Genomic DNA, 230686 nt, shown 5'->3' with positions numbered 1-230686 from the left:
AGGTAAGTCACAAACACACTCACGGAATGGCGAATCATGTCCTCACCGGGCAAACTGGCCTGCCTTGCTTCACGAAGCAAACGCCGCAAGGTAATACCACCGTCCTCAACAAGGGCCAGACCCAATTCATCGGTGGTCTTGAAATGTCGATAAAACGCGGTCGGCACCACGCCAGCCTCCCGGGTAATTTCCCGAATGCCCAAGGCGGTGAAGCTGCTCCCGTTGCCCACAAGGGTAAGTGCAGCCTGCATCAAATTCTGGCGTGTTTGTTCTTTGCGTCGCACCCTGGCCTGTGTTTCATCCACTGGCTTGGTCGCGGCGCTTAATCTTGTTCTCATGGTTCTTGCTCGAGCCTAGTCTGGATCAGACAACTTCCTGATCTACCCCGTTATTGTAATGAAAAGCAGCCTGTTCACAGCTTAACAGTCTGCAAGCCTGTGAAATAGGACCTGAACACACTGAAAAGAAGCAACAGAACTAAGCCATTTCGAGAATTATTACTGTAATTACGGGTTTTGCGTATTGACTGCATGAACCCAAGACGATTAACTCCCCCTAAAGAGGGTTGGAAAAAGGTGTTAATCCAATAAAGATGTTTACATGCTCACATCTGGTGACACCTTTTCAACTAGCTTTTCCTCGGGAGGAGACATTCATGCCATCAAACCAAATTTTGGTTATTGAGGATCACCCACTTTTCGCAACCGGCATTAAAGACCTGGTCGAATTCGTGGCAACCAACGCAGACATTCTCTGCGCGGCCAGCATCGCTCATGCCAAAGAACTGTGCGCCAAGAATTCGCCGGCGTTAATCATCACCGACCTGCGTCTACCCGACGGTCAAGGGCAAGAGGTGATCGACGCCCTGGCCTTGATGAGTGCTAACCTGCCCACGTTAATCATGAGTGGCGATGACACACTTCTTCACTCTGTGATACCGAACCAGCATGCCCCATCGTGGACACTGTCCAAATCAGAAGGGTTTGAGCAAACCTCCGCTGTATTGCTGGAGGCGCTTACCCGTGCAGGCGTACAGGTTCAGTGGCGCCCCAATGCCCTGTCAAATCGCCAAACCAACGGCGAACATATCACCGGGCGACTGGGTCAGAACAACGGCATTCAGTTAACTCACAAACAACAACAAGTCATGCATTTTCTGGCCTCGGGTCTTTCTAACAAGGAAATTGCCCGAAAGCTCGATTTGTCACCAGAAACAATAAAAACACACTTGCGCGAGATTTTCACGCGCATGAATGTGAAAAACAGAACCCAGGCCGTCAGTCTTTATCGCAAAATTCCGCGACTCAATGCGTCAGCCATGGCATAGAAACCAATAGCCGGCAACAAGCCGGCCAATTCTAATAACTATAAAATGACAGACAGTTCACTATCAGGGTTAGCCGTACTGCTGGGTATTGCCTTATACCCATTCTTTGCAAATCACCTTCCCAATCAACGGCAGAACGCAGCCGCCGTGATTGGTGTGGTTCTGCTGGGATTCATCATTCTTGGTTTCGACACACAACCAGTACTTCAACATGGTGATCCGGTACACGCCGCCTTTCAATTGCTTTCATTTTTGTTTTTTGGCAGCGCTTTTCTGGGTCGAAAACGAGGCCTTGTCTCCGCAGAACGATCAGCTTTGGTGCCCTTTTCAATTGCGTGCATTACAGCGCTTGCCGATATGTTCACCACCTCTGGCCTGGTCTACACCGTATTTATTGGCATTCAAGCGGTCTGTTTATTGATCATCACCAAAACCTACAGCAATTTGCCCAAGGTCACGTTAATCAAGGCCGTGTATTTCAGCGTGCTGTATTGCATCGTCAACGGACTCTTCCATGCCTCTACGTCCACAGATCTGGCCTTGCTTATCGACTTCTCTGTGGTCAAGGTTCTGTTTTACATCCTGCTCGGTACCTGTGTTTTTCACATGGTGTTTCAGGATTTTTCACGTACACGTACCAAAAAAGGGCTTGAAGGACAGACAAGAATTGATCAAGACATCATGAAGTTCGCATTTCGGGGACGACGGGTTTTAAAAGACTTTCGGCATGACCTGCGCCAACCCCTTAGCACCTTGGGAATATTGGCCAGCGTGGGGAAAGCCATCTCGAAAGACCCAGAGGTAACCGCTCGGTATCAGCACATTCAAACGGCTCAAAAAGCACTAAAAAACATGCTTGAGGATTTTTTTGATCAATTGGGCAATGCAATCAAGTACCCCCAGGTTGAGCACTCAGCCCCAATGGCCCCGGTCGCAGTTCACGACATTCTTGCGCCGCTGATTGAAGAATACCGGATGCTGGCGGACGTTAAAGAACTTCAGATTCGGTATGTACCCAGTGAAATCACAGTCATGAGCAACAAAGAAGCTCTGTCGAAAATAATTCGCAATGGACTGGACAATGCCATCAAATACACCAACAAAGGTGGCGTGGTCGTAGGACTGCGAAGACGAAAAGGGCGGGTGAGCATTCAGATCGCAGACACAGGTTCGGGCGTCGAAAACAACAAAGTGGCGGCGCACAACAAAGGCTGGGGGCATGGCTCCAACATCGTTAGAGACCTAAGCGAGCAGATACTTGCCAAAACAGAATGCCGCAACCGGTATTACGACGGTAACCTGGCCGGTTCGGTATTCGAAGTGATATTGCCCGAAGAGGCTGAAGTCAACCACCGCAACAAGCGACCCGCTTTGACTGCCCAAATGGTATTTGAAGCCCAAGTAATGGCCATGAGCAATGAGCATTTGCTCGAAATTCAACGAAAGCTACCCGTTCAAGGGTTCGACAAGGTGGAGTTCAATCGCAACGGTGCCTATCGAGCTTACCTTACCGCCCTACGCAAAGGCATGTCACCTGTTTACATACTGTATGCAGGCGACCCGGCGCAAAAGGTAAATGCCATTGAGCAACTGAAACTTCTTGGATCTCTGCTTGACTATGAGCCCTGCTGTATTTTGATCTACAACGCGAGCCAGGAAAACAACCCTCAAGTTGAGTTTGGACATGAAATGATTCGAATTCCGTTGATCCCAGGTCAAGCTGACGCCTGTCTTAGCGTGATATCCGAACTTTTTCCACATAGGGAGAAAACACCGCCAGAATTCAACACCCCGCAGAGCGATTCAAAAATTGCCGGCAAAAATATTACTAATTCACTGATACCAAACTAACCACCGCCAGGTTTTTTACTTGGCCGTATGCAAAGCACCCAGAACTGCGGGTCTGCTTGCACCCGTAACCGTAGGGCAGTTGCCCGCCAGGTTCAGTAGATACTGCACACCCAACCAGGCAAACGCAGTTGCCTCAACCGCCTGTGCTGGCAGGCCTAGGTTCTCAATTGGCAGCACGTCGGCCGGTGCGCATTCACAACGCAACTGGCCAATCAAAGTGCTGTTTCTCGCGCCACCGCCACACACATACACTTGTTCAACCAACACGGGCAAACACGACTTCACCGCCCTCACCGTCAAGGCCAGCAACGTTGCCATTATGTCTTCGGAAGAAAGTTGATTCGAATCGGCAAGGCATTGCTCAAACCACTGCGCGCTGAAATCATCGCGACCCGTACTCTTTGGCCAAGATTGATGAAAGAAAGGATGCGCCCAAAAACGTTCAAGCAGGTCCGTGTCTGGACTACCCATGGCAGCGATCTCGCCATCTTGATCCATCGGCAAACTGAAGGCACGTTGAGCCCACAGGTCCATTAAACAGTTGGCGGGACCGCAATCCCCCCCTGTCAGGGCCTGACCTTGCCCATTCAGCACAGTCAAGTTTGAAAAGCCACCCAGGTTCAAGACCGCAGTTTGATCGTAAACACCCTTACCATTCAACCAGGCTTGGTGAAAGGCAGGAACAAGGGGAGCACCCTGCCCGCCCAATGCGATATCTTTAGACCGAAAATCATGTACGACATCAATGCCTGTTTGGCTGGCCAGCAAAGCCCCGTCGAGCATTTGATAGGTATACCCAAGATCGGGGCGATGACGAAGTGTTTGCCCATGGGCACCCAGTACCCGCACATCGCCAGAATCAAGTCCAAGAAAAGACAGCAATTCATTGACCGCGCCAGCGTATTGATCTGTCAGATCTTTCCGGGCCTGTAAAAGCGTGGCGATTGGGTCAATATTGGGAGCAAAACGAGGGGGGATTTCCTGTAGGGACAACAGTACTTGCTTTAACTCAGGCGGAAACTCGGCACTGAACACGCCGAGAAACCGCATTTCCTGAGAGTCAGGATCAATTTGAACTGCCGCAACGTCAACACCATCTGTACTGGTGCCAGACATGGCGCCCAAGGCAATCATGGCTTATTGGGCACGGGCCAAACGTTGCGCGGTAGCCAACTCCATGCGACGATCCAGTGCCAACTGTACCCGCTTGAACTCACCGAAGGAGTTGCGATCCAGCGGCTCGGCCTGTGCAACGGTAATACTCAAGGGATTTTTAGGAACGCGGTTCACACGGAACTCATAATGCAGGTGCGGGCCGGTTGCCCACCCAGTGGAACCCACGTAACCAATTACATCGCCTTGCTCAACTTTCTGCCCCACGCGCACACCTTTGCCAAAACGGGATAGGTGCGCATACGCAGTGCTGTAACCACTGTGATGCTGTATTTCAACAAAATTTCCATAACCGTTCTGGGTGCCGGCGAACTTGACCGTACCACTTGCGGTGGCCATGATGGGCGTGCCCGTGGGCGCTGCGTAATCAACGCCGTTGTGCGCTTTCCAGCGCTGTTGGATCGGATGGAAACGACGGGGGGTGAAACCCGAGGAAATGCGTGAGAATGCGAGGGGTGAGCGCAGGAAAGACTTTTTCAGGCTACGGCCTTCCTCGTTGTAATACCCCGCATTGCGGTTACCGCTTGGCGCAAACCAATAGGCCTTGAACGGCTTGTTGTTGTTCACAAATTCTACGGCCAATACCCGACCCGCTCGCGCAGAACGGCCTTCGAGGGTCAGGTCTTCATACACCACCTTGAACTCGTCGCCCTTGCGTAGCTCACGGTGAAAATCGATGTCAGAACCGAAAATTTCTGTCAGCTGAATTGCGACGGAATCTGGCATCCCGGACTTGTCAGCCGCAGCGAACAGGGAAGACTCAATTTGCCCAGAACGAAATACGATTTGCTTCTGAAAATTTACCGATTCAAGCTTGGCGGTGAATTGACCATTTGTTTTTTGAACCAGAATCGATTCCTGGCTGTCTTCATCGATACCGCTTTTGTAGCGCAGCCATTGCAAATCACCGTCGGCAGTTTGTTGAACCGTGAGCACTCGTCCGGCGCGCAAATTAACCAGGTTACGCGCTGTTTTGTCTTGCCCCAAAAAAGCCGCCAAGCCGCTGGTGTTTACGCCCATTCGGTCAAGCAAACCCACTAGGGTATCGCCCCGGCGAATACGTTCTTCAGCCACCAAAGGGTCAAAGGTGTACACGCCCTGTTCGGCCAAATTCAACTCCACAGCCTCGACCACGACCTCGGAGTTCAACAGGGCGGAATCGACCGGGGAATTTTGAACAGAGCCAGCGATTGCAACCACTGCACCAAGAACAGGGAACGAAAAAAACCCTACAATGACCCACTTTCTATGATTGTGAGATTGGGGAAGCGCGGAGTCGGCATATTGCCACCCCGACTTGATAAGGTGCTTGGTAAGAGAAAAACCCTGTCCCCATGCGGCGATTGCTCGCTCTAGTAAATTCTGAAGCATCATGTTTTAGTTTTAGAGGTGTGAAAGTTCACGAGCCGATCGCCCACAATCAGCTTTATTTTCAAAAATACAACACTGAAGTTTGCAAGAGTGTAACAAAGGATTGCCAAATGAACCAGTCACCTGATAGTAGCCCCCCCAAAATTACGGAAATTACTGAGAATTTGTCTGATTCCGTTCGGCACGCACTTGAAGTGACCAAGCGCGGCTGCGAAGAACTGTTAATTGAATCGGAGTGGATTCAGAAACTGGTTCAAAGCGAAAAAACAGGCAAACCCCTGCGCATCAAATTGGGATTGGACCCTACGGCACCCGACATTCATTTGGGTCACACCGTGGTACTCAACAAGCTTCGCCAACTTCAAGACCTGGGCCATCAGGTTATTTTCCTGATTGGCGACTTCACCTCGATGATCGGCGACCCTTCCGGTCGAAACAGCACACGCCCACCGTTGACTCGCGAGCAAATTCAGGAAAACGCCAAAACCTACCATCAGCAAGCTGTGAAAATTCTGGATGCTGACAAAACTGAAATTCGATTCAACAGTGAATGGTGCATGCCCTTGGGCGCCGATGGCATGATCAAACTGGCTTCCAGCTACACAGTTGCAAGAATGCTGGAAAGGGAAGACTTTACAAAGCGATATCAAGGGGGTATTCCCATTGCTATTCACGAGTTTCTGTACCCGCTGATGCAAGGCTATGATTCCGTGGCCCTTCAATCGGATCTGGAAATGGGCGGCACCGACCAGAAATTCAACTTGCTGGTGGGCCGTGAACTTCAGAAACAACACGGGCAGGCCCAGCAATGTGTTTTGACCATGCCGTTGCTGGTGGGCACGGATGGCGCCGACAAAATGTCAAAGTCCAAGAACAACTACGTGGGCGTGACCGAAACCCCGTCGAACATGTTTGGCAAGGTGATGTCGATTTCAGACAATTTAATGTGGAACTGGTACACCCTGCTCAGCTTCAAATCAATTGCGGAAATCGAAACCCTTAAAACCGCCTGTGCCAATGGGGAAAATCCGCGCAATGCAAAGGTGGCCCTGGCCCAGGAACTGGTGACCCGTTTTCACAGCCAGCAAGCCGCTGTGGACGCCCTGGCTGAATTTGAAGCCCGCTTCAAGCAGGGTGTTCTTCCCGACGACATGCCCGAAGTGGTTTTGGAATTGCCGGAGGGTGAAACCGACGCAGGCTTGGCGTGGGTACTGAAATCAGCCGGGCTGTGTGAAAGCAGCAGCGACGCCAACCGGAACATTCAACAAGGTGGCGTAAAAATTGAAGGTGAAAAGGTGACTGACAAAGCAACCCGCCTGCCCAAAGGCAGCCATGTGATTCAGGTGGGCAAACGCCGATTCGCAAGGGTGCAGTTGAATTGAGTACACACGCCTCGAATTTCCGAACCGTTGTCAGCAAGAAACCCAAGGGCACCCGTTTCATTCTGGTGCGCCATGGCGAAACAGACTGGAACAAGGAAAAACGTTTTCAGGGGCACACCGACATTGCCCTGAATACCCACGGCGTGTTGCAGGCCCAACTTGTTCGGCGTTATTTTGATCTGCTGGAAGCGGCTGGCATGCAACTTTACGAATATTGCGTCAGCAGCGACCTGGGCCGCGCCCACACCACCGCCAAAACAATTCATGGCGACAAAACCCCCGCAATCGTGTTGAGCAACAGCCTGCGCGAACGAAACTACGGACACCTGTCCGGGCTGACTGGCGATGAAATGCACGAGAAAAGCCCAGAAGAATTTGCCAGTCTTCGCAACCGCGTACCCGATGCACCCTTGTTGGGTGGCGAAAGCCTGGAGCAGTTTTACCAGCGCGTAGTATCTGCATTTCAACAAATCGCAACTGAACAACAAGGCCGCACCACGCTGTTGGTGGCCCACGGCGGTGTACTGGATTGTATTTACCGGTACTGCGCAGGCGAACCGCTTGAAAAACAACGTGACTGGCAACTGCCCAACTGCGCCCTGAACGTGATCAACATTGAGCCTTCAGGCGATAAAAGCGTACCCGTGTGGGCCTGGCTGGGACATTTGAACAACGATAAACCTGGCCAAAACATGGACGAAGTCGATGGTCGAATCGCTTGAAATCATTTAGAATGTTGGGCTTGTCTTGAACCCAATCCTTTCCGGAAATCGTTATGTTTGACCGCCAAAAGGGCATCGCCCAAACCGACCCAGAATTGTGGACTGCCATGCAGCAGGAAACCACCCGCCAGGAAGACCACATCGAGCTGATCGCGTCTGAGAACTACGCGAGCCCAGCCGTGATGGAAGCCCAGGGTTCACAGCTGACCAACAAATACGCCGAGGGTTACCCTGGCAAGCGCTACTACGGCGGTTGCGAGCACGTGGACGTGGTTGAAGACCTGGCCATTGAGCGCCTGAAAAAGCTTTTTGGCGCTGAAGCCGCCAACGTGCAGCCCAACTCTGGCTCGCAGGCCAACCAGGCCGTGTTCTTCGCCTTGCTGCAGCCTGGCGACACCATCATGGGCCTGTCGCTTGCTGAAGGCGGACACCTTACACACGGCATGCCACTGAACATGTCTGGAAAGTGGTTCAACGTGGTGTCCTACGGCCTGAACAAGGAAGAAGCCATTGATTACGACCAGGTTGAAGCCCTGGCCCGTGAACACAAACCAAAAATCATCATCGCCGGCGCGTCGGCTTATGCACTGCGCATTGATTTCGAACGCTTTGCAAAAATTGCCAAGGAAGTGGGCGCCTACTTCATGGTGGACATGGCCCACTACGCGGGTCTGATTGCAGCGGGTGTGTACCCCAACCCGGTGCCACATGCTGATGTATGTACATCGACCACGCACAAATCACTGCGTGGCCCACGCGGCGGTATCATCTTGATGAAAGAAGAACTGGCCAAGAAAATCAACAGTGCGATTTTCCCTGGCATTCAGGGTGGCCCTTTGATGCACGTAATCGCCGGTAAAGCTGTGGCTTTCCACGAAGCCCTGCAGCCTTCATTCAAGGAATACCAGCAACAAGTGGTATTGAACGCCAAAGCATTGGCTGAAACACTGGTCGAGCGCGGTTTGCGCATTGTCTCTGGTCGCACCGAAAGCCACGTCATGCTGGTTGACCTGCGGGCCAAGGGCATTACCGGCAAAGCAGCCGAAGCGGCTTTGGGCAACGCGCACATTACCGTGAACAAAAACGCCATTCCAAATGACCCTGAAAAGCCATTTGTAACCAGCGGCATTCGCTTGGGCAGCCCGGCCATGACCACTCGCGGCTTCAAGGAAGAGCAAGCCCGCGCGGTTGGCCACTTGCTCGCCGACGTTTTGGAAAACCCAGAGGACGAAGCCACATTGGCCACCGTTCGTGCCAAGGTCAAGGAATTGACCAGCCAGTTCCCTGTTTACAAGTAAGCAAGGGGCGGCGGCGTTATGAAATGCCCCTTCTGTGGCAACGCCGACACCCAGGTGGTCGACTCGCGTACGTCTGAAGAAGGCGACGCGATTCGCCGCCGCAGGCAATGCAGCAGTTGTGGCAAACGATTCACCACCTACGAACGGGCAGAACTGTTTCTGCCCGCCATCGTCAAAAAAGACGGCTCCCGAGTTGAGTTTTCTCGCGACAAATTGCGTGGCAGCTTAATGCTTGCCCTGCGCAAACGCCCCGTTCGCGCCGAGGCCATTGATGAAGCCATTTCAAGTATTGAAGAAAAACTGCTGGTGAGCGCAGCGCGCGAGGTCGACACCAAGTTTTTAGGCGAGTTGGTGATGCAGCAACTCAAACAACTGGATACCGTTGCCTACATTCGCTTTGCATCGGTCTACAAAAGCTTCGAAGACCTGCAAAGTTTCTCGGAAGAAATTGCCCACCTGACCGCACCTGCCGAGAACGTAGCAAGCGCACCCAAACCCAAAGCCCGTTCCACTGTCAAAAAAGGCGTTTAAAAGTAACTGAGGCCATGGCTAGTATTCATCACAACGACGAACACTGGATGCAGCAGGCGCTGAACCTGGCTTGGAAGGGCCAGTACAGCACCACGCCAAATCCACGCGTGGGTTGCGTGTTTGTACGCGATGGCGTTGCCATTGCTGAAGGCTTTCATGCCAGGGCAGGCGAAGGTCACGCCGAAGTGCAAGCCATCGCCGACGCCAAAGCGCGCGGTATTTCCCTGCAAGACAGCACAGCCTATGTCACCCTTGAACCCTGCGCACACCATGGCCGCACAGGCCCTTGCGCAGAAGCGCTGGTGGGCACCGGTGTAAAACGGGTTGTTGCCGCCGTACTCGACCCCAACCCACTGGTGGCAGGCCAGGGCATGGCCATTTTGCAAGCAGCAGGCATTGAAACGTCCCATGGCGTTTTAATTGAAAATGCCCGTTGGATCAACCGGGGCTTTTTCAGCCGCATGGAACACAAGCGCCCCTGGGTGCGATTGAAAGTAGCCAGCAGCGCAGACGGCATCAGCGCGCTGAACAATGGCGTAAGCCAGTGGATCACAGGCGAAGAAGCGCGACTGGACGGACACCACCTGCGTGCGCAGGCCTGTGCTGTACTCAGCGGCATTGGCACAGTGAAAGCGGACAACCCACAATTGAATGTGCGCGGCATCGACACCGAACGCCAGCCACTGAAGGTGGTCGTGGACAGCAAGCTGGAAATATCGCCCGATGCGCGATTGCTGCAAACCGGCAAGGTGCTGATTGCCCACACAGAGCTGCAGCCACCCGCATGGCTGAGCACCCACCCCAATGCCGTCAATATCGAAGCACTGAACGTGGCGCCTGTTGCCGCGGGCCTGCATGCAGGCAAAGTGAAAACCGACCTGTTGCGGCTGTTGCAAGAACTGGCCGCACGTGGCATCAATGAACTTCATCTTGAGGCAGGTTTTGGATTGAACGGGTCTTTCCTGCAAGCCGGGTTGGTGGATGAAATCGTTCAATACATTGCCCCGCGCTTCCTGGGACCAGGCCAAGGCCTGTTCCGCTTGCCTGAACTTGATGCCCTCCCCGCCTATGTGGACTGGGCCATTCATTCGTTTGAACAAAAAGGACAAGACCTGCGCATTACGTGGGTTCGAAATAATCAGGAGTAGTAGCAAACATGTTCACCGGCATCATTGAATCAATTGGACAAATTAAAACTGTAGAGCCCCTTCAAAACTCTGCATACGCGGGAGTTCGACTCGCTGTGCATGCACCCACGCTCGATTTTTCAGATGTCAAACTGGGTGACAGCATTGCCATTCAAGGCGCTTGCATGACAGTGGTGGCCATGGAAGCTCAAACCTTTCACGTCGATGTATCGCAGGAAAGTTTGTCGAAAACCGTGGGCTTGAGCCAGCCGGGAGAGGTCAACCTTGAAAAAGCAATGCGATTGTCTGATCGCGTGGGCGGGCATTTGGTAAGCGGTCATGTAGACGGACTGGGTGACGTGGTTGATTTTTCACCCGTGGGTGAAAGCTGGCACCTGCAAATTCGCGCGCCGAAAACCCTGTCGCCGTTCTTTGCCTACAAGGGCTCAGTGACAGTAAACGGCGTCAGTTTGACCGTCAACAAAGTGGACGACCATGCCACAGGTGAATGCGACATTCACATCAACCTGATCCCACACACCGTTCAAATGACCACGCTCAAACACTTGAAGGCTGGCAGCCCGGTGAATCTGGAAATTGATCAGATTGCGCGCTACTGCGAACGAATTGTGAAAACCATGAATTTGAATCAAGGCTAATCAGCTTGGTGGTACAAAGGGGGGCCCAGAAGCCCCCCTTTTTTATTAGAACGTGTAGTTCACTGTGATGGTGTATCCATCGGCTTTGATGTTCTCTTTGTCGTAAAAATTTTCGTACCCGATTCGGTATTCGAGTGGGCCGACGACATACGCGTGATTCAAAGTCATTCTTTTTGAGAAAAGAACAAACCTTAAACCCATCTGGTCAGTGCCCACACTTATCGGCTGTTAACTTGTTAAAGATCGCTTCGAAATTTCTGCTAACCTTGCTGCTCTTCATTACTACTTAAAACCTTGAAGAACCGCTTGCTTGCTTCGTTTCGTCCTGCTTGTCGTGCAGCAGAGAAACGAGATTATGCACATCAATCCAAAACCTGTCAAACACTTTTGCGAAGAAATTTGTATTTTTCTGCAGCGCGTCAAAAGTGTGTTCCAAACACCCCACACGCAGACCAAAACAAGCCTCTGACGCACAAGGATTTTTTCCAGAATTGCACAAAAAACAGGCTCCCGAAGGAGCCCTGAAAATATTTCAATTTTTTTGGTTTCACCGCACCTTAAATGGCTGCTGGCACCAATTTAATTACAAATTAATTCAAATTAATTCGAAAATTGGGTCTTATTTGTTGGTGAAATTGGGTTTGCGCTTCTCCACAAAGGCAGACATGCCCTCTTTTTGGTCTTCTGTGGCAAACAAACTGTGGAACATGCGACGCTCAAACAGCATTCCCTCTGACAAAGAACCCTCGAATGCTCGGTTAATGCTCTCTTTGGCCATCATGACCGACGGATTTGAATACGCTGCAATAATAGTGGCGGCCTCAATGGCTTCATCCAGACACTTGTCTGCGGGAACAACACGCGACACGAGCCCGGCTCGCTCCGCCTCAGCTGCATCCATTAAACGGCCAGTCAGACACAGATCCATCGCTTTGGCTTTGCTGATTGCACGCGGCAGGCGCTGTGTACCACCTGCACCAGGAATGATGCCGAGCTTGATTTCTGGCTGACCGAATTTGGCCGTGTCGGCACAAATGATGAAGTCGGTCATCATGGCCAATTCACAACCACCGCCCAAAGCGAACCCACGTACCGCTGCAATCACTGGTTTGCGTACATTGCGTATGGTTTCCCAGTTGCGTGTGATGTATTCGCTTTTGTACACATCCATATAAGTAAATGAGGACATCGCTCCGATGTCCGCACCGGCAGCGAAAGCTTTGTCGCTGCCTGTAACTACCATTGCGCCAATGTTGTCGTCGGAATCGAAAGCCATTAGGGCGTCGCCGAGCTCAGTCATCAGTTGGTCATTCAGTGCATTCAGTACTTGGGGGCGATTCAAACGCACCAAGCCCACCTTGCCGATGGTTTCTACGAGGATGGTTTCATATGTCATGGTCAGTCTCCTGCTTATTAATAGGGATGGAGAAAGTCTAACCGCTGAAATTCGAGTATTCACCGACCTTAAAGAGTTTTGAATCAAGACGTGACTTTATTTTCTGTCTAGGACAAAATAGCTTCACCTTGGACAAAACAGGCAGTAAAGAATGACAAAGTGCATATTCGTTATGGGCGCCAACAGTGCAATCGCCCAGGAATTGATTCAGTTGTGTGTGGATTCTGGACAAGAGGTGATTGCGGCAGGTCGGGATGCATCGGTACTTGAGGCGCTATATGGCCATACACCAGGTGTACATATATTAGAGACGCAGGCCTGCGACTCTGGATCCGTAAATGCCGCATTTGAAACGATGAACAGCCTGGGAAAACAAGTGGATGGCTACGCGCACTGTGTGGGTTCTATCCTGGTTGCCCCTTTAACCAAAACCACCGACGCTCAAATTGACAGTGTGATGCAGGTCAACCTGTTTTCAGCCATGTATGGGTTGCGTGCGTTTTTAAAACATGCAAAAACCAATGCGCAAGGCGGTTCTGCCGTGTTGGTGTCCACCTGCGCCACTGGTATTGGTGTTCCCAATCACGAGGCGATCGCTGCTGCAAAGGCGGGCATTGAGGGTTTGGCCAAGTCGGCTGCGGCCACACACGCGGCTGACAATATTCGAATCAATGTGGTGGCCCCGGGCCTGACCGACTCACCGATTGCATCGGCTTTTTTGAAAAGTGACATGATGCGTGCAGCAAGCGCCAAGCAATACCCATTGCAGGGCGTCAACCAGCCCGGTGAGGTAGCGCAGGCCATGTACTGGTTGCTAGGCGCAGGGGCCAGCCGCATGACAGGCGCAGTGTTGAATGTGGACGGCGGGTTCAGGAATATCCGCCCTCTTGTGAAGTAAACCCCATTCAATCCTATAAAGAGCCACAGTCATGCAGCACCAAACACCCGTCAAATTTGAACCCAGCCGCCTTGCTGCACTGAACGCACTTGCGACAGTGGACCCGGCAAGGTACAGCCGCACCCGGAATTTTCTGGATGGCGCAGTAACGCGACTTTCCCCCTGGATTACTCATGGCTACTTGAGTGTGCGAGAGGCGACCCAAATATTGATGGAGAAGTATCGCCTGAGTTTCGAGGACAAGCTGATCTTTGAATTTGCGTGGCGGGAGTTCTTCAAACACGCACATGCTGAGTTGGGTAACGGAATATTGAGCGATGTCCGCAGACCAGTGTGGTCGGGCAAGTACAGCTCGCAGTTGCCAGGCGACATTCGGGAAGGCCGAACAGGGGTTGCAGCAATCGATGCTGGAGTTGCCCTTCTTTATGAGACTGGCTATTTGCACAACCATGTCCGGATGTGGATAGCGTCCTATGTGGTTCACATGCGAAAAGTGCACTGGAAAGTGGGCGCTGACTGGATGTACGCCCACCTGCTGGACGGGGACCTGGCATCTAACCACTTGAGCTGGCAATGGGTGGCTGGGACGTTTAGCCACAAACCCTATGTTTTCAACTCGGACAATGTCAAGAAATATGCACCGATGTGGAATTGCAGCGGGACGGCCATTGATACCGATTATGAAGACTTGGAATCGATTGCCCGGAGCAAACGCGATGTGGGATGCGAAAGAAATGCGCCCGCGATTGGCGCGCAGGAACCGGGATGCCACAACTTTGATCTTGAACTGTTGACCGACACGCTAAAACGCAAGACAGTGGACCTTCGTCAACAGGCTGGTGTTGACTCATGCAGTAGCTTGATGGGCAATTTCAAGAAGATTAATTTGGTGCACCCTTGGGAGCTCAAAGCCTGCTTTGATTTGACGCAAACCGGCGAGTTGCGCGTGGGCTTGATTGACTGCGCATTTCACAAAGCCCACCCCTGGAGCAAACAACGCTGGGATTTCGTGCTGAATGCCATGGAAACCGGTTGCGATCAAATATGGGTTGTGAACACCGATGACATTGCTCACTGCGCAACCATGCTGGCTCGCTTTATTCAAACAGGCACCGAGTTTGAGTTGAGGGAAACATTGAATTCAGGCTATGTGATGATGGGCCGTTGTTTTCCGGTTCGATGGAACGCGGAAGACAAACTGCTACCCAGCCCTTCTCGTTTTCAGCAGAGCTTTTCACGTTTTTACAGGGAGACCACCTTGATGGCCGGAAGCCTTGAAGAAGCTGTACATGGCGCAATATTGATGGAATGACGATGGCACCAACATTGAAAACTCACTGGATGAATGTGCTCGGTTACGCAGGGCTGATTCCATTTTTGGGATTGGCTGCGTTGACCGGCATATACAGCGGTACCGAGATCGCGGAGCGCTTTGCCAATTACAACCTGATTTACGCATTGTGCATTGTTTCGTTTTTGGGCGCTGTGCATTGGGGACTGGCTATTTCACTCAGCAGCCAGGACCAACCTGTTTACCTTGCCGAATTGGATCAATCGGAATTTGAAACACGAAGTTTTATCTGGGGAGTAACGCCCTCACTGTTGGCCTGGCTGGCTGGCGCATTCTCTCCCCCTGAATCCACCCTTTGGATTCTTGCCCTGATTCTGGCTTTGGTATGGATGGTAGACCAGCGCTTTTTAAAGCCCATGAAGGCGTTCGATGCTTACCTGCGTCTGAGAAACCACCTGACATTGGGTGCAATTGTTGGATTGTTAGTGACCGCCTGCTTTGCTTAAATGGTGTAGTCTATTTTTCAGGACTGACCAAAAAGCAAGGAAGGACAAAGTATGTTCAAAGCGGTATTTCTTCAAAAAAACGAACAAGGCGAGTTCAAGGCCAGTATTGAGCAACTGGACGAAAGCCAGTTGCCTGAAGCTGGTGACGTGCTGGTTCGAATTTCCCATTCCACACTCAATTACAAAGACGGCCTGGCAATTTGCAACAAGTCACCTGTGGTGCGCCAATGGCCCATGGTTGCGGGCATTGATGGTGCAGGTACCGTATTGGAAAGCGCCCACCCTGGATTCAAACCTGGAGACGAAGTAATTCTCAATGGATTTGGCGTGGGAGAAACGCACTGGGGTTGCCTGGCCGAAAAAGCAAAACTGAAAGGGGATTGGCTGATTAAACGACCAGCGGGTTTAAGCCCTGCGCAGGCCATGGCGATCGGTACCGCGGGCTACACCGCCATGTTGTGTGTGCTGGGCCTTGAAAAAGGCGGCGTGAAACCTGGTAGCGGTGAAATTTTAGTGACTGGTGCAACTGGCGGCGTCGGCAGTATTGCAATCGCACTGTTGAGCAAGCTGGGCTACACCGTAGTGGCGACCAGCGGCAAACCTGAACAAACTGATTTCCTGAAAGGTTTGGGCGCGAGCGAAGTCATGGACCGAAAGTTGTTGAGTGAGCCCGGAAAACCTTTACAACGCGAGCGCTGGGCTGGTGTTGTGGACTGCGTGGGATCACACACCCTGGCCAATGCCTGTGCACAGACCAAATACGGTGGCACGGTGACTGCATGTGGTTTGGCCCAAGGCATGGATTTGCCTTCTTCGGTGGCACCATTTATTTTACGGGGCGTTACCTTGACGGGCGTTGACTCGGTGATGGCACGCTTGCCAGTGCGTGAGGAAGCTTGGCGCAGACTAGCTGCCGACCTTGATCTGAAAAAGTTGGAAGGACTCTCACGCACACTTCCACTGGAAGGTGCGATTGAAGCAGCTGCCCAAATTATGGCAGGAACCAACACGGGCCGCGTGCTTATCAAAATTTAATACACAGACGACTACCATGTTGCATTACCAGGTCACGGTGGCAGACCCGAAAGGCCACTATTTCGACGTTCAATTGCAATTTGAGATTGCACGGGACCAACTGCAAGGCACTGGCGACGAGCGCTGGATTGACTTAACGTTGCCCGCCTGGATTCCTGGCAGTTACCTGATTCGTGAATTTGCACGGAACGTGCTTTATGTGCGGGCCCGTGTAGGACAGGTTGAAACCACGGTCACACGGGAAAGGAAGGACAGCTGGCGAGTACATGTCGATGGCGCGCAGATTGGGCTTGCCGCGCATTCACTTTTAATTCAATGCGAATGGCGAGTGTATGCCTGGGATTTGTCAGTGCGCGGCGCACACCTGGACGACACCCATGGTTTTTTCAACGGCACCAGCCTGTTTCTGTGCCCGAAGGGATTTGAACAAGAACCGGTTGAGTTGACCATTTCCAGACCTAGCGACGACTTACAGGACTGGCTGGTCGCCTGCGGCTTGCCCAGCCAGCCTGGAACCTTGAAAGACCCACATGGCTGCCCGATTCTTCGGGCAGGGGGTCAAGTCAAATTTATAGCGACGGATTTTGACTGCCTGATCGACCACCCAATTGAAATGGGCGCCTTGCGGGTAGAAAGCTTTTCTGTGTTGGGAGTTGAGCATGTATTTGCAGTGTATGGCGCAGACACCGACCTGGATTTGCAACGGATTTGCAACGACCTGAAGCCTGTGTGCGAAATTCAGATCGCCTTGTTTGAACCCGACACCAAACGTGCGCCTTTTGAGCGGTATGTGTTTATGCTGCATGCGACCGACAATGGTTACGGTGGTCTGGAACACCGCAACAGCACTTCATTGCTTTTTAACGCGAACGAATTGCCTCAATGTGGTGTTGAGAAAACGTCCAAAGCCTATGAAGGCTTTTTGGGACTTTGCAGCCATGAGTACTTTCATTCCTGGAATGTGAAGCGCATGAAACCAGCTGCATTTGTTCCCTATGATCTGACCCAGGAAAATTACACCCGATTGTTGTGGATTTTCGAGGGTTTTACATCCTATTACGATGATGTTGTGTTGGCACGTGCGGGCAAGTTGGACGAAGAGGCATACCTGAAAAGCGTATGCAGGAACATTACACAGGTGAGAAAGGGCCCTGGACGCATGAATCAATCTGTGTCGGACAGCTCTTTTGATGCCTGGACCAAATACTATCGACAAGATGAAAATGCACCCAACGCAATTGTGAGTTACTACACCAAGGGCTCACTTGTGGCTTTGTGTATTGATTCCGCAATTCGAAAACAAAGCAGCGGCCAGAAAAGCCTGGACGATGTGATGCGCTTGATGTGGCAACGCAAAGGATTGACTGGCGAGGGACTGAAGGAGGATGAGTTCCCAGGCCTGGTGCTGGAAGCCACAGGGATTGAGCTAAACCGGGAAATTGAACAATGGACACAGAGCACCGACGAGCTGCCATTGGACGAGGCCTTAAAGACCTTTGGCTTGAGCCTGAGTCAAACTCAAAATGATGAGCAAATTTACCTTGGGTTACACGGGCAATTTAAACCTGAAGGTATGTTGGTAAAGCAGGTGATTAACGGTGGTCCTGCCCACGCGAGTGGCATTTCAGCAGGCGATTGGCTGGTGGCATTGGGTGAGAAAAAACTGACCGAAACCAACTACAAACGGCTATTGGCAGCAAGCCGGCCCGGAACACCACTGCGCGCAATTGCATTTCGCGCAGATCGGCTGATGGAATTTAGTTTGGTACCAGCCGAACCGGCATCCAATGAATGGACAATCAAAAAACCGGAACAAAGCGAGGGCGAGGTTGTGCCTGCCCCTTGGCTTCAATAAAAAAGATCTGCCAGTGCCTGCCCTGGCGAGGCTGCCCGCATGAACGCCTCGCCAACCAAAAATGCGTGAATATCATTGGCACGCATTAGGGCCACATCGTCACGGGTAGCAATGCCACTCTCGGTGATCAGCAAATGCTCTGGGCCCACCCGACCTTTCAGATCAAGCGTGGTTTGCAATGAAGTTTCAAAAGTGCGCAAATTGCGATTGTTTACACCAATCAGTGGTGTTTTTAATTGCAAGGCAATGTCCATTTCTTGTGCATCATGCACTTCGACAAGTACATCCATACCCAGCTCATTGGCGCATTGCTCGAGTTCCAGCAGTTGAGGCAACTGCAAGGCTGAAACAATCAGCAAAATGGCATCGGCGCCCAGACCCCGGGCTTGTACAACCTGATAGGTGTCGATAATGAAATCTTTGCGGATGCAGGGCAGACCACTCGCCTCGCGCGCCATGTCGAGGTACTGGGGCGCGCCTTTGAAATATTGAATGTCAGTGAGCACCGACAAACAAGTTGCACCATGCTCGGCATAGCTTTTTGCGATTTCCACGGGATCAAAAGGTTCGCGCAGAATGCCTTTGCTGGGGCTGGCACGTTTTACTTCCGCAATGACTGCAGGCAGGCCTTTGGCCACCGCTGTTTTCATGGCGTTGCCAAAACCCCGCGTTGGGGGCAGCTTTGCGGCCTTGGTCAACCATTGCACTTCAGACAAAACCTGCTTGCCCTGTGCAATTTCTTCGCGCTTGGTGGCTAAAATTTTGTCAAGAATATCGCTCATGGTTCTGCCTTATTGCTCAATCGACTTGGTAAAGTCGACGAACTCATTGAGTTTGCGGATTGCTGCACCACTGGCCACGGTGGAGCGCGCCACATCAATGCCCTCTTTCAGACTACCTGCAACACCTGCTGTATACAGACCTGCTGCGCTGTTGAGCAACACGATGTCACCAATTGCACCGCCCTTGCCATTCAATGCATGGAAAATTTTGTCGCGAGACTCTTGGACAGAACCTGCATGCAGGCTGCTGTGTGATGCGCGTGCGAGACCAAAGTCTTCGGGCTTGATGCTGTAGTGCTTGATTTCACCATCGCGTAGCTCAGCAATTTTTGAGTCGCATTCAATACACAGTTCGTCCATGCCATTTTCACCATGCACGATGAGCGCTTGAATGGACCCCAAACGCTTGAGCACTTCGGCCTGTAAGTCGAGCAAATTGGCGCTATACACACCCATGACCTGGCGCTTGGCATTGGCCGGATTGGTGAGTGGGCCGAGAATGTTGAACACCGTGCGCACACCCAGTTCTTTGCGAACCGGGCCCGCAAAACGCATGGCACTGTGATGATTCGGTGCGAACATGAATCCAATGCCCACTTGGGCGATTGATTCTGCAACCTGGGTCGGCTTCAGATTGATGTTGGCGCCAAGCAATTCAAGTACATCGGCGCTGCCCGAATTAGAGGACACGCTACGACCACCGTGCTTGCCCACTTTGGCGCCGGCGGCTGCCAGCACGAACATGCAGGCAGTTGAAATATTAAATGTTTGCGCACCATCGCCACCCGTGCCGCATAGATCGACAACCTCAGTGCCTGCGGGCAACTCGACCGGAGTGACCAGATCTCGCATGACTTGCGCGGCGGCAGCCACTTCTTCGGCTGTTTCGCCTTTGACACGCAAGCCAACCAGCAAACCAGCGATTTGCGCAGTGGTCAAACCACCACTCAATAGTTGCTGAAATGCATTTCGGGTGAGTTCATGCGACAAGTCTTGCCCAGCAAGCAGTTGATTCAAAATGGCGGGGTAATTAAATGACTGGGACATGAGATTTGGGGGTTAAGGGTTTAGTTAACGCGCTTAAGGAAATTTTTGAGCAGATCATGCCCGCGGTCACTCAGGATGGATTCAGGATGAAACTGAACACCCTCGATATCCAGCGTTTTATGACGAACACCCATGATTTCACCATCTGCTGTTTCTGCGGTGATTTCAAGGCAATCGGGCAAGCTTTCCCGCTCGATCGCCAATGAGTGATAGCGAATGCAGATAAGCGGGTTGGGCAAGCCCTCAAAGACACCCACATTGTGATGATGAACCGGGGATGTTTTTCCGTGCATGATGGTTTTGGCACGTACAACCTTGCCACCGAAGGCTTCGCCAATGGCCTGATGCCCCAGGCACACACCCAAAACGGGAACCACACCGGCCATTCGCTGAATGATTTCGATGGACACGCCGGCCTGCGCTGGTGAACAGGGGCCAGGCGAAACACACACCGCACGAGGTTTGAGGCTTAGTGCTTCATCGACTGTGATGGCATCGTTGCGAACAACATGCACTTGCTGACCCAATTCACCCAAGTACTGGACAAGATTGAAGGTAAAACTGTCGTAGTTGTCGATCATCAACAGCATGGCGGGCCTGCATTTCGAATAGGGGGGAAGAAACAAGTGCGTGATTTGTCAAAATTTTAACACACGCACCCGCCACGGCCCCTTGCGGGTAGAGACAATCACGACAACTCACCGTCCAGACCAGCCTGCACAAGTTCGGCTGCGCGCATGACCGCACGCGCCTTGTTCTCAGTCTCGAGCCATTCGCTTTCGGCCACGGAATCGGCGACCACGCCAGCACCTGCCTGAACATACAAGGTTTGGTCTTTCACCACGCCAGTGCGAATGGCGATGGCGACATCCATGGTGCCAGTGAAACTGAGATAGCCACAGGCGCCGCCATACACGCCGCGCTTGGTGGGTTCGAGTTCATCAATGATTTCCATGGCGCGCACCTTGGGTGCACCGGAAAGCGTGCCCGCAGGGAAAGTGGCGCGGAGCACATCCATGGCCCCCATACCAGGCTTCAAGTCGCCCTGGACATTGCTGACAATGTGCATGACATGAGAATAGCGCTCGATAATCATTTTCTCGGTGACCTGCACAGAACCGACCTGTGCGATACGCCCCACATCGTTGCGAGCCAGGTCGATCAACATGACATGCTCTGCAATTTCTTTGGGATCGGCCAGCAGCTCTTCGGCAAGTGCCAAATCTTCTTGCAGTGATTTGCCGCGTGGGCGAGTGCCGGCGATGGGGCGCAAGGTGACCAAAGGCGCTTTGCCTTCGACCTGGTCTTGACGCACCAGAATTTCAGGAGATGAACCCACCACTTGGAAACTGCCGAAGTTGTAATAGAACAAATAAGGCGATGGATTCAGAGAACGCAAGGCGCGATAAAGCATGAGTGCGTCTTGCGTGAAGCGTTTGCTCAGCCGCTGCCCCAAGACCACCTGCATGACATCACCGGCAGCGATGTATTCTTTGGACTTGGCCACCATGTCAAAGAAATAGTCTTTGCTCATGCTGCGTTCAATCGGGGTACTTTCGCTGCTGCCCGAGACCGGAATGGCGATGGGCTGGCGAAGCTGGCCCATGAGTCGCTTGACCTCGGCAACGCCGTTTTCATAGGCATTGGTTTGCGCTGGATCGACAAACACGATGAGCTGAATGGTGCCTTGAATGTTGTCGACCACCGCCATGCGGTCGGTGAACATCAGCAAAATATCGGGAATACCCAAATCGTCGGCTTTGCGACTGGCCTCAAGTCGAGGCTCAATGTAGCGAACCGTGTCATATCCAAAATAGCCGGCTAGCCCACCAAAAAAACGGGGACTGCCGTTGACAGGCGGCACTTTGAAACGGGCATGGTACTGCTCGATAAATTGCAGCGGGTCGCCGTTGAATGTCTCAAGCGTGTCCAGCGTGCCGTCCGGGCGCTGCTGTTGTACCACCACGGAATGTTCAACCACCTTGATGGTGATTGTGGAAGGCAAACCTACAAACGAATAACGGCCAGAGCGTTCGCCACCCACCACCGATTCAAGCAAGAATGTATTTGGCTTGTTGGCAAGCTTGAGGTACACCGACAAGGGTGTATCGAGGTCGGCATAGCAACGCGCAATCAGCGGAATGCGGTTATACCCCTGTGTTGCGAATGCATCAAATTCAGCTTTAGAAATCATTGTGGTACCCGTGTGCCCAGCAGGCGTTGTGCAGCTTTCTCGATCGTGCTCACGATGCCATCGCACGGTGTGTCGTGAACAGATCGCCCTTCGTTGTAACCATAGGGCAAAAGCCAACACTCTACGCCGGCTGCGTTTGCAGCAAGCGCGTCGTTCACGGAATCACCAATCATCAGGGCCTGCGAGGGCTCAACACCAAGCAACTTGCAGGCGTGGGTTACGGGCATGGGGTCGGGTTTTTTCACGGGGCAGGTATCTCCGCCTACGACCACCTCGAAGTAATGGGCAATGCCAGTGCGCTCAAGAAGTGGCTTGGTGAAACGTTCCGGCTTGTTGGTGACCACCGCCAGTTTGTAACCGGCATTCTTCAGCAGATCAAGCCCTTCCCTCACGCCCGGATAAAACACCGAGTGATTGCCATTGATGTGGGTGTAATGACCTTGCCAGTTGGCCATGGCTTGGGCATACAGTTCGGGGGAGGCCTTCTCGGTCATGCTGCCGGTAAGGCTTCTGTTGACCAGATTTTCTGCGCCCTTGCCCACATACACTGCAACGGTTTCCTCGGGTAACACGGGTTTGCCCAAATCCGCCAACATGGCATTCACCGCGGCAGCCAGATCGGGCACCGTGTGCAAAAGCGTTCCATCGAGGTCGAACAATACTGCTTTCTTGGTCATGGTCGCTTATCTCGTAGTGGCCAACTCTGCCCGCATTTGGTCAATGACGGCTTTGTAGTCGGGTTTGCCGAAAATGGCCGAGCCGGCAACAAAGGTGTCAGCACCTGCGCGTGCAATTTGCGCAATGTTGTCAGGCTTCACGCCACCATCCACTTCAAGGCGAATATTTTGACCGCCCTTGGCCACATGTGCATCAATTCGCTTGCGCAATTCGGTCAGCTTCACCAAGGCTTGTGGAATGAAACTTTGCCCGCCAAAACCAGGGTTTACCGACATCACCAAAATAAGGTCGAGTTTGTCCATGACGTGATCCACCCAGGAAATCGGGGTGGCCGGGTTGAGCACAATGCCTGCCTGACAACCGGAGTCGCGAATCAGGCCAAGCGTTCGGTCAAGGTGATCCGTTCCCTCTGGGTGCACGCTGATCAAGTTGGCACCCGCCTTGGCAAAATCGGGAATGATCCGATCGACCGGACGCACCATCAGGTGCACATCAATCATCGCAGTGGTGTGGGGGCGCAGGGCCTCGCAAACCAAAGGGCCAATGGTGAGGTTGGGCACGTAATGATTGTCCATGACGTCAAAGTGAACCCAGTCTGCGCCCGCTGCAATGACATTTTTCACCTCGTCGCCCAGACGGGCAAAGTCAGCTGAAAGAATACTGGGAGCAATAACAAACGGGTTCATGGCAGGCCTTCGAAGAAAAATTCAGACACAAAGCAAGAGTTTAAACGAAGTTACCCCGGGCAAATGGCTTTGAAAGCGGCTTCGGATTTGTGAAAACGGGGGTTTGAAGTCATACTTAATGCCCAGAGCAACAGAAACAAGCCACACCGCATGAGTAGCCCGTCACCCTATCAGTTTGAAGTCCGAGTCAGCACCCAGTTTCTTGAGGAGCAAAGCGACAAAGACAAAGGTCCTTATGTTTTCGCCTACACCATTGAAATAGAAAATGTGGGTGAAAGAACAGCACAATTGCTGAGTCGCCACTGGATCATTACTGACGCCCACAACATTGTTCAAGAAGTAAAAGGCGATGGCGTGGTCGGCGAACAACCCACACTACGCCCTGGCGAGAGTTTCGAGTACACCAGCGGCTGCCCGCTGCCCACCCCGGTGGGTACCATGAAGGGCAGTTACACTTTTGTGGGTGAAGGCGGCGAGCAATTTGATGTGCCCGTGCCCGAGTTTTTGCTGTCAATGCCGCGGGTGTTGCACTAATCCTTGTTTGGGGGTGAGTCTGTTTTGGAAGACTCCGTATCCGGTTTTTCCACAGGATGATCCACCCTGGCCCTCAAAGTCCACCACATAATGAACACGATCAGGCCCAAAGCCAAAACCATTTCCGCAATGAGTAACCACATGTTCAATTCACTCCGTTGTTGGTGGCCCAGCACCATGCTGGCTGCCCTGATTTTATCTGGATGCGCTACTTCTCCGACCCCAAAAGCGGCTGAATGTTCATGCCCGACAGGAGAAAAACCGGCGCAAACCGAGAAAAAAGACGACAAACCGGCTTTGCCCTTGTTTGTGAAGTCAGATTTTTCAAGCTTGCCCGGTTGGAACACAAGCAACCACAGCCGCTTTCTGGAGGCCTTTGCAGAGCAATGCTCAGTCAACGGCAATGCCCTTGCAAAACGCAAAGCCACGCCCACCGGCCTGCTGGACGCTTGCCGCAAAGCCCGACAAAATTTAAGTGGCAATACACTTTTACCGGCACAAATCTGGATGGAAGCCAACTTTGATGTGTGGCAATTTCAACAGGAAGACGGCAAGAAAGAAGGCTTGCTAACCGGTTATTTCGAACCCATGCTGAAAGGTGCACGCAAAGAACAAAGCGCTTACAAAGCCCCCCTTTACGGTGTACCTGCGGATTTGATCACGGTGAAGCTGGATGAACAATACCCGGAACTGAAAGGCAAGCGCCTGCGCGGCCGCCTTCAGGGCAATACGCTGGTACCTTTCTTCGACAGGGCGGAATGGGAACGCCTGGGACCTGATCGCGAGAAACCGATTGTTTGGGTAGATGACAAACTGGATGCTTTTTTACTGCAGGTGCAGGGTTCGGGCCGGGTGACTTTGCCCGATGGCAGCGTGATTCGGCTGAGTTATGCCGAGCAGAATGGCCACCCTTACAAATCCATTGGCAAAGTGCTGGTGGACCGCGGAGAATTGACCGCAGCCCAAGCCACAATTCCCGGCATCCGAAATTGGGCGAAAGCCAACCCTGGCAAGCTGGATGATTTGCTGAATGCCAACCCAAGCGTGGTGTTTTTTAAGGAAAACAAGGTACTGCGACCGCAGGAAGGCCCGGTGGGCGCCATGGGTGTGCCCCTGACTGGCAAACTCAGCTTGGCCATAGACCGGGAAAAAGTACCTTATGGCAGCCCGATCTGGATCGAATCAAGCAACCCCGTGAACAACACGCCAATTACACAGGGAACACTGGCGCAAGACACTGGGGGGGCCATTCGGGGACGGGTGCGTGCCGACTATTTTTGGGGAACCGGCGAGGAAGCGGGTACAGCAGCCGGCTTGACTCGCCAGCCATTGAAGATGTGGTTGATTTGGCCCAAGGGTACTCCCCTGCCCGAAAGCGGAAGCTGAACCCCGGGAGCCGAAGTAATTATTTAGACCGGGAAGCCGCAGCGATGCGGCGATTCAGGTCGGCAGATGGAATGGCGCCACTAACGCGTGTGCCGTCCTGGAAAAATACGGTGGGTGTACCTGACACACCCATGCCTCGGCCCAAGCTGACCAACTCGTCGATCGGCGGGTTGCAATTGCCGTTTCCTGTGGGGGACTGGTCTTTCAGCATCCAGTCATCCCACATTTTGGATTTGTCACTGGCACACATTACTTTTTGCGCTTTGTCGACCGAGTCGCGGCCCAACACAGGATAGACATAGGTGTAAACCGTGGTGTCCTGCAACTTGGACAGGGTTTCTTTGCGGAAACGCTTGCAATAGCCACAGTTGGGGTCTTCAAATACAGCGATTTTCCGGCTACCCGTTCCGTACACTGATTTCAAGGCCAGGCCCAGAGGCAGATCTTTTTCGAAATTGATGGCATTGAGTTTGTCCAGCCTGGCTTCAGTCAAATTCGCCATGGATTTGCTTTCCATCAGTTCACCCAAAATCAGGTGACTACCGCTTGCATTGGTGTAAATGATTTTTTTGGTGCCGTTGTGATTCACAACAACCTCAAACAAGCCATCAATGAATTCAATGTCATTGACTGAAACCACTTTTACGCCTGACGCGCCCAACGACTCGTTCACGGCTGCCGTGATGCGTTCAACCTGCGATTTGCTTGCAGCGGCCTGTGCGGGTTGCACAGACTGGGACAATGCCCATGCGCCTGCTGACAACGCGATTACAGAGAACACAACAGCACTGCTGCGTTTGCGGAAGGACAAAGGTAAATTGAATTTCATAGGTCTGCTTGGGTAAAAATGATGAATTGTAGTTAGGACAGGCCCGAAGGCAATTTGTTCATTGCGTCAGGAATATAAGAACGAATTTACCGCATGGCCTGTTGAGACAACCAACGCTTGAGCATGGGGAGCTGGTTGACCAGGTGCATGCCTTTGTTGCGTACCCAGGCTGCGCCGGGCAAATCGAGTCGGAACAAGGTGTGTAATCCATCTGTTAGAAAATGCACTGGTTTACAGGCAGCCTTGCGGCGGCGTTCCCAAGCGCGCCACAATTGCTCGTCTGCGAGACCCAAGCGTTGCACGGCCAGAAGCCGCTTGCGAGAAGTCAGCAAATTGGCCAACTCTGCGGCGTCTTCCAATCCAAGGTTCAAACCCTGCCCTGCCAATGGGTGAATAACATGCGCAGCGTCGCCCATCAACACAACCCCATTGTCAAACCACACAGGCGCAACGCCATGTTTCAGCGGAAAGGCATAAGTTTTACCCACAGGCACCAAGTCGCCATACAGTTCCTGAACTGCTCCACCGGAGAGGGATTGCACGCGATTGACCATGTCGGATGGGCTGAGTTGAACCAAGGCCTGAGACTGGGACAAGGGCATGGACCACACCATGGAGACATGGGGACCAGGCAAGGGCAACATGGCCAAAACAGAATCGCCAACAAACCATTGGCGTGCGGCCCCATGGTGAGGCTTTTCAATGGCAAAGGTTGTTACAACGCCCTCGGCGCTGTAATCATCAAGCGTGAAATCAAGCCCTGCCTGCTTGCGGGTTTGGCTTTGAGCGCCGTCAGCAGCGATCAGCAAAGGCACGCGAACGGTTTTCAGGTTGGTGACCACAGCCCAACCTTCTTTTTCGCGGGAAAGTCCCTCGACTTTCGCATCCAGCCAGCCAATGCCGGGCTGATAGCGCATTGCTGAAAACAGCACTTCGAAAAGACAGCTTTGCTCAATAATCCAGGTGAGGTAATCAACCCCCGTGTCGCTGGCATTGAAACGCAGGTGACCTTGAGCATCACCATTGGAATCGCCCCATACCTGCATTTCGGTGACGGGTTGTACCTTTTCGCTAGGAATGTTGTCCCAAACACGTAAGCGGTCTAGTACCCGCTGGCTGCGATGCGACAAGGCAAATACCCGGGGATCAAAACGCTGATCGGGATTGGGCTGAAACTGGGGCGGACGAGCCCCCACCACCAGTACCTTGAAACCAGAACTGGCCAGCACGAGTGAAGCCACCAGGCCAACCACACCACAACCAATGATGGCGACATCATGACTGGATGTATTCTGAAACTGCGTGCTTACTGGGTTGCTCATGGTCTTTAAATGGCCGGCATCGTGAATTATTGAACATGCTACAGCGATTTTGCATTTCTTGTTTGCGCAACGTCAAAGTTTCGGATAAACTTGCGGGCTTCGGTAGTGAACACCACCGAAAACGCGTGGCCGAGTAGCTCAGTCGGTAGAGCAGAGGATTGAAAATCCTTGTGTCGGCAGTTCGATTCTGTCCTCGGCCACCACCATCCCAATTTACGCCCCCCCCCCAAGTACTGACAGACCAAACCATGCTTTCTTCAGCATTTTGTTGTCGCCTTTTGTCGACAACGAAACGGGAACGCTCGGGTCTTTGATTGTTTTCTGACCGTCAAGCACCGGATAATGGCTGCACTCTAAAAATAATATGTGTTGAGCCTGCTTTTGAACCTTTCCGCCACATTGACCAAGCTGTTGAAGGTCACCGCACTTGCGATTGCCCTGGCGCTATGCCATGCGCAGGCTATGGCTGTGGACTATTCGCTCAGCGGATTTGGCACGATTCAATACACGCAGGGTGATAACGAACAAAAATACCTGCGCTTCATCAATGAAGACGGCACGTTCAAGGTCAATTCGATTTTGGGTGCGCAACTGGATGTGCAGTTGTCAGATCAGCTCAGTGCAACGGTGCAGTACGTGGTCGCCCCCAAGCAAAGACGTGATGAAAGTGTCGAGTTTGACAATCGCTGGGCATTCTTGAAGTTCAAGCCCAATGACAACTGGCACTTTAAATTAGGTCGCCAACGACTTAATTACTATCTTGACTCCGAGAATCTCGACGTTGGGCATACCTATGTGCCAGCCAACTTAAGCCCAGAGGTTTACTACAACGCGGGCGTTCTATCGCTGGATGGATTCTCAGCCAATTACAACTTTGAGGATGCTGGCGGGAGATATTGGGGATTTCAAGCGATCACAGGCAAGCGGGATATTGTTCAGCGGCTTGCTGGATTTAACCAGGACTTTCCGCTGAATTCATTTGAAATTGGCGGCCTGGTACTCAGCGTTCAAGGTGAGCGTTACCGCATCCAAATTGCACACCACGGTGCGGAAGTAGACCGGGTCTTGACTCAAGTTGGCGGTGTTCCATTAACAGACGGACGGCTTGACGCAAACGCCAGATTCACAAACCTTGGTGCTGAATACCGATGGGATCTTTACACCTTGCGCGGAGAGTTGAGCCAGACTGAATTGGCAGCATCCCAAAGCGGAATTATCACAGGCAGTGGCTTGCCAAGAATTACGCAATCGGCGCCCAAGTATGAGGAGCATGGCGGCAACATTCTTTTGATCCGCAAAGTATTTAAACAACATGCAGTTTATGGAAGCTACGGTCGATTCATTTCAGAATTCGATGATCAGTACTCATTCGCGATTGGTGGCAAATACAATCTGAGCCCATCGGACTCGATCAAGCTTGAATTGCAGCACGTCGTCGAAAAAAACACGCGCCCGCAGTTGTCCGACAACCGCATTCCCAACACCACGTTTAATTTCCTGAGCGTGTCTTACAACTGGGTGTGGCAATGATTACGCGCACCGCCAGTTTTGTTAAGGCCGCCGCGTCGATCGGCTTGTACTTAATGTTGGGCGTGGTTGGCGCAGCCTCTGCAGAGGTGTATGTGGTGTCGTCTGCCACACTGCCTATCAATGAAATTGCAATTCGTGAACTGCGCAGCATTTACAAGGGGCGATTGAGCCAGGTCAATGGCTATCGATTGACGCCTTTGAACCTAGCCCCCGGCACCAACGATCGCGATGCGTTTTTAGAACGAATCATGGAGTTGAACGAGCTGGACTACACGGGATACTGGCACGTGCGACGGTACACCGGCCAAGGCACGCCACCGACAGAAGTTGACACCAAGGAAGAGTTGTTTACCACGCTTAAAGAACAGCCTGGCGGCATTGGTTATCTTTGGATGCCCAATGGCAGCAAACCAAAGCTGCCCGACGGCTTGAAAGTGATTCGCGTGAAGTAAGCCGCCAAGGGCGGCTTGGCTTTATTCTTTGGTATAGCCTTTGCTCAAAGGCAGCCACCAGGTAAAACCGAACACCAATGTTTTTAGAACCACCTTACCGACTGGCAAATTCAGTGCGCGCAGGCGATTGATCGCCAGAGGAATTTCAAGCACATGCGCCAGCAAAATGATCGCTGCGAACAAGGTAAGGAAGGGAACATGGAAACCCAACAGCCCGACCAAGGGCACGATCAGCCAAAAAACCACCAGACCCGCTTGAAGTCCATACCAAACCCGTTGTTCGCCCATGCCTTAGCCCCTCGTTTTATTGATGTAGGGGAAGTTTAACTCAACGGGTGAGCACTGCTGTGTTGAAGCAATCCATGTTGTCGACTTGTACGTAAACTTCATTGGCCTCAAGACCCAACACTTCAAGAATCTCATCGAGCCCACCGCCGAGTGAGTTCAATGCAGCGCTCAAAACCGGGTTGGTAGCCAGCACAGTTAAGATTCCATTTAACGCATTAACGCCTGTGTTCAAATTGGCGAGCAAATTGCCGACCCCCTGGGACGCCTCGAAACTGTAAGAAGTTGTCACGACAGGATCTGGATAACCCACCATTGGAACATCGTTGGCACTGCCACTACCAACATTGGCATTGATGGTACGCTGACCCAACAACGGCAAAGATGGAAGACCCAAAGCCGCTATGATGGGCGTGGAGTCCAAATCCACCACAACAGCAGAATCAGATTGAGGTAGCCTGCAATCAATGTCTTTAATGTCAACTGAGCCGCCACCTGCTGTTACCCGCAAATCCAACAAACCACTGATTCGTGTAGACACTGCAATTTGTTCGGTACGCGCTGTTGCGATAACCCTGCCGTCATTATTCAGCTTGGTGGCCACAAACAGCTGGGGAGGACTAAGCACCGAGACATTCAAAGTATTGCCCAAATTCAAGCGAATGCCAGTTCCGCCCACGCCGCGAGCAGCTGCCAAGCTGGATGCGAAAGCCAAATTACCCAAACGCACCGACGCACCTGCGAACTCGGAGTCGCCGCTGGTGTCTGCGGCCAATATATCTCTCAACAAGAAACTGACTGTATCTGCCGGACCGCTACCGGGTATTGCAATGACAGGTGCCTCCGGACCGGCGACATTCAGTGCGGCATCCAGCAAACCTGCTGCTGTAACCCGCGTATTCAACAAACGGGCCATGTCCAATTGATCGCCCGCACTGAACGCACCCAACTCAACGCCCAATTGCAGCAAGTCCACTTGGGCATTGGAGGCCAAGAGACCCCGAAATCCCAACAAATTAAGATTCAATTGAGTACCAATCGCACTCATCAATGGAGACAGGCTGGAACCATTCAAATTCAATGCCAACAAATTGGTGCCCACCAAACCGGAGATAACCGGTGCCACTGTGGCCTCGGCCACAGCCACAACAGGCTCGGTACCCAGAAACGCAGCAGGCACATTGCGCACCACGCGCACCAACACAGAACGGTCGCAAGCGTTAGCGGGCAATAAGGTGTCTGTGCCGCGAACATTGCAACTGATCGAGATGCTGTCAGTGGTGTCGTCAAGACCATTGCGCCTTGCGTAATCCACCGCTGCTGTAAAACCCTGGGGAGCATTGCCAATATCGCTGGCTGCCGTTTTGGCAGCAAGGTCTGCGATGCGTTGCACTTCCTCTTTTTCCCAAATCACCTGGCCCAAACCCAACACAGCCAAGGCACCCACTGTCATCAGCATGATGAACACTGTGAGAATGGTCATGGCTCCGCGTTGGCGAAATGACGAGGATGCGTGGTTGAAATTTTTTAAAGACATGTCGGTGCAGCAAAGACAAACAAGCTTGATTCTGCACGAAAAACAGTGAATTTGATATCTGAAGCTAAGGGCGATTCAGCGTCTAGATCAGGTTTTCAGTACAGGCTCACTTACCGTCTTTGAGAAATTTTTCAAGAATGCGCTTGCCAGGCTTTAGACGACCTACCAAAGCCTTGGCCACACTGACAATAATTTCCATGGGCGCGGCAAGGCGTGAAGTTTGTGCATGTGCCCCCAATTCCAGCAATGTTGCACTATCGATAACGCCGGTTTTACCCTGAAGCAAAACAACGCCCAGCTCTGGGTTATTTGCCTTGATATGCTGAAGCAAGGGGGATTGGCCGGCCTGCTCGGCATCGACCAACATGACCTTTACTTCATATGCATCGATTGAAGCTTCGGCCGTTTGCAGGCCTGGACAGGACAAGACTTGCTCGAACTGGTTAGACGCAATTAATTGAGCTTCCAGCGCCAAGCGAGAATCCTTGTCCGAATCGACAATCAGCACCGTGGTCATTGCCCCCTCCTTTTGATCGCTGGAAGTTATTTAGCAATTTGGGTGCCAGAAACCCGATGACGACATGGTCTGTTTTGGTGCAGCGCCGGTACTTAGCCCCTGCCAAGCAAGCCTTTGACGTCTTTCCACAAGCTTTCAATTTCCGCCGCAGCCTTGGAGTTGGGTGCAAATTCGTTAACGGATTTACCCAAACCAACACTGATCACAAAATCGTTGCGCTCGTGCACGATGGTGCGGCAAATTTTGGCTGTGGTCTTGAGTTGCTCAAATACGATTTCGGGTGTGCTGCTAAAGACCGATGCACCGTTGATGACCCAGGTTACTTTGCTGCCAGCATCAGAGGCCCATTCAAGGGTACTGCTTGCACTGTGAATATCCAGCGGACTGGCCTTGGTCGGAATCAGCACCAAATCAGCATGCTCCATGGCGTCTTTGACCCATTTTTTATCTGTAGGGGGCATGTCGATGAAAACATAGTCATATCCCTCATCATCAAGTTCCGAAAGCACAATGACGATGTCATTGAAACCCACCTTGCGCACATCGGGGTAATCGGCCTCGCGCAGCGAATCCCAAAAACGGCTGGAACCTTGTGGATCAAGATCAAGCAAAGCTACTTTTTTCTTGCCCTGTTGGCTTGCCAAGGCGGCAAGATTCAAAGAGAGCGTTGTTTTGCCAGCCCCGCCTTTGCGGCTGCTAATGATGATGGTTTTCATGGGTGGACATCCTGTGCGGTAGGAAATTAATGCGATATCGAGAATTTATTCTAACCTGCCTGCGCAGTGGGGAAAAAGTTGTTCAATGCGGCTTGGCCGCAACGGCATCTGAATACTTTGACGGGTTTGCCAAAGCGGGATTTGATCTATAAGCAATTGACTGCCAACCCAACCGTCTTGCCCACCTAGCAAGACAAAATAATTCTCGTCGGGATCAGAAAGGTCAGAGAGATGCCTGCTTTGAGACCCGTAACTGGTTTCATCAAAACCCCGAATCAGATTGTGTGCATTTTTCATCAAGGTTTCACGCGAACCCGCAGCAGGAAACGATTTGGACGAGAACAGCTTGCCCAGCAAGGGCACATGGCCCAACACATGGCGCAATCGGATTTTGTGCAAATTACCCCAAAGTTGCCAGTGCTGCGCCCTGCGGTTTGCCTCATCAACACACAATGGCACCACGCTTGCCCGTTCAGTGTCTGTGAGATTTTCAAGGTCTTCCATCAAACAGGCAGACAGATAAGACCACTGATCCATCAAGCTGGGCGTTCGGCCCGCGTGGCGCAAAACCGACAACTGCTTCACCAAAGCGGCCAACAAAAACTCAAACTGAAGGGCAGCAAAACTGTCTGCCGTGTAGGCACCACCCCACAGGTCGATCGAATTGCACAGCACTTTTTGTTCACTGCTTTGTAAGTGCGGACGACAAAAATCTGCCAGACGACTCGACAATTGATCCGCCAACGGAGAAGTTACATCCAACTGCAAGGTTAACAATGCCTGGGGACTTAAGCGCTTTTGTGAATTGAACAAGGCCCGTGCGCGCATGACACGATCATCGCCATTGAACAAGAAGCCCAAACCCGTGACTTCCGAAGGCCGGTTGTTGGCAGACACGATAAACCCGGCGGCGGGATTGATCACGCTTGGGAAATCGCGTGCACACACTTGCACCGACCAATGTTCACTGGCCATGGACTCGGGCAATACCCAGTCGTCTTCGGGAAACCCGGGGCGTTTGGGCAAAGTAGCCGCCAACACGTGCCCAATATTGCCGGTGGTATCTGCGCCCAGCACATTAAGCGGTGTGACGCCCACACCATGCATGGCTTTTTGCAACTGCGCCACATTGTGTGCCTGCATGCCGTGCAAGAAACTGGTGATCTCGTCGGTGGGCCAATGCCCCGCCCAACGCAAGGCCAGGTTGTCTTTGCCGCACAATCGCCCCAAAGCGGCGCAATCGGTGAGCACTGGGCCGTGGGGAGAAAACCTCAGCCTTCTGGTTCTGGCCCACGAAAACCGGACCTTGATTTTTACCAGTTGCTCGACTGTATTTCGAATGGTGGTTTCGTCCAGACGAACCAGGTCAGATGATGCTGCCCGCAAGTTTGTACCACCCCAGGCCAGATCAGAATTTCGCCCAAGCCCCAAAATGGGCACGCCGGGAAACATCAAACCGACACATTGATAGCCTGGCGTGCGCAGCCCCACCATCATCCACACATTGGGCAGGTGTTGCCCCAAGTGCGGGTCGTTCACCATGAGTGGTTTGCCACTTTGAGTGCGTGTGCCATGCACCACAATTGAATTGCTGCCTGAGCGGGACAAGCTGTTAAGAAAGTCGCCGATTTGCTGAGCTGTACTGGGTTTGCCGGGTTCAGGGCCATCGAAACTGGTGGAAACACCTGCTCCGACCCGACGCAACCGGTTCCACCATTCAATGAAATCTCCGGACAAACGATGCTCGATCAATGAAAAGTAAATGGGCCAGTTCACATCGGCGCCAGCAAGCCGACCAAACAAGAGAATATCCAAAGGGGTATAGGGTTCGGGGGTGATTCCAAGAAACCTTTCATCGACTCCACGCTTTCGTTGCGCCTGCACGCAGTTAAGCCCGGCTACGAAACCTTCGACCCACGCTTGACTGCTTTTGGGCATGTTGGCCCATATTTCGGGAGCGGCACGACCAAAATCAAGCAGACGAATGAGATGGTCCATGTCGACAAACCCACGTCCACCCATTTCTGACAGACGCCCTTGCGCCAGGCGTTTGAGAAATTGCAACTGCGGGCCGCGCTGAAATTCGGTGACAGTGCCCAGTGCAAAAGCACCGTCACGGTCTGAATTTGAGAACACATAAGGGACAAAGAATTCATTGAATCGAACGAATGTTCCCGCGGGAAACGACAGATTCAAAGCCTTGAATTGCTGTAGCCGGTCTTCGAGCGTGTAGATGGGGTAGCGAACCGACAACCAGCCCATGGTACTGGACAAGCGGGCAAGCCCCCGTGCAAGTTTACGCAGCAGGGGGTTTTGAGATGGGCCAAGAGATTTGAACACAACGGGTGAGGCAACTTAACTCGGGACAGCCCCTAAGACAAACCGTAGGAGACCAGCTTACCCAAGCGTTTCTGGAGTTTTTTCTGGAGTCGCTGCTGGCGGGCTGCCTTGAACTGCCCACCCAACTTGTTGACCCAAACCATGGCTTGGCGCATTGAATACACTCACGTTGAACTGGTTCCAAAACGTGAGTGTGCAGCTTTCAGGTTTCAAAGATATGACAAAGGCAGTTTAAAACCTAGGCGACCTTCTTCTTGCGCTTTGCAGCAGCCGCTTCAATTTCAGCGTGCATGGCCACGAATTCCTGACTGAGCTTGTGCGCAGGCATGAAATGGATCATTGGCTTGGCCGCCTCATGGCTTTCACGAATTTTGACGGATGAAGAAAGACAGGTATTCAACACTGGGTGCCCCTCTTCCAGTAATTCAGCCACCAATTTTTGCGGCAGGCTTGCGCGCGGCTGAAACTGGTTCACCACAATGCCTTCCACTTCAAGCGCAGGGTTGTGGTCGGCACGGATTTCATTGAGTGCATCCATGAGGTTGTACAAAGCACGGCGTGAAAATTCATCGCAATCGAAAGGAATGAGCACTGAGTCGGCTGCGATCAATGCCGATCGTGAAAAGAAGTTCAAGGCGGGGGGCGTGTCGATGTAAACGCGGTCGTATTGACCTTTCAGTTCATCGAGCGCTTCACGCAACTTGAAAATTTTATAACGCGATTCAAGTTTGACTTGAAGCTCTTCAAGTGCGGGGTGACTGCCTAGCAAATCCAGATTTTCATAAGGTGTTTCAACCACAAATTCAGCACTTTTCTTGGGGCGAATTTTGAAGTTCAAGGCTTGATCGAAGAAATCGGCAAGGGAATATTCAAGTGGGGCCGAGCCTCGGCCCATGATGTATTGGGTGCTGTTGCCTTGGGGATCTAGATCGATCAGCAGGGTTTTCAGGCCACTATTGGCCGAGATGGCCGCCAGGTTGCTGGTGATGGTGGATTTGCCAACCCCACCTTTTTGGTTGAAGACCACCCGACGCATGTAAACACTCCCTTTAGACGATTTTTTTCAATACTGTAACAACTTTTTCGAACACTGTGCCATAGGGAGCGCGCAGCAGAGGCGCGGCGTTGAATCTGGATTGCTCCAGGACGGGTTTGAGTTGGGACATTGCATTGAACCCCACCAAGCCGTGATAGGCACCCATGCCACTTGCACCGACGCCACCAAAGGGCATGTGGTCGTTCAGCACATGCCACATTGCATCGTTCACAGTAACACCGCCGGACACGGTTTGGCTCAATACCAGTTCTTTTTCGGCCTGCTTGCTGACAAACAAATAAAGCGCGATTGCCCTTTCTTTGGATTGAACCTGCGCGACAGCTTCTTCAAGGGTTCGATAAGCAAGAATTGGCAAAATAGAGCCGAAGACTTCCTCCTGCATGACTCGCATATCGGCGCTGGGGTTGACCACGAGCGTGAGAGGAAACTTCTTGGCTGAAGGCTCGAATACCTCATGGGCAGGATTGATCTCGATGATTTCTGCCCCCTTTTTTCGGGCGTCTTCGACCAGATCACGCAAACGAGCCATGTGCTTTGAATTGATGACACATGACACATCGGGGTTGTTTCGAATGGTGGGGTACTGCTTGTGGGAGGCCCGCTTTACCTCGGAAATAAAACGCCTGAGCTGACTTTCATGCACCATGGCGTAATCGGGTGCGACGCACACCTGCCCCGCATTGATCATTTTGCCGTGGGCGGCACATGCAGCCGCCTGCGCCACATTGCCACTGGGTGCAACAATCAAGGGAGACTTGCCACCCATTTCAAGGGTGACGGGTGTAAGGTTTTCCGCCGCGGCCTTGGCCACCAAACGCCCTACCCTTTGCGAACCAGTGAATAACAAATGATCGAATGGCAAACGGGAAAACGCATCGGCCACGGTTTCATCGCCTTCAATGACCGCCACATGTTCTTCCCCGAAATTGTTTTCAAGCAAACGCGCCATCAACGCCGAAGTTCTTGGGCTGTACTCGCTGGGTTTGAGCATGCAGCAGTTGCCTGCCGCCAAGGCAGAGGCCAGGCCAGCAAAGCTGAGATACACCGGAAAGTTCCAGGGTGTAATGATGCCGATGATGCCAAGCGGCTGGGGTTTGATGTACGACACCGACGGGCGAAGTTGCAAAGGTGTGGGCACTTTGCGTACCTTCATCCACATGCCAACATGTTTGCGGCTGTGCCTAACCGCAGACAGGCTGCTGACGATGTCGAGCATGGTGGATTCATGGCGTGAACGATGGCCGAAATCCTCCGACATCGCATCCAGCAATTCCCCTTCATTGCGAAGAATGATTTCTTCAAGCAATTCAAGGTTGCTGATGCGTTCTTGTTTGCTGGGGTGAGGATTGGCCCGGTAGGTTCGCTGTTGGCAATCGAACACATCCTGCAATCGTCCACTGACCAGTTGTAGGTTATCGACTCGATCCAACAATCCATTCTCCGTGTGACTGAGATTCGATTGTGGGGGCGCTAACAGTTGTACACAACCCCCTCAAATGAACTGTGTGGAAATGAAAAAACGGGCCGATAAAGCCCGTTTTTTCAATAACTTACAGCTTTCTTACAAAAATTACGCTTTCTCGCCCCGACGATCGAGGAAGTAAGCCAACGCAGGCAGGAATACCACGGCACCCACCATGTTCCACAAGAACATGAAGGTGAGCAGCAAGCCCATGTCGGCCTGGAACTTGATGGGCGAGAATGCCCAGGTTGCGACACCAATACCCAGCGTCAGGCCAGTAAACACAACTGCTTTACCCGTGGACTTCAGGGTTTCAAAATAGGCGTCGGCAAACGGCATGCCCTGCTTCAGGTATTCCTCGAGCTTGCCATAGATATAAATGCCATAGTCCACACCAATACCCACACCCAGTGCGATTACCGGCAATGTCGCGACTTTCACGCCAATACCCAGTGCAACCATGAGCGCTGAACACAACAGCGAAGTAAGTGCCAAGGGAGCAATGATGCAAATGACGGTACGCACCGAGCGGAAAGCCAGCCACACCAGAATGGCGACCACGCCGTACACCCAGATCAACATTTCGGTTTGGGCACGCTCAACCACTTCGTTGGTGGCCGCTTCAATACCGGCATTGCCGGCAGCCAGTTTGAATACGGCGTCGCCCGTGTCATTCTTGGCAATGAAGTCTTCAGCAGCAGCCACGACCCGCTTCAGGGTATCGGCTTTGTGATCTTCAAGGAACACAATAATGGGCATGAAGGAACAATCGGAACTGAACAAACCATCGGACAAGTTCATGCCGCTAATGGTACCGTTCAACACAAACTGGTTGCGGTTCAGTGCATTCCATTTAATGTCACCTTCGCTGTAAGCGCTGATAACAAACTTGGAACGATCAGCCAATGAAACGCTGCTTTGCACGCCAGGCACCTGTTCGATGGTCCATTGGAACAAATCAACTGCGGCCAACGTGTTGTACTTGATACACCCGTCCATTTTGGTTTCAACCATGACCACAAACACATCGGTGCTGGTGGAGTAGTTGTCGGTGACGTAGGCGTTGTCCAGGTTGTAGCGGGAATCCGCACGCAGTTCAGGTGCGCCTTTGTCCAAATCACCAATTTGTACGTTGGAGTTTCCCCAAAGTCCCAATGCCAGCAGGGCCAAGCCCACTGCCAAAGCGCCTTTGGCCATTTTTGCCTGAGCAAAACCGGAAATGAAATGCCACAACTTGTTGCTGCCGGACTCAGCTTCCTGCAGCTTGACAACCGCTTTGTTGTCTACTCCCGTGTAGCTCATGATGAGCGGCAACAAAACCAGGTTGGTGAGAATAATGACGGCAACACCCACAGACGCGGCAATGGCCAAATCACGAATGACTGGAATATCGATCACCATCAGGGTGGCAAAACCGAAACCATCGGACAACAAGGCGGTGAGGCCCGCGATGTACAAACCGCGGAATGCCAGACGCGCTGCATTGAGTTTGTTGTGGCCGTCACCTTGCTTGTGCGCAATTGCATTGACGATTTGAACGCCATGGCTCACGCCGATGGCAAACACCAGGAAAGGCACCAGCATGGAGTAAGGATCAAGCCCCATACCCAACGCATTGAGCAAACCCAACTGCCAAATCACTGCGGTGATTGAACAAGCCAGGGTGGCCAGGGTACTTTTCACACTGCGGGAATACAAGAACAGCATAACCAGAGTGATCAGCACCGCCACGCCGAAGAACATGACAACCTGAGTTGCGCCTTCGATCAGGTCACCCACAATTTTCGCAAAACCGGTCACCCGAATTTCAATTTTGTCGGAATTGAATTCGTCGCGCAGCTCTGTTTCAATGCGCTCTGAGAATTCTTTGTAATCAAGTCGATTGCCGGTTTCCGGATTAATTTCCAACAGTGGCAAATACACAATAGTGCTTTTGAAATCGTTGCCCACCAATCGACCAATTTGACCGGAAAGCTCTACGTTCTGACGCACTTGCGCAATACTTTCAGGATCGCCGTTGTAGGTGGCAGGAATAACCTGACCGCCTTCAAGACCTTCCTCGGTCACTGAAGTCCAACGTGTGTTTGCGGTCCACAAAGACGCCATTTCAGGCCGGTTCACACCAGGAATATAAAAGGCTTTGTCGGTAACCTGCTTCAGGGTTTCCAGGTACTCAGGCGTGAATATATCGCCTTCCTTGGCTTGTACGGTCACGCGCACCACATTGCCAAGGCTGGTTAGATCGTCTCTGTTTTCAAGGAAATTGACCACATACTCGTGCTTGGTCGGAATCATTTTTTCGAAACTGGCGGCCACTTTCAGTTGCGTTGCCTGCCATGCCAATATAGCTGTAGCCAATACCATTAATAGAATGACGAGCACGCGATTGTTGAAAACCAGCCGCTCGGCTAACGGCGCATTCGCCTTAATGTCTTTATCTGGAGAAGTCATTTTTAATTGGATCCGTTTGAGGGGTCTGTTTACTTGAATTCAGACAGGGACAAGGTTTTAAAACCGCGCATACCCGCCAACAGAATTTCCTGGTCATTCAATTGCACAACACTGGCCGAAGGCAGTTTGTCGGAACGACGCGTCACTTGAAGTGTTCGGAAGTCATCGGTACTGCGCGCCAAAATGCCGCGCGAGCCGACCACCACAACGGAGCCATCGTTCAATACAGTTGCGCCGCTGAATGTTTCCCGTAAATTGGTGTTCACTGATTCCCACTGACTGCTGCCAAAAGGAAGTCGAAACGCGTTGCCTCTTAGGCCAACGGCGACCACAGTGCGCGTGTCGGGCGCTTCGACCAGGGCAAATACCGACCCGTCGTAATCAATTTTACGTGTTGTCCAGGTTTCACCTTCGTCAGCACTCACCAGCACGGTACCCTGCTCACCGCCCACCCAGATTTCTCCGGTTTTACTCAACATCATGGTGTTGAAGTGGTAGTTGGTGGGGTTATTGGTGCGGTCACCCAGGTATTCCCAGGTGGCGCCCTGGTCGGTGCTTTTTAGCAACTGACCGTATGCACCCGCTACAAATACATTGCCATTGCCATTCACGATCACATCCAGCAAAGGCTTGGATGGACCCACTTCGAAATCGCCCTGCGCAAGATCCAGAGAAAACATGGCTTCTTCTGCTGCAATCTCAAGCCTTTCACGCTCTTCAGGCGCAGCGTTCTCGGACAGCTTATCCAGTTGTTCTTGCAAGCCATCTGCTTTTGCTTGAGCAATGTCCAGCACGAACTGGTTAATCGTTGCGCCGTCGATCAGCTTTGTCCAATTCACTCCGCCGTCTTCAGTTTTCAGAACCACGCCATCGTGCCCAACGGCATAGCCAACAGCGTCGTTGTCAAAAGCAACCGATGTCAGCGTAATTGACACAGGCACCTTGCCTGCAATCCAGGTTTTTCCGTTGTCTTCGCTTTTCAATATTTGCCCAAACTCACCGGTTGCAAACAGCTTGTTGCCCACGCGTTCAACATCCAGCAGCAAAGATCGGGTTGCATTAACACTTGGAACTGCCGGTATTTGTAACAAATCGACCTTGGCCGAAGACAGGCCGCCATAACCAATCAGGCCAGCGCATACAACGCCGCCGAGCAGCAGGGTGGAAACTGCCCTGTTAGAAAAACGATTCCGGAGAAACATTGAAAATCCTTTGAAATTAAAAAAAGGCTACAAAGAGCGCATGCTCCCTGTAGCCTGAATTTACCTAGCGATTACTGTACGCCGAGTCGACGCAGGCCGGCTGGTGTGTAATTTGCGCGGTCTGGCGTGAAGTCGAACACGAATGGCTGTGCTGCCTCGTTGGTCAAACCAATGGTGAGGTAACGGCCTGACTGCAAGTCATACAGCGCCTCTGCGGTGTAGAAAGGCACGTCTTCGTTGTAGTACTGGATGTTGTGGGCTTCAGCAACGCGCCACAGTGCGCCCTTGCCATCGTAGTGATCGATAACAGAGGCCTGCCAGTTGTCTTCGTCCACGAAGAACACGCGCTTGGCGTAAATGTGACGTGCGCTATCCTTCAAGGTTGCTTCTACTTCCCACACACGGTGCAACTCATAGCGCAAGAACTCTGGGTTCATGTGCAGTGGCTGGTGAATTTCCTTGTAGGTCAGTTTGTTGTTGGCCAAACGATAGGAGTTGTAAGGGATAAACAATTCCTTCTTGCCCTTCAACTTCCACTCGTAACGGTCTGGTGCACCGTTGTACAAATCGTAGTTGTCGGTTGTACGCAGGCCATCAGCCGCTGTACCTGGTGAGTCGTAGGCCACCTGGGGTGCGCGACGTACACGACGCTGACCCGCATTGTAGGCCCAGGCACGACGTCCTTCCTTCACTTGGTCCAGTGTGTCGTGTACCAACAGCACGTTACCTGATACGGAAACAGGGCTCTTCAGGATTTGATAGAAGTAGAAGTTGATGTTGTCATCTTCACCAGCCTTGTAGAAATTGGGCAGGTTACGAGGGAACACCAGCGTGTCTTCAATCCGGTTAATGATGAAAGAGCCGTCGCGCTCAACGGGCACCTGCACGAAATCGCGCTTGGCCGCACCGCCACGATAACGAGTCAGGTGGTTCCAGATTACCTCAACACCATTTTGTGGAATCGGGAATGGAATGGCCTGCTCAAAACCAACGATGGAGTTACCGTCGTTTTCAGTTTTTGCGTTAGTGGCGTTCTTCTTGGCTGCGTCCAGAACTTTCTTGGGATACGCAGTAGAGCGATGGGATTTATACACATTCATTTTGAATGTGGGGTACTTTTTCAGCATTTCCAGCTGACCTGGTGACAGGTTGGCTTTGTATTGCTCAGCATTGGCACCAGTGATGGTGAACAATGGCTTTTCACTGGCGAACGGATCAACCAAGTGCTGGCCTGTTTTGTAGCCAGCAGGCGCCTTGGTCAAACCACCCGTGTAGGCTGGAATGGTGCCGGCGGCATTGCCCGCCTTTTCAGCACCAAATTCAGTCAGGGTTGTGCCCAGCTTTGCGGCTTCTTGCGCGCTGACAGCCGCTTGCGCGGTGCCAACAGCGAACAAGCCTGCCAGAGCCAGTGCTGTGATTTTTGTTTGAAACTTCAACATAAAAATTCCTCCAGTGTGTCTCTGTTCTTAGAATGAGTAAGATGCAGTCAATGAAACGAAGTCGCGATCACGCAAAACGTCATAATCTGCCCCGTTGGTGAAGGTCGTGTAACTAATCGATGCCTTGGTATTGGCGTCAAACTCAAAACCCAAACCCAAACCTACAGACTGACGACCTTCGTTGAATGCCTGACCAGGTTCTGGTGACCAACCATCCACATCATGCGACCAGGCGATAGATGGAATCAGGTCGGTGCCCAAAAACACGTCGCGGTATGTTGCGGCCGCGCGCAAGCGATAACCCCACGAGAAATCAGTTACAAAGCCATTGAAGTCTCCAGTTGCTGGTGCGAAACCGAATACAGCTGCTTTACCGTAACGATCTTGCCCTGGTCCGGCTTCAGGCAAACCAGAGACGAACACAGCCGCCGCTTCACCAACAAAGACAACCTGACTTGCGCCAAGAGCACGGTCAAAAGTCTTGATCAAAGTGTTTTGGATTTGTGTTACGTCAAATCGATCGAAACCCTCGACGATCGATCCTGGAGGAGCTGCCTGCAATCTTTGAGTAAAGTTAGATTGTGGGTTGAAAGCAAGAGAACCTTGCAAAAGATCAAAAGCGTTCAACTGAATAGGCTGATCCATTGTATAAGAGAGCTCACCTGACCAAGCCCAGCCACCAACGTTAGTCGCGAAACTGCCACCAAGCACGCTAATGTCTTCCGAATAATCAATCAGGTAGCGACCATCTTTACCAGCGGCGAGCCCGTAAGGCGCACCTGTACTTGACGTGAGAATACTCACCAACGGCAAGCGACTGTGATAGTTGAGATAGTAAGCACCAAACTCGGTATCCAGTTCTGCTGCGTAAGTACGAATGGCCAAGCCATATTGACCACCGTCATCAGGTTGGCGATCAAGTGTTCGAGACACGGACAGCGCATTTGTAGTAATTGCAGTCTGATCAGGCTGGGGACCAAAAGTTACAAAGTTACAGCCGTCTGCTGCAAAATCTGAGCTTGAGAAATAGGTACCACAACCTTCAGGTACTGTTTTCCGCCATTTCAACTGATAAAAAGCTTCAACGCTAGTATTATCGGTAACGCCCAAGTTGGCATACAACATTTCAGCAGGTGTAAAGCCCTCTTTCAATTCGGCACCAGGACGGCGGAAAGCAGAAACGTCAATAGTATTCAAGCCAGCAATCGGGCTCAAAATAAAGGTGCTTTCACCCCAACTGATTACTTGCTTACCCAAGCGCAAATCAAGCGGCATACCGCCAACTTCGGTGTTGATATAGCCAAACGCATCTAACAGATCAATGCCATCGAACCTTGCATAAGGATGAAAGCCGTTATCATCAAGTCGTGCATCTGGAGTGTAGCCGTTGGGACCGTTGCCGTGAGGGACACCTGACTTGTTTAGGGTGTAATCATAAAACCACTTTACACGCGAGAAAAAACCGTAATTGTCTTTCTTTAATTCAAAGTCGTGAACACCTTTGATGATTGTAGAAAAGGCATCACCTGAATCGAAGTTCAGATTGCCGTCATCCCCAGTGCTTGAGAGACCGGTTCCCGCCAGACCCTGCTCGTCCGTGTTGCTCGCGGCAAACAACGCTCTATCACGCCCCTCCACCCGGAAACTAGTACCCGCGCTAACGGTTGAGTTCACGCTCAGGTCAAAATCGCCAACCTTGAATTGCGCCGCCTGCACGGGCATTACTGCCGCAGCAAACAACCCTGCTGCGATCATGTTGCGCACGGCAACGTGTGTTCTTGTTTTAGAAAAAGAATGTTTGTTCATGTAGCCCCCAAATATTTATCGAGTAGACAGGTGCAATACACCTGCGATTGCCGATTCACCCTCAAACCAAGGATGTCGGAAAATCAACTGAAAAATCGAATAGTTGTTCCGGCCTGCAAAAGGCGCGAACCAACATTTAGTTATGGGGAACTTCGAGAACCTTGAGAAAAATAAGACATGTCACCTCCAGTAATGCACCTTGATTGATGCTTTTTGCTAATTTTTGCTTAGTGTAAAGCAGCTTTCGAAAAAATAAAACCGTAATTACAGTTTTAGTAATTTAGAGCGCCTTATCTAAAAATGTACCACTGGAGTAACATGAAATGTTGCGCGAATTGTTAATCCTCGTAATTTAGTAGTAATTTCACTACAAGGCTTATCAGTACTTGATTCCAAGGTAGCGACTTACCACATTCTGAATTCGCGTTTCAAATTCTTGAGTGCGGAACTTGATTGGGCCTGCGTCGCGCAAGCGGGCATTGTGAAGTGCACCATAAACCACCTGAATGACAAACGCCAAGGCCCGCAAGGGGTCTGGATGAACGGTGCAGTCGATGTGTGGCAGAAGCGGTTTTGAAACTGTCGTGATGAAACCAAAACCGACATCTCGCATGGGCGTAGATTTAATGAAACCCTTGGATTCTCGAATGAATGATTCGGTCAAAATTGAACTGTATTCACCCTGAAAAATACTTACAAGAAAACTGACCACTTCATCACAAATCAATTTACCTTCGACGCCAACCCAGTTCCGGTCGTCAAACTGGCTGGCTGCGCTCATGAGCAGTTCCTGGCAACTTTCAGCGATCAATGCGTCGAAGTAACTTTCCTTGTCTTCAAAGCGGCTGTAAAAAGAACCCACGGTGCACCCTGCTTCGGTGCAAATGTCTTTGATGGAAATTTCCTCGAGCACGCGGGTGTGCAACAGCTTTCTTCCGGCCTTGAGCAGGTCGTGTCGCTTTTGAAGACTGCGCGCTTGCATTGCTGGGCGCACACCCTGGGTATTTTCTATCGCTGCTGCTTTGGCTTGGTTTTTCACTGGAAATGAGCGCGCCCACATGGAGTGGGCGCTGCTAGTAATCGATTAACAGCCGGATTATGGCATTAAATTTTGCAATGTGGGTAAATTCAAAGTGCCACGTAGGGCCACCACGGGGGTAACCAGGTCTCGCGAAGCGGTTGCCAAATATTGCGGATGGTACCCATAAACCAGCAAGCCCAGTGTTTCGCCTTCGGCGAGACGTTCAGCCACACCGGTCATTTCGACATGGCGTTTACCGAATCCGCGAATGGGTGTTATCTGATCATCGATCAAACGCCAAGCGCCATTTCTGTTGACACCAAGGCCAACAAACAGCATGGGATCGCAACCAGGTTCCAAGCCGGCCAACCCAAGGGGCAGCATGGCTGTAGCGGCGTAAATTTCATTGCAAACCGGGTTCATGAGCATGTCCACCGGCGGGGCAATTTCAAAGGTGGCGGTTGGAATACCTGCCACGGTGTTCACTCCGGCAGGCAATTCAATCGGCAAAACAGCGGGTGCAAATGGATAGCGCAGAATTCCAGTGGCAGCACTGGTCAGCGCGGTCAGCGGATCGACACCGGGTGTGAAATCAACTGCGATGGGTTGCAAGTTGGCTTTCGTAGCCTGCCCTTTGGCCGCAGGTCCCAATTTGGAAAACAGTGTATTTTCGTTCACCCAGACAGCAGCGTTCTCTGATGCCTGGCCTTGTCCAATATCGTCGTTCAAGCTCAGGCAAACTTTGCCCTTATTGGCCGCCAAGGTGGTGAATGCATTGGAATCGCTGGCGTTTTTAATGGCTGCAACTTCCTGGGGTGTAAATAATTTTTCAATCAGAAACGCAAACTGGGCTTCAGAAATGGAAAGGTCACCGCACGCAAAAGGACCACCCGGTTTCTGGAATTCAATTTCATTCAGACCGTTTTGCGCACCTTGCTCAGTCAAGTCAGCAAGGCCAGGAACAGTAGAAGGCGACAGGGGCAAAATATGGCCACTTTGATGGGTCAGGAAACGTACATCGGCTTTCTTGCCTTTGTCGTCTTCCAGTGCGCGATAACAGGCAAAGTTGTGAAAACCATCGTTAAAGTTGAACAAGGTGTCGCGGAAACCTTGAGTAAACAGAATATCCACAGGGTCTGGTGTTTTCTGGGCAAGACCGGGTGTTACTTCGCTTTGCAGGAAGGTTTGCGCACCTGCGGCCTCGGCATCACACCAATAGCTGGGGCTGTGATAACGGAAAAACTCCAGCGCACCCTCGGGGAAACGATTGGCGGTGGCACCGCGCAACAAGGTTTCTCGAATCAGGTTGTCCTGACCGCTGGTTTGCAGGGCCATGGGGTCGCCTCCCTGTAGCTTGGGACTCAACGAACCGGATTCACCACCCGCAACCAGCAACAAGGCCCAGCCTGATTTCACAGTGCCTGTGGGTTTGATACTCCCTTCTGTGGGTGCGGAATTCTCAATGCCGTATGCGCCACCTGGGTTCAGGCTGTAGCGCAGGTCGTTCCAGGTAATGTCGGGGGTCAGCGCATCAAGCCGCTTCAAGGGATCCACATTGTGAATCAGCAATTGATAACCACCACCGTAGCTGCCGCCCGTTGCGCCAGCCACCATATTGAATTCGCGATCGCCAGCGGACTTGTTGTTGCTGTAGCGCAGCCAATCCAGATTGTCTTCAGCCCAGTCCAGAATTTGCAGCAGATCTTGGCCCTCGAAGTCAGGGTCCATCACGCGCACGGAGCCGCCACTTTCACCAAATCCACGCTGATCAATACTGATGACACCCGCACCCGCTTCGATCAGCTTGCCCATAATGCCGCGAGGACTTGTGGCGCGTGAGCCGCCGTACCCGTGCCCTTCAAGCACCACTGGGTTACCCAATGCACAATTGAACTCTGCGGGCTCAAACACAGTGAAGGCGATATTGTGACCGCTGGCCGATTGCAGGTTCACGCTGTAACTGTTGCCGCCAGCCCGGGGTTGGGTAGCGTTGTCAGTACACGCCGTGGAGGTGAACTGACGTTGCACCGCATCGGGATTCTTGAAGTTGGCCACGACCGCGATGGCGGGCTCTACCTGTTCATTTGGGCTGGTCGGATTATTGGGGGCTGCCGCTGTCAGGGCGGAATCGTCACTTCCACAGGCGGCCAGGCCCACGGAGGCACCCACCAAGGCGAACATCCAAAGTTTGCGAAAAGGTACTGCTGTCATGGTTTGTCTCCTGCCACGGTATTGGTGTGTTATCCCTTTGTTACCGGGGTGTGACAGGAAATGGATGCGATTGAAGTGTCGGATTACCGACACTACGCCGACAAGGTCAGAAAATTCAAACCTGATGGTACATGCGGTACCAAGCCGCAAATTGAGCGATTCCCTGCGCCAAGGGTGTGGACGGCCTGAATTGGGTGGCCAATTCCAGGGCGCTTACATCGGCGCAACTTTGGCTTTTTTCCAGAATAGGCCCCGTGATGTACTCCTTGATTGCGGTTTTCTCCAAAGCACGCTCAAGCGCTGCAATTAATTCTTCAATGGACACTGGCAAGCTGTTGCCTACGTTCAAAATACGCCAAGGCGCATTGCTGCTGGCCTGGTCGGGCGCTTCAACCAGCCAGGCCGGATTCGGCTCAGCAGGTGTGTCACTTGCCCGCAATATGGCTTCAACCAAATCGGCAATGTAAGTGTAGTCGCGCGTATTTCGCCCATCGTTGTAAATTTGTATGGGCTTGCCCTCGAGAATGCGTTTTGTAAATGCAAACAACACGGAGTCGGGCCGACCCCAAGGGCCATACACCGAGAAAAAGCGCAAACCGGTTGTGGGCAGATTAAACAGGTGGCTGTACGAATGCGCCATTAACTCGCAGGCTCGTTGTGTTGCGGCATCAAGACGCTGCGGGTGATTGGCGCTGTCGCGTTCGCTCATGGGTTTTTGAAAACCTGCGCCATAGACGGCGTGGCTACTGGCGTAGGTTAAATGATGAATTTTGAAATGACGACAGGCCTCCAGAAGCGACACAAAACTGTTGATGTTGTTTTGCACGCATTCGGCGGGTTTGTCGTGTGACAAAAATTTATCCGTTTGGCCGGCCAGATGAATGACCCGCTGCACCTTGTAGGTCTCAAGACATTCGTGCAGTTCTGTGCCGTTGCACAAGTCGGCGCGCACGGTGTGGTATTTGCTGCCAGTGGCCTTGGCGATTTCCTCCAGCATGGTGAGGCGCTCGCGCTTAAGCCGGGTGTCGTAATGGCTGTTCAGGGAATCAAAACCGATGACTTTGTCGCCACGTTCAAGCAACGCTTTTGCAGTGTGAAAGCCAATGAAACCTGCGTGCCCGGTGACCAAAACCGTTTGCTTTTGATCGGCCTGTTTGATTAGACCCGGGTCAACTGCTTCCAATTCTGCCAACTCTTTGGTTTGCAGCTTTTCAGTTTCGGATGCTGCATTTTTCAGCTTGTCCGGGGCCGGGAAGGCCTCCATTTTTATAGCCATAGTGCGCACATGCCATGAGACAGTCTGCAAGACTCCCTTGAAACCGTGAAAAAGTCAATCCGGCGGCAGTAGTCGGTGGCTTTTGAGCAAAAAGACAAGTTGATCAACACACTGATCAGGCGACATGGCGTCGGTGTGCAACTCCAGGTGCGGTGACAGCGGTGGTTCGTACGGCGAATCAACACCGGTGAAGTGGCCTATTTCGCCACGCCGCACCCGTTTGTACAAACCTTTTGGATCACGCAGTTCACAAACAGCAAGCGGCGCATTGATGTACACCTCCAGGAACGCAGTGTGCCTCAATTGTGACCGGGCCAATTCGCGCGCCTGTGCAAGCGGAGAAATCATGGCGACAATAACCAGCAAACCTGCATCGACCATCAAATTACAGACTTGTGCTGCACGCAAAACATTTTGCGCGCGATCATGGGTAGAAAAGCCAAGGTCTGAGTTCAAGCCGCTACGCAGGCTGTCGCCATCCAGCAGCATGGTGTGCGCCCCCCGGCGAATCAGGTTTGTCTCCAACGCGGCAGCCAGTGTGGACTTGCCTGCGCCGCTTAACCCTGTCAGCCAAACCACGCCTGGCGGGTGTCCTTTGATTGCTTGCCGTTGCGCAGCCGGTACACCGGTTAACACGCACTCACCTCGCCACGCGCCACTTCAGCAGCAGGGGCTGAAATTAATTGATCAATCACCCGCAGACCTGGATGCTGGGCTTCATCCAGCGACAGGACTGCCGCTTGTCGACAATCGGGAATGACCACGGTATCAAAGAGCTCCCGGGCTTCACCTTCAAAAGTAATTGCCTGCATGACATCGCCTGTTTTAAGGTTGACCGCAACCAGTTGACAACGGTCCGCCAGCCCAAGCGACTTGAGTCTTTCGTGAAGCGGGAAATTGGGAATATAGCCATCGTGCCGGGGCTTGCTGATGCCAAATACGGCGTAATCACCTACAAAACTCAAGCCTCTGCCATAGCCCCCCACAAAAGCAATGCAGTCGTATTGACCAGTGCGTTGATCGATGCGACCGAATTCGCCAGCACCGCTGTTCAGCACATACAAGTCACCGTTGTGAATTCGTGGGCTGTGTGGCTGAACCAGACCCGTGCACACTGCCTCCTGAGTTTGCGCACACCACACAACCCCGCTGTTGAAGGGCTGCCCCCGCCAACCAGCTGTTTCGTTTGTAACCGCAAAACAGGTCACGTATTTCAGTTCGCCACCTTCCATACACAAGCCATTTAAATGGCAGCGGTCTTCGGGCAACAAGGCTGAAATAAACCGGGGGCGCCACACTTCGCGCACGCTATGGGAGGCACTGGGGGCAACAATACAGCTGTATTTCGCCGCAACAAACTGCACTTCTCCATCGGCGGTGAAAGCCAGTTCATGCGCATCGAGATCGCCTGTAAACAGCAAACTGCGCGGACTATAACAACGCTGATACACCGGGCTCTCGATACCAGGCAAGGACAATATATTGTGATAAACGCGCACATCAGTTTGGCAAGCAACTGCAAGCTGTTCCCCGTGCAAGGCCATGCCCATACACAAAGGGAAATTTGCCACCTGAAAATGCAGGGCATTGCCCTGCGGTGGAAAACCAATCACGTGCAGATCACCCATGCTCCGAGTACCGAGCAACAAACTGAAACCCAGCTCTTTTTGCAGCTGCACCCACTCGGGGTTGCAATGTACTTCTGTGTGTGACTGCTGTGTCTGCAATGTACTTTGTGCGTGGATCATGCCCACTCCCTGCCCTGGTTTCAAGATCATTCCAAAGCAGCATATTCCAATCTGCAAAGCTCGCATTCACCCAGGGCGGTTAACCCATTTTGATCCAACTCGCTTTGATCGATTTGCCTGCGGCAATCACCTTGACCTGATTGCCTTCTGCATACAATTCAATGCCCTCGCTGGCCACCGAGATCACTTTGGCTTGTCCCGCATTCACAATCACAGTAGCCGTGGCATAGCTACCATCGAGTGCACTGGTACTCACGGTGTAATGACCGTCTGATTTGGCAGCAAACAGCACGGCAGGCAAACCCACTCCGGCATAAACCTGAACAGATCCAGTATTTAATTGCTCAGCCTGTACGGTGTTGACAACTGCTGAGTTGGCTCGAAGATTGTTGACCTCCAGGTCGGTGATTCGCGCCATTTCCGCTTCAAGCCGCTGAGAATAAACTGAGTTCGAACGCACCTGCTGCGCCGTGAAGTTGCTCACTTTCAGTTCCACTGCATTGATCGTGAGCAAAGAACCGTCGGTCGATTCGCTAAAGTTTTTTGCCCACCGTGAATTGATGTGGTTGATTGAATCTGAATTGTTTTTCACTTGCCCATCGAGGGTAAATAAAGCATCGTCCAAACGCTCGATCGCAATTGAATTGGTTTGAATGGCCACCGCGTTTTCGGCAATTTTTTGGATATTCAAATCGATCGCGTTTTGCATGCCATCCATGCGTTTCACTGCCTCGGTTTTCCATCCTTCCAGGGAAGTAATGCGCATGTCATGTTGATTCACTCGATCATCGAGCACATCGATCCGCTGCCCTTGTTCCAATACCGTTTTATCAAGCACTTTGACTTGTTTACTCAACTGACCAACACCCATGGCTGCCATGGCACCCAATGCGCTGTAATCCACGGACATCATGCCGTCGGCCCGGGTTGCCACAGCCTCGGGGAACAGGTTTTGGATTTCTTGCGCAATTACACCAATGCGTCGCCCCAGATTGGGGTTGGCCAGGTACTCGTAGCTGTAAGTTTGTAGTTGCTCAAGCCTGCTTAATACCGAATCGGAATTTTGTGCCTGAATATTGGTTTTCAAACGCCGATCTGAACTGACATTGAATGCGGTGGCTTGAACATAGCCGTTGGCAATCACATCGCCACTGCCTGCAATTCTGAACACGGGCGTGTAGCTTACCAAGTCGAGCCCCAACAAGCCCACCTGCAGTTCATCGGCGTTGACCCCGCCAAATGTACTTGCGTTGTCACCAATACCTATCCTCAACCTGCTTTGATCGGCTGCAGCATTGGTTCTATATATGGCCATTGGATCAGAGGTTTCTGTCGGCTCACCAAAACGCAAGTACTGGTTACTCGACACCAGCGCACCGCCAGTTGCTGCGATTTGCCCGCTGAAGCTGGCGGCACCATTGACATGCAACTTGGTGTTCACATAGGTGTCGCTGCGCGATGTGGCGCCAATGACCACCTGATCGTCCGTTGAAGATACGACACCGTCTTTGGCAACACCCAAAGCACCCAACACGAGAGTATTCGATGTGGTGACACGCGCAAAGGCACCGACCGCAGATGCGTAGTTCACACTGTTTACCAATACATCGGAAGAAGTGCCGACACCCATGTTGTAGCTGCCGGTTGTATTGCCTAGCAAAGCGTTTTTACCCAAGGAAACGTTGGCATTACCAGCGGTATTGGAGTACAGGGAGTTCAAGCCCACTGCAGTGTTGTCCAGGCCAGTGGTACTGCCAAACATGGAAAACGTGCCGATCGCTGTGTTATTAAACCCCGTGGTGTTGTTTTGTAATGCGTTGCGACCCAATGCTGCGTTGTTGTAACCCGTGGTGTTAAAAATAAGGCTGTTGTAACCCAAAGCACTGTTGTTGTAGCCGGTGGTGTTGGTTAGCAGGGCGTTTCGACCCATGGCAATGTTGTAATAACCAGTGGTATTGTTATTCATGGCGCCACGACCGACAGCGGCATTCGAATGCCCTGTGGTGTTCTCGAACAGGGCATTGTCGCCCACAGCCGTATTTTCATTGCCCGTGGTATTTTTCAACAACGCATTGACCCCCACCGCCACGTTGTTCGAGCCCGTGGTGTTACTTAACAAGGTGTTGAATCCCACACCCACATTTCGTTCACCTGTGGTGTTGGTTAACAAACTGTTTACACCAAAGGCGCTGTTGTAGTCGCCGCTGGTGTTGGCCAACAAGGCGTTCACACCAAATGCGCTATTCTCGAAACCATCGGTGTTGTTCAGTAGCGAATTAATACCCACCGCGGTATTTCGATAGCCCGAGGTAGTGCTGCGTTGGGAATTAAAACCGATCGCAACGTTTTGATAGCCGGTGGTGTTGTTGTACAGGGCGTCTTGACCAATGGCCACAATTTGATACCCCACACTATTGGTGTACAAGGCATTGTCACCCAACGCCACGTTTTGATAACCCGTGGTATTCGAGAACATCGCGTTGGTACCGATTGCATTGTTTTGCACACCTGTGGTGTTGCTGTGAAGCGCATTCACACCCACGGCATTGTTGCGGCTACCGCTTGTATTCAGGTTCAATGCATTTCGGCCCACACCGGTATTGTCGAAACCCGTGGTGGTATTCACCATGGCATACACACCCACAGCGGTGTTGTTGTAGCCGCTTGTGTTGGCATTCAGTGTGTACGTGCCTATCGCTGTATTGTACGAACCTGTGCTGTTCACGGTGAGCGCATTAAAGCCCACACCTGTGTTAAAAATTCCCTCGGTAGAAACAGCGCTGGGTGACAGGCTTGTAAGTACGCCCTCGCCAATTGCGATATTGCCTGCGCGTGGATCAGCACCCAGTGCATTAATGCCCAGGGCCAAACTGCTTTGTGGAAATGCTGCGCCTACAGTACTTGCGAAGGTAAGTGCTGCATCAATGTTTGCCTTGTTCACGGGTGCCACCTGCTCACCATTGACGTACAAACTTTGAACATCAACACGGCCCGCGAATACAGCTGACTGATCCGGTTTCAGGGTGAGCACTGTGTTGTAGGTTTGGTCGCCTACCCCGCCGGATCCACCTTGACCCACACGGAAAATAAGCCCATCTTCGGCTCCACCAACATCTATGGTGGTTGAACGGGCACCGGAATAAATCCGCAGATGATCCCAGCCAGCATCGTTGTTTGAAGACATCACCCGCAAGTCCCTTAACTGCGTGTAGTTGGCAGCACTGCCTGTATTCAAAAACACATTGCCAGAGGCCCGCAAACCACCGGTAATTTGAAGTTTGTTGCCACTGCCATCGTCGGCGGTTGCGCCAATTACAGTGTTATCCGTGGTGCGCCCAAGCACCACTGTGTTGGATGTCGTGACCGACGAATCATTGCCAATGGTGACTGCATAAGACAGCGCATCGCCAATTGTTGCGCTATTACCCAACGCAATATTGCTGGTGCTGGTCAAAGTGCCATTGCCCGCGTGGTCGCCAATCAAGATGTTGCGGCTGCCTGTTGTGATGGTGTTGCCCGAACGATGACCGACGGCAATGTTGGTATCGCCTGTTGTTAACGCAGGCATGGCGTAGTGACCCAGCGCTGTGTTGGAGCCCCCTGTGCGCAACTCGCCGAATGTGTTGTTGCCCACAGCCGTGTTGTATTGGCCTTCCGAGTAATACAGGGTGTTGGTACCGACAGCGACACTCTCGGTGGCGGTTGCCCTGTACATTGAAAATGCGCCAATCGAAGTGACATAAGCACTGGTGCTTATATTGTCAGCGGCATATGAGCCTATCGCTGTGTTGTAGAAACCAGTGGTGTTGCCATTCAGGGCGGCATCACCCACAGCCGTGTTGTAGTAACCCGTTGTGTTGCGGCCCAACCCAAACTCCCCCACTGCCACGTTGCTGCTGCCCGAGGTATTTGTCATGAGTGCATAAGCGCCAATCGCCACATTGTCAAAGCCTGTGGTGTTGGCCTGCAAACTGTAGTAGCCGCTGGCCGTATTGAAACTGCCCGTCGTATTCGCATACATCGACCAGGCACCCGATGCCGTGTTGTAGTAACCCGTGGTGTTACTGAACATGCTCTTGTAACCCAACGCCGTATTTTCATCTCCGTAATCGTTGGTGTACAAGGCTTGATAACCCACGCCAGTGTTCCAGGTACCCGACTCCTCGCCATAGCCGAGCGTAGTCATTTGTCCGAGTACGCCGTTGCCCACCGCCACATTGCCTGCATTCTTGCGACCAGCCAATGCACCAGTTCCCAACCCCAGATTGGGTTCGGCATAAAAAGTTGAACCTGTATCGCTGGCGTATTGAAAAGCCAATGTGGCGGGTACGCCCGCCTGGCTGATCGAGGCGACATCGACATTGCCGTTGAAGAATGCGCCCGCAAAAGTGGGCGTACTGGTCATGGCTATGTCTTGTGGCAAACTCAGCACCACATCGCCATTCATGGCGCTTGCGATTACCTGGTTGTTTGTGCCGGCAATGCTAATTACACCTGTGTTTGAAATGGTGATACTGCCAGCACCGTTCAATACGCCAATTCCGTCACCGGCACTGATTGCACCCAACGCGAAACCTGCGCCGGTACCAATCAGCAAACTACCCTGCGCGGCCGCACTTGAATCAACCCCTGTGCCACCAAATGCAGCACCCAAAACCCCACTGCTGACATTGCTTGCATTCAGGTCAGTCAAAGCGGCACCGTTTCCGATAAAACCAGAGGCAGTTACACTGCTTGAAAATGTGGCCGTACTTCCGGCCAGAGCGCCTGTGATAGTTGCACTGGCTGCCTGAAAATCAGCCACTGTGACTTTGCCAGTGGTGTAGGCAATGGCGCCTGCCCCGTTACTGGCCGAATCATCATTAAACTTGCTGGCATCCACTGGCTGCCAAGCACCGCCTACATAGCTGTAAAGTTTGTTGGTATCCAGCACCAATCGAACGTCGCCTTCCTCACCAGGCATGGCGGTTAAGTCCGCATAAGTGCCGACGGCACTTCTGAATTGTCTCGAAGATGTTTGCGATGGCGCGGTGACCTGCACGTAATCGTCGCCCAGACCACCAAGATTGGCCAGAACATACGTGCAACTGGTTTCCATGCTGCCATTCAAACCTGGGGACACCACGGCGTACACGAGTGGGTTGGGTACGCCCTGCCCGGCCAGAAAACTGCTGTTGGATGTTGATGAATTGTTGTCCCAAGCGCAGTATCCAAGAGGGCGACCTGCACCGTCGCGTTGTGGCAAATTGGCCGAGGATGGCACAGACCCCATGTCGGCAGGATACCCGGTAGGTCTGGCACCCATTTCCTTGGCGCGCAGCACGCCGTTGACCTCTTCGACATGTCCTTGCATGCCTTGACTGACCTGCGCCACTGTGTTTTTTAGTGTGAATTGACGTATTAGCTGGGTCGCGGTGAAGGCAGCAGCGGAATCGCCCGAGCGGCCCACCGCGGGAGACACAGCAGCTGCACTCAAACTGAAGGCCACCAAATACGGCAAGGCCTTTTGAACAGCCAGCACAATGGGTTTCGGTTGAAAACTGGCGGTGTTGATTCCGGAATTATTTTTCTTCATGTGAACTCCTAGTTCAATACCGCAAACACAAGTTCATCGCCCGAGGCGATGACTGACCCCTCGTACTGACGCAACAGGCGCTCTCGGGTTGCTGCTGCACCACCGCTTACACGGGGTATTAATCGCAGCCGTATTCCCCCGGTTTCCGTGTGCTCGTACACCCACTCGTCGAAATCAGGAGGACTGACCGGCAAGGGAATTCCGTCGGGCATCAGGGCAAGCGACAAATCGCCATTGGGTGCGGGACAAACAACAGATGAAATGACTGCAGCGTTGCCCGTGGTGGCTGGTGCGGGGTAGGCGTGCCGTGTGTCGAACTGTTCATGGTCGCCATCGGGATAAACCGCCGCACAAAGCATGATTTTTCCCTTAATGACTTCGAGTTGTACGGCAACCTCGCTGACGGTGTCTTGAACAGACTGACCCTGCTGTGCGCTGGTATTCAAGCGCGCATAGGCCGCGCCCACAATGGCCAGCAAACCAATGCCGTACAAAATGTAGGAAGCGATGAATCCGCTTTGCTGTTGAATGGCTTTCCAATTCACTTTTTTCACCTCGGTTCTTGGCACGGAATTCGGTGCATACCGGGTTAACGGGTGAATTCACGCAAGCCCACATCCCTTGCTTTGGTGAAATACAACGTAAAAAAAGCCCGCAATTGCGGGCTTGATGATGTCTTGGTGGCTTAGTTTTCTTGAACAACCTTGAAATACACAAACTTATTGTCGCTGGTTTCGATACAGCCTTCTGGCCATCCCGACACATCCGCCGGAGCAGCAGTCGAGATTGCTGAAATTCCGCCGTCAGTGCCAGCGAGCCAGTCCGACAAAGCGTTGCTTGCTGAAGGAACGATGTTACTGCCGTACAAGAGCGTGTTGACTCGGCCACACACATCCTCACGCAGGTCAGGCAAAATCACCATGGGGTCTTCTTCAGTTGTCGCCAACAATTTACCCGCGGTTGCCTTGTTGATGTACCAGTGCCCAGCCGATGGCGCTGAAGGCGGCTTGATGCTGGTGTCTGCACCCGCTGCAAATGCAGAGGTCGGCATAATTTGTGGCGATGCGTACCGGGCCGCAGGATCAAACAAACCTTGCCCTGATGAATTCGAAAAATCCATGGTCAACACTGCAGATGAACCAAAATCGCTTGAGTACCTGGCCACCCCATCGCGCAAATCACTGGCCTGTTTCAAAATAACCGAGGCATTGACTTTTGCTTGCTCCACATCGGTTTGTGAGGTTGGGCTTCGGTTGGCCAATGCAAAGCCACCCAGCACGGCTGTCATCAAGGCAATGCCGAAGAGCAAGGCTGCTTGAATAAAACCCGATTGCTTTTGCTTTCGCAATCCGGCGACGGGATTAAAAATACCTTTCATGATGTTCTCCTTGATTACCTGTGTTGCTCAAGCCTTGTTTAATTAACCCAACTCCACCTTGGCCTGCCTGCGGGCCTGCTCAAGTTCGGCATTGAATTTTTCTAAAGCAAGGGCCTGAACTATGTCTTGCTTCAATTCTTCCATGGTGGGTTTTTTAAATTGTTTGCTGTCCTCAATCTTCAAAACCAAGAGGCCATTTCGCAATCTAAGCACTTCGCTGAACTCACCTTTCTTCATTTTCGATACCACTCGCCCCAGGTTGTAAGGCAGCGCCTGAGCTACGGCATAGCCGTCACCCTGCTCCACCAGTGGCTTTAACTGATCAAGCGCGTCCTTCTCGCCCTTCTTTAATTTCTCCAGGGTTTGCTGCACATCGTTTTGATCATTGCTCAGGTAATAACTGACTTTCCACTGCTGAAAGTTTTGGTCGAGTACGTTGGCATCGTAGTAAGCCCTTACTTCATCGTCGCTTACGGCTTTCCGCAACTCTTCCATTCGCTTGGTGGTGTACAAAGTAGAAAGTACTTCACGCTCAGCTGCGCGCAGGGCAGCTTTGGCCTCTTCCACATACATCTCGCGACCGCGCTCCGCAGCCACCACTTTATTGATGTAACGGTCGATCACAATTGCGCGGTCCACGCCCGACTGCAGCATGCTGCCCAACTCCATTTCAGTAATTTTCATACCATTAATACTGGCCACTTCCCGGTCAGATTTGTTGGCAGAAGTGCCAGCAGCAAATGCGCTGGCCACCGGAGAAACACCTGTATTGGAAGGACCCTGAAATGCAGTCCAACCGGCCCATGACACCAAACCCACCATGCCCAAGGCCGCAACCCCCAGGGTCACTTTTTGTTTGGCAAACGGTACGCCAACTTTGTTGTCGGATTCACTCATCGCCTTGCCCTCTCAATTTGACTTCCACTTTCTCTGTCATACCTTTAACAACGGCCAGCGAAGCGTGCCCCGAGCAGCCCGCCAGACATATTTCCTCTGCATGCCACACCACGTCTTTTGAAATGCCCTGTACGCTATTCAATACGTACATGAATTCGGCATATTTGGAGGGGTCGGCAATATCAATCTTGATGCTGTCGCGATTGGCAAGCACTTGCACGTCTGGGCTTAACCTGGAAAGCACTCGGGCATACTCCTCGTAGACCACCTTGCCAACTGGCACACGCTTTAAAGTGAACTCAGGCAACTCCTGACTTTTTCGTTCAAGCTCGGTTGCGCGAAGAAAATCGTTGACCGAAAATGCAGCCAAAATCACCATGATTACGGCACACATCATGGCGAAAACCGGCGCAAGGCCCATGAGTCGGCTGGCCTCGGCAATCCACAATGAGCTGTTGTTCTTTATATCCAGTTTCACTTGACTGACTCCTTCTTGCCTTGTTTACGTACACTTAGCAGCCCTTCCATATCCCTAAGATCGGTGATCACGTCGCGCCCCAGGGAATCGAGGTAATCCTGGCTTACCCAACTCGGCAGTACCAATTCAAAAGACTCGTCGTCTTCACCTTTCATCTTGTATTTCTCGATCCAGCCACCTGAGCGCACCACAGTCGCCGACACTTTTTGTATTCGGGAAATTTGCCGGGCAAGTGGCTGTTGAACGCTGAGCTTAACCAGTGTGGCATTCAGGTCATTCTCAACAGCCTGTGCATTCAGGCCACTGGCGGCTTGGCTATTGGTGTAGGCACTTGCTGCCTGTGAACCGAGAAAAACCATGGATGCCGAGATCAGCACGCCAATTGATCCCTTCATCATCAATGCACTAAAACGCTCGGTAATGCCTTGAATGGCCTGCGGAATACTGCTGAGCGGTTTACCACCCTTGTGATCAATTTCGACAATTTGCAGGTCCAGACCAATGAGATAGTCTTTCAACACATCTTGATCATTGCAAAGCAATCGCACACTGCCACCTTCGATGATCAGGGCGGCTGAGTAATCCGCGCCGTGCATCAAATAGATCGCATCGCCTACATGCAAAGGGCCGTCGGGCAATACATCAACGAAGGGCAAATTGAAGCCAGGTGCTGAACTGAGCCAGGCACTTTCAATGGCAAAGTAATACACATGTCCCGAGCGCTCCATACAATAGGCATGAAGGCGGTTGGTACCCAAAATGGCATAGGCCTGATTCATGACCACCTTTTGTGCACTGCCGGTACCCACGGGCAAACGCCCTGCAATCAAGTTGGAATAAATACTTTTTAAATTGATGGCTTCCATGACTTAGGCTCCTGACAGCACAACTTCGTTTTGCAAATACACCACTGCCAAACTGAACAGCACTGCGATGCCCGAATAAGCGAGTGAAGCCACAAACGCAATAACCGCAAATTTGCGTGCCGCACTGTTGGCTTTGTCATCGCGGGTTTGTGAAATCGAGGCCAAACACTCAGCCAGTTGCGCCTGATCTTTGTGTGCGCGAATCAGTAGGCGCTCACTGCTGTCGAGCAAGGGATGATTGAATGCCACTGCAGGCTGCTCGCCGATCTCGCTGCGATCGGTGATGGTTTTCCAGAACAGGGACACGGTGGGCGTAATGGTGCCTTTGCGCGCAATTTGTACAGCGTTTAGAAATGCCACACCACCAGTCAACAAAGAACCCAACACCCGTGTGGTCGCGGCAATGCCAGAGGAAATCAGCAACTCGCCGATCACCGGTACTTTCTCAAGCATGCCAAACGCCTGCGTACGCGTTTTCTGGTCAGGTGACAACACCAGCATGGTGAAGTAGATCAGGATGAGAAAAAACAGAAATGAAAATACAAGCAAACCATTGTTGACCCATTCAGCCAATGCAAGGGAGCTGTTGTATTGTGCAACCTTGGCGGGATCTTCGCTCATGAGTGGCGTTGCCTTTAACTGCTCAATCAAACCAAAACGCATGCCAACAACTGTAGACACCGCCATAATCAGATCAAGTGCAGTCCAGGTGACCGCACCAAACATCAACTTCAAAGTGGCTGAGCCTTTTTCATAAAAACTCACGGCAGTTTCAAGGGCCTCGCTCAACTGGCCGGCGGCCTCGCCTGCGCTCAATACCGCCAGCGTAGAATCATCAAACCAGTTCAGCAGCTCGACTGCGGCCACAAATCCGAAACCCTGCCGCAATGCATTCAAAGCCTGGTTCAACATCAAACGCGGCTCACCCAATTCACCCAAAATTACCTGCTCCAGTGACTTCTCGGGTGACAAGCCTGAACGCACATTAAACGCAAGCGCCTGCAAAAATTTTTGTTTGTAACTGCGACTCACTTTCGAACCAAACAGGCGGGACAAACGGCCTTTGGCTTGCAGTTCAAATACATCCAGCACAACGCCACCACGGTCAATCACTTGCTGAATTGCCTCGCGTTTTCTAGACGCAGTAATCACCAATTGATGGCGAAAGTAACCACTTAGCCTGTCGTCAGGTCGTGCAGTCGCATCCAGCATTTGGGGAGCCAGGTAATCGACCCGGAAGTTAGAAATGGACATGCTTAATCCCCTGCCACACCAAGAACCTGAAGGACACTGGGCCAATCGACCAAGCCTTGATCCAACAGGGTTTGCAGGGTTTGTAGCCGGCTGGTGTAATCAACACCGTTCTCTGTACATAAATCAACAGGCAGCTCAAGATTGTGACTTTTAAATGCCTTCACAAAACGGCCACGCATTGACTCGTCAACAGGCACATGCATGGTTTCATGTGCAGCAACCCGACCTGAATATCCCAAACCGGCACAACGCGTGCAACCGACCTTTTGACGTAAACCCGCGCGCGGCAGGATCAAGCCGCCCGTGAGTCGATACGCCTGTGAATGGAACATGTCCAGTATTTCCGCCTGAACAGGTTTTGCGCATGAGCAAAGTCGACGCACCAGACGCTGGTGAATCACGACCCGCAAGAAATGCGCAAGCAAAAACTCGGAATCAGCACGGTGGGCCGGGTCAATCATGGACAAAAAGCGCTCACTCACCTGCAACACACTGTTGGCGTGAATGGTAGAAATCACCAAGTGACCACTTTCGGCGAAGGCCAGGGCGGCACGCGCAGAATCGGCATCCCGCACCTCACCAAAAATCAAGATGTCCGGGTCTTGGCGTAAAATCGAACGTTCAAGTTCAATTGCCTTTTGCTTCACCAAGGCCTGCAATTGAATTTGTTTGGCGAAGGGTAAAATGTATTCAACCGGATCTTCTACCGTGATCACATTCATGGCATCACGCCGAAAGCCGCAAGCCACGGTGTACTGCGTGGTGCTTTTGCCCGAGCCTGTTGCACCGGAAATGAATACCAATCCACCGGTTTTCCCGGTTTGATTGGTGATGCTTCGGATCAACTCCGTCATCTTGGGCTGGCCTGGAAACAAAGCCCCCAGACTGGGCAACAGCGATGCATCCAATGCACGCAGCACAACGGACTCGCCATCTACTAGCGGTTGCGTGGAAATTCGAAAATCCACCACCCTGCCTTCATGTTCAACGGTCAAACGACCATCTTGAGCCGTGCGGCTATTGGATGCATCCATACCCGCTTCAATTTTGATACGGGCCACCAGCGATTGCATTAGCAACTCAGGCAACAAGTGGGTTTGGCGCATGACCGAATCCACCCGATACGCGATCCAGGCATCGGGGTCGCCTTTGCGGCTTAGGTGTATGTCGCTGGCACGCAAGGACAAAGCCTCTTTGAGCACCGCATAAACCAGGCTGCGTAGGCGCCCGGCTTCAAGCCCCTCATGCCGAAGAACTGTGATCAAACCATTTACTGAACCCGATTGCTCAATTCGCAGCAACAGCTCGCACACTTCCTGGCGGCTGGAAGGTAAAAATTTCAATGCCGAAACAGGGGCCCGCAAAATCTGACGTATTCGATCCTGTTGCGCTGCCTTCAGTGGCTGGGCGCAACGCAAGGTCAGCACACCTTTTGAAAACTCGGTGGGCACACAAACAAAACGCCGACAGAACTCAAGCGGCAAAATAGTTTGAAGCGTGAAGTGGTCGCCAATCACATTGGAGTCTTCCTGAGAACCCGAATCGATCAGATCATCAAGATTCAAAAACCGTGAGCGCAAAGCAAGGCTGCCCAATTCCGCCGAGCGCCCTTCTCCACGCAGATGGGTGTGTTGTTGGCGAAGCAAATTAAGCTGATGATCATCCAGCCCGGCTTGCATCAAATCTGCCTCAAGTGATTTCATGCTGCATGTTTCCTTCAGTTGGGAAAGCCAGTACCAAAACCTGGTTGATTGTTGCCACCCGGGCCACCACCGAAACCGCCGTTTCCACCGCCAAACCCAGAGCCCAAGTTACCGCCCTGCTGGCCGCCCAAGGTACCGGAAGGCGAGAAGGTTTGAGTTCGCAATACAGGGACCAAATGATCAAACCGATCGGTTTCCACTTTCAATAACTGAGAATCACTGGGTACTTGAGGAAGGCCGCCCGCACTGGATTCAAGCGCACCATAAAAGACGTTGACCCAGGCACCATTTTCACTAAGCCAATCAACCGTGATGTCTTGCCCGTTCACCTTGGCTCGCAAGGGATAACCACTGACATTTTCAGTTTTTCCCACCCGCAATCGAAGTGCACCCGATGAGCGAGACACGGGACGAGGTACAACCACAGCGGGAGGAGATTCGCCACGGCCGTTGCTCGATTGTTGAACAGCCGCAGACTGAATCACCTGCGGGGACGCAAAATCGTTTTCAACCCTGCGCATGACAATGGCCCCCTGGAAATGGGCAGTGACCTGCATGTTGGCAAAAAGGTTGATCAGGGGAACTGGTATTACAGGAGAGTTCAAGGCTTGCTGCCGAATGTTCAGGTCTTCCTGGGTAATTCTGCGCTCGGCCTGCCTGCGCAGCTCAGCGGCACCACCGCCAGCATCGGAATCAGGCTGACTTTGTGACGCATTGGCAGACCCCGATCCACTGCCTGAGGGTATCGCTTGCGACACGGCTGGACGAATCAATGGATTTGCGATTGTTTGCTGGGACAAGGCCACGCCAGACCGGGCAACAAGAAGCACAATCAAGGTACACATCAGAATTCGGTTTGAGTAGATTTGCATGAATTACCGCTCCTGAACCTGGGTCAGTTTGGAAATCATTTGAACCGGTGCCGGAACAAAGCCCAGGCTTGTGGACAAACGCAAAGCGCGTGTCGCCGTTTCCACAGGTTCCAACACAGGCGTTTGTGCTGCAGGCTGCTCCTGCTTGGCCACTTCCCCGAACAGCAACAGGCGTGGGCGAATGGTCACCACCAGTTCAGTTTGTTTCGTGGCCTCGGTTCGACTGCGCGTGCCCAAACCACTTTGAAAATCGTCTTGCGCCCTGGACACGGTAATGCCACCCAGCAATATCGTGTCACCAGGGCGACAACGCACTTGTGTTTTCAGCTCACGGTCGGCCACTTCGGGCAGATTCAGATCGACGCCCAAGGCAGTGAAGCGCTTTAACGCTAACAATTCAGTGATTGAAATATTGATGCGGGTGTAAATGGTTGAGTCGTGCGCCTCGCCAGTCAGCGAGACTTCAAGACCAGTCCGCAGGTTTTGCGTGTCCGCAGTAGACTGCGCCACGCCATTGACAATTTGAGACCCCACGCGCGAGACGAAGGTGGTGGATTGCCCCACACGAATATTGCCGTTGGTGCCATTCATTAAACCAATTTTGGGTTGACTCAACGTTTTTACGTCGCCTTGCGACTTTAAAAAATCAATCAGAAAATTGGTTGAAAAGTTTTCACCGAAAATCAGGGTTTCAATGCCCGATGCGGTACGGGTCAACTGGGTAATTCGGTCTGCCGTACTTGAGGCACCGGCAAGCGCCGAATCCGGCGCCGTGTTGATCCCGTTTCCGGTTTTATACAACTCCCAACGCACACCCATGTTGTTGGAGTCATTCAGATCAACCTGCAACACATTCATGTCATACACAATCAACGATCGTGTGGCCCGTGCCCGCTCCAGATAATTCTGGATGTCGCTTAATGCGCGGCGATTGGCACGAAAAACCAACGACCTGTTAATGCGATCCAGGTACACGTCACGCGCCCCCAGATACTGCATGGTGTTGGTAATGCCAGCCATGCTGTCCTCATTCAGCACGGGTGGCATGGTGACCACAAACTGCTGTTCGGGCATGATCCTCAGCACACCCGACTCGGTCACAGTCCAGAAGAACCCCATGATCTCGCCCAACTTGTTCATGACCTGCGGCAGACTACCGCTCAAGTTGTTCAGCGTGACCACCCCATAACGGGACGCTGCATCCGCCCCACCCTCAAAACTCAATGGCATGTTGGTGCTGGCGAAAATCAGCTGCAACACATCAAATAAACCGCGTTCTGTGACCGACAGGTTGTCGACACGTCGATCAGGCAAATCACCTTCCGAGATTTGGGGACGAACCCAGAACGTGTCGGAGGGCAAGCGCTCAATTGGCAACGTAACCTGGGAAGCTGCCGAACTGGCGCCAGTGATGTCCGGCGCCTTCAATTTGGCACGAAACTCGTCCTCCTGGCCAAAGGGTCGAAGCGATGAACAAGCCGCAGCGCCAAGGACGACAGCCGCGTAAACACCAATTTTGCTCACCGACAAAGCGGTGTTTAATACGGTGTTGGGTTTCATACTGTTGCTCATCCATTCCAATTCGGTACAGTTCAGTATCCAGATGGGCGATGGGTTAAACATCCCTCTAAGGAGTCACCTCAACGGCCCCACCTTTTCGTGGGATAAGGTGGGGTTAACCGACATTGAAGGAGAAAAAAAATGACTTGGCTTTTGATCAGAAATACCGTGGTGGCCTTTGCAGCAGGCTTGATGTTGACTGGCACGGTGTACGCACAGGAATCTGCCCCTGTGAAGCGGATGAACACACAGGACATTACCTCGAAGGTGGTGTATCACATTGACGGTGCCGAGCAACCATTGAAGGCGCTGCGCAATATTCGCAATCACCTGGACGTGTCGCCCAAAACCACGATTATCGTGGTGACCCATGCCAATGGCGTGGACTTTCTCATGGAGGGTGCCAAACACGCTGAAACGGGCACTCAGTACGCCCCCTTGGTCAGTGCACTGACCGCGCGCGGTGTGGTGTTCGAGATTTGCGAAATCACTTTGAAAAACCGCAAACTGAACAAAGACCAATTTGTGCTGGATGCCAACTACACACCATCGGGTGTAGTGCGTGTTGCCGACCTGCAAACCCAACAGGGCTTTGCTTACATCAAACCTTAATTTGCAATCACCATGCGCTTGACACCCCACAAGGCCGTATCACCCCTCACCATTCTGTGGTGTGGGGCTTTTATCATGACCATCTCGCTTGGCATACGCCATTCATTCGGGCTTTTCCTGCAGCCCATGAGTTTGAGCAACGAGTGGGGGCGCGAAGTATTTGCCTTTTCAATTGCCATGCAAAACCTGGTCTGGGGTATTGCGCAGCCATTTGTAGGCCGAATGGCCGATCGCTTGGGCTCAGCCATCACCATGATTCTTGGCGGCGCACTGTATGCGCTCGGTTTGTTTTTAATGGCCATGGTTGAAAGCCCTGGCATGCTGACATTCAGCGCTGGTATTTTGATCGGACTGGGCTTGAGCGGCACCACTTTTCCGGTTGTATTTGGTGCGGTCAGCCGTGCCATGCCCCCTGAAAAACGCAGCATGGCCATGGGCATTTCCATGGCCTTGGGTTCACTGGGACAATTTGCATTTTTGCCCGGTGGCCTGTTCTTGATCAACCAGGTTGGTTGGTCTTCGGCACTGACCATTCTGGCCTGCTTTGCCGTCATCATTTTGGTGTTGGCATGGCAACTGATCGAGCCAAAAGCCAAGCCATTGAATACCGACGACACGCCTTGCAGCGCCGAGTGCCCGAACACTGCCGCCAGCCATCAGGAAACGCCTGCGGGCAAAGAGCTGGGCATGTGGGCTTCGCTGGGGCAAGCCATTCAGCACCGAGCCTTCCTCATGTTGAGCGTGGGCTACTTTGTGTGCGGCTTTCAAATTTTGTTCATTAGCGTACACCTGCCCAGCTATCTGCAAGACAGTGGCATACCCGCCAGCGTGGGCAGCACTGCTTTGGCCTTGATTGGCCTGTTCAACATTCTGGGCAGTTATCTTGCCGGGCTGTGGGGCGGCAAATTCAGAAAGCCCATGCTGCTGACCGGCATTTATGGTTTGCGCGGTGTGCTCATTGTGGCTTTTGTGCTGGCGCCCTTAAGCACCTGGAGCGTGTATTTGTTTGCGGCTGCGATGGGGGTTCTCTGGCTGTCGACTGTGCCTTTAACCACAGGCACTGTGTCGTCCATGTTTGGTGTTAAAAACCTGTCAATGCTGGGTGGACTGGTATTCATGTTCCACCAAATTGGTGCCTTTGTGGGTGGCTGGCTTGGGGGCTTGTTGTTCGATGCCACCGGCAGCTACATGATGGTGTGGTGGATCTGTGTTGCTTTGAGTGTGATCGCAGCTGCGGTAAACTGGCCTATCAAGGAACAAAGCGCAACACCGAATGAGCCCGCAACACAAGCCGCTTGAGAATTCACAGACCAGCACACCACTGATGCCACGTTGGGCCAAAGTGGTGTTGGTGGTGTTCGCCTTGCTGGTGATGCTGGGCTACACCAGCCCCGACATGCGGGCTGTGTATGTGGCTGCATGGGCGGCGTGCTTTTGAATACACTGGCTGTTAGCTGAAAAAACCAAACACCCACGGTATTAAAAGCGCACCAAAAATACCGTGCAAACCCATGCCAAGGCTGGCATAGCGACCCGCCTCGGGGTGCACTGAAAACGCACGCGCTGTACCAATACCATGAGCCGCCAGGCCCATGGTAAAACCACGAACCCACCAACGCTTCATACCCATGTAATTGAACAACCAAGTGCCAACTGCTGCACCCAAAATACCCGTGACAATGGCAAACAAGGCGGTGAGTGTTGGCGAGGCCCCAATGCGCTCGCTAACGCCCATGGCAATCGGTGCCGTAACAGACTTCGCCCACAGGCTTTGTACAATGTCGAGATTGGCTCCCAATAAATAGGCCGTGCCCAAAGCACTACCAATCGACAAAGCACCACCCACCAACAGAGCCACGCTCAACAATACCAGCGTGCGCACGGTTTGACCTTTCACCGCGGTAAGGCCCTGGTAAATTGGAACCGCCAACGCCACGGTGGCTGTACCCAGCAAGAAGTGAACAAACTGTGCACCTTCAAAATACTGCTGATAACTTAAACCTGTAATTTGTAAAAATGCGGCCAGCAACAACACAGCAATCATGACCGGGTTGGTAAACGGGTGCTGCCCGCTTTTTTTGTAGCACCACAAACCAATTTGATAAGCCAGCAGGGTCAAAAACAACGCGCTCAGCGGATTCCCGCTGAGATAAACCCAGATCTCGGGAAGCTCCAGAACACGACGGGCCGATTCAGTCATTCTTGGGGGCCTCACTGACGTCACCAGGCATAAACCTGGCAGCGAGCCGATCGAGCAACCATGCCGTACCCACCAAGGTGACCACTACACTTACAAGCAAGGTAATCAGAATCACCACCCCGAATTCAGCCAACACTGGCCAAAATACGACCACCCCCACCGCCGCGGGTACAAACAGCAACCCCAAGTTGGCAGTGAACACATTGGCTGTGGATTGAATATCGGCAGGCACACCGCCCTTGATGAAGAAAAATGCCAGCAAGGCGATCAAACCCAGCACCGGACCCGGAATGGATGGAAACAACGAGAAGCTGAGCAACTCGCCCAAGGCCTGAAACGCAAGAAGTATCGTTAATGATTTAAGCATGTTGGAGTGTAGCGCCATGAAATTTTTATAGTCAACCTGTAAAAGGTTAAGGCGTTAGAATGAAACAGACAGAAAACAAGTCAATACAAAACTCGAGGAATGACACCATGAATAAATTCAAACTTTCAGCAATTGCCCTTACTTTGTTCGCAGCAGGTTGTGCCAGCAATGGTGGCGGCGTTTTCCAACAACCGCAAGCGCCACAACAACCTGCCCCCGGATCACCCGTGGCGGTTGCGGGTTGCCCTGTAGCCCCTGAGCGCAAGGTAGACAACACCAAAACAGCAATCGGTACCGCCGTAGGTGCAATTGGTGGCGCAATTGTAGGCAACAGCATTGATGGCAAGGACACTGTGCGTGGTGCCGCATTGGGCGGTCTGTTTGGTTACCTGGTGGGCAGCCAGATCGCTGTGCGCGAACAACGCGACGGCTCAGTGATGCTGGACATTCCCGGTGCTGCTTTGTTCGACACCAACAAAACAGCAATCAAGCCCCAGTTTGCAGGCACACTGGATCAAATTGCTGCCACCTTGCGTGACAACCCCAACACGATTGTGTGTGTGATTGGCTACACCGACAGCACCGGTAGCGATGAATACAATCAGGATTTGTCAGTGCGCCGTGCGCAGTCTGTGACCAGCTTCCTGACCACCAAAGGAATCTCCGGAGCGCGACTAACAGCTGCGGGTCTGGGTGAGCGTTTTCCAGCGGCCACCAACGACACTGAAGCAGGCCGTACACAAAACCGCCGCGTTGAAATGTACGTGCGCAACTAAACCGTTCGATGCATAAAAAAAGCCACCTTTGCAGGTGGCTTTTTTATTGAGTCCGACAAAACTTATGCAGTCTCTTTCGGCTTGTCGCGCAACTCACGACGCAAGATTTTACCCACCGGAGTTTTAGGCAGGTCGTCGCGGAACTCAACGAATGACGGGATTTTGTAACCAGTCAGGTTTTGACGGCAATGCGCGATCAAATCTTCCTTGGTCACACTGGCGTCTTTCTTGACCACCACCAACTTCACTTTTTCGCCAGTCACTGGATCGGGCACACCAACCACGCCACATTCCAGCACGCCAGGGTGCTGCGCAACCACGTCTTCAATCTCGTTCGGGAACACGTTGAAGCCGCTCACGATGATCATGTCTTTCTTGCGATCCACGATCTTCACAAAGCCCTGCTCGTCCATGGTGCCAATGTCGCCTGTGGCCAACCAGCCCTCAGCGTCAATGGTTTTGGCTGTTTCTTCAGGACGGTTCAGGTAACCCAACATGACTTGCGGGCCACGCACACAAATTTCACCAGGCTCATTCAAGCCACCCCACAAACCATCGTCTCGCTTCAAGCGCACTTCGGTACCAGGAATTGGCAAACCAACATTGCCACGGAAGGCTGGGCGTTCGCCACCGTGCAGAGGCGGCACAGTAACGACCGGCGAGGTTTCTGTCATGCCGAAGCCTTCAGAGATCGCGCAACCGGTGACTTTGAACCAACGCTCGGCGATGGGCTGTTGCAGTGCCATGCCGCCGCTCATTGCAAACTTCATGTCCGAGAAATCGCGATTACAGAATTCTTCGTTGTTCAGGAATGCATTGAACAGCGTATTCACCGCCGTAATGACATGGAATTTTTCCTTGCGCAGCACCTTCATGACGGTGCCCACATCACGGGGGTTCGCAATCAGAATGTTACGCGCACCGAAGGTCATGAACAGCATGCAGTTCACGGCCAGGGCGTAGATGTGGTACAGCGGCAGCATGGTGACCACACAAATGGGGTCTTTGCCAATGGCTTCGCTCATCCAGGCCAAGCCTTGTTCCATGTTGCTCATCAGGTTGCGTTGAGTCAGCATGGCACCCTTGGACACACCTGTGGTTCCACCGGTGTATTGCAGCAAGGCCACGTCGTCCAACTTGGGAGTCGGCTTGGGGAATGCAACACCTTTGCCTGCAGCCAGGGCCTTTTTAATTGGCACGGCCTGGGGCAAATTGTAGGCTGGCACCATCTTCTTGATTTTGCGCATCACGAAGTTGACGATCAAGCCCTTCAACCCACCCAGCAAGTCGCCCAGCTGTGTAATGACGATGTTCTTGACTTGGGTGCCTTCAAGCGATTGCTGCAAGGTGTTGGCAAAGTTCTCGAACACCACAATGGTGGTTGCACCAGAGTCTTTCAACTGGTGGTTCAGTTCACGCACGGTGTACAGAGGGTTCACATTGGTCAAGGTACAACCCAGCTTCATGGCACCCACGAAACATGCGGGAAACTGGACGCAGTTGGGCAACATAATGGCCACAACATCGCCAGCTTTGACACCGATGGATTTCAGGTAACCCGCAAACTGGTCTGACAAATCATCGACCTGTTTGTATGAAAATTCTGTGCCTGCAGATACGAAAGCCGGACGATCAGCAAACTTTTTCAAGCACTCTTGAATCAATTCCAGCATGCTGTTGTAACGCAGCGCAGGCATGTCACCGGACACGCCGGGGGGATAACTTTTGGTCCAATAACGGGACTCAAATAATTCTTGCGCTTCTTTGCTGACAAAACCATTGAATTGATCGGGCGACACCTTTGGGGCGGCCTCATCGGGACGTGCTGACATGTAACTAATCTCCTGTAAACCGAGCGAATGCGGCCAAGGAGGTGCCACTTCGAGTGGCTTTTTATGTCTCCCCGGCGGAGCCTGCGTGGGCTCGGTTTTTATAAGTGTTGTATAAGACTTCCGGCAGAATCAACAATACCATTCTTCCCGGGATTTTGGTAAGAATCACGTAAGTTAACCCAAAGATTTCAGCATTTTAGGCGGTGTACTCGATTTACCGGCGTTACTTTTACACCAGAAAAAGCATCAAATACGCAGCAAATTTCTCTGCTTGATTTCAGCACGAGTCAACACGGGAGTAATACAGGCATCCACATTGCCAAACACCTGCTCCCAGTGCGCAAGCGGCTGGGAAGCAATTAGCGCTTTCATGTCTGTGAGCATTTGCAGAGCTGCCGGGGTGCTGGGCATGGCGCCACGACTCCAGTGAATATTGGACCACTCGGGCTTGCCCATGGCTTCGCAGGCCACTTTCCAGAATTTGTGCTCCAGTGAGCCCACCGCCAAATGGCGATTATCAGCCGTGCGGTACACGTTGTAACAAGCCAGCCCGCCACTGAGCAAATCGTCTTGGTGTTTGGCCGGTTTGCCGCTGAGCATGATCCACATTTGCTCCATGCTCTCGGGCATGATGTTTTGCTTCCACAGGTTGTGCGTCATGGACACATCCACAAAACTACCCTGCCCAGTGCGTTGCGCCTTCAACAAGGCCGCCAAAATACCCTGCACCGCTGCTGCCGTGCCTCCGAACAAATCACCGAACTGAACGGCGGGCACCGGAATGTCGCCCTCAGCGGTTTGCAAGCCATCAAGCAGGCCGCTCAGGGCCATGTAATTGATGTCGTGCCCGGCTTTTTCAGCCAGCGCACCTTTTTGCCCGTAACCGGTAATGCAGCACATCACCAGCTTGGGGTTCAAGGCTTTCAAGGTGTCGTAGCCGCAACCCATGTCTGCCATCACGCCGGGGCGAAAACCGTCAATAAGTACGTCGGCTTTGGCTGCATGGTCTTTCAATGCCTGAATGCCTTCAGGGGTGCGAAAGTCGGCAGTCACGATTTTTTTGCTGCTGTTCAAAGCGGCGTAAAGCATGGGCATGCTTTTAGCATCGTCCCCGTGAGGAGGCTCCATCTTGATGACCGTGGCACCCATTTGCTGCAAGATCAGCGACGTGGCAGGCCCGGGCAAGTTGCGCGACAAATCCAGCACGGTGATGCCTTCGAGCAAGGTGGGGTCTTGAATGGGTGACATGTGTAGCAGCCTCGGTGATTGATTGGTTGTGAATAACTTTGTTGATTTTGAACGTGAATGACACAGCTTGACTCGGAGCGCTATTCGCCTCTCCCTAAGCAAGGTTTCTTTTTCCGGCTTGATGCTTCTGGCTTGGGGCATGCGAAACGCCTCGGCGTCTTCGCATCGATTGCTTCGCAATCGCCCCGCGCTGCGAATCCGCCGGGAAACCTTGCAAAGCCGGGCGAAGCGAACAGTGCCCCAAGCCAAGCCAGGGCACCGCTCACATTCGCACGCGTCTTAAGAGTTCACAACCCTCAAACGCTCACCCTGTACCGCCGCGCCGTGGCTAACATTGGGCACGTTGGCACATTCAAAACCTGGCGCATAGGTCACCGAGTTGTCACCGAAGAACTCTTGCGGTGTGAACTCATCGACCATGATTGCTTCCAGGCTAATGCGGTTGGCACGGTCCAGCAGCTTTTTATCTGCCGCTGTAATAATGCCTTTGGCCAATGCTGCTTCTGCCATTTCTTGCACAGAACCTTTGTCAACCAATTTGGAGCGACGCGCCTGAATCACTTTCATTTGCACCACTTCGGCTTCTTGCACAGCCTGGAATGCTGCCATCAAGCGTTTGACGCCTGTGGTGTTGGCCAGCACTTCATCGTTATCCAAATCAGCCAGGTTGAACTTGGGCATGTACAAGTCGCCAGTAATGCGGCCAAATTGTGCGCCACTCTTGGTGATTGTTTTGGCCACAGTGGGCACCAAACGATCCAGACCTGAACCCACGATCGGATTCACGCGCAGGCTGAAGTAGCCCACAGTGCGCAGCAAAAAGCCCACTGCGTTGTTGCCGAAGTTTGCATAAATGGATTCGAATGCCTTTTGCACTTTCGCCAAAGCATATTCACAAGCGTACTGAACCAGCGGCAAGTCTTCCTTGATCTCGCCTTCGGCCACATAGCGGCGAATGGTCGAGATGGCCAACAACTGCCAGCCCAGGGCATCCGCAAAATGACCTGTAAGCTGCTGGCGTGCTTTCAGTTTGCCACCCACGGTGATCAGGGCCATGTCGGTCAGGAATGAATAGCGTGAAGAAGCCCAAGCCAGCTTGCGCAGGTAAGGCGTTACGCCATCAATTTTGGGCGTGCTGGCCAAGTGGCCGCGAGTCAGCGTAAGGCCGACCAAGCGGCTGGTGTTCACTACCATGTGACCAATCCAGCCTTTCAACGCACTGCTGAATGTGGGCAGGTCGTTGGCTTCCAGTGCATTCGCAATTTTGAACGCATAGGGGTGGCAACGCACAGCACCTTGACCAAAGGTAATCAGTGAACGAGTCATGATGTTTGCGCCTTCAACTGTGATGGCAACCGGGGCTGAACAATAGCCACGACCAATCACGTTGTTGGGGCCTTGCATCACGCCTGCGCCTGCCATTACATCCATGGCATTTTTTGCTTGTTCGCGTGAAAGCTCGGTGAGGTAGGCCTTCCACACAGCCGAGACCACGGGTGGCTGCTCGCCATTGTCCAGTGCGCTCAGTGCATACACACGCGCTGCTTCACTGAGGTAAGCCATGGCTGCAATTTCAGCCAGCTTTTCCTGAATGCCTTCCATTTCAGCAATGGGCATGCCGAACTGCTGACGCACGCGGGCATAGGCGCCCGATGCAGCCGCTGCTGCACGCACACCACCTACTGCACCAGCAGGCAATGAAACTGCACGGCCACCAGCCAGCTGTTCCATCAGCATGCGCCAGCCTTGGCCTGCACATTCTGCGCCACCAATAATTTCATCGGCGTCAATAACAACATCGTTACCAATGATTGGACCGTTGTAGAACGCATCACCAATTGGCTGGTGGTGCTTGCCCATTTCCAGGCCGGGAATGCCGCGGTGAACCAAGGCCACTGTAATGCCAGCGTCGGTACCTTTACCCAAAAGGTTCTCGGGGTCTTGCAGCTTGAAAGCCAGCGAAATCAGGTTGGCCACAGGTGCCAAGGTAATGTAACGCTTGCGGAAGTTCAGTTTGATCTGAACCTTGCCTTCGGCGTTTTTGAACACCACACCACGCGCCAGAATGGAGGCTGCGTCTGAACCTGCTGTGGGCTCAGTCAAGCCGAAACACGGCAGATATTCACCACTGGCCAGGCGTGGCAGGTAGTGCTCTTTCTGCGCCTGTGTACCGTAGTGTTTGATCAATTCGGCTGCACCCAAGCTGTTGGGAATGACCACCAAAGTGGACAGCAAGGGACTGTGCGCCGTGATCACCGACATGATGGTTGAAATGGCGTTGGCCGAAAACTCAAGACCGCCAAACTTTTGTGGAATCAGGAAAGAATAAAAACCTGCCGACGCCAAAAAGTCGACTGCGTTTTTCGGAATAACACGTGTCGTCGCAATTTCATGCGGATCGCACATTTCGCACAATTGCTGCACGGGACCATCAATGAAATCACGCTCGCGCTGATTCAATTTCGAATAGGGTTCGGCAAACATTTTTGCAAAGTCGGGCTTGCCGGAAAATACCTGCCCGTCGATCCACACCGTACCCGCTTCCAGCGCCTGGCGCTCGGTTGCAGAAATTTGCGGCATGGCCTTGGCTTTGATCAAGCCATTCATGATTGCTTTGAATACCATGATTACTGCTCCTGTTTTCGTCAATCATCGCGAGGCCAACCACCCCAAGGGCAGTCGGCTTCGCAGGTTAAACATTACGCCAGATTATCTTCAAGCTTTTTGCCTTGAGCGGCCATTTCCACCAGCATGCTGGCAGGCTTGAAACGTTCGCCATATTGGGCAGCCAGTTCTTCACAACGCTTTACAAACTGGGGCAAGCCCTGCGCGTTAATGAACTGCAACATGCCGCCTGTGAACGGCGCAAAACCCAAACCGAAAATGGAACCGATGTTGCCGTCGGCCACCGAACGCAGCACTTTTTCTTGCAAGCAGCGCGCGGCTTCATTGGCCTGGATGTACATCAAACGGTCCTGAATTTCCTGTGAACTGGGCTGCGCTTTGGCCAATGGGAATTCTTCGTTCAAACCTTTCCACAGGGTTTTGCCTGCTGGGGAATAATCGTAGAAACCCTTGCCGTCTTTCTTGCCAATACGGCCATGCTTTTCAGCCACGGTGGTCAGAGTTTTGTAGCCTGGGTGCTCAGGGAATGTTTGGCCCGCAGCTTCCATGTCCTTCTTGGTTTGCTTCATGATCAGCAAACTAAGGCTTAATGACACTTCGTCGTACAGCGCCAAAGGTGGCATGGGCATGCCGGCTTCCAGACCCGCCATTTCGATTGAACGTGGGTGAACACCCTCGCCAACCATGGCTGCGGCTTCCATCAGGAATGTGCCGAACACACGGCTGGTGAAGAAGCCACGGCTGTCGTTCACAACAATCGGTGTTTTGCCGATTTGCTGAACAAAGTCGAAGCCTTTGGCCAGTGTCTCATCGTCGGTTTTTTCACCCATGATGATTTCAACCAGCGGCATTTTGTCCACGGGGGAAAAGAAGTGCAAACCGATGAACTGGTTGGGGCGCTTGGACGCTTCGGCCAAGCCGGTAATTGGCAAGGTCGATGTGTTGGATGCATACACTGCTGTGGCAGGAATCACTGCTTCTGCTTTGGCGGTTACGTCTGCTTTCACACCACGGTCTTCAAACACGGCTTCAATGACCAAATCAGCACCTTCCAGTTTGGAATAGTCGGTGGTGGCGGTGATCAGGCTCAGCAGTGCGTCTTTCTTTTCAGGTGTGCTGCGCTTCTTGGCAATGGCTTTGTCCAGCAGGTTGGTGCTGTAGGCCTTGCCTTTGTCGGCGCCTTCTTGCGTGGCGTCGATTAGCACCACTTCAATGCCCACTTTCGCAGACACATACGCAATGCCGGCACCCATCATGCCTGCACCCAGCACGCCAATTTTCTTGACCTTGCTTTTCGCAGGTGCGCTTGGGCGGCTTTGGCCTTTCTTGATGCTGTTGAGTTGGTACCACAACGTGTTCATCATGTTCTTGCTTTCTTGCGACAACACGCAAGCAGCGAAGTAACGGCTTTCCACTTTCAGGCCAGTGTCGATGTCGGTGATACCGCCTTCAAACACGCAGCTTGCAATGTGGGTTAGCGCTGGGTAATTGCCAAACGCCTTGGCGTTGGCCATGCTCGGTGCAATCGCCCAAATTTGCGCAATGGCGGGGTGCTTGGAATCGCCACCGGGGAACTTGAAGCCCTTGACGTCCCAGGGCTGCAATGCCTTTGGATTGGCCACTGCCCAGGCTTTGGCCTTGGCAATCATTTCCTCAAGCGTGTCCGCAGTTTCCTGCACAATGCCCTTCTTCACAGCCTGCTCAACGCGCAGCTCGGAACCTTGAGTCATCATTTCCAACGCGCCCTGAATACCGATCATGCGGGGCAAACGCTGTGTGCCACCGCCGCCGGGCAACAAACCCAGCTTCACTTCGGGCAAACCGAATTTGGCTTTGGGGTTGTTCAATGCAACACGGTGGTTACAGGCCATGGCCAGTTCCAGACCACCGCCCAATGCGGTGCCGTTCAAAGCACACACGATCGGCTTCTCGCATTTTTCCATGCGGCGCAACAGGGTTTTGAAGGCTTCAGCCAAATCAAACGCCTGCTGTGGGTCGGTGATTTTGTAAACCGTGTCCAAATCAGCACCCGCCAAGAATTCTGGCTTGCCAGAGGTCAACACCACACCTTTCACAGTGGCGTCGGTTTCAATGCGGGTCAGGGCTTCCGCAAACGGGCCCATCAATTCTTCATTCAATACGTTCATGGAACGGCCGGGCATGTCCAGTGTTACCACTGCGATGCCATCCTGACCGAGTTCAAATTTCACTGCACTCATTGTTGTTTCTCCTTCGGCCGATTAAATGCGTTCGATGATGGTGGCAATACCCATGCCGCCGCCCACACACAGTGTGGCCAGGCCCAGGGTTTTGTCTTGCCGCTCAAGCTCATCGAGCAAGGTGCCCAAAATAATTGCGCCGGTTGCACCCAGTGGGTGACCCATGGCGATTGAACCGCCGTTGACGTTCACGCGGTCCAGGCTGACACCCAGGTTGCGTGCTGTTTGCATGGGCACAACAGCGAAGGCTTCGTTGATTTCCCACAAATCGATGTCAGACGCTTTCAAGCCTGCTTTTTGCAGCGCTTTCAAACAGGCTGCTGTTGGGCCAGTCAACATGATCGTTGGCTCGGAACCGATGACCGCCGCTGCACGAATGCGTGCACGTGGCTTCATGCCAGCCTTGCGGCCAGCCTCTTCACTACCAACCAGCACCAAGGCTGCACCGTCCACGATGCCCGAGCTGTTACCAGCGTGGTGAATGTGGTTAATGGTTTCAACGGTGGTGTACTTGCGCAGAGCCGTGGCATTAAAGCCCATGCCACCCATCATTGCGAACGAGGGTTGCAGCGTGGCCAGGCTTTCCACGGTGGCGTTGCCACGAATGAATTCGTCGTGGTCCAGCATGATCAAACCATTCAGGTCTTTCACAGGCACGCGGCTTTTGTTGAAACGGCCTTCAGCCTGCGCCTTGGCGGCACGGCGCTGGCTTTCAACAGCGTAGGTGTCTACGTCGGTGCGGCTAAAGCCTTCCAGCGTGCCGATCAGGTCAGCAGAAATACCTTGGGGAATGAAACCGAGTTTGTCGTTGATGCGGGGGTCCATGAACCACGCGCCGCCATCACTGCCCATGGTCCAGCGGCTCATGCTTTCTACGCCGCCAGCAACCACCATGTCTTCCATGCCGCTGCCCACTTTGGCTGCAGCCAGGTTTACCGACTCCAGGCCTGACGCACAGAAACGCGACTGGGTAACACCCGCCACCGTTTCGGCCCAACCTGCGTCCAGCACCGCAGTGCGCGCAATGTCGGCACCCTGCTCGCCCACTGGGGTTACGCAACCCAGCACCACATCGTCCACCAGGCTGGTGTCGAGATCATTGCGCTGTTGCAAAGCGGTCAGCAGGTTGTTTAGCAACCATACTGGTGTGGCCTGGTGCAGGCTACCGTCTTTCTTACCTTTGCCCCGTGGGGTTCTTACTGCGTCAAATATCAGTGCCGATGGCATCTGTGCCTCCTGGATTTTCGGAATTCGGTAATCGAAATTACCGAAGGTATCGTGAATTCGTCAGAATCCAGAATGGCGATGTGCAAACGCACAATCAACCCAAGAAGTTACTTTAGAGTACCCCCTCTATGCATATGGTAATTTGAGTTACCGGTTTTCCCATTTGCCGTTGTAATTAATGTGATGATTTGGTGAATAATTCATGAAACCCACTTCACACCCGGTTAATCAAAATGAATGCAAGCACTGCTGTTGGCAAAGTTGATCTGAATGTGAGCCCGGCGAAAATGCGCAAAGCCACACTGGACCGCATTGAAAATGCTGTACTGGAACTGTTCACCAATCACGATTTCAATAGCGTACCGCTGATTGAAGTGGCACGTACGGCCAACGTGAGCTTGCAAACCATTTATAAGTACTTTGGCAGCAAAGAACGATTGGTCGCTTATGTACTGGACACCACCTTGAGCCGCCTGGCCGACCGAATGATCGACCACCTGGAGGGTATTGAGGATTACCGTGAACGCCTGAGAAAGACACTGTGGGTGATGTTGGACTATTTTGACAAGCACCCCAAGGTGATCTTGCTGCTCACTGTGTCGATACCTGCCAGCCGTTATCACGACTTGCCCGTGTATGAAAGCCCGGAGTTGATGGGCGCATTTTTGGGCATGCTAAAGGAGGGTCAGCAAAAAGGTGCGTTGAACAACAGCGTGTCGAGCAAAATGCTGCTGGATGTATTCATGGGCGTGTTTGGCCGTGTGGCGCAAATGCACTTTTTGCGCAAAGAAACCGACCGCCTGATCGATCAGTTCGATGGTTTGTTTGCAATTCTATGGGGAGCCCTGAAAGCACCTTGATTTGGAACTGTTGCCGCGAGTAGAACACTTAAGTTCAATCGGATCCCCATTTACCAGCATGTCATTTCACATTGAACTGTCAAACGCCTCCGTGTGGCAACAGGTGAGCAGGCAGACAGGCTGTACCGGCCCCGGCCCAACAGCCACCACCCAGGCGCACACACCCCAGTTACCTGCAATTCCCCCCACCGGCAAGGCTTGGGCTCAATTCACCGCAACACCCACCAACAGCAAACCTTACACAGAGCACCTCTCGCAATCCATTCAGGGCATTCGTCAGTTCATTCAGCAACATGCGGCCGCTGGGGCGCAAAAAAATGCAGCACTGAATTCACTCCGCGATTTTGAAGCCACCAAAGTGAATTGCAGGCCGACCAGCCTCACGCCACTGATGGTGAATGAAAACCGGCGCAACCTGCACCTGATTTCCAGCCATTTAAGTAACGAGACCATTGCACTTCCCAAAAGAATCGGCGCCGTGCTGAGCCTTGCAGAAGGGCTAAACGTGTGCATCGAGGGGACCACACTGAATATCCTGAGCTGCGCAAGCGACCTTGTTGAGCAGCAACACGGGCTGGCCGGCTTGGTCATTCAAACCAAAAATGACCTGATCGACCAGCACTTGCTGCAGCTTGTTCGGCAACAAGACAGCCGCCACCTTGGCACCAAACAGGCGAAAGACCTTGAAATTCACCATGTGCAAGCACTTAAAAACCATGTGGCCACGGATTGGGGACTGTCGGTGACAGAGGATCGCTATGCAACCCGGGAATACCAAGACCAGGCCGGTGAAATGGCCAAGGCTTTGCTTGAAAAAACAGTGACGCCCGCTGCACTGGCTGCTGCCGTGGCCGATAAAATTGCCAGCCACCTGACCAGCTTGACCACACATTGCCTTTCCACTGGCATGCCCACGGAACAGCTTAAAACAGAACCTTTGCGCCAAATGATTCAGGCTGAATTTGGCCACGCCATTGAACTGGAGCAATGCCTGCAATTCAATGACGATTACAGCGAAGTCAAACTGCGACCGCACAGTGAATTGACACAACATGTCATGCAGGCGTTTCAACACATTGGGCTCATCGCCAGCAATTTACCCATTGCACACCTGGCAAACCAACCACCCTGCACCGTCGAACAGGCGCTGGAGCAAATTCAGCATTTGCAAGGACGGGTCACCGAATTTCAGGCCAATCAGCAACTGCCCTGGAATCTTGGCTTTTGGTATGGAAGCAATCAGTTACCCGACAAAAAGCGCCAACAGGAAGAAGAACGCAGAAAACCTGGGGCGCACCAATAACGTGCATTTTTGGCTTTTGAAACGGGCATTGTTTTTGCAGCTAATGCCCCACTTTCAACCACAAACCTGAAAATTCACCAAAATGGAACAAATCACTCTCGCACTGGACACTCTTTTTGTGCTTCTAGGCGCCATCATGGTGCTTGCAATGCACGCCGGTTTTGCATTTCTGGAAGTGGGCACAGTGCGCCACAAAAACCAGGTCAATGCGCTTGTCAAAATTCTGGCCGATTTTTCGGTCAGTACCATCAGCTACTTTTTCATTGGTTATGCCATTGCATACGGTGTTGGTTTTTACGAACCGGCCACCGTACTCAATGAAGGCAACGGCTACTCACTGGTTAAGTTTTTCTTCCTGCTGACTTTTGCTGCAGCCATTCCCGCCATTGTGTCGGGCGGCATTGCAGAGCGCGCACGCTTTGTGCCCCAGCTGGTGGCCACCGCCGCGCTGGTCGGGCTGATCTACCCGGTGTTTGAAGGCATGGTGTGGAACGGCAACTATGGCTTTCAAGAATGGCTGACCACCAGCTTTGGTGCGCCCTTCATGGACTTCGCTGGCAGTGTGGTGGTTCATGCAGTAGGTGGCTGGATCGCTCTGGCTGCCGTGTTGCTGCTGGGCTCACGCCGTGGCCGCTACACCAAGGATGGTCGCATCAGCTCGCACCCACCTTCATCAATCCCCTTTCTGGCGCTGGGCAGCTGGGTACTGGCAGTGGGCTGGTTTGGCTTTAACGTCATGAGCGCCCAGAAAATTGAAGGCATTTCAGGCCTGGTGGCTGTGAACAGCCTGATGGCGATGGTGGGCGGCACGCTGGGTGCTTTGGCCGCTGGCCGCAATGACCCGGGCTTTGCCTACAACGGCCCACTGGCTGGCCTGGTAGCCGTGTGTGCGGGCAGCAATATCATGCACCCCTTGGGTTCGCTGGCGGTGGGCTCAATGGCTGGTGTGCTGTTTGTTTACATGTTCACCTTCACGCAGAACCGCTTGAAAATAGACGATGTGTTGGGTGTGTGGCCTTTGCACGGCATTTGTGGTGCATTCGGCGGCATCGCAGCCGGTGTATTCGGCCAGCAGGCTTTGGGCGGCATGGGTGGTGTGTCCTTCATGAGCCAGTTGATCGGCACACTGGCCGGGGTGGCGTTTGCATTGCTGGGCGGCTTTGTGGTCTATGGATTGCTCAAAATAACCGTTGGCATTCGACTAAGCGACGAAGAAGAGTTCAATGGCGCAGACCTGACCATTCACAAAGTCAGCGCAAGCCCCGAACGCGAAACCAGCAGCTGGTAATTCACAGCCTGGTTTATTTCGACATGATCTGCAGGGCTTCGGAATAGAAGTCCCTGCGGATCAGCACAAACACGATCAATGCGCTGAATGCCATCAGCAAGCCGGGGTGAATCATCCAGGTGACCGATGCAATACCAAAGTAATAACTGCGCAAACCACGGTTGAACTCATCGCCAGCCAAACTGTTAATGCGGGCCATGCGTGACACATAGGCTTCGTTGTAATCCTTGTCAGGATTTCCGTCTGGTGCAGCACCCACCAAAATAGTGAGCAGGTTGAACTGCCGCAGGCTCCAGGTAAACTTGAAATAGGCCACCACAAACACGGTGAGCACCAACAGCACTTTAATCTCCATCAAACCACGGCTAACCTCCCGGCTGAACGGCAAATCGCTGGTGATATTCACCAGTTGATCAAGCGTACCCAGCAATGCAAACAGACCCGCAATAATGTAAATGGTGGTGTTGGCATAAAAGGTCACGCTGTTGACCAGGTTACCGATCAGCGCCGTGTCACCCACCCGGTTGCTGCGCCCGAGCATTTCACGGGCCCACAGCTTTCGAAATTCATGCGTTTTTTGCGACAGGCCACGCCGACCAAAACGGGTGCGGCCATCGAATACATAGTTGTAACCACGAAAGCAAATGACAAAAAATGCCACGGCGATCCAGTCAAATACTGTGAGTAAGGAAATTGCGTTTTGAACGGCGGTCATGTCAGTTTTTATTGTCTAAGTTTTTTGTGAATGAGTTCTGCATATTTTCGGATGGTGTTGGCTTGGTCCGAATCAAATCCGATATTGCGCAAGCCCCCGCTGCCTTTTTTGCAGTCGGCACTCGCCATGATATTTGTTGGCGTTCTCACCGTGGCACCCGGTGCACAAACGTGCCCCAAGCCAAAAGCATGCCCCATTTCATGCTCCAGCGGGCTTTGATAGCCACTTAAAAGCCGCTCCCAATCCAGCAACACATAAGGGCGATTGCTGTTGCGCCGACCATGCCCATCTTGATGGGAAAAACCTTTGCCCGTGCTGTAGCTGTCGACGATGTAAACATTGATGTGGGTGGCACTACGCACAACCTCATCATGGCACTCATTGACCCAACGCGCCACCACGTCACCCTCATAGGGGGAAGCCCGATCGCCCGCCTGTGCAAGCGCACATTGACTGTCTTGAATTTCCGAATACTTGCGAAAAACCACAGGGCCAAAATTCACCAAGATCGCGCCCTCGCGAGTACGAAAACTGGCATTTAAATGTTCAATCCATTGCAGCACACGGCGCTCGTCAATCAAGTCAGCGGCCTTCCGGGACTCGGTCAACATCACCACCTGAACTGGAAATGACAAGTGCCCGTTTTGTGCAAATGCATTTACACAACAAAAAACAAGCAGCCCAATCAGGGATTGAATCCATCGACAACTGATCACGGGTGCCTCCCTTTGTCCACAAGCCCCAAAGATGAAAACAAATCCTGCCATTGCAGGGCGACTGCCTCAGGCCTGAAACGCAAGGATTTCTGGCGGGCTTGCTCACACAGCCTTTCGTGCAAAGCAGGATTGTCAAACAGTGAAAGTATTGCATTGGCCATGGCATCCACATTGCCAAACGGCACCAACAGGCCAGTGTTGCCGTGGTCGATCAAATGAGAAGGACCGTAGGGCACGTCAAAAGCAATTGGCGGACAACCATGACACAGGCTTTCCATGATTGTCAGCGAAAAGGCTTCTCCCTGACTGCTTAAAACGGATAGGCCTGCAGTTTCATATTGGGTAGCTGGCTTGTCGGTCCAGCCGTTCAGGCGAACCCGCCCTTGCAGGCCGAGGGACTGAATCAATGACTCCAGCCCAGGCAAGGTAGGGTCGCCTGGATTACCAAATCCGTAAAAATCCAGTGACGCCTGGGGATAACGGTGCACCACTTTTGAAAACGCGGAGATCGCCATGTGCTGATTTTTTTCCGGGCTGTAGCGTGCCACGCAAACCAAACGAAAACGGTCTCTTTGAGAAAATGGCACCGGCGGCTCAACAGGCTGGTACGAGTGACCAATCGAGAATAAACGCCCCTGTCCGTAACGGTTTTGAATGTCGGTTTTCTGCTGATCGGTCAGAACAACGATTGCATCTGCACGATCAATGTCATGCAAGATATCCCGAAAATTGGAGTTAGTCGGACCATGAGCAATATTTTTGTAGCCCGAGGTGTGGACGGCATGCACTACCGGCACCACGGCCACTTGCCCTGGCATCTGCTGATGAATGCGTTGCTGCGCCATCAGGGCAGGTTTGTACAAAAGCCGGTTCTTGTCCACGATCAACACATGCTTTCCACCACGCCTTTCAAGCATGGCGCAAAGGGCATGGGCAATCAAAGCCTGTTCATTGGGCAACGATGCCAGCAAATCACCACCCGGGCCATGCAAGCGGATGTTCTGCAACACCATTTTACCGTCAACCAATTGATGGTATTTCGCAATGGCCAAACTGCCATTGGGCCGCAGGTAATGCTCATGCGTCGCAAGCCCGGTGCTTTTGCACAGGTACTGAATACAACTGAGGAAACCTCGGGAGTCATACCTGTCTTTGCGAAACTTCACACCACCACAAAAGTGGTTGATGTAATTCAGCGCTTTGTTGGCGGGGTTGCGCGCCAAATACATCACTCGATCGCCGCGCGTATCGTTGATGCGAACATCATGTGTATTTGCAACAAACTCCACGCGAAACTGTGAATTCTTCAGCACCTGTTCGCCAGTGTTCAACACCGCATTCACTGTGTCTGCCTGCTGAAGAAAATCATAAACAGATTCGACAATTTGACGCTTTGGCAAGGCACCCGCAGACATCAACTGTTGGGCAGATTCATGAAGGCGTGGATTGTAGCGACAGGTTAACAGCGTGGTCGAAACACCCAACTGTCCATGGAAAACCTCATTGCGAAGCAATGCTGCATTTTCGACACCTGTGCGCTGAAAACCCATGTCCTGGTTCAGAAGCCACACCGAAACCTGCTTCAGGGGTTCATTGAGCTGGCAAGGCTTGTCGGGATACTTCAACAGCACGCGCACAGCTTGTTGACTCAACACCAGTTCGCGATTGCCCAATTCATCGCTGGCCAACCATTGGATTTTTACTTCGAGCAAACCGTTCTTCACCGCTTTGCTGACCGGTGGGCGAAGGCCTGCCAAGTCCCGGTAAATTTTGCCTTGCTCCCAGCGGGAAGTGGGAGCCATCCAGTCACAAGGGTCGTGCTCCATCCCCTGCCCCCAGTTGGGCAATTGTTGGTCCCAACTGTTCTGGGCGCGAATATTCAACCGGGCGTCTTTGGTCAAGACGCTGTCCGCAGACCAAAAGGTTTCAACCCACAACATCCCACGCTGGTTTAATTCATGTGGATGAATCCGAATGCCCATTAAGCGCACCGGTCCCCACTGACATTGTTCAGTATTGAGGTTGATCAGGGCATCCGTTGGTACGCTGGGCACACAACAGGTGTCCAGGAGAGATGGCACAGACCCGATCATTTTGGGATCGGCTGGAGCGGGTAATTTATCGTGCAACGTTCGCACGCCGCCAGGCACTTGTTCTTTTTGCGGCAAAACGATCAGCACCCGCTCTCCCTGGTTCTGAACCAGAGTTCCAAGGGCCTGGCATTTGCGCTCAAAGTCTTCGCAAGCGGACACAGCCTCATGCCCGTGATACTGGCGGGTGTAGCCAAACTCAGAGCCCACCGGTACATAAACAACAGACCTAACGCCATGCATGCCCAGTTCACAGAGAAAAACGCCGCTGGTGACGCACTTTCGAATGGAGTCAAACAGGAAATCTCCCGCATCGTAAACAATGGGCACGCCACGATGCACTTCAACGCCATGCAGCACGTGGGCCGATGCACCCAGCAACAAGTCTGCGCCGCATTCAATTAAGGCATGTGCACAGGTGCGTGTGCGCGGGTCAGGCTGTGTGCTCCAGTTGTTGCCCCAATGCAAAGCCACAACAACCAGATGGGCCTGCTCATGCGCACGCTGAAAGCAATGCTCTACCTGCGCTTTCCAGCTTTCAGGGGCGATTGGATCCAGGTAAGCCGTTCCCGGCTGGGTGCCTGTTGCGGCAAAACGTTTCTGAGTGAGGTCGAAATTGAACAGTGCTATGCGCACATCGCCAAGCTGACGAATCAGGGGTTTGAATGCAGATTGACTATTGTGGCCTGTGCCCACAAAACCCAAACTCGCCACCTGCGCCCAATGCAATTGATCCAGCAGTGCATCGTGCCCGTAGTCACCGGAATGGTTGTTCGCAGTGCACAATACATCTACACCGCCTTGCACCAGAATATTCAACATTTCAGGTCGTGCCCGATAATAATAAGGACCACTTTCGCCCTTGTCGAAACCTTGCTCGCCCTGATTCGAGACTACGCACTCGAGATTCACAACGGTTAAATCTGCGGCCTTTAAAACCGGCACTTGTGACAACACTTTATCAAAGCCCAACGTATGGGCCCTGTAGTGCATTCTTCGTCCCAGGTTCACATCACCCGCCCAGGCCAGAATCGGGCCGTCAGCCTGCGTACTGCCAGTGGCCGATGCAGCGGCTTGATCCAAAACACCTATCGGTGTTTTGTCGGGGCTGTTGAGCAAAAACTTCCGGTAAGCCACCAAACCCGACACGTAATGTTCAACATCATCAATGCGAACGCGGTAAGCATGGTGGCGAATGAAAAAGGCACCATTCAGGGTGTCCGGTTTTGCAAAGTACATGGCCCATTCTGGCCAGAAATACCCGGTTAACAAGTAGTTCGCACGCCAGTGCATGGCACGGTAAAACTTCTCGACATCCACTTGCGCATACAAATCAGCAAACTCTGGCATGCCCTGCAAACGCGAGAGCATTTGTTGGGCCGCCATCATCAACTCCAGCAATGTAGGGAAAGTGGTGATGCGGTTTAATACAAAATCCAGATGACTCGAAAAATTGCGAATGCCAAACTCGAAATACACGCGTTTGGGGCGATACAAGGTGAGCTCATTGACGCAATAACTCATCCAGTGGTCGTTCGCTTTCCAATGGCGCGCTTCAATGAAATATTCAAAGGCCAGTTCCACCGCCTGAAGCCACACGGGGCGACGCGTAATTTTGTACAAACGCATCAAGGCGAATGCGGCCTCGCCATCGTAGTAAATTATCCGGAACTGTTCCTTCACGGAAAGATCGGGATAATTCAGCACATGCACAAATTGACGGGTGGTAGGGTTGAGCATGGCCACAATTCCTTGGGCCAGTTGTTCCATCAACTCAATGTAACGGGTTTCGCCTGTCAGTTCCGTGTATTTGGCCAGGGCCAGTATGCATACGGCATTGCCACCCAACTTGATCTCATTGCCGGTATCAACCAGAAACGCGGCTTGAATTCCGCCGCTCAGCGTCACGCGCTTAATCAGTTCAGTCGTCAAACAATGCAGTGACCGATCAATTGCAGACTTCAGAAATGAACTTTGTGTCAGTTCCCAGGCTTCAATCATTGCATAGGTGGAACTGGCATGGCGCAGGGTGTTGTACGTTGGAATTTCCTTGTTGAAACAAGGAAAAATGCCATACACAAATGAACCGCTGTCTTTGACCTGTCGCGCCAAAAATTCACTGGCATTGAATACCAGCTGCCCGCACGACTCCGCCTCCAGGTCGGGCAACTTACGCCGTCCAACCGCCACGCCAGCGGGCTCCAGGGTGTGCACCACCCCATCAGTGCCCACGTAAGCACCTTGGGTGGAAAACAAGTACACCGGTTGCTCGCCCGCGTGATTCAATACAAACGACTTGCCATACTTTTTGCGCGCATACTTCTCAAAATTTCCGACATGGAGTTTGGCAAACTCTTCCTCGGAGCCACCGTACAACATCGCATTGCCGTTGAGCTCGCCCCACAAAAAGGAATGCTTGAATTGCGGATCCAGTGCAATGCCAAGACTGAAGTAATTGCGTTTTGTTGTTGAAAGCAGTGTCTTCAACTCGGCCCATGTCACTTTCTGAATTTCGCACACCCAATCCACACGCACATGTTCAACGTCGACCGATGTTTTGCGAAACGACGCGGTGACATGGGCATGCAATGCACTCCAGCTGGCTTCAAACGATTGACTGGAAAAAACTTCGACAGTCGCACGCGCCTGCCCATTGGAATGCGACAGCATCAGTACACAGGTATCGTTGTGTTCGACAGGATTCAACCCTGAGAAATGTTTGCCGAGTTTTTCAAGCCTGCCAGAATTGATCATATTGTTTTGCTGTCAGTCAAAAGAGAATTGATAAAGAGCATCCACTGCATTGTCTGCACCTGCCCGGGCAATAAAACTCAACCGTCGGGAATACTGATAGTTCAATTTGATGATACTGGCTGCGGTGGTGACCGACTGATCAAAACTCAAGTACACGCGATCGCTGAACCGTTTGCCCAACGACACAATCCGCTGCGACAACAAAGGGTCATCAGATCCAATCACATTGGCAGATGCATCTGCACCCGGTGCAATTGCCACCTTGCTGCCCACCGCGCGGGAATCTGCTGCGGTCAGCGAACCCGTGCTTAAGCTAAGATCATCAATGCCAATGGATTTTGCAATTTTACGGGTCGTGCTTTCGTCATCATCTCCGAAAATCGCAGCAGCCGCTGTCAGTAGCAAAGTTGAGTCACGGTCCGCAGAGCCGCTACCGCGACCAAGGATCATCCATGACAGTTTTTCCGAATCAGGCACTGCTGGTTCACTCACCAGCCTGACAGTGGGTCGCTGCGCAGTGCCGGTGACTTCAACACCCGCTTCAACCGCCACACCTTTGCGCACTGCTCGCACATTCAAGCCCGGGTTATCAAGTGGCCCCTGGAAATTAACAACGCCTCGATCAATGGCAAGGTCTTGTCCATAGGCACGGTAGGTTCCACCGACCGTTTGAATGGTCCCGGTCGCGCTCAAACGTCTGCCCGATCGACGCTGGCCACTTCCACCAACACCTTCCAGCATGACCAAACGCAATCCTCCCTCAAGCCTGCTTCTCAATCCTTCTGCATTAATGTAGAACCGATCACCCAGGTTTGCCCGAAGTTGCAAATCAATTGGAAGTCCTTGTCCGGCCAACTCACTGCGACCCTGGATAAACACGTCATCGCCCAGAGTTTGAGGACCACTTTCAGGCATTTCAAAATAAGCACCCAAGGTGTCGATTTCACCCCGAATTTTCAAGGGTTGTCCGTCGACGACAGGCTGCTGAACAGTCACATTCGAGTTCACCATCATCCATCGGTCCGGGCGTTGCAGCAAAGGCACCCTGTCCATCGACAGCCTTATTTCACCGTTCAATCCGGTCAAATTCCAGACCCCCTCCGCCTTCACTTTTCCATTGCCCTGAATCAGTGGCCCCAATTGTTCAATGTAACGGCGAGGTGGTACGCGATTGTATACAGTGAACTCAAAGGTATCGATACTGGCCTTGTCCGTGGTGAAATCAACAACCACATTGCCGTCCTCAAGGCGAACGCCTTGATCAAGCTGAAAAACATCAAGATCCATTGCGAACAAACGCCCTTGAACATCCGGGTTGTTCGCAGTACCAGCAATGGCCATGGCAATCTGGCCTGTGCCACTGGTTCGCACACCGCCACTGATCATGGGGCCAAGCCAATTCAGTTCAGTAAAACCCGCGGCTACTGAGCCCTGCATGGGTTCATCTCCAGCAATGGCCCATGCCTTGGTCTGCGGATTTTGTTGAACCGGCAGCCGGAGGTTGGCAGACACCGCACCAAAATCATCCGCCAGAATATTGACATCGATACTTGCAGCCTCACGATTAAAATCCAGACTTGCGATCATGGTGCGAATGTCTACATCCACTTGCGAGTCTTCCAGTATTTGCAAACCGCCAGACACATGTTGGATGTCCACATGACCATCCACCTTGTTTGGATTGGCCAGATAATTCCAGCGCACACTTGCAACCAGATTCCGCGGTTCCACAGTCAATTGTTTGCGGAAGATCGGGGACATCCGAGGAAATGAGAACTGCGGCATTTCGCCTTCGGCCCGCACTTCCCGGTTTGCAATGCGAAGAATTCTGTTGTTGATGACAGAGGTATCCTCACCCTTAATCACCAAATCAAGCAACTCGACATATCCCGGGGCGAGCGTGAGCGGCGCCGGGGCTTGCAAAGCCAGGCTGCGGGCAGGCAACCACATGCCCTCCACTTTCATTTTTGTCAATTGGCCCTTCCAGCCCGAAGTTGACTTTGGAACTTTCAACTCGCCAACTCCGCCGTTGAACGCAAACTCACCTTTCAGTTGACGCTGGCGACTAAAAGGCTGCAAACCACTGGAAAACACGCCTTTCAATTCGTGGCGACTACGAACACCGCGAAGAGTCAGTGTCAACTCATTCAAGGTATTGGCAGTTTCACCCGGCACCTTGATCTTGCTCGCCACAATATCGCCGACCCAGGCAGCATTCGGAGCTGATCCAAGGTTGAACTGCCCAGACACTGTTTCGATTTGCAGCGTGCTGCCCAACTTCAATTGCCGTACATCGATATTGCCTTCACCCGAGAAATCACCGTCGAGCCCGCGCACCCTGCCCTGCAAACGCGCAACACCTGAAATATCCATGCGAATCAGCTTACCCAAACGCGGCAGTTCATCCAGATTCACATCCAGGTCAACAAAGTCCGCCTGAGTTCCATAACTTCCAGTCGCCCGTACTGTATTGCCAACAACATCAAGATCAAGAAACAACTCAGTCAAACGCGAAGCGCCACCTTTGGCCTTGGCAATCAAGGTTAGCGGTGCGTTGGCCAATCGGGAATTGGTCAAATCCAGATTGAGTTCACCAAACGGATCAATGGTGCTGCCGCCCTGGGCCAAAACGCCACGAAAAGCTGCCTTGCCATTCAAATCGCCCTGCATGAAAGGACTGGCGTTCGGGATGTAATTGGCTGGGTTGATTTTTGAAAGATCGAGTTGAATATCGGCAGGCATCTTCCCGGACAAGTCCACTGAAACCTGACCCCGAAGTTCCGCCCCACGATCACGCAGTACAAGCTTGGTCACCTGCAAGCGTTGACCCGTTTTTGCGCCTTGAATGCTTGCATTCAGCGCCAGCCGTTGAGGCAATTGTTCAAACACCGACGCATCGACATTGTTCGCGTTGAGTTCAAAGTTCATGTCTCCGGCCAAAGGATCCATACTGGCAACATCGTCACCGACACGCTCGGGGGCGCGCCACTGAAGAACCGCTTTGGCTTGCCCGGCCTGGCGTTTTCCATCTGCAAAAAGAAGCTCATCAACCCAAACATTCAACTGCTGGGGAAGTTGCTCACTCAAAGTCAATTTGAACCGGGTTTGCATGACAGAGATGGGTACACCACCTGCTTGTAAAGTGGCAGGCTGCGCATTGCGAACAGAAATATCGCCGACAGTCTCGGAAAAATCCTCGTTCGGCTGAACATTCGCAACAATGGTAAGTGCGGCACGGGGGGCACCATTGAGCCAATGTGCGGGATTGAAATTTCGGGCGTCTAATTGAACGGTCTCAACCGGCGTTGAACGAAACGGCGTGAGTACTGCCTGAGCCTGCACACTTTGGCTTTGATCGGCCCTCTCAGGGTTTTCTCCCTTGGCATCAATCGCCAACTCAAGGCGCTCAAGAGAACCCTTGGCAGCAACATGCGCATCTAGCAGCAAATCGTCAAAACCGCGCTGCGCATTCACTGAACCGTCAATTTGATAGGGCTTCTCCAGGATCAGATTGAATGCGGAGGCAATCTGCGTGTCCTGTACATTGATTGAGAAATTGCCAACCTGCAACTGACCCGACTTGACCGCTGCAGTGGCATTCAGTTGCCTGAGCACCTCCCCATTGATCAGCAACTGCTCCACGGCAAATTGATTCAGTTCAATATCGACTGGCACAGCAATTTTGTCAGGAAGCATGAACGGTTCGTCATCGTCGGAAGGCGGCGCGTCTACACGCACCACCTTTGCCGACAGGTGGTTGATTCGAATAACCCGATACCACAACTCAGACCAGTCAACACGCAGCTGAACTTGCTCAGCCTCCAGCCTTGTTTCATTCTGCTGCCATTGAACAGACTCAATATTGAACCCTGTCCACAAAGTACCGCGGATTTCACCAAACTCCAGCTTGGGATCATCGCTGGCATTGATCCAGTTTTGCGCTGTTCCAGCTGCAAATTGCAAACCTTTTTCGGAATGAATCAGCCAGACAATTCCTGCAGAAACCGCAGCAGTGACCAGAACCAACAATAGAAATAATGCAAGAACCCCGCGCTTCAAAATGCCACCCCCAGCGCAAAATGTATTCTCAGATTATCCTGATCGGCTGCTTTGGCCACATCAAAAGCAATCGGACCTGCCGGTGTTTTGTAGCGAACGCCAACGCCAATGGCCGGTTTGGGATCAAAGTCGCTCCAGTTGTCTGATACATCGCCCACATCGGTGAAAACCGCCGCACCAAGTGGTCCACCATCAAACCAGCGTGTGTACTCCAGGCTGCCAATCATCAAACGTCGACCACCCACCAAAATTCCTTGATCAATTACACCCAGATCAAGAAAATCGAATCCACGCAGGCTATTGGTGCCGCCCGCGCGAAACAAATAGTCTTGGGGAATATCGCGCCGGGCGCTGGCCACCACCGTACCGGCCTCGAACCTTGCAGAGAACAGATTCTCCCGGGATGGCGACCAGAATTTTTGTGCCCGCGAGTACAAGCGAATAAAATCCTGATCAGAAGCAAACTGTTCAGAGGCTACCGCCAATTGACTAAAAACAATATAGCCCTCGGTGGGATTCAAACGGCTATCTACCGCGTTTCGCAGCCACGAAGAACTTGCAACGAGGGCTTGCGTTTGTCCAAAATTCACACCCAACGCCCTTCGCTCCTCAAGCTGAAAATTCAAGCCAAGCCGATACTCATTGTTGCCTTTGTTGAATTCCCGGATAGCGCCAACCGAGGAACGGTCAACCTCCAGATTCGATATTTCCTGGTGGTCAAACGCCACACCCACAGAATCGGTTATCCCGCGCTTTGACGGCGGAAGAAACAGGTCTGCATAGGCAGATTGACGTTTTTGCTCCAATCGAACGCCAGTCACCAGTGAATAAGCCCGATCAAACAGATTGTTATATTGATAAGTCGCTTCAGTTCTAAATCCAGTATTGGAGCTGTAACCTGCACCAAACCCGAGACGCTTGCTGTCGCTCTCCATCACAGTGATGTCAATGGGAACGTTGCGCGGCTGACGATCATCCGCATCAATTTTCACATCCACAGCCGAAAAGTAAGTGGTGCCTTGAAGATCCGACAATAGCCGCAGCAAACGCTCCTGTTCATACCGGTCACCTGGACGAATCGTGTTGTAACGCGAAACCAGATCCTTGGGATACTTGGTCAATCCTTCAATTTGCAGCTCTCCGAAAGTGAACACTGGCCCACTGTCATACACAACGCTCAAGGCAACCGTGTTGTTTTCCGGATCCACATTGGCCAAACTTTCAGAAAGAGTAGCGGCCGCGAAATCTTTGGCCAGCAGATCACGTAGAAGGTTGTCTTTGCTAGCGCTCCAATCTGATTGATTAAAGGGCTGATTAACCCCCAGCAGCCACAAGGTCTTAAGGCGCTCACGCCTTGCAGTAAATTCATCTTTGTTGATCTCTCCATCAAACTCGATGTCAACAGAGATCACTTTGCTCTGCACCCCAGGTGCAATTGTGATGTTTAACGGAGGCGCTTCGTCCTCTGGAATCGTGTCGTCAACCATTCGTTGAATCGATGGGGAGAAATACCCCTGGGTACCCAACGCGTCGCGAATAGCAGGCCTCAATCTCCGGAATAATTGCCAAGCGTCCCCGTTGTCATTGACCTGCGCAGTCGATCGAATTTGTCGGGTAGACCGCTCAATCAAATCCTTGAATTCATCCGGAACCTGATAATTAACCACCGGGGGCGCAAACTCCGTGACTATATCCTGCGCCTGCACGGTGCCAAGCTGCAGAACCATTGAACTGAATGCGATACAAAGCCACCGCACAACCGGAGATTTGTGCTTACTCAAAAACTTCCTCATGCTTCCCTGGACAGATTGGTCAACGCTTCCCGAATTGATACTTTGACACCCCAAAAAGGCATCAAGAAATGGTCAGACTGAAATATCAAATAAAAATGCAGAAATTTACGCTGGTCCTGAATAAATTGCTCAGCCAACAATTTAAATCAGAAATTTGTTATCGGAATAATTCTAAGAACCCCCCACCCAAATGAGTCCCCAGCCTTCCTCTTCACTTACAGAATTACACGCAACAAGATGCCGTTTCCTGAGATTTTAAAATAAAAAACGGCGTGAATTTCACAAAGCCCAGGTGGCACAAAAATCCTCAATTATCAACACCCAAAAACAATTCATTCAAAACAACTACAACCAAATTTAACAATTAAACCAACCCTTGCCCGAGAAGCAAATATATTCCAGCGGATATTTTCGCTTTCCTGAATCCAATTGAAACTGCTGTGAGTAAAACGCTTATAGCAGTGAACTTGCCGAACAAACTCTCTAGCGCCAAGGAACTTAAAATCATGGAAAACGCAAATCCCAATGTGGGCATTATTAAAACAGCAGGTGGCCTGCAAGTTGAACGTGGTGGCCAAATTGTAAACCTCAGCCAAGGCGACGCACTGAAGTGGAACGATGTGGTCACCAACACTGGAACACAAACTGCTGAAGTCTTGATGCCAGCAGTGTCAGCCGGACACGGCGACACCCTGTTGCAATTGGCACCGAATGCATCTGCGAAGCTTGAGCAAATTGCCTCTACAGTTGCAGATGGCGCTACACGTACTGAAGTAGTTGCTCTTAGCGAAGGCGTTGAACTGTATGACATCGACAACGATGTGAGTTCCGCCATTCTGACTCCGTACGAAGGAACCATGTCCGGCCTGGTTGGTGCTGGTTTGTTGGCAGGCGGCAGTGCAGGCGCAGGCGTGGGCGCAGCAATTGGTGGCGCAGCCCTTGGCGCGCTGGCCTTAAGTGATGATGGCGATGACACAACCACCACCGTCGACCCCAGCGACGACAGCGATTCCGACTCTGACAGCGACTCTGACAGCGACTCTGACTCCGACAGCGATTCCGACTCCGACAGCGATTCTGACTCCGACAGCGATTCTGACTCCGACAGCGATTCTGACTCCGACAGCGATTCTGACTCCGACAGCGACTCTGACTCCGACAGCGATTCTGACTCCGACAGCGATTCTGACTCCGACAGCGATTCTGATTCTGACAGCGATTCTGACTCCGACAGCGACTCTGACTCCGACAGCGATTCTGACTCCGACAGCGACTCCGATTCAGATTCCGATTCCGATTCCGACAGCGATGCAGACGGCGACACATCAGGCCTGATCGGCGGTATTGATTCCTTGAACCAAAGTTTGGAAGAAACCCCCTTGGCTCCATTGACCGCTGCGACAGGCGCACTGGCCGATGGGCTGACTACGGTTTCTGACGGGATCGCAAGCTTCTCCGAGCAAGACCCCTCCGGCTTGTCAACAGTCCTGGCTGAAACAATAGGTCAGCCACAAGAGGGCTACACCAATGACCAGGAAGGCTTGGTCGGCGTAGTCAGCAATCTTTCACAAGGCTTGGCTGAAGGTGCGGAAGAAACTCCGCTTGACCCAGTGGTTGACCCATTGGCTCAGACACTCGGCTACAGCGAAGAGGACGGCACCGACGGCGTTGCCTCAGGCTTAAGCAGTGTCGGCGACACGCTGGCGGCTGACGAAAGCCAACTGAGCCCACTGACCTCGGGAATCCTCGCACCAATCGTTGGCACCGATGAAGAATCAGGTGGCTCGACAGGCTTGAGCGGCACCCTGGACGAAGCTGGTGAAGGCCTCACGGACTTGACCAATGAAGACAGTGCGCTTGCACCTCTTGATCCAGCAACATCAGCCGTGTCTGACATGGTCGTGTCGGCCTTGTCATCTGGCATCTCTGATGTAGGTGATGCGTTTATCGACAATGCGGAAATGGCCGGCCCTGGCGAGGAACTGATCACGACAGTCGGCACATTGCTGGGCGGCGAGAGCACCCCCGATACAGAAGAACCTCCTCCCGAGGAAGGCGGTACAACTGGTACACCTCTGGATGTTGTACTCGATCCACTTACAGGTGCATTGGACGGCGGCGGTGAAACACCAGAAACACCATTGTCACCACTAACCGATGCCTTGATGGACAACTCGGACCCCGCCGTGTTTGCTGAAAACGTGGCTGGCGTGATTGATGATGTCGGTGCGAATACCCCTCTTGAAGCAGTGACCGACCCAATCAGTGATGCATTGTCCGGCGGTGGTGACGACACAGGCGGCGGTGACACAGGCGGCACCACCGGAACTCCGCTGGATGTTGTTCTCGATCCATTGGCCGATGCAGTGGCAGGTGGCGGTGATGACACAGGCGGCACCACCGGAACTCCGCTGGATGTTGTTCTCGATCCATTGGCCGATGCAGTGGCAGGTGGCGGTGATGACACAGGCGGCACCACCGGAACTCCGCTGGATGTTGTTCTCGACCCATTGGCCGATGCAGTGGCAGGTGGCGGTGACGACACAGGTGGCACCACCGGAACTCCGCTGGATGTTGTTCTCGATCCATTGGCCGAAGCAGTGGCAGGTGGCGGTGACGACACAGGTGGCACCACCGGAACCCCGCTGGACGCTGTTGTCGACCCATTGGCTGAAGCAGTGATGGGTGGTGGCGACACTTCTCCAGTAGACGACTTGCTTGGCGCGGCAGATGGCACACCCATCAGCACTGTGACAGCCCCGCTTCAGGACGCAATCAGCCCACTGACAGGCGGACTCGGTTAATCACACACTGAGCAAACCAAAAAACCCCTCTTCGGAGGGGTTTTTTATTTGAATCCAAATCAATGCACAACGCAGTAAAAATAATAACTTTACCGACAACTCAACGGACATCACCTCATGAGCACGGCCCCAAAAATTGGCACCATTGCCTCCAAGACAGACAAGCTTTTGGTTCAACGCCAAGGCGAGCAACTCACCTTGCGCCAAGGCGATGCAATTCTTGCTGGCGACGTTCTTCAAAACAAAGACTTGGTAGCTGTTGATATTGAATTACCGGGACAAGGCACAGGACAAGCCGACTCACTGGTTACCCTGGCCCCAGAATCAGCCGCTCAAATTGCCACCAACTCCGCTGCGCAAGGCGGAGTAATTGAAGTAACCTCTTTGACCGAAGGCGTCGAGCTCTTCGCAATCAGCGAAGGCACAGACGGTGCAGTCTTGCTAGCCGACGCCGGCACTGGCTTCAGTGGCCTGGTTGGGGCAGGTCTTCTATCAGCAGGCACAGCAGGCAGTGTCAGCGGCATTGCCACCGCCATTGGTGGTGGCGTAGGTGTGGCAGCGCTAGCAGCATCCTCCGGAGACGACACCAATGCAGAAGGTTCTGCATTCACCGATGTGCGCGTGGACAACGGTGATGAAACCACAGAACCGGTAGATAACCCCGACAACCCAGACGAAAATGAAAATCCGGAGAATCCTGAGAACCCGGAAGAGCCAGAAGAACCAGAAGAACCTGTAGACAACCCAGACGAGCCAGAAGCCCCAGTTGACGAAGGCACGACCGGCACGCCGCTGGATGCCGTACTGGATCCACTGGCCGATGCCTTGGGTGACACCCCGCTATCAGTGATTTCAGACCCTTTGTTCGACGCCTTGGGATCGCTGCCAATTGGCTCAGCGCCCAACCCCGCCGACACGTTGCCGCTTGATGCAATCACCGGCAATTTACCTGTTTGACTCAAAAATTGGTGCAATAAAAAAGCCACCTCATCGGTGGCTTTTTTATTACTTCACTGATTGTCACTCAAACTTGTCATAACGGATGTTTACAGCTTTTACGCCCAGCTTGGAAAATTTTGCGATTGCCGCATCAATCATCGCGGGCGGACCACACAAGTAAGCTTGAACTTCTGACCAGTTCAACTGAAGCTTGTCCAATTCGTCTGTGACATAACCACGCGCACCTGCCCAGCTTGTGTTCACGGGTTCTTCAGACAACACCTGCTTAAAATTCAGCGAACCGCGCCAACCCTGTTGAATGCGAGCAATTTCTTCCTCCGCATACAAATCCTGCTGGGTGCGTGCACCGAACAAATAAACTGCATCGCGTGTTTCACCCGCCCATTTGGCCTGATCCAGCAAACTTAAAATTGGCGCCATGCCACTGCCACCTGCAACACACACAATCGGCGCTGGTTTTTCACCTTCGGCCGAACGCAGATAAAAATCGCCAAACGGACCACTCATGCTAAGTCGGGTTTCCTGTCGGTTGGCAGCAAACAACCACTCAGTGAATTTACCACCTGGCACTTTTCGAACATGGAAAACCAGTTCATTGGCTTCTTGCCCTTTGGGTGCCATGGCAAAGCTGTAGTTGCGCGACAAGCTAAACTCTTCCAAACGAATTTCGGCATACTGACCCGCCTTGAAAGGCATGGGGTCATCCAGCGCAACACGCAACTCAACGATGTCGTGCGTCAAATCTTTTTGACCCACAATCGTGCCGCGCGTTTCCACCAGTCGATCACCGCCCGAAGTCAATTCCACCTCAATTTCCAGATCGGTTTCCGGAATCGACTGGCAGGCCAAAATCATGCCTGCTTTCAAGTCCTCAGCACTCAACACATAACTGGAGTCGGTCAGTTCACGCACTTTGCCGCTTTTCAGTTTGCACTTGCACTGGGTACAGCTACCCACCCTGCAGTTGTGCGGAAACCCCAAACCAGCCGACAACGCCGAATTCAAAATCACCTTGCGACCTTTCTCTACTTCAAAACTTTGACCACCCGGGGCCACACTCACCTTGTGAGTCACCTTCCCTCTCTTGCCAGCCGCTGCGCCACCCTGCAATCCAAACCATTCAAGCAATTTCATGGTTCTCTCCTTTTACGCTGCAGCGCGGTTGAATTGTTGGTTGGCTTGCTGCCCCAACTGAGCCGACTTCAAACCTTTCATTCCACTTTTTACACTGGCCTCAATGGCCAGTTTTTTCTCTTCAGGCGTAGCGAAAGTTTCATCCCAGTGATTCAGCAAAGGTGTCATTGCCTTTTTGTACAGCGGTGGCACCAAGGCCAGCAAAATTGTTCCTAAATATCCCGTTGGCAACATGGGCGCATGGCGATAACTGCGCAAGTTCCAGTATTCCTGGTCTGCCTCAGCATGGTGGTGTGAATGGCGTGTCAGCGCATACAACAGTGCTGTCGATACCGATGCATTGGTATTCCAGCTGTGGCGTGGCTCTACCTTGTCTTCCGGGCGACGAACAATGCCGTAATGCTCCATGTAGTTCACGATTTCAAGCAGGGTTTTGCCGCCCGCACTCATGATCCAGAACATCACCATGCCAACCCAGCCGCCGATGTAAAACGAAGCAGCAAACAAACTCAGGCTCATCAAATTGCCACGCATCATGCGGCTGTGAACAGGGTTCCAAACCGACCGGTTGAACTTCGCCAAACGCTGCTTTTCCAGTCTCCATGCCGACTTGTAACCGCCAATGGTACTTTTCAGTACAAAGCCATACACATTTTCACCGCGCTGCGCCGTGGCTGGGTCAGCGGGTGTACCCAGGTTTTTGTGGTGGCCGTACACATGCTCAATCGCAAAGGAAGCATCGCAAGTAAACGCCAACATCCAGCGTCCCAAAATCATATCGCGCAGGCTGTAGGTTCTGTGGGTCAACTCGTGGCCCACGTTTGTGCCGCCAGCACCAAACAAGAACGCTCCGGCCACTGCACCAACAAACCACTGGTACCACGTGGTGTCAACCTGCAACTGCAAACGATCATACCCAAAGGTACTTTTCATGAACCCGTCAATGCCCAACACGTCCACAGGCCCCACCGCCCAAGTGAAGCACAACGTCACCCACATCAAAATCGGCAGGGTCAGCCACAGCATCAGGTTCAGAAAAAACTCCCCCTCCATGCGTGGTTCACTGCGGTCGTCTGGCAACAAAATATCACCCAGTGCAACCACCAATACCAAAGCGGCAATACCGGTGTACATCCAGGCACCGCCTTGCATCATGGCGTGCATGACGCCAATGGCGATCACAGGAAATGTTGTGAATTTAAGGTAATGCAACATGTGAGGTCTCCCGTTCAAAAGTGCCCTCTGATTATTGAGTGTGGGGCTTGGTCTATCCCTGATGCTTCGCATGTTAACAACTGTTAACATGCTCGTCAATACCCTTTGTCATCAATTGGATAAAACTTCTAAATCACGGATTCATAACAGCTGTTCGGGTTTTGGTTATAATCAGTCGCTTATGACATCCTCTGCATCAACCGTCCATGGACGCACCCGGCTTATTGAGGCTGCGCTAAACCTGAGCTATCAAAGGCGAAGTTTCTCCAGCCTTGGCATTCGCGAAATTACCCGCGAGGCGAAACTGTCTGCACCCGCTTTTTACCGCCACTTCGAAGACCTGGCCGACCTCGGCACGGCGGTCATTCTGGAAGTAGAAAAAGCTGTACTGGACGCCTTCACTGAAGTACGCATGAGTACCGCCAAAGAAGCGGACCTCGATATTCGCCCCATGCTGGTCAAACGGTTTTTTGACTGGGCAGCCGACAATCCAAAACCCGTGGTGGTTGGCGCTTCCGAGGCATTCGGTGCACTTGAGCGCATGCGGGATGGACTGAAGAAAACAATTCGAGCGATTAGTGAAGACATTTGCAGCGACAATCGAATTGCCGCCCTGCTGCCTGGCCTACCCAAAGAAGAAATGATCGAAGTGCTCGAGGTCTTGGCTCAAAATGTGCTGTTCATGGCCGTTGAATATGTCGAGAAGCCCGATCAACGGCAGGCCATTTATGACAAGGCGCTTCGCATCGTGGCGGTCATTTTTGCTGGCGCCCACGCCACCCACGCCATGAAGCTGGAACAGGAAAGCGTTCGGATTCCTGATTGATAAATCAGCCCAACTTGCAATTTAACAAAAAAGCAACATTGTGTTTCACAGTCTGTTTAAAGGATTAAACTGTCAACACACAAATTAACATTGTGGTAACAATATCCCAAAAGCAGGAGCCACACCCATGCGCATCGCCATTCTTGAAGACGACCTGACACAAAGCGAAATGTTGCGCTGGGTGCTCGAATCCGTAAACCACAAATGCCATTGCTTTGCCACATTCAAAAGCTTCCAGACTGCGCTGTACCGCGACAGTTTCGACCTGGTGCTGCTCGATTGGGTGTTGCCCGACAGCTCAGGCCCCAAGGTGATGCACTGGATCCGCGACACACTGCACATCAAAGTACCCGTACTCTTTATTACCTCAAAAACAGACGAAGAGAATATTGTTGAAGCCCTTAACGCAGGGGCTGATGACTACATGATCAAACCCATTCGTCGCGGCGAACTGGTTGCCCGTGTCAATGCCCTGTTGCGTCGCGCCTACCCTGAACTGACCGCGCCCGAGGTATTTGAAATTACCGACCTGGAATTTCATCCCAAGTTTTCAACCATCGTGCGCCACACCAAACGCGTGGTCATGACCCAGAAAGAATTCGACTTGGCCTTGTTGCTATTTCGCAATCTGGGCAAACCACTGTCACGTTCACACATTCAGGAAACCGTGTGGGGGCGCGACACCGACTTGCCCTCCCGAACCATGGACACTCACATATCCCGCGTGCGCTCCAAGCTGGCTTTGCGGCCAGAACAAGGTTTCAGATTAACACCCGTGTACGGCTTTGGTTACAAGTTGGAGCAAGTTGATCACGAAGGCAAATCGGCTGACCTCGCAAAAATCAAACGCCAACTCGCCGAGAACGATTGAGGGCGTATTCGCCATAGCGGGTTATAATGAAGGGTTTTCCGCCCAGTAGGTATTATGGAGCTTTTCGCAGTCGGCCTGAATTATCAATCCGCACCGCTCGCACTTCGCGAGCGCTTGGCGTTTCCGGCCGAACAATTGCAAGAGGCCTTGCGCGCACTGGCGCACCGTGTTCAAGCCCCTGAAGCGGCCATTCTTTCTACCTGCAACCGCACAGAAGTGTATTGCGCAGCCAGCAACATTGAACAGCTCAAAACCGACTTGCTGGAATGGCTCGCAACCAACCGCAACATTCCCACCACCGAACTTGGCCCGCACCTGTACATACTGCCGCAACAGGAAGTGGTGCGACACGCCTTTCGGGTGGCCAGCGGGCTCGACTCAATGGTGCTGGGCGAAGCTCAAATTCTGGGCCAAATGAAGCAAGCCGCCCGCACCGCCGAAGAAGCGGGCACGCTGGGCCAAATGCTGCATCAGCTTTTCCAGCGCACGTTCTCTGTGGCCAAAGAAGTGCGCTCGCACACCGAGATTGGCGCACACTCGGTGTCCATGGCCTCCGCTGCCGTGAAACTGGCCAGCCGTATTTTCGGTGACCTCAGCAAACGCAATGTGCTGTTCATCGGCGCAGGCGAAATGATCCAGCTGTGTGCCACCCACTTTGCTGCACAAAACCCAAAAAGCATCACCATTGCCAACCGCAGTGCAGACCGTGCCAACCAACTGGCCCAAACCCATGGAGCCAGTGTCATTGGCCTTGCACAAGTGCCCGAGCAACTTGCGAAAAGCGACATCGTGATTTCCTGCACTGCCAGCACTTTGCCCATCATTGGTCTGGGCATGGTTGAAGCAGCCTGCAAAAAGCGCAAACACGAACCCATCTTCATGCTCGACCTTGCGGTGCCACGCGACATCGAAGCCCAGGTCAGCAAGCTCGACGACGTCTTTCTCTACAGTGTTGACGACCTCAGCCAAATTGTTCAGGAAGGCCGAGAACAACGCGCAGCCGCTGTCGAACAGGCCGAAGCCATTATTGAGTCGCAAGTTCAGGGGTTCATGCGCTGGATGAGCGAACGCTCGCTGGTCCCCACCATACAAGACATTCACCAGAAAGCCGACGACATCGCCCAACTAGAACTGGACCATGCCCGTAAACAGCTTGCCAAAGGCACTCCAGCAGATGAAGTGCTTCAACTGATGGCCCACCGCATGAGCGCCAAATTCATGCACGGCCCCATGCAAGCCTTGCACCAAGCCAGCCCGGCTGAACGCGAAGCCCTGTTAAAGTGGCTACCCCAGCTATTCAACATTAAAAATACCGACAAATAGATGAAAGACAGCATGCGGAACCGGCTAACGCGCCTTGCCGAGCGCCTTGCCGACCTTGAAGATTTTTTGTCGTCACAGAATGCTGCCAACGACATGGTGCAGTTCAAAGCCATCACGCGTGAACGCTCTGAGTTGCTGCCTGCCACCGAGCGCTTTGCTGAATATCAAAGCCTGGAAGCCGACCTGAACACCGCTCGCGAATGGCTTTCCGACCCCGACATGCGCGACATGGCCCGCGAAGAAATTGCCCAGAACGAAACCAAACTTGCGCAACTCGAAGCCGATCTTCAACGCCTGTTGCTACCCAAAGACCCCAACGACCACCGCAATGCCATGCTTGAAATTCGGGCCGGCACGGGGGGCGATGAATCAGCCCTGTTTGCTGGCGACCTGTTTCGCATGTACACCCGCTACGCTGAGCGTCAAGGTTGGCAAATAGAAATCATGGGCGCCAGTGAATCGGAATTGGGTGGCTACAAAGAAGTGATTGTCCGCCTGGCTGGCGAGAATGTGTACAAACACCTGAAATTTGAATCGGGCGGTCACCGCGTTCAACGCGTGCCTGCCACCGAAAGCCAGGGACGTATTCACACCTCAGCCTGTACTGTCGCAGTGATGGCCGAACCCGACGAAGCAGAAGTCGTTGAAATTAACCCGGCCGATTTGCGAATCGACACTTACCGCGCCAGCGGCGCAGGCGGTCAACACATCAACAAAACCGACTCGGCGGTGCGAATCACCCACCTGCCCACTGGCCTTGTGGTGGAATGCCAGGACGAACGCAGCCAGCACAAAAACAAGGCCAAGGCCATGAAAGTGCTGAATGTTCGCCTTCAGGACAAAATCGACCGTGAGCGACAGGCCGCAGAAGCTTCCGAGCGGCGCAGCCTGGTAGGCTCTGGCGACCGCTCCGAGCGCATACGCACCTACAACTTCCCACAGGGGCGCATGACCGACCACCGGATCAACTTGACCCTGTATAAACTCGACTACATCATGGACGGGGATTTAACTGACCTGATGAACGGCCTGACAGCCTTCCACGAAGCAGAACTGCTGGCTGAAATAACCGCCAAAGAATGAGTACATTGCCCCAACCCACCATTGAATCGGTATTGCAACAAACCCGCGAAGAGACCGGGTTGCCAGCCAGCGAACTTCGAGTATTAATGACCTTTATCACCGGCTTTGACCGTGTGAACCTGGTCACCAAAGGCAATCGGGCATTACCCATGGATCAGCTCAGCGCATTTAAATCGCTGGCAGCCAAACGCCAACATGGCGAACCCATCGCCTACCTTGTGCAACAAAAAGAATTTTACTCCCGCAACTTTTTTGTTGATTCCCGCGTGCTGATTCCCCGCCCGGAAACCGAAGAACTGGTTGAACACGCACTGGGCTTTCTACAAAGCAAATCCACCGAGAACCTGCTGACGCGCGTACTCGACATTGGCTGCGGCAGTGGCGCCATCGCATTATCACTCGCGCTTGAAAACCCCATACTCGAAATAACAGCCACCGACATCTCGGCCGACGCGCTCTGGGTTGCGCAATACAATGCCAATGAACTGGGTGCAAAAAATGTGCGTTTTGTACAATCTGACCTGTTTGCGAATCTGTTGAATCAAACGCCACCACTGGCCTTTGACCTGGTTTGCAGCAACCCGCCCTACATTGAACAGGGCGACGAACACCTTTCGCAAGGTGACTTGCGGTTCGAGCCCAAACAAGCCTTGACCGACGGCGGAGACGGCCTTCACTTTTACCGTGAAATAGCCCGGCACAGCCCAAGCCTGTTGCGCGCAGGCGGCGGTGTACTCGTAGAACACGGTTATAACCAGCAACAAGCAGTGAAAGCCTTGTTCTCCCAGCCGCCATATGTGCATGTTCAGGGCTTGCCCGATTTGGCCGGTACCCCCCGTTTTGTATTTGCCCACATCTAATTTGCACAGCAAATGCACGCAAGGCATTGAAAACGAGCGTTTTATACCCACATCCATTACACTACAGGGTTGTAGCAATTTATCTCTTTGAAAGGAAGTTTTATGAGCGTTCGCGATTCCATTCACGAAACCGTCACCAGCCACCCCGTGGTTTTGTTCATGAAAGGAACAGCCCAGTTCCCCATGTGCGGGTTTTCTGGTCGCGCCATTCAAATCCTGAAAGCCTGCGAAGCGGAAAAAGTAGTCACAGTGAACGTACTGGACGACCCCGAAATTCGTCAAGGCATCAAAGAATACGCCAACTGGCCAACCATCCCACAGCTGTATGTGAACGGTGAGTTTTTGGGCGGTTGCGACATCATGACCGAGATGTATCAAAACGGCGAATTGCGAGCATTGATTGCAACCGCCAATGCATCCACCAAGTCTGAATAAATCGTGAAACAGGTCGCACCATTCTCCGTGCGGCCACTTCCGGGCACCCCATCTTGAGCAGCACCCTTCCCCCACAGTTCACACAATCGATCACGGTTGCCATCACAGGTGCCAGTGGCGCCTTGTATGGCCTGAAAATCCTTGATTTACTGCGGGCACGTGGCGACACGGAAATTCATTTGGTGGTGTCTTCTTCCGGCTGGCTCACGCTGGCCAGCGAAAGCGATTTGACCAAAGAAGAAATTGAAGCCAAAGCACACGTCGTGCACTCGCCGAAACAAGTAGGCAACTGCATCGCCAGTGGGTCTTACCCGTCCATGGGCATGGTGATTGCACCTTGCTCCATGCACACGCTAGCAGCCGTGGCACATGGCTTGTCAAATAACTTAATTACCCGCGCAGCCGATGTGGTGCTGAAAGAACGACGTCGCCTGGTGTTACTACCCCGCGAAACGCCACTGAACCTGGCTCACTTGCGCAACATGGTCAGCGTGACTGAAATGGGCGGCATTGTCATGCCACCCGTGCCTGCGCTGTACCAGCGGCCTGCCAGTATCGATGCCATGGTCACCGACACAGCTCAACACGCCCTGCAACTCCTGGGGCTGCCCAATACGCAGCGCAACGAGTGGCAAGGCTTGAGAAACACCAACTAACGAATGAATAGCTCAGGCAGGTACGTGAAAACGTTGCTGCAAGCCCTCTTCTCCGTCCAATCCAAGCTCCGCCAACATATCGTGCAATCGTTGGGCCGCCTTTGGATTCGACCGCTGGTGTTTTTTTGCAATAATCAGCTCGTTCTTCATCGAGTGCTCCCACCCCACCAGCTCTGTCACCGTCACTTGGTAACCATGTGCCTCCAGTTGCAAACAACGCAACACATTGGTTAACTGACTACCAAACTCGCGAGTGTGCAGCGGGTGACGCCACATTTCGACCAAACTGGTTTTGCCGAGTTGACTGGCTTTGTTCTTGCGCAAATGAGTAGCCACCTCCGCCTGGCAACACGGCACCAGCGCCATGAACTTCGCCTGTTTTTTCAAACCAAATGAAATTGCATCATCGGTGGCCGTGTTGCAGGCGTGAAGCGCAGTGACAATGTCGACTGTTTCAGGCAAATCAGGGTGATCTGTGGTCTGCGCCACTGGCAAATTAATAAACTGCATACCCGTATCAAAGCCAAGATGTTCCGCAAGCGTATTCGACTTGTCCACCAACTCCTGTCGGGTTTCAACGCCCGCCACCACCGCCCCTTCCGGATTTTGCTTAATGTACAAGTCGTACAAAATGAAACCGAGATAGGATTTTCCTGCGCCATGATCGACCAGGTACATGCCACCGTCATTGGCTTTGCGCACGTCTTCAATCAGCGGCTCAATAAAATGAGTCAGGTGGTACACCTGCTTCAGCTTCCTTCGGCTGTCTTGGTTAATCCCGCCATCACGCGTCACAATGTGCAGCGCCTTCAACAGTTCAATCGACTGGCCTGGCTTAAGCTCCAATGCGTCTAAGGGATTCTTCTTGGGTTTGGGCATGGTGTTTGGCTGCATTGAATTCAATGCGCACAGTGTAAAGGGTTTAAGCGCAGTCGGCATTGGGTGCTGCTTGCTTGTCAGCTGGTTTAATAGCCCAATCAGCGACGGTGGTAGAGAGACGCTAAGGCCGGTGACTCGGAGCTGAACTTGCAAGTGGTCGCACGATGACCGGTCAGAAAACTTGCTGGATTGGCGCGCCGAGTTGACAAGAAATCCGAATGTGGCGCATTCAAAACAAAAACAAACCAGGATGATTTCCCGAGAGACCGGGAGAAGAATGGTGCCGCTTGTCGGATTCGAACTGACGACCTACCGCTTACAAGGCGGTTGCTCTACCAACTGAGCTAAAGCGGCACTTAAGAGAAGCGCTATTTTACTCGAGTCAGATGATTCTTTTTCTTCTGACCGGGTTTTTTTGGTGTTTTTTCATCAGATTTATCTGATTTAGTTACAGACAATGGCTTAGAGTCCTCTGAAACACCTGAAACAGAGCGCAAACCTGCTGGCTTGGCACCCGAATCATCAGAGACCGGCTCGTCGTCTTCATCAAGAACAAACTGAACTGCTTCGCTACCATCGCCCTCAATCTCGGCCAATGGCTTGAGCACTTCAAACGCCATACCATGACCGTTTTCGCGGGCATAAATAGCACTGATCTGTTCAATCGGCACAAAAATCTCACGCACCACGCCGCCAAACCGTGCTTCGAACTCAACCGCTTCGTTGCCCAAATTCAATTTGTTCGTCGCCAAGGGAGAAGTATTCAACACAATCTCCCCGGCCTTCACAAATTCTTTGGGCACTTGGGTTTTCTCGTTCACAGCAACGGCAAGGTAAGGCGTGTAGCCATTGTCGACGCACCATTCGTGAATGGCTCGAATCAAATAAGGCTTTGTAGATACTTCAGTCACTGCTTTGTCCTCGACGTTTCTGGCTTGCTACTCAATCCGCATCCAATTAACGACGCATCACCTTCTCAGAGGGTGTCAATGCATCAATAAATGCGGGCTTGGCAAAAATACGCTCAGCGTACTTCATCAGTGGTGCGGCAGACTTGGGTAGTTCAATACCGTAGTGCTCCAGGCGCCACAGCAAGGGGGCCAAAGCAACGTCCAGCATTGAAAAGTCTTCACCCAACATGTACTTGCTTTTCAAGAACACGGGCGCCAATTGCGTGAGTTGTTCGCGAATGGCCGATTTGGCTTTGTCCATTGCCTTTGGATTGCCAGCTTTCTCCAACACACTCACGTGTTGAAAAAGTTCGCGCTCAAAGTTGAACAGAAACAGACGGGTACGGGCACGCATGACTGGATCGGCAGGCATCAACTGAGGATGCGGAAAACGTTCGTCAATGTATTCATTGATGATGTTTGATTCATACAGAATCAAATCACGTTCTACCAAAATTGGCACCTGGCTGTAAGGATTCATCACACTGATGTCATCAGGCCGATTGAACAAGTCAATGTCCTTGATCTCGAAATCCATGCCTTTTTCATGCAAAACGAACCGGCAACGTTGAGAAAACGGGCAAGTCGTTCCAGAGTAAAGAACCATCATAATGTTGTCATCCCAAAACAAAAAATGGCCGGGGCGAGCAAACGCCCCAGCCTGTACACGATTAAGCCAAATAGCTTACTTGATGTCTTTCCAGTATGCGGCGTTCAAGCGCCATGCAAAAATGGTAAACACGCCAAAGAACAACAGCACAATTACGCCCAACTTGAAGCGATCTTCGCGCACAGGCTCAGCCATAAACACCAGAAAACTGGTGAGGTCGGCCATGGCCTGATCATATTCAACCTGATTCATGGTGCCAGGTTTTGTCTGCTCGAATCCAACGAACTGCTGGATTTTCTTTTCTGCATCATGCGGATCAGCCACCTCTTCGTACTTGGCGATTCGCTCGCCCTGCAATTCCCACAGCACATGAGGCATACCCACATTCGGGAAGGCCATATTGTTCCAGCCTGTTGGCTTGGATGGGTCGCGGTAATACGTGCGCAAATAGGTGTAGATGTAATCAGCACCCGGGCCGTTCGAAGATGCGCGTGAACGCGCGATCAACGACAGATCGGGAGGTGCCGCACCAAACCATTGCTTGGCATCTTTGGCATCCATTGCAATGGTCATGGTGTCGCCCACATTTTCCGTGGCAAACATCAGGTTTTCCTTGATCTGCTCGTTTGTCAAACCGATGTCGCGCAAGCGGTTATAACGCATGCTTTCAGCAGAGTGACAATTCAAACAATAATTAGAGAACAACTTGGCACCGCGCTGAAGCGCTGCCATGTCATTCGTCAGATCAGGCGCTTTATCCAGTGGATAGTTACTGCCCGCACTGAAAACCAGTGAAGGAACAAGCGCCAACAAAGCCAGTAGTTTTTTCATTATTTAATCCCTATCTTGTCCAGTTCGTCGTCCAGTCAGCTCAGTGCGCATGACTTAGTGCGGTTGAAACACAACACGGTCGGGCACAGGCTTGAATGTTCCAAGCTTGGACCACCATGGCATGGCCAGGAAGAACAGGAAGTAATACAGGGTACCGATCTGGGAAACGATTTGACCAATGTCTGATGGCGGCTTCACACCCAGGTAACCCAACACAATGAAGTTGATCACAAACACCGCATAAATCCACTTGTGCAGCGCTGGGCGATAACGGATTGACTTCACCTTGCTCTTGTCCAGCCAAGGCAGGAAGAACAGGATCACAACCGCACCACCCATGGCCACTACACCCCAGAATTTCGCATCCAGCCCCAGGAACGGGAATGTGATGGCGCGAAGAATGGAGTAGAACGGTGTGAAATACCACACCGGTGCAATGTGAGCAGGCGTCTTCAGTGGGTCAGCCGGAATGAAGTTGTTGTATTCCAGGAAGTAACCACCCATCTCGGGAGCGAAGAACACAATGGCGGAGAACACCATCAGGAATACGCCCACACCAAGAATGTCGTGCACTGTGTAATAGGGGTGGAATGGAATACCGTCCAAAGGCTTGCCGTCAGCGCCCTTCTTTTCCTTGATTTCAACACCATCGGGGTTGTTTGAACCCACTTCGTGCAAAGCCACCAGGTGAGCTGCCACCAAGCCGAGCAATACCAACGGAATGGCGATGACGTGGAAAGAGAAGAAGCGGTTCAAGGTTGCATCGGAAACCACATAGTCACCGCGAATCCAGATGGCCAAATCGGGGCCAATAACAGGAATTGCCGAGAACAGGTTTACGATTACCTGCGCACCCCAGTAGCTCATTTGACCCCATGGCAACAGGTAGCCAAAGAATGCTTCAGCCATCAGGCACAGGAAAATTGCAACACCGAAGATCCAGATCAGCTCACGGGGCTTGCGATAAGAGCCATACAACAGGCCACGCATCATGTGCAGATAAACCACCACGAAGAACATGGAAGCGCCTGTGGAGTGCATGTAACGCACCAGCCAGCCCCAAGGCACATCACGCATGATGTATTCCACAGACTGGAAAGCCTTGGCCGCATCGGGTTTGTAGTGCATGACCAGGAAAATACCAGTCACAATTTGAATGACCAGTACCAACAAGGCCAGTGAGCCAAAGAAGTACCAGAAGTTGAAGTTTTTGGGCGCATAGTACTCGGACAAATGCGCTTTGTAGGTCGATGTCAGGGGAAAGCGCTGGTCAATCCAGCCCAACACGCCTGTCGTTTCGACTTTTTTGTCTGCCGCCATAATTACTACTCCTCGCTCTCAGATGTCAGGCGTTGTTCTCGTCTACACCGATCAACAACCTGGTGTCTGACAAATATTTGTGGGGTGGCACTTCCAGATTGTCCGGTGCTGGCTTGCCAGCATATACGCGGCCGGCCAGGTCGAAGGTTGAACCGTGACAAGGACAGAAGAAGCCGCCTTGCCAGTCATCAGGCAAGCTCGGCTGAGGACCTGGCTCAAAACGGGCAGAGGGCGAGCAGCCCAAGTGTGAGCAAATACCCACCGCCACCAAATATTCGGGCTTGATTGAGCGATGAATGTTGCGTGCATACTCTGGAGTCAATTGATCAGGGCTGCGCTCGGAGTTGGGATCGGCCAATTGATCATTCAGCTCGGGCAAAGCCTCGAGCATTTCAGGATCACGGCGAACCACCCAAACTGGCTTTCCGCGCCATTCGACAGTTTTCATGTCGCCTGGCTGCATGCCAGAAATATCAAGCTCAACGGGCGCACCGGCTGCTTTCGCGCGCTCGGAGGGTGCCATTGAAGTCAGAAACGCGCCGCCAGTTGCCGCAGCCGCTACACCACCCGCTGCGCCGCAAGCGATCATCCATACGCGACGTTCTTTGTCTACAGGTTGATTATTGCTCATCAAAATAACCCCGAAAGTAAAATCCAGTGATCCATGCAACCGGAGATTGTACCCTAGCAAGCTGAAAACAAGGAACAGTTTTGGGGAGAATTTCCATCAAATGCTGAATGTACAGATACATTTGCTGCCATACATTAGAAAACATCTAAACAGCAACAAACAAATCCCGGAAAATCACTTCAATACCGTAGCGCTGTGCAATCCATTCGCCCAAGGCCTTCACGCCACATCGTTCCGTTGCATGGTGGCCTGCCCCCAACAAGCTGACATTGCATTCGCGTGCCACATGAACAGCCGGTTCCGACAGCTCCCCGGTCAGGTACAGGTCTGCCCCCTGTAATGCAGCCTCCTCGACATATCCCGGCGCGCCGCCCGTACACCAAGCCACCGTACTGACCAACCGTTCCGGATCGTCGTTTCCCTCAACTTGAACATGATGCCCCAGCACGCTGCACACCCGACCCACCAATTCTTTCAAAGGCTGGGGCGAAGGTAGATCACCCATGTGAATCAGTCCTTTGTCACCCACCACACGCGTACTGGGCCAACCGAGCATTTTCCCGAGCTGGGCGTTGTTACCCAACTCCGGGTGCTTATCCAGCGGCAAATGGTAAGCAAATACATTCAGGCCATGGGCCAGAGCCAACTGCAGGCGCTCTTTGCGAAAGCCCGTGATCACTTGCGGATCGCCTTTCCACATCAGGCCATGGTGTACCAAAACGGCGTCAGCATTTAACTCAACGGCCAGCTCAATAAGCGCTTTCGAGGCTGTAACCCCCGTCAGAACCCGTTGAATCTGGGGCCTGCCTTCCAACTGGAGACCATTTGGGCAATAATCTGACATGCGAGCCTGATCCAGCAATTCCCGCAAGTCATGTTCCAGCACATTCCGATCCACTGAAGCCAACGGCGCACCCCTGCATTCTTGATATGTTGAAAAAACTCTGGCTGACCTTCGCTCAGGCCTTAACCGTACTTCTTGCATTGTATTTCATCACCGAAGTACTGCGCCCTGAATGGACGCCCAACTGGCTTCAAAAGCCGGCTTACCAAACCGCCCAACCACAAGGCGTTGTCGGCTACCGGGAAGCCGTGGACAAGGCCATGCCCGCGGTGGTGAACATTTTCACCAGCAAACGGGCCAACAACATGCCCAAACACCCTTTTTTCGAAGACCCGGAAATCCGGAAGTTTTTCGGGGATGAACTTGAAGAACAGTTTGAAGAAGAACAGCAGGCTTCCAGCCTGGGTTCGGGTGTGATCGTCAACAGCGAAGGGCTGATTGTGACCAACCAGCACGTGGTTGAGGCGGCCGATGAAATCGAAGTCAGCCTGAACGACGGCCGAACCACCAAAGCCGAGCTGGTAGGAACCGACCCGGAAACCGATCTGGCAGTACTTCGAATCAAACTCGACAACCTGCCCAGCCTGAAATTTGCGGCCGAAGAGGCAGTCAGGGTGGGCGATGTTGTGCTGGCCATGGGCAACCCTTTCGGTGTGGGCCAAACCGTGACCATGGGAATTGTGAGTGCCTTGGGTCGCAACCACGTGGGCATCAACACCTTTGAGAACTTCATCCAAACCGATGCGGCAATCAACCCGGGTAACTCGGGCGGCGCGCTGGTGGACACTGCGGGCAACCTCCTGGGCATCAACACGGCCATTTACAGTCGCTCTGGCGGCTCTTTGGGTATCGGCTTTGCCATTCCTGCAAAAACCGTGCAGGGTGTGCTGAATCAGATCGTACGCACAGGCACGGTAACTCGCGGCTACATTGGCGTAGAACAGCAAAACATCACTGAAGAACTGGCCTCAGCGTTCGACCTGCCTCAAAAAGACGGTGTCATTATTGCCGGCATTGTGAAAGATGGCCCCGCAGACAAAGCGGGCCTGAAGGTGGGCGATATTCTGTTGAAACTGGACGACAAAAAGATTACTGACACCACGCAGATGTTGAACCAGATTGCGGCCTATGCGCCCGGTGAGAAAAAATCGGTAGAGCTATTGCGGGATGGCAAGAAAGAAAGCATCACAATTGAGATTGGTGTTCGACCCAAGCCCGGTGACTTCCTGAAACGACGGTAAAAAACCGGGCTGTTCGTACCCGGTTTATTCCATAATTTGCTGACGCTGTTTGCCAATCACCTTGGCAAACAAAATGCCCACTTCGTACAGTATGCAAATGGGAATTGCCAGAAACAACTGGGACATCACGTCGGGCGGGGTCACAATGGCCGCAATTACAAATGCAGCCACAATGACATATCCGCGCACTTCCGCCAGTTTCTCAACGGTAACCACGCCCAGATACACCAGTACAACCACCACAATCGGCACTTCAAACGTCATGCCGAAGGCCATGAACATGGTCAGTACAAAGCTCATGTAGGCCTCGATATCTGGCGCGGGCGTGATGCTTTGAGGCGCAAAGTCGTTAATGAAGGCGAATACCTTGCCAAACACGATGAAGTGACAAAACGCGATGCCCAGCAAAAAAAGCACGGTACTGGAGAAAATAATGGGCAAGGCCATTTTTTTCTCGTGCAGGTACAAACCCGGCGCAATAAAAGACCAAGCCTGGTAAAGCAATATAGGCAGCGAAATGACAAATGCCACCATGGCGGTCAACTTAACCGGCACCATGAAGGGGGTGATCACGCCAGTGGCGATCATCTTGGTACCTTCGGGCAATGCACTTTGAATCGGCAAGGCCAATAAATCAAAAATGTAGGCCGCGCCTGGGTAGGCCATCAAGGCCACAAACACAATCAAAAACCCGATTACAGCGCGCAACAAACGGTCGCGCAGCTCTACAAGGTGACTGACAAAATTTTCTTGCTGACTCATTACCCGTGCACCTTGTTATTTGGCCTCGACCTTGGGAGCGGGTCCCACGGCATGCTCTGGCGCTGGATCTGCCGCCTTGACAGGTGACTGTGTTGTGGATGACTTGGTGGTCTCAGCAGCCAGTTTGCTGCTTTCCAGTTCGGCGATGTCATCTTCAATGGACTTCACCGATTTGTTCAAATCAGATTCAGTATCCCGAAGCGTGGTTTGAACGTCGCCTTCTACTTTGCGCGCAGCAGTTTGCATTTCTGCCTGCAACTTGCGCAACTCATCAATTTCCATTTCCCGATTGATTTCAGACTTGACGTCACTGACGTAACGCTGGGCTTTGCCCAACAAGTGGCCAACGGTTTTGGCCACTTTGGGTAATTTTTCAGGACCTATCACCAGCAGCGCGATCACTGCGATGATAAGCATTTCCGAGAACGCAATGTCGAACATGCTGCACGCCGCAAAAAAGGGAAATTAGCTGGAAGATTTCTCTTTCGCTTCTACGTCGATCGTATCGGACTTCTTGGCATTGCCATCGGCCAGCTTGGCTGCATTTTGCTCGCCTTCCGTACCGGCTTCTTTCATGCCGTCTTTGAAACCCTTGACCGCTCCGCCCAAGTCCGAGCCGATATTGCGCAGCTTCTTGGTGCCGAACACCAACATCACGATAACCAGCACGATTACCCAGTGCCAAATGCTAAATGAACCCATAATCTACTCCTGATTTGTGTCTGAATCTTGATCAGTTACAAGGCTGGCATGCCAAGCATGACGCCCAATGGCTTATCTGAACCAAGAATGTGTACATGAACATGATACACCTCTTGGCAACCTACCCTTCCCGTGTTGACAATGGTTCGGAAACCATCGTTACACCCTTCTTGCTTTGCCAGTTTTCCAGCAATTGTCATGATTTTTCCCATGACAGGAATATCCTCCTCAGAGGCATCAGTCAGCGTGGGAATGTGCTTTTTAGGAATAATTAAAAAGTGCACAGGCGCAGCAGGTTTGATGTCGTGAAACGCGAGGATATCCTCGTCTTCATATACTTTTCTGCTAGGGATTTCCCCAGCGATGATTTTGCAGAAAATACAATCTGACATGTCTTGTCCCTTTTGCGTATTTTTACTTGGGTCGATTGGCCTTTTCGACCAAGCCCGACAAACCCATGCGACGATCAAGTTCAGCCAGCACATCCGAGGCCTGAAGCCCGTGCCAGCCCAGCAATACCATGCTGTGAAACCACAAGTCAGCCGTTTCGGCGATCACTTTGTCGGGGTTCTGGTCTTTAGAAGCCATGACCAGCTCACAGGACTCCTCGCCAATCTTTTTCAGAATTGCATCTTGCCCTTTGTGGTGCAACTTCGCCACATACGACTGCTCGGGGTTGCCTTGCTTACGCTCTTCCAACACCCGCGTTAGACGTTCGAGCAAATCTCCAGACGCTTTTTCAAGGTCAGCCATGCCTGTTCATTCCTTATTTTTTTCCGTACATGTCGGAAGGGTTTTTCAACACAGGGTCTTTGGCAACCCACTTGGGCCTTTCACCTTGAGCACCTTCCAGCGCGTAATAAAAGCAGCTTTCACGACCTGTGTGACAGGCGATGCCACCCACTTGCTCAACCATCAGCACCAGTACGTCGCCATCACAATCCAGGCGAATTTCCTTGACCCTTTGCTGGTTGCCCGATTCTTCACCTTTGTGCCAGAGCTTACCGCGCGAACGTGAAAAATACGTTGCAAAACCCGTGTTGACAGTAATTTCCAAGGCCTCGCGGTTCATCCAGGCCACCATCAGTACGCGCTTGGACGCATGGTCTTGCGCCACCACATTGACCAAACCCTTGTCATCAAAACCGACACTGTCCAGCCAGTTCTCGGTGATCACTACATCTTTGCTCATGGCATGGCCCCTTTACAGCCGAACAGTAATACCAGCCTTGGCCATGTGGGCTTTGGCCTGTTGTACCGTGTATTCACCATAGTGAAAAATGCTGGCGGCCAACACTGCACTGGCCTTGCCTTTGATCACACCGTCGACAAGGTGATCCAGGTTACCCACACCGCCACTGGCAATCACCGGAATGGTGACCGCATCCGACACCGCACGAGTCAACTCAAGGTTAAATCCGATTTTGGTGCCGTCGCGGTCCATGCTGGTCAACAGCAGTTCCCCGGCGCCCAGCGCCTGCATTTTGCGCGCCCACTCAACGGCATCCAGGCCGGTGGGTTTGCGACCACCATGGGTATACACCTCCCAGCCGGGCTCGCCATTGCTTTTTGCTTTGGCATCAATGGCCACCACAATGCATTGCGAACCGTACTTGGTCGCAGCCTCAGCCACCAACTCGGGGTTGGTGACCGCAGAGGTATTGATGCTGATTTTGTCGGCACCTGCGTTCAATAGCCTGCGCACGTCCTCGACCTTGCGCACACCGCCGCCCACCGTCAAAGGAATGAACACTTGACTAGCCACAGATTCGATGACGTGCAAAATCAGGTCACGGTCATCCGATGATGCCGTGATGTCCAGAAAAGTCAGCTCGTCGGCACCCTGATCATCGTATCGGCGTGCGATTTCAACGGGGTCCCCCGCGTCTCGCAACTCAACAAAATTGACACCCTTGACCACCCGGCCCGCAGTTACATCGAGGCAGGGAATGATACGGCTTGCAAGCATTAGTAGGACTTTCCGTTCAATTCATCGGCCAAAGCCTGGCCTTTTGCGAAATCCAGCGTGCCTTCGTAAATCGAGCGCCCACAGATGGCACCCATTACACCTTCGTGCTCAACGCCGCACAGCAGTTTCACATCGTCCAGATTGGTAATGCCGCCGCTGGCAATTACCGGAATGGTCAATGCATTGGCCAAGCGCACGGTTGCTTCGATATTCACGCCACCGAGCATGCCGTCACGGCCAATGTCAGTGTAAATAATGGCCTCTACGCCGTAGCCTTCGTATTTCTTGGCCAGATCAACCACGTCGTGTCCGGAAATTTTGCTCCAGCCATCGGTGGCCACTTTGCCGTCTTTGGCGTCCAGACCCACAATAATTTGTCCGGGGAAAGCACCGCAAGCATCGTGCAGGAAGCCAGGGTTCTTCACCGCGGCTGTGCCAATAATCACATAGCTCAAACCGTCATCGAGGTAACGCTCAATGGTGTCGAGGTCTCGAATACCACCGCCAAGCTGAACGGGGATTGCCCCACCCACCGCGTCAAGAATGTCGATGATGACGCCCTCATTCACGGGCTTGCCCGCGATCGCGCCATTCAGGTCGACCAGGTGCAGGCGGCGTGCGCCGCTTTGTACCCATTTCATGGCCATTTCGACCGGGTCTGCCGAGAAAATGGTGGCATCGTCCATATTGCCTTGCTTCAGGCGAACACACTGACCGTCTTTCAGGTCGATTGCTGGAATGAGTAACATGAGACTGTGTTGTTAACTATTCAAGTGGGTGAAAAAAATGATCGATAAAAAATCAGGGGTTCCATCTCAAAAAGTTGGAATACAACCTTAGGCCGTCCTCCGCACTTTTTTCAGGATGAAACTGTGTTGCAAAGATGTTATCCCGTGCAATGGCGCAGGTAAAGCGAACACCGTAGTCAGTTTCACCTGCAACGTGTTCCGGATTCAAGGGGTTGACGTGATAGCTGTGTACAAAATAGAACCAGGCACCATTCTCAATGCCTTCCCACATGGGATGCTTCACGCGCTGATTCACTTGGTTCCAGCCCATGTGTGGCACTTTCAATCCGCACTCCACCGTTAGCCTGGGATCAAACTTCACCACATCACCAGGAAACAGGGAAAGACAGTCTGCAGGCCCTTCGGCACTGCGCTCCATCATCATTTGCTCGCCAACACACACGCCAAACAAAGGTTTTGATTCGGCAGTGCGGTACACCGCGTCCATCAAGCCTGATTCGCGCAGGGCTTTCATGCAATCGGGCATGGCACCCTGACCTGGCAATACAACACGACTGGCCCGGTCGATTACGGCGGGATCGTCGGTGATCTGAATTTCCTGATTGTCGAGCTTTACATGCTGCAAGGCTTGGGCCACCGAACGCAAGTTACCCATGCCGTAATCAACAACGGCAACTAGACTCACAAAGCACCTTTGGTACTCGGAATGGCACCCTGCTGACGTTCATCAATGGCCACCGCCATGCGCAAGGCACGACCAAAGGCCTTGAACACGGTTTCGCACTGGTGGTGTGAATTCACACCCTTCAGGTTGTCGATGTGCAAGGTACACAGGGCATGGTTCACAAAGCCCTGGAAAAATTCAAACACAAGATCCACATCAAATGCACCAATGCTGGCACGCGTGAACGGAATGTCCTGATGCAAACCAGGGCGACCAGAAAGATCGATCACCACACGTGACAGGGCTTCGTCCAACGGCACATAGCTATGGCCGTAACGAACGATTCCTTTTTTGTCACCCAAAGCTTTGGTGAATGCCATGCCCAAGGTAATGCCAGTGTCTTCCACGGTGTGGTGTGCATCAATGTGCAAGTCACCCTTGGCCACAATATGCAAGTCGAACAGGCCGTGGCGCGAAATTTGTTCCAGCATGTGGTCCAAAAACGGCACACCGGTGTCGAGGTGGCGTTCACCTGTCCCATCCAGATTGATTTTGACGGTGATCTGGGTTTCCAGGGTATTGCGGGTAACTTCTGCGGTTCTCATGATTGTCTAAAAGTTATGCGGCCTTCGCGGCCACTTCGTCGATGGATTCTTGCACAGCCACCAAAAACTGCTGATTCTCTTGTTCTGTGCTCACGGTCACGCGCAAGCAGTTTTGGAGCAAGGGGTGGGCCTTGCCCACATATTTCACCAAGATACCCTTGTTTTTCAGGGCATCAAAGACTTCAAGCGCATTCGGGACGCGGAAAAGTACAAAATTGGCGTAAGAATCAAACACTTCAACGTCGCCGCTGCTTGTTTTCAGATTTCTCAGTGCCTCGGCCAACACATTGCGCTGTTCGCAAAGCATGGCGGCCTGTGCCGCGAAGGCATCAAAGTGCTCTAGTGCAAACTGCACCGCAATGCGCGTGAGCACGTTGACATTGTAGGGCGGGCGCACTTTGTCGATTTGCTCAACCCAGGCAGGGCTGGCCACGGCGTAGCCCAAACGGGCACCGGCCAGGCCCAGCTTGGAGAAAGTGCGCAGCACCAATACATTTGGAAACTCGAGGACTCTCGCCATGAACGAGGCATCTGCAAACGCTTCGTACGCCTCATCGACCACCACCAAGCCAGGCGTTGCTTCGATAATTTGCACAATTTCGGCTTCGCGCAGCGCCACCCCCGTGGGGTTATTGGGGTAAGCCAAAAACACCACTTTGGGCTGGTTGGTGGCAATGGCTTTCAACATGGCGGGCATGTTGAGGCTGAAATCAGCATTCAGGTCTACGCCCACAAAGCGGGCATGGCTCCACTGGCTGTACACGGCATACATCACGAAAGTGGGCACGGGCGACAAAACTGCGTCGCCGGGCATGCAACAGGCCCGAATGATGAGATCAATCAATTCATCCGAACCATTGCCAAACAACACGTGGGCCGCCTTGGGAATGGCCGTACAAGCGCGCAAAGCGGCCTCAAGATCCAAAGCTTTGGGTGCTGGGTAACGGTTCAGTTCAGCAGTTTTCAACTGCTGTGCAAGTTCATCCAGCAAAGCAGCAGGCATGCCCTGCGGATTTTCCATGGCATCAAGTTTCAACATGCCAGCCGAGGGCGCCACCACGTAGGCTTGGGTGGCCTGCACGTCGGCACGAATCGTTTTTTGAAGAAGACTCATGGTGCGCTCAATCCGCCTTTCGGAACTTGGGGCCAACACGGTACTCCGCAGAACGCGCGTGTGCAGGCAAGCCTTCGCCATAGGCCAATTCAGCGGCCACTTCACCCAAGGTGCTTGCACCTTCACGGCTGGCAAAAATAATACTGCTGCGCTTCTGGAAATCGTAAACACCCAAGGGCGAGCTGAAACGGGCGGTGCCTGCTGTGGGCAACACGTGGTTGGGGCCTGCACAGTAATCGCCTAGCGATTCACTGCTGTAGGGACCCATGAAAATGGCACCGGCGTGCCGCAACTTACCCACCCACGCGTCGGGGTCTTGCACGCTCAACTCCAGGTGTTCTGGGGCAATTTGATTGCTCAACTCACAGGCTTCATCCATGTCGCGCACTTGAATGAGTGCACCGCGGTTTTTAAGCGATGTAGCAATAACGGTGGCGCGTGGCATGGTGTCCATCAGGCGCTTGATACTGGCCTGCACGTTGTCGAGGAATTCCTTGCTGGGACTCAACAAAATGGACTGCGCCATTTCATCGTGCTCAGCCTGGCTGAACAAGTCCATGGCGATCCAGTCGGCATTCGTGCTGCCATCGCAAATCACCAATATTTCAGAAGGCCCTGCAATCATGTCGATGCCGACCGCGCCAAACACACGGCGCTTGGCCTCGGCCACATACGCGTTGCCAGGGCCCACAATTTTATCCACGCGCGGCACGGTCTGTGTGCCATAGGCAAGCGCAGCCACAGCCTGTGCGCCACCAATGGTGAACACACGGTCTACACCCGCCAGGTGAGCAGCAGCCAACACCATTTGATTTCTCACACCACTGGGCGTGGGCACCACCATGATCACTTCTTTTACGCCCGCCACTTTCGCGGGCACGGCGTTCATGAGCACGGAAGACGGGTAAGCCGCCTTGCCACCGGGCACATACAGGCCCGCGCGATCCAGGGGCGTTACACGCTGGCCCAAGCGAGTGCCATCAGCCTCGGTGAATTCCCAGCTTTCTGCAACCTGACGCTCGTGAAATGCACGCACGCGCTGTGCGGCCACTTTCAGGGCCTCGCGCTGGGCAGAATCGAGTGTGTCAAAAGCCTGCTTCAACTCGTCTTGCCCAATTTCCAGTTCAGCAGCGCTGCCGACCTTCACACGGTCAAATTTCTCGGTGAGTTCCAGCAAGGCTTCATCGCCGCGCTTGCGCACGGCATGAATAATATCGGCCACTGCGCCTTCCACATGGGGATCGCGTTGTTCTTCATAGGCGAGCAATGCACGGAACTGCTCGGCAAAGTTGGCTTCTTCTGTAGACAATCGACGAATTTGGGAAGACATTTTTTACTACCTTTAAAAATTCACGCTGCTGCTTGGGTAAACACATCCAGAATTGGCTGCAAAGCCTCGTACTTCATTTTCAATGCCGCTTGGTTCACTACCAATCGGGAGGAAATTTCGCAAATTTCTTCAACCTCAACCAGCTTGTTGGCGCGCAGGGTTGAGCCCGTGCTGACCAAATCCACAATGGCGTCGGCCAGGCCCACCAGCGGTGCCAGTTCCATGGAACCGTACAGCTTGATCAAGTCAACATGCACACCACGATTGGCAAAATGTTCACGGGCGCTGTTCACATATTTGGTGGCAATGCGCAAACGTGCGCCCTGCTTCACGGCGCTGGCGTAGTCGAAGCCCTCGGGCGCAGCCACACACAGGCGGCATTTGGCAATATTCAAATCCAGCGGCTGGTACAAGCCTGCGCCAGAATGCTCAATAAGAACATCTTTTCCGGCTACCCCCAGGTCAGCAGCGCCATGCTGCACATAAGTGGGCACATCGGTTGCGCGCACAATGATGATTTGAACGTCGGCACGGTTGGTGCCGATAATCAGCTTGCGCGATTTTTCAGGGTCTTCAGACGGCACAACACCTGCTTTCTCGAGCAGGGGCAGTGTTTCTTCAAAAATACGTCCCTTGGACAGGGCCAGTGTGATCATTCCGCTACTCTCGTGACGTCCGCGCCCAATTTGCGCAATTTCTCTTCCATTTTGTCATACCCGCGGTCCAGGTGATAAATGCGGTCAATCCGCGTTTCATCACTGGCAGCCAAACCGGCAATCACCAAGCCGGCAGAAGCGCGCAGGTCGGTGGCCATCACCGTAGCACCCTCCAAGCGCTCAACGCCTTTGATAATCGCTGTGTGGCCTTCAATTTCAATGTTCGCGCCCAAACGCACCATTTCCTGAACATGCATGAAACGGTTTTCGAAAATGGTTTCATTCACCACTGCTGTGCCATCGGCCAGACAATTCACCGCCATGAGCTGTGCCTGCATGTCAGTGGCAAAGCCGGGGAATGGCGCTGTGCGCGCACCCACAGCCTTGGGGCGTGTGCTCATGCTGGCGTGAATTTTTGTGCCATCGACTTCAATGCTTACACCCGCTGTGCGCAGCTTTTCAATGGTCGCGTCCATGCTGTCTGCATCGGTGTTATTCAGGGTAATGTTGCCACCACACGCGGCCACCGCGCACAAGAATGTGCCGGCTTCGATGCGATCGGGCATCACCTGATACTCGCAACCATGCAGCGTTTCTACGCCATGTACAGTAATCGTGTCGGTGCCTATGCCTTCAATTTTCGCGCCCATTTTCACGAGCATGTTGGCCAGGTCCACCACTTCGGGCTCACGGGCCGCGTTTTCAATAATCGTGGTCCCTTCCGCCAGCGCAGCCGCCATCATCAGGTTTTCAGTACCGGTTACTGTGACCATATCGGTCACAATGCGGGCGCCCTTCAAACGCTTGGCCTTGGCATGAATGTAGCCCTTCTCGATGGTGATCTCAGCACCCATGGCCTGCAGCCCCTTGATGTGCTGGTCAACCGGGCGCTGCCCGATTGCGCAACCACCGGGCAAACTCACGCTGGCCTCGCCAAAACGCGCCACAAGGGGACCAAGGACCAGAATGCTGGCACGCATGGTTTTCACCAGGTCGTAACTGGCGACGGGCTCAGAAATTTCTTCGGCACGCAAAGCCAATTGGTTTTCGCCATGCCAGAAGCACTGCACCCCCATTGAACCCAGCAAGCGCAAACACGTGTTGATGTCGCGCAGACGTGGCACGTTGGTGATGGTGACCGGCTCGGCGGTCAACAAACTGGCACACAGAATGGGCAGGGCCGCATTTTTCGCACCAGAAATTGACACTTCTCCGTGAAGCGGCTTACCGCCACGAACCAAAAATGAATCCATTGAAGGGCAGTCCTTTTACGCTTGTTGTTGAGCCCATTCACCGGGCGTCAATGTTTTCATCGACAGCGCGTGAATCTCGGCACGCATTCTGTCACCCAGTACTGCATACACTTTTTGATGACGCTGAATTGAGCGCAACCCTTCAAACGCACTGGCCACGATGACCGCCTCAAAATGCTGGCCGTCACCAGACACGGTGAGGTGTTCACATTCCAAGCCCTGCGCAATATAGCCGCGAACGGTTTCAGGCAACAACATGATTTTTCCTATCCTTTTGATTCAACAGCACTATTATCCCCTCAATTTGTAACCGGAGGTCACCATCCGCATCGCAATTGCGGTCAAAACAGCCCAAGCAGTCAGGCCAATTGCCAGGCTGAACCAGGGACTCACATCGCTCACCCCGAAGAAGCCGTAGCGAAAACCGTCAATGAGGTAGAAAAATGGATTGAAGTGCGACACGGTTTGCCACACGGCCGGCAGGGAGTGGATCGAATAGAACACGCCCGACAAAAAGGTGGCCGGCATAATAATGAAATTCTGGAAAGCGGCCAGCTGATCGAACTTCTCAGCCCATATTCCGGCAATAACACCCATGGTGCCCAGCAAGGCTGAACCCACCAGGGCATGCACCAAAATCCAGACTGGGTTGTACACATGCAAGCCAACAAACGCCACCGTGACCAGCAAAACACCAAGACCAACCGCAATGCCACGCGCCATCGAGGCCAGCACATACGCTGAGAAAAACTCGAAATGGGACAAAGGTGGCAACAGCACAAACACCAGGTTGCCGGTAATTTTGGATTGGATCAGGCTGGACGACGAATTAGCGAATGCATTTTGCAACACCGACATCATCACCAAGCCGGGCACCAGAAAGGCCGCATAGCTAACGCCGGGATAAGGCTCTACCTTGCCATCGAGCACATGCGAGAAAATCATGAGATACAACAAGGCAGTAACAACAGGCGCCAGCACGGTCTGAAAGCTGACCTTCCAGAATCGCAAAATCTCTTTTTTGAACAGGGTTTGCCAACCGGTCATTTGGAACCCCCACTCATCAGCTGCACAAACACCTCTTCCAGATCAGGCTTTTCAATGCTGCACTCCAAAACATCCAGGTGATCTTGGCGGCATTGGGCCAGGATTTGCTCAATTTCAGCAGGGCCGTTCAAGGCCAGGGTGTAACGTCCTTCGCTGACATTCGCCTTCAGTACCCTGGCTTGAAGAGCGGCCGGCAACACGCCATTGAGCTGCATATTTAGCGTTTGATTGGCGTGCTTTTTCAGTAAATTGGGGGTGGTGTCTACGGTGAGCACCTCGCCCTTTTTCAGCATGGCGATGCGGTTACACAGGGTTTCCGCCTCTTCAAGGTAATGAGTGGTCAACAAAATGGTGTGGCCTTTCTGGTTCAAGCCAGCGATAAACTTCCACAAGGTTTGACGCAATTCAACGTCTACACCCGCAGTTGGCTCATCCAGTACGATCACAGGCGGCTTGTGAACCAATGCCTGGGCCACCATGACCCGGCGCTTCATACCGCCTGACAAGGTGCGCATATTGCTGTCCGCTTTGTCCATCAAGCTGAGCGAATGCAACAGTTCGTCGATCCAGTCGTCGTTCTTTTTTAATCCGAAGTAACCCGATTGAAAACGCAAGGTTTCCCGCACAGAGAAGAAGGGATCAAAAACGAGTTCCTGCGGCACAATACCGATGCTTCGGCGGGCATCGCGAAACTGGTCCACCACGTCAAAACCCATCACCCTGGCAGAGCCGTTACTGGCCCGGCTTAGGCCAGCAATAATATTGATCAGGGTGGTTTTACCGGCGCCGTTGGGGCCGAGCAAGGCGAAGAACTCCCCTTCCTGAACCGTGAGTGACACATTGTTCAAGGAACGGAATTCGCCAAAATACTTGGAAACCGAGCTTAGCTCTAGTGCAAACGACATGACTTCTCGCACCGATGAACGGTGCTACAGGTTTTTATGAGAAGAGAGATTGTACTCCGTAGGCAGCGATCAAACTGTCCAGCTGCGCAGGAGGATGTTGGAGTTCAAGGGTTTTGTCTGATTTAAGCACTCGCTTGGCCGCCAAAATGACGACCAAGGCGGTTGAGTCAACGTGCTTGACCGCTGAAAAGTCGATAACGTGATCACCCTTGGCAAAGGCCTTGGTGATCTCGGCGATCACTTCATCTCCGTTGCGAACGGTAATTTGATCAGCCGACACCTTCATATCAACCTTTCGCGTTCAGGGTTTTCAGGGTTTGAATCAAACCGTCCACGCCAGAATTGGCCAGTACGGGACCAAACTGGGCTTTGTAAGAATCCACCAGCCACAGACCCAACACGCTCAAGTCGTAGATCTGCCATTTACCGTCTTTCTTTTCAACACGGTAAGCCAGGTCCACTGGTGGCGCGCCTTTCTGAATCACGCGGCTGTTCACAATCACATCCGTGTCTTCAGGACGGGCACGCAAGCGATCAACCTGCAAAGTTTGGTCGCCAACCTGAGACAAAGCGCCCGAGTAGGTTTTCACCAAAAGCGTCCGGAACTCTTTGGTAATTTGTTCACGCTGCTCGGGCGTGGCCTCGCGCCAGGGGCGGCCCACCACCAACTGCGTCATTTTTCGGAAATTCACATTGGGCATGACTTTCTGATCAATCAACGCGTCCAGCTTCTTGGGATCAGAAACAAGTTCCTGCTTGCGTGCACGAATCTCAGCCAACACTTCATTGCTGAATTTTTCAACAAACTCGTTGGCAGGTATGTCTTGTGCCAAGGCAGGCTGTGCAATCAGCCCAAAACCCAAAGCAGCAGCCGCAACCCATTGAAACATCTTGTTTACTGCAATATTCATGATTCTTCCAAAACGTTAATCATTAATCTAAAAACGCAATACCTATGGGGTGGTTGACCGACCCAACGCCAATCAGTTCAACAAACCCAAACCTGACTTGGCCCGTTCGCTTTGCTGCAAATCGGTTGGCAGGTTTGCATCGGGTTGTACATCCAAAGGTGTGCGGGCCTGATCAAGCTGCACCAGGGCAGCCTTGAAGGGCGGAAAGTACTGGGGAACTTCACTACGTGACTCTTCCTCAAAATCCTCATAACCGGGATCGGCAGGATCAGGTGCTCCGTCTCGCACCTGGCTGGCCCGGCGTTTCAAATAGGCATCACGCACAAATGCATATTGATCCAGCGCAATGCGCTCAACCAGATCAGTGGCAGGCAACAAACGCGCGCGTGCGCTTACTGCGCTCAGCAGCACCAAGCTATTGCGAGCCTTTACATTGTCGTAGTGGTAAAGCGGGTCGAGTGACGCACTAACGAACCTTGCCGAGCCATCGCGTAGAGTGCTGGGGCCCAGAAAGGGCAAGATCAGATAGGGCCCCTGGCCCACGCCCCAAACCCCCAGAGTTTGGCCAAAGTCTTCATCGTTCTTCTGGAAACCAAGCTCGGTGGCCACATCAGCCAAACCCACAATACCAATCGTGGTGTTCAATGCAAAACGCGTGATGTCGCTGCCCGCATCTTTGGGCTTACCCTGCAGCAAATTGTTTACCGCAACCCGAACATCGTCGAGATTGGAGAAAAAATTCCTGACCACGATCTTGATTTCTGGTGGCGTTACCCGGTCATAGCCTTGGGCAACGGGTTTAACCACGGCTTTGTCAACAACCTGGTTGAACCCATCAACGGAGCGGTTGAACCCCTCCAGCGGGTCGGCTTCAGAAGGAGCGCGCATGCTGGTACATGCTGTGGACAAGCCAAGCACACCAAGCAGCAAAATTACTTTTCGAATGGACGTTAACACTTCAAATCCCCTTCATCACTTTTCAGAGTCACCTTCCGTGGCTTTGCTGAACAAAAACTGGCTAATCAGGTTTTCAAGCACCACAGCGGATTGCGTACGGGCAAACTTCTCGCCGCTGGCTAAATTCTCGAGGTCGCCCCCGGCTTCAATACCCACGTATTGCTCGCCCAACAGACCCGAGGTAAGGATTCTAGCTGAAGAGTCCTTGGGAAACTCGAACCCTTCCTCCAAATCCAGAGCCACCACTGCGCGAAAGGTGACTGGATCGAGATTGATATTGGCCACGCGACCCACGGTAACGCCAGCACTTTTAACTGGAGCACGTGACTTCAACCCGCCAATGTTGTCAAATTCTGCAGTAACCCGGTATTGGTCGCCCGTGGTGAACGAGCTCAAATTGCCCGCCTTCAAGGCCAGAAAAACCAAGGCGATTGCACCAATCAGTACAAACAGACCCACCCAAAAATTCACTGCCGTGTTCTTTTTCATACCTTCAATCCGTTAAATACTGAACATGAGTGCTGTAAGCACGAAATCGAGACCCAAAATAGTCAGGGAGGAAATCACCACGGTTCGGGTGGTGGCCCTGGAAACGCCTTCGGGGGTGGGCTGACACGCATAGCCCTGGAACAAGGCAATTGAACTGACGGCCACACCAAAAACCACGCTTTTAAGCACGCCATTCAGGATGTCGTCGCGTACGTCCACACCAGCCTGCATCTGAGACCAGAAGGCGCCAGCATCTACGCCAATCAATAAAACACCCACCACATAACCGCCAAAAATACCCACAGCGCTGAACAATCCTGCCAACAACGGCAAGGAAATCAAGCCGGCCACCCAGCGAGGGGTAACAATGCGCGCCTTGGGATCAACCGCCATCATTTCCATGGCAGTCAACTGCTCCCCAGCCTTCATCAGGCCAATTTCAGCAGTCAGCGAGGTTCCGGCGCGCCCGGCAAACAACAGGGCCGACACCACCGGACCCAACTCCCGCACCAGCGACAAAGCCACCAGCAGGCCCAGCGCCTGTTCGGCGCCATACCGGTTCAAGGTGTAGTAACCCTGCAGACCCAATACGAACCCCACGAAAAGGCCTGATACCACAATGATGACCAGGGAATAATTGCCGATGAAATGAATCTGATCAATGATTAAGCGTGGGCGAAGCAACGCTTTGGGCAACAACATGAACAAGGTACCCACGAATCGGGCAAATACGCCCAAACCCGCAATTGTGGCAATTACGCCAGCGCCCAGACGAGAGACTAAAACGACCGGGTTCATGCGAAATCCTCTTGCAAGTTGCGTGCAGGATAATGAAACTTCACTGGGCCTTCGGGCAAACCTTTGATGAACTGCTGAACATAAGGATCTTGGTTGGCCTCTACTTCGGCTGGAGAACCTTGAGCCAGCACCTTGCCATTGGCAATCACGATGACATGGTCACTGATGGCAAACGATTCGTGGATGTCATGCGTAACCACGACCGAAGTTGCACCAAGTGCGTCATTGAGCGTGCGGATCAAGTTGGCCGTGATACCAAGAGAAATAGGGTCGAGGCCAGCGAAAGGCTCATCGTAAAAAATAAGCTCGGGATCTAGCGCAATGGCGCGCGCCAAGGCAACACGTCGGCTCATGCCGCCTGAAATTTCAGACGGAAACAAGTTACTTGCGCCGCGCAGGCCCACAGCGTGCAGCTTCAAAAGCACCAAGTCCCGAATGGCTGCTTCGGACAAATTGGTGTGTTCGCGCAGCGGAAAGGCCACATTCTCGAATACGTTCAAATCGGTGAACAGGGCTCCGAACTGGAACAGCACACCAATTTTTTTTCGAAAAGCGTAAAGCTGCTGGGTACTCGCGGTCACCACGTTCTGGCCCAAAACCTGGACGTCTCCACGGTTGACTGCGTATTGGCCACACATTAAACGCAACAACGTGGTTTTGCCAGAACCTGACCCGCCCATGACCGACACCACTTTGCCCTTCGGAATGTCGAGAGAAATGTCCTCAAGAATGAGGCGGTCGTTATAACCGAAATCCACGTGTTTTAATTGAGCAACAAAGCCCATTGGGGCTCCTTAATAAACGAATACGAGTTTGAAAGCTATTGTAACCCGAAGGACATGCCCTCACCATCCAAATGGTGACAGGCTCACCCACTAGGCATGACCACGAAGCGTGGAAATGGTTTCAGCCGATTATGATTCCCGGCACCTAAACCCCCAAAAGCCGACCTGTGCGCTTATCACGTGTGTTTTTAACCGGCCTGACCGCCGCCCTGTACGCTTGCGCGACCACCCCACCCCCAAGCAACTCACCAACCGCAACAGTCGAAGCCGGGCACGCGCTAGAGCTGAATGCTGTTTTTTGGGCCGATAAAATCCACCACCGCAGCAACGCCTGGCAAAGACATCAAGAAACATTCACATTCCGGCTTGAAAACATTGCCGCCAGCCAAGTGCTCGAATTGATCTCGCGCGAACTGCAACTTGGCTATGAAATGGATGGATGCGGCGACACTCCAGTCAGCCTGGTGGGAAGGGACATGCCCCTTCAACAGGTCATTGAAAGCCTGGAGTTTCAGGCCGGAGCCAATGTGTTGTTTGAAGGAAAGCTGCTCTCAATGCGGTGCGAAGTTGACCAGCTTCGGGTTTACACCCTCGATTACCTGTCCATTGCCAGGCAAATGAATGACTCCTCAAGTCTGAGCTCGGCGATTGCAGGTGGCCCGCGCGAGTTAACTGATCGTCGGGAAACCGGAAATCGCTCGGAGCTGGTTCTGAACAATTCGCAGCAACACGACTTGTGGCAAGACATCTCCTCTCAAATCGAACAGATCATTCAGGTTCAACCAAAACCAATTGAGCTATCCAGGCGTGAGCGGGTAATCGATGAAGAAGAAGACAGGACTTATGCGAGCACGAGAAACAGCTCACCCCGCAGACTATCGCCCAACCTGAAAAGCGCCACTGCCGTGTCCACGGAAAAACGAGACATCACCACCACACGCAAGGAAACCCGGTCGGGACGTGTCATTGCAAACCCCGAGTCCGGAACGGTCTCTGTGATTGCAAAACCCAGCCAGCATCGCCGGGTTGTGCAGTGGCTGGAACAAATTCAGCGCAGAGTGGATCGGCAAATCGTGATCGAAGCCGTGATTACAGAAATATCGCTGAATGATCGCTATGAACGCGGAATCGACTGGAACGTGCTTCGTCAAAATGGCGTCACTGCAGGTTTGGCAGTACAAGGGTTGAATCTGACCAACCCGGCTTTCACATTCACAGCATTGCGAAACACCAGCGGCGCTGACACCAATATCGCCTTGCGACTGCTCGAGGAGTTTGGTCGCACAGAGGTGCTTTCTTCTCCACGTGTGGTCACCATGAACCAACAGGCCGCAGTGCTGAAAGTGATCGACAACAGGGTGTATTTCACCACCGATGTTCAAACCAGCGCACCCACACAAAACAGCCCTGCCTTTTCAACGTTCACGACCCAGGTTCAAACAGTTCCGGTTGGTTTTTTAATGACAGTCACACCGCAAATAGCGGACAACAATGCAATTCAACTGCGGGTTCGGCCCACACTCAGCCGCATTGTGGGTTTCGTTCAAGACCCGAACCCGGCCCTGCAACAACTCAATATTGTCAGCAAGGTACCCGAGGTGCAAACCCGTGAACTCGAGTCCATATTGCGTTTGAAAAGTGGCGAAATGGCTTTGCTTGGCGGCCTGCGGCAAAAAGAAAACAAGCGCCTGGATCGTGGCATTCCCGGCACACCGGAATCAATTGACCTGATCACCCAAAGTCAAACCCGGGGAGAAAGCCACATTGAACTGGTGATATTGCTGAAGGCCACCGTACTGGAAAGCGCCACGGCAAGCCAACTTGAGCCAGGCCAGGAGCTCGGAGAGCTTAACAAAGCGCTGGCCGATGGCCTTACCCTGTACCAAGCCAATCAGACCAAAGCACTGAATGCCTTGCTTGCCCTGCTAATGAAGCGCTACCCCGACACCCCAGAGCCCTTTTACAACATGGCTCTTCATCAGAGCAAGCAAGGGCTTTTTACAGATGCACTTGCGCATTTGGCGCAGGCTGAAGCGCAGTGTGAATACAAGCAATGTTCTCTGCCCTTGCTCACCGTGCGCTCTTTGATTCAGGCAAAAATTCAATGAAACACACGGTGCAGCTCCCTGCTTTCAAGAATATCGACAGCGCGATCGCCTACGCTGCCGCCCAGAATGCATCCGACATTCACATCACGCCTGCCCCAGAGAATTTCACGGTGCGTTTGCGCGTCAATGGTGCATTGGGGCCAATTCAGGAGATTCCCAACGACACCGGCCGATCGCTCATACAAGCTTTTAAAGCCGAAAGTAAAATGAACATCGCGGAAACGCGGCGCCCACAAGACGCACGATTAACCCGCAACAACATTGACCTTCGGCTGGCAACACACCCCAGCCTTCACGGCGAAAACATGGTGGTCCGGCTATTGAATACGCAAAGCCGCATGACCCTCAATGCACTGGGTTTAAGCAACCCCGCCTTAGCTCACATTCAACACTTGCTTACCCACGAGAACGGATTAACTCTGGTTGCGGGCGCCACCGGCAGTGGAAAAACAACCATGCTGCATGCCATGCTAAACAGCCTGGGGTCGCATGCCGGTCGTATTGCCACACTTGAAGATCCGGTAGAAATCATCAACCCGGATGCAGTTCAAACAGATCTCTCACGATTACCACACATGAATTTTGCATCGGGTTTGCGCTCGCTCATGCGTCAAGATCCCGACACCATTCTTGTCGGAGAAGTGAGGGACGAAGAGACCGCCGGGCTCACCCTGAATGCTGCGCTCACAGGTCATCGGGTTTTTGCTTCCGTGCACGCACCCGATTGCCTTGGGGCAATCAGTCGACTCACTGAACTGAATGTGCGCCTGGAAAGTTTGATGAATTGCTTGAACGGCGTTGCAACCCTGAGGCTAAAACCAGCAGCCCCAAACGGACAACGTCAGCTGTGGGCTGAAGTTATTGACCTGAAAAGCGTACCTCGCAAGGAGGTGCTCAGCTGCAAAGCAATTGGCGAGCTCATGACTCTGCTGTCGCCTTTGAATTACCTTCAATTTCCATCTTCCACCGCGCTGCTTGCCAATGAACAATAAATCACTTGGCGACAAAATTACGCCGTCCACATGGCGCACATGGCTTGGGCAATGGGCAGAACTCTTGCAATCCGGCATGCCCGCACTCGATGCACTTGCACTGAGCAGCGAGCTGCAAACCGACCACTCACAAGGAAAACTGTTGCGCCTTGGTTTGTCTCGAACTGCGCAATTCCTGCAAGAAGGACAAAACCTTCAAACCGCATTTCGTGCCTCGTTTATCAAAGTACCCATGCATCTGGAAATCGCGTTGGTGTGTGCACAGGCCAGCGGCGATCTTGGCATGGCATTGCAAACGCAACTGGACCGCTGGAAAACCACCAGCGATGCACAACACGCCCTGGGCAAAAGCATGATTTACCCACTGCTGGTTTTAACATTGGCCTGCGCATGTTGGGTGCTGCTGCACCAGGTGAGCGCGCCTCATTTGGCGCACACAACAGCCACATCGGAAAGTGCAGCCAAGTGGTCGGACAGTTTAATTTCGATGGGTGCACTGCTCTTCGCAATTGCCGGATACTTCCGATTAAAACAGTCTCGAAATCAGCAAGAAAAACGGCCATTGCTGCCACACAATATCTGGCTTTCTTCCAATTTCTATCATGTAATCGCTTGTGAACTGCATGCAGGCCTGGACCTGATGCACTGTTTGCGACACCGCACACTGCCCGCATCAAAATGGCTGGGCGCACGTCAACTGTCTACACGTACCTTGCTTGCACTCAACGGTTTAATGCAACGCATTCAACAACAGCTAAAACAGGGTATGTCGCTTAGCCAGTCAATGAGTTTGGCTGGGGCACCAGGTTTTCTGGTACGTCAAAGTCAACTCGCCGAGCAAACTGGCAACCTGGCTTACTGCTTTTTTCTGGCGGCAAAGGTCTATGAAATGCAGGCGCGGGAAGCCCAACAACGTTTGCAGAGCACATTGCCTTCTGTCGCCTTGGCTGTTGCTGCACTTACCCTTGCTCTGGCTTATCAATTCACGCTGGCACCGCTTTACAACAACCTGACGGGTTTGTCATGAATTCAGCCGCGACGCATGCAGATGTTTGGGTGCTTGAGCAGGAACTAGTCCTTCTGTTTCGGCAACAAGACCAGCACTGGATCGAGGAAATGCGACTTCCCTACAGCGAATTTATTGGAAGCGCCATTGCGCTTTCCAGTTTCAGCCTTGCGGACACCGCGGTTTACCTCAACGTATTTCAAAACACAAACACAGCTGCATTCTGGGCCGAGCAACGCTGGGCCGGCGTGGCAGAACACCCGCTTCGGATCATTGACGCACCAGTAACCGCTTTTCATCAGCAAGCACTCACTGAACTACGCGGAATGGGCAAAAAATGCCGAATCATTTCTGCGACAAAATCGGCGCAGTTCAATCACGCTGTTCAAATGGCACGGCTCAACCAGCACGAATTTAAACACCTCAAAAAATTCATTGCTGCAAACAAGTCCTCTACCCGCGAATTGCAAAGCAGCTTGCGCTTGTATCTTGGATTGTGGACACAGCCATCTGGAAATTACCAGACCATTCGAGGGGTGACTTTGGCTTGCACACTCGCAACCTTTTTATTGATGAGTTGGCACAACAATCAGCAACAGCCAGTGCTCGACACAGTCAGATTGCAGCAATTCCAACATGCACATCAACGCAATTCAAACAACGCTAAAACTGTGGCATTTGGCGATTGGCTAGAGCAACTGAGCAAGTTTGGCCGCAGCGAGCGTGCCAACCTGACCTCGCTGAAAGTGTCCTGGAACGAACAAGGTGAAATTCTGACAATTGCAGACCTGGAACGAGATCGAAAAAGGGTTCCAAAGGCATGCACCCTCAATAACCCAAAACAGGCAAAGTGCTCAGTGGGGGTAACACTCCAATGACGAAACCCCACCGCACCCCCCAACAAATTGTTCACTTCCGCACAATTCGTCCTGTTCTCGACTTTGTCATTCTGGTGGCCGCAATGGCTGTACTTATTCATTTACTGAACCTGGAGTTTCAGCACAAGCTGAGTCAGAAACCAAAGCTGAACATTCAAAAAACAGTTCGGCCAAACCAAACGCTGGTCATTGAAGAAAACTTCAAGGAAGAGACCGATCTGTGGCAAAGCTGGAACACTTGGATCCATAGCAATCAACCAGGGGCCGGGCATTGCCTGATCGAAACAAGACCTGAGTCGATCAACAACCCCTTTTACCTATTGTGCTTTGGAAAAATAAGTTCAGGCAGCAATTTGGAACTGCCTGACAGCAAGGCATGGCCTGACAACAATTTGTTTGTCAAACCGGAAATACCTGCGCCCCCGCCTACCGAGAAAAGCAGATCCAGTGGCACAGATATTCCTTACACGGTGCAAGGCTGGATCAATACGAAAACAGGTCGGAAAAACTTTGATCCAGTTCAAGGCAAATGGGTGCCATGAAAACACAGCCAATGCACCAAGGTTATTCACTGCTTGCAATCGTGCTATTGATGATGATGCTGGGCTTTGCTGCGCTTGAGTTTCGCAACAACACAAGCTTCAAGCAAAACCTGCTGCTTCAACAACAGGCTCGTGAAACTCAGACCCTTGAACACATTCGTTCCAGTTTGCTTGGATTTGCAGCCAGCCAGGGCTTGCATAGCCAAAGCCATTTGGGTCATTTGCCTTGCCCCGCCCTGTTACCCGGAGAATATGCACAAACCAGCTGTTTGAATAAAGCATGGGGCTACCTGCCAGTTCACAGCAAGATTGCGGTCAACTATCTCAATGCCGGCATTGACGCCCGCTTCAACGAACTGACCTTATCAACAGACACACACTGGGGGTACGCAGTTTCAAGCCAATTGATTCAGCCCAATGCCCTGGGCTGGGGGCGGTGGGTGAATTATTCAAAGCCCGCAATTCAAATTCGCATTCCCGCTGAAAGCGATCGCACAGAAAAAAACCTTGTTGCGGTGGTCGCCAAAACAATCACGCCAACCGCGGAACACCATTACGACATCACGCCGCCCTATGTGCTCGTTCACCTTCGTGAACTGCAAAGCCACATGAAAAGGGTTCAAGTGACTCAACTTAAAAGCACACTAAAAACCTGGCAGCAACTGAATCCCCAATTCAATTCAAACGCGAGCCCACATGAAAACATGACACTCAAAGACCCTCTTGCAAAGGTCTATCAACCCATCGACTCGGGTTGCCAATGCCGATGTACCAAAACGCGCTGCACCTGCAGCTGCCTCAACCCGGGCAGCTGGATTTCGACTGCTGTGTGCCTGAATGGCAATGTCAACTGTGCAAGCCACAACATGCAAACACATTGCACCAGTACAGTTGACGAGCCCTGTGTGTTTGCGGGCCCAGCCAGCTTGCAGAACCTGTGGCCAGTCAGCCATTTCGAACCTGTGGCGGCGACCAACAAATCGTGCCGTCCCGTGCACAGCAATCAGTGCCCCCTGAGCCAAAACAACACGGCTTGCACCTGCCATTTTTCGTGGCCCGACAACATCAAATCCAATCTTGAACAATTCAGTTTCAAGCTGACAGGTACACCATGAATACTCGTGGCTTCATGCTGATCGAAGTGGCACTGGTAGTAGTGCTAATGGCCATTATTTTGGGACCCGTGATGCACCTTCTGGCCAATCAGCGAGAGAAGGACAAAGTTCTCGCTCACCTTGAATCTCGACAACGCATTCTGGAATCAGTTGAAGGTTTTGTGTTGGCCACGGGCAGGCTGCCCTGCCCGTCTACCCTGCCCAGCGGGACCGAATCACGCAACGGTGATGCTTGCCTTCATCGCGAGGGCTGGCTGCCGCTTGCAACTTTGGCGACCTGGGGAATTCACGGTCAGTGGAAAATGGCCGTGGCCACGCTTGAGCAAGCCGGGGAGCCCGCCCAGAACGCCTTGGTATCGGCACAACCGTTTGCGCAACTCAACCCACAACAACTCACTGAAATTGTGATGGCACCCTACACAGCCAACTACGCGGTGGGCATGGGGCCATTGCCCGCCATTCACCTGTGTCAGGTTGTGCAAGGGCATGCTTTGCCACAAAACCTCAACGCGGGCTGCGGCGCACACACATTGCTCAATGCCACCACGGTTTGGCTTGCCTACCTCGAGGGCGACCTGATTAATCAAAACCGATATCAACAGTTTTTTATCAACCCCGATCAAGCAGCATCCAATCCGGTCTGGCTTTCATTTGAACGCATGAACTGGCTCTGGATGAAACGCGGCGCACTCGACACACCACACATTCAGGAGAACTAAATTGAAACATTCACGAAAACAGATCCAACACGGATTTTCCCTGCTGGAACTGGCAATCGCACTGGCCGTACTTGCCATACTGGCGGGCGGCGTACTAAAGGGACGCGAGTTACTCAACAGCGCACGGGTGCAAGCCACGATCACCGACATTGCCAATCTGGAAACTGCCTTGTCGGCGTTTCAGGCGCGCTATTCTGCGCTGCCGGGTGACTTCATTGCAGCAGCGGCTGCAGGACTCTCCAACAGTGGAGGTGACGGCAATGGACTGATCGAAGGCGGCGAATCCTGCAATGTTTTTACACACCTTCAATTGTCTGGTTTCATTCAGGGAGATTTCACCGGTGGCAGCGACGAATCCGGTAACTGCACCACAGGCAGCACCATGGGCAATCAGTTTAGCGGCCGCTACCTGCTCAACCACACCATGCAAGGCCCCAACTCCAGAGAAAATGCAATGGCCCTGCTGATTGGAGAAAACATACCTGTTGCCCAGCTCGCAGAAATTGATCGCAAACTAGACGATGGCAACCCCTTGCGTGGCGCCGTGCAAGTGCTCAGTGGCGAGGAGGAATTGTGCACCACACTGGCAAGCCAGTGGGATGAAGAACAGGGCGCAAACTGCGCTGCGCTTTACATTATTCGTTGAGTAAGCGCTTAGCGCACCATGGACTTGCGGCCCAGAATGATGGATTCGGCAAGGCTCAATGAATCAGGCTGACCTTTCAACACCAAAATATCTCCCGACTCCAGTTGCGTATCGGGAGAAGGATCCCCCCCCCGAATGCCCCGCCTGCGAATGGCGCAGACTTCAATATCCAGTTCCAGAATGCCCAACTCCGTCAGGCTTTTGCCCACGCCACTGGCACCCGGTTCCACGAACACCGAATGCAGTCGGACCCATTGGTTCTCGGGGGTATCGGCTTCATCGTCGACACCACGGAACACACCGCGAAACATTTGGTAGCGCGACTCACGAATGGCGCGAATCTGTTTCACAACCCGGGAAACAGGCACCCCCAACAGCAGCAAAGCCTGCGAACCCAACATCAAGCTTCCTTCCAGAATTTCAGGCACCACTTCGGTGGCCCCAGCTGCGGTCAGTTTTTCCAAATCACTTTCATCGTAAGTGCGCACCACCACGGGTACATTGGGGGCCAAGGCACGCACAGTAGTCAGCACTTTCTCGGCCGATTTGTATTCTGCAAAAGTAACCACCACACAAGAAGCGCGGAGCAAACCTGCTGCAAGCAGCGTTTCCCGTTTGGCGGCATCGCCAAACACCACCGAATCACCTGCCGCAGTGGCCTCGCGAATACGGTCTGGGTCCAAGTCCAGCGCCACATAGTCGAGGTCCTCACGGTCCAGCAACCGGGCAAGGTGTTGGCCGCTTCGCCCGAATCCACAAATTAAAACATGCTTGGTCGTGGCAAGACTTTTCTGGGCGATCTGGTGAAGCTCAAGCGACTTTTGCAACCATTCCTGACTTGAAAACCGAAGCACTATGCGATCAGCATGCTGAATCATGAATGGCGCAGCCAACATGGAAAGCACCATACTGGCCGTGATGGTTTGCAACCAGGGATCAGGTATCAAACCAAAACCTGCCGAGCCGGTGTTGGCCAACAACACAAAACCAAATTCGCCCGCCTGGGCCAGATAAATACCGGTTCGCATGGCTGTACCCGTATTTGCCCCGAATACTCTGGCAAGTACCGCAATCAAGACCAACTTGGCGAGCACCGGGAACACAGCCAGAACAATGACCAAGTGCCAGTTCTCCATGACCACTTGTGGGTTCAGCAGCATGCCCGTGGTAACGAAGAACAGACCCAGCAGTACATCCCGGAAGGGTTTGATGTCCTCTTCAACCTGATGCTTGTACTGGGTTTCAGCAATCAAAATACCGGCCAAAAATGCGCCAAGCGCCAGGGAAAGTTCGGCAAGTTCTGTTAGCCACGCCAAGCCCAGGGTAATCAGCAGCACATTCAGGACAAACAGCTCTTGCGACTTGCTTCGGGCCACAAAAGTCATCCACCAGTTCATCATGCGTTGACCGAATACCAACATCAGCCCCAACACCAGCGCAGCTTTCACCACGGCAAGGCTTAAAGTGGCTGACAGGTTTTCAGCCTCCTGCCCCAGCGCGGGAATAATGATCAACAGTGGAACCACTGCCAAATCCTGAAACAACAAAATACCCATGATTTGTCGACCATGGGGTGAATCCAGTTCAAGCCGTTCTGACAACAACTTGCTGACAATCGCGGTCGATGACATGGCGGCCGCCCCCGCCAATACAAACGCGGTGCTCAATGGCACTTCCAGAAAATAGCCCGCCAGCAAACCCAATCCCATAACGCCCAGCATCGTCAGGCTGACCTGGGCAAAACCCAAACCAAAAACGACTCGGCGCATGGCGTGTAATTTGGGCAGACTGAATTCAAGGCCTATCGAAAACATCAGGAATACGACACCAAACTCGGCCAAGTGGCGGGTTTCCGGTGTGTCTGGAACGATACCCAGCGAATACGGGCCAATCAGCGTGCCCGCAAACAGATAGCCCAGCATGGCGGGCAGCTTCCAGTGACGGAAAAGCGAGACCGCCAGCACTGCGACCAGCATAAGAATCAAAGAAAGCTCTAGAGCGTTAGGCACGTTTAATGCTTAGGAAGTGAAGAGAATTGGCACGCGCTTTGCTATACTGCCCTGAAAAGAGCACAGCCTCAAGCACCTTTGTTGCTTAAGTCTATCAGGGTCCACCATGTCAACAACACCGTCGAATAATGACAAGCACGATTTTCTGGCCATGGCCAGAGAAGCGTTGGCCATTGAGGCCCAAGCAGTTTCGGCATTGTCCGAGCGCTTGAATGACCAGTTCAGCCAAGCCACCACCGCCATCCTGAACTGCAAGGGTCGGGTGATTTTGATTGGCGTGGGCAAGTCGGGGCTGATTGCCAAGAAGATTGCAGCCACCTTTGCCAGTACGGGCACTCCCTCCTTTTTCGTGCATGCCACTGAAGCCTCGCATGGCGATTTGGGCATGATCACCCAAGAAGACGTGGTCATTGCCCTGTCCAACTCTGGCAATACCGAGGAACTGGTGGCCGTGCTGCCAGCCATTGCACGCCGTGGCGCAAAAATAGTCGCCATGACCGGCAAACCCGACTCCGCCCTGGCGCGTCAGGCTGATTTGGTCTTGGACTGCGGTGTTGAAAAAGAAGCCTGCCCCCTGAATTTGGCCCCAACAGCCAGCACCACTGCTGCTTTGGCACTGGGGGACGCACTTGCCGTGGTTGTACTTAAAGCAAGGGGCTTCAGCGAAGAAGATTTCGCCCTGTCGCATCCCGGTGGCAGCCTGGGCCGCAAACTGCTGACCCATGTCAGCGATGTCATGCGCAAAGGTGATCGCATACCTTCAGTGTCGCCTTCGGCCAGCATCTCCAATGCAATTCTGGAAATCACCAAAAAAGGCTTGGGCATGACCGCCGTAGTCGATCCCGGCAACAAATTGCTCGGTGTTTTCACAGACGGTGACCTGCGCCGCCTGATTGAACAAGGCCTCGACCTGCGCGGTTTGCTGGTCAGCGAAGTCATGAACAGTGCGCCGAAATGTATTGCGCCCGACAAGCTGGCAGTAGAGGCGGTGCGCATGATGGAAGTCAGCCACATTAGCCAAGTCGTAGTGACCGACGAGCAAGGGCACATTGTGGGCGCCTTGAACTTTCATGACCTGTTTGAAGCCAAGGTGGTTTGATGAATCAATTTACCGACCGCAAACCCACCGCCGCAGAGGCCGCATCGCAAATCAAATTGATGGGCTTTGATGTTGATGGCACGTTGACTGACGGTGGCCTGTATTTTGGCAACGAAGGCGAAGTCATGAAGCGCTTCAGCGTATTCGACGGTCAAGGACTTCGGCTGCTGATGGACCACGGCATCAAAGTGATCTGGATCACTGCGCGCTCCAGCGCCATTGTCGAGAAACGTGCAAAAGATCTCGGCATCTACCAGTTGGTCCAAGGCTGCAAAACCAAACTGCAAGCCTATGATGACATTCGCCAATTGCTGGGGCTGGAATGGAATGAATGCGGTTTTTTCGGCGACGACTGGCCCGATTACCCAGTGCTTCAACAGGTTGCCTTGGCAGCAAGTACCCAACACTCCCCGGCCGCCATGAAAACTACAGCCAACTGGATCAACACACGCCCACCCGGTGACGGCGCAGCACGCGAGCTGTGTGATTTTATTCTGAGTCACCAGCCTGGCTACCAGAACCCTTGGGAAGCAACGTGAAACCCGTCAGTGCTTTTTTCAATCTGATTTCGCAGTTCATACCGCTGCTGTTAACTTTCGCGTTGGCAGCTACGTCGTATTGGTTTGCAATTCAGTCCGAGCTCAGCCTGTTCAGTGTCAGTGGCAAAAACGACCCCACCAGCAGCGACTATTACCTGCGCAACTTCTCAGTGCAAAGCCATGACTTGGCCGAGAACAAGTATTCAATTATTCGCAGCAAATCTGCAGAGCACATTCCACAAGGCAATGTGTGGAACATCACTGAGCCGGAGCTTGAACAATTTGAAGCGGGTAACGGCATGGTCAAGGGCAATGCCCGGAAAGGCGTGTACCTGCTCGATACGGATGAAATTTACCTCCGGGAGGATGTGGTAGTGACCAGCCAAGACGAAGGGCTTGTGACCACCATGAAGTCTGAAGAAATACGAATCGACAACATCACCAACGAAATTTCCACCGACAAGAATGTATTGGTAACCCGGCCTGGCCAAAGGTTTGAGGCACAGGGTGCAACATTGAACAACGACACAGGCGAATTGATAGCGCAAGGCTCGGTCAAATTTCGTATAGAGGCAAAACGATGAAATGCTCCAACTGGATTTCCATGGCACTGGCAGCACAGGCACTGGCTTTCGGGGTCAGCGTGCACGCACTGGAAGCTGACAAACGGCAACCTACCACCATCGACGCCAACCAGATGACGTACAACGAAAAGTCGAACGTGAACGTGTTTACAGGCAATGTGTTACTAACGCGCGGAAGCCTTGTGATTCGCGGCGACAAACTCACGTTGACTGAACGCAGCGACGGCACCCAATTCGCCACAGTGGAAGGAAAACCCGCCCGCTTCAAACAACAACGCGACTCTGAACGCCCCAATGAAGTCTTGCTGATCAACGGCACTGGCAACACGATTGAATTTGACGGCGACAAATCAATTGTTACGCTGACCGGCGCAGCCAGTATTCAGAAAAGCACCAATGGTCAGCTGACTGAATCAATTTCCGGCACCAAAATTACTTATGAACAGAACACCGAATTTTTGAATGTGGTGGGCTCGCCCAACAGCAGCGGATCCTCTCGCGTGCAGGCAGTCATCAAGCCGAAAACCCAAGCACCTGCACCAGCGCCCGAACCAGCGCCAAAAGGGGGCAGCAAGTGAGTAACACCCCCGCTCAAACCTTGACTGGTCAGGGCCGACTTCAGGCACTCAGCCTGCGCAAAGCCTACCGCAGCAAGCGTGTAATTGAAGATGTCTCACTGCATGTGGACACCGGTGAAGTGGTTGGCTTGCTGGGCCCCAATGGTGCTGGCAAAACCACCTGCTTTTACATGATCGTGGGCCTGGTCAGCGCCGACGAAGGCAATATCTGCCTCGAAGGCAGTGACATCACGCTTCAACCCATTCATGAACGTGCTCGGGCGGGACTGTCCTATCTTCCCCAAGAGGCTTCCGTATTTCGCAAGTTGACGGTGGAAGAAAACATTCGCGCTGTACTGGAAATTAATCCGCCCAAAGACAAAACGGTGGACCAAGCGGTTGAAGACCTGCTCAACGACCTGCAAATTTCGCACATTCGCACCTCGCTGGCCGCCTCACTTTCAGGTGGCGAACGCCGCCGCCTGGAAATTGCGCGCGCATTGGGCAGCCAACCCCGCTTTATTTTGCTGGACGAACCCTTCGCAGGCGTAGACCCAATCGCAGTGCTGGAAATTCAACGCATTGTGGCCTTTCTGAAATCGAAAGGAATCGGCGTGTTGATCACCGACCACAACGTGCGCGAAACGCTGGGCATTTGCGATCGTGCTTACATTATCAGTGCAGGTCGAGTATTGGCCTCGGGTAGTCCGGAACAAATTGTGAAGAACGACGATGTACGCCGCGTGTATCTCGGCGAACACTTCCGGATGTAAAGCTGAGCCCCCATGAAACAATCCCTTCAGCTTAAAGTTTCCCAAAATCTCACGCTCACGCCGCAGCTTCAGCAATCCATTCGATTGCTGCAACTGTCCACACTCGAACTGCAGCAGGAAATTCAACAGGCACTGGCCGAAAACCCGCTACTCGAGCTGGCCGATGAAGAGGCTGTTGAAGGCGAACGTACACTCAGCCTGGACAGCAGCAATGGCGAATTGCACGAGCCACAGGGCGACAGCTTCGAAGCCGAACCGGATCCACGCAAAGCCAGTGAGCCCGTCAGCGACCAACAAGCTGAGCAAGACAACCAAAGCGAAGAAATTGTTCAACGCGAGACCATCGACTCCATTCAGGACAACTGGGAGGGTGACTGGCGCGACAACAGCGGCGCAGGTGCCGATGGCGACGAAGAAAAACCCGGCCTTCAACTGGCTGCGCCCGACAGCAGCCTGCACCAGCACCTCATCGACCAGCTGCGCATGACGCAGGCCAGCGAACGCGACAAAAACCTGGTGCTGTGGCTGATCGACTACCTTAGCGACGATGGCTACCTGACCGTTGAACTTGAAGACCTGTGGGAAACCTTGCAGGACGAACCCGACCTGGAGTTTGAAGAACTGAGCGCGGCACTGCGCCTGCTGCAAAGCTTCGACCCACCCGGCGTGGGCGCACGCAATGCGGCAGAGTGCCTGTTGCTGCAACTGGCCCAGCGCCGGGACATTACTTGCCAAACAAACCTGTACGGCAACTGCCAACACATTATCCGCGACCATTTGAGTTTGCTCGCCCAGCGTGACTTCACCAAACTGAAGAAAGCCCTGAATGTCGACGAAGACACTTTAAAAATCTGCCATCAAATAATCCGCTCGCTAGAACCTTTTCCCGGCGCGCGCTTTCGGCGCATTGACGACGATCATGTGGTGCCCGATGTCATTGTTAAAAAACTCAGTGGACAATGGCATGTGCAGCTCAACCCCGATGTGATGCCCAAAATTCGCATCAATGAAATGTACGCCTCGATCCTGAGGTCTCACCGTGGTCAAAGCGCACAACTCAGCGCGCAACTTCAAGAGGCCCGGTGGCTCTTAAAAAACGTTCAACAGCGATTTGACACTATTTTACGGGTGAGCCAAGCGATCGTAGAACGACAAATCGGCTACTTCAATCATGGCGAAATCGCAATGCAACCCTTGGTTCTGCGGGAAATTGCTGATTTACTGGGACTGCATGAATCGACCGTGTCAAGGGTTACCACGCAAAAATATATGTTGACGCCCTATGGGTTGGTTGAGCTAAAGTATTTCTTCGGAAGTCATGTTTCCACCGATTCAGGTGGGCAAGCTTCCAGCACGGCCATCCGTGCACTCATCAAGCAACTGATTTCTGCGGAGGACGCCAAGCAGCCGATATCTGACAGCCAAATCGCCGACCTACTCGGTCAACAGGGCATCGTGGTCGCAAGACGCACGGTCGCTAAATACCGGGAATCACTGAAAATACCCCCGGTGAACATGCGTAAGTCGCTTTAAAGTTAAAGCTTCCCCCCGCAGCAACGAAAGGAGATACCTTATGAACTTGAACATCAATGGTCATCATCTGGAAGTTACCCCAGCTATTCGAAATTATGTAATTGAAAAACTGGACCGGGTGAAAAGGCATTTTGATCACGTCATTGATGCATCGGTGACCATCTCGGTGGTCAAGCTGGTTCAAAGGGCAGATGTTACGCTGCACGTTCGCGGCAAAGACATACACGCTGAATCAAGTCATGAAAACCTCTACGCAGCCATTGATGCGCTGGCCGATAAACTCGATCGCCAGGTATTGCGGCACAAAGACAAACTTACCAACCACAATCACACGCCCATAAAACACCAAGTGGTAGAAGAAGCTGAATAAACCACTGTAATTTCAGGGAAATTCAAAAGGCGGACTTCAATCCGCCTTTTGTGTTTTTATGGCGTATAATCGGCCCCACGATTAGAAGCGGGTCTCAGGAATCAACAGCGATGAACTTGATCGCAAATCTACTTCCACCATCCAACATATTGTTGGACACACAGGTCACCAGCAAAAAGCGCGTGTTTGAACAGGCCGGACTGGTCTTTGAAAACAACCAGGGCATTGCACGGTCCAAGGTGTTCGACAGTCTTTTTGCGCGTGAGCGTTTGGGCTCCACTGGCCTTGGCCAGCAGGTGGCGGTGCCGCATGGCCGCATCAAAGGCCTGCGCGAACCCATCGCCAGCCTTGTGCGTGTGCAAGATCCCATCCCGTTTGATGCCCCTGACGGTCAACCCGTCAAGCTACTCATGTTTTTGCTGGTGCCTGAAAGCGCAAACCAGCATCATCTGGATATACTGTCAGAACTGGCTCAAATGCTGTCTGACAAGGATTTCCGTGAGAAACTCATGACAGAATCCGATCCTGGTGCCACTCACCAATTGATCGCCAACTGGGAGCCTTACCAACCCGCGAGCTAAGCCTGTGAAGCAACTGAAAGAACTGATCGAAGCCAACCGCAACAAACTCAAACTCGACTGGCTTGCCGGTTTAAACGGTGGTGATCGTCACCTTGATCTTCAGTGCTTCGCATCCTCCGATCTCGTAGGTCACCTCAACACCATTCACCCTGGCCGTATCCAGGTTTTTGGTCGCCAGGAAATCGAATACTTCGCCCGCATCAGCGATGCTCGCAAAAAACATCAAATTGACAAACTGATCGAAGGCGACCCTCCCGCCATCATCGTCGCCGAATCTTTTCAGCCACACGCATTGCTCAAAGCGGCTTGCGACGAATCCAACATCCCATTGCTGGCCACACCGCTGTCTGCCGCAGAAATTATCGACTTTCTGCGCGTGTACATCAACAAATGGCTGGCCCCCACCACCATGATGCACGGCGTGTTCATGGACGTGCTCGGCATGGGCGTGCTCATTTGTGGTGAATCGGGATTGGGCAAAAGCGAACTCGGTCTTGAATTGATTTCTCGCGGCCATGGCTTGGTGGCCGACGACGTGGTGGAATTCTCGCGCGTGGCCCCCAACCTTATTGAAGGCCGTTGTCCCGAATTGATCCGCAACTTGATGGAAGTGCGTGGGGTTGGGCTGCTCGACATCAAGGCAATTTTTGGTGAAACGGCAGTGCGCCGTAAAATGCGGCTCAAGCTGATTGTGCATTTGGTGCGCAAAGCGTCTTTGGAATTGCATCAGGAACGACTGGTCACCGAACCGCAATTCCAGGAAGTGCTTGGACTCCCCATTCGCAAAGCCATCTTGCCCGTGGCCGCGGGCCGAAACCTTGCAGTTTTGCTGGAAGCTGCGGTGCGCAACACCATTTTGCAAATGCGTGGCATTAATACGCTCGACGAGTTCATGGTGCGACAACAAAAAGCCATGCTCAGTGAACTCGGTGGCATTGACCACCTTCAAGTCGACCCCGACACTGAAACGGACATGGGCCATGACTGACATGAAAGTTGTATTGGTCACCGGCTTGTCCGGCTCTGGCAAATCAGTCGCAATTCGCGCGCTGGAAGATTCGCACTTTTACTGCGTCGACAACCTGCCCCCTTCTTTCATACCGCAGGTCATTCAACGTTTGTCCTCCGAAGGCATTAGTCAAATTGCCATTGCGGCCGATGCCCGCACCGGGCGCGACATTATCGATGTGCCCCAGATTGTTCACACCCTGAAAACTGCCGGCACCGATGTGCGTATTCTGTTTCTGGATGCCGACGACGAAACACTGATTACCCGTTATTCGGAAAGCCGCAGGCGCCACCCCATGAGCACACGCCTGGGCGAACAAGCCACCGTGCAAGAATGCGTGGACGCGGAAAGAGAAGCACTTGAGCCGCTGCGAAACATTGCCAGCTGCATTGACACCTCCGCCTTGCAACCCAATGTGCTGCGCCGCTGGGTACTGGAAACAGTGGAGGAAGAATCGGCCAGACTCACTTTGGTGTTTGAAACTTTTGGCTTTAAAAAAGGCCTGCCCAGCGATGCCGACCTGGTGTTTGATGTCCGTTGCCTGAGCAACCCCTACTACGACAAAAACCTTCGCCCGCTGACAGGCAAAGACGTGGAAGTGCAACGCTACATTCAGACCGACACGCGCAGTGAGGCCCTCATCAACGACATCGAAACCTATTTGCGAAAGTGGTTGCCCTCGTACCTGAATGAGCAGCGTAGCTATGTGACTGTGGCCATTGGCTGCACCGGCGGGCAACACCGCTCGGTGTATGTGGCCGAAACGCTGGCCAAGCGGTTTACCAATACCCCTTTATCCGAGATCGAGAGTGTTTTGTTGCGACACCGGAGCCTGGGCTAACACCTTCACTTGATCCAACAGTTTGTGCACAATTTTGGGCACAGGCTTGTCAGTGACAGCATGGCATTGCGCCCAAACACCAGGCACCTTCACATGCACCACCTTGAAATGCATTTTGCGATGCGTTAATTCGTGCACCAGCCAAGGCTGATTCGCAAGCTGGGTTAACTGTGTGTGAATGTCGGCCTTGAACGCTTTCAGACCGTAATCGTCAAGCCATGGCTGAACACACGCATTCAATTCAGCCCACTCCGGCTGACTGCTGCACGCTGCAACCGGCGTTGTCCACAAGCCTTGCCACACACCCTTTGCGGTTTGCAGCTCCAGCCACACAGCGCCGCGTTCGTCTTCCACAATCAAACCCAGAAAATACAATTCAGGCCGGGGCTTTTTGGGCTTTGGTGTGGGCAGCAAACCCACCATGCCTTTGCGCAAGGCCATGCAGCTTTGCATCAATGGGCATGCTGAACAAGCCGGGTTACGTGGCACACAGCAAGTGGCCCCAAGGTCCATCAAGGCCTGGTTGTAAATGCCAGCTTGCTGGGTCGGCACATTGTCGCTGGCAATTGCCCACAAGTTTTTTTTAATCGAACTTTGTTCCGGGTAACCCTCGACACCGTAGTACCTGCAAAACACACGCTTCACATTGCCATCAAGAATAGGGGCGGGTACTTCATAGGCCAGGGAGGCAATTGCACCTGCCGTAGACTGGCCAATGCCGGGCAAACTTTCAAGCTCGGCCACAGTGCGCGGAAACTGCCCGCCAAACCGGGCCACCACCTGCTTTGCGCACGCATGCAAATTACGGGCACGCGTGTAATAACCCAACCCCGCCCACAACTGCATCACCTCTTGCTCGGGTGCTGCCGCCAAATCTGCAACCGTGGGGTAAGCCTGCAAAAAACGCGCGTAGTAAGCCAATACCGTGGTCACCTGGGTTTGCTGCAACATCACCTCGCTAAGCCACACCTTGTAGGCATCGCCCGTGTGCTGCCACGGCAAGGTTTGTCGACCATGCTGCTTTTGCCAACGCACCAGCACCCCGGCAAAAACCTCTCCTTTCAAAGGAATCATTTCTGGCACCCTGCGCAATAAAAGGTGCTGCGCTGGTTCATCACACGGCGTTTCACCGTGGCTCCACAGCGCTTACAAAGCTGCCCCTCGCGGCCATACACATCACAATGCAACTGAAAATGCCCCAACTCACCATCAATGGCCTGAAAATTACGCAAAGTTGAACCGCCGCGCTCAATGGCCTCCGCCAGTACAGCGACCACTGCCGCATGCAAGGCCGAAACTTCAGCCCGACTCAAACGGCCTGCTGCCTTACCCGGTCGAATTGCACTGCGAAACAAAGCCTCGCAAGCGTAAATATTGCCCACACCCACCACCGCCAGGCCGCTGAGCAACAAGGCTTTGATCGACACCTTTTTGCCCCGCGTCGCCTTGAAAAATGACTCGGGCGTGAAAAGATCGCTAAAAGGCTCGGGACCTAGCTTCGAAAAACGAACAAAAGCATGCTCCCAACCGGGTGCCTTGCTCACATACTCCACACTGCCGAACCGGCGCGGGTCGTTGTATCGAAGGACCTTTTCACCGAAATTCCATTCAATGTGGTCGTGCTTTTCCCAAGGGGTTTGAGCACTGACAATTTTCATGGACCCCGACATGCCCAAATGCACCACCAGCACCTGCTCACCAAAATCCATCAGCATGTATTTCGATCGGCGCTCAACACTTCGCAATATGTGCTTCACACAACTTTGCACCTCCTCAGGCACAGGCCAGCGCAAGCGCGGTTGCCGCACGGTACAAGCAAGCAGGCGGTGCCCTGTAAAATGAAGGTCTACGCCTCTTTTGGTGATTTCTACCTCGGGTAATTCAGGCATAAGCTAAAGCGCGCACGCGCATCTGTTAATGTGATAAAAATGAATGTGGATTCACCAGTTTTCTTTGGGTTCAACAGTATGACTTGTTTTAAATGGACCATCGCAGGCCCGGTATTTTTTCTGGCCGCCAGCCTGACCACCGGTTGCGCCACTGTGCCAGCCGAACAGGGCGAACCAAGGCAGCAGCAAATGTCTGCCGAGCAAAAAGCCTATGAAGCCCGTGTGGCCGAAATGGTCAAACAAGACCCCCTGTTTGCCTTGCTCACCGCAGAAATTGCGAGCCAGCGCGGTGACACCTATTCTGCCGCACTGGCCTACACCGAAGCGGCCAAACAACAGCGCGACCCGAACCTTGCCAAGCGCGCCGTCGAAATCAGCCTGGCAGAGGGGCAGCTGGATCTGGCTCTGAATGCTGCTCAGGTATGGTCTGAACTTTCCCCCGACGACAAACAAGCCAACCGTTCCATCATGTTGCTGCAATTGGGCACCAACCGTGTCGATGAAGCCATGCCCGCACTCAAGGCATTTCTGGCAGACATCCAGGCCGCCGAGAAATCCAATCCGGGGCTCGGTGGTGCTGGCGCAGAAAAAATTGCACTGGACATGCTGCAACGCATTCCCGACAAAAACAAAGCCTACCAAACCGGGATCGAACTTTTCGGCAACAATCCCGACGACCTTGAAGCGCAAACATTGCTGGCCCAACTGGCCAACAACTCCGAGCTGTACCCACAGGCAGTGGGGCACATGGAAAATGTGCTGCGTAAATCGCCCCAAGAACGTTTTTACGTGCTGCTGGCCCAGTTCATGGAAAAACGCGACGGTAATCTGGACGCAGCCATGCAGTTGGTCAACGAACAAGCCCAACTGCACCCCAACTGGTTTGGTGCACGGCTATACCTGGCCCGCAACCACACCCAGCTTGGGCAATGGGCACAAGCACGGCAACGTTTTGCAGAAATGATCACGCTGCAACCTGACAACATTCCGCTGTACTCCAGCCAGGGCTTTGTATTAACCCAGCTAAAAGAGTACAAAGCCGCCGAACAGCACTTCAAGATTTATCTGGCCAAAACCGCACCGGCAGAACGTCAGAACGAAACACTGATTCACGCCACGCTTTCCGACATGGCGCTTGAACGGAAAGACTATGTGGCTGCCCTGAAGTGGCTGGATACAGTCCCCAATGCGGCCGACAACCTGGATGTTCAACTCAAGAAATCTGCCTTGTTTGAAAAACAGGGCAATGCCTTAACAGCCAAGCGGGTGCTCAACCAGTTCAAGCCAAAAAACGAAGACGAATCTGTGCGCCTGGCCCTGGCAAAATCGCAGCTGGCCGAATCGCAGAAAGCACCTGCCGAGGCGGCCACAGAGCTTGAGCTGGCATTGCTGAGTTTTCCCGACCAACCCGACCTGCTCTACGAACGCGCCATGGTCGCCGAACGACAGGATGACCTGCCTCGTGTTGAGCAATTCCTGAAACGACTCATTGCGATTCGTCCGGAAAACCCACACGGCTACAACGCCTTGGGCTACACCTGGGCCGAGAACAATGTTCGGCTGGAAGAAGCCTATGAGTTAATTAAAAAGGCAGTTGAACTTGCTCCCAACGACCCCTTCATTCTTGATTCACTGGGCTGGGTACATTACCGCCTGGGCAAACTGGACAGTGCCGAAGCCACCTTGAAAAAAGCCTTCGAAATGCGTCAAGATGAGGAAATCGGACTTCACTTGCTCGAGGTTTTGGCGAAATCGGGCAAAAAAGAGGAAGCACGTCAACTGGGCGAACAGTTAACCGTTCGTTACCCCGACAGCAAAGCATTGAAAAAACTGGTTCAACGGCTTGAGGAAATTTAAGTTCATGGCTTTATCAACACTGCGCCTGGCCTGCATCGGCTTGATCAGCGCAAGCTTGGGTGCGTGCAGCACCTTGGGTCGAGACTCAAGCACTGAAGTCGATTGCAAGTCGATTCAGTCCAGTTGCCATTACGGGCGCTTCGGGCTGATCTGGAAAGTTGAACAGCCCGACGGCAAAATTGAAGCCGATTCCATTTCAGGCACCTATGAATGGCGATCTGGCCGCACAGGCCCAAGCCAGGCCCCTGAAATTGCTTACCTGGAGGTCAACTCTACCTTGGGGCCCTCGCTGGGCAGTGCAAAGCGCTTGGGTAGTTTTTACGAAGTGCGGGCTGCAGATGGTCGTGTGTATTTGGCCAAAGACTGGCAAAGCCTGTTCGACCTGATGTTTCCAGTCGAACTGCCTGCCGAAGCCCTGGTGCAATGGATGGAAAATCCCAACCCCAATGAATTACCCACCTTGCCCACCAACTGGGCCTGGGAAAATCAAAATGGTCGTTACCGCGTGGTGTTTGTCGAAAACAATACCTCGGGTCGCATTGACCTGATTCCTCAGGGCACCTTGGGCAAGTAAAACGTGAACATTTCCGACACGGCGAAGCGCTCGGCCTTTTCCCCGGCGAAAATCAATTTGTTTTTGCACATCACGGGCCGACGAGACGATGGCTACCACCTGCTTCAGAGCATTTTTTGCCCCATTACGCTGGGTGATCAGCTAACAATTACCGTACAACCCAGCCCCACCGGCCAACTTGTCATTCAACGAAGCGGCGATCTTACCCACATCCCAGGCGAAGTCGACCTGACCGTTCGTGCCTGCAAGGCCTTTTATACCCATGCGAATTTGGGCATGGCTTATCAAGTCATCATTCAGGTGAGCAAACAAGTACCTGAACAAGCCGGGCTGGGCGGGGGAAGCAGCAATGCAGCAACCGTGCTCCGTTTGCTGCAACAACACCACAATTACCCGGTCTCGCCCGAACAATTGGCTGCGATCGGGTTGACCTTGGGCGCAGATGTTCCCTTCTTTCTTCAGGACAACTGTGCTTTTGTGGAAGGAATTGGCGAGCGCATCACCCCGATTCAGGGCATTTCCGGGCATTTAATTGTCTACAAACCACTACTTTCTTGCCCCACGCCCAAAATATTTAGCGATCCGCAATTGACACGCAACTCAAGTGACGTCAAAATAGCGGTCTTCGATTCGGCCAGCCGAATGAATAGTGAGTTGATGGCTTGTTTACAGGCCCACACACAGAATGCTTTGCAAGCTGTTGTGTCTCGCAACTACCCGGAATGGGAGCATCAATTTGGTGTTTTCTCAAACTGTGTTGCAAAATTCAACCCGCAATTGATTCGAATGTCAGGTTCCGGTTCCGCCATGTTTGCTTTGTTTGCCAGCCCAAGCCAGCTCAGCAACGCCGTGGCAGCAGTCGCCGATGCACCTGAATTGCAGCAAGGGCAGTGGTTTGAATGCCAGCTTAAATCCGGCTGAATCGATAAAAGTTTTAGGGGAGTCGCCAAGTTGGTCAAGGCACCGGATTTTGATTCCGGCATGCGAGGGTTCGAGTCCTTCCTCCCCTGCCAAAACCAAAGGGCCAGCCACAGGTTGGCCCTTTTTTATTTCGCCAACGCACACGTCAAGCCCTGGGGTAAACAATGGCAACCGACAGCAGTCTAATGATCTTCACTGGCAATGCGAACCCTGCATTGGCCGAATCAGTGGCCAAGCAGCTGAACATTCCGCTGGGCAAAGCCACCGTAGGTCGTTTCTCAGACGGTGAAGTCATGGTCGAGATCAACGAAAACGTGCGCGGCAAAGACGTGTTCGTGCTGCAGTCCACCTGCGCCCCCACCAACGACAATCTCATGGAAATGATGGTCATGATCGACGCGCTCAAGCGCGCATCAGCCGGCCGCATTACCGCTGCAATTCCCTACTTTGGTTATGCCCGCCAAGATCGCCGCGTGCGCTCTTCGCGAGTGGCCATTACCGCCAAAGTGGTCGCAAATATGTTGCAGGTTGTGGGTGTAGACCGTGTACTGACCATGGACCTGCACGCTGATCAAATCCAGGGGTTTTTCGACATTCCCGTGGACAACATTTACGCATCGCCCGTGTTGCTCGGCGACGTGTGGAAACAAAACCTCGACAACCTGATGGTGGTTTCGCCCGACGTGGGTGGTGTGGTTCGTGCCCGCGCACTGGCCAAACGCCTGAACTGCGACCTGGCGATTATCGACAAGCGTCGCCCCCGCGCCAATGTGGCCGAGGTCATGAACATTATCGGCGACGTGAAAGACCGCACCTGCGTGATCATGGATGACATGGTCGACACCGCCAACACACTGTGCAAAGCCGCGGCCGCCCTGAAAGCCAATGGCGCAAAGAAAGTGGTAGCGTACTGTACCCACCCTGTTTTGTCGGGTGGTGCCATTCAGCGTGTTGAAGAATCGGATCTGGATGAACTGGTGGTTACCGACACCATTCCTTTGTCTGACGAGGCCAACAACAGCAACACAATTCGTGTACTGAGCGTTGATGAACTGCTGGCTGAAACCATTCGCCGCATTGTTCGTTCCGATTCAGTCAGTTCGCTGTTTATTGACTAAGATTTATCGGGCTTTTTTGCGGTCGCCCTTAAGTGCCGCATAACTTGGTTTCACTGGTCGCGGTGAAGTCAAATTTGGAGAATCAACATGAAAGTAGTTGCAACATCCCGCACAGAGCAGGGTTCCGGAGCGAGCCGCCGCCTGCGTCGTGCTGGCCAGGTACCTGGCATTGTTTATGGCGCAAATCAGGAAGCTCAGGCTGTGCAAATCGAGCACAACCCCCTGTGGCACGCCCTGCAAAAGGAAAAATTCCACTCCAGCATTCTGGATCTGGAAATTGATGGCAAGTCCGAGCAAGTTTTGTTGCGCGACTTCCAGTCACACCCTTACAAGCCACAGCTGCTGCACATCGACTTCCAGCGCATCGACGGCAACCAGAAAATCCACATGAATGTGCCTTTGCACTATTCTGGTCACCTGGAAAGCCCAGCGGTCAAGCTGTATGCCGGTCAGGTTACTTTTGTAGCCAACCAGATCGAAATCGAATGCTTGCCCAAAGACCTGCCAGAATTCATCGCAGTAGATTGCAGCGTATTGGATGTTACCAAGCGCTCTATCCACGTGACTGAACTTCAGTTCCCTGAAGGCGTAAGCATCCCCAACCACGGCCAGCAAGACTTGTCCGTTGTTACAGTAAAAATCAAGGCTGGCGCTGCAAAGGGCGGCGACGAGTAAGTCGCTGTTGCAAGTTAGTCCTTAGAAAAGCCGCTGCAACTTTGTTCAGCGGCTTTTTTTATGGGCACAATGTTGGCTCGCCTAACCTCACTGAATAAACCCGAAGTGAACAACACACCGAATTTTGAAGAATTGCCATTGGGCGATCAAATCAAGCAAGTCATTGCCCAACTGCCAACAAGCACAGTCAGCCTCGGCGAAATTCTTGACTTGGTAGGGCGAGATGGCATGTTGCTGCTGGTGGCGTTTCTCACGCTGGTGTTCATGGTGCCCGTGTCGATTCCCGGTGTCAGTACCATTTTTGGCGCTGCCATTTTGCTGATCGGCATCAGCCGAATTTTCGGGCGCACCTTGTGGCTGCCCAAGCGTTTCAAAGAACGGGCCCTGCCCGCCGACAAACTGCGCAACGCCCTTGAAAAAGGCTTGGTGTGGATTCCGCGCCTTGAAAAAATCAGCAAACCCCACCGCATGGCGTGGCTAACCACAGGCCATGGCATGAACATCATCAACGACGGCGGCTTGATTTTGGGCGCTGTGTTGTTGATGGCACCGTTTGGCTTTATCCCGTTTTCCAACACCGTACCCGGCATTGCGCTGCTGTTTCTGGCCGTGGGGCTGATTCAACGCGATGGTGCAGCCGTGCTGCTGGGGCACTTGGCCAATGTGGCCTCCATTGTTTACTTCGGCGTGCTGATTGGTGGCGGCGGCATGATGATTCAAAACATGCTTCAAAACTGAGTTTTCAAGTTAGCCTACCGGCACCTCGGTTTTATCAACGACCCGGCGCAACACAAAGCTGGTGTGCACACCGCTTACCCCTTTAATGCGGGTAATTTTGTTCAGCAACAAATTCTGGTAGCCGTCCATGTCGGCCACGATCACCTTCAACTGGTAGTCGGCTTGCTGCCCGGTAATCAGCAGGCATTCCAGCACCTCCGGTATTGCACCAATGGCCCCCTCAAAACTGGCGAAGCGTTCAGGCGTGTGTTGGTCCATTGAAATGTAAATCAGCGCCATCAGGCTGAAGCCCAACTTTTTCGCATCCACCAAAGCCCTGTAACCAGTAATCAGCCCCGCTTCTTCCAGCGCTTTTACACGGCGCAAACACGGCGATGGCGACAAACCAATGGCGTCGGCCAAGTCTTGGTTACTCATGCGCCCATCGGTCTGCAACAGGGTCAAAATTCGCTTGTCATAGCGGTCAAGTTCTTGCATTTGTATTTTTTCACTTAAAAATTTAATTTATACGCAATTATCTGCCAATAAATAGAAATATCAAAGCAACAAACGCAATCATATTCCAGACCAAAGCACCTACACTGTATTTCATGGATTAACGTTTCAGGCCAATGCAGCATGTTGAAGAACCCCGCCACCAAATATCGCCCCGCTTACAAAGTGGACCTGCCCGACAGAACATGGCCCAACAAGGCCATTGAACATGCGCCGATCTGGTTAAGCACCGATTTGCGCGACGGCAACCAAGCGATTTTCGAGCCCATGAGTGTGGCCACCAAACTGGACTTCTTCAAGGAATTGGTGCGCATTGGTTTCAAGGAGATCGAGGTGGGCTTTCCCGCCGCCTCGCAAATCGACTTCGACGTGGTTCGGCATTTAATCAACAACGATTTGATTCCGGAAGGCGTTACCCCCATGGTCATGACCCAGGCTCGTGATGATCTTATCGAGCGAACAGTGGAATCGGTGATTGGTGCCAAAAGCGCGATCGTCCACATCTACAACTCCACCGCACCCGTGTGGAGAAATACGGTGTTCCGCATGACTGTGCCAGAAGTGATCGACATGGTAAAAAAACGTGTGCAAAAAGTGAAAGAGCTCACCGATGCACACCCCGAAACACAATGGGTTTTGCAGTACTCGCCCGAGTGTTTCAACATGACCGAACTGGATGTGGCCTTGCTGGCTTGCAACACCGCCATTGAGGCATGGGAAGCGGGCCCGAATCGCAAAATCATCATCAACTTGCCCACCACGGTGGAGTGGAGTTCACCCAATGTGTTCGCCGATCAAATTGAGTGGATGGACAGGCGCCTGGCGCGTCGCGAACATGTGGTGCTTTCCGTGCACCCACACAATGATCGCGGCACCGGCGTGGCCACCGCTGAATTGGCGATGATGGCTGGCGCACAACGTGTGGAAGGCTGTTTGCTCGGCAATGGCGAACGCTGCGGCAACGTCGACATTGTGACCCTGGCCTTGAACATGTACACCCAAGGCGTGCACCCGAACCTTGATTTTTCCGACATCAACGCCGTGGCCCGCGTGGTGGAAAGTTGTACGCAACTGCCCATTCACCCCCGCCACCCGTATGTGGGCGACCTGGTGTACACCGCGTTTTCTGGTTCGCATCAGGATGCGATCAAAAAAGGTTTCGACATTCAAAAACCCGATGCCATTTGGGAAGTGCCCTATTTGCCCATTGACCCGGTCGATGTGGGCCGCACCTACGACAGCGTGATTCGCGTGAACAGCCAGTCGGGCAAAGGCGGCATTGCTTACATTCTTGAACGCGAACATGGCGTGGTGATGCCACGCCGCATGCAAGTGGAGTTTTCAGGGGTGGTGCAAAAGGTCAGCGACAACACGGCTGCGGAAATGACATCGCCTGCCTTGTGGGCCTTGTTTGAACAAACCTATTTGCAAAATGATGAAAGCCAACCGCGCTACATCAGCCACAAAGTGTTTGATGCAGAAGGTGGCCAGGGCATTGAAATTACCGTGCAACAGCATGGCGAAACCACACGGCTTGAAGGCGTGGGCAATGGCCCGCTGGATGCCGCAGTACAAGCCCTTGGTGTGCCCATGGACATTGTTGGGTTTGAAGAACGCAGCGTAGGCCAAGGTGCCAAATCAAAGGCCATGGCCATTATTGAAGTGAGTGTTCCGAATGTGCCGGGCAGCAAGTTTGGCGTGGGTTTTCACGACAACATCACCACCGCCAGCTTGATGGCACTGGTCAGTGCATGGCGACGGGTTGAAACGCCCATACCGCTTGAAGTGAAATAATCACCGCCATTGTTTGGTTTCAGCCGAACTATCAGCGAAAATACAGCCTTGTGATTCACAGGGCTGTATTTTTCATGTCCAGCAACACCCCCATCAAATTGATCGTCGGTCTGGGTAACCCAGGCCCACAATATGCAGACACGCGCCACAATGCAGGCGTGTGGTATCTGGAAGCACTGGCCCGCAAACACAATGTGTTTTTGCAAAGTGACAAGCGCTTTTTTGGCGACATGGCCCGCATCAAGTTTGCAGGGGAAGAAGTATGGCTGTTGTTCCCCACCACATTCATGAACAGGTCGGGCCAGGCCGTGGGCGCCTTGGCCAAATTCTTCAAAATAAAACCCGACGAAATTTTGGTGGCGCACGACGAGCTTGATTTATTGCCTGGTCAGATCAAAATGAAAAAAGGGGGTGGGCTTGCCGGGCACAACGGTTTGAAAGACATGCATGCCCACCTGGGCAGCAATGAATTCTGGCGTGCACGCATTGGCATTGGCCACCCGCGCAGCCTGAATCTTCAACAGGGTGTTGCTGATTTTGTGCTGCACCGCCCAAGTGTTGAACAACAACAAGCCATAGACAAGTGCATTGATGTATTGTTGAAGCACACGGAACTGATTTTGAAAGGTCAAATTGGCCAGGCCACCACGCACATTCACACGGAGTGCGCATGAAAAGCAGCATTCAAATTATTCTGGGCGACCGCGCCAAGGCGCACATTGCGAACAAGGGCTTACAGCCTGAAGACATTTGCGCAATACCCGCAGCTGCGGGCGGTCCGAAAGGGTTGATTTTGCAGGGGCTTGACCAGTACTTGTTCAATGACTGGCTGGGTGAAAGCCATTTACGAACCCGTGCTGAAAAAGGTATTAAGCCTTTGCAGCTGATTGGTGCTTCCATTGGTGCGTGGCGCATGGCAGCTGCGGCCAGCAGCAACCCGGCAGCCACCTTGAAGCGCCTTGCCCAACAGTATGTGGAAACGCAAGATTACAGCAAGGGCGTTGACCGCCACGAAATAAGCCGCGTGTGCCACGCGATGGTGCAGGCTGTGGTTTCCGAGGAAGCGCAGCACATGGTGCAACCCGCTGGAAAAGAATTGCTGGTGTGGGTAAACAAAGGGCTGACCCCCTTGCACCATGCGCAGCAACTGCGTGCACGCAAACGCGGCTTTGCAAGCGCCGTACTGGCCAACAGCGTAAACCGCAACAAACTGTCTACCTACTTCGAACGGTGGGTGTTTCAAAGCCCGGGCGCGCACACCGATTGGTTAAAACAACCCTTTGACCGAATTCCAACCCACATTGAAGACCTTGATGCGCTGAACATTCACGATGCATTGCTGGCCAGTGGCAGCATTCCCTTTGTGTTGAACCCAGTGTACAAAATTGCCCAAGCCCTGCACGAAGACCACCCGGAAGTGAAGTACCACGAAGGCCCCTTCTGGGACGGCGGGCTGACCGACTACCACCTGGCCCTACCCTACCACCGCCTGGATGGCCTGGTGCTGTACCCCCACTTTGCACCCACGGTAACACCCGGCTGGCTCGACAAGTTTTTGAAAGTGCGCAAAGCCAAGCCCGAATGGATGAGCAATGTGATTCTGGTGTGCCCATCGCCTGAATTTGTCAAACGGCTACCAGCGAAAAAAATCCCGGACCGCGGCGACTTCAAACGCTACAACTTTGATCACCGCATTCGCATACCGATTTGGCAAGCCGCAATTCGTGAAAGTGAACGCATGGCGGACGACTTTCAGCAATGGCTGAACAACGTGAATCGCTAGGCGCGGTACAATTCACCCCATTCTATTAAGTACTTAGCGAATTCTCATGACCCTCAAATGCGGCATCGTTGGCCTTCCCAACGTCGGTAAATCCACCCTGTTCAACGCGCTCACCAAGGCGGGCATTCCAGCAGAAAACTATCCCTTCTGAGGGGCAAGTGAACTACCGCAATCTAATCAAGCACCTACAACATTCGCCACAAAAGTCGAATCAAAACAAACACAAAATCACCAAAGCTCGATTATACAATCGGGATTGAACTTTCAGTTCGCGACCACTGCACCTATCCCTCACCCAACCAAAACCAGAACTTGAGTTGAGTATGCCGGAAGATGTTACATTTGATATGTGGACGTCACCGGAAAGCCAGCATGCCTTTGAAGCTAAACCAATTTCAACGACATATCCTCTTAGCATCCTCGATCGTGCAGTTGGTATTCGGTATCTTTTTCATCACGGAAGAACACTACCTTGCCGCGTCACTGTTGACACTTAGCCTAACCATTTCAATGATCATATGGCTTGGCGATTTCAATCCAAATCAAATCGGCATACGAAATAAGCGGCTTGTGAAGCGAACGGTCATTGTTTTCACCGTTGGACTCCTATGTCTAGGAGTGATTGGCTATGTCAACCAACTCGTTCAGAAACCAACAGCACATCCAGACAGTGACGGCGAATTGAGCGAGGCCGATAAAGCAGTGCTGAGATCGATTGATCAATACAAGGTCGATACAGGGGATGGGAATTCTAGTCGCGTAAATGAGCTAATCGAGGCAAATAAGCATAACCAAGATCAAAAATACCCCCAACACATTATCGATGTAGAGGAGCTTGAACGCCAAGAACGACAGCGACAATCGGGCATTAGACCGTGAAACAAACTGTGAATACAATTCAATCATCGCCGAACCCAAATAACTTCTTGCTCTTCAATCGGGTGGTAATCGTCAAGTCACTTGAACCGGAAGAGTTCGATTCTGCAAGTGCCCTCAGCGACTATGTGCGAACCCAGATAGACGATTGCGGGTTACAAATTCCCGTTGAAATCCTGGATTGCGATAGTGCGAACGAGTTTTTGGACATTCTCGATCAGCTCACACAAAAAGCTTCCACAAACAACGAGAGGCCAATTCTCCACATTGAATGCCATGGCGATCCAACAACCGGGCTTGAGTTTGCCAACGGGAGCGAGTTGAGCTGGAAGGATGTTGGCGAGAATTTAACGCGACTCAACAAAGCCACAGATTTCAATTTGTTCGTGGTTTTTGCCGCCTGCTTCGGATTTCACTTTCTCGGTCAATTGTCGCCAGTCACGTCCTCGCCATGCTGGGGAATGATTGGACCAACCAACAAAGTTGACCCCGGGGAAATCCTTCGCGGTTTTCGAACTTTCTACCGAACATTATTTAGCACAATCGACCTGTCGAAGGCATTGGGGTCAATATCCAACGAGAAGCTTGACCATAGTTCATGGTTTGCACAGATTGCAGAAACGTGGTTTTTGAGAATTTGTTACGAGTATATTCGCGATCACTGCACGCTTAAGCAGACGCAAGAAAGGGCTAAAAACTTGAAGGCCATTGCACGCGCCAATGGGGCAAGGGTTTGGCTAAAAGATGTGGAAGCGCAACTCCGTTATCGCAACACCCACGATATTCTGGGAAAGTATTTCGACAGCTACTTTATGATCGAAGAGATACCGGGTAACAAAACGAGATTTCAGAACACCCATCATATGTTGCAAGACATGATCAAAAAAATGCGCTCAGAAAAATATGCTCTTTCAACCTACAGCCTTGAAAGAACACGCTGAAGTTGAACAAGTGACCAGACTCCTCCCCTTGCTGTTTTAACCCCGGCATCGTTAAGAGCTTCCACCATCTTTCGCTGCGACATCCCTTGAGCTTTGAAGCCAGAGAGCACGGGGGCCAGTTGGTGAGCGGCATAAATGGCAACAGATCTGCGCTCCAAAACGTTCTGCCGCAGGTTTTCTGATCCAGCAGCACCTAACACTACCCCACGCGCTTTCGCAGCAGCCAAGCCCTCTTTGGTGCGTTGGCTGATGCGCTTAGCCTCATGCTCAGCAAATGCCGCCATCACATGAATGGTTAGATCATTTGCCTCGGGCATATCGCACGCGACAAACTTCACCTTCGACTCCATCAATCCGGAAACGAAATGCACATTGCGAGCTAAACGATCAAGCTTGGCGATCAACAACTTGGCACCAGTCTTCTTGCAAAGCGCAAGAGCTGTCGCAAGCTGCGGACGCTTGGCAAGGGCATTGGCACCTTTTCCGGTCTCAACCTCGACGAACTCACCAACCAGCTCCCCACCATTGCTCAGAAATTGTCGAACGGTTTCCCTTTGCGCATCCATGCCCAAACCATTCACACCCTGCTTTTGTGTGCTCACCCTGAAATACGCTACAAACTTGCCCTCGACCATTCACCACCCCTGACTACATGAAAAGACGTTCGTTTAATTTGTAGTCAATTATATCAAAATTCCATAAAAATACTCTTATTGATATATTGTTTTATTGCGTTTCTCTCCATTATTGATAAAATGACATATCTAATCAAACACATAGGTGTGTCATGCAGCAAGAGATTCGAACCATCCGATTCAGAGATAAAAACGCCACGTCAATCAAGCTCTCTACGACAACGTGGGAGGCGATCGAATTGGTGGCAAGCAATCAAGGCATGAAGTGGACAGACTGGATTCGTGCAGTGCTTGCAGAAACCGATGATCAGGACAACAAGACAGAGGCAGTCAGGAATGCATTGATTGATACGATGTTGACCGTCCGGATCTTTTCAGAACGAGCCTGTGGTGTTGATCACTGGGAAAACCACCCAATCATGCAAGGTGCGTCACCTATGGATGACACAGATTTCGATGACTACATCAACACAGCACAACAGGTTGACGGCGAAAACGATCTGCTTGGGTTCAAGCTATACTTCGGCACCGACCGCGACGGGCGTCCATTCGTCGGGATTAGAAACGGGCACCGTGATGGTGAACATGTTGCAATCGCCTTCAACTGAATCCAACCTATGCGCATCAAATCGCCCCCATTCCAGCCTGCCAATTTAACGAATCAGATTAACCTCCCGCTTTACGCTCGACCTGTTGCATTCATCGACATGGTGAAGTTCGACATCTACATGCCCGAAGGTGCAGACATCGGTAATTTGGCCAATGAAGCCCTCAATAAATTTGTGACCACGACCGGTCTCACCTATTACGTAGATGCGATCACCAAAGAGGGGCGAAAGATGTTTGCCATGACGGTAACCATCCACAAGCCGCGCAGCATTCGGGATGTGGAATTATTCTTGAACTACATCAACCGTTGGCGAACTTGTGAGTTCAAGGGTTTCTGCTACATCGAATTTGGTATCGACATCCATTTAAAGAACTGGATGCATATGTCAGGGCAAAAACAAAAACTAGCGCTTGGGGAGGCGATTGCGTATTTCTTAAGTCGCAAGCCCAATTTCGGATCACTCTCGGGAAAACCGCTGATTAGTTACAGACAAAGAAAGCACAAAATGACTGATGAGACCGAAGGTGTGAACATCGATAGTGTCGCGGAACTAACTGCGAAAGGATTTAACCTCCGAGTCGGTGAGAAAAACGCATGTCGAATAGCTAACAAAGCCGTGCCCGATCTGTATTTTCATTTTTATGTGAAGACTCGATCGACAATCAATGGCAAGCTGGTGGACTTGGAACGCCAAGATTGGCGAGCGCGATTCGAGATTGGGGTTCGAGGCAGCGAATTAGCGCAAGTGCTGTCCCCGGGGGGATTCAAGCTTGAGACGCTTGCCCACCATTTCTCATTGCCAAAGCTGAAGGTAAATCAACGGAGCTACAAAGACGGAACGAACTGGGCAAGGCAAGGATCGAGCTATGAAAACGGTCCAACCAGAGAGGCATTGAAAAATCGCTCACGGGGTTTCAAATCCACGCGTTTGCAAAATAACGGGTCAATTTTTTCAGTATCAAAATTCTGAAACCCTTTATTGAATGGGCTTTCAAGGCTATTTCTCACTCTCAACCCTATTAACTGTATCAACTGTATTAAAACTGTATTACTCGTATCAACTGTTAAGGCAAATAGAGTAGAAGAACAGGTAAAAGAACGATGGGTAGTAACCATACCTTATAAGCAGCAACCTCTCTTCCATACTAGTGATGCATATACTGTGTCATCGCTTACGGGTAGGTTACCCCCCTTAAAGAAATCCGCTTACCTGTGATGCCCACCCAGAGTAAAAAATTCCTTCTCTAACTTTTTAACCTTATAGGGCACAGGTAACCGTTACGATTCACGTGTCACTGGCAAAACAAGCTAAACGCATTCAACCCGGTTGCCGCAATCCCTGTGAGTAACGGTAACGCAATATCAACGGAAATCGTTCGCAAGTTTTGCGACTTCAGCATCAGCTTGAACCATCCATCGAAACGCTTCAGTGACTCCTGAACTCGACCTATATTCAAAGCACGATCTATCGCATCAAAATGAGCACGAATCTCTGCAAGACCGCTTGGCACTTGTCCAATATTTCGAATCAATCCGCTGCGGTCTACCGTTGGCGAATGTTCATTTTGTTCCACCAGTTCATTCTCGATAGCCTTTAATCGAACCTGAAAATCATCTACCGCGCTCTTTGTTCTTTGCAACCGCTTTTCAGTGCCGACCCACCAAAAATACAAATTAGACTGTCTGGGTTCACCGGGATAATCTGCGGCCTCAGATCCAAAGGTTGACCCAGTTTGAAATGCGACTTTTGTCCCCGTCAATCGAATACGCCATTCCATCACGGCTTCCCATGCATACCATCCGAAATGGATCAGCAAGTAGGCATTGATTATCATCGTCCCTATGCTGAATTGCTGCTCATTCAACCCAATTAGCTTGATGCCGAAGAACGCGGATGTGGGGTCTAATTTCACACCAGTTAGCCAGCAAAAAACGTATACCGCACTGAAGGTCAGCAGGTTCCGTCTCAACTTCTGCGCGTATTCCGAAAGCTCAGGGTTTATCGGTGCGCCAAGCACCTCTTCAACCTCAGTTTTAGCCATTACCCATCCTCAAAATGATCCACAATTCACCCCCGCTACGGAAACCGATTTGGAGCGATTATGAGGGGGTTTGGCGCGCTTCCATCAACGCAATGATACACACCCAAACTCAAGCCTGTGCAATGCGTTGCAGCTCGTTTTGAACCCTCTGCAAATCAACACCCAAATCGCCCACGGTCAACTGCACATAGTGTCTGTTCAACGTGTCCGACTTCTTGGCTACATGGTTGAGCAACCCCCTCAACACGGTTTCCCGCACGCCAATTTTTTCTCCCACGGTTGCGAACATTTTTCGAAGGTCATGCAACATGAATCGCGGAGCCCCTGCCCTTTCAGCCATGCTTGAAACATGCTCTGCGCTCATACCACCAAAAATCTTTTCATCGGCGGTGGCTGCAAATCGACGTTCAAGAATTTCCCTCATAGCGGGCGTGATGGGTAATGCGTGAGGCCTGCCCGTTTTGGTGTCAGGAACGCGTAAAACGCCCGTGGTGAGGTCGCAATGCTCGCGGAGTATGTTGGTAGCCTCCGTCCTTCGCAAGCCCGTGTAGAGCACGAATAAAAGGTAATCCCGCTGGGTATCTGGAATGCGTGAAACTGCTTCAAACCACTGCGGTAAATCTGCCTCTTGCAATCGCCTAGCCCTGGGTTTTGCTCGTGGTGGCAATAAGCCAGCAGCCGCAAGTTGGTGAAATGGATTTTGAATCTTCAAACCGTGAACAGCATTCGCATACTTGATCAACGCACCAATCAATCCACGCCCAGTTTCAACCAACGCGGCTCCCCTAGTTGAAGAGAAAGACTGACAAGCCTCAGAAAACCCGCGACCACTCCACGCGTCAATTGGCACATCAAACCACTGCGGGAAATGGGTTTTCAGCAGGCTTTCATAACGCCCGTGGCTAGACGCTTTCAGAGCTTTCGCTTTAACGTAAGCACCCAACATAGCCCGCACACTTGGCAACGCAGCGGAAGCCGTTTTGGTGGGTTTCAGACCCCTTCTGCAATCACGGAGTAGTTCAAGCGCTTTGGCTCTGGCTTGATCGACCGACAGCAAAGGCCAGCGACCCAAAGTGATTCGCACCTGCTCACCTCGGCAACTGGTGGCGACTGCAAAGGAGATCACCCGCTTGCCCACAACAACGCAAAACCCGCACAAAACGCGGTCTCTCAGGATTTGACGCTGACCACACCGGGTGCGCTCAAGAAGTGCTTCAGACAGAGTTACAATAGGCATATTGGCTACAAAACAGACACAAAATTGTTAAAAAACAGCGGTTTTTTGTGTTGTTTTGCTTCGGCACTCGAATACCCATCGGTGAACATCAGTTGCGATGTCGGGCACTTCAACCTTGCCCACGTTGGGCTCGGTTGTGCCTTGATTTAATTAGGAATTCTCATGACTCTCAAATGCGGCATCGTTGGCCTTCCCAACGTCGGTAAATCTACCCTGTTCAACGCGCTGACCAAAGCGGGCATTGCTGCAGAAAACTATCCCTTCTGCACAATCGAGCCCAACGTGGGCATGGTTGAGGTGCCCGATGAGCGCCTGCAAAAGCTGGCCGACATTGTAAAACCCGAGCGTATTTTGCCCGCCACGGTTGAATTTGTAGACATCGCAGGCCTGGTGGCCGGGGCGTCCAAAGGCGAAGGTTTGGGCAACCAGTTTCTGGCCCATATTCGCGAAACCGATGCCATTGTGAATGTGGTGCGCTGCTTCGAAGACGAGAATGTGATTCATGTGAATGGCAAAGTCGATCCACTTTCCGACATTGAAACCATTGAAACCGAATTGTGTTTGGCTGACATGGGTACCGTTGAAAAAGCGGTTCACCGCTATGCCAAACAGGCCCGCGCAAACGACAAAGAAGCCGCAAAAATTCTGGCTATTTTGCAACGCTGTGAAGCCCAGTTAAACGAAGCCAAACCGGTGCGCGCACTCGGCCTGGACCCCGAGGAATTGTTTGCCATTAAAAGCTTTGGCCTGATCACTGCCAAGCCAGCCATGTACGTGGCCAACGTGGCTGAAGATGGTTTTGAGAACAACCCGTTCCTGGAGCGCCTGCAAGAATATGCAGCCAAACAGAATGCGCCTGTGGTTGCAGTGTGCGCAGCCATTGAAGCTGAAGTTGCTGATCTTGACGACGCCGACAAAATGGAATTCCTGGCCGACATGGGCATGACCGAGCCAGGCTTGAACCGTGTGATTCGCGCTGGCTTCAAGCTGCTGGGCTTACAAACCTATTTCACCGCTGGCGTGAAAGAAGTGCGTGCCTGGACCATCAAGATTGGCGATACGGGCCCCAAGGCCGCGGGTGTCATTCACACCGATTTCGAACGCGGCTTTATTCGTGCCCAAACCATTGCGTACGACGACTACATTCAGTTCAAAGGCGAAAACGGAGCCAAGGAAGCTGGCAAAATGCGGGCCGAAGGCAAAGAATATGTGGTGAAAGACGGGGACGTGCTGAACTTCCTGTTCAACGTCTAACCCAACGTTTAAACAAAGGCCCTTCGGGGCCTTGTTTTTTGGCAGTCTCATTTCTGTGCTACGGTATTAGCAGTTTCAACTCGCTGCACCACGCCATGTCCAAAGCCCTGAAGTTGTCCATTCTCGCCTTTGTGATCGTCCTGCTGGGCATCATGTTGTCCCACGGCGTGGTGGTGCCCCGCTTTGTTTGGGAACCCAAGCTAAACAGCGTTCGTAACCAGTATCCCGACCAGCGTATTGACGTAAAACGCGTGGTGCTTGCACTTTCCCTGAAACCACAACTCATCATTTCTGAAATAGAAATCGACGACCCCACCCGCAAGGAAAACCTGCAACTGGCGTTGATCAGGCTGGGCATGAACGCCTTCGAATCCATCAAGCAAGGGCGAATCCAGGTTGAGTCACTGAGCGTGAAAGGCTTGGCCGTTCAGGCAGAAAAAGAAGCAGATTGCACCCAAATTAATCTGGACTGCACACCGGTTCTTCCGGTGGCGCTGGCTGCCCGCGCATGGCAAAGCACACAGGTAGCCAATCCTGGCTTTTTCACGCCAAATCTCAACCTGAAAAAACTGGAGCTGGAACAGGCGCAGTTCACTGTGCGCAACACCGCAGCCCAACAAGAAATCAACGGGAAAATTGAACAGCTTAAATTTCAGCTGGGCAGCAACAGCACAGAAAATCAGTTCAACCTTGGTTGGCGCTTGGGCATAAAAACCCCACAAGAAAACAATCAGTTGTATTTGGCCATGAACGCGCAAACCGAAGCAGGCGCCATGCGCGAGATTATTCTGAAAAAACTGAAGATCGATTTGGATGGTCAATGGAACGGATTTCCCTGGACGGGTTCGGCTGAACAGGATTTTCTGGCGCTTCGAATTCTGCAAGCCAACAATGGCGAAGGCGCGCCCTTCATCAAATTGAATGGTGACAATCTTCGCACTTATATTCGTCGCGACGACTTGCCTGAAACTCACCAGGCTGCATTTTCTGCCCAACAATTTGAAGGTGGATTGCCCGCCCAAGACTGGTCAATGAACAAGGCGGAATGGACCTACACCCATGAAGATGCCCAAGCCTGGACATTCAACATGAACTACACAGCATCAGAGAGTTTGCTTGAATTGCAACCCGAAACCATACAGGGCAGCGAAGGCATTCCCGCCGAGGCACAGGTTCGTGAATTGAATTGCGAAGCAGGTGAAACCAAGATTCGGGAAGACAAGCCTTACTGGGCCTGGCAGGAGGGCTGGTTCAGGGTGTTGAACGACCACCCTGCAGAGAACTCGAGTTTGGTGTTGTGTCCAATTCAGACAGGGATACCTTAAACAGCAACTGATGCCAGAAACTGCAAGGTTTTTATTTTACTTGATTTCGGTTTTTCCAAAACTTCACGCTGAATATCACACACCACAGACTTCAAAAGATCTGTGGTACTCAGTTCAGTCTCTACCTCCAGACGTTGGAGCTCCGCTTTCAATTTTCCAGAAACTTTCATCGACAATCGCTTGCTCGGAATTTTTGACTTCTTTGAAGAGAAATTCACAACCGAAAGCTTGTGCGCACTAAATACCCGCTCAAGCCGATTCGGATCTTGGGCCAAATCATGAATGTAGTAACAGACCAAATCTTTGCGAAATTCTGGAGTTGACTCAGGCTCTAGAGTGAAAGCGGCCAAATCCAGCACGTCCAGATAGATCGCGGGCAATCGCACTTCAATCGACTTCAGCGCTTTTTTCCTTGATTCAGAAATGGCCGGGGTGGACTGCGCTGGAATTGAAACCACTTGATCACATACATCACACACACCCACCAGAATATCTTGAGCGGCACCTTTTCTATCACTAAATGGTACATCCCGGCGCACAAAGGTAACAGAGACTATGTCCTTGCAGTGATTACAAATTGCGCGGCTTTTTTCGCCATCAATGAACAGTTTCATGACTCAATCCAGATCTATTTATGAACACTGATAAACCAAGCGTCGGGCTCTAAAAGCGACTCGTGCTGGTAATTGCCACTTTTAAGCGCTGACAAAATTTCTTTCTTTGCGAATGTATATCCCACAGATATTCCAAAAATGTACGACAAATGTCGTACAAAGTCCAGTTCTATAAGAATTAATTATAGAAACGGCTTTTTGAACAATCAGAGGGGAATTCGATAATAAGACGAAGGGGGTTGCTTCTGCAGTTGCGCTCAATCGCTAACTTTAGGCAAATAAGGCGTTTTATCGGGGTGCAGCTTGAAAAACTTGCCCAGCAATTGTTTCTGGGTGTCGGGGTGAGCCGGGTCTTTGGGTATGCATTCAACCGGGCACACCACCACGCATTGCGGCTCATCGAAATGCCCCACGCACTCGGTGCACTTTCCGGGGTCTATTTCGTAAATTTCTTCACCCATGGTAATTGCGCCGTTCGGGCACTCGGGCTCGCACACGTCGCAATTAATACACTCATCGGTGATGATTAAGGCCATACGCTCACTTTACTTGTTGACCACCTGCTGCGGGATCAGTCCCAACTTCTGGTTCAACCAATGTTCAACGGATGGAAATACAAACTTGCTGACATCGCCGCCCAGGGAAGCAATTTCCCGAACAATGGTGCCGGAAATAAACTGGTATTGATCCGAGGGTGTCAGAAACATCGTTTCCACATCGGGCAGCAAATAGCGGTTCATGCCCGCCATTTGAAACTCGTACTCAAAATCGCTGACCGCGCGCAAACCGCGAATAATCACGTTGGCATTGTTCTCGCGAACAAAGTCTTTCAACAAACCGCGAAAACCACTTACTTCCACATTGGGATAATGGCTGAGTACTTCACGCGCAATTTGAACGCGATCATCCATGGAGAAAAAGGGTTTTTTGTTGGGGCTGTCGGCCACACCGACCACCAGCTTGTCGAAAATCTTCGCGCCGCGGCGCACCAAATCTTCGTGGCCACGGGTAAGCGGATCAAATGTTCCGGGATATACAGCAATGCGCATCGCTGATCTCCATATCAAAGGGTTTTATTCGCGTGATACTGCTCTATCCACGCTTTGTATCACACAGCAGGCAGGGCGAACAAATGCGCATGCACTTGGCCCGCTTTTAAATGACGCAAAGCATCAATTTCTTGAACATTCAACGCCTTGCACAGAACGGTCGGGTCTGAGAACAGGTTTTCATGCCATTCGGCATACACCAGCCCGCCGGGTTTGAGCACCGCCTTGATCAAGGGCAAGGTGGCCAGCATCAATTCGCTGCGAAATGGCGGGTCAAGCGCGACCAAATCGAAACGCTTTCCAGCACCAGCCAGCCTCTTCAGGCAAGCCAACACATCATTGGCTTCAATTTGAATGGAAGGTGGGCTGCCCTCTGCAGTTGGCCACTTGGACAACAGGTAGGCTTTGTTTTCCTGCAACTGGGCCACCACATTGCGTTGCTGCTCAACCAGCACCACGCTGGCCGCCCCGCGCGATGCAGCCTCGAAGCCCAATGCGCCCGTGCCGGCATACAAATCGAGCACTGCCATGCCGGTGCAGTCTTGCCCCAGCCAGTTGAACACGGTTTCACGCACACGGTCGGGTGTGGGCCGCAAGCCCTCCACAGGGGCAATGGGCAGCATGTGCCTGCGCCAAGCGCCGCCAATAATCCTGAGCTTACTCACGTTAAATTACTCAAGCTTTCCGCCCACAACCACAGTCACCAATTTCTCGGCATTCACGTGTTTGGCAAAGGCCTCGCGCGCGCTTTGAACCGTCACCTTCTCAATCTCGCTAGTCCAATTGTCCAGGTAGTCCAAAGGCAAACCGTGCAAGCCCATCATTGAAATATTGCCCAGCAACTTGCTATTGCTGTCGATGCGCAGGGGAAAGCCGCCCACCAGGTTTTGCTTGGCTGCATTCAATTCAGCCTGGGTGGGGCCTTTCTCGATAAAGTCCAGAATGGTTTTGCGCATGATTTGTACAGCTTGTGCGGTGGACTCTTTCTTGGTTTGAACACCCGCCTGGAATGGGCCTGCATCGCCGGCTGGCATGAAGTAAGAATAAGCACTGTATGCAAGCCCGCGCTTCTCGCGAATTTCATCCATCAGGCGCGACACAAAACCACCGCCACCCAGAATATGGTTGGCCACCAGCAGGTCGAAGTAATCCGGTGCACCACGGCGCATGGCGGGCAAGCCCATCAAAATATGGCTTTGGGCAGCGGGGTGATCAATTTGAATGGTCTGGCCTTTCATGGCCGCTTGCAATTCCTGAAAATCAGTACCGCCCAGGGGGTTACCTGGCAGCTCACCCTTGGGCAAACCGGCAGTTAAGTCATTGGCCAATTGCTCAGCCTGTGCGCGGGTAATATTGCCCACCAGCGACACCACCGCTTTGTTGCCAAGGTAACGGGTTTTATAAAACTGCTCCACATCGGCCAAAGTAATTGCCTTCAGGCTGGCCTCGGTGGTGTGGGTGCCATAGGGGTGGTTGGGGTACAGCGCACTGGCAAAGGCACGGTCGGCCAAGGTGTCGGGTTTGGTCAAAGCCTCTTTCAGGCCAGCCACACTTCGGGCTGTTTCACGCGCCAGAATATCGCCATTGAACACCGGCTTTTGCAGCACGGTTTTCATCAGGGAAATTGCTTTTGAAAACTCGGGCTCGGAGGTCAGTGTGCGCAATTGCACACCAGCTGAATCGCTGCTGGCACCACCGGAGAACTGAGCACCGGTGTCAGCAAAACCATCGGCAATTTCATTCTCGGAAAGGCCTACAGCCCCGCGACCAATCATGTCGCCAGTGGCGCTGGCCAAGCCTTCCTTGCCCTTGGGGTCGGCGCGGTTGCCTGCCGGAAAGTCCACGCGAACATCGAGCATGGGCAGCGCTTCGGCGCGCATGAACATCACTTTCGCACCGCTGGCTGCGGTCCAACTTTCAATGGGCAAAGCGGCATTGGCCGGGGCTGCAAACACGGCGGCTGCGGTGGCACCTGCGGCAAACAGGCCGCGAATAAATACTTTGTTTTTGCTACTCAACATGCTTGTGCTTCCTGTGTAATGACTTAGTGGCGCATTAATGACTCAAGCCCTTGGGCGGCGCGTCTTTCTTGTTGGGGTCAATTGGCAGCGGGAACAAGGTACCCACAGTCAACTGATCCTGATCGAAGAATTTTTGCGCGGCGTACTGCACTTCCTGCGCGGTCACAGTTTTAATTTGCTCAATCATTCGGTCAATGTCGTCCACCTCAAAACCAATGGTCACATTCTGGCCAATTTCAACCGCCTGCCCATACACGGAATCGCGCTTGTACACCTGGCTGGCAATCAACTGGGCTTTTACACGCGCCAGCTCAGCTTCGCTGACACCTTCATCAGCCACCTTTTTCACCTGGGTCAACAGCGCCTTTTCCAAGGCCTCCACAGTTTGGCCAGGCGCAGGTGCGCCATCCAGGTAAAACAGCGAAGGGCCACGGCCCGTCATGTCGTAGCTGGCACCGGCCTGCAGGGCCACTTTCTGGTTTTGTACCAGTTCGCGATTCAGGCGCGCACCGGAATAACCATCAAGCACAGCACTTAAAACAGCCAAAGAATAGGCGTCACGGTCTTTCAACACGTCGTTTAACTTCGGCACCTTGAAACCCATAATCAGGTAGGGATTTTCAGCGGGTGCCTTCACCTGCACGCGGCGTATGCCTTCCTGCTTGGGTTCTTCTTGCGGCTTGCGTTCTTCCAGCTTCTTGGGTTTTACCTTGCCGTAGGTTTTCTCGGCCATGGTCTTCACCTGGGCAGGCTGTACATCGCCCACCACCACCAGCACCGCATTTTGCGGGGTGTACCAGGTGTCGTACCACTTGCGCGCGTCCTTGTAAGTCATTGCTTCAAGGTCGCTCATCCAGCCAATAACCGGCGTGCGCGTGGGGTTGGCCATAAAAGCCGTTGCCATGAAAGCCTCGTACAGCTTCCCGGTGGCCTTGTCGTCGGTGCGGTAGCGGCGCTCCTCCATCACCACTTTGATTTCTTTTTCAAACTCGCTTTCGCTAAGAATCAAATTGGCCATGCGATCGGCTTCAAGGGCCATCACCTTGCTTAAGTCTTTGGCCTGCAACTGCTGAAAATAAGCGGTGTAGTCGCGGCTGGTAAAGGCGTTGTCACGGCCACCCAAGGCGGCCACGGTTTCGGAAAACTCGCCCACCTTCAGGTTTTTGGTTTCCTTGAACATCATGTGCTCAAGCACGTGGGCTACACCCGTGGTGCCGTTGTACTCGTCGATCGAGCCAGCCTTGTACCACACCATGTGCGCCACAGTGGGCGAACGGTGGTCTTCCTTCACCACCACACGCAAACCATTGTTCAATTTGTACTCAGTTATATCGCCATCGGCCGCATGGGCCAAAGGCAACATGCTGGAAGCCAGCAGCGCAGCGCCGCCAAGCAGTGCCACACAACGGCGATTCAGTTGAAAACCTGTTTTTATCATTCAAGACACCTTTTACAGCAAACGTGCGTTTTAAGCTCAATGGTAGAATAAGTCATTCAACATCTCGCTGTGTGACAGTCGTTCACACCGCTTAGTTTCCTCAATTGGAGTTTTACATGCAGATTCCTGGGCAGAGACAGGACTGGCTTGGTCGTTTGAAATCGGGGTTAACCAAAACCCGTTCCGGCCTCACCTCCATGTTCACCGGCGAAAAGGTCGACGAAGCCTTTTTCGAAGAAATGGAAGAACGCCTGCTACTGGCCGACTGCGGCTTGCCCGCCACTGAACTGCTCATGCAGAAGGTGCGGGACACGGTGTACCAGAAAGGCCTGACCAGCCCGGAGGAAGTGCGCCTTGTGTTGCGCGATGCGGTATTTGATTTGCTGCGCCCCCTTGAAACCAGCATGGGCGTAGACCGCGCCCGCCCCCTGGTCATGATGGTGGTGGGTGTGAACGGAGCCGGCAAAACCACCAGCATTGGCAAACTGGCCAACCACTACGCCGAAATTGGCTATTCCGTTCTGTTGGCCGCTGGGGACACCTTTCGTGCTGCCGCACGCGAGCAGCTGGATGTGTGGGCCAACCGCAGCAGTGTCGATGTCATTTCCGCGCAAGGCGGCGACCCCGCAGCCGTGGCTTTTGATTCGGTGCAGTCGGGCATTTCCCGCAACAGCCACATTGTGATTGTAGACACCGCAGGCCGCCTGCCCACGCAAATTCATCTAATGGAAGAATTGAAAAAGGTGAAGAAAGTGCTGGGCAAAGCCAAGATGGACGCACCGCACGAAATTGTATTGGTGGTTGATGCCACCAATGGTCAAAATGCCCTGCAGCAAATCAAGGCATTTAACGATGCACTGACCCTGACTGCGCTGGTGGTCACCAAACTAGACGGCACCGCCAAAGGTGGCATTCTGGCCGCCATGAGCATGAGCACCCGCGTACCCGTGGCCTTTATCGGCGTGGGTGAAAAACTGGGCGACTTACGCCCCTTCAGCCCCCGAGAATTTGCCAACGCATTGGTTGGCATCGACACCGACGGAAATCAAACCGCATGATCCAATTTAAAAACGTCACCTTGAAGTACGGCACCCACGCCGCCTTGAAGGGCGTGAACTTTCAGCTACCCAAGGGCTCGTTCACCTTGCTGGAAGGCCATTCTGGCGCTGGCAAAAGCTCCATTCTTCGCTTGCTGGCCACATTCGAGCAACCCAGCACAGGCGATATTCTGGTGGGCAAAAGCTCGATCGCGCGCCTGAATCGCCGCGAACGCGCGCACTACCGCCGCAATGTGGGCTACACCGGTATGGACGTTGAACTGCTGCACAACCGCAGTTGCTTCGACAACGTGGCCCTGCCCCTGCGCGTGGTGGGTCTTTCCGAGACCGACATTCAAAGCCGAGTAAAAGCCGCCCTGGCCCGTGTGGGCTTAAGCCACACCGACCGCATGTTGCCCAGTGAATTGTCGGGCGGGCAACAACTGCGTTTGCAAATTGCGCGCGCTGTGGTGAATCGCCCTGCCCTGGTGTTGGCCGACGAACCCACAGCCCAGCTTGATGATGAGTCGGCCGCCCGGGTGGTGGGTCTGCTTGAAGAATTCAACCGTGCCGGTGTAACCATTATTGTGGCCACCCACGAAGCGCACCGGTTCAACCGTGTTACCCACCGCCTGAAACTGGGCGAAGGCGCGGTGCTGCCAGCCCCCGCCGATTTGTCGCACAACGGTGGGCGTGAAGCTGGCGTACAAACTTTTTCCAAAGACTTTCTGAACAAGGCCTACGGGGCTTGATCCACTTTTAAGAGACAACACATGCGTTGGTTACGTTTGCAGTGGTTTTCAATTTCTGCCGGTTTAAAGCTTTGGCTTGATGAGCCACTTGGCCACCTGTTCAATGCCCTGGTGCTGGCCATTGCTTTGGCCATGCCCTGGACCATTGCACAAGGCCTAAGCGCCATTGTGCCCAGCATGGACCGCTGGGTGGGCGACCCTGAAATCAGCCTGTATTTCAAACCCGATGCCACGCTTGATTCAGTGAAAAGCGCAGCCGCGCAATTGAAACGCGATTTCGATCTGGACAGTGTGAATATTGTGACGCCTGAACAAGCCATGGAACGTTTGCGCACCCAAAGCCAAACCCCTGACCTGGCCGAGGCCTTGCCTGAAAACCCCCTGCCCTACACCGTGGTGGTGGTGCTGGAAGTGGATGCCACCACCGACACACAAGCCATCGAAAATAAAATTACGCAGTGGCAAAACTTCACGGGTGTGGAGCATGTGCAGTACGACGCGCAATGGGTTCGCCGACTGCAATCGGTATTGAACGGCACGCAAATTATTGCCATGGCCTTGGCAGTGCTGATTGCCGGCATGGTGCTGGTGGTGACATTCAATACCGTGCGCTTGCAATTGATTCGTAACCAGGCTGAAGTGCATGTGCTGAAATCGCTGGGCGCAACCGACACTGAAGTGGGCCGCCCCACATTGTGGTGGTCAGTCAGCCTGGCGCTGGTGGCCTTTGGTTTGGCTTATGCGGTGGTGAGCGGTGCCATGGGCTTGGCCGACGAAGCTGCGGGCACATTCATTCGCGAATTTGATCGTGATTTCCGCTTTGAGCAGCCCAATGGCATTACCGCACTGGGACTAATCCTGGTTTGGGTGGTACTTGTGATGGTTGGCGCATGGGCCTCTGTGAAAAGCACGGTGCTGCGTATTCACTGAACATCTAAAACAATACTAACCACCCCAAACACGACAAAGATATACTGTTAACACTCAAAAACACGACAATTTTTTAGGTGTTAACAATTGGCTGTCAAAAACGCGACAAATCCGGATTACTCACTTGTTCTTTACAAGGAGTTAACTTCTGCGCAAGTTCGAGGCGTTCAGCGCCAGCTGAAGGCGGGTGGACTCAAACAGATCGCCAAAGGCATGCTAAGCAATTTGCCAGAAGAAAGCTGGCCTGCTTTGATCGCGCGTGAACGGATCCGAGTAACTGGTTCACTTTTCCCGAATGCGGTCATCTCGTTTCGCAGCGCCTTCAATGGTGGCATGCCCGACCAAGGCGTGCTTTACATTACCCACACGTACAGTCGAAAGGTTCAACTTCCAGGATTGCAAATTGTTGCCTTGAAAGGTGCGCCACCCCAGCAGGGTGACATGCCTATTCAAGGACACGGAATTTATTACGCGTCTGAAGCACGTTGTTTGCTTGAAAATTTAACCCCGAGCCGAGGTAGCAATAAAAAAGCAGTTGGCCGCGAGGAGGTAGAAAATCGTCTGCTAACCATTTGTAAGGCACGCGGAGAACACGTGCTGACTGCGCTGCGGGAGGCAGCGAATCCTCTTGCCAACAGATTGGGAATGATCAAAGAATTCAATATTCTCGATTCACTGATTGGCAGCATTTTAAGAACCCGCACGTCTACGCTAATCACCTCCAAGGGGCGTGCGCTTACGGCTGCACCTCCTTATGATTCGGACCGACTTGAAATGTTCGAGAATTTGGCAGCAGTACTGCGATCGCAACCCATACACCAAGCGGATGAAGTGGCCCGAACTCCCCAGGCGATGATTCACTTTGCATTTCTGGAATCGTACTTTTCCAATTTCATTGAAGGCACTGAATTTGATATTCAAGAAGCACTCGAGATCGTACTTTCCGGTAAACCGATGCCAAATCGCCCCAAAGACTCACACGATATTCTTGGCGTCTTTCGGCAGGCAGTGACACCTGCCTGGATGCACCAGGTTTTGGCCAGTGGTCCACCAGTTGAAACACAACTTCGCAAACGTCACTGGGACCAAATGCGAGAACGGCCTGAAGTGGAGCCGGGCGAATTCAAACTAAAACGAAATCGCGCAGGCAACACTGCGTTTGTCGAACCTGAATTAGTACGTGGCACATTGACACAAGGATCCCTCTTGCTACCTACCATTCCAGCTGGTTTGCCCCGGGCATTGTATGCGATGTTTCTTGTGTCAGAAGTTCATCCTTTCAATGATGGAAATGGTCGCTTGGCGCGCTTGGTCATGAACTCTGAATTGTCCGTGGTGGGTGCCTGCAGAATAATTATCCCCACTCTGTTCCGCGACGAATATCTGGATTGTCTACACGCACTAAGTCGTGAAGGAAATCCAGGCCCGTTTGTTTCGGCGATGGAAAGAATTCAAGCCTGGTCTGCGGGTTTCAAATACGATGAACTTGATGCAGTGATTGAAAAAATGAAACAGTGCAACGCATTTGAACGCTCTCTGGTTCAGCACCGACTGCTGAATCCTTAATAATTCAACATAAAATTACGAACACCTTTCGTCCACTCGGGTGGATTCACACGGAAGGTGTCCATCAATTTTTGGTTGTTCAGTACTGAGTACGCTGGGCGTTGTGCCGCAAAATTCATGCTGTCAGTTTTTACACGTTCAATGTTGGGCATGCGCTGAACAATGCCTTGCTTGTGTGCATGTTCAATGGCCAAACAGGCGTAGTCGAACCACGTGGTGACACCCGCCGCACTGGCGTGAAAAATTTCACCGCTTGGAATTTCAGAAGGAAAATCGGGCAAAAAAGTAGGGGCCAGTTTGCCCGTGGTTTTGTAGCGCTGCATGGCCACAACACCTGCCACGGTTAACCCCAGTTCAGCCAGCCAGTTTGCGGGTGTGGGCGCACCGGTTTGATCATCGACCACTTTCAAACTGTCGCGCTCTTGCGCAAGCTTGATCATGGTTCTGCAAAAGTTATTGCCGCGTTGCCCGTAAACCCAACTGGTGCGAAACACCACCCAGTTGCCACCCACTTCTTTCAGGTATCTTTCGCCTTCAAGTTTCGATTTTCCGTAGGCGCTTAACGGGTTGGTGGTATCGGTCTCTGTGTAAGGTTGATTGGCTTTGCCATCAAACACGTAATCAGTGCTGTAATGCACAAGCGCCACGCCTTGCTTTTTGCATTGCTCGGCCAAAATACCAACAGCCTTTGCGTTAATGGCGTGTGCAAGTTCGGGTTCGGTTTCGGCTTTTTCAACGTTGGTGTAGGCGGCCGCATTGATTACCACGTCGGGGCGAACGTCTTTCAAGGCATTGATCAGGGTGTCGGGCTTGGCCAGGTCGGCTTTGTCGCGACCGTAGCTGATGCAGGCGTCCATGGTTTCCATCAAAGCGGGCTTGGCGTGTTGACCAATGGTGTGGCCCAGTTGGCCTTGTGCGCCGAGCACGAGTACGCGAATTCCCAAAGCAAAGTTCTCCTGAAAACTGTTGCTGTAGTTTAACCGTATTGATTACGTGCCTGCTGGAGTGCAGGTTTGTTTAGACCAATCGGCTTGGGCTCCGCTTTCTCGACCGCTCGTTAACTGCCCGATCGGCTTGGGTTCCGCTTTCTCGACCGCTCGTTAACCGCCCGATCGGCTTGGGTTCCAATCTCTCGCCTGAAAACCTGTACTTCCCTTTTTGAGATTCACCCTGACTCACCTCGCTCGGCAAAAAAGCGGGCCGAGTCTCGGTGCCGGCCCATGGCCGACCGTGGCGGTTGAATTCAAACGGGCAGGTTTTCTTGAAGGCGAGGCGATCGAAACACCGCCGCCGATTGGGCTGTTAAGCCAGTGGCGACCCTTCAAGTTCAGATCAAAAATCACCGTTCTGCGGTCACTTCGGCAACCCAAGCCTGGTTCGCCAAATACCACTGCACGGTTTTTCGAATCCCGGTTTCGAATGTTTCAGCTGGCTTCCAACCCAACTCGCGCTCAATTTTTCGTGCATCAATTGCGTAGCGGCGATCGTGCCCGGGGCGGTCTGTCACAAACGCAATTTGCGTTGCATAGGAAACACCATCCGCACGCGGTTTCAATTCATCCAGCAAAGCACAAATCAACTTCACCACATCCAGGTTGGCCTTCTCGTTCCAGCCACCAATGTTGTAAGTTTCGCCAAGTTTGCCCTGCTCAAGCACAGCGCGAATGCCACGCGTGTGGTCTTCAACAAACAGCCAGTCGCGAATTTGTTGGCCATCGCCATACACCGGCAGTTGCTTGCCGTTCAGCGCATTCATGATGCACAAAGGGATCAGCTTTTCCGGAAAGTGATAAGGCCCGTAGTTGTTGCTGCAATTTGTGGTCAACACCGGCAAACCGTAAGTGTGGTGCCAGGCGCGCACCAAATGGTCGCTGGCGGCCTTGCTGGCCGAGTAAGGGCTGTTGGGCTCATAGCGCGTGGTTTCAGCAAAGGGCGCATCTTCCGGCCTCAAGGTGCCATACACCTCGTCGGTGCTTACATGCAAAAAGCGAAACTCATTTTTCGCCTCGCCGTCCAAACCATTCCAGTATTCACGCGCGCACTCCAGCAATCGGTAGGTGCCCACCACATTGGTTTCAATAAAGGCGCCCGGCCCCAAAATGGACCGGTCCACATGGCTTTCAGCCGCAAAGTTCAATATGGCTCTGGGTTTGTGTCGCGAAAAAATTTCCCGCACACTGTCAATATCACCAATCGATGCATGCACAAAGGTATGTTCCGGCCGGTTCAACACTGGGCCTAGCGTGCTTAAGTGGCCCGCATAGGTCAACGCATCCAGGCTGACTACAGGCTCGCTGCTACGCTCAAAATGTTGTCGTACATAACACGAGCCGATAAAACCTGCAGAACCTGTAACAAGTAAAGTCATGATTGGTCAGTAAATTGCTTAGAATAAAAGCTGAATTAAAAAAATACACAATAAGTCACAATGCCAATTGTGCGCGGCGCAGTATTTCAATTATCGCAGGCATCAGCCCGCCTTTAATTTATCAAGGACAGAACATGACTATCAATGGAAAACTACTTACACGCTTCGGCTTGATCGCCGTGGTCTCTTCACTTGCCGCCGCGTGCGTGGCTGTAGTACCAGCGCCGAACAACGACAAGGCAGCCGAAAACAGCAGCACCTCGGCCACCATGTGCAACATCGAAGGCAAGCAAGAGCAAGACCTCTCCGACGGCTCTACCAAGGCCAAGGTGACACAGTCTTGCGAAGAAACCGTGATCTACATCGAGAACCAGCACAAAGAACACCCCAAGCGTTGTCGCGTGCTCGTGGGTGCTCAAATGACCGAGCTTTACATTATGCCGGGCGAAAACCGCACCCTGAGTCAAACTGGCCCAGTCCCCCGCAACACGGTACACGTGGGTTGTGTCAACGACTGGAACCGCACCAAATAAGCCCGAAGACGATAAGGGTTAACTATCGTTAAAAGTTGTCTTTTGTACCTCATACTGATTTAACATTTCCACTCCGCGTAGAAAAATGGAAAGTCAGTATGAAAACAGTCTTGTTGCTTGACGACGCACGATCCATTCGCAGTGTTTATGCGGAAGTTATTCGCCAAGCGGGGTTTGAAGCACAAACCGTAGCGAGCGCCGAGGAAGGCTTGCAATACATGGTTGACCATGGCATACCCGACCTCATCGTAACCGACATCGACATGCCCGGAATCAGCGGACTCGAATTCTGCAGCCGTGTGCGTCAAGTGGCCAAGCACACGCCCATTATTGTCATGAGTACTTTGGCGGGCAAAAGCCTGGTGACCGAAGCCAAACTATTGGGCGTTCAAGGCTGGATGCTCAAGCCAGTCCAACCCGAATACTTCCTGAACAAGCTGAAGTCTGTTCTCGATGAAACTCATGCCTTGTCCAGCTGACTGCGGGCCAGCTCCACGCTTCGTTCTGCACCCAAAACATTCAGCAACACGATCACTCTCTGATCGCTTTTCTGCGCTGCAATTTTTCCCATCATGCCCTCGAACGGGCCCTCGGCCACGCGCACTTCGCCGCCCACTTCCAGCCTGTTAAGCGCCAGCAAATCGAGCACAAAGTCACCATCGACCTGGCCTTGAATCAGCCCGATCAGCTCAAGCGGCACAATGGCGGGTTTACCGCCAAACTTCACCAAATCCATGCAACCCTTGGTTGAACGCAGTTTGGAAAAATCATCCACCCCAACTTCGAGATTGACAAACATATAGCGGGGAAACAGGGGTTCCACCACCTGCACGCTGCCCTGCCCGGCCTTGCGTTTTTGCACGCGGGCTTGCGGAAAAAAAACGGAGTAATTCTGGCGTTGCAGGTTTTCAAGCGCCACAGACTCCTGGCGGGGCTTGGTGTACATCACATACCACTGGGCCATGGTTTTGTATTCTTCAAAGTAAGGCACAGGCCACATTCTAAACCCTGAAAAGCACAGGACAAACAACGGTTTGTGTTATTGATATTAGTAATACGAGTCATTATCGTTTAGTATCTTACCTTCATAAAATAAAATCCATCACAGCAATCATCATGAAACTCAAACCAATCGCATTGGCCCTGCTCAGCTTGGGCCTGCCAGCCACCGCCCTGGCACAAAACAACACCGAACTTCAAGAAGTGGAAGTACAGGCCCGCGAACAAGGCAGCTACTCCAGCAGCGCCGTGCAGGTTGGCACCTTCCGTGACACAGCCCCCATTGACGTACCACTTACGGTTAATTCGGTCACCCGCGAAGTGCTCGACGCACAATCGGCCACCACCCTGTTTGGCGCACTGCGCAACACGGCAGGTGTTACCCGTTCGCAATTGAACGGATCGACTTATGACAACATTGCCATTCGCGGCATTCTGGTTGAAAACCGTGGCAACTACCGTTTAAACGGCTCGCTGCCCATCATCAACCTGGTCGATGTACCGCTAGAGAACAAGCAACAGGTTGAAGTGCTCAAGGGCGCTTCATCGCTGTACTACGGTTTTATTCCACCCTCGGGCGTGGTGAATTTGGTGACCAAACGCGCTGGCAACAAGCCCGTCTTCAGCCTAAGCCAAAGTGTGAATGAACATGGCGCAGCCATGACGCACATTGACTGGGGCCGCAAGTTTGGCGAGAACGACAACCAGGGCCTGCGGGTAAACCTGGTCAAGGGTTCTGAAGACATTGGCGTGAACAAATACAGTGGCGAACGCGAATTGGCCAGCATCGCTTACGACTGGAAAATTACAGATCGCCTCAGCTTTCGATTCGATGTTGAGCATTACGAAAAATCGGTCAGCGAACAAGCCTCGATCCGTTTGCTGCCTGCGGTCAACGGCAGCGTTACTTTGCCCCCCGTGCCCGACAACAAAACCAACCTGGCCGGTGAATGGCAGCAATACGATGCCAACGCACAAAACTACCTGGCGCGTGTGGACTATGTACTCAGCGATTCCTGGGGCGTGTTATTTGAAGCCGGTTACGCTGAAACCACTCGCGACCGCGCATTTTCACGCTTTCAAAACTACGACCTGAACACCGGCGAAGGTGAACTGCAAATCTTCTACAGCCGCAATCAACAGTTCGACAACACCAACTACCGGGGTGAAATTTACGGTGAATTGGCCACCGGCCCCATTACGCACAACCTGTCGTTTGGCTACACCACCAACAGCCGCGCCAGCAACACACCAGGTGTAACCGCGCCGCAAAGCATTTTCAGTCAAAACCTGTACAACCCACGCGACATTGCACCACAAAACGTGTCATTCACAGGCGCTTACTCGGCAGTCACCATTGACGACCAAGGCCTGTACGTGTTCGACCGCATGCAGTTGAATGAACAGTGGCAAGTGCTGGCTGGCCTTCGCCGAGGCGACTACCGCACCGAAGACCTGAGAGTTGCCGCCGATGGCACACGCACTGTGCGCCTGTACAACGCGCAAGAAACCACGCCTTCTTTGGCTGTGATGTACAAGCCACGTCAGGACGTGTCGGTGTACGCCAGCTATGTGGAAGGTCTGGAAGAATCGGGCCAGGCACCCGCCAGTTCTGCCAATGCATTTCAGTTGCTCGACCCGGCAAAATCCGAGCAACGCGAAGTGGGTGCAAAACTCAAGATCGGTCAAAACAGTTTGGCGCAAATTGCGTACTTCGACATTGATCGTGCTTCGACTTTTGAAGACCCGAACACAATGGTGTTTGGCTTGAACGGCAAAGCCAACTACAGCGGTTTCGAAATGGCCTGGACTGGCGAGCTGAACAAGCAGCTTTCAATTGCAGCATCGGCCCTGCTGATGGACGCTGAACTACAAAACGACGGCAACCCGGCCACAGTTGGAAAGGTCCCTGAAAACACTGCCGAGAAAACCGCCAGCCTGTTTGCGGAATATCGCCTGATCAGCGTGCCCGGTTTAAGCTTCAACGGCGGCCTGTACTACACCGGCGAACGTGCTGTGAATGACCAGAATCAGGCATTCATCGGCGGCTACACCGTGGCCTCGCTGGGCGTGCGTTATGCAACTGTAATTGGCAGCACACCCACGCAGTTCCAGTTGGTGGTGGACAACCCCACCGACAAAAACTACTACAGCACTGCAGGCAACGGCTTGATTGGCGTGGGCACACCGCGAACTATCAAGGCAATTGTCAGCGTCGATTTGTAACTAGCGCAAACTTGTAAACGCCACACCCTGTTCGTCTTTGGGCGACAGGGTTGGCCTTGCCACCCCGGCCTGTTTCAAGGGCCATTCAATATTCAACACTGGGTCGTTCCAGGCCAGGCAGTGTTCATTTTCCGGGCTGTGGTGTTCGGTGACCTGGTAACTGGTAATGGCGGTATCCGTCAACGCCAAAAAGCCATGCGCAAACCCGGGCGGTATCCACAACTGCACATGGTTGGCATCGCTTAATTCACAGCCATACCACTGGCCAAATGTTTCCGAATTCTCGCGAAGGTCCACGGCCACATCAAACACCGCACCATGCACCACCCGCACCAGTTTGCCTTGCGCCTTGGGTGCCGTTTGCCAATGCAAACCACGCAACACACCACGCTTTGACAGCGACTCATTGGTTTGTACAAACTCTGGCTGAATACCAGCCACCTGTTTGAATGTTTTCGCATTGAAGCTTTCAAAGAAATGGCCACGGGCATCGGTGTACACCGCAGGCGTTAAAAGCAATAAACCGTTTAAAGGAGTAAGGTTACAATTCATGTGTATCACCAATAGATAATTCCAGAATGATCCTAGAACTCAGCTCCTTCGACAATGCCATACTTCGACTCGATGAAGGTATTCAGCGCTATGAGAAAGACATTACTGACACCCAAATTCGGGATGGCTTGATTCAACGCTTTGAATTTACCTACGAGCTTGGCCATAAAATGCTGAAACGGTTTCTGGAATCCACATCACCCAACCCAGCCGAGATTGATGAATTGGCGTTCCAAGACCTGATCCGCACAGGCAATGAACAAGGCCTGCTTCTGAGCGACTGGACACAATGGAAAAAGTACCGGGAAATGCGCGCAAGAACCAGCCACACCTATGACGAATCGGTGGCTTTGCAGGTTGTGGCCGAAATTCCTGCCTTCTTGCAAGAAGCCAAATTTCTGAATGCGCAACTTCACTCGAGGAACAATTGAAACTACAAGACAAAGAGCTTGCCTTGGTTCAAAAAATTCTCAGCGAGATAGTGCCGCATTGTGAAGTGTGGGCCTTTGGCTCAAGGGTTAAGGGCAATCCAAAACCCTTTTCAGACCTGGACCTGGCCTTGGTCGACAACAAACCAATTCCCTTGGACACCCGTGCCAGTTTGGCAGAAGCGTTTTCAGAATCTGATTTACCCTGGAAAGTCGATTTAGTCGACTGGCACAGCATTTCACCCGAATTTCAAAAAATCATTCGAGCAAGTTACGAAGTAATTCAAACCCCCGCCTCCAGCAAGCCGAGCAGATAGTCGCCATAGCCGCTGTTGCGAAGTGGTTTTGCCAGCGCCGCCAGTTGCGCAGAAGTAATCCACTGGTTGCGCCATGCAATTTCTTCGGGGCAACTTACCTTCAGGCCTTGCCTGCGCTCAATGGTTTGAATGAAATTGGCAGCATCCAACAGGCTGTCTGCCGTGCCGGTGTCTAGCCAGGCCTGGCCGCGCCCCATGTGCTGCACTTCAAGTTGACCCATGGTCAGGTAAGTTCGAATCACATCGGTAATTTCCAGCTCACCGCGTGCCGATGGGCTTAGGCCTTTCGCAATTTCAGCGGCCTGCCCATCAAAAAAATACAGGCCGGTTACCGCCTGTTTGCTTTTGGGCTGTGCGGGCTTTTCTTCCACACCAATTACAGTGCCTTCGCTGTTCAGTTCGAGCACACCATAGGCTTGCGGGTTGGCCACCGAATAAGCAAACACGGTGGCACCTTTCTTCTGCCCATAGGCATAGCGCATTTGCCGCACCAGGTTTTGGCCATAAAACAAATTGTCGCCCAACACCAAGGCACAGGGCTCGGCCTGCAAGAAGGGCTCGGCCACAATCAGCGATTGCGCCACCCCGCCGGGCCTGGCTTGCACGGCATAGTCTATTCGCATGCCCCAGCGGCTGCCATCGCCCAGCAACTGCTCAAACCGGGGGGTGTCGTGTGGGGTTGAAATCACCAGCACCTCGCGCACACCAGCCAACATCAGGGTGCTCAGCGGGTAGTAAATCATGGGCTTGTCATAAACTGGCAGCAGTTGCTTGCTGACAGCGGCAGTGGCCGGGTACAAGCGGGTGGCTTGCCCACCTGCCAACACAATGCCTTTGCGGTTCATTTTTTAACCTGCGTTTGTTGTTCTACCGCCAGTTTACGGAATTTGCAGGGTTTGCGCCAACCGCGCCAAGGCATCCAGCCCCTTGGCCAACACGCCCAGTTTTTCGGTGGGCGTGGCCAGCCCCGCCACACCTTCACGCATGCGGATTACTTGCCCGTTTAATTCGGCCAGCTCGCCTTTGGCGCTGCTGCTTAATTCATCAAACTTTGTATTCTCGGCATTCACATAGGCCAGGTACGCAGCGGCCAAAGCATATTGGTGCTGTTTGCGCTCATCGCTACTCAAGTGGTCTACATCGATCAAATACAAAGCAGAAAATACGGCATGCACATTGTGCTGCATCAACTTGAAATCATCGGGGTTCATGGGTGGTGGCTGCCTGAATATTTGAATTGAGTTGATCAAAAACGCCCTGCAAATGCTCAAAACTTCCTTCGCCGCGCAGCACATTCACCCAAGCCTGTTGCATGTCGATACTGGCGGCTTTCGCTTGTTCCAGCAGTTCAATGGTGGGTGGCTTTTTAATATTTTCCATCCAGGCTTTTTTCCAGGTTTCACCCAACTTCTTGTCGCCCACAAAAGGCTTCAATACTTTCTCGCGGTATTCCACCTGGCGCGCCAAGGTCTCGCGCTGGGTAATCCACTGAATCTGTTCTTCCAGAATCAGCTGGTTCAACAACAGTGCTTGCGCCACTGGTTCGGCACTGCGCTGTAATTCTTCGCGCACTTGTGCACCGTGTTTCCAGCTGGCCACATGCCCGGCCAAACCAGCCAAGGCATCTTTTTGTACTCTCGGTATTCCGCCCAAGTCTGGTGATTTGTTCAAGGCCTCCACCAGCTTTTTCAGCGCACGCGTGGTGCCAGTGCTGGTATCGCCTTTGGCCAGTGCACTTAGCTCGGCAAAGTAAAGGGCCTGCGTGTCCAGGTAATCGCCTGCGGCGTGCAACAAGGCGGCTCGTTTCTGCATGGTCTCGGTGTGTTGCACCAAGGTTGTGTTGTTGCGTGGCAAGTTGGGCAACAAATCAGCGGTGAACTCAAGGGTATGCGCCAGTGCAAAACCGTTGACCTTTTTCAAAGTGCTGGTGTACTGCTTGCCCGTGGTGGCAAGGCCCTCGGCTTGCAAGGGCGTTTTGCTTGCGCACGCAGCGGTCAACAGTATTGCCATGCACACAGCAAGGCGTGGAATAAGTAGAAGCAAACAAACCTCCGGTGCAGTTGGTGGGTGTGGGGCAACCAACATACGTGGAAACTTTGGCAGGTGAGAAGCCACAAATTGGGTTACAAAAACCGGGGGTCACCCATTTAGACATTGCACGCCGCGCACTTCACCACTTATGCTTAGTGCTAACTACTTATTGCATTATTTATGAAACCCGAAGACCCGCACCAGCTCTCCATTTTGCGCGAGCAAACCAAGCTTTTATTTGAACACTTGCCCTTCGTGTTGTACGGGGTATTGGCTTCGTCGGCTGGCCTGGTTGCCGTGCTGTGGCACACCGGCCAAGGCAGCGCATTGTTGCTGTGGTTGTTGGCGGTTTACCTGCTGACCGGTTTGCGCTGGTGGGTGCGCAGGCACTTCAACAAACTTGGTGCTCATTTCGATCCCAAACACTGGATCAACGTGGCCATTCAGTTCACAGCCGCGTCGGGCATTTTGTGGGGGTTTGCGGGGGTCGTGTTTTTTTCAACCGAACCCATGGCACTTATGGCATTGACCATTTTCATCGCAGCCATGGTGGCCGGTGCCGTGTCTTCCCATGCTTGCTACACCCCTGCGTACATGGCATTTGCACTGCCTGCCTCGCTGCCATTCATTGCACGTTGCTTTTGGGAAAACACACCCTTTTTCTGGGTACTTGGCAGCGTGGCCTTTGTGTATGTGCTGATCAATATTCACTACGGCCGCAACTTGCAAAACATGGTGATTCAATCGATTCGCCTGCGGTTTCAAAACGCAGAATTAATCAGCGAACTCACTTTGCAAAAACGCGTGGCCGAGCAAGCCAGTATCGCCAAAACCCGTTTTCTGGCGGCAGCCAGCCACGACCTGCGGCAACCCGTGCAAGCCATTGAGCTTTTGGTTGATGCACTTGGCGAAGACCTGGCCAACCATCCCAGCAAAGGTTTGCTGGACAGAATTCAAGAGGCAGGCCATGGCCTGCGCAACTTGCTCAATGCCTTGCTTGATTCTGCAAAAATAAATGCAGCCGCCATTACTGCCAAGCCGCGCCATGTTCAGCTGGCACCTTTGCTGAAACGCATTTGCAATGAACTGTCCACCCAAGCGCAACACAAAAGGCTGGATCTTCGCGTGGCAAAAACCAAGGCCTGCGCCTACACCGACCCCGCCTTGCTCGAGCTGATCGTTCGCAACTACATTGAAAATGCAATCAAGTACACGCCCGAAGGTCGCGTGTTGGTGGGTTGCCGAACCAAAGGAAAGCACATTCGGATTGAAGTACACGACACCGGTATTGGCATACCCGCCAGCGCACAAGAAACCGTATTTCAAGAGTTTTACCAATTGGGCAACCCCGAACGCGACAAAGCCAAAGGCCTGGGGCTGGGCTTGTACATTGCCCACAGCCTGGGCAAATTGCTGAACCACGACATTGGCGTGAATTCCACCGTGGACAAGGGCTCGATGTTTTATGTCACGGTGCCCCAAGGCGACGCCAACCACCTGCTCGACGAACCTGGCCGCACACTGGCCAGCAACAAAACACCGCTGACCGGTAAAACCGTGCTGTTGATTGACGATGATGATTTGGTGCGCGCCAGCGTGACCGAAATGCTAAGCCGCTGGCACTGCTCAACCATTGCCGCCGAGGACGCTGAAACCGCCCTGCGCATTTTAATGGCGCGTGGCCGCATGCCCGACGCTATTGTGGCCGACTACCGCCTGCGCAACAAAAGCACTGGCGTGCAGGCGATCAAAGCATTACAGGCACAGCTAGGCAATGTACCCGCTGTAATATTGACTGGCGATACGGCACCCAGTCGAATTCAAGAGGCCAGAAGTTCTGGCTTCCAGATTTTGCACAAACCGCTAAGTGGTGTTCAGCTGCGCACTACCTTGAGTGATTTGATGTCAAGTCAAATGCCAGGGTTAGAAAATCAGGCTGGATAAAACTTAACACCGCTATCGAGAATTTTTTGTTTTAAGGCTGCATTTTCCAATTGCTCAAAGTGAATGCAATCCACCTTGAAAACCAGCGGCAGCGAATCGACCTCGTTCCACAGGGCAGTGAAAGCCGATTCGGTCATGGTAGGCGCAAGAACTGCCAGGTCTATATCGCTTCCGTCCCTGAAATTTCCTGCTGCACGTGAGCCGAATAAATACACCAGCTTTATGTCGGGATAGCGGCTAAATACGGCCCTGAGCTGATCAATCACCTGAACGGAAAGACCATACTTCACCGCTCGGCCCTACCCCATTGCCGCACTTCATTGGCCAATTCCTGAAACAACAGGTCGCCGCGATTTTTCACAAACCCATATACCTGATCGGCCAATTTTTCATCATAAGTATGGCTAGACAGATTCCTCATTCGTTGGGCTTCGCTCCATGCGTTTCCATCATGTATCAACCCGGCCACCAAGGCCTCCTTGAATACATCTCGAGGATTCAAAGCCACAATTCCCAACATTTCAAGCCGAAGCTTCAATGTTTTCCACGCAAGCTCCCAACAAAACTCGAAGCGCTGAATAACCGAGTCGCGAATAAATGAATCCAGGGGTTGCGCGCAAGCCTCAGACAACCTTTGACTGGCTTTCAGAAAATCAGCAGACCTTTCATTCAAACGTTCCATACGCGTTCGGTTCCCATGTGTTTCGTTTGATTGTAATTCAAGCCCGCCCGTACACATCATCGAAGCGCACAATGTCGTCTTCTTCCAGGTAGTCGCCGCTTTGCACCTCGATCATTACCAGGTTCAACACACCCGGGTTCACCAAGCGGTGTTTGTTGCCCGCGGGTATGTAGGTTGATTCATTCTTGCGCACCAAAAACACATTGTCGCCATTCGTAACCTCAGCTGTGCCGCTGACCACGATCCAGTGCTCGCTGCGGTGGTGGTGCATTTGCAGGCTAAGCGATGCACCCGGCTTTACTTCAATGCGTTTGATTTTGTAGCCCGCGGAATCTTCCAGCACTGTGTAGGTGCCCCAAGGGCGGTGCACCGTGGGGTGAAAGTTCACCAGTTCGCTGCCCTGTGCTTTCAGGGTTTCAACTACTTTCTTCACATCTTGATGGCGACTTTTGTCGGCCACCAGCAGTGCGTCGGGCGTGTCTACGATCAGCAAATTCTCAACACCCAAAGTGGCTACAGCACGGTTGCCCAAGCGCACATGCGTGTTGTTGCTGTCGATAGAAATCAGCTGGCCTTCGCCTTCCTTTTGAACCGTGTTGCCTTGGGTATCGGGTGTGCATTGCTCGGCCAGCGCGGCCCAACTGCCAATGTCGCTCCACTGAAAACTGGCAGCCACCACAGCCACATTGCTGGCTTTTTCCATCACCGCGTAATCAATGCTGATGTCGGGCAGCTTTGCAAATTCATCTTTGTTGAAGGTGAATACGCTGCCACTGGCTTTGGCATTTTTACTTTCCTTCGCACCTGCCCATACGGCTTGCGCTTGGGTGGCTACGCCGGGTTCATTCTTCTCCAAAGCCTGCAACAGGTCGCCAGTGCGCAAGGCAAACATGCCGCCGTTCCACACATACTGCCCGCTGGCCAAGTACTCCATGGCCACCTCCAGTTTGGGTTTTTCAACAAAACGCTGCACCGCAAATGCGCTGTTAATTTCATCTACTGGTGCGCCTTGCTGAATGTAACCAAAGCCGGTTTCAGGCGTGCTGGGAGTAATGCCAAAGCAGGTCAGCCAACCCTTGCGTGCAGCCGCCACCGCCTGCTGCGCAACACGCACAAACTCGGCAACCGGGTTAATTAAATGGTCAGCGGGCAACACCAGCAGCACCGGGTTTTCGCCGGGGTAACGGGCCTGTGCCCACTGTGCTGCCAAGGCAATGGCGGGTGCCGTGTTTCGGCCTTGTGGCTCTAGCAACTGGTGCAAAGCCATGCTGCCGCCTTCGCTTTGTAGCACGGGCATGCATTCGTCTTGCAGCAGGAACTGGTAGCTTTCGTTGCTCACCAGCAAAATGTCTTCTGATGCCGCAACTTTCACCACCGCTGCGGCACGCCGCACGGTTTGCGCAATCAGGCTTTCTGCACCCACTTTCAAAAATGGTTTCGGAAAGTTCTTGCGCGACAAAGGCCACAAGCGGGTGCCTGCGCCACCGCACAGAATCACGGGAATAATTCGATTGCTGTTGTTCATACCTGCCTTAGTCCTTCCACGTTATTCAAAAACCAGTCATAGGTTTTTTTCAAACCGGTTTCCAAATCAATGTTGTACTGCCAACCCAAATCTTTCAAACGATCCACGTTCATCAACTTGCGCGGCGTGCCATCGGGCTTGGTGGTGTCGAATACCAACTTGCCTTCAAAACCCACCACACGTTGCATGGTTTCGGCCAGTTCGCGAATGGTGCAATCAACGCCTGTGCCCACATTGATGTGGCTTAGCATTGGCTGTGTATTCGCCTTGTAGGTTTGTTCATCCAGTAGCAACACATGCACACTGGCTGCGGCCATGTCGTCGACATATAAAAATTCGCGCATTGGCGTGCCGGTGCCCCACACCACCACCTGGGTGTCGCCACGCAATTTGGCTTCGTGAAAGCGGCGCATCATCGCCGGAATTACATGGCTGTTCTCGGGGTGAAAGTTGTCGTTCTCGCCGTACAAATTGGTGGGCATTACGCTGCGGTAATTGCGGCCATATTGGCGGTTGTAACTCTCGCACAATTTAATGCCTGCAATTTTTGCAACCGCGTAAGGCTCGTTGGTGCTTTCCAAGGTGCCGGTTAGCAATGCAGTTTCTGTCATGGGCTGTTCAGCCAACTTGGGGTAAATACAGCTTGAACCCAAAAACAGCAAATGCTGGCAATTGCTGGCGTGCGCGGCTTGCAGCACATTGCATTGCATCATCAGGTTCTGAAAAATAAACTCAGCCGGGTACGTGTTGTTGGCGTGTATGCCACCCACTTTGGCTGCCGCCAACACCACGGCATCGGGCTTCTCGGCTGCAAAAAATTCATTGACCGCAGCCTGGTTGCACAGGTCAAGTTCAGCATGAGTGCGCACAACAATGTTGGTGTAACCCAAGGCATTCAGGCGGCGCACAATGGCGCTGCCCACCATGCCCCTGTGGCCTGCCACATAAATTTTTGCACCCTTGTTCATTCGCGGCTCACTGCAACGCTGTAACCGTGCTGCTTCAACAATGCATGCTGGCGAGCGGCGTTCAAATCCACTTCCACCATTTCCTGCACCATTTCCTGAAGCGTTATTTGCGGCACCCAACCCAGCTTTTCGCGCGCTTTTGTTGGGTCACCCAGCAGGGTCTCAACTTCCGCGGGGCGGAAGTAACGTGGGTCAACCTGCACCACCACATCGCCTTCTTTCAAGGCAGGGGCCTTGTCGCCCTCTACCTTCATCACAATGCCTTTTTCATCCACGCCCTTGCCTTCCCAGCGCAGTGTTACACCCAACTCGCCCGCAGTCATTTCAATAAACTGGCGCACGCTGTACTGCACACCGGTGGCAATTACAAAGTCGTCGGGGGTTTCTTGCTGCAGCATCAGCCATTGCATTTCAACATAGTCTTTCGCGTGGCCCCAATCGCGCAGCGCATCCATATTGCCCATGTACAGGCTCTGTTCCAAGCCAACCGCAATGTTGCTCATGCCGCGCGTAATTTTGCGGGTTACAAAGGTTTCGCCACGGCGCGGGCTTTCATGGTTAAACAAAATGCCATTACACGCGTACATGCCATAGCTTTCGCGGTAGTTCACGGTAATCCAGTAGGCGTACATTTTTGCCACTGCATACGGGCTGCGCGGGTAAAAAGGTGTAGTTTCCTTTTGCGGAGTTTCTTGCACCAAACCATACAATTCGGAAGTACTGGCTTGGTAAAAACGGGTTTTCTTTTCAAGGCCCAAAAAGCGGATCGCCTCCAGCAGGCGCAGCGTGCCCATGGCGTCAACATCGGCCGTGTATTCAGGGGCCTCGAAGCTAACCGCCACATGGCTTTGTGCACCCAGGTTGTACACCTCGTCGGGCTGCACCTCTTGAATAATTCGGGTCAGGTTTGAAGAATCGGTAAGGTCGCCGTAGTGCAGTTTAAAGCGAGCGTTTTCTACGTGCGGGTCTTCGTAAATGTGGTCCACGCGCTGGGTGTTGAACAGCGAAGCACGGCGCTTAATACCATGCACTTCATAGCCTTTGCTCAACAAAAATTCAGCCAGGTACGAACCATCTTGCCCGGTTACGCCGGTAATTAACGCCACTTTAGTCATTGCTAGGTGCCTTGCTTTAATTGAATTCAAAGCGAAAGCTTAAGGTGCAACGGTTAAAACACCAAGTCAGCTAGAATCAATTATCGTCTGAAATTACCACCACAATGATAAAATATTAAACAACAATTAATATAATCAACTTCGAAATAGCGCCAAACAATGGCGCAATTTTTTAAATTGCGCCATAATTGCGCCATATCCACTAAAACTGCGCCAAAACAATGCCAAACAAAACCAGCATTTACCGCAGCATTGCCAAAAATCCACAGGGGCTCGGCCTTGTGGAATTGTTGGCTATGCACCCGGAGCTGTCACGCCGCACAGCTCAGCGCTTGATCAGTGAAATGGTTCAAAATGGCGAAATTACCGCCCTTGGCGCCGCGCGTGCCCGTAAATACCACGCGCCAAACCATGAGAAAAATGAGGGCAATGCTTCGTTTCCACAGCATATTCCAGTGTCCGTTGACAGCGCAGACATACTCGCCTACGTCGATCTGCCCATTCACGCCAGAAAACCAATCGGCTATCAACGAGAGTTTCTGGCCAGCTACCAACCCAACAAAACTGGGTACTTGTCGGCAACACTGCGTCAACAGCTTGATCGAATCGGCAATACCTCTAAAACAAACTTGCCAGCGGGCACATACAGCCGCGCAATTTTGAATCGTTTATTGATCGATTTGTCTTGGGCATCCAGCCAGCTGGAAGGCAATACCTACTCCCGACTGGACACACGCAAGCTGATTGAACAAGGCCACGCGGCTGCGGGCAAGGCCGCCCTTGAAACACAAATGATTTTGAACCACAAAACAGCCATAGAACTGCTGGTTCAAAACATCGACACCGTGGCATTCGATCGCTACACCATCATGAACCTGCACAGCGCACTTTCAGAAAACCTGCTGCCCAACCCGGAAGACGAGGGCCGTGTGCGTCAACATGCAGTGGATATCGGCAAAAGTGTTTACCACCCCTTGGCCGCACCGCAGCAAATCAACGAGTTACTGGACCAAGTACTTGCCAAGGCCAATCAAATTATTGATCCGTTCGAACAATCCTTTTTCATGATGGTGCATTTGCCCTATTTGCAACCGTTCGCTGACATCAACAAGCGCACCTCCCGGCTTGCAGCCAACTTACCCCTTTTTCGCGCCAACCTGTGCCCACTTACTTTTCTAGAAGTACCCGAGGCCGCCTATAGCCGCGCAATTTTAGGGGTATATGAAATGACCCGAGTTGAATTGCTTCGCGATCTGTATGTGTGGGCCTATGAACGCTCTAGCCAGGAATACCTGACAATTACACAAGAATTGGCCGAACCCAACCCTCTTCGCCTTCAATGGCGCGAACTGATTAAAAATACCGTTCGGGAAGTTGTCATGAACCCAAATCGCGACGCATTTGAAATTATTCAGTTCGCAATAAAAAGCGAAGTAGATGCAGAACATCAAGCTGAGGTACAAGCCTTGGTGATTGAAGAACTTCGCCGCATTCATGAGGGTGTGCTGGCGCGTTATGGCCTGCGGCCCTCGCAATACCATGCGTGGGTACAGAACAAAAACATGGCCTGAACAAAACACCTGGAGTAATCAACTTGCTGCTCAAAAACCAACTTGACCTGGCCGCCCTGGTGCGCAGCCAACGCCTGCAAGCCGGCCCCAAAGGTGGGAAAATGACTGCCGACACCCTGGCTGAATTGGCCGGGGTAAGCCGCGACACCATTTTTCGAATTGAACGCGGGGAAGACGTTTCATTTTCAACCGCAATGGCGGTGCTTCGGGTGTTTGGCCTTGGGCTGAGCGCCGCACCAGTGCAATGGCCCACCTTGAGCAACGCACAACAACACTTTCAAACCCAGTGAGCGCAATTCAAACCCTGCAAGTGTTCAACAGCGGCAAGCCCTGCGGTTGGTTGGGCCACGCAAGCAATGGGTTTTGGTTTCACTACAGCAGCAATAGCCTGCAGCAACAGTGGGTCAGTTTGCTAATGCCACCCAGCACCAACTTTTATCAACAGGCCAATTTGTTTCCGGTGTTTGCACAGCACGCCAGTTTGCACGCTGACCACCTTATCCAACTGCAACAACTCAACGGCCAGCAACTGGGCTCGCTCAGCTTTGCCAACCCCGACAACCCTGTGGTTAAACCGCCCTTGCGTACCCCCCCACCGCTTGCACCTGGCCAGCGCGCGTTAATTGCAATTCAAGGCCGCAAGCCATTTGCAGACACCTTGGTACACCACGCCAGTTGCTGGCCGCTTATTCAAACCCTGCAACACATTAAAAAACAAGCCGACCCCAATAACCGATTGCAAGGCTTGCGCTGGGCTTTGCACGCCCAACACACTGGCGAATGGGTGCAACACCCACGCCCCGACATGGACACTTACCTTCAGCAGTTATATGGATTCGAGGCTGTGCATGCAGTGTTGAACCTGAACCAACAACAATTCACTGCGCTGGCTGAAAACCGAACCAAACTTGTACAAGTTCTGCACGAAATAGCGCGCACCTACTGCAAAAACTTTGTTGCAGAAATTGATCTGTTACAACAGTTGCTGCCCTTCATCGCGCAAGGTCAGCTACAGGCCTGCCTGGCGTACCAACAACGCCCGGCCCAGGTATCGCAACCCCTTGTGTTGGGGTTTGAATATATTCCAATGTAGTGGAATTTAAATAAACCGTGGAACTGCCTGAATGAAATATTCTAATACGCTGGAATTTTTACACATTAGATAGTATGATTGGAATTAATTCTAATTGAGTAGAATTTATGAAAAAAGTCAATCCAACCCCTAGCCCCAGTTCCAGCAGCCCATGCGACCCGGCATCACTTGGCCTGTTCATCAAAGCAGCCCGTACTCAACAGGGTTTAACCATTGAGCAGGCCGCTGCACTCAGTGGCGTCAGCCTTGGTACTTTTGTTGCCGCCGAAAATAAAACCGCAACCTTAAAGCTGGCCACGATTTTCAAAATTCTGAACAGCTTGGGTGTGCAACTACGTGCCCAGCTGCAGAACACGCCAACCGGGGGTAACGATGGCTGGTTCTGAACACCAAACCCTTGGCTTGTACATGGGCCAACAGCATGTGGCCACCGTACATTTTGAGTACACGCGCATTCATCGCTTTGAATACTCCCCAGAATGGCGAGAACAAGGCTTCGCACTTTCACCGCACCTGCCGTTGCACGGCCCGGCAAGCGAAAAAGAAGCCAACCTTTTTCTACGCAACATGTTCCCTGAAGGCAACGTGTTCGACAAAGCCCTGCAGTACCTCGCCATCAGCAAAGAAAACCACTTTGCAATTCTGGGCACACTTGGCCTTGAAGCCCCGGGCTCACTGGCTTTGGCGGCAAATATTGAACAACTCCAACAACCGGCACAATTCCAGCCCCTTGATTTGTGCGAGCTAGAAAAACGACTCAACGAGAACGACAGAAACCTGGCTGTTTGGAACGGAAAAGTACACCTGTCAGCCGCTGGCGTACAAGACAAACTTAATGTGATGAAACACCCCACACAAGGCCTGGGCTTTGCAGACGGGGCTTGGGCATCGACCCACCTGCTAAAATTTGAGTCAGCTAAAGCACCCGGCTTGGTTGTTAATGAGTTGTTTACACTTCAATTGGCCAAAGCAATTGGCTTGCCAGTTAACCGGGCGGAAAAAATACAAATTGGCGAGCACAGCGCCCTTCTGGTTGAACGGTTCGACCGCCGGTTCAACCATAACCACACCGAAGTGCAGCGCAAACACACAATCGACGGCTGTCAATTATTAAACCGCGATGCCATGCAAAAATACGAACGCCCGCTTGCCCATGGTAAACACACCCGCCACATTCGCGATGGCGTTTCTTTTCCTGAGCTATTTGCCACGCAACAGTGGGCCAAACAACCCGCCAAGCACACCTTGCAACTGCTGGATTGGACAATTTTTAACCTGTTGGTGGGCAATGCCGATTGCCATGCAAAAAACCTCAGCTTTTTCGTGGATACGCAAGGTATTGAATTGAGCCCTTTCTACGATCTGGTGAATGTGCTGATGTTCGACTTTGCTCACGACTGGGCCATGGGGCTAGGAGATGAATTTCTAGACAACGGCAACCTACCCAGCACCTACGACCTGGCCTGCTTTGCACACGCATGTGGGCTACCCGGCAAACTGGTCAGCCAGCGGTTTGCAAAGCAAATCGATATGCTTGAAACAAGCGCGAAAGGTGTTTTAGCCACGCTAACAGGCCTTAAACCGTTTGAAGAGCAACACCTGCAGCAATACCTGCAAATACTTGAAAGAAGACTAATCCAACTTAAACAGAATAGTGTTGGTATTCAAAGGGCCATTTCGGATTTGGTGCTGCGCTAAAGCCGAGCCTACAAACTGCTCCTTCCCCGCAATTGCGGGGACCTGTGAAAAAACTGCCTTCGACAGACTTTGATTGTTCAAACTTTAACAAAACTTGGTTAAGCTACGTGTTAACCCGCGCTTGCTGATCGTTGAACAGCAGGGCGGTAGCGTGTTTAAAATACTTTCAAAATGACCAGCCGCCAAGCCAAACTTCAAGAAGACACCTACTACCGCGTTATGCGGCTGCTGGAAGAAAACCCCGACCTTACCCAACGCGAACTGGCTGAAAAACTGGGCGTAAGCGTGGGCGGGCTGAACTACTGCCTGAAGGCATTGACTGAAAAAGGCCTAGTGAAGATGCAAAACTTCGCCAACAGCAAGAACAAATTTGGGTATGTATATGTACTTACGCCCAGCGGTATTAAAGAAAAAGCCAAACTAACCAGCGCGTTTTTGAAGCGGAAGATGGAAGAGTACGAAGCACTTAAAGCAGAAATTGACGCCCTGACGCTTGAAGAGACAAAAAGTAAAGTAAGCCAACAACAATCCGGGGAACACTCATGAAAATAGCTGTAGTTGGAACCGGTTATGTGGGCCTTTCCAACGGTATTCTGCTGGCGCAACACGACGAAGTGGTGTGCTTGGACATCGTTCCTGAAAGAGTAGAACTGCTGAACAAAAAACAATCCCCGATCGACGACAAAGAAATTAAAGAATTTCTGGCCCACCGTACCCTCAATTTCCGGGCCACCCTAGATAAACAAGACGCATATACCGATGCAGATTTCGTCATCATCGCTACACCGACCGACTACGACCCCGAGACCAACTATTTCAATACCCGTTCCATCGAGGCGGTCATCAAAGACGTCATGGACATCACCCCAAACGCGGTGATGGTCATCAAGTCCACGGTGCCAGTGGGATACACCGCCAAAACCAGACAGGCGCTGGGTACCGACAAGCTGATTTTCTCCCCCGAATTCCTACGCGAAGGAAAGGCGCTGCATGACAACCTGTACCCCAGCCGCATAATCGTCGGAGGGAAGTCAGCCCGCGCCGAAGCCTTCGCCAACCTGCTCAAGGAAGGCGCGATCAAACAAGATATCCCCACGCTGTTCACGGACAGCGCTGAGGCTGAAGCGATCAAGCTCTTCGCTAATACCTACCTCGCCATGCGCGTGGCCTACTTCAACGAACTGGACACCTACGCCGCCACTCATGGCTTAAACACCCGCCAGATCATCGACGGAGTTTGTCTCGACCAGCGCATAGGCAACCACTACAACAACCCCAGCTTCGGCTATGGTGGCTACTGTCTGCCCAAAGATACCAAGCAGTTGCTGGCCAATTACCGTGAGGTTCCTCAGAATCTAATTCATGCGATTGTCGAGTCGAACACCACCCGAAAAGACTTCATTGCAGATGAAATCATCCGTCGAAAGCCTAAAGTGGTGGGCATCTACCGCCTGATCATGAAAGCAGGCTCAGACAACTTCCGTGCATCCAGCATTCAGGGAATTATGGAGCGGATCAAGGCAAGGGGTATTAATGTAATTGTTTATGAGCCAGTTTTACAAGAAACAGAATTCCACAACTTCCGTGTAGTGAATGATATTTCGGCATTTAAGAATGAAGCCAGTCTCATTATCACAAATCGAAAAACAATTGAATTGGATGATGTGGAAAATAAAATATTCACAAGAGACATATTTGGATCGGACTAAAAATGATCCTCCATTACATGCACGCAGAAAAGTTTACCAATCCATTTCTTGAGTTCATGAATGAAAATTTCTCGATAGATAATCATTTATTTTTGATTTTTGAAAACAAAAAACATGAAATTAAAAGCAAAAATACTGTACTACTGCGAGAAAATCTTTCTCAAGTCAAAAAGCTTTTAATAGCCGTCAAGTACATGAATAAAGCAGAAAAAATTATAGTACACGGCTTGATTGGGCACAACATTTACATTTATCTCCTTCTGCAGCCGTGGCTCTTAAAACGCGTGTACTGGACAATATGGGGCGGCGATTTGTATTCGCACACCAGAAAAAAAACAAACGTTAAATCAAGAATTATAGAACTAGCAAGATTATTTGTAATCAAAAGGCTTGGGCATCTGGTAACCCATATTAGAGGTGACTATGAGCTAGCTCAAGAGTGGTATGGCGCGAAAGGTGTCTGGCATGAGTGCTTCATGTATCCGAGCAACTTGCATCAAGAGTCGCCCATACAGGATACGCCGCATGACGGAAGAAACATTTTATTAGGTAATTCAGCGGACCCGAGCAACAATCATATTGATGCTCTGGAAAAGCTGAGGCCATATGCGACCGAGAATATTCAGATATTTTGCCCGCTTTCATATGGTGACGCGGAACACGCAAAGAAGGTAGCAGACTACGGGAAAAATATTTTTGGCGATAAGTTTATTCCGCTGCTTGAGTTTATTCGATTTGATGAATACAAACAATTACTCGCGAAAATTGATATCGCAATCTTCAACCATAAGCGGCAACAAGGTATGGGAAACATAACCACACTCCTTGGAATGGGCAAAAAAGTATTTATGAGATCTGATGTAACTTCCTACAATGCAATCCGATCGCTTGGCGCACTTGTTTATGACATCGAGCGTCTTGATCTATTGCCATTAGAGGTAAATCATGCCAGAAGTAATTCGAAAATCATTGAGAACTACTTTTCGAGCAAAAATTTGCTTCAGTCTTGGCGCGAAATATATAAAGGATAGTCATGGCCTATTTAAATCAAGATCAATTGCTGAGCCTAGGTTTCAAAAGCATTGGTGTTCACGTGAAGATAAGTGATAAGGCCAGCATTTATGATTGCGAGCAGATTGAAATTGGAGATCACTCTCGCATAGATGACTTTTGCGTTATTTCAGGTAGCGTTACAATTGGGAAGTATTGTCATATTACGCCCATGTGCCTAGTTGCGGGAGGTACTCCAGGAATCACTTTTTCTGATTTTACTACGATTGCATATGGAGTAAAAATCTTTTCTCAGAGCGACGATTATTCCGGCGGATCGCTTACAAATTCCTTGATTCCGAAAAAATATAAGAAGGAAATATTTGAACCAGTTATATTGGGTAGGCATGTAATAGTTGGGGCTAATAGTATTGTTATGCCTGGCGTTTATATTGGCGAGGGATGCTCAGTGGGTGCCATGTCCTTGGTAAATATTAGCACTGATCCTTGGGGGATATATTTTGGCGTTCCTGCCAAACGAATGAAAGAGCGAAAGAAAAGCATTCTTGAGCTAGAGAAGCAATTTCTAACTGAGATATCGAATGATCCCCTTTAATACCCCCCCCCACACCGGCAACGAAGATGCCCACGTCCTCGCTGCCATGAAGAGCAGCAAAATCTCGGGCGATGCGCGCTACGGACTGATGTGCCAGGAATGGTTCGAGAGGAATCTGGGCTGTCCTAAAACCCTGCTTACCCCCTCCTGCACGCAAGCGCTGGAAATGGCGGCTATTCTGATCGACATCCAGCCCGACGATGAAGTGATCATGCCGAGCTACACCTTTGTCAGTACCGCGAACGCTTTTGCGTTGCGCGGTGCGAAGATTGTGTTTGTTGATATCCGTTCAGACACGCTGAATCTGGACGAAACACTGATCGAAGCCGCCATCACACCGCGCACCAAGGCCATCGTGCCGGTGCATTACGCGGGGGTGGCGAGCGATATGGTGGCAATCAACGCCATTTCCGCGCGGCATGGTTTGTTCGTCATTGAAGACGCTGCACAAGGGATGATGGCCACCTACCAAGGTAAACCGCTTGGCTCTTTAGGCCACATGGCGGCGTACAGCTTCCATGAAACCAAGAACTTCACCAGTGGGGGTGAAGGTGGATTGCTCATCCTGAATGACGGGCGATTAATTCACCGCGCCGAGATCATCCGTGAGAAAGGGACCAACCGCAGCCAGTTCTTTCGGGGTATGGTGGACAAATACACTTGGGTGGATCTGGGCAGCAGTTACCTACCTTCTGAAATTCAGGCGGCCTACCTCTGGGGGCAGCTTGAAATGGCGGAGTCTATAACAGCCAACCGTCTGGCGACATGGAACGCTTATAAAGAAGCATTTGATGATCTTGAAGCGGCTGGGAGGCTGGTCTTACCAACTATACCCGGTGACTGTCAGCACAATGGTCACATGTTTTACATGAAGTGTCAGGACTTGGTCGAGCGCACCGCGCTGCTGGCGCACTTGAAGCAGAACGACATCCTGGCGGTATTCCACTATGTGCCACTGCACACCGCCCCAGCAGGACAGAAGTACGGACGGTTTCATGGTGAGGACCGCTACACCACCGCCGAAAGCGAACGCCTGCTAAGGTTGCCGCTCTGGTACGGGATGGAAGAGGACACCCGAAATCGGGTAATTGATGCTGTGAGGGCCTTTTTCAAATGACCATCAGTCAGACCCATTCCAACCGACGACCCCACAATTGGCTGATCTATGACATCGGGGACGAGTGGCTCAACCGGTTTACGGATCACTATGAAGGTCACCTCTACGATCTCGGTTGCGGCGAAATGCCTTACAAGGACTGGTTGCTCAACTACGCTGACACCTACACCGGCGTTGACTGGGGCAGCAGCCTGCACGATCTCAAAGCCGACATCCTGGCCGACCTCAACGAGCCACTGTCCATTGAAAACGAAGTCGCAGACACAGTAATCTCCCTCTCCGTGATGGAGCACCTGCGCGAGCCGCAAGTCTTCCTCAGCGAGGCTCACCGCATTCTCAAGCGGGAGGGGGCGATGATCCTGCAGGTACCGTTCATGTGGTGGGTGCATGAAGCACCCTATGACTACTACCGCTACACGCGCTTTGGTCTGCAATACCTGTTTGAAAAGGCCGGGTTCGTGGATGTTCAGGTCTATCCGACTACCGGGTTCTGGACCATGTGGACATTGAAGTTCAACTACCAGACTACGCGTCTGGTTCTCGGGCCGTGGCCCATTCGCAAGGCAATCGGCCTGCTGTTGCGCGGGATATGGGCTATTGATCAGCGCATCGCGCCTTGGCTGGATAAGTACTGGAAGTGCGAGGCAGAGACAGCGGGGTATTTTGTGGTGGCGAAGAAGGCATGACGCTAGCTGCGAAAACCTATTCCGCCGCACGTTGGACAACCGCCTCATCCGTCGCTCGGGCAGGGCTGCAACTAATGCAAATCGTGGTCTTGGCGCGATTTTTGACGCCAACCGACTATGGACTAATGGCCATGGTGCTGGTGGTATTGAGCTACGCCGGATTATTTAGTGATATGGGTCTGAGCACCGCCTTTGTGCAGCGGCAGCAGATCAGCCACGAGGAACGCAGCAGCCTTTATTGGTTGAGCGTGGCAGTGGGCGGGGCATTGATGCTTATCGTCATGGCCATCAGCCCGCTGGCAGCGATGTTCTTTAAAGAGCCACAGTTAATTCCTTTGATGCTCCTGATCGCCACCAACTTTCTGGTCATAGCGTTCGGCCAGCAACTGCGCATGGATGCCGAGAAGTCACTCAACTTCCGACCGGTCGCGCTCATCGAGATCAGCGCAGCGATGGTCGGCTTTGCAGTCGCCGTATTCACGGCTTGGCTGGGCTGGGGTGTTTATGCTTTGGTTGTAGCCGCGATGATCAGCGCCTGGCTAACGATGTTCCTGTCCTGGCGAATGCTGGCACAAGGGTGGCGACCGGCCTGGCGTTTACGTTGGAGTGAAGTCAGATGGTTTGCACGCTTTGGCGGTGGCATGGTGCTGAATAACGTCATCAACCACGTGAATTTCACTGTCGACCTGATCCTAGGCGGGCGGATCTTGGGCGCGGGCCTGTTGGGTTTATACAGCGTGCCACGCAATCTCATCCTGCAAGTACAAGGCATGGTCAACCCGATCTTTACCCGCGTTGGCTTTCCGCTGATTTCTTCCATTCAGTATGACAAGGAAAGGGTAAAGCAGGTCTACCTTAAAACGATGAATATGACGGCCACTATCAACGCGCCCATTTATGTCGCTATCGCGGTGTTTGCACCTGAAATCGTCTTGCTAATGCTCGGTCCGAAATGGATGGAAGCGGGCCCCTTGATGCGGGTACTTGCTCTTTGGGGGCTGCTGCGATCATTCGGAAATCCTGCGGGGAGTTTGCTGTTTGGATTGGGGCATGTACGACTCGCCACGAAGTGGAACGCAGCGCTGTTATTCCTTGTCATACCTGTAGTTTGGTTCGGCTCGCAGTGGGGCGCTATTGGGATGGCTTGGGCGATGGCTGTTTTGATGGCTGTGCTGTTTGTACCAGGGTGGTTGTTTTTAATTAGGCCTACTTGTGGCGCCGGATTAGGTGAATATTCCGAACAAATCGCCCTGCCAACACTACAAGCAGGCTTAGCTGGACTAACAGCTTGGTATTTCACACACATGATTGGTACTCCTTTGATGCGGCTCATTCTTGGGCTTTGCATTGGAATAACTGTGTACGCAGCACTGCTATATGTCACAAACAAACAATTGTTTTATTTTTTTAAAAATAAATATTAGATGCAAAAAGCTGGCATGAAAATAGTTATCACGAGTAATTTAACCTACCCACACATCGGAGGTATTGAGAATTCAATTAGGCATCTTGCAAGTGAAGGGGTAAAAGTCGGGGATGAGATAATAATTGTATCTAGCAATCAGCCATGTGACGACTCAGAGAATAATAAAAACCACGAATATGCGCATTCACATTTTTATTACAATTCTTATTACTGGGCACCCCAGCCGTTTCGCTTTATTTTAAACTTAATATCCGCGACGATTACCTATAGAAGGGTGCTCAGGAAATATAATCCTGACGTAACAATTGCAAGATATCATCTAAATGTAATTGCGACACGAATGGCGGGATTGAAGAATATTGTATATTTGGTACCGGGAGTGGTTAAGTATCAAGATAACAAAACCAACAGAAAAAAGTCGAATTTGATATCGCATTCTATCAATAAGGCATCCCAGTGGATCGCATTTGCCATAAGCGACAAAGTTGCCGCATTCTCAGACATAATGACGATTCAAATTCAGAAAGCAAGAAATGGCACAGTAGTACATAGAGTAAAGCCAGGCATAAGCTTGGAACGGTTTCATCAAGAATGCAGAAAGACAACTTACTCGCCTGAAAAGGTTGAGTTGCTTTTCGTGGGGCGACTTGTTTCAGCCAAAGGAATCAATATTGCCATTGAAGCACTATCGATACTGCCAAATAATTTTCTACTTACAGTTGTAGGTGATGGGGAAGAAAGAAAAAACTTAGAGATGTTAACTGAGAAATTGAACCTAAAGAGTAGGGTTTGCTTCATCGGATCCACTAATGCGCCAGAGGAGTTTTACAAAAGATCTGATATATTTTTATTCACGTCAATATATGAACCATTTGGACAAACCCTGCTTGAGGCAACGGCAAGCAAATTACCTGTCGTTGCATTTACACCTAGCAACTTTGTAAATACTGCAACGAAACAAATCCTTGGCGAATACGCATTTTATTCACATGAGTTTTCAAAAGAATCTCTAGCCCAGCAAATACAGAACGCTTACACAGAAACATATATAAACAAGATAATTGACATGGAAATGCTGTCGGAGAAAATTGTGGAACAATACTCTTGGAGAACACTTTATAATCAACTGAAGGACCTGCAGCAATGAGGCACCTATACTTCTTATTTTACAAACTAAGTAAAATTCATTTCTTTTTTAAGCTTTACTACAAATCATATATCAAACATCTCAAAAGCTGCGGAGCCTCTATTGGGGTGCAGACGTTAATAATTAACTGTGAATTTTCGCAATCTCACAAAGGTGACAACTTCATCATTGGTGATGGTTGTACTTTGACAGGGGTTTCTCTAATTGCTCATGATGCTTCGCCCACCTTATTCATAAAGGAGCTCAACATAAAGCAAGACGTAATAGAGCCTGGCTCACGTCGCTCGTATCGAGATCCAATTCGAATTGGGAATAATGTATTTATAGGTGTGGGCTCAATAATTTTACCCGGCGTAACCATTGGAAATAATGTGGTTGTGGGTGCAGGATCTGTGGTTAGTAAAGACGTTCCGAGTAATCACGTTGTCGCAGGCAATCCCGCGAAATACATCTGCTCCATCAATGACTATGTAGCCAAGTACACTACTCGCCTAGCCGAATACCCTGAGCGATTCTGATCTGCAAGTAAAACCATTCGAAATGAACTATATTCACAAGATATCAGTACTATTTATCTTCACATTGTTACCCATCGCGGACACATTTGGAGGACTTACTAATGATTTTATGCCGCTCTCTCTACTAGGGAGACTCTGCGTATTGGCTTTGGCGCTGCCAATTATAATTAATTGCAGCAGGCTTTTTACCGAGATATTACCCCCTTTATATCTAACATTCAGTTATTTCTTGATTGTCACCTTGGTTCAATTATTAGTGTCCGATACACTTGATTACGGCCTTCTCGCAATCTCGAACGCAATTAAAATTATGTATTTTCCCGTCTTGTTAGCTACCATTATCGTACTATCCGAGAAAAATATAATCTCAACATCGACCATAAGTCATGGCATTCTTCTTACCGGAATCCTTGTTATAATATCGATTATTCTAGGTAGAGTTAGTGGATTGGGCACCGACATTGCAGGAAGAGGCACCGATATTTCCGGTAATAGGGGGTTCATGATTGGCGCTAATGAAGTAGGCTTAATGTTACTGCTTACTGCACCATCTGTTATGGTATGGATTGGTGGATTGAAAGTTCTGTATAAAATTAAAAATTTTATTGCCCTGGCAATCTATTGTGTGTCTGCGATTATTGTTTTAACGAAGTCTTCAATCGCCTCTATTCTGATTCCAATAGCTAATTGGCTGTTGCACTCAGGAAAAAACCGTGCGTCAAGTGGGTTATTAATTTCTGTGAAGCTAACTTCACTTTCTGTTTTACTGATAGTATTATTAATAGCCTACGGCAATGAAATCGAAACGATTCTAGGGAAAACATTCTTAAGTAGCTTGATTGACGGCAATATGTTGGGCTTTATTTTTAGAGGAAGATCTGATTACTATGAAGCCATATTGCCCGGCCTTATTAATCATGATTTTAACTCTATTATAATTTTGTTTGGCGCAGGTGAAGGTTTGATTCGCTCATTATCTATGGCTCCTTTAGGGAGGAGTGCAAGTGACGCAACAATGTTTGAAATGGACGCATTAGATCTCTTTTGGGCGTATGGTTGGATTGGTTTCTTTCTATATTTGACTTTAATCTACTATCTTATTAGAAAAGCGAAACTGTCTAAACTTACCCCTCTGCATTCTTTTGCGATTGCATTAACGCTGATTCATTCAGTACTTGCTGGACACGTAATTTTTTCGCCCCAGGTATCTACTTTAATTGCTTTTACACTCATGCTTTATTCAAAGCGTTTAGCCAGAAGCACTGAGAACACCTGATGCAGAAAGTTAAAAGCCTAAATATTATTTATCAGTTTCAAACCTTTTTTGCTAATAATTACCCATGCGCTTGATCATGAAAAAAATGATACGCACTAAAACTCGTGACCGATTCTTCTATTGCACATGATTGTATTCGTTCACCTGCTCAACGACCGCTCTGGCAGTCCATCAATCCTGAAACAAGCCATTGCTGCGCTTTCACATGAAGGAGATGATTCGCTACTATTTGTGGGGAGCGATGGCTCTGGTTGCTTGGATGAAACAGCCGTTACGATTGTTCGCTACTGGTATCGACGCACGTTGTCTCGCCTTCTAACCTCTATAACTTATTTGACAAGTCAGATTGTCTTGTTTGTGCGCCTTTTTCGTTCACGTGAAATTGATAAGAATGCGCTAATCTACATAAACACATTGTTGCCTTTTGGTGCCGCCCTCTACGGACGGATTACTGGTCGACATGTTATATATCACTTGCATGAGGTCTCTATCAGCCCTGCACCTTTGCGGTGGTTTCTAACCACTGTTGCTCGTTTAACCGCGCAGCAACTAATTTATGTGTCGGAATTCCACCGTAGATGCTTGTCTATTCGTGGCGTTCATTCCTATATTGTGTACAACTCACTCGATTCAGATTTTTTATCTCAAGGTGCATGCAGCAAATTTCATCATCGTCGTGAAGGTCGCTTCAATGTTCTGATGCTTGCTTCACTGCGAGACTATAAGGGAGTTCCTGAGTTTGTTGAGGTTGCCACTAGGCTCGCTGGACGTGACGACATACATTTCAACTTAGTGGCGAATGACGATGTTGCAACCATGAAACACTACTTTCGTTGTTTCAATCTACCACCTAATATGACCGTCTACCCGCGCACTGCAACCCCTGCTTCACATTACACCAATGCTAGTCTTGTTCTTAACTTGTCTCGACCGGACCTGTGTGTCGAAACCTTTGGGCTCACACTTCTAGAGGCTATGGCCTTTGGCGTGCCGGTAATCGCACCACCAGTCGGCGGCCCGCTTGAGCTGATAGATGACGGCTGCGAGGGCTACATCATCGATAGTCGCAATAGCGATAAGTTGTCTGAAGCCATCCTTAAGTTGGCCGACGATGAAGCCTTGTGCTTACAGCTTTCTGAAGCTGCTCGCCAGAGATCTGCACGCTTTTCGCCTGCAGCTTTTGCAGACGCACTAAGCGATGTCGTGAGATGTCAATATAGCGCGAGGAAAAATAAGTGAAGTCTATTTCTATTTTGGGTACAGTCGGAATACCAGCCTCTTACGGTGGCTTTGAGACGCTCGCTGAAAATCTAGCGCGATATCATCAGATGCATTCGCTTGAAGGGAAATTGACAGTTTATTGCAGTGCAAATAAATATTCAGCTAAGCTCAATAATTATCTGGGTGCCAAGTTACGTTACATTAGGTTGAATGCAAACGGCATTTCTAGCATTATTTACGACATCCTTTCACTGTTGTCATCCATTTTTCACCGTAGCGACGTAATTCTTCTTTTAGGGACATCGGGCGCGGTTTCTTTGCCATTGATTCGATTGTTGTCACATACGCGCATCGTAACCAATATTGATGGGGTTGAGTGGAAGCGTGATAAGTGGAAGGGAGTCACACGCTGGTTTCTACGGTTTTCCGAGCGAATGGCCGTGCGGTATTCACACGAGGTAGTGGCCGACAATGCCGGCATAGCAGATCACGTCAGGCATAGCTACGGGCGCAATGTCCACGTAATCGCATACGGTGGCGACCATGCTCTGCTGGAATCCATCAAGCTGTATGAGGGGCCTGCTCTTCCACAACGCTATGCATTAGCTCTGTGTCGTATCGAGCCAGAAAACAATGTGTCCATGATCCTTGAGGCCTTTTCTTCCAACCCTGAGCTGCCATTAGTCTTTGTGGGCAATTGGAATAATAGTGCGTTTGGCTGTGCGTTACGCGAACGCTTTGCAGACACCGCTCATCTGCACTTACTTGATCCGATCTACGATGTGGGAGTACTGCGCACATTAAGGGGTAATGCATTCGTTTATGTACACGGGCATTCGGCAGGCGGAACTAACCCCTCGCTCGTCGAGATGATGCACTTTGGACTTCCAATACTGGCATTCGACTGTATTTTCAATCGCTACACCACGGAGGACTGTGCCATTTTCTTCAAAGATGCTGAGTCACTACTCAGGAGCTTGGTCAATATTGACACTACCGATGCAGCCCATATTGGTTCTGACATGCGTCGGATCGCGCAGGAGCGTTATACCTGGGACACTATTGGACGAACTTACTTTGAACTTCTTCTCGGTAAAAAGCTTGAGCCTTTAACACATTAATCAATTTTCTTGACCAGTATTTTCAATGACTATCCTTGTCACCGGCGGTGCCGGCTTCATTGGCAGCAACTTTGTGCTCGACTGGTTAGCCCTATCCGACGAGCCGGTCGTTAACCTTGACAAACTCACCTACGCCGGCAACCTGACGAACCTGACCTGTCTGGATGACGATGCCCGGCATGTGTTTGTGCAAGGCGATCTGGGCGACCGTGCCCTGGCAGATCGCCTTCTCGCTAAATACCGACCCCGTGCGGTGGTCAACTTTGCCGCCGAGAGCCATGTGGACCGCTCCATCCATGGCCCCGAAGATTTTGTCCAGACCAACATCGTTGGCACCTTCCGTTTGCTCGAGGCTGTACGTGCCTATTGGGGAAGTCTGCCTGAGGCAGAGAAGGTGGCCTTCCGTTTCCTGCACATCAGCACCGATGAGGTCTACGGCACCCTCTCCAAAGACGATCCGCCCTTTGCAGAAACAAACGCCAACGAGCCCAACAGCCCCTACAGCGCCAGCAAAGCCGCTAGCGACCACCTGGTGCGGGCCTGGCACCACACCTACGGACTGCCGGTTCTCACCACCAACTGCAGCAACAACTATGGGCCATTCCACTTCCCCGAGAAGTTGATTCCGCTGATGATCGTCAATGCCCTGGCAGGCAAGCCGCTGCCGGTGTACGGCGACGGCATGCAGGTGCGCGACTGGCTGTACGTGAAAGACCACTGCAGCGCCATCCGCCGGGTGCTGAAAGGCGGGCGCCTGGGCGAAACCTACAACATCGGCGGATGGAACGAGAAGCCCAACATCGAGATCGTGCACACCGTCTGCGCCTTGCTTGACGAACTGTGCCCCAAGGCCGACGGCAGGAGCTACAAGACTCAAATTACCCACGTGCAAGACCGCCCCGGCCATGACCGGCGCTATGCCATCGACGCCCGCAAGATCGAGCGCGAACTTGGCTGGAAGCCAGCCGAAACGTTCGAGACCGGCATCCGCAAGACTGTACAGTGGTACCTGGATCACCCCGAGTGGGTCGCCAACGTACAACGCGGGACATACCGGAAATGGGTGGCCAAACAATATAAGGAAACAAACGAATGACTCGCAAAGGCATCATCCTAGCCGGGGGCTCCGGCACCCGGCTTTACCCCATTACTCAAGCTGTGAGCAAACAGCTTATGCCGGTTTACGACAAACCCATGGTCTATTACCCATTGAGCACGTTGATGTTGGGCGGTATTCGAGATGTTTTGCTTATTAGCACCTCGCAAGATACTCCTCGATTTGCGGAACTACTGAATGATGGCTCCAAGTGGGGCATGAATATTCAGTACGCTGTGCAACCCAACCCCGATGGGCTTGCGCAGGCTTTCGTTATTGGCAAAAACTTTATTGACAACAGCCCTAGCACCTTGGTACTTGGCGACAACATTTTCCATGGGCACAACTTAGTAAAACAACTGAACAGCGCCAATCAAAAAGAAATCGGGGCCAGCGTGTTTGCTTACCATGTTCAAGACCCTGAGCGATATGGCGTGGTTGAATTTGACAGCAACCTGCGAGCAATAAGCATAGAAGAAAAGCCTGTTGCCCCAAAAAGTAAATATGCGGTAACTGGCCTATATTTTTACGATGAACAAGTTTGCGATATAGCTGCTGAAATTAAACCTTCGGCCCGTGGCGAACTAGAAATTACTGATGTAAATAAGCGCTACCTGGAACTAGGACAGCTGAATGTTGAAATTATGGGAAGGGGTTACGCTTGGCTTGACACGGGGACCCACGACAGCCTTTTAGAGGCAGCAAGTTTCATCGCAACACTTCAAAAACGGCAGGGTTTACAGGTTGCGTGTCCAGAGGAAATTGCTTTCCGTCAAGGATGGATCAACTCCGAGCAACTTGCCGCACTGGCACACCCTTTAAAAAAGAATGGTTACGGGCAATATCTGCTCAACCTTTTAAAAGAAACATAAAAATGCCTTTTACAGTTTCACAAACTACACTACCTGAAGTGCTAATTCTAGAGCCTAAAGTGTTTGGGGATAATCGAGGATTTTTCTTCGAGAGTTTCAATCAAAGGGATTTTCATCAAGCAACGGGCCTCGACGTACACTTTGTTCAAGACAACCACAGCAAATCGAGCCGCGGTGTGCTTCGCGGGATGCACTACCAAATTGAATGCCCGCAAGGCAAACTGGTGCGTGTTACAGCGGGCTCTGTGTTCGACGTTGCGGTAGATCTTCGCAAGTCATCACCAAATTTCGGGAAATGGGTTGGGGCACAGCTATCGGCGGAGAATAAGCAGCAAATGTGGATACCCCCCGGCTTTGCGCATGGCTTTTTGGTAACAAGTGAATACGCTGAGTTTTTATACAAAACTACCGATTACTGGCATCCAGAGCACGAGCGAAACCTTTTATGGTGTGACCCAACAGTTGACATTCAGTGGCCTACAATTGGCGAACCAAAGCTAGCCACAAAAGACGCTGCAGGACAACTTTTAGCCACGATAGATACGTTCAATTGATTTGCCCCTGCTATACAAAAATCTAAGGCATAGCTGGTTTGAACTGCAAAGCCCTTGGGCTTCTCACGCTCGTTTCTTCAAACAGGCTCAACACCCTTCTCAACTTCGCCCCGCCATCTCGCGTTACCTGCACCCAGTTAAAGCTGGCATCGCCCGGCACGGTGCTGCTAAATAGCGCATCAAAAGGCACACGCAGGTAAATGCCCTTGTCAAAACTTCCTTCACCAAAATCTTCAGCCGACACATTGGTTTTACTGGCGTAGGCACCAATTTTTACACCGTTGTCAAACACGCGTGAAAGGTCTACCGTAACACCTTTGTCCCCAGCCAAATATTGGCCCACTGAGACCGTGGCCAGTATGTCTTCAAATCCTGTGTCCACGTATGCCGTAATGTGGCCGGTATTCACGGTGTAATTTCTGAAATCAAAGTCTTGTTCAAAGGCTCGCTGTTTTACGCGGTTGGCATCTACCCCCAAGGCCCAACGTGAATTCATGGGGCGGTACAAATATTCACCGCCCACGCCGCCAAACATGCTTTCCAAATACCCGCCATACAAGCTATAAAAATGGTTTTGTGAAAGCTGGCCCACATGGTTAAGTTGCAAGTTGCTTAGTTTGGTGTCCGAGGCTGTTGAATACTCGCGAAAATCAGTACGTACAGGTGGCAAGTTGCTGGCGCTGTTTTGAGTAAACTTGTCGAATGTGCCGCCCAATACATGGTCTACACGGCCAGTTATCCAAGTGCTGTTGGTTAGTTCAACTTCGCCCCTGGCATAGGCTGTAAACTGAAACAGGTAGCCATTGGCGCCACCAAAAGTTTGCTCGTACCCCAAGCCAACAGCGCCGTTGTACCACGGGTCGTATTCCGTGTACAGGGGTTTGTAGGCGTAGCCATTGGGCTCAACAGCGACCACGGAGTTGACGTTTGTTTGTTGCTCATTTTGCCGCACCGCTAGCTGGGTTTTATCTTCAGCCCACTTGTTGCGGTCTACTACATGCTCTGCAATATTTGCACCACGATTTTTGTAGGCAAAGCTGAACCAGTTAATGTCTTCTGCCACGTTTTCATGCAGGGCTGCGGTGGCTTTGTCCACAGCCTTGGCTGGGTAGGTAACGTCGGCATTTTTAACCGTAAGCTGCACTTCACTGCCACGTTGTTGAACGCTTTCAACATTCCAGGTGGTTTGCTCTTCCACCAGCTTTACGGTTTTTTCCCAATTGGTGCTGGCAGGGCGTGGGCCTTGCGTAACCACCACAGGTTTGGGGTCAGTTATTTTGGGCACTGCATATTTGCTTACATTCTCTTTAAACGACAAGGCAAAACCCATGGTGTTGCCGCGTTGCACGCTTACGCTGAAATCGATGTAGTCATTAATGCGGTACACCGCACCATAGTTAATATTGCTGCTTTGTGCCTGCGGGTTGCTCAGCGGTTCATTGGAATAGTCGTTGCCATCCAGTTCCACTTTCAAAATCAAATCGTGCCAAGGAGTTTGCCATTCAACACCGCCAAACAAGGCAGCTTCACCCCTGAAATAAGTTTCCGAGTTGGCTTGCCCACCCGCCCCAAAGTTGACCTGGGGTCTGCGTTCAAACTCATCACTGATAAAACCAAAAGGGTTTGATATACCGCCCCCGGTGGCCATGTTGCCAAAGCCCAAGCCAAGGGTAAAGTCGAACTGGCCCGCACGTTTGTTGGCCACAAAATATTCGCTGGAAAACAAACCAGTGCCGCCAATATCGCGAAGACCCACGGCCAATTCAGGCAGGTAAGCTGTTTCATTTAACAGGCGTAGTTTCACATCTACGCTTTTGTCTTGGTATTTGCGGTCGCCACTGAAGGCATCAGGACCAAAACGGCGGTTTGTAACAATGGAATACCGAAAACCCGCTTCCAGCCATTCAAAGGGTTGGTAAATGAATGAGTAGCGTGAATAAGGTTCAACCCGGCTGGCGGTAAGGCTAATGGTGCCTTCCTCGGCCATGCGGGCGCTGGGCATTTGAAGCAGGCCCACTGTGCCCCAATCGCTGCGAGTGGGGCGCACGGTGTAATCGAAAGGCGTATTGCTGGCCGGTGTAATAGTTTCCGTGGGTGCTGCCACCACTGGTGTGGCATTGTTGGCCTGTTTAAATGCCCCTTGGGTTTGCAAAAACTCAACCAGTTGCAGGCTTTCTTGCTCGGCCCAGCCGCTATTGCGTGCTGGTGCCCACACCCACGCACCCGGTTGCGGCAGGGTTTGCTCGGTTTGGTTCCACAGCGCCACATTCAGCTTAACCATTTGCCCGGTGGGTTGTACCAGCCAGGCATGGTCAAAACCTTCGCCAAAGGTGTACCAACTGCTTTTTGGAAAGCATTGCTGTAAATAAGCAATTACCGACACCTGCGGTTTAAACGCAGCCACGCACTGCCCACCCGTGCCCAGCACGGCAATATGGTTGGCTGTGGGTTGCAGTACTACAGAATCATTGGCTTGTAACACCGGGTCCAGGTTTATTTTGGCGGCCATTTCATGGCCGTCTTGCGTGGGCAGCAGTTGCCGGCCTGTGGTGGGCAAACTTTCCACCAATGGTTTTAAATAAGCAGGCACTTTGCCTGTGGGCTGCATGCCAAGCAGCGTAATAAGTTGCGTTTTTTGAAGTGCTTGCTTGTTGTACAGTTCAGCACGCTTTAACAGCATGCTGCCCAGTTGCAGGGTTTGCCCTTCGCTATTGGTGGCGCTGCCGGGCAATAGTTGCTCGCGCATAAGCAGCTCTGAAAGGCGCTCGCCCTGCTTTGGCGCGTATATGCTTTCCGCGTGGGCCCAACCAAACTGGGCAATCAACAAGGCCAGGGCTGCGGTTGTTTTAAGTTTCATGGCTTGGGTGCTGGGTTGGTTCGGTGCAGCCATTCTATGCAGGCACTGGGGGTTAGGCACTGGCTGCCATACACGGGGCTTCCGTTGCTGGCAAATGCATGCAGGCTGTAAGGAGTTTCACTGTTGGGCTGCGGTACTTCCTGAAACCACACCAAAGGTTGCCTGCCTTGTTGCGCGGCTTCTAATAGGCGTTTGCGCAATACGCTGTTGCTTGTATTAACCGTTGATTCGGGCACTGGCTGAAAACGCAAGGCCACAGTTTTATTAAAAATTTGTTGATCGGGCTGGCTGTAAGTTTTGCTGGTGGGCAATTGCACCCCTTGCTGGTCAGGGGCAGCCCAAGTGTATTCGGTTGTGCTTATATAGTTGTTTACACCGGTAATACTGATCAAGAACCCGTTTTGCAGCCTCAGCAATTCGCGTTGCGAGTCGTACCAGGTTTGCACAGGGGGCTGTTGTTTGGGCGTTGCCACGTAACCCAACACCATCATGGCCTGGGCGCCCACGGTGTGCGCTTCCAGGTACTGCAAATTGGGGTTCATTTGAAATTGCTCAAACCGCGTGGGGTTCGTTGTGTCCAGTGCCTGAACCATTTTGTATGCAGCTGTAAAATTTGACGCGCATGCACTTAAGCCAAGGCAGGCAAGGGGCAATACAAGGTTGCGATTCATTGTTGGCACTGTGGGTTACTTTGCAAATACGAATGAGTTGGGCAAAAAAAAACGCCTCCTGTCAGGAGGCGTTTTAGTGTGTTGCAGCTTACTGCGATGCTGAAACAGACACGGGGATGTTGTTGTTGTCGTTCGCAACAGCAATAGCCGTTGCCAAGCCAGCAGCAATACCCAGGCCACCGGCGGCACTTACACCACCAGCTGCACCGGCACCAGCACCACCGGCGCCTGCACCAGCTCCACCGCCTTGAGCGCCAGCGTTTGCTGCGTTGGGGTTTGCATTGGCTTCACCAGTTGGGCTAGCGTTTGTGTTTTGGGCAAAAGCAGTGCCCATGCTCATTCCGGCAATAGCCAGGATAGCTAGAAATTTTTTCATAGAGAATTCTCCTTGGATAGGATTAATAAACGCGCGCAACATAAAACTTACAACAAAACTGCCGTTAACACCACCCCATATTTAAAGGGCGATAGTTTACTTACAACACTATTCGCCACGCAGGCGCCAGGCTTTTTTCAAAGCCTGAAGGCGTGTGGCTGATTCTTCATCGCTGCCCGCTTTGCGCATGGCGCCCTTCAACAAGGCGATTAACACTGCCAAAAAGCCCGCTGCCAATACGCTTAGCACCACAATCAGGGCGCGCTTGGGCTTGCTTTTGCGCTCTGGCACAGCGGCCATGTCCAATTGCTGCACATTGCCACCGTCTTTGGCTTCGTCGATTTTGGCCAGTTCAAACTGCTTGGCCATAATTTCAAACACCGCTTCCTGGTATTTCACTTCGCGCAAAGCGCGAACGTATTCAAGGCCCTGTTCGGGCAAATTGCCAGCCGACACCAAACCCAATTCGCCGCCTGTGCCGCCTTTGTCCAGCTTCTTGAGTTCTACGCGCAGGCCATTCAATTCAGCCACCACACGACGGTAATCTGAATTCTCGGGCGTGGCAAAAGTGCGCATGGCGCTTAGTTGCACTTCCCGCTGTGCAATTTCAGCACGCAGGCGGGCTACAGCCTCAATGGTGGCCTCTGCCTGGCTTTGAAGTTCAACCAAACCGGTGCGTTCTTGAGTTTCTTTCAGCTTTACTTCAGCGTTTGAAAGCTCTTCTTTGGCTTTTGCAAACTGATTTTCAAAAAACTGGCGACGTTGCTGTGCCTCGGTAACTGCCACCCGAGTCATCAGGTCTTTCAACACCGCGTAATAAGCATTGGCCATTTTGGCAGCCAGCTCGGGGTCTTTGTCGTCGACCTCAATGGTAATCAAATTCGATTTTTTATCGCTGCCTACCCGAACCACTTCATTCAGCGTTCCATATACGTCTGTACGTAGTTCGGCCTCGTAATATTCGACCAAATTGAACTGATCAATAATTTGGTCTTTCGCACTGCGGCTTTGCAGCATGGCAATTACTGTGTCGGCTGTCGTGCCCCCCGCACTAATACCAGCCAAACCAGCCAACCCGCCCAAGCTGGCCAATGCAGCTGCGGCGCCACCGCCGCCACCGCTCTGTGGTGGCAGCAGCGTGGTTTTTGCGGTAAATATCGGCGTTAGAAACAAGCTAGCCACAATGGCCACAATGCCCACTGCAAAGGGCAAACCGAAGATCAGCTTTTTTTCTTCGCCCAGCGTGGTAGCCAATTCAACCAAGCTAATTTCATCGTCGTCGTAATCGCCAATTGGCTGGGAATCAATATTCGAATTCATGCGTGTTTCCCGTTAATCCCGAATGGCGTTAACCGCAGCGGCACCCAAACCAACCTGATAGAAAATTTGGGAAATGTCGATCAGGGTTTTGGTTAGCGACACACGTTCGAAATCTTCGGGAACATAAATTGCGTCGCCTGGCAGGGCGCGTTTACCGTACAAGCCGCTTACGAAAGGCAACCAGCCTTGCTGCGCACTGTTTACGGTGCCATTGGCGCGTATTACAAAAATTGAGCCATCGTCTGCGCCTTTTGCTGCGCCACCAGCCAAGCCCAGGTAGTCGAACACCGTGTTGCCCGACTCGAACGCATACACGCCCTGGCTGTAAACGGAGCCCAACACTGCCACCTGGCCGGGTAGCGAAGGAATGGACACCACGTCTCCATCGATCAACGCCAACGGTGGCAATTCAGCAATGCCTTGTGCATCGGGTTTAATGTCGAGCACAACACGGCCTTCGGGTTTCATTTTACGCAGGCGCTCCAGGTAAGCACCCTGAATTTGGGCTTGCTTTTGAGCGTTGGCGGCATCGCCAGCCGAAATAGCAGAAGCTGCATTGCTGGCCTGGGCAGACACCAACATGCGTTCCGCTTGTTCAAGTGCTTTCTGTTTTTGCTGTTCTTGCTCAACCGCGATAGACCGGCGGGTTAGTTTGGTACCAAACAGGTAGGCGTCTTCTGCCAAGCCACCAGCTTTTACAATGACATCTCGCAGCGATTCGCCCGGGGCAATTTGGTAGTATCCGGGGGCTTTTACCTCGCCGGTCACTTTAATTAACGCAGTTTGGCGCGAGCGTGGAATTTGAGCATCGTTGGCGCTGAATACGGTAACCACGTCGCCAGCCTGCAACTGCAGGTTTTGGTTGGGGTCGCCTGCCATGGCCTTGCGCAGGTTGAACGGAATTAAGCGGGTTTGCAATTCTTGGCGGTCGAGCCGCTCAATAACCGCGTAGTCCCAGTTAATTTGGGAAAGCATGTTTGAAATGGTGTCTTCAACCACTTCAATTTTTTGCTCACCTTCCTCGCCTTGGTCGGTTTTGTTGAACAGTTTGGAATCGTCAATGTTCAATTGACTTTTCAGCGTTGGGTCTTTAACTGATCGCTCGGCGTCGTCTTTGTTGAATTGAACCAGCGCGCCCTTCTTTTTAAAATAGCTGTCTTGAATCAAGGCATCTGTATTGGGTATAAGGTCGGCAATTCGCATGCCCTCGAAATGCGGGTAGCGGGCGGGCGTGGCCACATTGCCTTTCAAGGTAACTGCGTTGGTAAATTCTCGGCGAGTTTGGAACAGGGTAACAATGTCGCCGTCTTTCAGGGCGGCCTGGTTCAAGGCGCGGCTGTAGCTAAGCTGCTCCACTGCACGGGGTGCCTTGAAGTTATCTGGATTAAACCCTTCAATGAGAACGGAATCTTGACGAAGCAAGGTGCGGTCGATACCAGAAATATCGAGAATGTCGCTTAACCCCTCGCTTGGCTTTAATTCGAATATTGCGGCGGAAGGGCCGGCTACATTCAGCGCTACGCGCGCGCCAGCCTGACCGATAAAGATTACGTCGCCCGCCCGGAGTTTACGGTCGTCGTTGAGTTCGCCTTTGCGAAGCAAATCGTAAAGGTCGAAGGTGGCCACAGTAACACCACCGCGTTTCAGCTGCACATTGCGAAAGCTGCCGTTGACACCAGGCTGCGCCACAGAAAACACAACTGAGGCCAAAGTACTGGTGCTGCTTACCGTGTGCATACCTGGGGCCAACGCTTGGCCCGCCACGTAAATGCTGACACCACTTAGCTTGCCCAGGGTGGCGCTTAAGTTAAAGTTTTTGTAGTACTTGCTGATTTCAGCAGTAAGGAATTGATCAAGATTGCGGGCACGCACACCGGCAACCGGGAAGGTGCCCACTGAAGGAATGGTGAGCTGACCATCGCGATCGACCACGGCGGTGTGGTTCACATCGATAGCGCCCCACACCCGCACCAAAATTTGATCGCCCGCGCTAATTTCATAGTCGGCGGAAACTGGTGCATTTTCAGCTTGCGTTTGTTTTAAGTCGGCCTTGAGCGCAGACGTGCCAAATGGATAAAGCAACTTGCCAGTGTTTTCGAATACGAAGCGCTGAAAAAGGCTAAGGGGCCGATTGGGCAAAGGCTGCGCCTGGGGCTGCTGCATTTCCTCGGCACCCTGACCGTCAATATTATTCGCCGAGTTTGCTTCCGAATTGGCTTTGCCAACAAGACCCGCACCAGCATTCGCAGGCAAGTTATTGGGTTGCGCGTTAAAACGATCCGTATTTGAACGGTTAAGTTGTTGATCGTTTACAAAGCCAGCCAAACCGAGCGGTGCTTGTGCAAATACGCTGCCGCTGGCCACCAGTACAACACAAACCATTGCGTATCGGATCTTTTGGCCGAAAGCTGATAAATACATCGTTTAACTCTATTAATTGAAATGACGGGTCAAAACCAGAATTGGCATATTGGCTTAAAGGGTAGCAGAAAGCTGCTTTAGCTCGCCATTTCCTTGCGATTTCTGAAGTAAATGCTTAAGCGCAACATGCGACGGTACATGCGCTGGTAAACCACAAAGCTGATCAACAGCCAAACCACCACCATTCCCAGGCTTTCCGGCCAGAAAATTGCACCCAACATGGGAATAAATGAGTAAACCCACAAAAAAGGCGAAGTATAGGCGTTGCGCTTCCAGGCCGGGGCGTAAGGCAACAACTTGCGGCTAACTACACGGCGGTAAATAAGGCTGTGCAAATGGGAGGCATCGGGGCAGCCTGGGTTGTGCTTGCGCTTGCGGCTGGCACGGCGGTAAATGCTGAACAAGGTTTCAATGAACGGGTAACCGCACACCAGCAACATGGCCCAAGGGCTGACGTCTGCAGGGTTGCGCATAGCCAAGGCCACGGCCAGCACAGCCACATAATAGCCCAGGCTGTAAGCGCCTGCATCGCCCAGGAAAATAAAGCCTTTGGGGTAATTAACCGCCATAAAACCGGCAACCACAGCCGCGCCAAGTATGGCCAGGTTCAACACGGCAGTGTCGTCGACCCGGTACGCGATAACGCCAATGGTAAGCAACATAAGAAGAACAACGCCGCTGGCCAAGCCATTGAACCCGTCGATAATATTCACGCTGTTTGCAATGCCAGCGATTGCAAAAGCAGTAAACAAAATACCAACTGGGGCAAATGCCAGCAGCGAATCAATGCCAGGTACGTGAACGCTGTTCACCCAATAGCCTGTAATTAGCGCAGCCAACAAACCGCTGGCTGCAGTGGCAAACAAGCGCACTTTAACCGACACTGTTTTGGTGAAGTCTTCAAGCAAACCAGCCGCAAAAGCGGGAATGCCACCAATTAGAACCAAACCCAACAGGGTTGCTGTACCTTGAGAAAAACCATGAGGAAGTGCAAACCAGGTGCCCAGAAAACCAGCGGCCAGTGCAATACCGCCAATACGCGGCGTGGGCGCAGTGTGAAATTTTTGCACGCCATTGGTGCCGTCCATACTGAAAGCGCCATGCCAGCGCTTGGTGGCCACAATAAGCAGACTGGCCAGTAAGGAGCAAATAATTCCCGTTAACGCTGCTGGCCAGAAGACTTTAATAGCCTCGATGGTTTGCATGATGCTCCCGATGTGTTGGTGTTGCCGACCCGAAAAAAGACCGATCGACTGGTTTTAATATTTCAGTAGTGTCAAACGGCAGCGAGTAACTTCCGTTGACAGTAAATTTTTATAGGCGTTAAGCAAACTGCATTCCTGCCACAGCGCCCCGCAATTGTGCACACGCAGCATGGCAGTTTTGTGACTGTCATAGACTTTCGAGTATACCACCTAGAGTTAACCCTATTTCAACTTTCAAAATCGCTTGTCACCCTTTGTTACTCTGCATTCATGCTGGTGGATGCATTTACTTGTCGACCTAAATGAGGGGGCGTAATTTTACCTACAAAACTGCCAAGATGGGCTAAGTGACAACTGTAATTTGTTGGAGTGGCTTGTTTTGCCACGAAGGTGAATCAGTTTTTTAATAACCCTGAAACAAAAAATCGAGGGCTGAAATTATTCTGACCTGTTCATCAATCAACGACACAACAGTCAGATTGCGGTTACCCGGGTTGGAGTACACATCAAAACGCGCCACTAGAAACCTCTCCATTGGTCCAATGGCAAACCTTCTTCTTCAATAATTGAATTGTATGCGGCAATAAATTCTGAATGCTCTTGCCGCCAACGGCGCTCTTGCTCTTTGCGAACTACCTCTCGAAGGTAGTTATCGCAAACCTGAGAAATGTTGATACCCAAGGCTTTGGCAGATTCCAAAACATCAACGCTTAAAGTAAGGTTTGCTGCCCTCTTGCCCGATGCCCCGGACCGGGGAGCAAGGTGAGTTTTAGTGACGGACATCGGAACTTCATGCGCATTTTAATATGCGCATACTTTAACCCTCATTCACTTGAAAGAAAATAAGCAGCAACAGGCCTGCGAAAATTACCGCCCCACAAGTTGAATGGCCTGTTTGGCCATGGTGTTGACTGACTGGTGCAGCAGCCCGAATACCCAGCGAATAGTGGCCACCGAGGCATCGGCCAAGGCGTGGGTTGGGCGGCCCAGGTAAGCCATGATGGCGTTGAGCATGCCAGCCACTTCTTTGCTTTGTTTGTAGCTGGCTTGTGCGTAGCGGGCGAGAATTTCAGCCATTTGGTCGAGCACAGTGAATGCGCCTGTGCCGTAGTGGCCAACGCTGAGCAGGCTTTGTGCGCCCAGGCGGGAAAGCATGTCGTGAATGGCTTTGTTGATAAGTTTCAGCAAACGCCCACTGAACATGGCACCGGGCATTTTGGCGAGTTGTTCGAACCACCCTGCTTCAGCGTTGTTGGCGGGGTACATGGAGTTTTCCAGTTGCTGTTGCTTACCCCTGGTGTGGCTTTGCATTTGCTTCCAGGTGCTGTTGACCATGCTGCTGTAGCCGTTGGCAAGCTTGTGCATGGCTGGGTTGATGTTCAGCCAACCGGCATCGAGCAAGTAAGTGCCATGCACGTAGGGTGCATGAACAAAGGGGTAGCACGGCACCATGGTGACAATGTCGGCCTCGTTGGCCACGCGGTACACATGGCCAGTATTCATTTTTTTGCTCAGGTGCTCGGCATACGGCAACATGCCAACACGCGGTGCCGCCACGGTGTACAGGTACGCGTTCAGGTTTAACTCAGCGCAGGCTGCGGCATTGAGGTTAGCCAGCGCGCCGCCCAGGCTGTGACCCATGCAGTGCACTGCGGTGGGCTTGAAACCCAGGTTTTGCTGCTTGATGAATTCGTTAAGCTGCTGAACGTAGCTTTTAAAGGTGGTGCCAAAACCCTTGTGAATGGCGTGGCCTGTGGGGCCGGGAGTTGGGATTGCGTTGATGTCTGTTCCATAATCTGCCATGGAATTGGTAGTACCACGCGTGGCGATGACGATTTCTTTTGAACGACCACCATTGAGCTGAGCCATGAAACCAAAGCCGCTGGCAACGGGAGTGATTAGGCCGGAAGTGGCGGTGATGGGCTTGAGAGAATTGAGATCAATGAATGGCAACGAGATCCCCAGCTGATCTTTAAGTGCAACAGAGTCCCTCCCCTTTGCCTTGTACGCGCTATCGGAGAGTAGGTAAATCTGATTGGGTGTTAGCTGATTCATTTCAAATATTCCCATTGTGTTGACATCGAACAATTCGCCCGTGGTCGTACTGTTCGTAAGTGGACAGGTCGCAATTAATCTTTATGACGCCGTCTTTTGTCTCGGTTCTTTCATTAAAGTCGTGCTTGGTATACGACCAAATTGCATAGCGCTGGCCTTCATGTAAAAGCCAAACGAGCTGAGCGATATTTGGATTTGCGGACAACAAATCTGGCTTTAAGAACCTTCTCTCTTGAACCACTTCAAACTTGAAGCGCCCTTCACTATCGGTCGTGGCGGTGTCGCTGTACTTTCCGCCCTCAAAACCTCCGCTATACAGTTCACGTGTGGCAACAACATTGACCAGCGGTTTCCCCTGCCAATGAATAAGCCCTTCAATGGGCGAGCAGTACACAATTTTTTTGAACACAAAAGCCTCCGTGGGCTGGGGTGCAAGGGGCATCAGCAATACCAAGGCGAGCAAGAAGCGGTGCATGGTCTAAGCCTGTCCGTTTGGAATAAACGACCACGCTATCACTGGGTGGGGCGGGAGGCAAAAACCAGATTGGGTGTGTAATCAGGATGGGGTTATCGACCTGCAAATAATTGACTGAACATTCAGCTTAAATAGCAGATTTTTGGGGGTATGAAGGCGTAAAATGCATATTAAACAGGCCCTTACCACGGAACTTTTGAATGCCCCACGTTCTACTCAGAAACGGCAATCGTTTCACTTGCGAACCCCACACAACAATTCTGGATAACGCAATTTCAAACAAAATAGCCTTGGAGCACAGTTGCAAGAATGGCCAATGTGGGGTTTGCGAAGCCAGGGTATTAATCGGTGAAACCACTACGCTCAAACCTGAAATTGGTCTGAGCGAGAGTAAACGCAGCCAGGGCTTTGTGCTGACATGTTGCCGCGCTGCCATTTCCGACCTTGAGATCGATGCCGAAGACCTGCCAGAACTCGCTGAAATCAAAACTAAAACCTACCCTGCCCGTATCGATTCCATTCAGGTGTTGACACCGTCGATTATCAAGGTGGTACTGCGAACCCCGCCCAGCGATCAAATAAAATTTCTGGCTGGGCAATACATTTCCGTAATTGGCCCCCATGCCCTTCGGCGAAGTTATTCGATTGCCAACGCTCCGCGAGGCGATGGCAAAATTGAATTGCACATTAAAGAAGTAGAGGGCGGGGCATTTAGCAAATATTGGTTTGAACAGGCCAAGGTGAACGACCTGCTTCGATTTGAGGGGCCATTTGGTACCTTTTTTGCGAGAAAGCCCTTGCCAAAAAAGCTGCTATTGCTTGCAACTGGCACCGGACTTGCACCAATCAAGGCAATTCTGGAACAAATTATAAACATGGCTGCAAATGAATTACCCGAAATCGATTTGTACTGGGGCAGCAGATACGAAGAAGATATTTACATGAACCCGGCAGACTTTTCCTGCCCCAATTTGAAGACGCACCTGCTGCTTAGCCAGCCTTCAGCGGCTTGGGCAGGCCGGAAGGGTTACGTTCAGGAAGCTACGTTGGCAGACCATTCAAATTTTAAGGACTGCTCTGTTTATGCTTGTGGATCGATCAAGATGATTGAATCAGCCAAAGCAGCCCTGTTAGAAAGTGGGTTACCATCCAACAAATTCCATTCAGACGCCTTTGTGAGCTCAAATTAATGAAAGCCGTAATTCTGGCTGGTGGCCTGGGCACTCGCCTAAGTGAAGAAACCAGCATTAAACCCAAGCCAATGGTTGAAATTGGCGGCATGCCGATTTTGTGGCACATCATGAAAACCTATTCAGCCCACGGGGTGAATGATTTCATTATTTGTTGTGGCTACAAAGGCTATGTAATCAAGGAATATTTCGCGAACTACTTCCTTCATCAATCAGACGTTACCTTCGACATGCGAAACAACACAATGGAGGTGCATCACAAACGCGCCGAACCATGGACGGTTACATTGGTAGATACCGGCGAGGATTCAATGACCGGCGGCCGCTTGGGCCGCGTGCGCAAATTCATTGAGAATGACGAAGCCTTTTGTTTTACCTATGGCGATGGTGTTGGCGATATCGACATTACCGAATCGATTGCCTTTCACAAGAAGCACGGCAAGGCGGCCACGCTAACAGCCACTTACCCGCCCGGGCGCTTTGGTGCGCTCGATATCAAGAACAGACAAGTCATGAACTTCAAGGAAAAGCCAAAAGGCGATGGCGCCATGATCAACGGTGGGTTTTTTGTATTGAGCCCAAAAGTTTTAGGCTACCTGGGTGGTGACGACACAGTGTGGGAGCAGCAACCCCTGCAGCGTTTGGCTGAAGACGGCGAGTTGATGGCGTTTGAGCATCAAGGTTTCTGGCAACCCATGGACACACTGCGCGACAAGCACCTGCTTGAAGATTTGTGGGCCAGCGGCAAAGCGCCATGGAAAAAATGGGACTAGGAACTTAGCATGACGAGCACCGTGAACCCTGAGTTTTGGAATGGTAAGCGTGTATTTCTGACCGGGCACACTGGCTTCAAAGGCAGTTGGGCTGCGCTTTGGCTACAAAGCATGGGCGCTGTAGTGAAGGGATTTTCACTGCCCCCCCACACCAGCCCAAGTTTGTTTGAACAAGCAAAAATTGCCGAGGGCATAGAAAGCGAATTTGGCGACATACGCGATTTAGCATCCATTACCAGCAGCATGGTGGGCTTTAACCCCGATATTCTGATTCACATGGCCGCCCAACCACTGGTGCGCTTAAGTTACCGCGAACCAGTAGAAACTTATGCAACCAATGTAATGGGCACGGTGCATGTGTTTGAGGCCGCCCGCAAGTGCGCAAACCTGAAAACAATCGTGAATATAACCACCGACAAGTGTTACGAAAACCGGGAGTGGGAATGGGGTTACCGCGAGAATGAGCCAATGGGCGGCCATGACCCGTACAGCAACAGCAAGGGCTGCGCAGAGCTGGTTACCAGCGCTTATCGAAAATCGTTTTTTAGTGCGCCGGGTACGCCTGCCTTGGCCAGCGTACGCGCAGGCAATGTAATTGGCGGAGGCGATTGGGCTGAAGACCGACTGATACCCGATATTCTGAATGCATTTGAGAACAAGCAACCCGTTGTCATTCGCAACCCCAACGCCACTAGGCCATGGCAGCATGTGCTTGAACCGCTGAGCGGTTACTTTGTATTGGCTGAACGGCTTTATAGCGGCCAACACCCAGAGTTTGCAGATGGCTGGAACTTTGGCCCGAAAGACGAAGACGTTCAACCTGTGGGCTGGATTTGCGACCACATGGTAAGGCTATGGGATCAAGGCGCCTGTTGGGAATTAGACGGCCAACCCAACCCGCATGAAGCGAATTACTTAAAATTAGACATTTCGAAGGCGAAGCGCCATTTACACTGGCAACCCCGGTGGAACCTAGGTGCCGCTTTAAACAAGATAGTGCACTGGCACAAAGCGTGGCTGAGCGGAGAAGACGCTCGGCAGCTTTGCCTGCAACAAATTGACGAATACACACGCACCCCGCAATAAGGAAGCAGTATGAGCGAGCCCATTACATTTCATAAAACCAACCCGGAAGCACTGCGTGCCCAAATTGCTGAATTGGTTCAGCAGTATGCAGACGCCGTACACGCTCCCAAAGCATTTGTACCCGGCGAAAGTGCAGTTCCAGTTTCTGGCAAAGTGGTGGGCGCCCCTGAAATTCAAATGATGGTGGAAGCCAGCCTGGATTGCTGGTTGACCACCGGGCGATTCAACACCCTGTTTGAAGCGCGTTTGGCCAAGTTTTTGGGTGTTAAGCACGTGCTTACGGTTAATTCTGGTTCATCAGCCAACCTGGTTGCGTTTTCAACACTGACCAGCCCAAAGCTGGGCGACCGTGCAATTAAGCCCGGCGACGAAGTAATTGGCGTGGCCGCAGGCTTTCCAACAACAGTAAACCCGATTTTGCAGTTTGGTGCTGTGCCCGTGTTTGTAGACGTAGACCTGCACACACACAATATTGACGCTACAAAAATTGAAGCTGCAATTAGCCCCAAAACCAAAGCCATTATGTTGGCCCACAGCCTTGGCAACCCATTCAACCTGGATGTAGTTACATCACTGTGCAAGAAGTACAACCTGTGGTTGGTTGAAGACACCTGCGACGCATTGGGCGCAAAGTACAACGGTCAAACTGTGGGCACGTTTGGCGACATTGCAACATTAAGCTTTTACCCCGCACACCACATTACGATGGGTGAAGGCGGTGCGGTGTTTACCAACAATGATGAATTGAAAGTGATTGCGGAAAGCTTCCGCGACTGGGGCCGCGATTGCTATTGCCCCCCCGGGAAGGACAACACCTGCAACAAACGCTTTTGCTGGAAGCTTGGCGAGTTGCCTGAAGGCTATGACCACAAGTACACCTACAGCCACGCAGGTTACAACCTTAAAATTACAGACATGCAGGCCGCTTGTGCCCTGGCGCAAATGGACAGGCTGGAAGGCTTTATTGAATCGCGCCGCGCTAATTACGACTACTTGCGCAGCAAACTGGAAAGCTTGCAGGATTACTTCCATTTGCCAGTGGCCACGCCCAATTCTGAACCGTCCTGGTTCGGTTTTCCGCTGGTGTTAAAAGAAGAAAGCGGCGTGAAGCGTGTGGACCTGTTGAACTACCTGGACCAAGCCAAGATTGGCACACGCTTGCTGTTTGCCGGTAACTTAACTCGCCAGCCTTACATGATTGGCCGCAACTTCCGTATTAGTGGCGAATTGACCAACACAGACATTGTGATGAATCAGACTTTCTGGTTGGGTGTGTACCCAGGCTTAAACGCAGAGCACTTGGACTATGTGGTACAGAAGCTGGAAGAGTTTTTTGGAATTGGTTTTTAAATGTTTGAAATCCAAGAAAGCAAATTGCAAGGTTGCTTAAAACTGACACCAAAAACATTCATTGATCGGCGTGGGCAGTTCACAAAAGTGTTCCACGAGAAGGCGTTTATGGAACTAGGTTTGGAAACACAATTCACGGAAGAATACTTCTCGGTGTCTCATCAGGGCGTACTTCGCGGAATGCATTTCCAAACACCTCCTGAGGATCATATTAAGTTGGTGTATTGCACAAGGGGCCATGTACTTGATGTCGTGCTTGATATTCGAAAAGATTCCCCCACTTATGGGCAATTCGACTTGTTCGAGTTAAACGGAGAGTCCGTATCCTGTGTCTACATTCCCAAAGGATTTGCACACGGTTTTTACACCATTAGCGAAGGCTCGACGATGGTATATAAAGTGAGCACAGTACACGCGCCAAATAACGACGAAGGAATTCTGTGGAATTCATTTGGAATGAAATGGCCTGATGAATCCCCTGTTATTTCTGAAAGAGATGCGGGCTTTACTGAACTTTCCAAATTTAACTCGCCGTTTTAAATGCTAGCCCATACTTCTAGCCCACGAGTCGCGCTCTTAACTGGTGCCACGGGATTCATAGGTTCAAATTTGGCGCGACAACTCGTCAATCATGGATGGCATGTTCACGTGCTCGTGCGCGGCGACTCCAAGCTTGATGCCTTGAAGGACATTCAAACTAGTATTCACTTTCACCAGGTGACCGAGAATATTGAAAACTTGGCTGACACTCTACGAGAAATTCAACCCACTTGTGTATTTCACATCGCTTCCCTATTTCTAGCTCAACATACGCCAAACCAGATAAACCAACTGGTTCAAAGCAACGTGAACTTTCCGACTCAGTTGTTAGAGGCCATGCGATTGGCTGGCGTCAAGCGTTTAATTAACACGGGCACCTCGTGGCAACATTTTGAAAACTCAGACTACGACCCAGTTAATTTATATGCAGCGACCAAGCAAGCATTTGAATCCATCATTCAATATTACATAGAAGCGCACGGTCTAAAGGTTTGCACACTAAAACTATTTGATACCTATGGTGCGAATGACCCCAGACCCAAACTTGTGGCTTTGCTTTGGAAAACAGCGAGAGAAGGAACAACACTAGACATGTCACCAGGAGAACAATTAGTTGATCTGGTGCACATTAAAGATGTAGTAGAAGCGTATTGCAGAGCGGCTGATTTATTAGACACCCAGACAACTGGACACGTAAGGTATGGGGTATCTTCGGGCAATCCGATGAAACTTCGCGACCTTGTGGAAGCTTTTGAGCGAGCCACAAACCAACGTCTACCAATTAATTGGGGAGGGCGCCCTTATCGAGATCGAGAGGTAATGCGCCTTTGGAGAGACTATCAAACTGTCCCCGGTTGGAGACCAAAAATTCCGTTTGAAATAGGAATTCTCGAAACTGCCCCAAACCACAATCTTCAATGATGGCGGCAATCAATTGACTCGCAAAGATATGTTTTGGGGTTATCTGGCTCAGGCCCTGAATATCGGCGCAGGTTTGATACTGCTGCCAGTCATTCTTAAGTATCTTCCTCCTGCGGAAGTGGGGCTTTGGTTCGTTTTTATTACCTTGGTCGGACTGGCTCAACTGCTGGAGTTCGGATTCAACCCAACCATTTCGAGAAATACATCGTATATCTATGCTGGAGCAACATCCCTCCAAAAGGACGGTTTACCCACCTCGCAGGCCAACTCTTCCCTAGTCAACCTTCATCTTCTCGCAAGCCTCATAAGCACCGCACGAAAGGTATACGGATTGGTATCGCTGTTGGCTGCTGTACTTCTGTTAATCGTCGGCAGTATTTATATTTCAACCTTAATAACCGAAGAAACAGAGAATAAACCCACATTGATTTTGGCCTGGATTTCTTTTGCCAGCGGATATGTAATAACCCTTTATTATGGATATATCAACGGCATGCTACATGGCCGGGGTGACGTTACCCAATCCAACAAGGTTGTTGTAGCAACGCGCGGTTTACTCGTCGTTGTTGGAAGCTACGCGGTAATTGAAGGCCACGGGCTCTTGGGGTTGGGCCTCGCCTCATTATTGAGCAGTGGGATAGGAAGAATTATTGCCGCGCATTATTTCTTCAGCAAAACTCGCCCTGAAATGAGAGCAATACGGTCAGATCCTCTAAAAAAGGTCGATGATCTCACTAACCTGCTTTGGCACAATGCAAGCAAGCTTGGGGCAGTTCAAATTGGAAGTTTTTTGATTCAACGGGGAAATATCCTCATAGCCTCCAGCGCATTAGGGTTAGCATCTGCAGCCAGCTACGGCATGACCGTTACTATCCTCACAGTGCTAATGACCGTTTCCTCCGTTCTTTGTCAGCTGCAACTACCGAGCCTCAACGCGATGCAGTCTAAAAATGAACGCGAATCACTTGTTGCGATCTACGGTCAAATTCAACTTAGCTCATGGGCGGTTTTTACGCTCGGTCTGTTTGTTCTTGCTGTTTTTGGGAACGCAGTGCTTAATTTCATTGGTAGCGATACAAAGCTGCTGGCTTGGCCTTTACTTCTATCATTCGGAATAATCTATCTGCTCGAATTGAATCACAGTATTGCAGCGACCTACCTTACTACTGTCAATAAAATTCCGTTTGTAAAAGCTGCATTGATCTCTGGCGTATCCATCACAACATTGGCAATTTTGTTTGCTGACGCCTACGGGATTGTTGGACTTATCGCAGCCCAGGGGGTTGTTCAATTGGCCTATAACAATTGGAAATGGCCGACAGAGGCTCAGAAGCATCTTCAATCATCTTTCTTGGAGACTATCAAGAAAGGAGCAAATAAACTGACCGGTAAAATTTGACAAAAATGTTCGAATTCAAGAATTCATTTACGCAGTTCGAGAAAATTCACTCTAAGTCAATAATCGACAACGATCACGACGAGCCTCCTTTTCTCTCCATTCTTATACCGACGTATCGACGTCCTGGTCTACTCATTGAATCTGTTCGATCGGCACTGAATCAAACTACGGATGTAAATTATGAAATTGTTGTCGTTGACAATGAACAAG

The 230686-nt window shown here is 52.0% G+C and carries 222 protein-coding genes, 3 tRNA genes and 1 pseudogene (2 of these 226 running past the window's edge); 108 read left to right on the top strand and 118 right to left on the bottom strand.

The window, feature by feature from the left end:
* Positions 1 to 338 carry the 5' portion of an HTH-type transcriptional repressor FabR gene (gene fabR, locus FRIGORI9N_RS02200; RefSeq protein WP_159568273.1) on the bottom strand. It extends 364 nt beyond the left edge of the window, so 338 of the gene's 702 nt are visible here — the first part of the coding sequence; it begins with the start codon at positions 336 to 338; the stop codon falls past the left edge of the window.
* A gap of 317 nt (positions 339 to 655) precedes the next feature.
* Here fabR and FRIGORI9N_RS02195 point away from each other — a divergent pair, with 317 nt between their 5' ends.
* Complete coding sequence (locus tag FRIGORI9N_RS02195) at positions 656 to 1327, top strand: response regulator transcription factor (RefSeq protein ID WP_159568272.1); 672 nt, start codon at positions 656 to 658, stop codon at positions 1325 to 1327.
* Between the two features lie 45 nt (positions 1328 to 1372).
* Positions 1373 to 3178: a HAMP domain-containing sensor histidine kinase gene (locus FRIGORI9N_RS02190; RefSeq protein ID WP_236550778.1), complete on the top strand. Its 1806-nt coding sequence runs from the start codon at positions 1373 to 1375 to the stop codon at positions 3176 to 3178.
* Positions 3179 to 3193: 15 nt separating this feature from the next.
* Here the strand turns inward: FRIGORI9N_RS02190 and FRIGORI9N_RS02185 are convergent, their stop codons facing one another.
* Positions 3194 to 4312: an anhydro-N-acetylmuramic acid kinase gene (locus tag FRIGORI9N_RS02185; protein WP_159568270.1), complete on the bottom strand. Its 1119-nt coding sequence runs from the start codon at positions 4310 to 4312 to the stop codon at positions 3194 to 3196.
* Positions 4313 to 4315: 3 nt separating this feature from the next.
* Complete coding sequence (locus FRIGORI9N_RS02180; protein ID WP_159568269.1) at positions 4316 to 5551, bottom strand: peptidoglycan DD-metalloendopeptidase family protein; 1236 nt, start codon at positions 5549 to 5551, stop codon at positions 4316 to 4318.
* 281 nt (positions 5552 to 5832) lie between these two features.
* Here FRIGORI9N_RS02180 and tyrS point away from each other — a divergent pair, with 281 nt between their 5' ends.
* Genes tyrS through FRIGORI9N_RS02150 form a run of 6 tightly spaced genes read left to right on the top strand, consistent with a single transcriptional unit; the run spans position 5833 to position 11441 of the window.
* Complete coding sequence (gene tyrS / locus FRIGORI9N_RS02175; RefSeq protein ID WP_159568268.1) at positions 5833 to 7104, top strand: tyrosine--tRNA ligase; 1272 nt, start codon at positions 5833 to 5835, stop codon at positions 7102 to 7104.
* Positions 7101 to 7826, top strand: a complete 726-nt coding sequence (locus FRIGORI9N_RS02170) for a histidine phosphatase family protein (protein WP_159568267.1) — start codon at positions 7101 to 7103, stop codon at positions 7824 to 7826. The genes tyrS and FRIGORI9N_RS02170 overlap by 4 nt, the downstream gene beginning before the upstream one ends.
* Before the next feature lie 53 nt (positions 7827 to 7879).
* Positions 7880 to 9124 carry a serine hydroxymethyltransferase gene (gene glyA / locus FRIGORI9N_RS02165; RefSeq protein ID WP_159568266.1) on the top strand — a complete coding sequence of 415 codons (1245 nt, stop codon included), beginning with the start codon at positions 7880 to 7882 and terminating at the stop codon, positions 9122 to 9124.
* 18 nt (positions 9125 to 9142) lie between these two features.
* On the top strand, positions 9143 to 9655 hold the full coding sequence (nrdR, locus tag FRIGORI9N_RS02160) for a transcriptional regulator NrdR (protein ID WP_159568265.1): 513 nt from the start codon (positions 9143 to 9145) through the stop codon (positions 9653 to 9655).
* A gap of 14 nt (positions 9656 to 9669) precedes the next feature.
* The gene (gene ribD, locus FRIGORI9N_RS02155; RefSeq protein ID WP_159568264.1) at positions 9670 to 10803 is read left to right on the top strand and encodes a bifunctional diaminohydroxyphosphoribosylaminopyrimidine deaminase/5-amino-6-(5-phosphoribosylamino)uracil reductase RibD; all 1134 of its coding nucleotides are present in this window, start codon (positions 9670 to 9672) and stop codon (positions 10801 to 10803) included.
* An 8-nt stretch (positions 10804 to 10811) separates the two neighbouring features.
* Complete coding sequence (locus FRIGORI9N_RS02150; RefSeq protein WP_159568263.1) at positions 10812 to 11441, top strand: riboflavin synthase; 630 nt, start codon at positions 10812 to 10814, stop codon at positions 11439 to 11441.
* 619 nt (positions 11442 to 12060) lie between these two features.
* Here the strand turns inward: FRIGORI9N_RS02150 and FRIGORI9N_RS02145 are convergent.
* Complete coding sequence (locus FRIGORI9N_RS02145) at positions 12061 to 12837, bottom strand: enoyl-CoA hydratase (RefSeq protein WP_159568262.1); 777 nt, start codon at positions 12835 to 12837, stop codon at positions 12061 to 12063.
* Between the two features lie 151 nt (positions 12838 to 12988).
* On the opposite strand from FRIGORI9N_RS02145, the gene FRIGORI9N_RS02140 reads away from it, so the two are divergent.
* From FRIGORI9N_RS02140 to FRIGORI9N_RS02120, 5 genes are read left to right on the top strand one after another with little or no spacing between them, the layout of a single operon-like run.
* A complete protein-coding gene (locus tag FRIGORI9N_RS02140; protein WP_159568261.1) occupies positions 12989 to 13735 on the top strand; it encodes an SDR family NAD(P)-dependent oxidoreductase in 747 nt (248 codons plus the stop codon).
* Between the two features lie 31 nt (positions 13736 to 13766).
* Entirely contained in the window at positions 13767 to 15047 is a 1281-nt protein-coding gene (locus FRIGORI9N_RS02135) for an FAD-binding domain-containing protein (RefSeq protein WP_159568260.1), read from the top strand.
* A 2-nt stretch (positions 15048 to 15049) separates the two neighbouring features.
* Positions 15050 to 15532: a DUF3429 domain-containing protein gene (locus FRIGORI9N_RS02130; RefSeq protein ID WP_159568259.1), complete on the top strand. Its 483-nt coding sequence runs from the start codon at positions 15050 to 15052 to the stop codon at positions 15530 to 15532.
* A gap of 51 nt (positions 15533 to 15583) precedes the next feature.
* Positions 15584 to 16567, top strand: a complete 984-nt coding sequence (locus FRIGORI9N_RS02125) for an MDR family oxidoreductase (RefSeq protein WP_159568258.1) — start codon at positions 15584 to 15586, stop codon at positions 16565 to 16567.
* A 16-nt stretch (positions 16568 to 16583) separates the two neighbouring features.
* A complete protein-coding gene (locus tag FRIGORI9N_RS02120; protein WP_159568257.1) occupies positions 16584 to 18422 on the top strand; it encodes a M61 family metallopeptidase in 1839 nt (612 codons plus the stop codon).
* Here the strand turns inward: FRIGORI9N_RS02120 and trpC are convergent.
* From trpC to rpe, 6 genes are all read right to left on the bottom strand, one after another.
* Positions 18416 to 19204 (bottom strand): indole-3-glycerol phosphate synthase TrpC, encoded by a 789-nt coding sequence (trpC, locus tag FRIGORI9N_RS02115; protein ID WP_159568256.1) that lies wholly within the window; start codon positions 19202 to 19204, stop codon positions 18416 to 18418. The genes FRIGORI9N_RS02120 and trpC overlap by 7 nt on opposite strands.
* 9 nt (positions 19205 to 19213) lie before the next feature.
* Positions 19214 to 20251: an anthranilate phosphoribosyltransferase gene (gene trpD / locus FRIGORI9N_RS02110; RefSeq protein ID WP_159568255.1), complete on the bottom strand. Its 1038-nt coding sequence runs from the start codon at positions 20249 to 20251 to the stop codon at positions 19214 to 19216.
* 20 nt (positions 20252 to 20271) lie between these two features.
* Positions 20272 to 20841: an aminodeoxychorismate/anthranilate synthase component II gene (locus FRIGORI9N_RS02105; RefSeq protein WP_159568254.1), complete on the bottom strand. Its 570-nt coding sequence runs from the start codon at positions 20839 to 20841 to the stop codon at positions 20272 to 20274.
* A 98-nt stretch (positions 20842 to 20939) separates the two neighbouring features.
* A complete protein-coding gene (trpE, locus tag FRIGORI9N_RS02100) occupies positions 20940 to 22442 on the bottom strand; it encodes an anthranilate synthase component I (RefSeq protein ID WP_159569557.1) in 1503 nt (500 codons plus the stop codon).
* Entirely contained in the window at positions 22442 to 23122 is a 681-nt protein-coding gene (locus tag FRIGORI9N_RS02095; RefSeq protein ID WP_159568253.1) for a phosphoglycolate phosphatase, read from the bottom strand. The genes trpE and FRIGORI9N_RS02095 overlap by 1 nt, the downstream gene beginning before the upstream one ends.
* A 6-nt stretch (positions 23123 to 23128) precedes the next feature.
* Positions 23129 to 23809, bottom strand: a complete 681-nt coding sequence (gene rpe, locus FRIGORI9N_RS02090; protein ID WP_159568252.1) for a ribulose-phosphate 3-epimerase — start codon at positions 23807 to 23809, stop codon at positions 23129 to 23131.
* 150 nt (positions 23810 to 23959) lie between these two features.
* Here rpe and apaG point away from each other — a divergent pair, with 150 nt between their 5' ends.
* Both apaG and FRIGORI9N_RS02080 read left to right on the top strand, forming a co-directional pair.
* Positions 23960 to 24343: a Co2+/Mg2+ efflux protein ApaG gene (gene apaG / locus FRIGORI9N_RS02085; protein WP_159568251.1), complete on the top strand. Its 384-nt coding sequence runs from the start codon at positions 23960 to 23962 to the stop codon at positions 24341 to 24343.
* 141 nt (positions 24344 to 24484) lie between these two features.
* On the top strand, positions 24485 to 25729 hold the full coding sequence (locus FRIGORI9N_RS02080; RefSeq protein ID WP_159568250.1) for a murein transglycosylase A: 1245 nt from the start codon (positions 24485 to 24487) through the stop codon (positions 25727 to 25729).
* A gap of 19 nt (positions 25730 to 25748) precedes the next feature.
* On the opposite strand, the gene FRIGORI9N_RS02075 is transcribed toward FRIGORI9N_RS02080, so the two are convergent.
* Together FRIGORI9N_RS02075 and FRIGORI9N_RS02070 are read right to left on the bottom strand one after the other, a co-directional pair.
* Complete coding sequence (locus FRIGORI9N_RS02075; protein WP_159568249.1) at positions 25749 to 26558, bottom strand: DsbC family protein; 810 nt, start codon at positions 26556 to 26558, stop codon at positions 25749 to 25751.
* Between the two features lie 86 nt (positions 26559 to 26644).
* On the bottom strand, positions 26645 to 27880 hold the full coding sequence (locus FRIGORI9N_RS02070; protein WP_159568248.1) for an FAD-dependent monooxygenase: 1236 nt from the start codon (positions 27878 to 27880) through the stop codon (positions 26645 to 26647).
* Positions 27881 to 28007: 127 nt separating this feature from the next.
* Between FRIGORI9N_RS02070 and FRIGORI9N_RS02065 the strand changes: the two genes are divergently transcribed.
* From FRIGORI9N_RS02065 to FRIGORI9N_RS02055, 3 genes are all read left to right on the top strand, one after another.
* A tRNA-Phe gene (locus FRIGORI9N_RS02065) sits at positions 28008 to 28083 on the top strand.
* 178 nt (positions 28084 to 28261) lie between these two features.
* On the top strand, positions 28262 to 29410 hold the full coding sequence (locus FRIGORI9N_RS02060) for a hypothetical protein (RefSeq protein ID WP_159568247.1): 1149 nt from the start codon (positions 28262 to 28264) through the stop codon (positions 29408 to 29410).
* A complete protein-coding gene (locus FRIGORI9N_RS02055) occupies positions 29407 to 29862 on the top strand; it encodes a hypothetical protein (RefSeq protein ID WP_159568246.1) in 456 nt (151 codons plus the stop codon). The genes FRIGORI9N_RS02060 and FRIGORI9N_RS02055 overlap by 4 nt, the downstream gene beginning before the upstream one ends.
* 21 nt (positions 29863 to 29883) lie before the next feature.
* Here FRIGORI9N_RS02055 and FRIGORI9N_RS02050 read toward each other — a convergent pair whose 3' ends face one another.
* The 27 genes from FRIGORI9N_RS02050 to FRIGORI9N_RS01925 form a co-directional block, all read right to left on the bottom strand.
* Positions 29884 to 30150: a hypothetical protein gene (locus FRIGORI9N_RS02050; protein WP_159568245.1), complete on the bottom strand. Its 267-nt coding sequence runs from the start codon at positions 30148 to 30150 to the stop codon at positions 29884 to 29886.
* 40 nt (positions 30151 to 30190) lie between these two features.
* On the bottom strand, positions 30191 to 31630 hold the full coding sequence (locus FRIGORI9N_RS02045; RefSeq protein ID WP_159568244.1) for a pilus assembly protein TadG-related protein: 1440 nt from the start codon (positions 31628 to 31630) through the stop codon (positions 30191 to 30193).
* 160 nt (positions 31631 to 31790) lie between these two features.
* Positions 31791 to 32201: a hypothetical protein gene (locus tag FRIGORI9N_RS02040; protein WP_159568243.1), complete on the bottom strand. Its 411-nt coding sequence runs from the start codon at positions 32199 to 32201 to the stop codon at positions 31791 to 31793.
* Between the two features lie 92 nt (positions 32202 to 32293).
* The gene (locus FRIGORI9N_RS02035) at positions 32294 to 32917 is read right to left on the bottom strand and encodes a ParA family protein (RefSeq protein WP_159568242.1); all 624 of its coding nucleotides are present in this window, start codon (positions 32915 to 32917) and stop codon (positions 32294 to 32296) included.
* A 45-nt stretch (positions 32918 to 32962) separates the two neighbouring features.
* The gene (locus tag FRIGORI9N_RS02030; protein WP_159568241.1) at positions 32963 to 35191 is read right to left on the bottom strand and encodes a penicillin acylase family protein; all 2229 of its coding nucleotides are present in this window, start codon (positions 35189 to 35191) and stop codon (positions 32963 to 32965) included.
* A gap of 98 nt (positions 35192 to 35289) precedes the next feature.
* Positions 35290 to 35412 (bottom strand): hypothetical protein, encoded by a 123-nt coding sequence (locus FRIGORI9N_RS15500; RefSeq protein WP_256366096.1) that lies wholly within the window; start codon positions 35410 to 35412, stop codon positions 35290 to 35292.
* A gap of 83 nt (positions 35413 to 35495) precedes the next feature.
* Positions 35496 to 36293, bottom strand: coding sequence for a ParA family protein (locus FRIGORI9N_RS02025; RefSeq protein WP_159568240.1), 798 nt, complete (start codon positions 36291 to 36293; stop codon positions 35496 to 35498).
* A gap of 13 nt (positions 36294 to 36306) precedes the next feature.
* Positions 36307 to 37743 carry a coniferyl aldehyde dehydrogenase gene (locus tag FRIGORI9N_RS02020; protein WP_159568239.1) on the bottom strand — a complete coding sequence of 479 codons (1437 nt, stop codon included), beginning with the start codon at positions 37741 to 37743 and terminating at the stop codon, positions 36307 to 36309.
* Positions 37744 to 37884: 141 nt separating this feature from the next.
* A complete protein-coding gene (locus FRIGORI9N_RS02015; protein ID WP_159568238.1) occupies positions 37885 to 40227 on the bottom strand; it encodes an RND family transporter in 2343 nt (780 codons plus the stop codon).
* 29 nt (positions 40228 to 40256) lie between these two features.
* Positions 40257 to 41429: a hypothetical protein gene (locus FRIGORI9N_RS02010; protein ID WP_159568237.1), complete on the bottom strand. Its 1173-nt coding sequence runs from the start codon at positions 41427 to 41429 to the stop codon at positions 40257 to 40259.
* A gap of 71 nt (positions 41430 to 41500) precedes the next feature.
* Complete coding sequence (locus tag FRIGORI9N_RS02005; RefSeq protein ID WP_159568236.1) at positions 41501 to 42868, bottom strand: DUF1329 domain-containing protein; 1368 nt, start codon at positions 42866 to 42868, stop codon at positions 41501 to 41503.
* Between the two features lie 27 nt (positions 42869 to 42895).
* On the bottom strand, positions 42896 to 44674 hold the full coding sequence (locus FRIGORI9N_RS02000) for a DUF1302 domain-containing protein (protein ID WP_159568235.1): 1779 nt from the start codon (positions 44672 to 44674) through the stop codon (positions 42896 to 42898).
* Between the two features lie 379 nt (positions 44675 to 45053).
* Positions 45054 to 45734: a TetR/AcrR family transcriptional regulator gene (locus FRIGORI9N_RS01995; RefSeq protein WP_159568234.1), complete on the bottom strand. Its 681-nt coding sequence runs from the start codon at positions 45732 to 45734 to the stop codon at positions 45054 to 45056.
* 36 nt (positions 45735 to 45770) lie between these two features.
* Positions 45771 to 47906 (bottom strand): CocE/NonD family hydrolase, encoded by a 2136-nt coding sequence (locus tag FRIGORI9N_RS01990; RefSeq protein ID WP_159568233.1) that lies wholly within the window; start codon positions 47904 to 47906, stop codon positions 45771 to 45773.
* Between the two features lie 115 nt (positions 47907 to 48021).
* The gene (locus tag FRIGORI9N_RS01985) at positions 48022 to 49182 is read right to left on the bottom strand and encodes an NAD-dependent epimerase/dehydratase family protein (protein WP_159568232.1); all 1161 of its coding nucleotides are present in this window, start codon (positions 49180 to 49182) and stop codon (positions 48022 to 48024) included.
* Positions 49183 to 49236: 54 nt separating this feature from the next.
* Positions 49237 to 49818 carry an adenylyl-sulfate kinase gene (gene cysC / locus FRIGORI9N_RS01980; protein ID WP_159568231.1) on the bottom strand — a complete coding sequence of 194 codons (582 nt, stop codon included), beginning with the start codon at positions 49816 to 49818 and terminating at the stop codon, positions 49237 to 49239.
* Complete coding sequence (locus FRIGORI9N_RS01975; protein WP_159568230.1) at positions 49812 to 50930, bottom strand: TIGR03032 family protein; 1119 nt, start codon at positions 50928 to 50930, stop codon at positions 49812 to 49814. The genes cysC and FRIGORI9N_RS01975 overlap by 7 nt, the downstream gene beginning before the upstream one ends.
* A gap of 79 nt (positions 50931 to 51009) precedes the next feature.
* Entirely contained in the window at positions 51010 to 56505 is a 5496-nt protein-coding gene (locus FRIGORI9N_RS01970) for a tail fiber domain-containing protein (RefSeq protein ID WP_159568229.1), read from the bottom strand.
* 8 nt (positions 56506 to 56513) lie between these two features.
* Positions 56514 to 57050 (bottom strand): hypothetical protein, encoded by a 537-nt coding sequence (locus FRIGORI9N_RS01965; protein ID WP_159568228.1) that lies wholly within the window; start codon positions 57048 to 57050, stop codon positions 56514 to 56516.
* Positions 57051 to 57190: 140 nt separating this feature from the next.
* Positions 57191 to 57883, bottom strand: coding sequence for a hypothetical protein (locus FRIGORI9N_RS01960; RefSeq protein WP_159568227.1), 693 nt, complete (start codon positions 57881 to 57883; stop codon positions 57191 to 57193).
* 42 nt (positions 57884 to 57925) lie between these two features.
* Positions 57926 to 58780 carry a peptidyl-prolyl cis-trans isomerase gene (locus FRIGORI9N_RS01955; protein WP_159568226.1) on the bottom strand — a complete coding sequence of 285 codons (855 nt, stop codon included), beginning with the start codon at positions 58778 to 58780 and terminating at the stop codon, positions 57926 to 57928.
* Positions 58773 to 59258 carry a hypothetical protein gene (locus FRIGORI9N_RS01950; RefSeq protein ID WP_159568225.1) on the bottom strand — a complete coding sequence of 162 codons (486 nt, stop codon included), beginning with the start codon at positions 59256 to 59258 and terminating at the stop codon, positions 58773 to 58775. The genes FRIGORI9N_RS01955 and FRIGORI9N_RS01950 overlap by 8 nt, the downstream gene beginning before the upstream one ends.
* Complete coding sequence (locus FRIGORI9N_RS01945) at positions 59255 to 60124, bottom strand: hypothetical protein (protein WP_159568224.1); 870 nt, start codon at positions 60122 to 60124, stop codon at positions 59255 to 59257. The genes FRIGORI9N_RS01950 and FRIGORI9N_RS01945 overlap by 4 nt, the downstream gene beginning before the upstream one ends.
* Positions 60125 to 60127: 3 nt before the next feature.
* On the bottom strand, positions 60128 to 61378 hold the full coding sequence (locus FRIGORI9N_RS01940) for a type II secretion system F family protein (RefSeq protein ID WP_159568223.1): 1251 nt from the start codon (positions 61376 to 61378) through the stop codon (positions 60128 to 60130).
* 2 nt (positions 61379 to 61380) lie between these two features.
* A complete protein-coding gene (locus tag FRIGORI9N_RS01935) occupies positions 61381 to 63081 on the bottom strand; it encodes a GspE/PulE family protein (protein WP_159568222.1) in 1701 nt (566 codons plus the stop codon).
* 14 nt (positions 63082 to 63095) lie between these two features.
* Entirely contained in the window at positions 63096 to 63953 is an 858-nt protein-coding gene (locus tag FRIGORI9N_RS01930) for a hypothetical protein (RefSeq protein ID WP_159568221.1), read from the bottom strand.
* 3 nt (positions 63954 to 63956) lie between these two features.
* Positions 63957 to 65513, bottom strand: a complete 1557-nt coding sequence (locus tag FRIGORI9N_RS01925; RefSeq protein ID WP_159568220.1) for a type II secretion system protein GspD — start codon at positions 65511 to 65513, stop codon at positions 63957 to 63959.
* 141 nt (positions 65514 to 65654) lie between these two features.
* Here FRIGORI9N_RS01925 and FRIGORI9N_RS01920 point away from each other — a divergent pair, with 141 nt between their 5' ends.
* The 3 genes from FRIGORI9N_RS01920 to FRIGORI9N_RS01910 are packed head-to-tail and all read left to right on the top strand — an operon-like array spanning position 65655 to position 67563.
* Positions 65655 to 66125 carry a DsrE family protein gene (locus FRIGORI9N_RS01920; protein WP_159568219.1) on the top strand — a complete coding sequence of 157 codons (471 nt, stop codon included), beginning with the start codon at positions 65655 to 65657 and terminating at the stop codon, positions 66123 to 66125.
* A gap of 12 nt (positions 66126 to 66137) precedes the next feature.
* A complete protein-coding gene (locus tag FRIGORI9N_RS01915) occupies positions 66138 to 67424 on the top strand; it encodes an MFS transporter (protein WP_159568218.1) in 1287 nt (428 codons plus the stop codon).
* Entirely contained in the window at positions 67399 to 67563 is a 165-nt protein-coding gene (locus FRIGORI9N_RS01910) for a hypothetical protein (protein WP_159568217.1), read from the top strand. The genes FRIGORI9N_RS01915 and FRIGORI9N_RS01910 overlap by 26 nt, the downstream gene beginning before the upstream one ends.
* Positions 67564 to 67575: 12 nt before the next feature.
* Here FRIGORI9N_RS01910 and FRIGORI9N_RS01905 read toward each other — a convergent pair whose 3' ends face one another.
* Both FRIGORI9N_RS01905 and FRIGORI9N_RS01900 read right to left on the bottom strand, forming a co-directional pair.
* The gene (locus tag FRIGORI9N_RS01905; protein ID WP_159568216.1) at positions 67576 to 68325 is read right to left on the bottom strand and encodes an LrgB family protein; all 750 of its coding nucleotides are present in this window, start codon (positions 68323 to 68325) and stop codon (positions 67576 to 67578) included.
* A complete protein-coding gene (locus tag FRIGORI9N_RS01900; protein ID WP_159568215.1) occupies positions 68318 to 68692 on the bottom strand; it encodes a CidA/LrgA family protein in 375 nt (124 codons plus the stop codon). Before FRIGORI9N_RS01900 ends, FRIGORI9N_RS01905 begins: the two co-directional genes overlap by 8 nt.
* Positions 68693 to 68799: 107 nt before the next feature.
* Between FRIGORI9N_RS01900 and FRIGORI9N_RS01895 the strand changes: the two genes are divergently transcribed.
* On the top strand, positions 68800 to 69468 hold the full coding sequence (locus FRIGORI9N_RS01895; protein WP_159568214.1) for an OmpA family protein: 669 nt from the start codon (positions 68800 to 68802) through the stop codon (positions 69466 to 69468).
* A 62-nt stretch (positions 69469 to 69530) separates the two neighbouring features.
* On the opposite strand, the gene FRIGORI9N_RS01890 is transcribed toward FRIGORI9N_RS01895, so the two are convergent.
* The 5 genes from FRIGORI9N_RS01890 to FRIGORI9N_RS01870 form a co-directional block, all read right to left on the bottom strand.
* On the bottom strand, positions 69531 to 71300 hold the full coding sequence (locus FRIGORI9N_RS01890; RefSeq protein WP_159568213.1) for an AMP-binding protein: 1770 nt from the start codon (positions 71298 to 71300) through the stop codon (positions 69531 to 69533).
* A gap of 246 nt (positions 71301 to 71546) precedes the next feature.
* On the bottom strand, positions 71547 to 72548 hold the full coding sequence (locus FRIGORI9N_RS01885; protein ID WP_159568212.1) for a CaiB/BaiF CoA-transferase family protein: 1002 nt from the start codon (positions 72546 to 72548) through the stop codon (positions 71547 to 71549).
* A 279-nt stretch (positions 72549 to 72827) separates the two neighbouring features.
* Positions 72828 to 75173: an acyl-CoA dehydrogenase gene (locus tag FRIGORI9N_RS01880; RefSeq protein WP_159568211.1), complete on the bottom strand. Its 2346-nt coding sequence runs from the start codon at positions 75171 to 75173 to the stop codon at positions 72828 to 72830.
* 74 nt (positions 75174 to 75247) lie between these two features.
* Positions 75248 to 77392 carry a 3-hydroxyacyl-CoA dehydrogenase NAD-binding domain-containing protein gene (locus tag FRIGORI9N_RS01875; protein WP_159568210.1) on the bottom strand — a complete coding sequence of 715 codons (2145 nt, stop codon included), beginning with the start codon at positions 77390 to 77392 and terminating at the stop codon, positions 75248 to 75250.
* Between the two features lie 21 nt (positions 77393 to 77413).
* Positions 77414 to 78619 carry an acetyl-CoA C-acetyltransferase gene (locus FRIGORI9N_RS01870; protein WP_159568209.1) on the bottom strand — a complete coding sequence of 402 codons (1206 nt, stop codon included), beginning with the start codon at positions 78617 to 78619 and terminating at the stop codon, positions 77414 to 77416.
* Positions 78620 to 78852: 233 nt separating this feature from the next.
* Between FRIGORI9N_RS01870 and FRIGORI9N_RS01865 the strand changes: the two genes are divergently transcribed.
* From FRIGORI9N_RS01865 to FRIGORI9N_RS01855, 3 genes are all read left to right on the top strand, one after another.
* Complete coding sequence (locus FRIGORI9N_RS01865; RefSeq protein WP_159568208.1) at positions 78853 to 79479, top strand: TetR/AcrR family transcriptional regulator; 627 nt, start codon at positions 78853 to 78855, stop codon at positions 79477 to 79479.
* 58 nt (positions 79480 to 79537) lie between these two features.
* Complete coding sequence (locus FRIGORI9N_RS01860) at positions 79538 to 80782, top strand: hypothetical protein (RefSeq protein WP_159568207.1); 1245 nt, start codon at positions 79538 to 79540, stop codon at positions 80780 to 80782.
* Between the two features lie 82 nt (positions 80783 to 80864).
* Positions 80865 to 82070: an ammonium transporter gene (locus FRIGORI9N_RS01855; protein ID WP_159568206.1), complete on the top strand. Its 1206-nt coding sequence runs from the start codon at positions 80865 to 80867 to the stop codon at positions 82068 to 82070.
* A 13-nt stretch (positions 82071 to 82083) separates the two neighbouring features.
* On the opposite strand, the gene FRIGORI9N_RS01850 is transcribed toward FRIGORI9N_RS01855, so the two are convergent.
* The 5 genes from FRIGORI9N_RS01850 to FRIGORI9N_RS01830 all read right to left on the bottom strand — a co-directional run bounded on the left by FRIGORI9N_RS01850 (position 82084) and on the right by FRIGORI9N_RS01830 (position 94131).
* A complete protein-coding gene (locus FRIGORI9N_RS01850) occupies positions 82084 to 82785 on the bottom strand; it encodes a DUF599 domain-containing protein (protein WP_159568205.1) in 702 nt (233 codons plus the stop codon).
* Positions 82786 to 82793: 8 nt separating this feature from the next.
* Entirely contained in the window at positions 82794 to 83420 is a 627-nt protein-coding gene (locus FRIGORI9N_RS01845) for a hypothetical protein (protein WP_201301392.1), read from the bottom strand.
* Positions 83421 to 83497: 77 nt separating this feature from the next.
* Positions 83498 to 88345, bottom strand: a complete 4848-nt coding sequence (locus FRIGORI9N_RS01840) for a CapA family protein (protein ID WP_159568204.1) — start codon at positions 88343 to 88345, stop codon at positions 83498 to 83500.
* Positions 88346 to 88357: 12 nt separating this feature from the next.
* Entirely contained in the window at positions 88358 to 92374 is a 4017-nt protein-coding gene (locus FRIGORI9N_RS01835; RefSeq protein WP_159568203.1) for a translocation/assembly module TamB domain-containing protein, read from the bottom strand.
* Between the two features lie 26 nt (positions 92375 to 92400).
* Positions 92401 to 94131 carry an autotransporter assembly complex family protein gene (locus tag FRIGORI9N_RS01830; protein ID WP_159568202.1) on the bottom strand — a complete coding sequence of 577 codons (1731 nt, stop codon included), beginning with the start codon at positions 94129 to 94131 and terminating at the stop codon, positions 92401 to 92403.
* A gap of 572 nt (positions 94132 to 94703) precedes the next feature.
* Between FRIGORI9N_RS01830 and FRIGORI9N_RS01825 the strand changes: the two genes are divergently transcribed.
* Both FRIGORI9N_RS01825 and FRIGORI9N_RS01820 read left to right on the top strand, forming a co-directional pair.
* The gene (locus tag FRIGORI9N_RS01825) at positions 94704 to 97001 is read left to right on the top strand and encodes a hypothetical protein (RefSeq protein WP_201301391.1); all 2298 of its coding nucleotides are present in this window, start codon (positions 94704 to 94706) and stop codon (positions 96999 to 97001) included.
* Positions 97002 to 97118: 117 nt separating this feature from the next.
* Positions 97119 to 97958 (top strand): hypothetical protein, encoded by an 840-nt coding sequence (locus FRIGORI9N_RS01820; protein ID WP_159568201.1) that lies wholly within the window; start codon positions 97119 to 97121, stop codon positions 97956 to 97958.
* A 63-nt stretch (positions 97959 to 98021) separates the two neighbouring features.
* On the opposite strand, the gene FRIGORI9N_RS01815 is transcribed toward FRIGORI9N_RS01820, so the two are convergent.
* Both FRIGORI9N_RS01815 and FRIGORI9N_RS01810 read right to left on the bottom strand, forming a co-directional pair.
* The gene (locus FRIGORI9N_RS01815; protein ID WP_159568200.1) at positions 98022 to 99095 is read right to left on the bottom strand and encodes a 2Fe-2S iron-sulfur cluster-binding protein; all 1074 of its coding nucleotides are present in this window, start codon (positions 99093 to 99095) and stop codon (positions 98022 to 98024) included.
* A 12-nt stretch (positions 99096 to 99107) separates the two neighbouring features.
* Positions 99108 to 100310, bottom strand: coding sequence for an alkane 1-monooxygenase (locus FRIGORI9N_RS01810; protein ID WP_159568199.1), 1203 nt, complete (start codon positions 100308 to 100310; stop codon positions 99108 to 99110).
* Between the two features lie 181 nt (positions 100311 to 100491).
* Between FRIGORI9N_RS01810 and FRIGORI9N_RS01805 the strand changes: the two genes are divergently transcribed.
* The 7 genes from FRIGORI9N_RS01805 to FRIGORI9N_RS01775 all read left to right on the top strand — a co-directional run bounded on the left by FRIGORI9N_RS01805 (position 100492) and on the right by FRIGORI9N_RS01775 (position 106364).
* Complete coding sequence (locus FRIGORI9N_RS01805) at positions 100492 to 101136, top strand: TetR/AcrR family transcriptional regulator (RefSeq protein ID WP_159568198.1); 645 nt, start codon at positions 100492 to 100494, stop codon at positions 101134 to 101136.
* A 127-nt stretch (positions 101137 to 101263) separates the two neighbouring features.
* Entirely contained in the window at positions 101264 to 102007 is a 744-nt protein-coding gene (locus FRIGORI9N_RS01800; RefSeq protein ID WP_159568197.1) for a response regulator transcription factor, read from the top strand.
* Positions 102008 to 102061: 54 nt separating this feature from the next.
* Positions 102062 to 103330 (top strand): glutamyl-tRNA reductase, encoded by a 1269-nt coding sequence (gene hemA / locus FRIGORI9N_RS01795; RefSeq protein WP_159568196.1) that lies wholly within the window; start codon positions 102062 to 102064, stop codon positions 103328 to 103330.
* Positions 103331 to 104413, top strand: coding sequence for a peptide chain release factor 1 (gene prfA / locus FRIGORI9N_RS01790; RefSeq protein WP_159568195.1), 1083 nt, complete (start codon positions 103331 to 103333; stop codon positions 104411 to 104413). It begins immediately after the preceding gene.
* Positions 104410 to 105273 carry a peptide chain release factor N(5)-glutamine methyltransferase gene (gene prmC, locus FRIGORI9N_RS01785; RefSeq protein WP_159568194.1) on the top strand — a complete coding sequence of 288 codons (864 nt, stop codon included), beginning with the start codon at positions 104410 to 104412 and terminating at the stop codon, positions 105271 to 105273. Before prfA ends, prmC begins: the two co-directional genes overlap by 4 nt.
* 102 nt (positions 105274 to 105375) lie before the next feature.
* A complete protein-coding gene (gene grxD / locus FRIGORI9N_RS01780; RefSeq protein WP_159568193.1) occupies positions 105376 to 105708 on the top strand; it encodes a Grx4 family monothiol glutaredoxin in 333 nt (110 codons plus the stop codon).
* Between the two features lie 53 nt (positions 105709 to 105761).
* Entirely contained in the window at positions 105762 to 106364 is a 603-nt protein-coding gene (locus FRIGORI9N_RS01775) for a UbiX family flavin prenyltransferase (RefSeq protein ID WP_159568192.1), read from the top strand.
* Positions 106365 to 106376: 12 nt separating this feature from the next.
* Here FRIGORI9N_RS01775 and FRIGORI9N_RS01770 read toward each other — a convergent pair whose 3' ends face one another.
* The 8 genes from FRIGORI9N_RS01770 to FRIGORI9N_RS01735 all read right to left on the bottom strand — a co-directional run bounded on the left by FRIGORI9N_RS01770 (position 106377) and on the right by FRIGORI9N_RS01735 (position 112483).
* The gene (locus tag FRIGORI9N_RS01770; RefSeq protein WP_159569555.1) at positions 106377 to 107243 is read right to left on the bottom strand and encodes an SAM-dependent methyltransferase; all 867 of its coding nucleotides are present in this window, start codon (positions 107241 to 107243) and stop codon (positions 106377 to 106379) included.
* Between the two features lie 278 nt (positions 107244 to 107521).
* Positions 107522 to 107597, bottom strand: a tRNA-Thr gene (locus FRIGORI9N_RS01765).
* A 14-nt stretch (positions 107598 to 107611) separates the two neighbouring features.
* Positions 107612 to 108154 (bottom strand): ClpXP protease specificity-enhancing factor, encoded by a 543-nt coding sequence (locus tag FRIGORI9N_RS01760; protein WP_159568191.1) that lies wholly within the window; start codon positions 108152 to 108154, stop codon positions 107612 to 107614.
* A 46-nt stretch (positions 108155 to 108200) separates the two neighbouring features.
* Positions 108201 to 108803, bottom strand: coding sequence for a glutathione S-transferase N-terminal domain-containing protein (locus tag FRIGORI9N_RS01755; protein ID WP_008247910.1), 603 nt, complete (start codon positions 108801 to 108803; stop codon positions 108201 to 108203).
* A gap of 75 nt (positions 108804 to 108878) precedes the next feature.
* Positions 108879 to 109634 (bottom strand): cytochrome c1, encoded by a 756-nt coding sequence (locus FRIGORI9N_RS01750; RefSeq protein ID WP_159568190.1) that lies wholly within the window; start codon positions 109632 to 109634, stop codon positions 108879 to 108881.
* A gap of 54 nt (positions 109635 to 109688) precedes the next feature.
* Positions 109689 to 110954: a cytochrome bc complex cytochrome b subunit gene (locus FRIGORI9N_RS01745; RefSeq protein ID WP_159568189.1), complete on the bottom strand. Its 1266-nt coding sequence runs from the start codon at positions 110952 to 110954 to the stop codon at positions 109689 to 109691.
* Between the two features lie 25 nt (positions 110955 to 110979).
* Positions 110980 to 111585 carry a ubiquinol-cytochrome c reductase iron-sulfur subunit gene (petA, locus tag FRIGORI9N_RS01740; protein WP_159568188.1) on the bottom strand — a complete coding sequence of 202 codons (606 nt, stop codon included), beginning with the start codon at positions 111583 to 111585 and terminating at the stop codon, positions 110980 to 110982.
* 145 nt (positions 111586 to 111730) lie between these two features.
* Entirely contained in the window at positions 111731 to 112483 is a 753-nt protein-coding gene (locus FRIGORI9N_RS01735; protein WP_159569553.1) for a Nif3-like dinuclear metal center hexameric protein, read from the bottom strand.
* Between the two features lie 32 nt (positions 112484 to 112515).
* Between FRIGORI9N_RS01735 and FRIGORI9N_RS01730 the strand changes: the two genes are divergently transcribed.
* Complete coding sequence (locus FRIGORI9N_RS01730) at positions 112516 to 113670, top strand: Do family serine endopeptidase (RefSeq protein WP_159568187.1); 1155 nt, start codon at positions 112516 to 112518, stop codon at positions 113668 to 113670.
* A gap of 24 nt (positions 113671 to 113694) precedes the next feature.
* Here the strand turns inward: FRIGORI9N_RS01730 and tatC are convergent, their stop codons facing one another.
* The 23 genes from tatC to FRIGORI9N_RS01615 all read right to left on the bottom strand — a co-directional run bounded on the left by tatC (position 113695) and on the right by FRIGORI9N_RS01615 (position 129366).
* On the bottom strand, positions 113695 to 114432 hold the full coding sequence (gene tatC / locus FRIGORI9N_RS01725; protein WP_159568186.1) for a twin-arginine translocase subunit TatC: 738 nt from the start codon (positions 114430 to 114432) through the stop codon (positions 113695 to 113697).
* A 15-nt stretch (positions 114433 to 114447) separates the two neighbouring features.
* Positions 114448 to 114873 carry a Sec-independent protein translocase protein TatB gene (gene tatB / locus FRIGORI9N_RS01720; RefSeq protein WP_159568185.1) on the bottom strand — a complete coding sequence of 142 codons (426 nt, stop codon included), beginning with the start codon at positions 114871 to 114873 and terminating at the stop codon, positions 114448 to 114450.
* A 24-nt stretch (positions 114874 to 114897) separates the two neighbouring features.
* Positions 114898 to 115134 (bottom strand): Sec-independent protein translocase subunit TatA, encoded by a 237-nt coding sequence (tatA, locus tag FRIGORI9N_RS01715; protein WP_159568184.1) that lies wholly within the window; start codon positions 115132 to 115134, stop codon positions 114898 to 114900.
* Positions 115135 to 115169: 35 nt separating this feature from the next.
* Positions 115170 to 115526 (bottom strand): histidine triad nucleotide-binding protein, encoded by a 357-nt coding sequence (locus FRIGORI9N_RS01710; RefSeq protein WP_159568183.1) that lies wholly within the window; start codon positions 115524 to 115526, stop codon positions 115170 to 115172.
* Positions 115527 to 115548: 22 nt separating this feature from the next.
* Positions 115549 to 115887 carry a phosphoribosyl-ATP diphosphatase gene (locus tag FRIGORI9N_RS01705; protein WP_159568182.1) on the bottom strand — a complete coding sequence of 113 codons (339 nt, stop codon included), beginning with the start codon at positions 115885 to 115887 and terminating at the stop codon, positions 115549 to 115551.
* Positions 115888 to 115900: 13 nt separating this feature from the next.
* Positions 115901 to 116326, bottom strand: a complete 426-nt coding sequence (gene hisI / locus FRIGORI9N_RS01700; RefSeq protein ID WP_159568181.1) for a phosphoribosyl-AMP cyclohydrolase — start codon at positions 116324 to 116326, stop codon at positions 115901 to 115903.
* Between the two features lie 12 nt (positions 116327 to 116338).
* Positions 116339 to 117103, bottom strand: coding sequence for an imidazole glycerol phosphate synthase subunit HisF (hisF, locus tag FRIGORI9N_RS01695; protein ID WP_159568180.1), 765 nt, complete (start codon positions 117101 to 117103; stop codon positions 116339 to 116341).
* Positions 117103 to 117852 carry a 1-(5-phosphoribosyl)-5-[(5-phosphoribosylamino)methylideneamino]imidazole-4-carboxamide isomerase gene (gene hisA, locus FRIGORI9N_RS01690; protein ID WP_159568179.1) on the bottom strand — a complete coding sequence of 250 codons (750 nt, stop codon included), beginning with the start codon at positions 117850 to 117852 and terminating at the stop codon, positions 117103 to 117105. The genes hisF and hisA overlap by 1 nt, the downstream gene beginning before the upstream one ends.
* 52 nt (positions 117853 to 117904) lie before the next feature.
* On the bottom strand, positions 117905 to 118537 hold the full coding sequence (gene hisH / locus FRIGORI9N_RS01685; protein ID WP_159568178.1) for an imidazole glycerol phosphate synthase subunit HisH: 633 nt from the start codon (positions 118535 to 118537) through the stop codon (positions 117905 to 117907).
* The gene (hisB, locus tag FRIGORI9N_RS01680) at positions 118534 to 119121 is read right to left on the bottom strand and encodes an imidazoleglycerol-phosphate dehydratase HisB (protein WP_171035109.1); all 588 of its coding nucleotides are present in this window, start codon (positions 119119 to 119121) and stop codon (positions 118534 to 118536) included. Before hisB ends, hisH begins: the two co-directional genes overlap by 4 nt.
* Positions 119122 to 119134: 13 nt before the next feature.
* Positions 119135 to 120235, bottom strand: a complete 1101-nt coding sequence (gene hisC, locus FRIGORI9N_RS01675) for a histidinol-phosphate transaminase (RefSeq protein ID WP_159568177.1) — start codon at positions 120233 to 120235, stop codon at positions 119135 to 119137.
* 7 nt (positions 120236 to 120242) lie between these two features.
* The gene (gene hisD, locus FRIGORI9N_RS01670; RefSeq protein ID WP_159568176.1) at positions 120243 to 121565 is read right to left on the bottom strand and encodes a histidinol dehydrogenase; all 1323 of its coding nucleotides are present in this window, start codon (positions 121563 to 121565) and stop codon (positions 120243 to 120245) included.
* Positions 121566 to 121585: 20 nt separating this feature from the next.
* Complete coding sequence (gene hisG / locus FRIGORI9N_RS01665; RefSeq protein WP_159568175.1) at positions 121586 to 122221, bottom strand: ATP phosphoribosyltransferase; 636 nt, start codon at positions 122219 to 122221, stop codon at positions 121586 to 121588.
* Positions 122218 to 123474 carry a UDP-N-acetylglucosamine 1-carboxyvinyltransferase gene (murA, locus tag FRIGORI9N_RS01660; RefSeq protein WP_159568174.1) on the bottom strand — a complete coding sequence of 419 codons (1257 nt, stop codon included), beginning with the start codon at positions 123472 to 123474 and terminating at the stop codon, positions 122218 to 122220. Before murA ends, hisG begins: the two co-directional genes overlap by 4 nt.
* Positions 123475 to 123489: 15 nt before the next feature.
* Positions 123490 to 123732, bottom strand: a complete 243-nt coding sequence (locus FRIGORI9N_RS01655; protein ID WP_371717123.1) for a BolA family protein — start codon at positions 123730 to 123732, stop codon at positions 123490 to 123492.
* Positions 123733 to 123765: 33 nt separating this feature from the next.
* Positions 123766 to 124521: an ABC transporter permease gene (locus FRIGORI9N_RS01650; protein WP_159568173.1), complete on the bottom strand. Its 756-nt coding sequence runs from the start codon at positions 124519 to 124521 to the stop codon at positions 123766 to 123768.
* Entirely contained in the window at positions 124518 to 125426 is a 909-nt protein-coding gene (locus tag FRIGORI9N_RS01645; protein WP_159568172.1) for an ABC transporter ATP-binding protein, read from the bottom strand. Before FRIGORI9N_RS01645 ends, FRIGORI9N_RS01650 begins: the two co-directional genes overlap by 4 nt.
* Positions 125427 to 125460: 34 nt before the next feature.
* Positions 125461 to 125712 (bottom strand): lipid asymmetry maintenance protein MlaB, encoded by a 252-nt coding sequence (locus FRIGORI9N_RS01640; protein ID WP_159568171.1) that lies wholly within the window; start codon positions 125710 to 125712, stop codon positions 125461 to 125463.
* Position 125713: 1 nt separating this feature from the next.
* Positions 125714 to 126337: a phospholipid-binding protein MlaC gene (locus tag FRIGORI9N_RS01635; RefSeq protein WP_159568170.1), complete on the bottom strand. Its 624-nt coding sequence runs from the start codon at positions 126335 to 126337 to the stop codon at positions 125714 to 125716.
* Positions 126338 to 126409: 72 nt separating this feature from the next.
* The gene (locus FRIGORI9N_RS01630) at positions 126410 to 127294 is read right to left on the bottom strand and encodes a VacJ family lipoprotein (RefSeq protein WP_236550777.1); all 885 of its coding nucleotides are present in this window, start codon (positions 127292 to 127294) and stop codon (positions 126410 to 126412) included.
* A gap of 15 nt (positions 127295 to 127309) precedes the next feature.
* Positions 127310 to 127783: an outer membrane lipid asymmetry maintenance protein MlaD gene (gene mlaD, locus FRIGORI9N_RS01625; protein WP_159568169.1), complete on the bottom strand. Its 474-nt coding sequence runs from the start codon at positions 127781 to 127783 to the stop codon at positions 127310 to 127312.
* A gap of 12 nt (positions 127784 to 127795) precedes the next feature.
* Positions 127796 to 128581 (bottom strand): lipid asymmetry maintenance ABC transporter permease subunit MlaE, encoded by a 786-nt coding sequence (gene mlaE / locus FRIGORI9N_RS01620; RefSeq protein WP_159568168.1) that lies wholly within the window; start codon positions 128579 to 128581, stop codon positions 127796 to 127798.
* Positions 128578 to 129366 carry an ABC transporter ATP-binding protein gene (locus FRIGORI9N_RS01615; protein WP_159568167.1) on the bottom strand — a complete coding sequence of 263 codons (789 nt, stop codon included), beginning with the start codon at positions 129364 to 129366 and terminating at the stop codon, positions 128578 to 128580. Before FRIGORI9N_RS01615 ends, mlaE begins: the two co-directional genes overlap by 4 nt.
* Before the next feature lie 167 nt (positions 129367 to 129533).
* Between FRIGORI9N_RS01615 and FRIGORI9N_RS01610 the strand changes: the two genes are divergently transcribed.
* Genes FRIGORI9N_RS01610 through FRIGORI9N_RS01575 form a run of 8 tightly spaced genes read left to right on the top strand, consistent with a single transcriptional unit; the run spans position 129534 to position 137372 of the window.
* Positions 129534 to 131474: a type II secretion system protein GspD gene (locus FRIGORI9N_RS01610; RefSeq protein ID WP_159568166.1), complete on the top strand. Its 1941-nt coding sequence runs from the start codon at positions 129534 to 129536 to the stop codon at positions 131472 to 131474.
* Positions 131471 to 132466 carry a GspE/PulE family protein gene (locus FRIGORI9N_RS01605; RefSeq protein ID WP_159568165.1) on the top strand — a complete coding sequence of 332 codons (996 nt, stop codon included), beginning with the start codon at positions 131471 to 131473 and terminating at the stop codon, positions 132464 to 132466. Before FRIGORI9N_RS01610 ends, FRIGORI9N_RS01605 begins: the two co-directional genes overlap by 4 nt.
* Positions 132456 to 133493 carry a type II secretion system F family protein gene (locus FRIGORI9N_RS01600; RefSeq protein WP_159568164.1) on the top strand — a complete coding sequence of 346 codons (1038 nt, stop codon included), beginning with the start codon at positions 132456 to 132458 and terminating at the stop codon, positions 133491 to 133493. The genes FRIGORI9N_RS01605 and FRIGORI9N_RS01600 overlap by 11 nt, the downstream gene beginning before the upstream one ends.
* Positions 133490 to 134350, top strand: coding sequence for a hypothetical protein (locus FRIGORI9N_RS01595; protein WP_159568163.1), 861 nt, complete (start codon positions 133490 to 133492; stop codon positions 134348 to 134350). Before FRIGORI9N_RS01600 ends, FRIGORI9N_RS01595 begins: the two co-directional genes overlap by 4 nt.
* Complete coding sequence (locus tag FRIGORI9N_RS01590) at positions 134347 to 134892, top strand: hypothetical protein (RefSeq protein ID WP_159568162.1); 546 nt, start codon at positions 134347 to 134349, stop codon at positions 134890 to 134892. Before FRIGORI9N_RS01595 ends, FRIGORI9N_RS01590 begins: the two co-directional genes overlap by 4 nt.
* The gene (locus FRIGORI9N_RS01585) at positions 134889 to 136007 is read left to right on the top strand and encodes a hypothetical protein (protein ID WP_159568161.1); all 1119 of its coding nucleotides are present in this window, start codon (positions 134889 to 134891) and stop codon (positions 136005 to 136007) included. Before FRIGORI9N_RS01590 ends, FRIGORI9N_RS01585 begins: the two co-directional genes overlap by 4 nt.
* Positions 136004 to 136726 (top strand): type II secretion system protein, encoded by a 723-nt coding sequence (locus FRIGORI9N_RS01580; protein ID WP_159568160.1) that lies wholly within the window; start codon positions 136004 to 136006, stop codon positions 136724 to 136726. Before FRIGORI9N_RS01585 ends, FRIGORI9N_RS01580 begins: the two co-directional genes overlap by 4 nt.
* 1 nt (position 136727) lies before the next feature.
* Positions 136728 to 137372 (top strand): type II secretion system protein, encoded by a 645-nt coding sequence (locus FRIGORI9N_RS01575; RefSeq protein WP_159568159.1) that lies wholly within the window; start codon positions 136728 to 136730, stop codon positions 137370 to 137372.
* An 8-nt stretch (positions 137373 to 137380) separates the two neighbouring features.
* On the opposite strand, the gene FRIGORI9N_RS01570 is transcribed toward FRIGORI9N_RS01575, so the two are convergent.
* Positions 137381 to 139348, bottom strand: a complete 1968-nt coding sequence (locus FRIGORI9N_RS01570; RefSeq protein WP_371717157.1) for a monovalent cation:proton antiporter-2 (CPA2) family protein — start codon at positions 139346 to 139348, stop codon at positions 137381 to 137383.
* A 139-nt stretch (positions 139349 to 139487) separates the two neighbouring features.
* Here FRIGORI9N_RS01570 and FRIGORI9N_RS01565 point away from each other — a divergent pair, with 139 nt between their 5' ends.
* The 10 genes from FRIGORI9N_RS01565 (at position 139488) to rapZ (ending at position 147267) form a co-directional block, all read left to right on the top strand.
* Positions 139488 to 140480, top strand: coding sequence for an SIS domain-containing protein (locus FRIGORI9N_RS01565; RefSeq protein WP_159568157.1), 993 nt, complete (start codon positions 139488 to 139490; stop codon positions 140478 to 140480).
* On the top strand, positions 140480 to 141019 hold the full coding sequence (locus tag FRIGORI9N_RS01560) for an HAD family hydrolase (protein WP_159568156.1): 540 nt from the start codon (positions 140480 to 140482) through the stop codon (positions 141017 to 141019). The genes FRIGORI9N_RS01565 and FRIGORI9N_RS01560 overlap by 1 nt, the downstream gene beginning before the upstream one ends.
* On the top strand, positions 141016 to 141603 hold the full coding sequence (gene lptC, locus FRIGORI9N_RS01555; protein ID WP_159568155.1) for an LPS export ABC transporter periplasmic protein LptC: 588 nt from the start codon (positions 141016 to 141018) through the stop codon (positions 141601 to 141603). The genes FRIGORI9N_RS01560 and lptC overlap by 4 nt, the downstream gene beginning before the upstream one ends.
* On the top strand, positions 141600 to 142181 hold the full coding sequence (gene lptA, locus FRIGORI9N_RS01550) for a lipopolysaccharide transport periplasmic protein LptA (RefSeq protein WP_159568154.1): 582 nt from the start codon (positions 141600 to 141602) through the stop codon (positions 142179 to 142181). The genes lptC and lptA overlap by 4 nt, the downstream gene beginning before the upstream one ends.
* Entirely contained in the window at positions 142178 to 142933 is a 756-nt protein-coding gene (gene lptB, locus FRIGORI9N_RS01545) for an LPS export ABC transporter ATP-binding protein (RefSeq protein ID WP_159568153.1), read from the top strand. Before lptA ends, lptB begins: the two co-directional genes overlap by 4 nt.
* A 12-nt stretch (positions 142934 to 142945) precedes the next feature.
* Positions 142946 to 144466: an RNA polymerase factor sigma-54 gene (locus FRIGORI9N_RS01540; protein ID WP_159568152.1), complete on the top strand. Its 1521-nt coding sequence runs from the start codon at positions 142946 to 142948 to the stop codon at positions 144464 to 144466.
* A 40-nt stretch (positions 144467 to 144506) separates the two neighbouring features.
* Positions 144507 to 144836, top strand: coding sequence for a ribosome hibernation-promoting factor, HPF/YfiA family (gene hpf, locus FRIGORI9N_RS01535; RefSeq protein WP_159568151.1), 330 nt, complete (start codon positions 144507 to 144509; stop codon positions 144834 to 144836).
* Positions 144837 to 144946: 110 nt separating this feature from the next.
* On the top strand, positions 144947 to 145417 hold the full coding sequence (locus tag FRIGORI9N_RS01530) for a PTS sugar transporter subunit IIA (RefSeq protein ID WP_040512070.1): 471 nt from the start codon (positions 144947 to 144949) through the stop codon (positions 145415 to 145417).
* A gap of 4 nt (positions 145418 to 145421) precedes the next feature.
* Positions 145422 to 146405 carry an HPr(Ser) kinase/phosphatase gene (gene hprK / locus FRIGORI9N_RS01525; RefSeq protein WP_159568150.1) on the top strand — a complete coding sequence of 328 codons (984 nt, stop codon included), beginning with the start codon at positions 145422 to 145424 and terminating at the stop codon, positions 146403 to 146405.
* Positions 146398 to 147267 carry an RNase adapter RapZ gene (rapZ, locus tag FRIGORI9N_RS01520; protein ID WP_159568149.1) on the top strand — a complete coding sequence of 290 codons (870 nt, stop codon included), beginning with the start codon at positions 146398 to 146400 and terminating at the stop codon, positions 147265 to 147267. The genes hprK and rapZ overlap by 8 nt, the downstream gene beginning before the upstream one ends.
* On the opposite strand, the gene mutY is transcribed toward rapZ, so the two are convergent.
* Entirely contained in the window at positions 147220 to 148341 is a 1122-nt protein-coding gene (mutY, locus tag FRIGORI9N_RS01515; protein WP_159568148.1) for an A/G-specific adenine glycosylase, read from the bottom strand. The genes rapZ and mutY overlap by 48 nt on opposite strands.
* Complete coding sequence (mutM, locus tag FRIGORI9N_RS01510) at positions 148338 to 149156, bottom strand: bifunctional DNA-formamidopyrimidine glycosylase/DNA-(apurinic or apyrimidinic site) lyase (RefSeq protein ID WP_159568147.1); 819 nt, start codon at positions 149154 to 149156, stop codon at positions 148338 to 148340. The genes mutY and mutM overlap by 4 nt, the downstream gene beginning before the upstream one ends.
* 78 nt (positions 149157 to 149234) lie before the next feature.
* On the opposite strand from mutM, the gene FRIGORI9N_RS01505 reads away from it, so the two are divergent.
* The 7 genes from FRIGORI9N_RS01505 to FRIGORI9N_RS01475 all read left to right on the top strand — a co-directional run bounded on the left by FRIGORI9N_RS01505 (position 149235) and on the right by FRIGORI9N_RS01475 (position 155039).
* Positions 149235 to 151013, top strand: coding sequence for a tetratricopeptide repeat protein (locus FRIGORI9N_RS01505; protein ID WP_159568146.1), 1779 nt, complete (start codon positions 149235 to 149237; stop codon positions 151011 to 151013).
* Between the two features lie 4 nt (positions 151014 to 151017).
* The gene (locus tag FRIGORI9N_RS01500) at positions 151018 to 151587 is read left to right on the top strand and encodes a hypothetical protein (RefSeq protein ID WP_159568145.1); all 570 of its coding nucleotides are present in this window, start codon (positions 151018 to 151020) and stop codon (positions 151585 to 151587) included.
* Between the two features lie 3 nt (positions 151588 to 151590).
* Positions 151591 to 152508 (top strand): 4-(cytidine 5'-diphospho)-2-C-methyl-D-erythritol kinase, encoded by a 918-nt coding sequence (gene ispE / locus FRIGORI9N_RS01495; RefSeq protein WP_159568144.1) that lies wholly within the window; start codon positions 151591 to 151593, stop codon positions 152506 to 152508.
* Between the two features lie 15 nt (positions 152509 to 152523).
* A tRNA-Gln gene (locus FRIGORI9N_RS01490) sits at positions 152524 to 152600 on the top strand.
* A gap of 72 nt (positions 152601 to 152672) precedes the next feature.
* Positions 152673 to 153626 (top strand): ribose-phosphate diphosphokinase, encoded by a 954-nt coding sequence (locus FRIGORI9N_RS01485; protein ID WP_159568143.1) that lies wholly within the window; start codon positions 152673 to 152675, stop codon positions 153624 to 153626.
* A gap of 87 nt (positions 153627 to 153713) precedes the next feature.
* Positions 153714 to 154301, top strand: a complete 588-nt coding sequence (locus tag FRIGORI9N_RS01480; RefSeq protein WP_159568142.1) for a 50S ribosomal protein L25/general stress protein Ctc — start codon at positions 153714 to 153716, stop codon at positions 154299 to 154301.
* A 60-nt stretch (positions 154302 to 154361) separates the two neighbouring features.
* Positions 154362 to 155039, top strand: coding sequence for an exopolysaccharide biosynthesis protein (locus FRIGORI9N_RS01475; RefSeq protein WP_236550776.1), 678 nt, complete (start codon positions 154362 to 154364; stop codon positions 155037 to 155039).
* Positions 155040 to 155048: 9 nt separating this feature from the next.
* Here the strand turns inward: FRIGORI9N_RS01475 and FRIGORI9N_RS01470 are convergent, their stop codons facing one another.
* On the bottom strand, positions 155049 to 155516 hold the full coding sequence (locus FRIGORI9N_RS01470; RefSeq protein ID WP_159568141.1) for an Lrp/AsnC family transcriptional regulator: 468 nt from the start codon (positions 155514 to 155516) through the stop codon (positions 155049 to 155051).
* A gap of 141 nt (positions 155517 to 155657) precedes the next feature.
* Here FRIGORI9N_RS01470 and leuA point away from each other — a divergent pair, with 141 nt between their 5' ends.
* From leuA to FRIGORI9N_RS01440, 6 genes and pseudogenes are all read left to right on the top strand, one after another.
* On the top strand, positions 155658 to 157328 hold the full coding sequence (leuA, locus tag FRIGORI9N_RS01465) for a 2-isopropylmalate synthase (RefSeq protein WP_159568140.1): 1671 nt from the start codon (positions 155658 to 155660) through the stop codon (positions 157326 to 157328).
* 74 nt (positions 157329 to 157402) lie between these two features.
* Complete coding sequence (gene pth / locus FRIGORI9N_RS01460) at positions 157403 to 158002, top strand: aminoacyl-tRNA hydrolase (protein ID WP_201301389.1); 600 nt, start codon at positions 157403 to 157405, stop codon at positions 158000 to 158002.
* Positions 157999 to 159111, top strand: coding sequence for a patatin-like phospholipase family protein (locus FRIGORI9N_RS01455; RefSeq protein WP_159568139.1), 1113 nt, complete (start codon positions 157999 to 158001; stop codon positions 159109 to 159111). Before pth ends, FRIGORI9N_RS01455 begins: the two co-directional genes overlap by 4 nt.
* Positions 159112 to 159157: 46 nt before the next feature.
* A pseudogene (locus FRIGORI9N_RS01450) lies at positions 159158 to 159259 on the top strand (GTPase); the annotation flags it as partial.
* Between the two features lie 224 nt (positions 159260 to 159483).
* Entirely contained in the window at positions 159484 to 159990 is a 507-nt protein-coding gene (locus tag FRIGORI9N_RS01445) for a hypothetical protein (RefSeq protein ID WP_159568138.1), read from the top strand.
* Entirely contained in the window at positions 159987 to 160928 is a 942-nt protein-coding gene (locus FRIGORI9N_RS01440; protein ID WP_159568137.1) for a hypothetical protein, read from the top strand. Before FRIGORI9N_RS01445 ends, FRIGORI9N_RS01440 begins: the two co-directional genes overlap by 4 nt.
* On the opposite strand, the gene FRIGORI9N_RS01435 is transcribed toward FRIGORI9N_RS01440, so the two are convergent.
* Positions 160904 to 161563, bottom strand: a complete 660-nt coding sequence (locus FRIGORI9N_RS01435; protein ID WP_159568136.1) for a recombinase family protein — start codon at positions 161561 to 161563, stop codon at positions 160904 to 160906. The genes FRIGORI9N_RS01440 and FRIGORI9N_RS01435 overlap by 25 nt on opposite strands.
* Before the next feature lie 152 nt (positions 161564 to 161715).
* Between FRIGORI9N_RS01435 and FRIGORI9N_RS01430 the strand changes: the two genes are divergently transcribed.
* Together FRIGORI9N_RS01430 and FRIGORI9N_RS01425 are read left to right on the top strand one after the other, a co-directional pair.
* A complete protein-coding gene (locus FRIGORI9N_RS01430; protein WP_159568135.1) occupies positions 161716 to 162171 on the top strand; it encodes a hypothetical protein in 456 nt (151 codons plus the stop codon).
* Positions 162172 to 162180: 9 nt separating this feature from the next.
* Complete coding sequence (locus FRIGORI9N_RS01425; RefSeq protein ID WP_159568134.1) at positions 162181 to 163143, top strand: hypothetical protein; 963 nt, start codon at positions 162181 to 162183, stop codon at positions 163141 to 163143.
* Between the two features lie 322 nt (positions 163144 to 163465).
* On the opposite strand, the gene FRIGORI9N_RS01420 is transcribed toward FRIGORI9N_RS01425, so the two are convergent.
* Positions 163466 to 164215, bottom strand: a complete 750-nt coding sequence (locus FRIGORI9N_RS01420) for a hypothetical protein (RefSeq protein ID WP_159568133.1) — start codon at positions 164213 to 164215, stop codon at positions 163466 to 163468.
* Positions 164216 to 164324: 109 nt separating this feature from the next.
* Positions 164325 to 165452, bottom strand: a complete 1128-nt coding sequence (locus FRIGORI9N_RS01415; RefSeq protein ID WP_159568132.1) for a tyrosine-type recombinase/integrase — start codon at positions 165450 to 165452, stop codon at positions 164325 to 164327.
* Between the two features lie 162 nt (positions 165453 to 165614).
* Here FRIGORI9N_RS01415 and ychF point away from each other — a divergent pair, with 162 nt between their 5' ends.
* Both ychF and FRIGORI9N_RS01405 read left to right on the top strand, forming a co-directional pair.
* Positions 165615 to 166706: a redox-regulated ATPase YchF gene (gene ychF / locus FRIGORI9N_RS01410; RefSeq protein ID WP_159568131.1), complete on the top strand. Its 1092-nt coding sequence runs from the start codon at positions 165615 to 165617 to the stop codon at positions 166704 to 166706.
* 38 nt (positions 166707 to 166744) lie between these two features.
* Positions 166745 to 168031, top strand: a complete 1287-nt coding sequence (locus FRIGORI9N_RS01405) for a hypothetical protein (protein WP_159568130.1) — start codon at positions 166745 to 166747, stop codon at positions 168029 to 168031.
* On the opposite strand, the gene FRIGORI9N_RS01400 is transcribed toward FRIGORI9N_RS01405, so the two are convergent.
* The 6 genes from FRIGORI9N_RS01400 to FRIGORI9N_RS01375 form a co-directional block, all read right to left on the bottom strand.
* Complete coding sequence (locus FRIGORI9N_RS01400; protein WP_159568129.1) at positions 168028 to 168645, bottom strand: hypothetical protein; 618 nt, start codon at positions 168643 to 168645, stop codon at positions 168028 to 168030. The genes FRIGORI9N_RS01405 and FRIGORI9N_RS01400 overlap by 4 nt on opposite strands.
* Positions 168646 to 168902: 257 nt before the next feature.
* Complete coding sequence (locus FRIGORI9N_RS01395; protein WP_159568128.1) at positions 168903 to 169181, bottom strand: YfhL family 4Fe-4S dicluster ferredoxin; 279 nt, start codon at positions 169179 to 169181, stop codon at positions 168903 to 168905.
* Positions 169182 to 169190: 9 nt separating this feature from the next.
* Positions 169191 to 169694: a pantetheine-phosphate adenylyltransferase gene (gene coaD / locus FRIGORI9N_RS01390; protein WP_159568127.1), complete on the bottom strand. Its 504-nt coding sequence runs from the start codon at positions 169692 to 169694 to the stop codon at positions 169191 to 169193.
* A 59-nt stretch (positions 169695 to 169753) separates the two neighbouring features.
* Entirely contained in the window at positions 169754 to 170359 is a 606-nt protein-coding gene (rsmD, locus tag FRIGORI9N_RS01385; protein ID WP_236550775.1) for a 16S rRNA (guanine(966)-N(2))-methyltransferase RsmD, read from the bottom strand.
* A gap of 6 nt (positions 170360 to 170365) precedes the next feature.
* Positions 170366 to 171715 carry a pitrilysin family protein gene (locus FRIGORI9N_RS01380; RefSeq protein WP_159568126.1) on the bottom strand — a complete coding sequence of 450 codons (1350 nt, stop codon included), beginning with the start codon at positions 171713 to 171715 and terminating at the stop codon, positions 170366 to 170368.
* A 34-nt stretch (positions 171716 to 171749) separates the two neighbouring features.
* On the bottom strand, positions 171750 to 173153 hold the full coding sequence (locus tag FRIGORI9N_RS01375; protein ID WP_159568125.1) for a pitrilysin family protein: 1404 nt from the start codon (positions 173151 to 173153) through the stop codon (positions 171750 to 171752).
* A 116-nt stretch (positions 173154 to 173269) separates the two neighbouring features.
* Between FRIGORI9N_RS01375 and ftsY the strand changes: the two genes are divergently transcribed.
* From ftsY to FRIGORI9N_RS01355, 4 genes are all read left to right on the top strand, one after another.
* Positions 173270 to 174211, top strand: coding sequence for a signal recognition particle-docking protein FtsY (gene ftsY / locus FRIGORI9N_RS01370; RefSeq protein WP_159568124.1), 942 nt, complete (start codon positions 173270 to 173272; stop codon positions 174209 to 174211).
* Positions 174208 to 174942, top strand: a complete 735-nt coding sequence (locus tag FRIGORI9N_RS01365) for a cell division ATP-binding protein FtsE (RefSeq protein WP_159568123.1) — start codon at positions 174208 to 174210, stop codon at positions 174940 to 174942. Before ftsY ends, FRIGORI9N_RS01365 begins: the two co-directional genes overlap by 4 nt.
* Positions 174943 to 174963: 21 nt before the next feature.
* A complete protein-coding gene (locus FRIGORI9N_RS01360) occupies positions 174964 to 175872 on the top strand; it encodes an ABC transporter permease (RefSeq protein WP_159568122.1) in 909 nt (302 codons plus the stop codon).
* Positions 175873 to 175959: 87 nt separating this feature from the next.
* Complete coding sequence (locus FRIGORI9N_RS01355; protein ID WP_201301388.1) at positions 175960 to 177438, top strand: Fic family protein; 1479 nt, start codon at positions 175960 to 175962, stop codon at positions 177436 to 177438.
* On the opposite strand, the gene rfbD is transcribed toward FRIGORI9N_RS01355, so the two are convergent.
* Both rfbD and rfbB (FRIGORI9N_RS01345) read right to left on the bottom strand, forming a co-directional pair.
* Complete coding sequence (gene rfbD, locus FRIGORI9N_RS01350; RefSeq protein ID WP_159568121.1) at positions 177435 to 178382, bottom strand: dTDP-4-dehydrorhamnose reductase; 948 nt, start codon at positions 178380 to 178382, stop codon at positions 177435 to 177437. The two genes, FRIGORI9N_RS01355 and rfbD, sit on opposite strands and share 4 nt — an antisense overlap.
* Before the next feature lie 395 nt (positions 178383 to 178777).
* Complete coding sequence (gene rfbB / locus FRIGORI9N_RS01345; protein WP_159568120.1) at positions 178778 to 179806, bottom strand: dTDP-glucose 4,6-dehydratase; 1029 nt, start codon at positions 179804 to 179806, stop codon at positions 178778 to 178780.
* 134 nt (positions 179807 to 179940) lie between these two features.
* On the opposite strand from rfbB (FRIGORI9N_RS01345), the gene FRIGORI9N_RS01340 reads away from it, so the two are divergent.
* Entirely contained in the window at positions 179941 to 180339 is a 399-nt protein-coding gene (locus FRIGORI9N_RS01340; protein WP_159568119.1) for a hypothetical protein, read from the top strand.
* A 98-nt stretch (positions 180340 to 180437) separates the two neighbouring features.
* On the top strand, positions 180438 to 180818 hold the full coding sequence (locus tag FRIGORI9N_RS01335; protein ID WP_159568118.1) for a response regulator: 381 nt from the start codon (positions 180438 to 180440) through the stop codon (positions 180816 to 180818).
* Here FRIGORI9N_RS01335 and FRIGORI9N_RS01330 read toward each other — a convergent pair.
* Positions 180800 to 181339, bottom strand: coding sequence for a transcriptional activator RfaH (locus FRIGORI9N_RS01330; protein ID WP_159568117.1), 540 nt, complete (start codon positions 181337 to 181339; stop codon positions 180800 to 180802). The two genes, FRIGORI9N_RS01335 and FRIGORI9N_RS01330, sit on opposite strands and share 19 nt — an antisense overlap.
* A gap of 116 nt (positions 181340 to 181455) precedes the next feature.
* On the opposite strand from FRIGORI9N_RS01330, the gene FRIGORI9N_RS01325 reads away from it, so the two are divergent.
* A complete protein-coding gene (locus FRIGORI9N_RS01325) occupies positions 181456 to 183564 on the top strand; it encodes a TonB-dependent siderophore receptor (protein WP_159568116.1) in 2109 nt (702 codons plus the stop codon).
* Here FRIGORI9N_RS01325 and rfbC (FRIGORI9N_RS01320) read toward each other — a convergent pair whose 3' ends face one another.
* Positions 183565 to 184116, bottom strand: coding sequence for a dTDP-4-dehydrorhamnose 3,5-epimerase (gene rfbC / locus FRIGORI9N_RS01320; RefSeq protein WP_201301387.1), 552 nt, complete (start codon positions 184114 to 184116; stop codon positions 183565 to 183567).
* A gap of 26 nt (positions 184117 to 184142) precedes the next feature.
* Here rfbC (FRIGORI9N_RS01320) and FRIGORI9N_RS01315 point away from each other — a divergent pair, with 26 nt between their 5' ends.
* A complete protein-coding gene (locus FRIGORI9N_RS01315; protein WP_159568115.1) occupies positions 184143 to 184547 on the top strand; it encodes a nucleotidyltransferase substrate binding protein in 405 nt (134 codons plus the stop codon).
* Entirely contained in the window at positions 184544 to 184861 is a 318-nt protein-coding gene (locus FRIGORI9N_RS01310; RefSeq protein WP_201301386.1) for a nucleotidyltransferase family protein, read from the top strand. The genes FRIGORI9N_RS01315 and FRIGORI9N_RS01310 overlap by 4 nt, the downstream gene beginning before the upstream one ends.
* Here FRIGORI9N_RS01310 and rfbA (FRIGORI9N_RS01305) read toward each other — a convergent pair.
* The 3 genes from rfbA (FRIGORI9N_RS01305) to FRIGORI9N_RS01295 are packed head-to-tail and all read right to left on the bottom strand — an operon-like array spanning position 184828 to position 186904.
* Positions 184828 to 185706 carry a glucose-1-phosphate thymidylyltransferase RfbA gene (gene rfbA, locus FRIGORI9N_RS01305; protein WP_159568114.1) on the bottom strand — a complete coding sequence of 293 codons (879 nt, stop codon included), beginning with the start codon at positions 185704 to 185706 and terminating at the stop codon, positions 184828 to 184830. The genes FRIGORI9N_RS01310 and rfbA (FRIGORI9N_RS01305) overlap by 34 nt on opposite strands.
* Positions 185707 to 185739: 33 nt before the next feature.
* Positions 185740 to 186072 carry a hypothetical protein gene (locus FRIGORI9N_RS01300; protein WP_159568113.1) on the bottom strand — a complete coding sequence of 111 codons (333 nt, stop codon included), beginning with the start codon at positions 186070 to 186072 and terminating at the stop codon, positions 185740 to 185742.
* The gene (locus FRIGORI9N_RS01295; protein WP_159568112.1) at positions 186059 to 186904 is read right to left on the bottom strand and encodes a hypothetical protein; all 846 of its coding nucleotides are present in this window, start codon (positions 186902 to 186904) and stop codon (positions 186059 to 186061) included. The genes FRIGORI9N_RS01300 and FRIGORI9N_RS01295 overlap by 14 nt, the downstream gene beginning before the upstream one ends.
* A 168-nt stretch (positions 186905 to 187072) precedes the next feature.
* Between FRIGORI9N_RS01295 and FRIGORI9N_RS01290 the strand changes: the two genes are divergently transcribed.
* Positions 187073 to 188836, top strand: a complete 1764-nt coding sequence (locus FRIGORI9N_RS01290) for a hybrid sensor histidine kinase/response regulator (protein ID WP_159568111.1) — start codon at positions 187073 to 187075, stop codon at positions 188834 to 188836.
* On the opposite strand, the gene FRIGORI9N_RS01285 is transcribed toward FRIGORI9N_RS01290, so the two are convergent.
* From FRIGORI9N_RS01285 to gmd, 5 genes are read right to left on the bottom strand one after another with little or no spacing between them, the layout of a single operon-like run.
* Positions 188824 to 189126, bottom strand: coding sequence for a nucleotidyltransferase domain-containing protein (locus tag FRIGORI9N_RS01285; protein WP_159568110.1), 303 nt, complete (start codon positions 189124 to 189126; stop codon positions 188824 to 188826). The two genes, FRIGORI9N_RS01290 and FRIGORI9N_RS01285, sit on opposite strands and share 13 nt — an antisense overlap.
* Positions 189123 to 189518: an HI0074 family nucleotidyltransferase substrate-binding subunit gene (locus tag FRIGORI9N_RS01280; protein ID WP_159568109.1), complete on the bottom strand. Its 396-nt coding sequence runs from the start codon at positions 189516 to 189518 to the stop codon at positions 189123 to 189125. Before FRIGORI9N_RS01280 ends, FRIGORI9N_RS01285 begins: the two co-directional genes overlap by 4 nt.
* A 37-nt stretch (positions 189519 to 189555) precedes the next feature.
* A complete protein-coding gene (locus tag FRIGORI9N_RS01275; protein ID WP_159568108.1) occupies positions 189556 to 191043 on the bottom strand; it encodes a mannose-1-phosphate guanylyltransferase/mannose-6-phosphate isomerase in 1488 nt (495 codons plus the stop codon).
* A complete protein-coding gene (locus tag FRIGORI9N_RS01270; RefSeq protein WP_159568107.1) occupies positions 191040 to 192011 on the bottom strand; it encodes a GDP-L-fucose synthase in 972 nt (323 codons plus the stop codon). Before FRIGORI9N_RS01270 ends, FRIGORI9N_RS01275 begins: the two co-directional genes overlap by 4 nt.
* A complete protein-coding gene (gmd, locus tag FRIGORI9N_RS01265) occupies positions 192008 to 193126 on the bottom strand; it encodes a GDP-mannose 4,6-dehydratase (protein ID WP_159568106.1) in 1119 nt (372 codons plus the stop codon). The genes FRIGORI9N_RS01270 and gmd overlap by 4 nt, the downstream gene beginning before the upstream one ends.
* 221 nt (positions 193127 to 193347) lie before the next feature.
* Between gmd and FRIGORI9N_RS01260 the strand changes: the two genes are divergently transcribed.
* From FRIGORI9N_RS01260 to rfbC (FRIGORI9N_RS01165), 20 genes are all read left to right on the top strand, one after another.
* Entirely contained in the window at positions 193348 to 194697 is a 1350-nt protein-coding gene (locus tag FRIGORI9N_RS01260; RefSeq protein WP_159568105.1) for a Fic family protein, read from the top strand.
* Positions 194698 to 194720: 23 nt separating this feature from the next.
* On the top strand, positions 194721 to 194987 hold the full coding sequence (locus FRIGORI9N_RS01255; RefSeq protein WP_159568104.1) for a helix-turn-helix transcriptional regulator: 267 nt from the start codon (positions 194721 to 194723) through the stop codon (positions 194985 to 194987).
* A complete protein-coding gene (locus FRIGORI9N_RS01250; protein ID WP_159568103.1) occupies positions 194984 to 195790 on the top strand; it encodes a hypothetical protein in 807 nt (268 codons plus the stop codon). Before FRIGORI9N_RS01255 ends, FRIGORI9N_RS01250 begins: the two co-directional genes overlap by 4 nt.
* Before the next feature lie 107 nt (positions 195791 to 195897).
* A complete protein-coding gene (locus tag FRIGORI9N_RS01245; RefSeq protein WP_159568102.1) occupies positions 195898 to 196176 on the top strand; it encodes a helix-turn-helix domain-containing protein in 279 nt (92 codons plus the stop codon).
* Positions 196163 to 197488, top strand: coding sequence for a HipA domain-containing protein (locus FRIGORI9N_RS01240; protein WP_159568101.1), 1326 nt, complete (start codon positions 196163 to 196165; stop codon positions 197486 to 197488). Before FRIGORI9N_RS01245 ends, FRIGORI9N_RS01240 begins: the two co-directional genes overlap by 14 nt.
* 171 nt (positions 197489 to 197659) lie before the next feature.
* Positions 197660 to 198034: a MarR family EPS-associated transcriptional regulator gene (locus FRIGORI9N_RS01235; protein ID WP_159568100.1), complete on the top strand. Its 375-nt coding sequence runs from the start codon at positions 197660 to 197662 to the stop codon at positions 198032 to 198034.
* Entirely contained in the window at positions 198031 to 199197 is a 1167-nt protein-coding gene (locus FRIGORI9N_RS01230) for a nucleotide sugar dehydrogenase (RefSeq protein ID WP_159568099.1), read from the top strand. Before FRIGORI9N_RS01235 ends, FRIGORI9N_RS01230 begins: the two co-directional genes overlap by 4 nt.
* Before the next feature lie 17 nt (positions 199198 to 199214).
* Positions 199215 to 200228, top strand: coding sequence for a TDP-N-acetylfucosamine:lipid II N-acetylfucosaminyltransferase (locus tag FRIGORI9N_RS01225; protein WP_236550774.1), 1014 nt, complete (start codon positions 199215 to 199217; stop codon positions 200226 to 200228).
* A 2-nt stretch (positions 200229 to 200230) separates the two neighbouring features.
* Positions 200231 to 200803 carry an acyltransferase gene (locus FRIGORI9N_RS01220; protein ID WP_159568097.1) on the top strand — a complete coding sequence of 191 codons (573 nt, stop codon included), beginning with the start codon at positions 200231 to 200233 and terminating at the stop codon, positions 200801 to 200803.
* Positions 200790 to 201920 (top strand): dTDP-4-amino-4,6-dideoxygalactose transaminase, encoded by a 1131-nt coding sequence (rffA, locus tag FRIGORI9N_RS01215; protein ID WP_159568096.1) that lies wholly within the window; start codon positions 200790 to 200792, stop codon positions 201918 to 201920. The genes FRIGORI9N_RS01220 and rffA overlap by 14 nt, the downstream gene beginning before the upstream one ends.
* Complete coding sequence (locus FRIGORI9N_RS01210; RefSeq protein WP_159568095.1) at positions 201917 to 202606, top strand: class I SAM-dependent methyltransferase; 690 nt, start codon at positions 201917 to 201919, stop codon at positions 202604 to 202606. Before rffA ends, FRIGORI9N_RS01210 begins: the two co-directional genes overlap by 4 nt.
* Positions 202603 to 204030, top strand: a complete 1428-nt coding sequence (locus FRIGORI9N_RS01205) for an MOP flippase family protein (RefSeq protein WP_159568094.1) — start codon at positions 202603 to 202605, stop codon at positions 204028 to 204030. The genes FRIGORI9N_RS01210 and FRIGORI9N_RS01205 overlap by 4 nt, the downstream gene beginning before the upstream one ends.
* Before the next feature lie 15 nt (positions 204031 to 204045).
* Positions 204046 to 205179, top strand: coding sequence for a glycosyltransferase family 4 protein (locus FRIGORI9N_RS01200; protein WP_159568093.1), 1134 nt, complete (start codon positions 204046 to 204048; stop codon positions 205177 to 205179).
* Positions 205176 to 205697, top strand: a complete 522-nt coding sequence (locus FRIGORI9N_RS15545) for a DapH/DapD/GlmU-related protein (protein ID WP_159568092.1) — start codon at positions 205176 to 205178, stop codon at positions 205695 to 205697. Before FRIGORI9N_RS01200 ends, FRIGORI9N_RS15545 begins: the two co-directional genes overlap by 4 nt.
* Positions 205698 to 206145: 448 nt before the next feature.
* On the top strand, positions 206146 to 206973 hold the full coding sequence (locus FRIGORI9N_RS01190) for an O-antigen ligase family protein (protein ID WP_159568091.1): 828 nt from the start codon (positions 206146 to 206148) through the stop codon (positions 206971 to 206973).
* A gap of 126 nt (positions 206974 to 207099) precedes the next feature.
* Positions 207100 to 208212 (top strand): glycosyltransferase family 4 protein, encoded by a 1113-nt coding sequence (locus tag FRIGORI9N_RS01185; RefSeq protein WP_159568090.1) that lies wholly within the window; start codon positions 207100 to 207102, stop codon positions 208210 to 208212.
* A complete protein-coding gene (locus FRIGORI9N_RS01180; protein WP_159568089.1) occupies positions 208209 to 209315 on the top strand; it encodes a DUF1972 domain-containing protein in 1107 nt (368 codons plus the stop codon). The genes FRIGORI9N_RS01185 and FRIGORI9N_RS01180 overlap by 4 nt, the downstream gene beginning before the upstream one ends.
* A gap of 25 nt (positions 209316 to 209340) precedes the next feature.
* A complete protein-coding gene (gene rfbB / locus FRIGORI9N_RS01175) occupies positions 209341 to 210411 on the top strand; it encodes a dTDP-glucose 4,6-dehydratase (RefSeq protein WP_159568088.1) in 1071 nt (356 codons plus the stop codon).
* Complete coding sequence (gene rfbA / locus FRIGORI9N_RS01170) at positions 210408 to 211283, top strand: glucose-1-phosphate thymidylyltransferase RfbA (RefSeq protein ID WP_159568087.1); 876 nt, start codon at positions 210408 to 210410, stop codon at positions 211281 to 211283. Before rfbB (FRIGORI9N_RS01175) ends, rfbA (FRIGORI9N_RS01170) begins: the two co-directional genes overlap by 4 nt.
* A gap of 2 nt (positions 211284 to 211285) precedes the next feature.
* Positions 211286 to 211837, top strand: coding sequence for a dTDP-4-dehydrorhamnose 3,5-epimerase (rfbC, locus tag FRIGORI9N_RS01165; protein ID WP_159568086.1), 552 nt, complete (start codon positions 211286 to 211288; stop codon positions 211835 to 211837).
* 22 nt (positions 211838 to 211859) lie between these two features.
* Here the strand turns inward: rfbC (FRIGORI9N_RS01165) and FRIGORI9N_RS01160 are convergent, their stop codons facing one another.
* The 9 genes from FRIGORI9N_RS01160 to FRIGORI9N_RS01120 form a co-directional block, all read right to left on the bottom strand.
* Positions 211860 to 214694, bottom strand: a complete 2835-nt coding sequence (locus FRIGORI9N_RS01160; protein WP_159568085.1) for a YjbH domain-containing protein — start codon at positions 214692 to 214694, stop codon at positions 211860 to 211862.
* On the bottom strand, positions 214691 to 215236 hold the full coding sequence (locus FRIGORI9N_RS01155) for a hypothetical protein (protein ID WP_159568084.1): 546 nt from the start codon (positions 215234 to 215236) through the stop codon (positions 214691 to 214693). The genes FRIGORI9N_RS01160 and FRIGORI9N_RS01155 overlap by 4 nt, the downstream gene beginning before the upstream one ends.
* A gap of 217 nt (positions 215237 to 215453) precedes the next feature.
* Entirely contained in the window at positions 215454 to 215741 is a 288-nt protein-coding gene (locus FRIGORI9N_RS01150; RefSeq protein WP_159568083.1) for a hypothetical protein, read from the bottom strand.
* A gap of 108 nt (positions 215742 to 215849) precedes the next feature.
* Positions 215850 to 217061, bottom strand: a complete 1212-nt coding sequence (locus FRIGORI9N_RS01145) for a GNVR domain-containing protein (protein ID WP_159568082.1) — start codon at positions 217059 to 217061, stop codon at positions 215850 to 215852.
* Positions 217062 to 217073: 12 nt separating this feature from the next.
* Positions 217074 to 219443, bottom strand: a complete 2370-nt coding sequence (locus FRIGORI9N_RS01140) for an SLBB domain-containing protein (protein WP_159568081.1) — start codon at positions 219441 to 219443, stop codon at positions 217074 to 217076.
* 116 nt (positions 219444 to 219559) lie between these two features.
* Positions 219560 to 220687: a glycosyltransferase gene (locus FRIGORI9N_RS01135; RefSeq protein WP_159568080.1), complete on the bottom strand. Its 1128-nt coding sequence runs from the start codon at positions 220685 to 220687 to the stop codon at positions 219560 to 219562.
* 519 nt (positions 220688 to 221206) lie between these two features.
* On the bottom strand, positions 221207 to 221470 hold the full coding sequence (locus FRIGORI9N_RS15540) for a type II toxin-antitoxin system CcdA family antitoxin (RefSeq protein WP_159568079.1): 264 nt from the start codon (positions 221468 to 221470) through the stop codon (positions 221207 to 221209).
* Positions 221471 to 221554: 84 nt separating this feature from the next.
* The gene (locus tag FRIGORI9N_RS01125) at positions 221555 to 222556 is read right to left on the bottom strand and encodes a lipase (protein ID WP_236550773.1); all 1002 of its coding nucleotides are present in this window, start codon (positions 222554 to 222556) and stop codon (positions 221555 to 221557) included.
* A 187-nt stretch (positions 222557 to 222743) separates the two neighbouring features.
* The gene (locus FRIGORI9N_RS01120; RefSeq protein WP_159568077.1) at positions 222744 to 223217 is read right to left on the bottom strand and encodes a DUF6795 domain-containing protein; all 474 of its coding nucleotides are present in this window, start codon (positions 223215 to 223217) and stop codon (positions 222744 to 222746) included.
* 200 nt (positions 223218 to 223417) lie between these two features.
* Between FRIGORI9N_RS01120 and FRIGORI9N_RS01115 the strand changes: the two genes are divergently transcribed.
* The 8 genes in view from FRIGORI9N_RS01115 to FRIGORI9N_RS01080 are tightly spaced (at most 13 nt apart) and all read left to right on the top strand, a layout consistent with a single transcriptional unit that may run on beyond the window.
* Positions 223418 to 224407, top strand: a complete 990-nt coding sequence (locus tag FRIGORI9N_RS01115; protein WP_159568076.1) for an FAD-binding oxidoreductase — start codon at positions 223418 to 223420, stop codon at positions 224405 to 224407.
* Entirely contained in the window at positions 224407 to 225180 is a 774-nt protein-coding gene (rfbF, locus tag FRIGORI9N_RS01110; protein WP_159568075.1) for a glucose-1-phosphate cytidylyltransferase, read from the top strand. Before FRIGORI9N_RS01115 ends, rfbF begins: the two co-directional genes overlap by 1 nt.
* Positions 225181 to 225189: 9 nt before the next feature.
* Positions 225190 to 226266 (top strand): CDP-glucose 4,6-dehydratase, encoded by a 1077-nt coding sequence (gene rfbG / locus FRIGORI9N_RS01105; RefSeq protein WP_159568074.1) that lies wholly within the window; start codon positions 225190 to 225192, stop codon positions 226264 to 226266.
* Between the two features lie 9 nt (positions 226267 to 226275).
* Positions 226276 to 227616: a lipopolysaccharide biosynthesis protein RfbH gene (rfbH, locus tag FRIGORI9N_RS01100; protein WP_159568073.1), complete on the top strand. Its 1341-nt coding sequence runs from the start codon at positions 226276 to 226278 to the stop codon at positions 227614 to 227616.
* On the top strand, positions 227617 to 228156 hold the full coding sequence (rfbC, locus tag FRIGORI9N_RS01095) for a dTDP-4-dehydrorhamnose 3,5-epimerase (protein ID WP_159568072.1): 540 nt from the start codon (positions 227617 to 227619) through the stop codon (positions 228154 to 228156).
* Positions 228157 to 229077, top strand: a complete 921-nt coding sequence (locus FRIGORI9N_RS01090) for an NAD(P)-dependent oxidoreductase (protein WP_159568071.1) — start codon at positions 228157 to 228159, stop codon at positions 229075 to 229077.
* A gap of 13 nt (positions 229078 to 229090) precedes the next feature.
* Entirely contained in the window at positions 229091 to 230476 is a 1386-nt protein-coding gene (gene wzx, locus FRIGORI9N_RS01085) for an O-unit flippase-like protein (protein ID WP_159568070.1), read from the top strand.
* A gap of 5 nt (positions 230477 to 230481) precedes the next feature.
* Positions 230482 to 230686, top strand: the beginning of a protein-coding gene (locus FRIGORI9N_RS01080) for a glycosyltransferase family 2 protein (protein ID WP_236550772.1). 815 nt of this gene lie beyond the right edge of the window; the window shows 205 of its 1020 coding nt (coding positions 1-205); its start codon is at positions 230482 to 230484; its stop codon lies beyond the right edge, outside the window.

The organism is Limnobacter sp. 130, from assembly GCF_902506325.1.
Lineage (GTDB): Bacteria > Pseudomonadota > Gammaproteobacteria > Burkholderiales > Burkholderiaceae_B > Limnobacter.
This window is presented reverse-complemented; position numbering and strand designations above follow the sequence as displayed.

What these genes read in the sequence shown, in the direction of transcription:
- FRIGORI9N_RS02195 (WP_159568272.1), top strand. Translation starts at nt 656, where the DNA reads ATGCCATCAAACCAAATTTTGGTTATTGAGGATCACCCACTTTTCGCA.
- FRIGORI9N_RS02190 (WP_236550778.1), top strand. Translation starts at nt 1,373, where the DNA reads ATGACAGACAGTTCACTATCAGGGTTAGCCGTACTGCTGGGTATTGCC.
- FRIGORI9N_RS02185 (WP_159568270.1), bottom strand. Translation starts at nt 4,312, where the DNA reads ATGATTGCCTTGGGCGCCATGTCTGGCACCAGTACAGATGGTGTTGAC.
- tyrS (WP_159568268.1), top strand. Translation starts at nt 5,833, where the DNA reads ATGAACCAGTCACCTGATAGTAGCCCCCCCAAAATTACGGAAATTACT.
- glyA (WP_159568266.1), top strand. Translation starts at nt 7,880, where the DNA reads ATGTTTGACCGCCAAAAGGGCATCGCCCAAACCGACCCAGAATTGTGG.
- nrdR (WP_159568265.1), top strand. Translation starts at nt 9,143, where the DNA reads ATGAAATGCCCCTTCTGTGGCAACGCCGACACCCAGGTGGTCGACTCG.
- ribD (WP_159568264.1), top strand. Translation starts at nt 9,670, where the DNA reads ATGGCTAGTATTCATCACAACGACGAACACTGGATGCAGCAGGCGCTG.
- FRIGORI9N_RS02150 (WP_159568263.1), top strand. Translation starts at nt 10,812, where the DNA reads ATGTTCACCGGCATCATTGAATCAATTGGACAAATTAAAACTGTAGAG.
- FRIGORI9N_RS02145 (WP_159568262.1), bottom strand. Translation starts at nt 12,837, where the DNA reads ATGACATATGAAACCATCCTCGTAGAAACCATCGGCAAGGTGGGCTTG.
- FRIGORI9N_RS02140 (WP_159568261.1), top strand. Translation starts at nt 12,989, where the DNA reads ATGACAAAGTGCATATTCGTTATGGGCGCCAACAGTGCAATCGCCCAG.
- FRIGORI9N_RS02135 (WP_159568260.1), top strand. Translation starts at nt 13,767, where the DNA reads ATGCAGCACCAAACACCCGTCAAATTTGAACCCAGCCGCCTTGCTGCA.
- FRIGORI9N_RS02130 (WP_159568259.1), top strand. Translation starts at nt 15,050, where the DNA reads ATGGCACCAACATTGAAAACTCACTGGATGAATGTGCTCGGTTACGCA.
- FRIGORI9N_RS02125 (WP_159568258.1), top strand. Translation starts at nt 15,584, where the DNA reads ATGTTCAAAGCGGTATTTCTTCAAAAAAACGAACAAGGCGAGTTCAAG.
- FRIGORI9N_RS02120 (WP_159568257.1), top strand. Translation starts at nt 16,584, where the DNA reads ATGTTGCATTACCAGGTCACGGTGGCAGACCCGAAAGGCCACTATTTC.
- trpC (WP_159568256.1), bottom strand. Translation starts at nt 19,204, where the DNA reads ATGAGCGATATTCTTGACAAAATTTTAGCCACCAAGCGCGAAGAAATT.
- trpD (WP_159568255.1), bottom strand. Translation starts at nt 20,251, where the DNA reads ATGTCCCAGTCATTTAATTACCCCGCCATTTTGAATCAACTGCTTGCT.
- FRIGORI9N_RS02105 (WP_159568254.1), bottom strand. Translation starts at nt 20,841, where the DNA reads ATGCTGTTGATGATCGACAACTACGACAGTTTTACCTTCAATCTTGTC.
- FRIGORI9N_RS02095 (WP_159568253.1), bottom strand. Translation starts at nt 23,122, where the DNA reads ATGACCAAGAAAGCAGTATTGTTCGACCTCGATGGAACGCTTTTGCAC.
- rpe (WP_159568252.1), bottom strand. Translation starts at nt 23,809, where the DNA reads ATGAACCCGTTTGTTATTGCTCCCAGTATTCTTTCAGCTGACTTTGCC.
- apaG (WP_159568251.1), top strand. Translation starts at nt 23,960, where the DNA reads ATGAGTAGCCCGTCACCCTATCAGTTTGAAGTCCGAGTCAGCACCCAG.
- FRIGORI9N_RS02080 (WP_159568250.1), top strand. Translation starts at nt 24,485, where the DNA reads ATGTTCAATTCACTCCGTTGTTGGTGGCCCAGCACCATGCTGGCTGCC.
- FRIGORI9N_RS02075 (WP_159568249.1), bottom strand. Translation starts at nt 26,558, where the DNA reads ATGAAATTCAATTTACCTTTGTCCTTCCGCAAACGCAGCAGTGCTGTT.
- FRIGORI9N_RS02070 (WP_159568248.1), bottom strand. Translation starts at nt 27,880, where the DNA reads ATGAGCAACCCAGTAAGCACGCAGTTTCAGAATACATCCAGTCATGAT.
- FRIGORI9N_RS02055 (WP_159568246.1), top strand. Translation starts at nt 29,407, where the DNA reads ATGATTACGCGCACCGCCAGTTTTGTTAAGGCCGCCGCGTCGATCGGC.
- FRIGORI9N_RS02050 (WP_159568245.1), bottom strand. Translation starts at nt 30,150, where the DNA reads ATGGGCGAACAACGGGTTTGGTATGGACTTCAAGCGGGTCTGGTGGTT.
- FRIGORI9N_RS02045 (WP_159568244.1), bottom strand. Translation starts at nt 31,630, where the DNA reads ATGACCATTCTCACAGTGTTCATCATGCTGATGACAGTGGGTGCCTTG.
- FRIGORI9N_RS02040 (WP_159568243.1), bottom strand. Translation starts at nt 32,201, where the DNA reads ATGACCACGGTGCTGATTGTCGATTCGGACAAGGATTCTCGCTTGGCG.
- FRIGORI9N_RS02035 (WP_159568242.1), bottom strand. Translation starts at nt 32,917, where the DNA reads ATGAAAACCATCATCATTAGCAGCCGCAAAGGCGGGGCTGGCAAAACA.
- FRIGORI9N_RS15500 (WP_256366096.1), bottom strand. Translation starts at nt 35,412, where the DNA reads ATGCGCCAAGCCATGGTTTGGGTCAACAAGTTGGGTGGGCAGTTCAAG.
- FRIGORI9N_RS02025 (WP_159568240.1), bottom strand. Translation starts at nt 36,293, where the DNA reads ATGCGTCGGGTGGTCTTCAACCAAAAAGGTGGGGTTGGCAAATCCACC.
- FRIGORI9N_RS02015 (WP_159568238.1), bottom strand. Translation starts at nt 40,227, where the DNA reads ATGACTTCTCCAGATAAAGACATTAAGGCGAATGCGCCGTTAGCCGAG.
- FRIGORI9N_RS02010 (WP_159568237.1), bottom strand. Translation starts at nt 41,429, where the DNA reads ATGTTTCTCCGGAATCGTTTTTCTAACAGGGCAGTTTCCACCCTGCTG.
- FRIGORI9N_RS02005 (WP_159568236.1), bottom strand. Translation starts at nt 42,868, where the DNA reads ATGTTGAAGTTTCAAACAAAAATCACAGCACTGGCTCTGGCAGGCTTG.
- FRIGORI9N_RS02000 (WP_159568235.1), bottom strand. Translation starts at nt 44,674, where the DNA reads ATGAACAAACATTCTTTTTCTAAAACAAGAACACACGTTGCCGTGCGC.
- FRIGORI9N_RS01995 (WP_159568234.1), bottom strand. Translation starts at nt 45,734, where the DNA reads ATGTGGGCGCGCTCATTTCCAGTGAAAAACCAAGCCAAAGCAGCAGCG.
- FRIGORI9N_RS01990 (WP_159568233.1), bottom strand. Translation starts at nt 47,906, where the DNA reads ATGACAGCAGTACCTTTTCGCAAACTTTGGATGTTCGCCTTGGTGGGT.
- FRIGORI9N_RS01985 (WP_159568232.1), bottom strand. Translation starts at nt 49,182, where the DNA reads ATGGCTATAAAAATGGAGGCCTTCCCGGCCCCGGACAAGCTGAAAAAT.
- FRIGORI9N_RS01975 (WP_159568230.1), bottom strand. Translation starts at nt 50,930, where the DNA reads ATGATCCACGCACAAAGTACATTGCAGACACAGCAGTCACACACAGAA.
- FRIGORI9N_RS01970 (WP_159568229.1), bottom strand. Translation starts at nt 56,505, where the DNA reads ATGAAGAAAAATAATTCCGGAATCAACACCGCCAGTTTTCAACCGAAA.
- FRIGORI9N_RS01960 (WP_159568227.1), bottom strand. Translation starts at nt 57,883, where the DNA reads ATGAAAGGTATTTTTAATCCCGTCGCCGGATTGCGAAAGCAAAAGCAA.
- FRIGORI9N_RS01955 (WP_159568226.1), bottom strand. Translation starts at nt 58,780, where the DNA reads ATGAGTGAATCCGACAACAAAGTTGGCGTACCGTTTGCCAAACAAAAA.
- FRIGORI9N_RS01945 (WP_159568224.1), bottom strand. Translation starts at nt 60,124, where the DNA reads ATGGAAGCCATCAATTTAAAAAGTATTTATTCCAACTTGATTGCAGGG.
- FRIGORI9N_RS01940 (WP_159568223.1), bottom strand. Translation starts at nt 61,378, where the DNA reads ATGTCCATTTCTAACTTCCGGGTCGATTACCTGGCTCCCCAAATGCTG.
- FRIGORI9N_RS01935 (WP_159568222.1), bottom strand. Translation starts at nt 63,081, where the DNA reads ATGAAATCACTTGAGGCAGATTTGATGCAAGCCGGGCTGGATGATCAT.
- FRIGORI9N_RS01930 (WP_159568221.1), bottom strand. Translation starts at nt 63,953, where the DNA reads ATGCAAATCTACTCAAACCGAATTCTGATGTGTACCTTGATTGTGCTT.
- FRIGORI9N_RS01925 (WP_159568220.1), bottom strand. Translation starts at nt 65,513, where the DNA reads ATGAAACCCAACACCGTATTAAACACCGCTTTGTCGGTGAGCAAAATT.
- FRIGORI9N_RS01920 (WP_159568219.1), top strand. Translation starts at nt 65,655, where the DNA reads ATGACTTGGCTTTTGATCAGAAATACCGTGGTGGCCTTTGCAGCAGGC.
- FRIGORI9N_RS01915 (WP_159568218.1), top strand. Translation starts at nt 66,138, where the DNA reads ATGCGCTTGACACCCCACAAGGCCGTATCACCCCTCACCATTCTGTGG.
- FRIGORI9N_RS01910 (WP_159568217.1), top strand. Translation starts at nt 67,399, where the DNA reads ATGAGCCCGCAACACAAGCCGCTTGAGAATTCACAGACCAGCACACCA.
- FRIGORI9N_RS01905 (WP_159568216.1), bottom strand. Translation starts at nt 68,325, where the DNA reads ATGACTGAATCGGCCCGTCGTGTTCTGGAGCTTCCCGAGATCTGGGTT.
- FRIGORI9N_RS01900 (WP_159568215.1), bottom strand. Translation starts at nt 68,692, where the DNA reads ATGCTTAAATCATTAACGATACTTCTTGCGTTTCAGGCCTTGGGCGAG.
- FRIGORI9N_RS01895 (WP_159568214.1), top strand. Translation starts at nt 68,800, where the DNA reads ATGAATAAATTCAAACTTTCAGCAATTGCCCTTACTTTGTTCGCAGCA.
- FRIGORI9N_RS01890 (WP_159568213.1), bottom strand. Translation starts at nt 71,300, where the DNA reads ATGTCAGCACGTCCCGATGAGGCCGCCCCAAAGGTGTCGCCCGATCAA.
- FRIGORI9N_RS01885 (WP_159568212.1), bottom strand. Translation starts at nt 72,548, where the DNA reads ATGTCACCCATTCAAGACCCCACCTTGCTCGAAGGCATCACCGTGCTG.
- FRIGORI9N_RS01880 (WP_159568211.1), bottom strand. Translation starts at nt 75,173, where the DNA reads ATGGTATTCAAAGCAATCATGAATGGCTTGATCAAAGCCAAGGCCATG.
- FRIGORI9N_RS01875 (WP_159568210.1), bottom strand. Translation starts at nt 77,392, where the DNA reads ATGAGTGCAGTGAAATTTGAACTCGGTCAGGATGGCATCGCAGTGGTA.
- FRIGORI9N_RS01870 (WP_159568209.1), bottom strand. Translation starts at nt 78,619, where the DNA reads ATGCCATCGGCACTGATATTTGACGCAGTAAGAACCCCACGGGGCAAA.
- FRIGORI9N_RS01865 (WP_159568208.1), top strand. Translation starts at nt 78,853, where the DNA reads ATGAATGCAAGCACTGCTGTTGGCAAAGTTGATCTGAATGTGAGCCCG.
- FRIGORI9N_RS01860 (WP_159568207.1), top strand. Translation starts at nt 79,538, where the DNA reads ATGTCATTTCACATTGAACTGTCAAACGCCTCCGTGTGGCAACAGGTG.
- FRIGORI9N_RS01855 (WP_159568206.1), top strand. Translation starts at nt 80,865, where the DNA reads ATGGAACAAATCACTCTCGCACTGGACACTCTTTTTGTGCTTCTAGGC.
- FRIGORI9N_RS01850 (WP_159568205.1), bottom strand. Translation starts at nt 82,785, where the DNA reads ATGACCGCCGTTCAAAACGCAATTTCCTTACTCACAGTATTTGACTGG.
- FRIGORI9N_RS01840 (WP_159568204.1), bottom strand. Translation starts at nt 88,345, where the DNA reads ATGATCAATTCTGGCAGGCTTGAAAAACTCGGCAAACATTTCTCAGGG.
- FRIGORI9N_RS01830 (WP_159568202.1), bottom strand. Translation starts at nt 94,131, where the DNA reads ATGGTTCTGCAGCTTGGCACCGTGCAGGCGCAGGATATAGTCACGGAG.
- FRIGORI9N_RS01825 (WP_201301391.1), top strand. Translation starts at nt 94,704, where the DNA reads ATGGAAAACGCAAATCCCAATGTGGGCATTATTAAAACAGCAGGTGGC.
- FRIGORI9N_RS01820 (WP_159568201.1), top strand. Translation starts at nt 97,119, where the DNA reads ATGAGCACGGCCCCAAAAATTGGCACCATTGCCTCCAAGACAGACAAG.
- FRIGORI9N_RS01815 (WP_159568200.1), bottom strand. Translation starts at nt 99,095, where the DNA reads ATGAAATTGCTTGAATGGTTTGGATTGCAGGGTGGCGCAGCGGCTGGC.
- FRIGORI9N_RS01810 (WP_159568199.1), bottom strand. Translation starts at nt 100,310, where the DNA reads ATGTTGCATTACCTTAAATTCACAACATTTCCTGTGATCGCCATTGGC.
- FRIGORI9N_RS01805 (WP_159568198.1), top strand. Translation starts at nt 100,492, where the DNA reads ATGACATCCTCTGCATCAACCGTCCATGGACGCACCCGGCTTATTGAG.
- FRIGORI9N_RS01800 (WP_159568197.1), top strand. Translation starts at nt 101,264, where the DNA reads ATGCGCATCGCCATTCTTGAAGACGACCTGACACAAAGCGAAATGTTG.
- hemA (WP_159568196.1), top strand. Translation starts at nt 102,062, where the DNA reads ATGGAGCTTTTCGCAGTCGGCCTGAATTATCAATCCGCACCGCTCGCA.
- prfA (WP_159568195.1), top strand. Translation starts at nt 103,331, where the DNA reads ATGAAAGACAGCATGCGGAACCGGCTAACGCGCCTTGCCGAGCGCCTT.
- prmC (WP_159568194.1), top strand. Translation starts at nt 104,410, where the DNA reads ATGAGTACATTGCCCCAACCCACCATTGAATCGGTATTGCAACAAACC.
- grxD (WP_159568193.1), top strand. Translation starts at nt 105,376, where the DNA reads ATGAGCGTTCGCGATTCCATTCACGAAACCGTCACCAGCCACCCCGTG.
- FRIGORI9N_RS01770 (WP_159569555.1), bottom strand. Translation starts at nt 107,243, where the DNA reads ATGCCCAAACCCAAGAAGAATCCCTTAGACGCATTGGAGCTTAAGCCA.
- FRIGORI9N_RS01755 (WP_008247910.1), bottom strand. Translation starts at nt 108,803, where the DNA reads ATGATGGTTCTTTACTCTGGAACGACTTGCCCGTTTTCTCAACGTTGC.
- FRIGORI9N_RS01750 (WP_159568190.1), bottom strand. Translation starts at nt 109,634, where the DNA reads ATGAAAAAACTACTGGCTTTGTTGGCGCTTGTTCCTTCACTGGTTTTC.
- FRIGORI9N_RS01745 (WP_159568189.1), bottom strand. Translation starts at nt 110,954, where the DNA reads ATGGCGGCAGACAAAAAAGTCGAAACGACAGGCGTGTTGGGCTGGATT.
- petA (WP_159568188.1), bottom strand. Translation starts at nt 111,585, where the DNA reads ATGAGCAATAATCAACCTGTAGACAAAGAACGTCGCGTATGGATGATC.
- FRIGORI9N_RS01730 (WP_159568187.1), top strand. Translation starts at nt 112,516, where the DNA reads ATGTTGAAAAAACTCTGGCTGACCTTCGCTCAGGCCTTAACCGTACTT.
- tatC (WP_159568186.1), bottom strand. Translation starts at nt 114,432, where the DNA reads ATGAGTCAGCAAGAAAATTTTGTCAGTCACCTTGTAGAGCTGCGCGAC.
- tatB (WP_159568185.1), bottom strand. Translation starts at nt 114,873, where the DNA reads ATGTTCGACATTGCGTTCTCGGAAATGCTTATCATCGCAGTGATCGCG.
- tatA (WP_159568184.1), bottom strand. Translation starts at nt 115,134, where the DNA reads ATGGGTTCATTTAGCATTTGGCACTGGGTAATCGTGCTGGTTATCGTG.
- FRIGORI9N_RS01710 (WP_159568183.1), bottom strand. Translation starts at nt 115,526, where the DNA reads ATGTCAGATTGTATTTTCTGCAAAATCATCGCTGGGGAAATCCCTAGC.
- FRIGORI9N_RS01705 (WP_159568182.1), bottom strand. Translation starts at nt 115,887, where the DNA reads ATGGCTGACCTTGAAAAAGCGTCTGGAGATTTGCTCGAACGTCTAACG.
- hisI (WP_159568181.1), bottom strand. Translation starts at nt 116,326, where the DNA reads ATGAGCAAAGATGTAGTGATCACCGAGAACTGGCTGGACAGTGTCGGT.
- hisF (WP_159568180.1), bottom strand. Translation starts at nt 117,103, where the DNA reads ATGCTTGCAAGCCGTATCATTCCCTGCCTCGATGTAACTGCGGGCCGG.
- hisA (WP_159568179.1), bottom strand. Translation starts at nt 117,852, where the DNA reads ATGTTACTCATTCCAGCAATCGACCTGAAAGACGGTCAGTGTGTTCGC.
- hisB (WP_171035109.1), bottom strand. Translation starts at nt 119,121, where the DNA reads ATGAGAACCGCAGAAGTTACCCGCAATACCCTGGAAACCCAGATCACC.
- hisC (WP_159568177.1), bottom strand. Translation starts at nt 120,235, where the DNA reads ATGAGTCTTCTTCAAAAAACGATTCGTGCCGACGTGCAGGCCACCCAA.
- hisD (WP_159568176.1), bottom strand. Translation starts at nt 121,565, where the DNA reads ATGTCTTCCCAAATTCGTCGATTGTCTACAGAAGAAGCCAACTTTGCC.
- hisG (WP_159568175.1), bottom strand. Translation starts at nt 122,221, where the DNA reads ATGATCACACTGGCCCTGTCCAAGGGACGTATTTTTGAAGAAACACTG.
- murA (WP_159568174.1), bottom strand. Translation starts at nt 123,474, where the DNA reads ATGGATTCATTTTTGGTTCGTGGCGGTAAGCCGCTTCACGGAGAAGTG.
- FRIGORI9N_RS01655 (WP_371717123.1), bottom strand. Translation starts at nt 123,732, where the DNA reads ATGTTGTTGCCTGAAACCGTTCGCGGCTATATTGCGCAGGGCTTGGAA.
- FRIGORI9N_RS01650 (WP_159568173.1), bottom strand. Translation starts at nt 124,521, where the DNA reads ATGACCGGTTGGCAAACCCTGTTCAAAAAAGAGATTTTGCGATTCTGG.
- FRIGORI9N_RS01645 (WP_159568172.1), bottom strand. Translation starts at nt 125,426, where the DNA reads ATGTCGTTTGCACTAGAGCTAAGCTCGGTTTCCAAGTATTTTGGCGAA.
- FRIGORI9N_RS01640 (WP_159568171.1), bottom strand. Translation starts at nt 125,712, where the DNA reads ATGAAGGTGTCGGCTGATCAAATTACCGTTCGCAACGGAGATGAAGTG.
- FRIGORI9N_RS01635 (WP_159568170.1), bottom strand. Translation starts at nt 126,337, where the DNA reads ATGAATATTGCAGTAAACAAGATGTTTCAATGGGTTGCGGCTGCTGCT.
- mlaD (WP_159568169.1), bottom strand. Translation starts at nt 127,783, where the DNA reads ATGAAAAAGAACACGGCAGTGAATTTTTGGGTGGGTCTGTTTGTACTG.
- mlaE (WP_159568168.1), bottom strand. Translation starts at nt 128,581, where the DNA reads ATGAACCCGGTCGTTTTAGTCTCTCGTCTGGGCGCTGGCGTAATTGCC.
- FRIGORI9N_RS01615 (WP_159568167.1), bottom strand. Translation starts at nt 129,366, where the DNA reads ATGGGCTTTGTTGCTCAATTAAAACACGTGGATTTCGGTTATAACGAC.
- FRIGORI9N_RS01605 (WP_159568165.1), top strand. Translation starts at nt 131,471, where the DNA reads ATGAAACACACGGTGCAGCTCCCTGCTTTCAAGAATATCGACAGCGCG.
- FRIGORI9N_RS01600 (WP_159568164.1), top strand. Translation starts at nt 132,456, where the DNA reads ATGAACAATAAATCACTTGGCGACAAAATTACGCCGTCCACATGGCGC.
- FRIGORI9N_RS01595 (WP_159568163.1), top strand. Translation starts at nt 133,490, where the DNA reads ATGAATTCAGCCGCGACGCATGCAGATGTTTGGGTGCTTGAGCAGGAA.
- FRIGORI9N_RS01590 (WP_159568162.1), top strand. Translation starts at nt 134,347, where the DNA reads ATGACGAAACCCCACCGCACCCCCCAACAAATTGTTCACTTCCGCACA.
- FRIGORI9N_RS01585 (WP_159568161.1), top strand. Translation starts at nt 134,889, where the DNA reads ATGAAAACACAGCCAATGCACCAAGGTTATTCACTGCTTGCAATCGTG.
- FRIGORI9N_RS01580 (WP_159568160.1), top strand. Translation starts at nt 136,004, where the DNA reads ATGAATACTCGTGGCTTCATGCTGATCGAAGTGGCACTGGTAGTAGTG.
- FRIGORI9N_RS01570 (WP_371717157.1), bottom strand. Translation starts at nt 139,348, where the DNA reads ATGCTGGTCGCAGTGCTGGCGGTCTCGCTTTTCCGTCACTGGAAGCTG.
- FRIGORI9N_RS01565 (WP_159568157.1), top strand. Translation starts at nt 139,488, where the DNA reads ATGTCAACAACACCGTCGAATAATGACAAGCACGATTTTCTGGCCATG.
- FRIGORI9N_RS01560 (WP_159568156.1), top strand. Translation starts at nt 140,480, where the DNA reads ATGAATCAATTTACCGACCGCAAACCCACCGCCGCAGAGGCCGCATCG.
- lptA (WP_159568154.1), top strand. Translation starts at nt 141,600, where the DNA reads ATGAAATGCTCCAACTGGATTTCCATGGCACTGGCAGCACAGGCACTG.
- FRIGORI9N_RS01540 (WP_159568152.1), top strand. Translation starts at nt 142,946, where the DNA reads ATGAAACAATCCCTTCAGCTTAAAGTTTCCCAAAATCTCACGCTCACG.
- hpf (WP_159568151.1), top strand. Translation starts at nt 144,507, where the DNA reads ATGAACTTGAACATCAATGGTCATCATCTGGAAGTTACCCCAGCTATT.
- FRIGORI9N_RS01530 (WP_040512070.1), top strand. Translation starts at nt 144,947, where the DNA reads ATGAACTTGATCGCAAATCTACTTCCACCATCCAACATATTGTTGGAC.
- rapZ (WP_159568149.1), top strand. Translation starts at nt 146,398, where the DNA reads ATGACTGACATGAAAGTTGTATTGGTCACCGGCTTGTCCGGCTCTGGC.
- mutY (WP_159568148.1), bottom strand. Translation starts at nt 148,341, where the DNA reads ATGATTCCTTTGAAAGGAGAGGTTTTTGCCGGGGTGCTGGTGCGTTGG.
- mutM (WP_159568147.1), bottom strand. Translation starts at nt 149,156, where the DNA reads ATGCCTGAATTACCCGAGGTAGAAATCACCAAAAGAGGCGTAGACCTT.
- FRIGORI9N_RS01505 (WP_159568146.1), top strand. Translation starts at nt 149,235, where the DNA reads ATGACTTGTTTTAAATGGACCATCGCAGGCCCGGTATTTTTTCTGGCC.
- FRIGORI9N_RS01500 (WP_159568145.1), top strand. Translation starts at nt 151,018, where the DNA reads ATGGCTTTATCAACACTGCGCCTGGCCTGCATCGGCTTGATCAGCGCA.
- FRIGORI9N_RS01485 (WP_159568143.1), top strand. Translation starts at nt 152,673, where the DNA reads ATGGCAACCGACAGCAGTCTAATGATCTTCACTGGCAATGCGAACCCT.
- FRIGORI9N_RS01480 (WP_159568142.1), top strand. Translation starts at nt 153,714, where the DNA reads ATGAAAGTAGTTGCAACATCCCGCACAGAGCAGGGTTCCGGAGCGAGC.
- FRIGORI9N_RS01475 (WP_236550776.1), top strand. Translation starts at nt 154,362, where the DNA reads ATGGGCACAATGTTGGCTCGCCTAACCTCACTGAATAAACCCGAAGTG.
- FRIGORI9N_RS01470 (WP_159568141.1), bottom strand. Translation starts at nt 155,516, where the DNA reads ATGCAAGAACTTGACCGCTATGACAAGCGAATTTTGACCCTGTTGCAG.
- leuA (WP_159568140.1), top strand. Translation starts at nt 155,658, where the DNA reads ATGTTGAAGAACCCCGCCACCAAATATCGCCCCGCTTACAAAGTGGAC.
- pth (WP_201301389.1), top strand. Translation starts at nt 157,403, where the DNA reads ATGTCCAGCAACACCCCCATCAAATTGATCGTCGGTCTGGGTAACCCA.
- FRIGORI9N_RS01455 (WP_159568139.1), top strand. Translation starts at nt 157,999, where the DNA reads ATGAAAAGCAGCATTCAAATTATTCTGGGCGACCGCGCCAAGGCGCAC.
- FRIGORI9N_RS01445 (WP_159568138.1), top strand. Translation starts at nt 159,484, where the DNA reads ATGCCTTTGAAGCTAAACCAATTTCAACGACATATCCTCTTAGCATCC.
- FRIGORI9N_RS01435 (WP_159568136.1), bottom strand. Translation starts at nt 161,563, where the DNA reads ATGGTCGAGGGCAAGTTTGTAGCGTATTTCAGGGTGAGCACACAAAAG.
- FRIGORI9N_RS01430 (WP_159568135.1), top strand. Translation starts at nt 161,716, where the DNA reads ATGCAGCAAGAGATTCGAACCATCCGATTCAGAGATAAAAACGCCACG.
- FRIGORI9N_RS01425 (WP_159568134.1), top strand. Translation starts at nt 162,181, where the DNA reads ATGCGCATCAAATCGCCCCCATTCCAGCCTGCCAATTTAACGAATCAG.
- FRIGORI9N_RS01420 (WP_159568133.1), bottom strand. Translation starts at nt 164,215, where the DNA reads ATGGCTAAAACTGAGGTTGAAGAGGTGCTTGGCGCACCGATAAACCCT.
- FRIGORI9N_RS01415 (WP_159568132.1), bottom strand. Translation starts at nt 165,452, where the DNA reads ATGCCTATTGTAACTCTGTCTGAAGCACTTCTTGAGCGCACCCGGTGT.
- ychF (WP_159568131.1), top strand. Translation starts at nt 165,615, where the DNA reads ATGACTCTCAAATGCGGCATCGTTGGCCTTCCCAACGTCGGTAAATCT.
- FRIGORI9N_RS01400 (WP_159568129.1), bottom strand. Translation starts at nt 168,645, where the DNA reads ATGAAACTGTTCATTGATGGCGAAAAAAGCCGCGCAATTTGTAATCAC.
- FRIGORI9N_RS01395 (WP_159568128.1), bottom strand. Translation starts at nt 169,181, where the DNA reads ATGGCCTTAATCATCACCGATGAGTGTATTAATTGCGACGTGTGCGAG.
- coaD (WP_159568127.1), bottom strand. Translation starts at nt 169,694, where the DNA reads ATGCGCATTGCTGTATATCCCGGAACATTTGATCCGCTTACCCGTGGC.
- FRIGORI9N_RS01380 (WP_159568126.1), bottom strand. Translation starts at nt 171,715, where the DNA reads ATGTTGAGTAGCAAAAACAAAGTATTTATTCGCGGCCTGTTTGCCGCA.
- FRIGORI9N_RS01375 (WP_159568125.1), bottom strand. Translation starts at nt 173,153, where the DNA reads ATGATAAAAACAGGTTTTCAACTGAATCGCCGTTGTGTGGCACTGCTT.
- ftsY (WP_159568124.1), top strand. Translation starts at nt 173,270, where the DNA reads ATGCAGATTCCTGGGCAGAGACAGGACTGGCTTGGTCGTTTGAAATCG.
- FRIGORI9N_RS01365 (WP_159568123.1), top strand. Translation starts at nt 174,208, where the DNA reads ATGATCCAATTTAAAAACGTCACCTTGAAGTACGGCACCCACGCCGCC.
- FRIGORI9N_RS01360 (WP_159568122.1), top strand. Translation starts at nt 174,964, where the DNA reads ATGCGTTGGTTACGTTTGCAGTGGTTTTCAATTTCTGCCGGTTTAAAG.
- rfbB (WP_159568120.1), bottom strand. Translation starts at nt 179,806, where the DNA reads ATGACTTTACTTGTTACAGGTTCTGCAGGTTTTATCGGCTCGTGTTAT.
- FRIGORI9N_RS01340 (WP_159568119.1), top strand. Translation starts at nt 179,941, where the DNA reads ATGACTATCAATGGAAAACTACTTACACGCTTCGGCTTGATCGCCGTG.
- FRIGORI9N_RS01335 (WP_159568118.1), top strand. Translation starts at nt 180,438, where the DNA reads ATGAAAACAGTCTTGTTGCTTGACGACGCACGATCCATTCGCAGTGTT.
- FRIGORI9N_RS01330 (WP_159568117.1), bottom strand. Translation starts at nt 181,339, where the DNA reads ATGTGGCCTGTGCCTTACTTTGAAGAATACAAAACCATGGCCCAGTGG.
- FRIGORI9N_RS01325 (WP_159568116.1), top strand. Translation starts at nt 181,456, where the DNA reads ATGAAACTCAAACCAATCGCATTGGCCCTGCTCAGCTTGGGCCTGCCA.
- rfbC (WP_201301387.1), bottom strand. Translation starts at nt 184,116, where the DNA reads ATGAATTGTAACCTTACTCCTTTAAACGGTTTATTGCTTTTAACGCCT.
- FRIGORI9N_RS01315 (WP_159568115.1), top strand. Translation starts at nt 184,143, where the DNA reads ATGATCCTAGAACTCAGCTCCTTCGACAATGCCATACTTCGACTCGAT.
- rfbA (WP_159568114.1), bottom strand. Translation starts at nt 185,706, where the DNA reads ATGAACCGCAAAGGCATTGTGTTGGCAGGTGGGCAAGCCACCCGCTTG.
- FRIGORI9N_RS01300 (WP_159568113.1), bottom strand. Translation starts at nt 186,072, where the DNA reads ATGAACCCCGATGATTTCAAGTTGATGCAGCACAATGTGCATGCCGTA.
- FRIGORI9N_RS01290 (WP_159568111.1), top strand. Translation starts at nt 187,073, where the DNA reads ATGAAACCCGAAGACCCGCACCAGCTCTCCATTTTGCGCGAGCAAACC.
- FRIGORI9N_RS01280 (WP_159568109.1), bottom strand. Translation starts at nt 189,518, where the DNA reads ATGGAACGTTTGAATGAAAGGTCTGCTGATTTTCTGAAAGCCAGTCAA.
- FRIGORI9N_RS01275 (WP_159568108.1), bottom strand. Translation starts at nt 191,043, where the DNA reads ATGAACAACAGCAATCGAATTATTCCCGTGATTCTGTGCGGTGGCGCA.
- FRIGORI9N_RS01270 (WP_159568107.1), bottom strand. Translation starts at nt 192,011, where the DNA reads ATGAACAAGGGTGCAAAAATTTATGTGGCAGGCCACAGGGGCATGGTG.
- gmd (WP_159568106.1), bottom strand. Translation starts at nt 193,126, where the DNA reads ATGACTAAAGTGGCGTTAATTACCGGCGTAACCGGGCAAGATGGTTCG.
- FRIGORI9N_RS01260 (WP_159568105.1), top strand. Translation starts at nt 193,348, where the DNA reads ATGCCAAACAAAACCAGCATTTACCGCAGCATTGCCAAAAATCCACAG.
- FRIGORI9N_RS01245 (WP_159568102.1), top strand. Translation starts at nt 195,898, where the DNA reads ATGAAAAAAGTCAATCCAACCCCTAGCCCCAGTTCCAGCAGCCCATGC.
- FRIGORI9N_RS01240 (WP_159568101.1), top strand. Translation starts at nt 196,163, where the DNA reads ATGGCTGGTTCTGAACACCAAACCCTTGGCTTGTACATGGGCCAACAG.
- FRIGORI9N_RS01235 (WP_159568100.1), top strand. Translation starts at nt 197,660, where the DNA reads ATGACCAGCCGCCAAGCCAAACTTCAAGAAGACACCTACTACCGCGTT.
- FRIGORI9N_RS01230 (WP_159568099.1), top strand. Translation starts at nt 198,031, where the DNA reads ATGAAAATAGCTGTAGTTGGAACCGGTTATGTGGGCCTTTCCAACGGT.
- FRIGORI9N_RS01225 (WP_236550774.1), top strand. Translation starts at nt 199,215, where the DNA reads ATGCACGCAGAAAAGTTTACCAATCCATTTCTTGAGTTCATGAATGAA.
- FRIGORI9N_RS01220 (WP_159568097.1), top strand. Translation starts at nt 200,231, where the DNA reads ATGGCCTATTTAAATCAAGATCAATTGCTGAGCCTAGGTTTCAAAAGC.
- rffA (WP_159568096.1), top strand. Translation starts at nt 200,790, where the DNA reads ATGATCCCCTTTAATACCCCCCCCCACACCGGCAACGAAGATGCCCAC.
- FRIGORI9N_RS01210 (WP_159568095.1), top strand. Translation starts at nt 201,917, where the DNA reads ATGACCATCAGTCAGACCCATTCCAACCGACGACCCCACAATTGGCTG.
- FRIGORI9N_RS01205 (WP_159568094.1), top strand. Translation starts at nt 202,603, where the DNA reads ATGACGCTAGCTGCGAAAACCTATTCCGCCGCACGTTGGACAACCGCC.
- FRIGORI9N_RS01200 (WP_159568093.1), top strand. Translation starts at nt 204,046, where the DNA reads ATGAAAATAGTTATCACGAGTAATTTAACCTACCCACACATCGGAGGT.
- FRIGORI9N_RS15545 (WP_159568092.1), top strand. Translation starts at nt 205,176, where the DNA reads ATGAGGCACCTATACTTCTTATTTTACAAACTAAGTAAAATTCATTTC.
- FRIGORI9N_RS01185 (WP_159568090.1), top strand. Translation starts at nt 207,100, where the DNA reads ATGATTGTATTCGTTCACCTGCTCAACGACCGCTCTGGCAGTCCATCA.
- rfbB (WP_159568088.1), top strand. Translation starts at nt 209,341, where the DNA reads ATGACTATCCTTGTCACCGGCGGTGCCGGCTTCATTGGCAGCAACTTT.
- rfbA (WP_159568087.1), top strand. Translation starts at nt 210,408, where the DNA reads ATGACTCGCAAAGGCATCATCCTAGCCGGGGGCTCCGGCACCCGGCTT.
- rfbC (WP_159568086.1), top strand. Translation starts at nt 211,286, where the DNA reads ATGCCTTTTACAGTTTCACAAACTACACTACCTGAAGTGCTAATTCTA.
- FRIGORI9N_RS01160 (WP_159568085.1), bottom strand. Translation starts at nt 214,694, where the DNA reads ATGAAACTTAAAACAACCGCAGCCCTGGCCTTGTTGATTGCCCAGTTT.
- FRIGORI9N_RS01155 (WP_159568084.1), bottom strand. Translation starts at nt 215,236, where the DNA reads ATGAACCCCAATTTGCAGTACCTGGAAGCGCACACCGTGGGCGCCCAG.
- FRIGORI9N_RS01150 (WP_159568083.1), bottom strand. Translation starts at nt 215,741, where the DNA reads ATGAAAAAATTTCTAGCTATCCTGGCTATTGCCGGAATGAGCATGGGC.
- FRIGORI9N_RS01145 (WP_159568082.1), bottom strand. Translation starts at nt 217,061, where the DNA reads ATGAATTCGAATATTGATTCCCAGCCAATTGGCGATTACGACGACGAT.
- FRIGORI9N_RS01140 (WP_159568081.1), bottom strand. Translation starts at nt 219,443, where the DNA reads ATGGTTTGTGTTGTACTGGTGGCCAGCGGCAGCGTATTTGCACAAGCA.
- FRIGORI9N_RS01135 (WP_159568080.1), bottom strand. Translation starts at nt 220,687, where the DNA reads ATGCAAACCATCGAGGCTATTAAAGTCTTCTGGCCAGCAGCGTTAACG.
- FRIGORI9N_RS15540 (WP_159568079.1), bottom strand. Translation starts at nt 221,470, where the DNA reads ATGTCCGTCACTAAAACTCACCTTGCTCCCCGGTCCGGGGCATCGGGC.
- FRIGORI9N_RS01125 (WP_236550773.1), bottom strand. Translation starts at nt 222,556, where the DNA reads ATGGCTCAGCTCAATGGTGGTCGTTCAAAAGAAATCGTCATCGCCACG.
- FRIGORI9N_RS01120 (WP_159568077.1), bottom strand. Translation starts at nt 223,217, where the DNA reads ATGCACCGCTTCTTGCTCGCCTTGGTATTGCTGATGCCCCTTGCACCC.
- FRIGORI9N_RS01115 (WP_159568076.1), top strand. Translation starts at nt 223,418, where the DNA reads ATGCCCCACGTTCTACTCAGAAACGGCAATCGTTTCACTTGCGAACCC.
- rfbF (WP_159568075.1), top strand. Translation starts at nt 224,407, where the DNA reads ATGAAAGCCGTAATTCTGGCTGGTGGCCTGGGCACTCGCCTAAGTGAA.
- rfbG (WP_159568074.1), top strand. Translation starts at nt 225,190, where the DNA reads ATGACGAGCACCGTGAACCCTGAGTTTTGGAATGGTAAGCGTGTATTT.
- rfbH (WP_159568073.1), top strand. Translation starts at nt 226,276, where the DNA reads ATGAGCGAGCCCATTACATTTCATAAAACCAACCCGGAAGCACTGCGT.
- rfbC (WP_159568072.1), top strand. Translation starts at nt 227,617, where the DNA reads ATGTTTGAAATCCAAGAAAGCAAATTGCAAGGTTGCTTAAAACTGACA.
- FRIGORI9N_RS01090 (WP_159568071.1), top strand. Translation starts at nt 228,157, where the DNA reads ATGCTAGCCCATACTTCTAGCCCACGAGTCGCGCTCTTAACTGGTGCC.